General features: G+C 61.4%; 194 protein-coding genes, 5 pseudogenes and 2 riboswitches (2 of these 201 cut by a window edge). Of the genes and pseudogenes, 107 read left to right on the top strand and 92 right to left on the bottom strand.

Going from position 1 to position 230,686, the window contains the following annotated elements; genetic code table 11:
• The 3 genes from ACM530_RS28465 to ACM530_RS28455 form a co-directional block, all read left to right on the top strand.
• Positions 1-759: the 3' portion of a multidrug effflux MFS transporter gene (locus ACM530_RS28465; protein ID WP_404487743.1), read on the top strand. Its footprint begins 447 nt before the window's first position; 759 of the gene's 1,206 nt are visible here — the last part of the coding sequence; its start codon lies off the left edge, out of view; it ends in the stop codon at positions 757-759.
• Between the two features lie 76 nt (positions 760-835).
• Complete coding sequence (locus ACM530_RS28460; RefSeq protein WP_369303363.1) at positions 836-1,702, top strand: pirin family protein; 867 nt, start codon at positions 836-838, stop codon at positions 1,700-1,702.
• Positions 1,703-1,951: 249 nt separating this feature from the next.
• Positions 1,952-3,397 (top strand): mechanosensitive ion channel domain-containing protein, encoded by a 1,446-nt coding sequence (locus ACM530_RS28455; RefSeq protein WP_416363770.1) that lies wholly within the window; start codon positions 1,952-1,954, stop codon positions 3,395-3,397.
• 4 nt (positions 3,398-3,401) lie between these two features.
• Here ACM530_RS28455 and ACM530_RS28450 read toward each other — a convergent pair whose 3' ends face one another.
• Positions 3,402-3,839, bottom strand: a complete 438-nt coding sequence (locus ACM530_RS28450) for an Rrf2 family transcriptional regulator (protein WP_119735419.1) — start codon at positions 3,837-3,839, stop codon at positions 3,402-3,404.
• A 144-nt stretch (positions 3,840-3,983) separates the two neighbouring features.
• Here ACM530_RS28450 and ACM530_RS28445 point away from each other — a divergent pair, with 144 nt between their 5' ends.
• A complete protein-coding gene (locus tag ACM530_RS28445; protein ID WP_416363769.1) occupies positions 3,984-4,868 on the top strand; it encodes an NAD(P)/FAD-dependent oxidoreductase in 885 nt (294 codons plus the stop codon).
• On the top strand, positions 4,865-5,041 hold the full coding sequence (locus tag ACM530_RS28440; RefSeq protein ID WP_416363768.1) for a winged helix-turn-helix transcriptional regulator: 177 nt from the start codon (positions 4,865-4,867) through the stop codon (positions 5,039-5,041). The genes ACM530_RS28445 and ACM530_RS28440 overlap by 4 nt, the downstream gene beginning before the upstream one ends.
• Here the strand turns inward: ACM530_RS28440 and ACM530_RS28435 are convergent.
• Positions 5,038-5,625 (bottom strand): TetR/AcrR family transcriptional regulator, encoded by a 588-nt coding sequence (locus ACM530_RS28435; RefSeq protein ID WP_416363767.1) that lies wholly within the window; start codon positions 5,623-5,625, stop codon positions 5,038-5,040. The genes ACM530_RS28440 and ACM530_RS28435 overlap by 4 nt on opposite strands.
• A gap of 232 nt (positions 5,626-5,857) precedes the next feature.
• On the opposite strand from ACM530_RS28435, the gene ACM530_RS28430 reads away from it, so the two are divergent.
• A complete protein-coding gene (locus ACM530_RS28430; protein ID WP_145165802.1) occupies positions 5,858-6,445 on the top strand; it encodes a LysE family translocator in 588 nt (195 codons plus the stop codon).
• Here ACM530_RS28430 and ACM530_RS28425 read toward each other — a convergent pair.
• Entirely contained in the window at positions 6,387-7,280 is an 894-nt protein-coding gene (locus ACM530_RS28425; RefSeq protein ID WP_262209076.1) for an AraC family transcriptional regulator, read from the bottom strand. The two genes, ACM530_RS28430 and ACM530_RS28425, sit on opposite strands and share 59 nt — an antisense overlap.
• A 154-nt stretch (positions 7,281-7,434) precedes the next feature.
• Here ACM530_RS28425 and ACM530_RS28420 point away from each other — a divergent pair, with 154 nt between their 5' ends.
• Complete coding sequence (locus ACM530_RS28420) at positions 7,435-7,974, top strand: GNAT family N-acetyltransferase (protein ID WP_369303368.1); 540 nt, start codon at positions 7,435-7,437, stop codon at positions 7,972-7,974.
• A gap of 3 nt (positions 7,975-7,977) precedes the next feature.
• The gene (locus tag ACM530_RS28415; RefSeq protein WP_416363766.1) at positions 7,978-8,475 is read left to right on the top strand and encodes a hypothetical protein; all 498 of its coding nucleotides are present in this window, start codon (positions 7,978-7,980) and stop codon (positions 8,473-8,475) included.
• Here the strand turns inward: ACM530_RS28415 and ACM530_RS28410 are convergent.
• The 3 genes from ACM530_RS28410 to ACM530_RS28400 form a co-directional block, all read right to left on the bottom strand.
• Positions 8,462-8,887 (bottom strand): GNAT family N-acetyltransferase, encoded by a 426-nt coding sequence (locus ACM530_RS28410; RefSeq protein WP_416363765.1) that lies wholly within the window; start codon positions 8,885-8,887, stop codon positions 8,462-8,464. The genes ACM530_RS28415 and ACM530_RS28410 overlap by 14 nt on opposite strands.
• A gap of 18 nt (positions 8,888-8,905) precedes the next feature.
• Entirely contained in the window at positions 8,906-9,397 is a 492-nt protein-coding gene (locus ACM530_RS28405; RefSeq protein WP_416363764.1) for a GNAT family N-acetyltransferase, read from the bottom strand.
• Between the two features lie 276 nt (positions 9,398-9,673).
• Positions 9,674-9,967 carry a fructose-bisphosphate aldolase gene (locus ACM530_RS28400; RefSeq protein ID WP_416363763.1) on the bottom strand — a complete coding sequence of 98 codons (294 nt, stop codon included), beginning with the start codon at positions 9,965-9,967 and terminating at the stop codon, positions 9,674-9,676.
• Positions 9,968-10,713: 746 nt separating this feature from the next.
• Between ACM530_RS28400 and ACM530_RS28395 the strand changes: the two genes are divergently transcribed.
• Positions 10,714-11,864, top strand: a protein-coding gene (locus tag ACM530_RS28395) for an IS3 family transposase (RefSeq protein ID WP_104502081.1) whose coding sequence is annotated in 2 segments (ribosomal slippage) — positions 10,714-10,948 and positions 10,948-11,864 — 1,152 coding nt in all. Because the reading frame shifts where the segments join, the coding sequence is not laid out codon by codon here.
• Positions 11,865-12,321: 457 nt separating this feature from the next.
• On the opposite strand, the gene ACM530_RS28390 is transcribed toward ACM530_RS28395, so the two are convergent.
• Positions 12,322-12,687 carry a hypothetical protein gene (locus ACM530_RS28390; protein ID WP_416363762.1) on the bottom strand — a complete coding sequence of 122 codons (366 nt, stop codon included), beginning with the start codon at positions 12,685-12,687 and terminating at the stop codon, positions 12,322-12,324.
• A 398-nt stretch (positions 12,688-13,085) separates the two neighbouring features.
• On the opposite strand from ACM530_RS28390, the gene ACM530_RS28385 reads away from it, so the two are divergent.
• From ACM530_RS28385 to ACM530_RS28375, 3 genes are all read left to right on the top strand, one after another.
• Entirely contained in the window at positions 13,086-13,781 is a 696-nt protein-coding gene (locus ACM530_RS28385; protein WP_416363761.1) for a hypothetical protein, read from the top strand.
• A gap of 17 nt (positions 13,782-13,798) precedes the next feature.
• Entirely contained in the window at positions 13,799-14,422 is a 624-nt protein-coding gene (locus ACM530_RS28380; RefSeq protein WP_416363760.1) for an SMI1/KNR4 family protein, read from the top strand.
• Between the two features lie 322 nt (positions 14,423-14,744).
• Positions 14,745-15,149: a DUF6896 domain-containing protein gene (locus tag ACM530_RS28375; protein ID WP_416363759.1), complete on the top strand. Its 405-nt coding sequence runs from the start codon at positions 14,745-14,747 to the stop codon at positions 15,147-15,149.
• A gap of 169 nt (positions 15,150-15,318) precedes the next feature.
• On the opposite strand, the gene ACM530_RS28370 is transcribed toward ACM530_RS28375, so the two are convergent.
• The 3 genes from ACM530_RS28370 to ACM530_RS28360 all read right to left on the bottom strand — a co-directional run bounded on the left by ACM530_RS28370 (position 15,319) and on the right by ACM530_RS28360 (position 18,978).
• Complete coding sequence (locus tag ACM530_RS28370; protein WP_145165790.1) at positions 15,319-15,696, bottom strand: response regulator; 378 nt, start codon at positions 15,694-15,696, stop codon at positions 15,319-15,321.
• Between the two features lie 23 nt (positions 15,697-15,719).
• Positions 15,720-17,159 (bottom strand): ATPase domain-containing protein, encoded by a 1,440-nt coding sequence (locus tag ACM530_RS28365; protein ID WP_242197758.1) that lies wholly within the window; start codon positions 17,157-17,159, stop codon positions 15,720-15,722.
• A gap of 403 nt (positions 17,160-17,562) precedes the next feature.
• Positions 17,563-18,978 carry a purine-cytosine permease family protein gene (locus ACM530_RS28360; RefSeq protein WP_416363758.1) on the bottom strand — a complete coding sequence of 472 codons (1,416 nt, stop codon included), beginning with the start codon at positions 18,976-18,978 and terminating at the stop codon, positions 17,563-17,565.
• Between the two features lie 250 nt (positions 18,979-19,228).
• On the opposite strand from ACM530_RS28360, the gene ACM530_RS28355 reads away from it, so the two are divergent.
• Positions 19,229-20,140, top strand: a complete 912-nt coding sequence (locus ACM530_RS28355) for a LysR substrate-binding domain-containing protein (protein WP_145165787.1) — start codon at positions 19,229-19,231, stop codon at positions 20,138-20,140.
• Here ACM530_RS28355 and ACM530_RS28350 read toward each other — a convergent pair.
• From ACM530_RS28350 to ACM530_RS28340, 3 genes are read right to left on the bottom strand one after another with little or no spacing between them, the layout of a single operon-like run.
• Positions 20,137-21,066 (bottom strand): PfkB family carbohydrate kinase, encoded by a 930-nt coding sequence (locus ACM530_RS28350; protein WP_416363757.1) that lies wholly within the window; start codon positions 21,064-21,066, stop codon positions 20,137-20,139. The two genes, ACM530_RS28355 and ACM530_RS28350, sit on opposite strands and share 4 nt — an antisense overlap.
• Complete coding sequence (locus ACM530_RS28345) at positions 21,056-22,042, bottom strand: dihydrodipicolinate synthase family protein (protein ID WP_242197750.1); 987 nt, start codon at positions 22,040-22,042, stop codon at positions 21,056-21,058. Before ACM530_RS28345 ends, ACM530_RS28350 begins: the two co-directional genes overlap by 11 nt.
• Before the next feature lie 23 nt (positions 22,043-22,065).
• The gene (locus tag ACM530_RS28340; protein ID WP_416363756.1) at positions 22,066-23,388 is read right to left on the bottom strand and encodes an MFS transporter; all 1,323 of its coding nucleotides are present in this window, start codon (positions 23,386-23,388) and stop codon (positions 22,066-22,068) included.
• A gap of 313 nt (positions 23,389-23,701) precedes the next feature.
• Here ACM530_RS28340 and ACM530_RS28335 point away from each other — a divergent pair, with 313 nt between their 5' ends.
• On the top strand, positions 23,702-24,781 hold the full coding sequence (locus ACM530_RS28335) for a LacI family DNA-binding transcriptional regulator (RefSeq protein WP_242197744.1): 1,080 nt from the start codon (positions 23,702-23,704) through the stop codon (positions 24,779-24,781).
• A 71-nt stretch (positions 24,782-24,852) separates the two neighbouring features.
• On the opposite strand, the gene argE is transcribed toward ACM530_RS28335, so the two are convergent.
• The 4 genes from argE to ACM530_RS28315 are packed head-to-tail and all read right to left on the bottom strand — an operon-like array spanning position 24,853 to position 28,448.
• Entirely contained in the window at positions 24,853-25,998 is a 1,146-nt protein-coding gene (gene argE, locus ACM530_RS28330) for an acetylornithine deacetylase (protein ID WP_416363755.1), read from the bottom strand.
• On the bottom strand, positions 25,995-26,672 hold the full coding sequence (locus ACM530_RS28325) for a DUF1028 domain-containing protein (RefSeq protein ID WP_416363754.1): 678 nt from the start codon (positions 26,670-26,672) through the stop codon (positions 25,995-25,997). The genes argE and ACM530_RS28325 overlap by 4 nt, the downstream gene beginning before the upstream one ends.
• A 10-nt stretch (positions 26,673-26,682) precedes the next feature.
• The gene (locus ACM530_RS28320; RefSeq protein WP_416363753.1) at positions 26,683-27,093 is read right to left on the bottom strand and encodes a RidA family protein; all 411 of its coding nucleotides are present in this window, start codon (positions 27,091-27,093) and stop codon (positions 26,683-26,685) included.
• 23 nt (positions 27,094-27,116) lie between these two features.
• A complete protein-coding gene (locus tag ACM530_RS28315) occupies positions 27,117-28,448 on the bottom strand; it encodes a flavin-containing monooxygenase (protein ID WP_416363752.1) in 1,332 nt (443 codons plus the stop codon).
• Between the two features lie 205 nt (positions 28,449-28,653).
• Between ACM530_RS28315 and ACM530_RS28310 the strand changes: the two genes are divergently transcribed.
• Positions 28,654-29,088, top strand: a complete 435-nt coding sequence (locus tag ACM530_RS28310) for a GNAT family N-acetyltransferase (protein WP_242197731.1) — start codon at positions 28,654-28,656, stop codon at positions 29,086-29,088.
• On the opposite strand, the gene ACM530_RS28305 is transcribed toward ACM530_RS28310, so the two are convergent.
• Positions 29,085-29,687, bottom strand: coding sequence for a LuxR C-terminal-related transcriptional regulator (locus tag ACM530_RS28305; protein WP_416363751.1), 603 nt, complete (start codon positions 29,685-29,687; stop codon positions 29,085-29,087). The two genes, ACM530_RS28310 and ACM530_RS28305, sit on opposite strands and share 4 nt — an antisense overlap.
• A gap of 114 nt (positions 29,688-29,801) precedes the next feature.
• Between ACM530_RS28305 and ACM530_RS28300 the strand changes: the two genes are divergently transcribed.
• Complete coding sequence (locus ACM530_RS28300; RefSeq protein ID WP_242197725.1) at positions 29,802-31,415, top strand: hybrid sensor histidine kinase/response regulator; 1,614 nt, start codon at positions 29,802-29,804, stop codon at positions 31,413-31,415.
• Here the strand turns inward: ACM530_RS28300 and ACM530_RS28295 are convergent.
• Positions 31,405-31,740, bottom strand: coding sequence for a hypothetical protein (locus tag ACM530_RS28295; protein ID WP_242197722.1), 336 nt, complete (start codon positions 31,738-31,740; stop codon positions 31,405-31,407). The two genes, ACM530_RS28300 and ACM530_RS28295, sit on opposite strands and share 11 nt — an antisense overlap.
• Positions 31,741-31,916: 176 nt before the next feature.
• Between ACM530_RS28295 and ACM530_RS28290 the strand changes: the two genes are divergently transcribed.
• Entirely contained in the window at positions 31,917-32,408 is a 492-nt protein-coding gene (locus tag ACM530_RS28290) for a GNAT family N-acetyltransferase (protein WP_242197719.1), read from the top strand.
• A gap of 898 nt (positions 32,409-33,306) precedes the next feature.
• Here ACM530_RS28290 and ACM530_RS28285 read toward each other — a convergent pair.
• On the bottom strand, positions 33,307-33,792 hold the full coding sequence (locus tag ACM530_RS28285) for an HIT family protein (protein WP_242197716.1): 486 nt from the start codon (positions 33,790-33,792) through the stop codon (positions 33,307-33,309).
• Positions 33,793-33,932: 140 nt separating this feature from the next.
• On the opposite strand from ACM530_RS28285, the gene ACM530_RS28280 reads away from it, so the two are divergent.
• On the top strand, positions 33,933-34,262 hold the full coding sequence (locus ACM530_RS28280) for a DHCW motif cupin fold protein (RefSeq protein WP_416363750.1): 330 nt from the start codon (positions 33,933-33,935) through the stop codon (positions 34,260-34,262).
• A gap of 413 nt (positions 34,263-34,675) precedes the next feature.
• On the opposite strand, the gene ACM530_RS28275 is transcribed toward ACM530_RS28280, so the two are convergent.
• Both ACM530_RS28275 and ACM530_RS28270 read right to left on the bottom strand, forming a co-directional pair.
• Positions 34,676-35,143, bottom strand: a complete 468-nt coding sequence (locus ACM530_RS28275) for a copper chaperone PCu(A)C (protein WP_416363749.1) — start codon at positions 35,141-35,143, stop codon at positions 34,676-34,678.
• A complete protein-coding gene (locus ACM530_RS28270; protein ID WP_119735385.1) occupies positions 35,143-35,751 on the bottom strand; it encodes an SCO family protein in 609 nt (202 codons plus the stop codon). The genes ACM530_RS28275 and ACM530_RS28270 overlap by 1 nt, the downstream gene beginning before the upstream one ends.
• Before the next feature lie 179 nt (positions 35,752-35,930).
• Between ACM530_RS28270 and ACM530_RS28265 the strand changes: the two genes are divergently transcribed.
• Positions 35,931-36,314 (top strand): DUF2946 domain-containing protein, encoded by a 384-nt coding sequence (locus ACM530_RS28265; protein WP_242197707.1) that lies wholly within the window; start codon positions 35,931-35,933, stop codon positions 36,312-36,314.
• A 62-nt stretch (positions 36,315-36,376) separates the two neighbouring features.
• The gene (locus ACM530_RS28260) at positions 36,377-36,922 is read left to right on the top strand and encodes a putative natural product biosynthesis protein (RefSeq protein ID WP_242197705.1); all 546 of its coding nucleotides are present in this window, start codon (positions 36,377-36,379) and stop codon (positions 36,920-36,922) included.
• Between the two features lie 92 nt (positions 36,923-37,014).
• On the opposite strand, the gene ACM530_RS28255 is transcribed toward ACM530_RS28260, so the two are convergent.
• The 4 genes and pseudogenes from ACM530_RS28255 to ACM530_RS28240 all read right to left on the bottom strand — a co-directional run bounded on the left by ACM530_RS28255 (position 37,015) and on the right by ACM530_RS28240 (position 38,872).
• Positions 37,015-37,308, bottom strand: a complete 294-nt coding sequence (locus ACM530_RS28255; protein WP_242197702.1) for a hypothetical protein — start codon at positions 37,306-37,308, stop codon at positions 37,015-37,017.
• A gap of 59 nt (positions 37,309-37,367) precedes the next feature.
• Positions 37,368-37,478, bottom strand: a pseudogene (locus ACM530_RS28250) (KGG domain-containing protein); the annotation flags it as partial.
• Positions 37,479-37,648: 170 nt separating this feature from the next.
• Positions 37,649-38,125, bottom strand: a complete 477-nt coding sequence (locus ACM530_RS28245; protein ID WP_242197699.1) for a hemerythrin domain-containing protein — start codon at positions 38,123-38,125, stop codon at positions 37,649-37,651.
• A 189-nt stretch (positions 38,126-38,314) separates the two neighbouring features.
• On the bottom strand, positions 38,315-38,872 hold the full coding sequence (locus tag ACM530_RS28240) for an ATP-dependent Clp protease proteolytic subunit (RefSeq protein WP_145165767.1): 558 nt from the start codon (positions 38,870-38,872) through the stop codon (positions 38,315-38,317).
• 161 nt (positions 38,873-39,033) lie between these two features.
• On the opposite strand from ACM530_RS28240, the gene ACM530_RS28235 reads away from it, so the two are divergent.
• On the top strand, positions 39,034-39,240 hold the full coding sequence (locus ACM530_RS28235) for a PLD nuclease N-terminal domain-containing protein (protein WP_106580146.1): 207 nt from the start codon (positions 39,034-39,036) through the stop codon (positions 39,238-39,240).
• A gap of 60 nt (positions 39,241-39,300) precedes the next feature.
• Here the strand turns inward: ACM530_RS28235 and ACM530_RS28230 are convergent, their stop codons facing one another.
• Complete coding sequence (locus ACM530_RS28230) at positions 39,301-39,861, bottom strand: type 1 glutamine amidotransferase domain-containing protein (RefSeq protein WP_242197696.1); 561 nt, start codon at positions 39,859-39,861, stop codon at positions 39,301-39,303.
• Positions 39,862-39,891: 30 nt separating this feature from the next.
• Positions 39,892-40,395: a DUF4142 domain-containing protein gene (locus ACM530_RS28225; RefSeq protein ID WP_106580144.1), complete on the bottom strand. Its 504-nt coding sequence runs from the start codon at positions 40,393-40,395 to the stop codon at positions 39,892-39,894.
• Positions 40,396-40,597: 202 nt separating this feature from the next.
• Here ACM530_RS28225 and ACM530_RS28220 point away from each other — a divergent pair, with 202 nt between their 5' ends.
• From ACM530_RS28220 to ACM530_RS28210, 3 genes are read left to right on the top strand one after another with little or no spacing between them, the layout of a single operon-like run.
• Entirely contained in the window at positions 40,598-40,810 is a 213-nt protein-coding gene (locus ACM530_RS28220; protein WP_119735379.1) for a hypothetical protein, read from the top strand.
• Between the two features lie 2 nt (positions 40,811-40,812).
• Positions 40,813-41,244 (top strand): DNA methylase, encoded by a 432-nt coding sequence (locus ACM530_RS28215; RefSeq protein WP_416363748.1) that lies wholly within the window; start codon positions 40,813-40,815, stop codon positions 41,242-41,244.
• Entirely contained in the window at positions 41,241-41,969 is a 729-nt protein-coding gene (locus tag ACM530_RS28210) for a DUF72 domain-containing protein (protein ID WP_242197693.1), read from the top strand. The genes ACM530_RS28215 and ACM530_RS28210 overlap by 4 nt, the downstream gene beginning before the upstream one ends.
• Here ACM530_RS28210 and ACM530_RS28205 read toward each other — a convergent pair.
• Complete coding sequence (locus ACM530_RS28205) at positions 41,934-42,719, bottom strand: DeoR/GlpR family DNA-binding transcription regulator (protein WP_242197690.1); 786 nt, start codon at positions 42,717-42,719, stop codon at positions 41,934-41,936. The genes ACM530_RS28210 and ACM530_RS28205 overlap by 36 nt on opposite strands.
• Before the next feature lie 121 nt (positions 42,720-42,840).
• On the opposite strand from ACM530_RS28205, the gene ACM530_RS28200 reads away from it, so the two are divergent.
• Positions 42,841-44,001, top strand: a complete 1,161-nt coding sequence (locus ACM530_RS28200) for an alpha-hydroxy acid oxidase (RefSeq protein WP_242197687.1) — start codon at positions 42,841-42,843, stop codon at positions 43,999-44,001.
• Between the two features lie 192 nt (positions 44,002-44,193).
• Here ACM530_RS28200 and ACM530_RS28195 read toward each other — a convergent pair whose 3' ends face one another.
• On the bottom strand, positions 44,194-45,120 hold the full coding sequence (locus tag ACM530_RS28195; protein ID WP_242197683.1) for an alpha/beta hydrolase: 927 nt from the start codon (positions 45,118-45,120) through the stop codon (positions 44,194-44,196).
• 139 nt (positions 45,121-45,259) lie between these two features.
• Here ACM530_RS28195 and ACM530_RS28190 point away from each other — a divergent pair.
• The 3 genes and pseudogenes from ACM530_RS28190 to ACM530_RS28180 all read left to right on the top strand — a co-directional run.
• Positions 45,260-45,442 (top strand): annotated as a pseudogene (locus ACM530_RS28190) (short-chain dehydrogenase); the annotation flags it as partial.
• Between the two features lie 96 nt (positions 45,443-45,538).
• Positions 45,539-46,126 carry an NUDIX domain-containing protein gene (locus ACM530_RS28185; protein WP_242197680.1) on the top strand — a complete coding sequence of 196 codons (588 nt, stop codon included), beginning with the start codon at positions 45,539-45,541 and terminating at the stop codon, positions 46,124-46,126.
• A 6-nt stretch (positions 46,127-46,132) separates the two neighbouring features.
• A pseudogene (locus tag ACM530_RS28180) lies at positions 46,133-46,745 on the top strand (hypothetical protein).
• A 94-nt stretch (positions 46,746-46,839) separates the two neighbouring features.
• On the opposite strand, the gene ACM530_RS28175 reads toward ACM530_RS28180, so the two are convergent.
• Entirely contained in the window at positions 46,840-47,154 is a 315-nt protein-coding gene (locus ACM530_RS28175) for an SCP2 sterol-binding domain-containing protein (protein WP_016969749.1), read from the bottom strand.
• Positions 47,155-47,210: 56 nt separating this feature from the next.
• A complete protein-coding gene (locus ACM530_RS28170) occupies positions 47,211-47,921 on the bottom strand; it encodes a histidine phosphatase family protein (RefSeq protein ID WP_145165760.1) in 711 nt (236 codons plus the stop codon).
• Positions 47,922-48,114: 193 nt separating this feature from the next.
• Here ACM530_RS28170 and sohB point away from each other — a divergent pair, with 193 nt between their 5' ends.
• Positions 48,115-49,140: a protease SohB gene (sohB, locus tag ACM530_RS28165; protein ID WP_145165759.1), complete on the top strand. Its 1,026-nt coding sequence runs from the start codon at positions 48,115-48,117 to the stop codon at positions 49,138-49,140.
• Between the two features lie 63 nt (positions 49,141-49,203).
• Here sohB and ACM530_RS28160 read toward each other — a convergent pair whose 3' ends face one another.
• Positions 49,204-49,479 (bottom strand): DAK2 domain-containing protein, encoded by a 276-nt coding sequence (locus tag ACM530_RS28160; RefSeq protein WP_416365134.1) that lies wholly within the window; start codon positions 49,477-49,479, stop codon positions 49,204-49,206.
• Positions 49,480-50,128: 649 nt separating this feature from the next.
• Here ACM530_RS28160 and ACM530_RS28155 point away from each other — a divergent pair.
• The gene (locus tag ACM530_RS28155; protein WP_416363747.1) at positions 50,129-51,694 is read left to right on the top strand and encodes a TerC family protein; all 1,566 of its coding nucleotides are present in this window, start codon (positions 50,129-50,131) and stop codon (positions 51,692-51,694) included.
• Here the strand turns inward: ACM530_RS28155 and ACM530_RS28150 are convergent.
• Together ACM530_RS28150 and ACM530_RS28145 are read right to left on the bottom strand one after the other, a co-directional pair.
• Positions 51,675-52,007: a thioredoxin family protein gene (locus ACM530_RS28150; RefSeq protein ID WP_145165757.1), complete on the bottom strand. Its 333-nt coding sequence runs from the start codon at positions 52,005-52,007 to the stop codon at positions 51,675-51,677. The two genes, ACM530_RS28155 and ACM530_RS28150, sit on opposite strands and share 20 nt — an antisense overlap.
• A gap of 96 nt (positions 52,008-52,103) precedes the next feature.
• Positions 52,104-52,352, bottom strand: coding sequence for a hypothetical protein (locus ACM530_RS28145; protein ID WP_145165756.1), 249 nt, complete (start codon positions 52,350-52,352; stop codon positions 52,104-52,106).
• A 551-nt stretch (positions 52,353-52,903) separates the two neighbouring features.
• On the opposite strand from ACM530_RS28145, the gene ACM530_RS28140 reads away from it, so the two are divergent.
• From ACM530_RS28140 to ACM530_RS28105, 8 genes are all read left to right on the top strand, one after another.
• The gene (locus ACM530_RS28140) at positions 52,904-53,752 is read left to right on the top strand and encodes a transporter substrate-binding domain-containing protein (protein WP_065929539.1); all 849 of its coding nucleotides are present in this window, start codon (positions 52,904-52,906) and stop codon (positions 53,750-53,752) included.
• A 52-nt stretch (positions 53,753-53,804) separates the two neighbouring features.
• Positions 53,805-54,467: an amino acid ABC transporter permease gene (locus ACM530_RS28135; protein WP_106580127.1), complete on the top strand. Its 663-nt coding sequence runs from the start codon at positions 53,805-53,807 to the stop codon at positions 54,465-54,467.
• A gap of 11 nt (positions 54,468-54,478) precedes the next feature.
• The gene (locus ACM530_RS28130; RefSeq protein WP_122541442.1) at positions 54,479-55,141 is read left to right on the top strand and encodes an amino acid ABC transporter permease; all 663 of its coding nucleotides are present in this window, start codon (positions 54,479-54,481) and stop codon (positions 55,139-55,141) included.
• The gene (locus ACM530_RS28125) at positions 55,138-55,920 is read left to right on the top strand and encodes an amino acid ABC transporter ATP-binding protein (protein WP_119735365.1); all 783 of its coding nucleotides are present in this window, start codon (positions 55,138-55,140) and stop codon (positions 55,918-55,920) included. Before ACM530_RS28130 ends, ACM530_RS28125 begins: the two co-directional genes overlap by 4 nt.
• A gap of 14 nt (positions 55,921-55,934) precedes the next feature.
• Entirely contained in the window at positions 55,935-56,324 is a 390-nt protein-coding gene (locus ACM530_RS28120) for a RidA family protein (protein WP_078742925.1), read from the top strand.
• A 57-nt stretch (positions 56,325-56,381) separates the two neighbouring features.
• On the top strand, positions 56,382-57,146 hold the full coding sequence (locus ACM530_RS28115) for an IclR family transcriptional regulator (RefSeq protein WP_106580124.1): 765 nt from the start codon (positions 56,382-56,384) through the stop codon (positions 57,144-57,146).
• Between the two features lie 8 nt (positions 57,147-57,154).
• Positions 57,155-58,363, top strand: a complete 1,209-nt coding sequence (locus tag ACM530_RS28110) for an amino acid deaminase (RefSeq protein WP_404487815.1) — start codon at positions 57,155-57,157, stop codon at positions 58,361-58,363.
• A gap of 128 nt (positions 58,364-58,491) precedes the next feature.
• Entirely contained in the window at positions 58,492-59,397 is a 906-nt protein-coding gene (locus tag ACM530_RS28105) for a sugar kinase (protein WP_242197669.1), read from the top strand.
• A gap of 120 nt (positions 59,398-59,517) precedes the next feature.
• Here ACM530_RS28105 and ACM530_RS28100 read toward each other — a convergent pair whose 3' ends face one another.
• The 11 genes and pseudogenes from ACM530_RS28100 to ACM530_RS28050 all read right to left on the bottom strand — a co-directional run bounded on the left by ACM530_RS28100 (position 59,518) and on the right by ACM530_RS28050 (position 74,483).
• Positions 59,518-59,793 carry a peptidylprolyl isomerase gene (locus ACM530_RS28100; protein WP_003174397.1) on the bottom strand — a complete coding sequence of 92 codons (276 nt, stop codon included), beginning with the start codon at positions 59,791-59,793 and terminating at the stop codon, positions 59,518-59,520.
• Between the two features lie 50 nt (positions 59,794-59,843).
• Positions 59,844-62,381 (bottom strand): PAS domain-containing sensor histidine kinase, encoded by a 2,538-nt coding sequence (locus ACM530_RS28095; protein WP_145165752.1) that lies wholly within the window; start codon positions 62,379-62,381, stop codon positions 59,844-59,846.
• A 140-nt stretch (positions 62,382-62,521) separates the two neighbouring features.
• Positions 62,522-64,477, bottom strand: a complete 1,956-nt coding sequence (locus ACM530_RS28090; protein ID WP_416363746.1) for an acetoacetate--CoA ligase — start codon at positions 64,475-64,477, stop codon at positions 62,522-62,524.
• Between the two features lie 59 nt (positions 64,478-64,536).
• Positions 64,537-65,310, bottom strand: coding sequence for a 3-hydroxybutyrate dehydrogenase (locus ACM530_RS28085; protein ID WP_242197660.1), 774 nt, complete (start codon positions 65,308-65,310; stop codon positions 64,537-64,539).
• Positions 65,311-65,317: 7 nt separating this feature from the next.
• Positions 65,318-66,709, bottom strand: coding sequence for a GntP family permease (locus ACM530_RS28080; RefSeq protein WP_416363745.1), 1,392 nt, complete (start codon positions 66,707-66,709; stop codon positions 65,318-65,320).
• Positions 66,710-67,006: 297 nt separating this feature from the next.
• Positions 67,007-68,404: pseudogene (locus ACM530_RS28075) on the bottom strand (sigma-54 interaction domain-containing protein).
• A gap of 145 nt (positions 68,405-68,549) precedes the next feature.
• The gene (locus tag ACM530_RS28070) at positions 68,550-70,118 is read right to left on the bottom strand and encodes an ABC transporter ATP-binding protein (protein ID WP_416363744.1); all 1,569 of its coding nucleotides are present in this window, start codon (positions 70,116-70,118) and stop codon (positions 68,550-68,552) included.
• 10 nt (positions 70,119-70,128) lie between these two features.
• Positions 70,129-71,151, bottom strand: a complete 1,023-nt coding sequence (locus tag ACM530_RS28065; RefSeq protein WP_242197651.1) for an ABC transporter permease — start codon at positions 71,149-71,151, stop codon at positions 70,129-70,131.
• Complete coding sequence (locus ACM530_RS28060) at positions 71,151-72,209, bottom strand: microcin C ABC transporter permease YejB (protein ID WP_145165745.1); 1,059 nt, start codon at positions 72,207-72,209, stop codon at positions 71,151-71,153. The genes ACM530_RS28065 and ACM530_RS28060 overlap by 1 nt, the downstream gene beginning before the upstream one ends.
• The gene (locus ACM530_RS28055; protein WP_416363743.1) at positions 72,209-74,071 is read right to left on the bottom strand and encodes an extracellular solute-binding protein; all 1,863 of its coding nucleotides are present in this window, start codon (positions 74,069-74,071) and stop codon (positions 72,209-72,211) included. The genes ACM530_RS28060 and ACM530_RS28055 overlap by 1 nt, the downstream gene beginning before the upstream one ends.
• 130 nt (positions 74,072-74,201) lie before the next feature.
• The gene (locus tag ACM530_RS28050; protein WP_010210937.1) at positions 74,202-74,483 is read right to left on the bottom strand and encodes a peptidylprolyl isomerase; all 282 of its coding nucleotides are present in this window, start codon (positions 74,481-74,483) and stop codon (positions 74,202-74,204) included.
• A 252-nt stretch (positions 74,484-74,735) separates the two neighbouring features.
• On the opposite strand from ACM530_RS28050, the gene ACM530_RS28045 reads away from it, so the two are divergent.
• Positions 74,736-75,860 carry an IS481 family transposase gene (locus tag ACM530_RS28045; protein WP_416363742.1) on the top strand — a complete coding sequence of 375 codons (1,125 nt, stop codon included), beginning with the start codon at positions 74,736-74,738 and terminating at the stop codon, positions 75,858-75,860.
• A 1,252-nt stretch (positions 75,861-77,112) separates the two neighbouring features.
• On the opposite strand, the gene ACM530_RS28040 is transcribed toward ACM530_RS28045, so the two are convergent.
• The 7 genes from ACM530_RS28040 to gloB form a co-directional block, all read right to left on the bottom strand.
• Positions 77,113-78,720 (bottom strand): ABC transporter ATP-binding protein, encoded by a 1,608-nt coding sequence (locus ACM530_RS28040; protein ID WP_416363741.1) that lies wholly within the window; start codon positions 78,718-78,720, stop codon positions 77,113-77,115.
• Between the two features lies 1 nt (position 78,721).
• Positions 78,722-79,741, bottom strand: coding sequence for an ABC transporter permease (locus ACM530_RS28035; protein ID WP_106578708.1), 1,020 nt, complete (start codon positions 79,739-79,741; stop codon positions 78,722-78,724).
• A gap of 1 nt (position 79,742) precedes the next feature.
• Complete coding sequence (locus ACM530_RS28030) at positions 79,743-80,816, bottom strand: microcin C ABC transporter permease YejB (protein WP_416363740.1); 1,074 nt, start codon at positions 80,814-80,816, stop codon at positions 79,743-79,745.
• Positions 80,817-82,649: an extracellular solute-binding protein gene (locus ACM530_RS28025; RefSeq protein WP_262206465.1), complete on the bottom strand. Its 1,833-nt coding sequence runs from the start codon at positions 82,647-82,649 to the stop codon at positions 80,817-80,819.
• Entirely contained in the window at positions 82,646-84,475 is a 1,830-nt protein-coding gene (locus ACM530_RS28020) for an extracellular solute-binding protein (protein ID WP_416363738.1), read from the bottom strand. Before ACM530_RS28020 ends, ACM530_RS28025 begins: the two co-directional genes overlap by 4 nt.
• A 236-nt stretch (positions 84,476-84,711) precedes the next feature.
• On the bottom strand, positions 84,712-86,124 hold the full coding sequence (locus tag ACM530_RS28015; protein ID WP_145165966.1) for a transglycosylase SLT domain-containing protein: 1,413 nt from the start codon (positions 86,122-86,124) through the stop codon (positions 84,712-84,714).
• A gap of 98 nt (positions 86,125-86,222) precedes the next feature.
• Complete coding sequence (gloB, locus tag ACM530_RS28010; protein ID WP_145165967.1) at positions 86,223-86,990, bottom strand: hydroxyacylglutathione hydrolase; 768 nt, start codon at positions 86,988-86,990, stop codon at positions 86,223-86,225.
• A gap of 65 nt (positions 86,991-87,055) precedes the next feature.
• Here gloB and ACM530_RS28005 point away from each other — a divergent pair, with 65 nt between their 5' ends.
• The 5 genes from ACM530_RS28005 to ACM530_RS27985 all read left to right on the top strand — a co-directional run bounded on the left by ACM530_RS28005 (position 87,056) and on the right by ACM530_RS27985 (position 92,222).
• Positions 87,056-87,814, top strand: a complete 759-nt coding sequence (locus ACM530_RS28005) for a class I SAM-dependent methyltransferase (protein WP_416363737.1) — start codon at positions 87,056-87,058, stop codon at positions 87,812-87,814.
• Between the two features lie 85 nt (positions 87,815-87,899).
• Positions 87,900-88,352, top strand: coding sequence for a ribonuclease HI (gene rnhA, locus ACM530_RS28000; protein ID WP_029291380.1), 453 nt, complete (start codon positions 87,900-87,902; stop codon positions 88,350-88,352).
• 79 nt (positions 88,353-88,431) lie between these two features.
• Positions 88,432-89,172, top strand: a complete 741-nt coding sequence (gene dnaQ, locus ACM530_RS27995) for a DNA polymerase III subunit epsilon (protein ID WP_242197927.1) — start codon at positions 88,432-88,434, stop codon at positions 89,170-89,172.
• Between the two features lie 203 nt (positions 89,173-89,375).
• Positions 89,376-91,631, top strand: coding sequence for an Orn/Lys/Arg decarboxylase N-terminal domain-containing protein (locus tag ACM530_RS27990; RefSeq protein WP_416363736.1), 2,256 nt, complete (start codon positions 89,376-89,378; stop codon positions 91,629-91,631).
• Positions 91,632-91,640: 9 nt separating this feature from the next.
• Positions 91,641-92,222: a GNAT family N-acetyltransferase gene (locus tag ACM530_RS27985; protein ID WP_119741603.1), complete on the top strand. Its 582-nt coding sequence runs from the start codon at positions 91,641-91,643 to the stop codon at positions 92,220-92,222.
• Here the strand turns inward: ACM530_RS27985 and ACM530_RS27980 are convergent.
• Positions 92,219-93,112, bottom strand: a complete 894-nt coding sequence (locus ACM530_RS27980) for a LysR substrate-binding domain-containing protein (RefSeq protein WP_242197626.1) — start codon at positions 93,110-93,112, stop codon at positions 92,219-92,221. The genes ACM530_RS27985 and ACM530_RS27980 overlap by 4 nt on opposite strands.
• Positions 93,113-93,268: 156 nt before the next feature.
• Here ACM530_RS27980 and gspG point away from each other — a divergent pair, with 156 nt between their 5' ends.
• Both gspG and ACM530_RS27970 read left to right on the top strand, forming a co-directional pair.
• Positions 93,269-93,718 (top strand): type II secretion system major pseudopilin GspG, encoded by a 450-nt coding sequence (gene gspG / locus ACM530_RS27975; RefSeq protein ID WP_145165972.1) that lies wholly within the window; start codon positions 93,269-93,271, stop codon positions 93,716-93,718.
• An 85-nt stretch (positions 93,719-93,803) separates the two neighbouring features.
• Entirely contained in the window at positions 93,804-94,148 is a 345-nt protein-coding gene (locus ACM530_RS27970) for a hypothetical protein (protein ID WP_416363735.1), read from the top strand.
• Between the two features lie 60 nt (positions 94,149-94,208).
• Here the strand turns inward: ACM530_RS27970 and ACM530_RS27965 are convergent, their stop codons facing one another.
• Positions 94,209-94,445 (bottom strand): hypothetical protein, encoded by a 237-nt coding sequence (locus ACM530_RS27965; protein WP_106578721.1) that lies wholly within the window; start codon positions 94,443-94,445, stop codon positions 94,209-94,211.
• A gap of 227 nt (positions 94,446-94,672) precedes the next feature.
• Here ACM530_RS27965 and ACM530_RS27960 point away from each other — a divergent pair, with 227 nt between their 5' ends.
• Positions 94,673-95,230, top strand: a complete 558-nt coding sequence (locus tag ACM530_RS27960) for an NADPH-dependent FMN reductase (protein WP_145165974.1) — start codon at positions 94,673-94,675, stop codon at positions 95,228-95,230.
• A 107-nt stretch (positions 95,231-95,337) separates the two neighbouring features.
• Here ACM530_RS27960 and ACM530_RS27955 read toward each other — a convergent pair whose 3' ends face one another.
• Positions 95,338-95,967, bottom strand: coding sequence for an FMN-dependent NADH-azoreductase (locus ACM530_RS27955; protein WP_262206470.1), 630 nt, complete (start codon positions 95,965-95,967; stop codon positions 95,338-95,340).
• 94 nt (positions 95,968-96,061) lie between these two features.
• On the opposite strand from ACM530_RS27955, the gene ACM530_RS27950 reads away from it, so the two are divergent.
• On the top strand, positions 96,062-96,916 hold the full coding sequence (locus tag ACM530_RS27950; RefSeq protein WP_416365133.1) for a LysR family transcriptional regulator: 855 nt from the start codon (positions 96,062-96,064) through the stop codon (positions 96,914-96,916).
• 3 nt (positions 96,917-96,919) lie between these two features.
• Here ACM530_RS27950 and poxB read toward each other — a convergent pair whose 3' ends face one another.
• The 3 genes from poxB to ACM530_RS27935 all read right to left on the bottom strand — a co-directional run bounded on the left by poxB (position 96,920) and on the right by ACM530_RS27935 (position 101,027).
• A complete protein-coding gene (gene poxB, locus ACM530_RS27945; RefSeq protein ID WP_106578724.1) occupies positions 96,920-98,644 on the bottom strand; it encodes a ubiquinone-dependent pyruvate dehydrogenase in 1,725 nt (574 codons plus the stop codon).
• 246 nt (positions 98,645-98,890) lie between these two features.
• Positions 98,891-99,385 (bottom strand): DUF934 domain-containing protein, encoded by a 495-nt coding sequence (locus ACM530_RS27940; protein WP_145165977.1) that lies wholly within the window; start codon positions 99,383-99,385, stop codon positions 98,891-98,893.
• Positions 99,369-101,027 (bottom strand): nitrite/sulfite reductase, encoded by a 1,659-nt coding sequence (locus ACM530_RS27935; RefSeq protein WP_017136919.1) that lies wholly within the window; start codon positions 101,025-101,027, stop codon positions 99,369-99,371. The genes ACM530_RS27940 and ACM530_RS27935 overlap by 17 nt, the downstream gene beginning before the upstream one ends.
• Positions 101,028-101,450: 423 nt before the next feature.
• Here ACM530_RS27935 and ACM530_RS27930 point away from each other — a divergent pair, with 423 nt between their 5' ends.
• A complete protein-coding gene (locus tag ACM530_RS27930) occupies positions 101,451-102,530 on the top strand; it encodes an ABC transporter substrate-binding protein (RefSeq protein ID WP_416363734.1) in 1,080 nt (359 codons plus the stop codon).
• A gap of 6 nt (positions 102,531-102,536) precedes the next feature.
• Here ACM530_RS27930 and ACM530_RS27925 read toward each other — a convergent pair whose 3' ends face one another.
• Positions 102,537-102,752 (bottom strand): DUF2970 domain-containing protein, encoded by a 216-nt coding sequence (locus tag ACM530_RS27925; RefSeq protein WP_106578727.1) that lies wholly within the window; start codon positions 102,750-102,752, stop codon positions 102,537-102,539.
• A gap of 141 nt (positions 102,753-102,893) precedes the next feature.
• Here ACM530_RS27925 and ACM530_RS27920 point away from each other — a divergent pair, with 141 nt between their 5' ends.
• Entirely contained in the window at positions 102,894-109,880 is a 6,987-nt protein-coding gene (locus tag ACM530_RS27920) for an NEL-type E3 ubiquitin ligase domain-containing protein (RefSeq protein WP_416363733.1), read from the top strand.
• Positions 109,881-109,884: 4 nt separating this feature from the next.
• Here ACM530_RS27920 and metH read toward each other — a convergent pair whose 3' ends face one another.
• Complete coding sequence (gene metH, locus ACM530_RS27915; RefSeq protein ID WP_242197613.1) at positions 109,885-113,595, bottom strand: methionine synthase; 3,711 nt, start codon at positions 113,593-113,595, stop codon at positions 109,885-109,887.
• A gap of 165 nt (positions 113,596-113,760) precedes the next feature.
• Here metH and ACM530_RS27910 point away from each other — a divergent pair, with 165 nt between their 5' ends.
• The 3 genes from ACM530_RS27910 to nfuA all read left to right on the top strand — a co-directional run bounded on the left by ACM530_RS27910 (position 113,761) and on the right by nfuA (position 117,798).
• Positions 113,761-116,067 (top strand): fatty acid cis/trans isomerase, encoded by a 2,307-nt coding sequence (locus tag ACM530_RS27910; protein ID WP_416363732.1) that lies wholly within the window; start codon positions 113,761-113,763, stop codon positions 116,065-116,067.
• 64 nt (positions 116,068-116,131) lie between these two features.
• The gene (locus tag ACM530_RS27905; RefSeq protein ID WP_242197609.1) at positions 116,132-117,154 is read left to right on the top strand and encodes an acyltransferase family protein; all 1,023 of its coding nucleotides are present in this window, start codon (positions 116,132-116,134) and stop codon (positions 117,152-117,154) included.
• 59 nt (positions 117,155-117,213) lie between these two features.
• Positions 117,214-117,798, top strand: coding sequence for a Fe-S biogenesis protein NfuA (gene nfuA, locus ACM530_RS27900; protein WP_017136914.1), 585 nt, complete (start codon positions 117,214-117,216; stop codon positions 117,796-117,798).
• 210 nt (positions 117,799-118,008) lie between these two features.
• Here nfuA and cobM read toward each other — a convergent pair whose 3' ends face one another.
• The 4 genes from cobM to ACM530_RS27880 all read right to left on the bottom strand — a co-directional run bounded on the left by cobM (position 118,009) and on the right by ACM530_RS27880 (position 120,121).
• Positions 118,009-118,755, bottom strand: coding sequence for a precorrin-4 C(11)-methyltransferase (gene cobM, locus ACM530_RS27895; protein WP_416363731.1), 747 nt, complete (start codon positions 118,753-118,755; stop codon positions 118,009-118,011).
• A gap of 69 nt (positions 118,756-118,824) precedes the next feature.
• Positions 118,825-119,217, bottom strand: coding sequence for a cobalamin biosynthesis protein (locus ACM530_RS27890; protein ID WP_416363730.1), 393 nt, complete (start codon positions 119,215-119,217; stop codon positions 118,825-118,827).
• The gene (locus ACM530_RS27885; protein ID WP_119741624.1) at positions 119,214-119,921 is read right to left on the bottom strand and encodes a CbtA family protein; all 708 of its coding nucleotides are present in this window, start codon (positions 119,919-119,921) and stop codon (positions 119,214-119,216) included. Before ACM530_RS27885 ends, ACM530_RS27890 begins: the two co-directional genes overlap by 4 nt.
• Before the next feature lie 11 nt (positions 119,922-119,932).
• Positions 119,933-120,121, bottom strand: a complete 189-nt coding sequence (locus ACM530_RS27880) for a CbtB domain-containing protein (RefSeq protein WP_032875937.1) — start codon at positions 120,119-120,121, stop codon at positions 119,933-119,935.
• 97 nt (positions 120,122-120,218) lie between these two features.
• Positions 120,219-120,426, bottom strand: a riboswitch (cobalamin riboswitch).
• A 906-nt stretch (positions 120,427-121,332) separates the two neighbouring features.
• Positions 121,333-121,537, top strand: a riboswitch (cobalamin riboswitch).
• 92 nt (positions 121,538-121,629) lie between these two features.
• Between ACM530_RS27880 and cobW the strand changes: the two genes are divergently transcribed.
• From cobW to ACM530_RS27840, 8 genes and pseudogenes are all read left to right on the top strand, one after another.
• The gene (gene cobW, locus ACM530_RS27875; protein WP_106580323.1) at positions 121,630-122,697 is read left to right on the top strand and encodes a cobalamin biosynthesis protein CobW; all 1,068 of its coding nucleotides are present in this window, start codon (positions 121,630-121,632) and stop codon (positions 122,695-122,697) included.
• 3 nt (positions 122,698-122,700) lie between these two features.
• Positions 122,701-126,462 carry a cobaltochelatase subunit CobN gene (cobN, locus tag ACM530_RS27870; protein WP_416363729.1) on the top strand — a complete coding sequence of 1,254 codons (3,762 nt, stop codon included), beginning with the start codon at positions 122,701-122,703 and terminating at the stop codon, positions 126,460-126,462.
• A 258-nt stretch (positions 126,463-126,720) separates the two neighbouring features.
• Positions 126,721-127,719, top strand: a complete 999-nt coding sequence (locus ACM530_RS27865) for an ATP-binding protein (protein ID WP_416363728.1) — start codon at positions 126,721-126,723, stop codon at positions 127,717-127,719.
• Positions 127,720-127,772: 53 nt separating this feature from the next.
• Positions 127,773-128,375 (top strand): vWA domain-containing protein, encoded by a 603-nt coding sequence (locus ACM530_RS27860; protein ID WP_416365132.1) that lies wholly within the window; start codon positions 127,773-127,775, stop codon positions 128,373-128,375.
• A 212-nt stretch (positions 128,376-128,587) separates the two neighbouring features.
• Entirely contained in the window at positions 128,588-141,493 is a 12,906-nt protein-coding gene (locus tag ACM530_RS27855) for an amino acid adenylation domain-containing protein (RefSeq protein WP_416363727.1), read from the top strand.
• Positions 141,490-152,814, top strand: a pseudogene (locus ACM530_RS27850) (amino acid adenylation domain-containing protein). The gene ACM530_RS27855 and the pseudogene ACM530_RS27850 overlap by 4 nt, the downstream one beginning before the upstream one ends.
• A gap of 524 nt (positions 152,815-153,338) precedes the next feature.
• Positions 153,339-154,490 (top strand): macrolide transporter subunit MacA, encoded by a 1,152-nt coding sequence (macA, locus tag ACM530_RS27845; RefSeq protein ID WP_242197590.1) that lies wholly within the window; start codon positions 153,339-153,341, stop codon positions 154,488-154,490.
• A gap of 3 nt (positions 154,491-154,493) precedes the next feature.
• Positions 154,494-156,452, top strand: a complete 1,959-nt coding sequence (locus ACM530_RS27840) for a MacB family efflux pump subunit (RefSeq protein WP_416363726.1) — start codon at positions 154,494-154,496, stop codon at positions 156,450-156,452.
• 54 nt (positions 156,453-156,506) lie between these two features.
• Here ACM530_RS27840 and ACM530_RS27835 read toward each other — a convergent pair whose 3' ends face one another.
• Positions 156,507-157,184, bottom strand: a complete 678-nt coding sequence (locus ACM530_RS27835; protein ID WP_178119735.1) for a response regulator transcription factor — start codon at positions 157,182-157,184, stop codon at positions 156,507-156,509.
• A 232-nt stretch (positions 157,185-157,416) separates the two neighbouring features.
• Positions 157,417-158,664: a methionine gamma-lyase gene (locus tag ACM530_RS27830; protein WP_404487866.1), complete on the bottom strand. Its 1,248-nt coding sequence runs from the start codon at positions 158,662-158,664 to the stop codon at positions 157,417-157,419.
• A 123-nt stretch (positions 158,665-158,787) separates the two neighbouring features.
• Here ACM530_RS27830 and ACM530_RS27825 point away from each other — a divergent pair, with 123 nt between their 5' ends.
• Entirely contained in the window at positions 158,788-159,258 is a 471-nt protein-coding gene (locus ACM530_RS27825) for an Lrp/AsnC family transcriptional regulator (protein ID WP_145164653.1), read from the top strand.
• Between the two features lie 122 nt (positions 159,259-159,380).
• Complete coding sequence (locus ACM530_RS27820) at positions 159,381-159,818, top strand: carboxymuconolactone decarboxylase family protein (protein ID WP_242197584.1); 438 nt, start codon at positions 159,381-159,383, stop codon at positions 159,816-159,818.
• Between the two features lie 4 nt (positions 159,819-159,822).
• Here the strand turns inward: ACM530_RS27820 and ACM530_RS27815 are convergent, their stop codons facing one another.
• Positions 159,823-160,593: an AraC family transcriptional regulator gene (locus ACM530_RS27815; RefSeq protein WP_416363725.1), complete on the bottom strand. Its 771-nt coding sequence runs from the start codon at positions 160,591-160,593 to the stop codon at positions 159,823-159,825.
• Between the two features lie 97 nt (positions 160,594-160,690).
• On the opposite strand from ACM530_RS27815, the gene ACM530_RS27810 reads away from it, so the two are divergent.
• A complete protein-coding gene (locus ACM530_RS27810; protein ID WP_416363724.1) occupies positions 160,691-161,821 on the top strand; it encodes an MFS transporter in 1,131 nt (376 codons plus the stop codon).
• Here ACM530_RS27810 and ACM530_RS27805 read toward each other — a convergent pair.
• Together ACM530_RS27805 and ACM530_RS27800 are read right to left on the bottom strand one after the other, a co-directional pair.
• Entirely contained in the window at positions 161,811-163,970 is a 2,160-nt protein-coding gene (locus tag ACM530_RS27805; protein ID WP_416363723.1) for a TonB-dependent siderophore receptor, read from the bottom strand. The two genes, ACM530_RS27810 and ACM530_RS27805, sit on opposite strands and share 11 nt — an antisense overlap.
• 98 nt (positions 163,971-164,068) lie before the next feature.
• Positions 164,069-164,965: a helix-turn-helix domain-containing protein gene (locus tag ACM530_RS27800; RefSeq protein ID WP_145164643.1), complete on the bottom strand. Its 897-nt coding sequence runs from the start codon at positions 164,963-164,965 to the stop codon at positions 164,069-164,071.
• A 139-nt stretch (positions 164,966-165,104) separates the two neighbouring features.
• Between ACM530_RS27800 and ACM530_RS27795 the strand changes: the two genes are divergently transcribed.
• Genes ACM530_RS27795 through ACM530_RS27785 form a run of 3 tightly spaced genes read left to right on the top strand, consistent with a single transcriptional unit; the run spans position 165,105 to position 168,867 of the window.
• Positions 165,105-166,463: a glutamine synthetase family protein gene (locus ACM530_RS27795; RefSeq protein ID WP_416363722.1), complete on the top strand. Its 1,359-nt coding sequence runs from the start codon at positions 165,105-165,107 to the stop codon at positions 166,461-166,463.
• A gap of 23 nt (positions 166,464-166,486) precedes the next feature.
• Complete coding sequence (locus ACM530_RS27790) at positions 166,487-167,575, top strand: polyamine ABC transporter substrate-binding protein (RefSeq protein ID WP_416363721.1); 1,089 nt, start codon at positions 166,487-166,489, stop codon at positions 167,573-167,575.
• Positions 167,572-168,867, top strand: coding sequence for an NAD(P)/FAD-dependent oxidoreductase (locus ACM530_RS27785; protein ID WP_416363720.1), 1,296 nt, complete (start codon positions 167,572-167,574; stop codon positions 168,865-168,867). The genes ACM530_RS27790 and ACM530_RS27785 overlap by 4 nt, the downstream gene beginning before the upstream one ends.
• A gap of 118 nt (positions 168,868-168,985) precedes the next feature.
• On the opposite strand, the gene ACM530_RS27780 is transcribed toward ACM530_RS27785, so the two are convergent.
• Positions 168,986-169,879: a LysR substrate-binding domain-containing protein gene (locus ACM530_RS27780; protein WP_242197564.1), complete on the bottom strand. Its 894-nt coding sequence runs from the start codon at positions 169,877-169,879 to the stop codon at positions 168,986-168,988.
• Positions 169,880-169,992: 113 nt separating this feature from the next.
• Here ACM530_RS27780 and ACM530_RS27775 point away from each other — a divergent pair, with 113 nt between their 5' ends.
• Genes ACM530_RS27775 through ACM530_RS27765 form a run of 3 tightly spaced genes read left to right on the top strand, consistent with a single transcriptional unit; the run spans position 169,993 to position 172,251 of the window.
• Positions 169,993-170,997 carry an aldo/keto reductase gene (locus tag ACM530_RS27775; RefSeq protein WP_416363719.1) on the top strand — a complete coding sequence of 335 codons (1,005 nt, stop codon included), beginning with the start codon at positions 169,993-169,995 and terminating at the stop codon, positions 170,995-170,997.
• Positions 170,998-171,013: 16 nt separating this feature from the next.
• Positions 171,014-171,811 (top strand): SDR family NAD(P)-dependent oxidoreductase, encoded by a 798-nt coding sequence (locus ACM530_RS27770; RefSeq protein WP_242197557.1) that lies wholly within the window; start codon positions 171,014-171,016, stop codon positions 171,809-171,811.
• Between the two features lie 29 nt (positions 171,812-171,840).
• Positions 171,841-172,251 (top strand): SRPBCC family protein, encoded by a 411-nt coding sequence (locus ACM530_RS27765; RefSeq protein WP_416363718.1) that lies wholly within the window; start codon positions 171,841-171,843, stop codon positions 172,249-172,251.
• A gap of 126 nt (positions 172,252-172,377) precedes the next feature.
• On the opposite strand, the gene ACM530_RS27760 is transcribed toward ACM530_RS27765, so the two are convergent.
• Complete coding sequence (locus tag ACM530_RS27760; RefSeq protein ID WP_416363717.1) at positions 172,378-173,772, bottom strand: sensor histidine kinase; 1,395 nt, start codon at positions 173,770-173,772, stop codon at positions 172,378-172,380.
• The gene (locus ACM530_RS27755) at positions 173,750-174,433 is read right to left on the bottom strand and encodes a response regulator transcription factor (protein WP_003219726.1); all 684 of its coding nucleotides are present in this window, start codon (positions 174,431-174,433) and stop codon (positions 173,750-173,752) included. The genes ACM530_RS27760 and ACM530_RS27755 overlap by 23 nt, the downstream gene beginning before the upstream one ends.
• 323 nt (positions 174,434-174,756) lie before the next feature.
• Here ACM530_RS27755 and ACM530_RS27750 point away from each other — a divergent pair, with 323 nt between their 5' ends.
• Positions 174,757-175,662: a hypothetical protein gene (locus ACM530_RS27750; RefSeq protein ID WP_106580301.1), complete on the top strand. Its 906-nt coding sequence runs from the start codon at positions 174,757-174,759 to the stop codon at positions 175,660-175,662.
• Positions 175,663-175,764: 102 nt separating this feature from the next.
• Here the strand turns inward: ACM530_RS27750 and ACM530_RS27745 are convergent, their stop codons facing one another.
• A complete protein-coding gene (locus tag ACM530_RS27745) occupies positions 175,765-176,976 on the bottom strand; it encodes a multidrug effflux MFS transporter (protein ID WP_242197543.1) in 1,212 nt (403 codons plus the stop codon).
• A gap of 92 nt (positions 176,977-177,068) precedes the next feature.
• Here ACM530_RS27745 and ACM530_RS27740 point away from each other — a divergent pair, with 92 nt between their 5' ends.
• Positions 177,069-178,490: a PLP-dependent aminotransferase family protein gene (locus tag ACM530_RS27740; protein ID WP_416363716.1), complete on the top strand. Its 1,422-nt coding sequence runs from the start codon at positions 177,069-177,071 to the stop codon at positions 178,488-178,490.
• Between the two features lie 45 nt (positions 178,491-178,535).
• A complete protein-coding gene (locus ACM530_RS27735; RefSeq protein ID WP_145164620.1) occupies positions 178,536-178,736 on the top strand; it encodes a hypothetical protein in 201 nt (66 codons plus the stop codon).
• 124 nt (positions 178,737-178,860) lie between these two features.
• Here the strand turns inward: ACM530_RS27735 and ACM530_RS27730 are convergent, their stop codons facing one another.
• Both ACM530_RS27730 and ACM530_RS27725 read right to left on the bottom strand, forming a co-directional pair.
• On the bottom strand, positions 178,861-179,769 hold the full coding sequence (locus tag ACM530_RS27730; protein ID WP_106580294.1) for a MurR/RpiR family transcriptional regulator: 909 nt from the start codon (positions 179,767-179,769) through the stop codon (positions 178,861-178,863).
• Positions 179,770-179,852: 83 nt separating this feature from the next.
• Positions 179,853-180,056 carry a hypothetical protein gene (locus ACM530_RS27725; protein ID WP_416363715.1) on the bottom strand — a complete coding sequence of 68 codons (204 nt, stop codon included), beginning with the start codon at positions 180,054-180,056 and terminating at the stop codon, positions 179,853-179,855.
• On the opposite strand from ACM530_RS27725, the gene ACM530_RS27720 reads away from it, so the two are divergent.
• From ACM530_RS27720 to ACM530_RS27665, 12 genes are all read left to right on the top strand, one after another.
• Positions 180,055-181,992, top strand: a complete 1,938-nt coding sequence (locus ACM530_RS27720) for a bifunctional 5-dehydro-2-deoxygluconokinase/5-dehydro-2-deoxyphosphogluconate aldolase (protein WP_416363714.1) — start codon at positions 180,055-180,057, stop codon at positions 181,990-181,992. The genes ACM530_RS27725 and ACM530_RS27720 overlap by 2 nt on opposite strands.
• A gap of 148 nt (positions 181,993-182,140) precedes the next feature.
• Positions 182,141-183,028, top strand: coding sequence for a myo-inosose-2 dehydratase (iolE, locus tag ACM530_RS27715; protein ID WP_416363713.1), 888 nt, complete (start codon positions 182,141-182,143; stop codon positions 183,026-183,028).
• Positions 183,029-183,031: 3 nt separating this feature from the next.
• The gene (gene iolB, locus ACM530_RS27710; RefSeq protein WP_145164612.1) at positions 183,032-183,820 is read left to right on the top strand and encodes a 5-deoxy-glucuronate isomerase; all 789 of its coding nucleotides are present in this window, start codon (positions 183,032-183,034) and stop codon (positions 183,818-183,820) included.
• A gap of 25 nt (positions 183,821-183,845) precedes the next feature.
• Positions 183,846-184,667 carry a TIM barrel protein gene (locus ACM530_RS27705; RefSeq protein ID WP_416363712.1) on the top strand — a complete coding sequence of 274 codons (822 nt, stop codon included), beginning with the start codon at positions 183,846-183,848 and terminating at the stop codon, positions 184,665-184,667.
• 149 nt (positions 184,668-184,816) lie between these two features.
• Positions 184,817-186,748, top strand: coding sequence for a 3D-(3,5/4)-trihydroxycyclohexane-1,2-dione acylhydrolase (decyclizing) (gene iolD / locus ACM530_RS27700; protein WP_416363710.1), 1,932 nt, complete (start codon positions 184,817-184,819; stop codon positions 186,746-186,748).
• A 19-nt stretch (positions 186,749-186,767) separates the two neighbouring features.
• Positions 186,768-187,778: a Gfo/Idh/MocA family protein gene (locus ACM530_RS27695; RefSeq protein ID WP_416363709.1), complete on the top strand. Its 1,011-nt coding sequence runs from the start codon at positions 186,768-186,770 to the stop codon at positions 187,776-187,778.
• Positions 187,779-187,936: 158 nt separating this feature from the next.
• Positions 187,937-188,797, top strand: coding sequence for a sugar phosphate isomerase/epimerase family protein (locus tag ACM530_RS27690; protein ID WP_416363708.1), 861 nt, complete (start codon positions 187,937-187,939; stop codon positions 188,795-188,797).
• 197 nt (positions 188,798-188,994) lie between these two features.
• A complete protein-coding gene (locus ACM530_RS27685) occupies positions 188,995-190,023 on the top strand; it encodes a Gfo/Idh/MocA family oxidoreductase (RefSeq protein ID WP_416363707.1) in 1,029 nt (342 codons plus the stop codon).
• A gap of 128 nt (positions 190,024-190,151) precedes the next feature.
• Entirely contained in the window at positions 190,152-190,334 is a 183-nt protein-coding gene (locus ACM530_RS27680; RefSeq protein ID WP_145164602.1) for a hypothetical protein, read from the top strand.
• 48 nt (positions 190,335-190,382) lie between these two features.
• Positions 190,383-191,318, top strand: coding sequence for a sugar ABC transporter substrate-binding protein (locus ACM530_RS27675; protein WP_145164600.1), 936 nt, complete (start codon positions 190,383-190,385; stop codon positions 191,316-191,318).
• 63 nt (positions 191,319-191,381) lie between these two features.
• On the top strand, positions 191,382-192,935 hold the full coding sequence (locus ACM530_RS27670; protein ID WP_416363706.1) for a sugar ABC transporter ATP-binding protein: 1,554 nt from the start codon (positions 191,382-191,384) through the stop codon (positions 192,933-192,935).
• Between the two features lie 58 nt (positions 192,936-192,993).
• Positions 192,994-194,016 (top strand): ABC transporter permease, encoded by a 1,023-nt coding sequence (locus ACM530_RS27665; RefSeq protein ID WP_026013640.1) that lies wholly within the window; start codon positions 192,994-192,996, stop codon positions 194,014-194,016.
• A gap of 101 nt (positions 194,017-194,117) precedes the next feature.
• Here the strand turns inward: ACM530_RS27665 and ACM530_RS27660 are convergent, their stop codons facing one another.
• Positions 194,118-198,608, bottom strand: coding sequence for a dermonecrotic toxin domain-containing protein (locus tag ACM530_RS27660; protein ID WP_416363705.1), 4,491 nt, complete (start codon positions 198,606-198,608; stop codon positions 194,118-194,120).
• A 624-nt stretch (positions 198,609-199,232) separates the two neighbouring features.
• Between ACM530_RS27660 and ACM530_RS27655 the strand changes: the two genes are divergently transcribed.
• The 3 genes from ACM530_RS27655 (at position 199,233) to ACM530_RS27645 (ending at position 201,734) form a co-directional block, all read left to right on the top strand.
• On the top strand, positions 199,233-199,637 hold the full coding sequence (locus tag ACM530_RS27655) for a TraR/DksA family transcriptional regulator (RefSeq protein WP_010564800.1): 405 nt from the start codon (positions 199,233-199,235) through the stop codon (positions 199,635-199,637).
• A 95-nt stretch (positions 199,638-199,732) separates the two neighbouring features.
• A complete protein-coding gene (locus ACM530_RS27650; protein ID WP_416363704.1) occupies positions 199,733-201,415 on the top strand; it encodes a methyl-accepting chemotaxis protein in 1,683 nt (560 codons plus the stop codon).
• 115 nt (positions 201,416-201,530) lie between these two features.
• Complete coding sequence (locus ACM530_RS27645; RefSeq protein WP_262206323.1) at positions 201,531-201,734, top strand: hypothetical protein; 204 nt, start codon at positions 201,531-201,533, stop codon at positions 201,732-201,734.
• A gap of 7 nt (positions 201,735-201,741) precedes the next feature.
• Here ACM530_RS27645 and ACM530_RS27640 read toward each other — a convergent pair whose 3' ends face one another.
• From ACM530_RS27640 to ACM530_RS27630, 3 genes are all read right to left on the bottom strand, one after another.
• On the bottom strand, positions 201,742-201,978 hold the full coding sequence (locus tag ACM530_RS27640; protein ID WP_106580278.1) for a DUF2789 domain-containing protein: 237 nt from the start codon (positions 201,976-201,978) through the stop codon (positions 201,742-201,744).
• Between the two features lie 71 nt (positions 201,979-202,049).
• Positions 202,050-202,280, bottom strand: coding sequence for a hypothetical protein (locus ACM530_RS27635; protein WP_119741687.1), 231 nt, complete (start codon positions 202,278-202,280; stop codon positions 202,050-202,052).
• Between the two features lie 110 nt (positions 202,281-202,390).
• Positions 202,391-202,666 carry a hypothetical protein gene (locus ACM530_RS27630; protein WP_416363703.1) on the bottom strand — a complete coding sequence of 92 codons (276 nt, stop codon included), beginning with the start codon at positions 202,664-202,666 and terminating at the stop codon, positions 202,391-202,393.
• A gap of 387 nt (positions 202,667-203,053) precedes the next feature.
• On the opposite strand from ACM530_RS27630, the gene ACM530_RS27625 reads away from it, so the two are divergent.
• Entirely contained in the window at positions 203,054-203,524 is a 471-nt protein-coding gene (locus ACM530_RS27625) for a hypothetical protein (RefSeq protein WP_145164588.1), read from the top strand.
• Positions 203,525-203,657: 133 nt separating this feature from the next.
• Positions 203,658-204,674 carry an ABC transporter substrate-binding protein gene (locus tag ACM530_RS27620; protein ID WP_416363702.1) on the top strand — a complete coding sequence of 339 codons (1,017 nt, stop codon included), beginning with the start codon at positions 203,658-203,660 and terminating at the stop codon, positions 204,672-204,674.
• 140 nt (positions 204,675-204,814) lie between these two features.
• On the opposite strand, the gene ACM530_RS27615 is transcribed toward ACM530_RS27620, so the two are convergent.
• Together ACM530_RS27615 and ACM530_RS27610 are read right to left on the bottom strand one after the other, a co-directional pair.
• Positions 204,815-206,941 (bottom strand): TonB-dependent receptor, encoded by a 2,127-nt coding sequence (locus ACM530_RS27615; protein ID WP_416363701.1) that lies wholly within the window; start codon positions 206,939-206,941, stop codon positions 204,815-204,817.
• 95 nt (positions 206,942-207,036) lie between these two features.
• Complete coding sequence (locus ACM530_RS27610) at positions 207,037-207,426, bottom strand: DUF2946 domain-containing protein (RefSeq protein WP_262206327.1); 390 nt, start codon at positions 207,424-207,426, stop codon at positions 207,037-207,039.
• A 92-nt stretch (positions 207,427-207,518) separates the two neighbouring features.
• On the opposite strand from ACM530_RS27610, the gene ACM530_RS27605 reads away from it, so the two are divergent.
• Positions 207,519-207,956 carry a DUF3995 domain-containing protein gene (locus tag ACM530_RS27605; protein ID WP_242197482.1) on the top strand — a complete coding sequence of 146 codons (438 nt, stop codon included), beginning with the start codon at positions 207,519-207,521 and terminating at the stop codon, positions 207,954-207,956.
• Positions 207,957-207,963: 7 nt separating this feature from the next.
• On the opposite strand, the gene ACM530_RS27600 is transcribed toward ACM530_RS27605, so the two are convergent.
• From ACM530_RS27600 to ACM530_RS27580, 5 genes are all read right to left on the bottom strand, one after another.
• The gene (locus tag ACM530_RS27600) at positions 207,964-208,299 is read right to left on the bottom strand and encodes a hypothetical protein (RefSeq protein WP_416363700.1); all 336 of its coding nucleotides are present in this window, start codon (positions 208,297-208,299) and stop codon (positions 207,964-207,966) included.
• Between the two features lie 820 nt (positions 208,300-209,119).
• A complete protein-coding gene (locus ACM530_RS27595; RefSeq protein ID WP_242197473.1) occupies positions 209,120-209,416 on the bottom strand; it encodes a hypothetical protein in 297 nt (98 codons plus the stop codon).
• Between the two features lie 447 nt (positions 209,417-209,863).
• Positions 209,864-210,499 (bottom strand): hypothetical protein, encoded by a 636-nt coding sequence (locus ACM530_RS27590; RefSeq protein WP_416363699.1) that lies wholly within the window; start codon positions 210,497-210,499, stop codon positions 209,864-209,866.
• 57 nt (positions 210,500-210,556) lie between these two features.
• Entirely contained in the window at positions 210,557-210,853 is a 297-nt protein-coding gene (locus ACM530_RS27585) for a hypothetical protein (RefSeq protein WP_416363697.1), read from the bottom strand.
• A 32-nt stretch (positions 210,854-210,885) separates the two neighbouring features.
• Complete coding sequence (locus ACM530_RS27580) at positions 210,886-215,517, bottom strand: RHS repeat-associated core domain-containing protein (RefSeq protein ID WP_416363695.1); 4,632 nt, start codon at positions 215,515-215,517, stop codon at positions 210,886-210,888.
• Between the two features lie 254 nt (positions 215,518-215,771).
• On the opposite strand from ACM530_RS27580, the gene ACM530_RS27575 reads away from it, so the two are divergent.
• The 6 genes from ACM530_RS27575 (at position 215,772) to ACM530_RS27550 (ending at position 221,268) form a co-directional block, all read left to right on the top strand.
• Positions 215,772-218,264, top strand: a complete 2,493-nt coding sequence (locus tag ACM530_RS27575; protein WP_416363694.1) for a TonB-dependent siderophore receptor — start codon at positions 215,772-215,774, stop codon at positions 218,262-218,264.
• 88 nt (positions 218,265-218,352) lie between these two features.
• Positions 218,353-218,682, top strand: a complete 330-nt coding sequence (locus tag ACM530_RS27570; RefSeq protein ID WP_145164581.1) for a hypothetical protein — start codon at positions 218,353-218,355, stop codon at positions 218,680-218,682.
• Between the two features lie 104 nt (positions 218,683-218,786).
• Positions 218,787-219,482, top strand: a complete 696-nt coding sequence (locus tag ACM530_RS27565) for a fumarylacetoacetate hydrolase family protein (RefSeq protein WP_416363693.1) — start codon at positions 218,787-218,789, stop codon at positions 219,480-219,482.
• A gap of 36 nt (positions 219,483-219,518) precedes the next feature.
• Positions 219,519-220,427, top strand: a complete 909-nt coding sequence (locus tag ACM530_RS27560; RefSeq protein ID WP_416363692.1) for a helix-turn-helix transcriptional regulator — start codon at positions 219,519-219,521, stop codon at positions 220,425-220,427.
• A 129-nt stretch (positions 220,428-220,556) separates the two neighbouring features.
• A complete protein-coding gene (locus tag ACM530_RS27555; protein WP_416363690.1) occupies positions 220,557-221,003 on the top strand; it encodes a GNAT family N-acetyltransferase in 447 nt (148 codons plus the stop codon).
• A gap of 4 nt (positions 221,004-221,007) precedes the next feature.
• Complete coding sequence (locus ACM530_RS27550) at positions 221,008-221,268, top strand: hypothetical protein (RefSeq protein ID WP_242197453.1); 261 nt, start codon at positions 221,008-221,010, stop codon at positions 221,266-221,268.
• 265 nt (positions 221,269-221,533) lie between these two features.
• Here ACM530_RS27550 and ACM530_RS27545 read toward each other — a convergent pair whose 3' ends face one another.
• The gene (locus ACM530_RS27545; RefSeq protein WP_416363689.1) at positions 221,534-222,478 is read right to left on the bottom strand and encodes a diguanylate cyclase; all 945 of its coding nucleotides are present in this window, start codon (positions 222,476-222,478) and stop codon (positions 221,534-221,536) included.
• A gap of 246 nt (positions 222,479-222,724) precedes the next feature.
• Between ACM530_RS27545 and ACM530_RS27540 the strand changes: the two genes are divergently transcribed.
• Positions 222,725-222,973 carry a DUF1652 domain-containing protein gene (locus ACM530_RS27540; protein ID WP_369303463.1) on the top strand — a complete coding sequence of 83 codons (249 nt, stop codon included), beginning with the start codon at positions 222,725-222,727 and terminating at the stop codon, positions 222,971-222,973.
• Here ACM530_RS27540 and ACM530_RS27535 read toward each other — a convergent pair.
• Entirely contained in the window at positions 222,970-223,110 is a 141-nt protein-coding gene (locus ACM530_RS27535; RefSeq protein ID WP_178119734.1) for a hypothetical protein, read from the bottom strand. The genes ACM530_RS27540 and ACM530_RS27535 overlap by 4 nt on opposite strands.
• A 225-nt stretch (positions 223,111-223,335) precedes the next feature.
• On the opposite strand from ACM530_RS27535, the gene ACM530_RS27530 reads away from it, so the two are divergent.
• Genes ACM530_RS27530 through ACM530_RS27515 form a run of 4 tightly spaced genes read left to right on the top strand, consistent with a single transcriptional unit; the run spans position 223,336 to position 225,182 of the window.
• Positions 223,336-223,647, top strand: coding sequence for a YXWGXW repeat-containing protein (locus ACM530_RS27530; RefSeq protein WP_416363688.1), 312 nt, complete (start codon positions 223,336-223,338; stop codon positions 223,645-223,647).
• Positions 223,648-223,684: 37 nt separating this feature from the next.
• Positions 223,685-224,263 carry an RNA polymerase sigma factor gene (locus ACM530_RS27525; RefSeq protein ID WP_262206336.1) on the top strand — a complete coding sequence of 193 codons (579 nt, stop codon included), beginning with the start codon at positions 223,685-223,687 and terminating at the stop codon, positions 224,261-224,263.
• A complete protein-coding gene (locus tag ACM530_RS27520) occupies positions 224,260-224,691 on the top strand; it encodes a hypothetical protein (RefSeq protein ID WP_242197441.1) in 432 nt (143 codons plus the stop codon). Before ACM530_RS27525 ends, ACM530_RS27520 begins: the two co-directional genes overlap by 4 nt.
• Positions 224,688-225,182 carry a periplasmic heavy metal sensor gene (locus ACM530_RS27515; protein ID WP_416363687.1) on the top strand — a complete coding sequence of 165 codons (495 nt, stop codon included), beginning with the start codon at positions 224,688-224,690 and terminating at the stop codon, positions 225,180-225,182. The genes ACM530_RS27520 and ACM530_RS27515 overlap by 4 nt, the downstream gene beginning before the upstream one ends.
• Positions 225,183-225,613: 431 nt before the next feature.
• Here ACM530_RS27515 and ACM530_RS27510 read toward each other — a convergent pair whose 3' ends face one another.
• Complete coding sequence (locus ACM530_RS27510; protein WP_145164559.1) at positions 225,614-225,976, bottom strand: NUDIX hydrolase; 363 nt, start codon at positions 225,974-225,976, stop codon at positions 225,614-225,616.
• A 126-nt stretch (positions 225,977-226,102) separates the two neighbouring features.
• On the opposite strand from ACM530_RS27510, the gene ACM530_RS27505 reads away from it, so the two are divergent.
• The gene (locus ACM530_RS27505; protein WP_242197435.1) at positions 226,103-227,083 is read left to right on the top strand and encodes a Gfo/Idh/MocA family protein; all 981 of its coding nucleotides are present in this window, start codon (positions 226,103-226,105) and stop codon (positions 227,081-227,083) included.
• Positions 227,084-227,127: 44 nt separating this feature from the next.
• Complete coding sequence (locus tag ACM530_RS27500; protein ID WP_416363686.1) at positions 227,128-227,769, top strand: ribonuclease T2 family protein; 642 nt, start codon at positions 227,128-227,130, stop codon at positions 227,767-227,769.
• On the opposite strand, the gene ACM530_RS27495 is transcribed toward ACM530_RS27500, so the two are convergent.
• Complete coding sequence (locus ACM530_RS27495) at positions 227,770-228,618, bottom strand: AraC family transcriptional regulator (RefSeq protein ID WP_404487927.1); 849 nt, start codon at positions 228,616-228,618, stop codon at positions 227,770-227,772.
• A gap of 109 nt (positions 228,619-228,727) precedes the next feature.
• Here ACM530_RS27495 and ACM530_RS27490 point away from each other — a divergent pair, with 109 nt between their 5' ends.
• Positions 228,728-229,138 carry a hypothetical protein gene (locus ACM530_RS27490; protein WP_262206343.1) on the top strand — a complete coding sequence of 137 codons (411 nt, stop codon included), beginning with the start codon at positions 228,728-228,730 and terminating at the stop codon, positions 229,136-229,138.
• A gap of 506 nt (positions 229,139-229,644) precedes the next feature.
• Here ACM530_RS27490 and ACM530_RS27485 read toward each other — a convergent pair.
• Positions 229,645-229,992: a hypothetical protein gene (locus ACM530_RS27485; protein ID WP_145164548.1), complete on the bottom strand. Its 348-nt coding sequence runs from the start codon at positions 229,990-229,992 to the stop codon at positions 229,645-229,647.
• 245 nt (positions 229,993-230,237) lie between these two features.
• Between ACM530_RS27485 and ACM530_RS27480 the strand changes: the two genes are divergently transcribed.
• Positions 230,238-230,633 carry a hypothetical protein gene (locus tag ACM530_RS27480; RefSeq protein ID WP_369302375.1) on the top strand — a complete coding sequence of 132 codons (396 nt, stop codon included), beginning with the start codon at positions 230,238-230,240 and terminating at the stop codon, positions 230,631-230,633.
• Positions 230,623-230,686, top strand: the 5' end (the start) of a protein-coding gene (locus ACM530_RS27475) for a hypothetical protein (protein ID WP_416363685.1). It continues 323 nt past the right edge of the window; only the first 64 of its 387 coding nucleotides appear in the window; it begins with the start codon at positions 230,623-230,625; the stop codon falls past the right edge of the window. The genes ACM530_RS27480 and ACM530_RS27475 overlap by 11 nt, the downstream gene beginning before the upstream one ends.

Genomic DNA, 230,686 nt, shown 5'->3' with positions numbered 1-230,686 from the left:
CCGATGATCGGCGGGCTGCTGATCAAGCTGCTGGGCTGGCACGCGCCAATTGTTTTGGCCCTGATCATCGGCAGTGTGGTGCTGGTGTTGGCTGTGCTGTTCTTTCGCGAGAGCAACCACTGCCTCGATCCCACGGCTGGCCATTGGCGTACCCTCGGCGGGCAATACCTGGATTTGCTCAAGGGCCGTCAATACCGGGCGTACGCCGTGGCATTGGCGTGCACCTATGGTGCGATGTTCTCGGTGATTGCGGGTTCGTCGGCAGTGTTTATCAACCTGCTGGGTTTCAGCAGCCTTGAGTACGGCATCAATTTTGGCGTGATTGTGTCGATGCTGATCGTCGGTTCCACCTACACCCGGCGCAACATCATGCGCCTGGGGCCGCAGCGGATTGTGGCGATGGGCGTGACACTGGTGGCCATCGGCGGCCTATCGGCGGTGCTGATTTACGAGCTGTTCGGTCTGTCGGTGCTGGGCCTGGACCTTCCGGTGGCACTGGTGACCCTGGGCGGTGGCCTGGTGCTCCCCGGCTCGGTCACGGGCGCGGTAATGCCCAACGCGCACCGTGCGGGCTTGGCCGCTGGGCTGATGGGGTTTTCGCAGATGTTTGGCGCGACCTGCAGCGGCCTGTTGCTGAGCCATTTGCGCGATGGCAGTGCCACGCCGATGATCGTCATTGAGGCCAGCTTTGCGGTGTTGGCGTTTGTCGCGTTCCACCTGCTGCGCCAACGTCCGGTCAAGGGGCTGTCCTATACGTAGGACGATCAGGGCTGCTTTTGCCGGCTAGTGTTCAGAGGCCGACGGACTTATGGTGTAGGCACTTTGGAGGTACACCATGAAAAAAATCATCGGCATCTACACCAGCCCCCGCGCCCATTGGGTCGGTGACGGCTTTCCGGTGCGCACGCTGTTTTCCTACGACGCGATGGGCAAGCACATCAGCCCATTCCTGTTGCTGGACCACGCCGGCCCCGCCGATTTCAGCCCCACCGAACAACGACGCGGTGTAGGCCAACACCCGCATCGCGGCTTTGAAACCGTGACCATCGTGTATGACGGCGAAGTCGAGCACCGTGATTCCACCGGCGCCGGCGGCACGATCGGTCCCGGCGATGTGCAGTGGATGACCGCCGCGCGAGGCATCATTCACGAAGAATTCCATTCCGAAGCCTTTGCCCGCAGCGGCGGGGCGCTGGAAATGGTGCAGCTGTGGGTCAACTTGCCGGCCAAGGACAAAATGGCCGACGCCGGTTACCAGACCATCGTTGACGGCGACATTCCGGTGCTGCCGTTGGCCAACGACGCCGGGCAATTGCGCCTGATCGCCGGTGAATTTTCCGGTACTCAAGGGCCGGCGCGTACGTTCACGCCGATAGACGTGTGGGACTTGCGGCTCAACGCCGGTAAAGCGGTCACGCTGGACCTGCACGCCGGGCGCAATACTGCGCTGGTGATCCTGCGTGGCACCGTGCTGGTCAATGGCGAGGAAGTGGCACGCCAAGGGCAACTGGCGTTGTTCGAGCGCGACGGTGATCAACTCACCCTGGAGTCCAATGATGACGCCAAGGTGTTGCTGCTCAGCGGTGAACCGATTGATGAACCCATCGTCGGCCATGGCCCGTTCGTGATGAACACCGAGCAGGAAATCCACCAGGCATTTGCCGACTACCAGTCCGGTCGTTTCGGGCAAATGCACGCCTGACTGCACACCGCAACCCCTGTGGGAGCTGGCTTGCTGTGGCAAGCCCGCTTGCCCCGCGTTGGGTGGCGAAACCGCCCCAAAACCAGTCACCGCGTTTTTTCCAGCTGAATTGAGTCGTCAGGTTTCAGGGCCGCTTCGCGCCCCAACGCGGGGCAAGCCCGCTCCCACAGCAAGCCCTTCCCAATACATTTTGTTTGCTGCCTTCCCGATTCATGCGATCTTCTGAGCATTCGCCCTGGAGTCGCCTGGATGCCCTCATTTATCGCTGATCACCCGATGTTGTGCGCCGTGGCGCTGATCTTTATCGACATTGCCGTGTGGCGGCTGATTTCCGTCAACCTCGCCAACTGGAAGCTGGCGGCGCGGTTGGCAATCTTTGCCGTGTACAGCGCCGTGCTGTTCAACGACGGCATGAACCCCATGCAACTCGCACCCTATTCCGACAACACCGCCTTGCACCTGGCGGCTACTGCCTTGCAGATCGGCTGGTGGCTGTTCGCCGCACGGACCCTGACGGTATTGCTCGGTGCGGTGATGATGCAACGGGTCGGCCATGGCGGGCGCTTGCTGCAGGATTTGATGGGCGCGGTGATTTTCCTGATCGCGATCATCGCCGCCATGGCCTACGTGCTCGACCTGCCGGTCAAGGGCGTACTCGCCACATCAGGCGCGGTGGCGATCATCGTCGGCCTGGCGTTGCAAAGCACCTTGAGCGACGTGTTTTCCGGGATCGTACTCAACACCACCAAGCCGTATCAGCTGGATGACTGGATCTCCATCGACGGCACCGAAGGGCGCGTCACCGATATCGACTGGCGTGCCACACGCCTGCAGACCTCCCAGGGCAGCATGGCGGTGATCCCCAATTCCCTGGCGGCCAAGGCCAAGATCATCAACTTCTCACGCCCCGCCGACATGTTCGGCCTGGCCGTCAGCCTGCAAGTCAGCCCGCATGCGCGCCCGCAAATCGTGATCGAGGCGCTCGAGCGCGCCATGCAAGGGTGCCGGCCGCTGCTGGCCAACCCCGCGCCAAGCGTGGCGTTCAAGACCTCCGCCAGTGGCGGCGTCGAGTACGAAATCAGCGGCTTTGTGCCGGCCATGACCCTCAAGCGCGAAGTGCGCAACCAGCTTTACGATTTGGCTTTCAGGCACCTGCAGGCGGCGGGTGTGGGGTTGCTGTCCGCCACCGAAAGCGGCGCGCCGCCGGCGTTGTCCGGCGCACGCGCGTTGCTGGAGCGCTCGTCGATTTTCTCCACGCTGCGCCAGGAGGAGAAGGACACCTTCAGCCAGGACATGACGCTGCACACCTATCGCGCTGGCGAGATGATCCTGCCGGCGGGGGAGGTCAGCGATCATTTGTTTATCGTCGAGTCCGGTGTGGTCTCGGTGATGCTGATCAAGGGCGGTCACAAATTCGAAGCCGGGCGCATGGGGCCGGGCGAAGTGATTGGCGAGGTGGGGATTCTGTCCGACCAGGCGACGCTGGCGGACTTTTCCGCCAAGACTTTCTGCACCCTGTACCGCATCGAGAAGGAATACCTCAAACCCTGCCTGGACGCGCGGCATGACATCAGCGAAGCGATGAAGGCGCTGCTGGATTTTCGCGTGCACGCAGCGCAGGCCATGACCCAGGAAGCGCCGGTGGTGCCGGTCAAAAAAGGCTTTTTGCAGTGGTTGCGCAATCGCGGCTTGTAAGCGCTCAGGGCGCCATTGCGACGCGGTAGCGCTGGTCAAAATCATCCGCCAACTGCGCCAGCGTTACATCGCCCAAGCGCGCCATCAATAGCGCCTGCGCCTGGTCGAACGCGTCCGTCAGGGCCGCGTTTACGGCCTGTTCCACCAGGCACTGCGGGTGGTCGGTGGACAGGCCAATGGCGAATATCGACGGCGTGCCCAGCGCGTTGTGAATATCCAGCAAGGTGATGTCGCTCAAGGGTTTGCCCAGCGTCCAACCGCCCTGATGGCCTTTTTCCGAGCGCACATAGCCCTTTTCCTTGAGCAACCCCAAGGTGCGTCGCACCACCACCGGGTTGGTGCCGAGCATCTGCGCGATGGTTTCCGAGGTGGCGCGCTCTTCATGGCGGCCCATATGGATCAGCACATGCAGCATGCGCGAGAGGCGGGTGTCGTTTCTCATCAAATAATCCCCAGTCGAGTCGGCGCAAAGTATCGTTCGTAACCTGAAAAGTTGCGAGACGCTTGACGTGGTATTTTTACGTAACTTATGGTGTGTCGTGAAAGCGCACGGATAACCCTGTGCGCAACACACGAGGTCACGTTCATGGTGCACGACGTCATTATTGTGGGTGGCAGCTATGCCGGCCTGTCCGCGGGCCTGCAATTGGCGCGGGCGCGGCGCAAGGTGTTGATGATCGATGCCGGTCAGCGGCGCAATCGGTTTGCCGCCACCTCCCATGGTTTTCTCGGTCAGGACGGCCAGTCACCCGATGTCATCGCAGCCGAGGGCCGCAGCCAACTGATGGAGTACCCGACGGTAACCTGGGTGCAGGACAGCGTATTGACGGCCGTCGCGCAGCAGGGCGGTTTCAGTGTGCGCACCCAGTGCAATGGCGAGTTCAAGGCCAAACGCCTGATCCTCGCCACCGGCGTGGTCGACGAGCTACCCACCCTCGAAGGCCTGCAGGAACGCTGGGGCACACGCGTGTTTCATTGCCCTTACTGCCACGGTTATGAACTCGATCAAGGCCGCATCGGCGTATTGGCCACCTCGGCATTGGCGATGCATCACGCGCTGATGTTGCCGGATTGGGGCGCCACCACCTTGTTCACCAATGGCGTATTCACCCCGGATGCCGAGCAACAGGCGCAGCTGGATCGACGTGGCGTGATGGTGGAGCGCGCACAGGTTGCGCACATCAGCGGCGAACGCGCCGATGTGGAACTGGCGGACGGGCGGGTCATTGCGCTGGACGGCCTGTTCACCCAGTCGCGTACTCGAATCAGCCCGTTAGCCGAGCACCTGGCCTGCGAGTTGGTCGACGGCCCGACCGGGGCTTATGTGCACACCAACGACATGCGCCAGACCTCGGTGGCCGGCGTCTTCGCCTGTGGTGATGTCGCCCTGGCGGGCGGCTCCGTGGCGCTGGCGGTGGGCGAGGGCGTACGCGCCGGCGTCGGCGCGCACTTCTCGTTGATCAACGGGTGAGGTACGCCGCGCTGTGGGTGAACAGCGGCGCGCGCAGTGAATATCAACTGACCGACAAAGGCCGCGCGCTGATGCCGGTGCTCGCCACGTTGGCCCAAGGGGGTGAAGTGCGCACCCAGCTTGAGCATCTCGGTGCGCTGGGCGTCGACGACATTGTCACACAGGTGAGCTAGGCGGGTTGGCCATCCACCAGTTGCTGGAACAGGGGCGTCAGCAAGTCGATCAACACCTGCGGGTCGGCCTTGGCCAGCGGCGACAACTCGAGCATCTGGCGCATCACCTGAACGCCTGACACCAGCGCCAACATCAACGCTGCGCGCTCCTGGTGATGCGCGCCCTTGAGCGCGGCGGCCAGGGTTGCCTGGTGGCCATTTTCCAGGTGCTCGCGGCCAATCATGGCGGCGCGTTTGCTCGATGCCGACTGCAGCATGATCAGGAAACCTTCCAGCGGCGTGCTGCCGGCTTCGGTGATGCTGACCAGCGCGGTCGCCAGGGTACGACCGAAATTTGCCGAGCTCAGGTTGCCTTGCGTCAGGGGGAACGGGCTGGCCAGCGCCTGGGCGATCACCTCGGCAAACAGCTGCTCCTTGGAGGCGAAGTAGCGATTGACGAGCATCACGGTGACCCGTGCACCGGCGGCGATTTCGCCCAGCCCGGTGCCATCGTAGCCGGATAGGGCAAACGCTTTGCGCGCAGACAACACAATGGCTTCGCGGGTGACGGCGGCATCGCGCCGGCGGGGAATGGGGTTGGGCATTAGCGTCCTGATGGCGGGTCATTGTGGGCGCGCATTCCGCGCGCGCCGACAGGGTACAGGGTCTATTTGCTGTCGAGGAAGCCCAACAGTGCGACATTGCACAACGCTGGGCCCTGCACCGCGGGTAATGGATCAATGCATCCAAGGCTCAGGGGCATTTTGTTCAATACCGCGTTCAGTGGGTCGTTTACCGTGGTGCCATCTTCGCTCGGCATAACAAAAAGGAACCGCAATGAGCTTGATCCTCTCCATGGCCGCCTTCGCCCTGGCCACGTCCATTACACCGGGCCCCGTCAATGTGGTCGCGCTCAGCTCCGGCGCGCGCTTCGGCTTTGCCGCCAGCCAGAAACACGTGTTCGGCGCCGCCGTCGGCTTCACCCTGCTGCTGGTGCTGATCGGCCTGGGCCTGCATGAAGTGCTGGTGCGCTGGCCGATCCTGACCCAGTTGATCCAGTGGGGCGGTGTCGCGTTTTTGCTGTACATGGCCTGGAAGTTGGCGGTGGACGATGGCCGGCTCGACGCCGACGGCACCGCCACCGCGCCGTCGATGCTTTACGGCGCGATCATGCAATGGCTCAACCCCAAAGCCTGGCTGGCCTGTGTGGCAGGGATGGGGTTGTTTGTGGCGGACGGCGACGCGGGCCAAGTGTGGCTGTTTGCGGCGCTCTACCTGGTGATCTGCTACCTGTCGGTGGCGTGCTGGGCATACGCCGGGACGTTCTTGCGACGCTACCTGAGCAACCCGCAAGGCGTACGCCTGTTCAACCGCTCAATGGCCGCGTTGCTGGTGGCCAGTGTGGGTTATTTGCTGATGGCTTGAGCAAGTCGCGGTACTGCCCCGGCGTAGCAGCGAAATGCTGTTTGAACGCGCGCTGAAAATGCGCCTGGTCGGCAAACCCTGCCGCCAGCGCCACGTCAGCGATCAACTCGCCGTTGCGCAATTGCGTCCGGGCAAACTGGATACGCCGGTTGACCAGAAAGGCATGCGGCGTCAGCCCGTAATACTGTTTGAACGCACGGATCAGATACGACGGCGACAGCTCGGCCGCCAGGCAAATCTCTTCGAGCTTCAACGCCTCGGTGCAGTGCGCGCGGATGTACTCGGCGGCGCGCTCCAGCTTGTGGTTGATCTCCCGCACCGGCGTTAACGAAGGGTTCAAACGCTGTTGCACCTCAGTAAAAAAACTCACCAGCGCGCTCTGTTTTTGCAGCAGTTCGGCGTGCTCATCCAACAGCATTGCGTACAGCTCGATCAAACCGTTGAACAGCACCGGATCGCGGGTGTGGGGCGTGTTGAACGGCCGATAGCCCTGATCGGTACTGAAACCCAGCTGGTATTGCAGGTCGGTCAGCCAAGGCGTGTCGAGGTAAATCATGTGATACGACCAAGGCTGGTCGTAGATCGGATTGCACGCATGCACATCGCCGGGGTTCATCAACACCACCGTGCCGGCGCTGATCTCAAACGTCTGCGCGCCGTAGTGGTAATAACTGCGCCCGGTGGTGATTGCACCGATGGAAAAATGCTCGTGGGCGTGACGGGTATAAGTGACCTTGCGCCCGTCGGCGATGGTCCGCGCTTCGATGAACGGCAAACGCTCATCACGCCAGAAGCGCGGCGCTTGCGCGGGGTCAGCAGAGGTGTTCAGCGACATGGCGGTGGCTCCATCCCTTGAGGAACGAAGGGCGATCATTACACAGACCGCCAGTGCCGTCAGCCTGGAAGTCCCATTGGCGTATGGAATACGTCGGCCAAGGTCCATTTATGCTAAAACCCTACTCACGCCGTTTTCAGTCCTAGAGCCGCATATGACATCGTCTTCGCCCATCCAGATTCGCGCTGCCAGCCCCCAGGATGCCTTATGCATCGGCGTGCTGGGCATGCAGGTATTTCTCGACACCTACGCGACCGAAGGCATTCGCAGCGCCATCGCCACCGAAGCGCTGCAAGTCTTTGCGCCGGCTACCATCTCGCGGCTGATGACCGAACCCGGCAGTGCTCTGGTGGTGGCAGAAACCAACGGCCACCTCGTCGGTTTTGCTCAAATCAAACTGCGCGCCGAGCACGCAATGCTTCCATCCTCCAACGTTGCCGAGCTACAACGCCTGTACATCCAGGAGCGCTTCACCGGCCGGGGTATCGGCTATCAACTGCTGCAAGCGGCCGAGCAACACGCAGCGCTGGCCGGGGCTTCACTGTTGTGGGCCACGGTGTGGGTCGGCAATGAACGGGCACTGGGTTTTTACCCGCGGCGCGGCTACGAACTGCTGGGCTCGCCGACCTATACGTTCCAGGGGGAAACCCACGAGAACCGGTTGTTTGGTAAAGCCCTGAGCGCAGGCGGGTGAATGATGAGCGAGGCTGAAGCCGCCTTTGGTGTAACCGTCGCCTACCTCAGGGGTGCCCTGGACATCGGCGTTATCGATGTGGCTGCGGTGATTCAATGGGCGGATGCGACATTGGCGACACTGCAGCACCCTCCGTATGCGCTGATAGAACTCGCGCTCATGACCAGGTCGAGTCGCGAGGAGGTCATGTGGCAGCTATTGCAAGTCGCCGCGCCGGCCATGGCCGAAGACGAAATGCTGCCTTATGTGCTGTCGGTTGCGCACAGCCGACTTCTCCGCGACCCCGCCTTCGGGCGACGCCTGGCCGAGGGCGTCTATCGCCTATGGGTCCGGTCAGGTTACGACTTACCCGGCACCCTGCAGGCGTGCGGGTATTTTGATGATGCGTACAGCCTGGCGGATAGCGGGGTGCATGGGCATGCCGAAGCCATCGACCGCGAGCTACTCGAATTCACGCAACACTTTGCCGGGCTCGACTGGCAAACCATCAAAGCGCCTTAGACAAAAACACCCGGCTGCTGCCCGCAGGCATGCACGGCACCTCGCCAAACCGCACCCACCCTTGCTTCTGGTAAAACGCCGGTGCCTGAAAACTGAGGGTGTACAGCACCGCGCTCAAGCAACCCCGGCGCCGAGCTTCGTCTTCGAAGGCTTGTAGCAATTGGCTGCCCAAGCCCGAGCCGCGCAGGGAGTCGGGCAAGTGGAACAGGTCGAGAAAGGCCATGCCCAAAGAGGTTTTGCCGGTGATGCCGCCGAGGATCTGCCGGGTGTCCGGATCTCTGACCAGCACCGTCAGTGGCTGGCGGTCGTTGGCACCGGTGATCGCTTCATTGAACGCGGCGAGACCGTCGCCGAGCAGGCGCTCGGCGTCGGGGTTGGGTTGGGCGCTGATTTCAATACGCAAAGCAGTCATCACCGCAAACTCCCTTGGTCAGAGCGCCATCACCATCTCATGCCACGCCATCCCGCCATGGTCAGAAGGCGAAGGCTGCACATAGCTGTAACCCATGCGCGTGTACAACGGCACATGCTGCTCCTTGCACATCAAGTGAATCGTCTGCTTGCCCATGGCCTGCATGCGCTGCACAAACTCGGTCATCAACTGCTTGGAATAGCCCTTGCCCTGCTGCGCCGGGTCAACCACCACCGACATGATCACCACATTCGGCGCCTCGGCCGAATGCCCCACCAACTCCTTGAACGCCTCGTCCGACATCACCACCTGATGGGCGCAGCCAGAGTTGATAAACCCCACCACCTCGCCATCCGCTTCCAGAATCAAAAAGCCTTCGGGGTACTGCGCAATGCGCGTAGCGATTTTCTCCAGGGTCGCGGCCTCATCGCCTTCGTAAGCGCTGATTTCGATTTCAAAGCAGCGCGCGACATCGGCGGGGAGGGGGTTACGGAAGGTGAGGGCGGGCATCGGTATTTCCTGGGACGTTAAGCGAAAGGCCACATCATAAAGAAACATCAAGGGCCTGACACGGATTGTGGCGAGCGGGCTTGCCCCGCGTTGGGCTGCGAAGCAACCCCAGTCAAAACAAACGCGGTACGCCAGGCAAATTGAGGGACTGGTTTCGGGGCTGCTGCGCAACCCAACGCGGGGCAAGCCCGCTCACCACAAAAAAACGTGGGCTTGAACCGACCGCCGAAAACCAGAAAACCCGCCGAAGCGGGTTTTCTCACAACTCACCTTTCATCAAGCCACAGCAGGCACATCAAACCCGCGCTTCTCAATCACCGAAAACACATCTGCCACATCCTGCACCATAATCCTGGCGGTATTGGCGACGGTATTGATGTCGTGCTCGGCATAGTCGGACACATTGGAACAGGCCATCAGGTGCAGGTAGGCGAGGGCGGCGTTGAGTCGTTCGCTGGCGCAAGCGTGGAGCTCGCTGAGCGGGGCGTCGCTGTCGATGAGGAGGACAGGGTATTCGGTTGCGGTTTGGGACATGGGGGTGAAGCGGTGGGGCGGGTGTTGAGTAGTCATGGTAATAGTCCTTAAAAAAGAAAAATTGCCACCTTATGCTGCGAAACAAATGGGTGGCAGCTGTGCGCGGGTTCGCAGACCGGGGGACTATTACCATAACCCGGCAGACCCGAAGGCCTCCCACGCACAACCGCCATAAAACGAGAGGCAGACGTGAATCGACTGCGTCGGGTTTGACGGTACTGGTAATAGTTTTAGGGCTGCGAAACCCTGTCGCTGACCTGGGTCGACGACGGGCCGAACTATAATGCGCCACTGGTTAGGGCGCAACCCGGAGGATATGTCACACCTCGCGCCATCAATTTCACCCATCCATCATTTAGGAGATCTTTTCTGGGTCACGAACGTGCTCATCCATTTGCGTTCTATTTAGTCAGTCGTTTTCTTCGACGTTTATCAGCAAGATTGCGCACATTATTGGCGGAACTGGCTGGTTGACTCCTGGCACAATCGGGCGCAAATAGCCGAGGATTCGTCAACGTTAACGGCCGCAAACGGCCAGAAGCGGCTGTCAATTCATTACTGATGGGGAATAGCCTTGACATAATTTTTCTTAATAACTGGAATAAATCTCACGATGACATCGTGAAATTTACATGTGTTGCGCAAGTGCTCATGCATCAGTTTTAACTCATATTGAGCCATGAGTGGTATGTCAGTTTTAATAGGAGTGACAGAGCGTTGTGAATCGCCCCTAGTTTCGTAGACACCTCCAAGCCTTAAAATGAGGCCCATTAGGAGGTGCCATGAGCAACCAGCGTTATCCCGAAGAATTCAAAATCCAGGCGGTCAAGCAAGTGACCGAAAAGCAGCTTCCTGTCTCGGAGGTGGCTGCACGATTGGGTGTGTCTGTGCACAGCCTCTATGCCTGGGTTAAGCGCTACACCAAGCCTCAGGAACAGCGCGTTGAGGAGGATGATCAGAGCGCTGAGGTTCGTCGTCTACGTGCCGAGCTGAAACGGGTGACGGAGGAGCGAGACATCTTAAAAAAGGCCGCCGCGTACTTTGCCAAGGAGTGCGGCTGAAGTACGCCTTTATTAAGCAGCAAGCGGGTCATTACGCGATTCGACGGCTTTGCCTGACGCTCAAGGTTCATCCCAGCGGCTACTACGCGTGGCTATCAGAACCAAAATCTGCGCGAGCCAAGGACGATCAGCGACTGCTTGGATTGATCAAACACTCCTGGCTGGAAAGCGGTGGCGTTTATGGCTATCGAAAGATCCATGATGACCTGCGAGAGGTTGGTGAGAGCTGTGGCCGTCACCGGGTGGCTAGGTTGATGCGCCTTGAAGGTTTACGTTCTCAGACTGGGTATCGACGGAGGCCTGGAAAATACGGCGGTAAGCCAGCCGTTGCCTCACCGAACTTACTGAAGCGCCAATTCGATGTCAGAGAACCCAACAAAGTTTGGGTCACAGACATTACCTACATCCGAACATATGAAGGCTGGCTGTATTTGGCCGTGGTGCTCGATCTGTTTTCACGCCAGATCATTGGTTGGTCAATGAAGTCGCAGATGACCAGCGACGTAGCCATTGATGCACTGCTGATGGCGGTTTGGAGACGTAAGCCGAAGCAAGAGGTGATGATCCACTCGGATCAAGGCAGTCAGTACAGCAGCTCAGACTGGCGAAGCTTCTTGAAAGCTAACAACCTGGTAGCCAGCATGAGTCGTCGAGGTAATTGCCACGACAACGCTGTGGCGGAGAGCTTTTTCCAGTTGCTGAAGCGGGAACGGATCAAGCGTAAAATCTACACTACACGCCAGGATGCTCGAGATGATGTGTTCGATTACATCGAGATGTTTTACAACCCAAAACGACGCCACAGTTTCAACAATCAGCTGTCACCGGTAGAGTTTGAAAAGCGTTACGCAGCGAGCCTTGAGAGTGTCTAGAAAACCCGGGGCGATTCATAAAGGCTGGGCATACCGGGAAAGTCGACTTCAAGATCTAGTACGACGGTTTCTGACCATCTAATGCCTTTCGACTCGCCATAGTTTTTTAAGGCTAGGGGAATCCCTCTGGCCAACCAAGCTTTGGCGGTTACCATGAGTCTGTGGGCCACAAGAGCATTTTGCTCTTGCACGTTCAGTTGCCGCTTTTTTAACAGCCGGTCAATGTCCACTTCAATCTCCTCAAAAATCGTTGCTTCCAGAATGACGATGACCTATCAAACGCGCAACGACTCAGGCGATTTCCATCTCCACGCTGCTACCCCGTCCGCGCGGGGCGTAGCGACGTTCCGATGTCTTTACCGAAAGACGTCTTTCGACCCAAAGCTGCCCTTCGTGAAGGACAGCTAATGGCCGGTTGAGTCCACAATCCGAAGCGGACATCGGCGGGACATTCCGATTAGCTGAATTGACGCTCATACAGGGTGACGTGCTGAGGAAACAGCTCGCCATAGAGCGGATGTGGAATGCCGAAAATGTTCACTTCGATGCACGGTGGCGCGAGCTCTTCGGAGTAATCCAAGATGGCCAGACCCGCACATGGAATGACCAGACCCGCTTCGGTCTGAACAGAAAGATCCAGAACGGTCTGGTCGAGATGGTTCGTGGAGCACTGGTTCTGGATAGCTGCGTACCCATCGGCAGGTTCGAATTGGCCGAAAGCAACGCCCATCGGGGGATCTCCGTAATCGAGCGCCGAGTAGCCCACCAAAACCAATCCGCTATAAATTGAGAATCGCATCTTGAGATTGCCTGTTTGTGTCATGCATTAGACCCAAGCGCGGTATATCACTTGGCTGGTCCTTAAGCGAGGGTGAAGCAGTTGGGCGACCGCTTTTGGCCGCAAGCTGCCAATCGCGAATGGCAGCCATCGCCAAAACCGGACCTTGCCCCCACTTGCTAAGAGAACGGGATCAGTAGTCAGCCCCTAGCAACCAATGGTTTTTCATTCAACATGCCTATCGCCCTCCCCAAGGTGCTGATTATCCATCGATGACCCGGGAAAGGCTCATGTCGAACCAATGCCAGCCGAAATTCGATGCCCGAACACGCTCAACTCGTCCAAGCGTGCTCACAACTGCACAGGCATCCACTCGCTCACACTGCTAATCTGCGGCCTTTATGCTTGTCACGTGAGTCGCAAAAAGGACGGTTTACATCGCCATGGACATTCAACTTATCAAGCAACGCCTGGCCCGCCCTGCAGTGAAGTTCGTTGCTGGCGGCTTTCGTCCCTCGGGCACCGATGAAGAAAGCTGGCTGGGTAATGTCTTTCTGTTCCGACCTGATGAAGGCGTGCCGACCAATCAGGCGGGGCAGCCATTGCTTCCCTATGCGCAATTTTTTCTGCCCGCCATGCCCTTCAGCAGCCCTCTGCTGGAAGGGGTTCGTGTGCTGACGGTGTTTATGTCTAATCCGCTTCCCGAGCCCTTTGAGCCGATGGGGAACAACTGGGTTATCCGTGAATATGCGGCGGATGATGTGTTGGTTCGCAAGGCGCTGCGGGTGGACGGTTCATTTCTCAAACCCTTCCCACTCAACGCGCAAGCGGTGCCGGAGGACTTTCCACTGTGGGATGGCGGCGGTGTGCCGGCCGACCTTGAGCAAGCCATACTTACGCTGGTACGCGCGGGCGAGGTGCCCAGCTATTACGACCTGGTCACCCACACCTACGAACACAAGATCGGCGGTTACCCCTCGTTCTGCCAGTCGGGTGTTGATCCGGGTGAAGGCTTCGAGTTTGTGTTCCAGATTTCGTCCGACGCAAAGATCAATCTGAACGTCGTCCACAGTGGGAGCCTGATGTTCTGGAAGCACATCGAAACCGGTGAATGGGCACTTTATTATGATTTTTACTAAGGTTTTGCGAGCCCTCGATGACTGACTACCGTGGATTGATTCTTGACGACACCCGTGAAGGCGCCTCCGAGCAGGCCATCTCGCACCTGGAGGCGCTGCTCGGTGCGCGCCTGCCGGACGATTACCGGCAGTTTCTCAAGGTGTGCAACGGCGGCACCGTGGATTACGACGTGCTGGCCACTATGAGTAATGGCGATAAGGAGTTGCTGAGCTTTTCGCTGTATGGGCTGCAGCCCGGCGAAGGCTATGAATCCAACCCTTATGAACTGGAGCAACTGCGCAAGCAACCTGGCTTCCCGGCTACGGGGGTGTTGCCGATCGGCCGCGATGGCGGTGCGAGCCTGTTGCTGCTCGACCTGCGTGAGGGGCGTCAGGAGGTGGGCGCGATGGTCGCGGGTTTACCCGCATGGACGGGGCGCCGCCAGCAAGGCGATGAGTACGTGGTGTTGGCGGACAGCTTCAATGCCTACCTGGACATGCTGCACCTGTCGCAGGAACGGATTGCCGAGCATATCAATCACTTCGTCATCAGCGCGGATACGATCGAGGCGACATTGGCGTGGCTGGATCAAGGCAGCCCGGGTTGGCGCGAGCGCTATCGGGACGTCTGGAATGCACGGGTTGTAGACAGGCCGATCTGATACAAGCGTGCGGGCGCTTTGAATCCTCTATCAAGGCGTTGCGCATGGGGCTTCTTGAAGAAAGTTTTTCAGCGCGGCCTGATGATTGCCGGTATCGAACGGGGCAAATGGAAGTGCTGTGATGGGTGAAAATGCTCGTCGAGCTTATTGAACAGGTTTATTACCTGCAGATGCCCTGATGGTTGATGAGTGTGAAGTCAAACTTGAACAGTTCGGGCGCGGTTCACACCCTGAACGCACAGGGTTGCTATCGAGCGCCAACATTATCGGACGGGCCAACTATTTTTCTGGCCATCACGGGCATCTATAACAGTGAGACGGTATGAATAATCAACTCGCCATTTTGATCAGCGACTACCAGGCAAGTGTCGGCGTCGCGGTGGCCATGATGCAGCGGTCTGGCATCCCGCTGCCCGCGACGAATGTGGATTGGGTGGTAAATAACATTCCTCAGCACGGCGAGCTTGAAGGCGGCGTTCGTTACTTCAAGCACGGCTACGGCTGCGCGGTCAGCCTCCCCACCGGCACGGTGGACTTCGACTTTGGGGCCCACGGTGAGATCGATGGTTTCGACGTGTGGCGACTTGCTGATTTTGCCGGCGACAAGTTGTCGGCGTACGGTTTTGCTGATGAGGATGCACTCAAAACGTGCTTTGACGCAGAGGTGGCGGCCGGTGCGCTTATGTATTGCGGGTACATCCTTTACTACTTGGCGGATGCCACCTGACAACTCATGTCGACACAGTCCATTTTAAGTTCTCAGACAAAGCGCCGCAGACTTCACCTGGCCTGCCGCGGGTCGTTCTACGCCGCTCATAACCTTGCAGTGCGATGGTCAGCTTCAGTTAAAGGCAACTGGGCGGGCAAATGCGTTCAATACCCACCCACGTCATGCCTCAGAGAACGACTGATTGATCAGAGGACAACAGCTTCCTGACTTCGGCAATGATCAAATCGATATTGAAGGGCTTTGGCAACACAACATCAAACAAGTCCGAACGCTGCATGCCAATGTGCGCCTGAGCGCCGCTCATCAAAATGATCGGTAAATGATTAGCTGAAGGAAGGGCGCGGACAGCGGTGGCGAACTCCTGGCCGTCCATCACCGGCATCATGAAGTCGGTAATGATCAGGGCAGGGCGTTCTCTGTCCAGCACCTCGAGTGCTTTTCGACCGTTGCTGGCCGTTACCACCATGAACCCCTCATCCTCCAGCGCGAAGCTGAGAATATCAGCGATCAAATACTCGTCGTCGACGACCAGAATGGTGGTCATGTTAGTTCAACCCACTCGAAAGCTTAAGAAATTGAACCAGGTGATGACTCAGTGATAACTGAAGGTTCATGTCTTGAAGCCTTTCTCAGAAAAACATTTTGATCTTGGATGACGACCTCAAATCGCGAGGGGTCATAAGCGCTATCTCGTACCTTAAGAATGGATAACGTCCTGCTTAGTTCAGCCCGATTCTCAGAGAACCGCATCAGCATCAGGTTATCGACGATGCTGGACAGGTCAGAGCTCGGTGCGCTGACTTCGGAGCCAAACAGATCGCGCATTTCCCAGGAAGCAAATACCGTCACGCCCCTGGACCGCAGCTCGTTCATCAGGGCGCTGAAGAAGTCAGTAATCCGCGCCGGATTTGTCGAGACTCGCGTCATGCCACTGAGGCTATCGATGAACAGGCGCTTGATGCCCTTTTCCTCAACGATGCTCAGCAGTCGTGCGCCCAGCCCATCCAGCAGGCCTTCGGTGGTTGGCTGCCAGGCAATGCTCAGCGCGCCGCTGTCTTCCATGGCTTTGATATCGATACCCAGTGACTGGCCCTTGAGCCGCAACCGTTGTGGGCTCTCGTAGAAGCCAAAATGCAGCCCTGGCATATCCACCGTCGACTCGGACAGAAACTTCAGGCCCAGCGTCGTTTTACCAATCCCGGAGGGCCCTATGACAAGAGACACACTGGAACTGTAAAGGCCTCCGCCCAAGATGCCATCGAGTGAATCAACGCCACTGGCGATGCGCGTCATGTCGGCGCTGTCGGGGGCGGACGGGTGGCTGTAAAGACTTTCGAGACGGGGATAAACCACCAAGCCATGCTCGGTAATTTCGCACTCATGAAGACCGGTCATTGCTCCGCTGCCACGGGTTTTACGCAGGTGGATACGACGCGCCGAGCGAGTGCCATACAGCTCTTCGCCCATCTCGATGACGCCATCCACCATGGTGTGCTCAGGGCTTCCGTCATCAAGTCGGGAGCTGGTCAGAAACAGCACCGTGCAACCGGCGAAGGCGGCGTGCCCTTGCAGTTCTGAAATGAATTTTTTGGTGTCTATGGGCGAGTCGGCTTTAGAGCGCGCGTTGAGCAGCCCGTCTACTACCATCACCGTGGCTTTCTGGCGGCTTATCTCACGCCGAAGCAGCTTGACGACTTCATCCAGACCGTCGTTTTCCAGCGTGTCGAAGGCGCTGACAAATTGAATTTCGGCACCGACTTTGGATGAATCAAAAAAGCTCAACGTAGAAAGAAATTGAAAAAGACGGTCATGTGACTCTGCCAGCAGCGTGGCGACCAGAACCCGGCCCCCATTGTTCGCGTGATGGAACCCAAGCTGATTGGCAAGGATCGTTTTTCCAGACCCTGGGCGTCCTTGAATAATATATGAAGCACCCTCGACCAATCCGCCCTTGAGCAGAGCATCGAGCCCTTCTATTCCGCTTTGAAGGCGTTTTAGCTTTTCCACAATGCGACCCTGATCCGAAAAACAATCTGTTTAAACCAAGCTGATGGAGGGAATGCTACTCCATTTCGGCTCGGGAGCCATTAGGGTTAAATGGAAAGTTGTCGCGCCAGTCGCCGTTGTTATGTCGAAAGAACCCCTCACGAGTGGCAACATATGGCCCAAAGCAGACTAAGCAGCCGGCTGCGTTTCAGCGGCGTTGCCAGACTGAACCACCCATCGGATCGAACTAAGGTCATCGTTGGCCACCACCCCTCAACGGGCTAATCAAACGCCACGCAAGCGCGCTCGCACAGCCTTCATTCCTGCAACCCCAGCCCAAACGAAAAAACCACCCATACCGCAGCCGCAAAGCCACGATAGGGATGGTCCATTCAGTGCTCTAAAAATACGTCAGCCTGTTACCTCAAACCCCACCCACCAACTTGCCCCCCTCCATGCGTCGCTTATACGCACTGTCGCGACTCGCCAACCAAAAATACAACGGCGAGGTCACCACCAACCCCACCACCCAGGACAAATCCGCGCCATTGATGTGTGCGGAAATCGGTCCTACATACAGCGGCGTATTCATAAACGGAATCTGCACTGCAATCCCGATGGCATACGCCAGCAGCGCCTGTGGGTTGTACTTGCCGTAAATCCCGCCATCCACGCGGAAGATCGAGGCGATGTCGTACTTGCCTTTGTGAATCGCATAGAAGTCGATCAGGTTGATCGCCGTCCACGGCACCAGTACCACCAGCAACACCAGCACCATGTCGACAAAGTGGCCGATGAAGTCTTTGGAGGCAAACACCGCCGCCATCGCGCAGGCAGCGAGGACAAGAATCGAGATCACCGCACGGCTTTTGGCGGTAGGAATCCAGCGATACGCAAAGGTCTGCACCAAGGTGATGATCGACAGCACCGCGCCGTAGAGGTTAAGAGCGTTGTGGCTGATCACGCTGAGCAAAAACAGCACCAGCATCAGTGGGCCGATGGCGCCGGTGGCGAGTTTGACGGCGTCCATGGTGTCCATGCCGACCGGGGTGGCGAGCACGGCGACGGCGCCGAAGATGAAGGCCAGGCTGGAGCCAAGGGCCGAGCCCAGGTAGGTGGTCCAGAAGGTGGACGCCACGGGGACGTCGGCCGGCAGGTAGCGGGAGTAATCCGACACGTAGGGTGCGAAGGCGATTTGCCAAAGCGCCGCGAGAGACACGGTGGCCAGCCAGCCAGAAATGTTGAAGCTGCCACGGCTCAGAAAGTCCGTGGTCTGCACGTGGGTGAAGATGTAGCCGAAACCCAGCACGATGCCGGCGCCGAGCACCCAGGTGCCGATGCGGTTGAGCACGTGGATGAAGCGGTAGCCGATGATACCGATGATCCCGGAACCGATGGCGCCTATGACGATGCCGACCGGCACGGGCACGCTGTCGACCACGCCGTGCAGGGATTTACCGGCCAGCACGATGTTGGAGGCGAAGAAGCCGATGTACATGACGCCGGCGATCACCACCACCAGCAGCGCGCCGAGGGAGCCGAACTGGGCGCGGCTCTGAATCATTTGCGGGATGCCCATCTGCGGGCCTTGGGCTGAGTGCAACGCCATCAGCACGCCGCCGACCAGGTGGCCGACGAGGATGGCGACGATGCCCCACACCAGGTTCAAGTGGAACAGTTGCACACCCAACGCGCCGGTGACGATGGGCAACGGCGCAATGTTGCCGCCGAACCACAGGGTGAACAGGTCTCTTACCTTTCCATGGCGATCTTCCGGAGGCACGTATCCAATCGTGTGTTTTTCGATAAGCGGGGCGCAGGATGCTGCAGTGGTAACCATGACGAGCTCCAAGGCAAGGTGAGTACGTTGACGTACTTCGCTGTGCGACGCGTGGGCGACGCTTTGTTGTTGGAGTGATCATCTGCAATGGGCGCAGGGAGGTAAATTAGTAAGTTTGTTGCTATAGACCTTAAAAAAAGTATCTCGCCGGATTTTTTGCTCGGGTATGTTGCAGGGGCTTGAAGCCGTGCGAAAAAGCCGATGTTCGCGCACTTGTTTGGGGTAAAGTCCCACGTTTCTGGAGGTCCCGATGGCTGCCTATAACCTGCGCCAGCTCAGATATTTTGTGACCACGGCCGAGTGCGGCAGCGTCGCCGAGGCCTCGCGCAAGCTGTATATCGCGCAGCCGTCGGTCTCCACCGCGATCAAGCAGCTGGAAGACAGCTTTGGCGTGCAGTTGTTTATTCGCCATCACGCCCAGGGTGTTTCACTCACGCCCAGCGGCGCGCGGTTTTATCGCAAGGCGCTGGAGCTGTTGCGGGTCGCGCATGAGTTCGAGCAGAACGCCTTGGCCGACAATGATGTGGTGGCGGGGCAGATCGATATCGGCTGCTTTGAAACGGTGGCGCCGTTGTATTTGCCGCGTTTGATCGCGGGCTTCAAGGCGCGCTGGCCCGGGGTGGAAATCCGTATTCGTGATGGCGAGCAGCAAGAGCTGGTGCAGGCCCTGACGGCCGGCAGTATCGATGTGGCGATGCTGTTCGAGCATGACCTGGGCGGCACGATTGAAACCACGCCGCTGATGCCGCCGCAACAGCCGTATGCCTTGCTGCCGGCGGATCACCGTTTTGCGCAGCAGGCCAGGGTATCGCTGGCGGACCTGGTGCTGGAGCCCATGATCTTGCTGGATGTGCTGCCCAGCCGTACCTACTTCGTGAGCATCTTTGAAGAGCGCGGGCTGACGCCCAATATCGTGTTCAGCTCGCCGTCGATCGAGATGGTGCGGGGCATGGTGGGCAGGGGGTTCGGGTTTTCGATTCTGGTGACCAAACCCTTTACCGAATACACCTACGATGGCCAGAAGGTGGTGTGTGTGCCGTTGGCGGAGACGGTGACCGGCTCAGGGTTATCGGCAGTCTGGCTGCGTCGCGCGCCGCTGACCAAACCGGTGCAACTGTTCGTCGACTACTGCCGCGAAGAGCTCGCGCGGTTGCTGGCTTAGCACGGCGACGTTTCTGCGCCCAGGCGCGCCTCCAGTTGCGCCAGGGTCGGCGCGCCCCGGTGCCCGCCAAACACTTCGCATTTGATCGCCGCGGCAACGCTCGCGGCGCGCACGCGCTCGGCCAGCGTCCAGCCGTGCGCCAGGCCGTACGCATAGGTGCCATGCCAGACATCCCCGGCGTTGAGCGTGTCGATTGCGCGAATGTGGGGTGTCGTGAAGTGCTGCACCGCAGTGCTCGACCCTTCGCGCTGCCAGATCAGCGAGCCGCGTTCGCCCAGGGTGACGCCGATCACCTTGGCTTCGCAGCGCGACGCCAGGGCCAATAATGCCTCTTCGGGCGGGACGTTGCCAGCCAGCAACTGCAAGGCCGGCTCGGAAAACAGCACATGATCTGCCAGGGGAATCAGCGCGTTGAGGTCTTCCACGGCGGCGACATCGGCATCCAGCAGGGTCGGCACGCCCAGCCGCCGGGCGGCGCTGAAGGCTGCGTGAGCCCCTTGCAGCCAGCGCATGTCGGCCATTACCGCCGCCGCGCCCGCGATGTCCTCGAGTGGCAGCCAGGCGGCGTCGGCTTCCAGTGTGGGGTCGATGAACGGCACGACGAGACGCTCGCCATCACGGTCCACCAGGATGGTCGAGAACGGCGTGCGCCCTCCAGGCACCTGGCGAATCCATGCGGTGCAGACGCCGGACTGGCTCAGGTCCTCGATGAGCATTGTGCCGGTGGCGTCGTCGCCGATACGCGCCCACAGGGCAACCGGGCCACCCAGGCGCGCGATGCTCACCGCGGCGGCGGTGGCCATGCCTGACGCGGCCTGGACCGCCTGGCGGGGGAGAATCTTGGTACCGCGCGACGGGATGTGATCGACGCTGAAAATGGTGTCCCACAGCGCGCAACCCACGCAGATGACACGGTTATCCACCATGGCGCGGTTCTCCCGGCAGTCTCGCCTGCGGGGTATCGAGGGCGCGGATTCGGGCGCGAAAGTGTTCGGTGCCCGCGACGATTTTATCGAGCACGGCGTCCAGGGCCCAATGGCGTTCGCGCACGTCGTAGTCGATCACCCGGCAACGTATGGACGCAAAGGTGCCGATCCGCTGGTGGTAGATTTTCGCCAGGGCCGGGTAGCCCATGCCTTCTGTGGTGGCCGCCAGCACCAGAAAGGTCGCGAGTTCTTCAGCCAGTGGCGGGTGTTGGGCGCCATGCAGGCGCAGCCACCGATACAGGTCGGGGTGGAAGTTGGTGAACACGCCATTGAAGCCCGCAGCCCCGGCTTGCATGGCGTCCCAGGCGATCGCCGCATTGGCGTTGAGAATGCGCAGCGACGAGCCCTGCGCCAAGGCAACGCGCCGCTTGACCACTTGCAGGTCGCAGCTCACGTCCTTGAGCATGATGAAGCGCTGGCTGTCGATACAGGCCTGCAGCTCCTCGTCACTGAGCAAGCGCCGGTAGGGCGCCGGGCACTCGTAGAGGCCCAGGGGCACGTCAGCGGGCAGGCGTTCGAGCAGGGTGTGCAGGTTATCGAGAAACACCTTGCTGCCCTGGCGTTGCGGGTCAAGGTGGTTGGTCACCAGCACCACTGCGTCGGCGCCACTGGCGGCCATCGCATTAAGCTCGTGCACCTGGGTGTCGAGGCAGTCGCTGATATGGCCGGACACCGCCACCGGCACTCGCCCGGCCACTCGCTCAACCACATGCCGGGCAAGTTGGGTGCGCTCGTCGAGGCTGAGCCATTGCATCTCACTGGACTGCGCCACGGCGAACAACGCGTCGCAACCAAGGCCCAGGTACCACTCGATCAAGCGGTCGACGCCGGGGAAGTCAATGTGGCCAGTCTCGTCAAAGGGCGTGAGCATCACCGGCACGATGCCTTCGATGACAGGTTGGGCAGGGCGGGGCATAGAGGCGTCCTCTGGATGAATGTTCATGGGTGAGCCGCCACGGCGGTGACCGCGCAGACTGGCGGGGTATCGGGGATGGGGTGGCGTACCAGGAACAGGTACGACAGGGCGCCGATCATGGCGATGGCGGCGCCGGTCAGCAGTGCGGGCACGAACGACCAGGTCTGGGCGATATAGCCGGTCATGATCGGCGCGAGTGCGCCGCCCAGGAAGCCACCGAAGTTCTGGATCGCCCCCAGTGAAGCCACGCGATTGGCTGGCGCGACGGCGGTGGCCAAAGACCAGGCGCACGCCGATGACGCGTTGGCCAAAAAGATCACCACGCAAATGCAGGCCACGGCGATGACATTACTCTCCACCAGCGCCGCCGGGATGGTGAAGATCACCATGCCCACCATCGCGACGACCATCGCGTTGCGGCGTCCCAGCACCGCCGTCTCGCTGCGTCGGGTGATGCGGTCGGACACCCAGCCAGCGACCAGCGCGCCGATAAACCCGCAGAGGAACGGAATGGCAGCGGCCACGCCGCTCATCTCCAGGCTCATGTGCCGGGCGCTGCGCAGGTAGCCGGGCAGCCAGGTCAGGTAGACCCAGTTCAAGTACACCGAGCCCATGAAGCCGAGCATCATGCCCCAGGTTGTCGCGTGGCAGAACAGTGCGCGCCAGTCAGCAAACGTGACCTTGGGGGTGGTGACGTGGGGTTCATCGCTGTACAGGTAGTGACGCTCCTCTTCGGTGAGCGTGTCCTTGACCGGGTCGCGATAGACCACCAGCCACACCACGGCGACCAACAGCCCGGCGGCGCCGGTGAGGTAGAACGCCCAGCGCCAGTCGAGTGCCGCGATCAGCGCCGAAAGGCACAGCGGGGCCAGTGCGATACCCAGCGGCGAGGCTGAGTTGAAGATGCCGGTGGGCGTGCCGCGTGAGCGCAGTGGAAACCAGTTGCTCACCACCCGCGCGGCAGACGGGAATTGCGGCGACTCACCGATCCCCAGCAGCACGCGGGCGAGCAAGAACCAGCCGAAGCTCGACATCAGGCCGCCAGCCGCCTGGGCCAGGGACCACAGCACCAGGCCGCCGCCCAGCAACCAGCGTGGCCCGACGCGGTCAACCAGGGCGCCGACGGGCAGTTGGCAAAGCGCATAGCTCCAGGAAAAAGCCGAGAGCAGGATGCCCATTTCGCCCAGCGACAGATCAAGGTCGGCGCGCACGAACTCATTGGCAACGGCCAGCGTGCCGCGGTCCAGGTAGTTGATGATGCCGCTGAGCACCAGCAGGCTGAGGGCGAGGGTTTGCTGGCGCCGAATGCGCGGTGGCGCAACCGGGTGTGCAGGTGTCTGAATCATGATGGATGTCTCTTTTTATTGTTTTTGACAGCGTGCGCTGACCCGGCACGTTGGCCCGGCTTCCCGGCTTCCCGGCTGACGTGGCAGCACATGGCATTATGTAATCGTTTGTCATCCTGACAAAAATCGTCTCTGGGCCCTCGAATCGTTAACGCGGAGTGCCCAATATAAACACTGATGTTTAGAATGTTTATTTTTTGTCTAGCGCTTACATCCTAGGTTTTCAGTTTGCTGGCTGTCAACGATTCATTGACTGTGCCGAGGTGCCCGCTTAGGTTGTGCGTAACGCTTACTTTTTGACATGAAGCCACCTATGCCCGCCGCAACCACCACGCCCCGCGACACGCCTCATGCGCACAGTACCCAGGAACCGGTGCTCGCCGATGTCGCCCGGATCGCCAATGTGTCCACCGCAACCGTTTCGCGCTATTTGAATGAGCCGCAACGCGTCAGTGAGAAAACCCGCGCCAAGGTACGCGCGGCCATCGATCAACTGGACTGGGTGCCCAACGCGGCGGCGCGTTCGTTGGTTTCCAGGCGCTCGTACACCATCGGTGTGATCGTGCCGACCCTGGAGCACGAGAAATTTCACCAGCAGTTGCAGGCGTTCCAGAACCGTTTGGGCGCTCACGGGCTGGCGGTGTTTGTCGCCTGCTCGGCGTATGACCCGGGCGAAGGTTATCGTCAGGCCAGAGGCATGCTGGCGCGTGGCGTCGATGCGCTGGCACTGCTTGGGGATGATTACCCCGATGCGTTATTTGATCAGCTGGATGCCAAAGGCACGCCGTATGTGGTCACCTTTGGCAAGCGCGCCGGTGCGCGGCACCCTTGCGCCGGGTTTGACCATGGGCAGGCCTACGCAATGATTACCCGGCGCCTGCTGGCGCTGGGGCATCAGCGGTTTGGCATCATTTTCCAGTCGGTCACCGACAACGGCCGCATCCAGGCCCGGCTGCAGGCCGTGCACGCCACCCTGGCCGAGCAAGGGCTGGCCCTGCGGCCTCAGCATCAGGCCATTCGCGCCCAGAGCCTGAACGAGGGGCGCGTCGCGTTTGCCCGGGCCAGCCTTCAACACATCATGAGCCAACAACCGGCGCCCACCGCGATCATTTGCGGTAACGACATGCTTGCCATCGGCGCATTGCTGGAAGCCCAGGCGCTGGGCATTGCGGTGCCTGGTCAATTGTCCATTTGCGGGTTCGACGACATCGAGATCGCGGCCCACAGTCGGCCTGCCTTGACCACCGTTCAGGTGCCCGACCGGCAGATCGGCGAAATGGCCGCGCAGTACCTGATTGATCGTCTTGCCGGGCTTGCCTGTGAGGCGCCGCCGATGCTGGAGGTGCAACTCATTGAGCGCGAGTCGACGGGCGCAGCGCCACGCCAGGATTGAACACACCCTTGAGGGTGAGAGGGGAAGGGCTCCCCCTCACCGTTGAGGTGCGGGTTTGACAGCCCGGCGGCTCAGGCGCGAATCGAGTCCAGCATCCGTTGCAGCATGTCGTCGCAGCCTTGCAACTGCGCCACACTGACAAACTCATCCGGCTTGTGTCCCTGGTCCATGCTCCCGGGCCCACACACCACCGTGGGAATACCCACCGCATCAAACAACCCGCCCTCGGTGCCGAACGCCACGGTGCCGAAATCCCGCGAACCGCTGAACGCTGCGATCAACTCTGCTGCCTGGCTGCGCTCATCGGTCACCAGCCCCGGATACGCCGACAACTCGGTAAACCGAATCGCACTCTGCGCACTCACCGCCTGCATACGCGGCAGCACCTGCTGCTCGGCGTAGGCCCGCAGCGCTGACGCCACGTCGCCAGGGTCCTGCGACGGCAAGGCGCGAATCTCAAAATCAAACCGACAGTCTGCCGGCACGATATTCAGCGCCTTGCCACCCGAAATCACCCCGGTCTGCACCGTGCTGAACGGCGGATCAAACCGCGGGTCCTGCTGCTCGCGCAGTCGCTGGCCTATTCGCCCCAGCTCACCGATCAACTCGGCGGCATGCTCAATCGCATTCACGCCAGACGGCGCATACGCCGAATGGCAGGCCTCGCCATGCACATCACAGCGCATCGCCAATTTGCCCTTGTGGCCGAGCACCGGTTTGAGTTCGGTGGGCTCGCCGATGATGCACAGCATCGGCTTCACCGGCCGCTGCTCCAGCACCGCCAGCAAGGAGCGCACGCCCAGGCAGCCGACTTCCTCGTCATAAGACAGGGCGATATGCACCGGCAGGCGCAAGTCGGCTTCCACCAACGCCGGCACCAGCGCCAGCACACAGGCGATGTACCCCTTCATGTCCGCCGTGCCGCGACCGAACAGCTTGCCGTCGCGTTCGGTCAATTCAAACGCCGGCACGGTCCACGGCTGGCCATCCACCGGCACTACATCGGTGTGCCCCGACAGCACAATGCCCGGCAGTTGCGTGGGGCCGACACTGGCAAACAGGTTGGCCTTGCTGCGCTGCGCGTTGTAGACCAGTTCGCTGGTCACCCCGAATTCGGCCAGGTAATCGCGCACGAACGCGATCAACTGCAAGTTCGATTCGCGGCTGGTGGTGTCAAAGCCCACCAGCGTCTGCAGCAATTGGCGGCTGGTGCTCATCGCTCGTCCCCGGCCACGCCGTAGCCGGGCGAGCGGTCGGGGGCGAGCGCGCGGTCGATGTAGTCCTGCACTTGCGGGCGGTAGGCGTCCCACAGTTTTTGCAGTTCGCCGATCGGCTGTGCATCGGCCCAGTCCACCCGCAAGTTGATGATCGGCCACGTCAGTTCGCCCACCACCACCAGCGCGGCAGAGTGCACCGGGCCGGCTTCGCCACCGGCGGCGATGGCCGCGTGCATGGCGGCCAGCAGGCGGTCGGCGAGTTGGCCTTCGCCTTGCTCGAAGGCCGTGACCATCGCCTCGATCACCGCGCGGTCAGCGAGCATATTGCCCGCCGCCACGCATTGTTCGCCCGCCACCGCGTGGTGCGTGCCGAGGGTTTCGCTGCCGCTGAAATGCACGCTGCGGCCCAGGTGATCAATCGCCGTCAATTGCCGGTACTGGCTGTAGCCGTTGCGGGTCAGGGCCTGGTCGACGGCCTCGGCCGGCGCGAGGCCTTGTTCGAGCAGGTCGAGCACGTCCGGGCCCAGGGCCGGCAGCGTGATGTTCTGGGTCGAGACCGCGCCCACACCGGGCCGCAGCCACGGGCAACGCGCGCCCACGGCGATACTCGATGAGCTGATGGCGATGCCCAGCTGGCCGGTGTCCGCGCAGCGCGCGACGATTGAAAAGGTCATGTGCGGCTCCTTATTCGGGGATGACGGCGATCACGTCAATTTCCATCAGCCACTGCGGCTGGCCGAGGGCCGACACCACCAACCCGGTGGAAATCGGGAACACGCCTTTGAGCCACTTGCCGACTTCCTGGTACACCGGCTCGCGGTAGCGCGGGTCGATCAGGTAGGTGGTGGTCTTGACGATGTGGCTCAGGTCGGAACCGGCTTCTTCAAGCAGTTGCTTGACGTTGCGCATGGTTTGCTCGGCTTGCGCGCGCGGGTCGCCGAGGCCCACCAGGTTGCCGTCAAAATCAGTGCCCACCTGGCCGCGCACGTACACGGTATTGCCGGCGCGCACGGCCTGGCACAGGTCGTTGTCCAGGCTCTGGTTGGGGTAGGTTTCCTTGGTGTTGAACATGCGGATACGCGTGTGAGTAGGCATCAAAAAACTCCAGAAAAAAGTGATCAGGCGCTGACAGGTGACGGTTGAACAACCGGTGCGGATTCACGGTACTCAAGGTATTGGCGCTGGATGGCAATATGGTCGGCCACGTACTTGGCGTCATGCCAAACGCCCCAGATAAACGACGAGCCACGGCGCGATTGCCATGGCAAACCGAGGAAGTAGATCCCCGACTCGGGGGCCACGCCGCGCTGGTGCTGCGGCTTGCCGGCGGCGTCAAAGGCATCGACCTTCAGCCAGCTGTAATCAACGGCAAAGCCGGTGGCCCAGATGATCGAGGTGATACCGGCCTCTGCCAGGTCCAGTTCCAGGATCGGCTGTTTGATGCATTCGGCGTCGGGGAATACGCGGCGTGCTTCGGGTTCCACCGGCAGGTCGAGGCCATTGCGCTCGATGTAGGCATCCGCCGCATCCAGCAGGGCCAGGTAGTTCTCATCACCGCGTGCCAGGTTTTCCACCAGGTTCGCCTGGAAGGTGGCGGTGCTGCCATTGAAGGATTGGGTCAGGCCGACGAGGGTCATGCCTTGCTGGGCCAGCTCGCGAAAATCGATGGTCTTGCCGCCGTGGGCGCCGCTCACTGCAATGGTCACGTGCTCGCGGCCAGGCTTCATCGCGGCTTGATCCCATTCGCCCAACACGCCTAGCCACCAGCAGAAATCGCGGTTGCGGTAGGCACGCGGCGGACGGTCGTGGGCGCCGACCGACAGGTACACCTGGCGGCCGGAGCGTTGCAATTCATCGGCGATCTGCACGCCGGACGAGCCGGCACCCACGACCAGCACGGCACCGGCGGGCAGTTGCGCAGGGTTGCGATAGTCGGCGGAATGAATCTGGTGCAGCGCGGTGTCTTTGGGCGCAATCGCTGGAATCACCGGTTTCTGGAACGGTCCGGTGGCGGCGACGACGCGGTTGGCTTCGATCACGCCTTCGCTGGTGTGCACGGTAAAGCCCGGACGGCCGACATTGCGCACCACAGCGCTCACCTCCACGCCGGTGCGGATCGGCGCGTTGAATTTGCGCGCATAGGCTTCAAAGTAATCGGCCACGCGCTCTTTAGGCGCGAAGCCATCGGCGGCGACGTCATCAAATTCAAGGCCTGGAAAACGGTCATGCCAGGCCGGCCCATTGGCCACCAGCGAATCCCACCGCCCGGTGCGCCAGCGCTCGGCAATACGGCTGCGCTCCAGCACCAGGTGCGGCACACCGTGCTTGCTCAGGTGCTCGCTCATGGCCACGCCAGCTTGACCGGCTCCCACGACCAGGGTGTCTGTTTTTGTTATTGCTTGCGTCATGTGTCTGTCCTTGCGTAATGCAGTTGGATTCAGCTTGGGCATGGCGTCAAGGCTAGGGGGAGGGCGATTTTTAATAAAATATTATTAAGCTGGGAACAGAGCATAAATATCGGATGCAGAGCGGTGTGCGTAACCCCACAGATCAAATGTGGGAGCGGGCTTGCCCGAGATTGCAATCTGCCGGGTGATGGCGTCATATCTGACCCAACGCCATCGCGGGCAAGCCCGCTCCCACAAGGTTTATGCCATGCCCGCGCTTCGCGCAATGACCCCTTCCGACTACGACGCCGTCCTCGCCCTCATGCAAAACACCCCTGGCATTTCCCTGCGCGATGCCGACTCCCGCGAGGCTACCGAACGCTACCTGGCGCGCAACCCTGAGATGAGTTTTGTCGCTGAAGCTGACGGCCGGGTGATCGCCTGCGTGATGTGCGGCCATGATGGCCGGCGTGGCTACCTGCAACACCTGCTGGTGCTGCCGGACTATCGCCGCCAAGGCATCGCCCAGGCACTGGTCGAGCGCTGCCTCGGTGCGCTGGAGCAACTGGGCATCGGCAAATGCCACCTCGACGTGTTCAAGACCAACACCCATGCCGCCGCGTATTGGCAAGGGCAGGGCTGGACGCTGCGAACGGACATCGACCGTTACTCCTTCACGCGCCCCGGCAACGAAAACGCCTAGAGTTCTGCTGAGTACTTAACGGCCGCCGCCGCGCGCGAGGGCACCTTCAAGCTGCGCAGCAGCGACGACACGTGAATGCGCACTGTGAACGGCGAGATCGCCAGGGCTTTGGCGATTTCCTTGTTGGTCTTGCCCTGGGCGATCAGGCGCAGCACTTCTTGCTGGCGCGCGGTGAGGGTGTGCGTGCCCAGGGGCAGCAGGCCGGAGGGCGCGAACTTGACCAGCACTTCGCCGTCGCGAATCGCCAGGAGGGCCTGGCCGATTTCGTCCGGGGTGATGTTCTTGCCGATAAAACCATCGGCACCCAGCGCCATCACCTGCTCGATCAGCGCCGGGTCATCCACCATCGACACCACGATCAAGGTGGTGCGCCGCAAGTGCTGGCGCAGCTCGGCCGGCTGGCTCATGCAGGTCAGGCCGGGAAAGCGCAGGTCGAGGATCAGTGTGTCGATATCGCTGCCGTCGCGGGTCAAGGCATGCACCGCGTCCAGGTCGCCGGCCTCTTGCACCACGGCCTCGGGCAGCAGGCGCTGCACGGTGCGCAGCATGCCTTCGCGAAACATCGGGTGGTCGTCGGCTATGATGATTCGGCCAGTCATGGTGTGCGCCTTCCTTGGGCAAGAGAGTGCTGTGACATGCTACTTTAGCACCGCGCCACAGGGACGCTGCTGGCACGTACCGGACAGATCGATTGCCGCACAAGGACGTCATCCATGAGTCATGAGACCAACTCCGAACTCGATCAGGCCAACCTGCGCATCGTGGTGGCCGCCATCGCGATTGTTTACATCGGCGCGCTGGGGTTCTTTCCCGGTCAGTCGGTGGACACCTACGTGCCGGTGATCCTGTACATCGTGGCGTTCCTGCTGGCCTCCATCGCGCTGCGCCAGGTCATCGCGCGCTGGCCCGGGCATTACCCGACGCGGCGGGTGCTGGGCATGATCCACGACTACACCGGCACCTCGTTCGGGCTGGTGGTGGGCGGTGAAGCGGCATTGCCGCTGTATGCCGTGATGGTGTGGGTCAACCTGGGCAACGGCATGCGCTACGGCTCGCGCTACCTGGCGATTGCCACGGGGCTGGCGTTGCTCGCGCTGCTGATCGTGTACCGGCTGACTCCCCTGTGGCAGGCGCAACCGTTCATGGTGCTGATGCTGATGATCACCAGCACGGTGATCCCGGTGTACGCGCATATTTTGCTCGAACGCACGCGCAAGGCTTCTGAAGAAGCCATCGCGGCCAACCTCGAAAAATCGCGGTTCCTGGCCCAGGCCAGTCACGATCTGCGCCAGCCGATCCACTCCATCGGTTTGTTCACGGCGTGTTTGCGTGAGGCAAAGCTTGGGCATGACGAACAGCGGTTGGTGGACAATATCGACCGCTCGCTGCTCAACGTGTCGCAGCTGTTCCGTTCGATTCTCGACCTCTACACCCTCGACAACGGCAGGCTGTTGCCCAAATACCAAGTGATTCACCTGGGCGAATTCCTCGCCGACCTGGTGCACCAGCACGCCGAGGCGGCGCACTGGGCCGGCGTGGAACTGCGCCTGCGGCCGTGTGCGTATTGGGTGCAGGTCGACCCCGCGATGTTGGCGACGATGGTGCAAAACCTGCTCTCCAATTGCTTCAAATATGGCGCGCAGCGCCCGGTACTGATTGGCGCGCGCGTTCGCGACGGCGGCGTGTCGGTGCAGGTGCATGACCAGGGGCGGGGCATTGCCGAGGAACATCAGGCGAAGGTCTTCGAAGAGTTTTATCGGGTGCGCCAACTGCGTGACAAGGACGTCGAAGGCGTGGGCCTGGGGCTGTCCATCGTCAAGCGGTTGGGGCAGTTGATGGGCGTGCACGTGAGCCTGCGTTCGCGGCTGGGCCATGGCACTTCCGTGAGCCTGTACGGCCTGGCACTGGCGACGGCGCCGCGCCAACCGGCTGCGCGAGACGACCCGCGCCAGGCCGGCTTGCTGACGGGTCTGAAAGTCTGCCTGGTGGAAGATGACCACAACGTGCTGTTGGCCACCCAGGCCTTGCTGGAACGCTGGGGTTGCGAGGTGCAGGCCGAATCCAGCGGGCAGGGCCTGGTCAGCGACTGCGACATCATCGTCGCCGACTATGACCTGGGCAACCACGCCACCGGCATCGAGTGCATCGATGCCCTGCGCCGGCAACGCGGCTGGGCGGTGCCGGCGCTGATTTTGACCGGGCACGACGTGGAAAAAATCCACGCTGCCCTGCATGACCGCAAGATCGCGATTCTGTCCAAACCGGTGCGGCCTGCAGAGCTACGCGGCACGCTGCGTGACCTCAGCCAGCCAACCGTCACTGCATGAACGGTGCGGCTTGACCGCCTTTGGCGCCTTTGGGCATGCACCAGGCGCTGGGTTTCATCAGGCCAAAGCTGGCCACGGTGAACAAGCCGCCGCTGGCACCACTGGGCACGGTGCAGTTGTAATCACCGGACGCGGTACTGGCGATGTAGTAGGTGGTCATGGAGTCATTGCGCACGTTGGAGATACGCTTGACCGGCTCACCGAGGTTGGTTTCCGACAGCGTCTTGAGATGGTCTTCATTGGGCTTGACGTTGCTGCAACCGGCTATGCCGATGATCAGGGCGCCAAGCAGGGTGAGACGGGTAACGCAGGCGTGCAGGTTCATGAGGCTTCTTCCTTGGGATTGTCAGGGTTTTTCCAGCGCGCAAGGCACCCTCGCGCAACAGGCGTGCGGTGCCGGGGGGAGCGGTGGAAGTGCCGTGGAATATAGCGCCGACGGGCAAAGGGGTCGATTAGCACAAGTGTGCTAATGGCACGATGAGGTCATGGACGGAGAGAAGCATGCTGCAGATTAAACGCGCCACCCAAGCGGACGCCCAGGCGGCGTTCGACATTCGCCTGTTGGCCATCCGCAGCCAATGCATCGGCGTCTACAGCCGCGAACAGATGCTGCTGTGGACCCGCGGCCGCGCCGAAGACGGCTACAGCGCGCTGATGGACAAACCGTTTTACCTGGGCTGGGTGAATGGCGAGCCCGTGGTCACCGGGATGCTCGACCCGGATAACCACGAAGTGGGCGCGCTGTTTGTGCTCCCTGAATTCGCCGGACGCGGGTATGGCAAGGCGATGCTTGATCACTTGGAAAACGTTGCGCGGGAACTGGCCATTGAGCACGTGGTGCTGGATTCGACGCTCAACGCGGCGAGCTTCTACAGAGCATGCGGTTATGTGGGCGACAAACAAGCGGTGTATCACTCGCCGTCGGGGCTGACCCTGGCGTGTATACCGATGACCAAGCGACTGATTGCTGAAGACGCGACTAGCTCCGGCTAACACAGGCAATTCCTGTGGGAGCTGTCGAGCTCCGGCGAGGCTGCGAAAGCGGTGGGTCAGGCGACCGTTGTTTCGGCAGTCCCGCCGCCTTCGCAGCCTCGCTAAAGCTCGACAGCTCCCACAGGGGAACGGGGGCGGGCTTGAAGGGGCGTGCGCAGCCGATCAACTGAGGCCTCGGCGGCGTCCGGGCATGGGCGCGGTCCGTGTGGGAGCTGTCGAGCCCCGGCGAGGCTGCGAAAGCGGTGGTTCAGGCAACAATTATTTCGGCAGTGCCGCCGCCTTCGCAGCCTCGCTAAAGCTCGACAGCTCCCACAGGGGATTGGGGGCGGGCTTGAAAGGAGCGTGCGCAGCCGATCAGCGGAAGCCTCGGCGGCGTCTGGGCATGGGCGCGCTCCTTGTGGGAGCTGTCGAGCCCCGGCGAGGCTGCGAAAGCGGTGGTTCAGGCAACAATTATTTCGGCAGTGCCGCCGCGTTCGCAGCCTCGCTAAAGCTCGACAGCTCCCACAGGGGATCGGGGGCAGGCTTGGAAGGCCGTGCGCAGCCGATCAGCCGAAGCCTCGGCGGCGTCTGAGCATGGGCGCGGTCCGTGTGGGAGCTGTCGAGCCCCGGCGAGGCTGCGAAAGCGGTGGGGCAGGCGACCGTTGTTTCGGCAGTGCCGCCGCCTTCGCAGCCTCGCTAAAGCTCGACAGCTCCCACAGGGGAACGGGGGCGGGCTTGAAGGGGCGTGCGCAGCGGATCAAACGAAGCCTCGGTGGCGTCTGGGCATGGGCGCGGTCCCTGTGGGAGCTGTCGAGCCCCGGCGAGGCTGCGAAAGCGGTGGGTCAGGCGACCGTTGTTTCGGCAGTGCCGCCGCCTTCGCAGCCTCGCTAAAGCTCGACAGCTCCCACAGGGGATTGGGTCAGGCTTGGAAGGCCGTGCGCAGTCGCTCGATAACCTGCTTAACCGAGTCCCCCTGAACCGCCGGCGGCGTTGGGCTTTCGCCAAACTCGCGCCACACAAACAGCGTCAACTCGGCGCCGTCGGTCAGCGTCTGTGCTGGCGCCTGCGCGCCAAAACCTTGCAGCACGCGGTAGCGCGGGTCCTGCCAAAACGCCTGCTCGACCCAGTCGTACACCGGGATGAAGTGAAAGTGCAGCGGGAAGCCGGGCATGTGCCCATAGCGGCTGATGTACAGCCATTTGGGCTGCAGCTGCGCCTCGATCACCCGTTGGGTTTTAGCCAGCAAGCCGCCCAGCTCAGTCAGCGCGGCTTCCGGCATGTCGGCGAGCGAGTCGATTGGCGCTTTGGCACCCAGCATCAGGTAGCCCGGCAGCGTTGAGGCCAGGTGATGATTGAGCCGCCAGTGCTCGGTGTCGTGAAGGATGAAAGCGGGGTCGATCGGCATAAGCACGCGTCCATGAGAGCCGGGCGGGCAGGATAACAAGCGCGAGCCCCTGTATCCCACAAAAGCCGGCGATCTGTGTCTATCGCTGCGCGTGGTGGGCGGATAGGGTCGAGCGACGTTAACTGACGACCGAGCCCACCATGCAACTGACCGCTGTCCCGTTTGCCATCACCGACTGGTCCACCCTCGAACCCGAACTGCACCCAGGCGTGACCGGCACTGCCCTGTGGCGCACGTGCCACTTCGGCACCACCCGCGTGCGCATGGTCGAATACACGCCCGGTTACCTGGCCGATCACTGGTGCTGGCGCGGGCATGTGTTGCTGTGTCTGGAAGGGGAGTTGCACACGCAATTGGAAGACGGCCGCGAATTCACCCTGACGGCCGGGATGAGTTACCAGGTGGGCAATGACATGGAAGGGCATCGCTCATCCACCCTCACCGGCGCGAAGCTGTTTATCGTGGATTGAGCCTCACCCTTCGCGATACACCCCAGCAGACGCACGCGGCAGGTCAATAAAGTTCTGCAGCGGCGCCGACGGGTTGAACGCGCGCCGCACCAGGGTGATCGGCGCCAGCAGCTTGGGGCTGGCGTTGCTGATTCAGCAGTACGCCACGCTCTCGCGATGCAGAATCAGGCTATCGGGTCTGTTTGCAGATATAGAGAAAGTGTTGAGGGCAGAGCTTTTGGATATGGCATTGGCGGGGGCTGGCAGGGGCCGGTTGTGGCGAGCGGGCTTGCCCCGCGTTGGGGCGCGAAGCGGCCCTGAAACCAGGCGCCGCGCTTTCACTGATGTACTGTGGTGGATTGACTGGGGCCGCTGCGCAGCCCAACGCGGGGCAAGCCCGCTCGCCACAACAAGCTCATTCGCCACGCAGTGGCTTAGTGCATCGTGCTGTGGTCCATACCGTCCAGTCCACGGGCCGGCGCTTTGACTTCAATCGACTGTTTCTCGCCCTTGGCGTTCTCCACCGTCAGGGTCAGCGGCACCTGGTCGCCTTCCTTGATCTGCCCGGTCAGGCCCATCAGCATCACGTGGTAACCGTTGGGGTCGAGCTTGACCGCTTTGCCTGCAGGCAGCGCGACCGAGTCCACCGGGCCCATGCGCATTACATCGTCCTTCATGCTCATCTCATGGATCTGCACGTCCTTGGCCACCGGCGTTGCCACGCTGAGCAGTTTGCTGTCGCTGTCGGCGGTGATGGTCATGAACGCGCCGCTGGACGGCTGGCCCGGCACAGAGGCGCGAGCCCACGCGTCGGTCACCAGCACCTGGGCACTGGCGTGCGCCGCAAGGCCCAGCAGGGACAGGCCGATCAGGGTGCGCTTGAGGTGTTGAACAGCAGTCATTAGCAGACCTCCATGACGGTGAGCAGGTCTTCTGCGCACTCTTTAGCGGTAAGGGATGCCGACAGGCCCAGGCGCAGGTTGCCGCGGGTGTCGAAGACGAAACTGGTGGCCGTGTGCGACAGGGTGTAGGTGTCGCCGGCGGGGATCTTTTCATAAAAGATCCCGAACTCCTTGGCGGCCACGGCGATTTCTTCCGGGGTGCCGTAGAGCGCTTCGAAGCTCGGGTCGAAGGCCTTGACGTACTTGTCGAGAATCGCCGGGGTGTCGCGCTCGGGGTCGAGGGTGATGAACACCACTTGCATGATCTCGCCGTCGCGGCCCATCAGCTTCTTGGCCTGGGCGGCGCGGGCGAGGGTGGTCGGGCACACGGCCGGGCACTGCGTAAAGCCGAAGAACACCACCGGCATCAGGCCACGGAACGAGCTAAGGGTGACGGTTTCGCCGTCGGTGTTCTTGAGCTTGAAGGTGCGGCCCATGATCTTGTCACTGAGGTCCTTGCCGTACTTGAAGTTCAGCTTGGGGCTGTAATCACAGCCGCCCAGCAGGCTGCCCAGGCCCAACAGGCCCATACCGGTCAGCACTTTGCGGCGGGTGAATAACGTACTCATCAACTGTGCATCCTGTGAAACGCCTGGATGACTCTGCAACGGCATGGCAGGCTTTGAAAAGGAGTAATGATGCGGGTGCACAGTCTACCAACCCAGGCCAGCCCACGTAATCTGCGACGTTCTGCCACAGGGCGCGCCGTGCTTCATCCCTTTGGGGCTTCAGTGGTAGAGTCGCCGCCATGAAATTGAGCCACCCCGACCGTTCGCTGATCGCCTGGGCCCTGTACTTCTGCGTGCTGATGAACCTGTTCGTCTGCGGTTTGGGCCATGGGCAGATGCTTGGCGAGCAACTCAACGGCATCGGTGGTGCGTTCTGCTCGGTGGACGGTAGCCAAGCGCCACTTTCCGACAAAGGGTTGGGTAACCCGGCGTCTGGCAACATCTCGAACTACTTTGCCTGCCCGGTATGCGCTGCCGTGACCGTGGCCATCGTGTTCCTCATCGGGCTGGCCTGGCTGTTGGGCCTCGGACACACCCCACGTCCTGCCCATGAGCGGCGCAACAAGGCGCCGCCGCGTTATTCCTGGCCCTCGGCCAACCCCCGCGCTTCCCCCGCATTCTGACGTGTGCCTTGGGCTTCCTGTGTTCAGGAGGCGTTCTATCGTCACGACTGTGAGTGTATTTCATGATCTCTGTATTGCCTGCAGGCGCCAGCCGCCTGGTCAGCAAGGCATCTCGGCGTATGCGCGCCGAACCGACACTGGCTGATTACCCGAGCAATTCGCGCTGCTTCGTGCACCTGGATGCGCGTTTATTGCCGTATTGGCACACCTTGTTCGATATCTGCCCGGCCTTGCTCAAGCTGGATCCACCGGAAGGGTTGAACCTGTTTCGCAGCTTCATGACCTGGGCCTATCACAACCAGCCGCCGCTGGACTGGACGTACCACCTTAACGTTTGCCGCTGGCTGCTCGCCTCGGGGTATCGATCACAGATTGATGAGGAGCCCATCGAGGCTTTCATGGCGGCCGCGGCGGCGCGCTGGATCACTACCGATCGAAGCCAGGCGCAGGGCGTGGTCGTGGGATGGCGAGGGGCGAGGATTTTCGATTGGAAGGGCAGTGCGTTGGCAAGCGTCGAACATCAGCCATTGCCAGCCCCGTTGGACGACTTCGGCTGGTGCCCGTTGAACCGTCAGGGTGATTTCAGCGGTTGGTTGCCAGTGCCCTGAGTCCTTGAGAGGCCACGGCGGGTCCCAGGCCACGCCGTGGCCATGGGCGAAAGGCAAGCGGCAAGGCGTTTCGCCTGGCCCTTGTTAAGCAGCTAGTTGCTGCTGCTGCGCGGAATCTTTTTCTGAGTCTTTTTCGCGTCGGGTTGCTTGTGTGAATTCCCGCTCGTCGAGGCCTTCTCTTTGGGCGGCGTTTCAGCCTTTTTGTCACTGTCGGAGGGGCTGCTCGGATAGGTGCCTGGCGGCAGCGCGGAACCTGCTGCGCTGCTGCCGCTCAGCGAATTGGCGGCGGGGGCGATGGCATCGCCAAAGGCGGCGAAAGCAGGGCTTGCCAGCAACGCTGAAAAGCCGACGATGAGCAACATCCTGTGGGAAATACTGGTCTTCATGACTCAATCCCCTTGCGTGGGCCGAAGCCCGGGAAACCCGGGCCCCGGTGGTGCTTCAATCAAGACTTCTTGGCGCCGCCGCCGGAGCTGTGGGCTCCGCCTTTTTTGCCGGCTTCAGAAGCTTTCTCACGGTCGTTGGCAAAATTGCCGCCGGAGCCTTGACCGCCACTTTTCTTGGCAGTATCTGGCTTGGCTTTACCGCCTGCACCTGTCGTGGTTTTTCCGCTGGTAGCCATTTCAAAATCCCTCTTCGATGAATGAATCAACGGTGTCGCTTAATTGGGAATGCTCAATCGAAATCAAAGTTTGAAATAGTTCGCGGGCATGCGACGAACGGGCATCAGGCCGCGATCGGCTTGGCGCCCAGGGCTTTCTTGTGCGCGGCTTTCATCGCTTCCATTTCTGCACCAAGGGCTTCGAGCACGGTCTTGCCCAACAGCTTCTTGGCCTGCGGGAACATCTCGGATTCCTCTTCTTCGATGTGGTGCTCCAACAGTTCCTTGACCACTTTGACGCGCCCGGAAAATTCAGTGGTCGAAGGCTCGGTCTGTTTCAGGTCGGGCAGCACCAGGGCGTCGACGGTGCGGTGCTCTTCCTTGGCCTCGTGGTACATGATGTCCTGCTCTTTACCGCCGGCCTTGCGGAACGCGGGGTAAAGGATCTCTTCCTCGAGGCGGGTATGCAGGCTGATCTCCATCTCGAGTTTGGCCAGCAATTCAGTGCGTTTCTTGACGCCACGCTCGGTGGACTCGCTCAGTTGGGTCAGCAGCGCCTTGACGCGTTCGTGGTCAGCCTTGAGAAGGTCGATTGCATTCATGGTGGAACCTCACGGATAGCATTCGGGCGTGTCGAAGTGCACGCCTCGTTACTTGGAGGTTGCATCAGTTGTACCAACTTGGATAACTTTAATAAAACCATATTAATCAATGAGATAGGGAAACCTGCAAGGCCGCGCATTCGTGCACCTTGCATGGTTTGCCAGGCAGCAGATTGCAATACGCCGCTTCTAGGCGCCGCTGACTTTCCAATGCTTGATGTCTTCGGCAAACACCACCTGCTGCACCTCGTGGGCAATGCCATAGGCCAGCGATTCATGCGCGGCGATGACTTTTTCCTCAGCCGACAGGCACTTGAAAATATCCAGCTGGGTCTCGGCTTGAGTGGTCTCCAATTCATAGATTTTCACGTAGCGCGCCAGGTCGTTATCCAGGCTCGACAGGTATTCACGCAGACGCTGGTGGTCCACTGAACTCTGGCTGAAATACCAGTTCATCGGGTGAATCAAAAACCGTGAGTGCGGCGTGGTGATGCGTCGGTTCGCCGCCAGGAACATAATGATGCCCATGGACTCGATGTTGCCCGCGTTGATCGCGCACAAGGGCACCGGCAACGCCTTGAGAAAGGTGTAGAGGGTAAAGCCGAAATTGGTGCTGCCACCGGTGGTCGACAGGTTCAGCAGCAGGGAACTGGCGCCTTCGCCGATAGCGTCCAGGCAACAGTCGCGAAAGCGCTCGGTGGTGCTCTGGTCGATCTGGCAGTGAAAGTGGATAACGTGCTCGGTCATCCTGAACCTCCTTAATTCAGTGCAGGCGAGGTGATTCAGTGTTGAGTCTAGAAGGTCGCGCAGGATTAGCTGCAACCGTTGGGCGTGAGCCCTTGCTGAAAATCGAATGGAACCCTCAGGCCATCTGCTTGACCTAATGCATAGACCTCAGGAGGTGAGCTATGCAATTGGAAACTATCTGGATCATTCTGGCCGTGATTCTGCTGATCTTGGAATTATGGGCGATCAACGTCGTATTACGCAGCACCGGTGGCTGGGAGACCAAAGGGCTGTGGTTGATCATTCTGATTTTCGTGCCGCTGTTCGGGCTGATCGTCTGGGCCTTGTTCGGGCCAAAACGTGAGATGGCTGAACAGCGTAAAAGCTGAGACCATTCAAGACCGTAAACAGGCGCCCATTGGGCGCCTGTTTACGTTCAAGCGGGTGGTTTAGCCCGCAACAGCTTTGGCAATTGCTTCGTTGAACGCCGGCAAGTCATCCGGAGTACGCGAAGTGATCAAGGTCCAGCCATTGGCCTTGCATTCCTTGACCTGGGCATCCACCCAGCCGGCGGCGCCGGCGTTTTCAAGGTCGATCCGCACGCTTTTGTACGAGGTCAGGGTTTTGCCCTTGATCACGCCTGCATCGATCAGCGTCCATGGCCCGTGGCAGATCGCCGCGATGGTTTTGCCCGCCTTGACGAAGTCGTTGATCAAGCGCAGCGCGTCGGCATCCTGACGCAAGGTGTCAGCGTTGACGGTGCCGCCAGGGATGACCAAAGCGTCGAAGTCGCTGCTTGCCACGTCCGACAATTGCACGTTGGATTCCACGGTTTTGTCCTTCTCGGTGTCACCGACGAAGGTCTGGGTGGTACCGCCTTTGCTGGACGCGTGAGTCACCGTGGCGCCATAACCGCGCAGCGCTTCCAGTGGCTTGACCAGCTCATCGCGTTCGATACCGGTATTGGAGGTGATGATGAGGATTTTCTTGCCGTTGAGTTGCGAACTCATGGTCGAGTGTCTCCTGGGTCAGGGGATGGTTTAGTGGTCGTGTTTGGCTTGCAGCTCCTTGGCCATTTTTAGGTGGGCTTCAAGGGTCGGCAGGGTCTTGGCGGCGAAGGCTTTCAGCTCGGCGTTGTCCGAGGAAGCGGCTTCTTTCTGGAACAATTCGACGGTTTTTTCATGAGCGGCGACCTGGTTGTTGGCGTAGGCCTTGTCGAACGACTCGTCGCGCATTTCGAGGATGGCTTTTTTGGCCTTGTCGGTCAGGGCGGCGTCATCGGGTACTTCGATATCCAGCTTTTTCGCCAATGCCGTCAGTTCCTGATTGGCTTTGGTGTGGTCGGTGACCATGTGCTGAGCAAAAGTCTTTACGTCGGCCGAGCTGCTTTTTTCCAGGGCCAGCTTGCCGGCTTCCACCTCGGTGATACCGCCTTGGGCGGCGTCGTCGACAAAGCTGTTGGACGTTGCGGCCATGGCCGTGGAAATCGAGCCTGCAACCAGCACAAAGGTCAGGCCCATTTGTTTCATCAGCAGAGTAGTCATGGTGGATCTCCTTGAAATCAACAGTGGCGTGATGCCGTACCTGACTGTTGAGGGGGAGCCTCGGCAAAAGGTTTAAATTAATTCGCGGTTTTTTCTCCGGTGGTCATGCACGCCAATTTCCTTGAACTATCGAAATTCGACAGGCTCTGCTGCATAAGCGCCCGCTATTTTTTGTGGGCCTTCAACTGCTTGGAGACAAACTGTGACTGCCGATAAAACCCCAACCCCGATCAGTTCCGAAGACGCCCAGAAAGGCACCGACAAAGCCGACAAGGGCCACACGCTGGAACGCCCGAACCCGAAAACCGAAAGTGTCGACAAGGTACTCACGCCCACGTCGATCAAGGACATCGAACGCCAGACCGACGCCATCAACGAGCAAGCCGCCAAGGCTGAGCGCAAGTTGGGCCACTGAGCATGGCCAGGTCGATTACCGCTGCGCAGTTGGGCATTGAGTTAAGGCCTGAAGACGACGCCAGCCTGTTCAAGTGGTTTATCGCCAGCTTCCTGATGGGCAAGCGCATTCAGGCGCCAATTGCTGCGCAGGCGTACAAGGTGATTGTCGAAGAGCAAGGCCGCGATACCGCGCACAAGTTGCAGCACTGCACCTCCAGGGAGTTGGTGTCGATGCTTGGACGCGCGCATTACGTGCGCTATGACGAAACCACGGCGCAGCGTTTGCTCGACCTGAGTGCCAAATTGAATGCCGAGTATGGCGGCAAGATCAGCCATATTCGCAGCGCCAGCGAAGACCGTCAGGCCTTCGAAAAACGCTTGGGTGAATTTGCAGGCGTCGGGCCCAAGACCATCGAGATTTTTATGCGCGACGCCGCCAAGGTGCTGTTTTGAAGGCAGCGCTGTATGTGGGCTGCGCGGGGTGGAGTTTGCCGCGTGAACAGTGGCCGGCTTTTGCGGGCGAGGGTACACACCTGCAACGTTACGCGTCGCGTTTCAACGCAGTGGAAATCAACAGTTCGTTTTATCGCCCGCACCTGCCCAAGACCTATGAGCGCTGGGCGCAATCGGTACCGCCGGCGTTTCGTTTTTCGGTCAAGGTGCCCAAGCGCATCACCCATGAATTGCGCTTGCAACGCTGCGAAACCGCGCTGGATGAATTCGTCGAGCAGTGCCTCAGATTGGGTGAAAAACTGGGCTGCCTGCTGATTCAATTGCCACCGTCTTTTGGCTATGACGCGGCGATTGCTGCACCGTTTTTCACGGCGTTACGCCAACGATTTGCGGGTGCCGTGGTTTTGGAACCGCGCCACGCCAGCTGGCTTGAAGCCGAGGCGTTATTGCAGGATTTACACATAGGCCGTGTGGTCGCCGACCCACCGGTCATCGACGCGGGCACCGGCTGGCAGGGCGTGCAGTATTGGCGACTGCACGGCTCGCCGCGCATCTATCACAGCGCGTATGGGCCGGAGCGCGTGCAGGCATTCTCGCAGCAACTGAGCCAGTCCGTTGCAGCAGGCACTCCCACCTGGTGCATCTTCGACAACACCGCCAGCGGTCATGCCACTGCCGATGCCTTGTACTTACTCAACCTCCACGCGCAGCACTTCCAGCCCTAACTGCTCATAGGCTTCGACACTCGGTACGTGCCACTCGGTGATCAGCGTATGGATGCGGCTGCACGGGCCCACCACAAAGGGCTCCACCGCGCCGAGCTTGTCGGCCATGGTCACCGCCACCACGTGGGAGGCACTGTCGAGCAAGGCTTGCTTGACCGCCACTTCGTCGAAATGCAACGAGCTGATGCCCACTTGCGGATGCAACGCGCACACGCCGGTAAACAGCAGGTCGGCCTTGATGCTCTGGATCAGCCGTACGGCTTCGTGGCCGCTGGTGGACAAGGTGGCAGGGTTGAGTTGGCCACCCGCCAAAATCACTTTCACATCCGGGTGGTCGGCCAGGGCGATGGCAATCATCGGCGACGGTGTGACCACCGTCAGGCGGATCGCACGTGGCAAGGATTGTGCAATCTGCAGCGTGGTCGAGCCGGAATCGAACAACACGATCTGGCCGTCTTCCACGCGATCGGCGGCCAGGCGCGCGAGGTGGCGTTTGACCTCATTGGTCTCGCCCACACGGGTGAAGAAGTCTTTGCCGGTGTCTTTGGGCCGGGGCAGGGCGCCGCCGTGCACGCGTTGCAACAGGCCGGCGGCGGCCAGTTCACCGAGGTCGCGGCGGATGGTGTCCTGGGACACGGCAAAATGCTCCACCAATTCGGATGCGGTGACTTTGCCGTCGCGCTCCAGCAGCAACAGGATTTTCTGTTTGCGCAACGAAGGCAGGTCGATGGCTTGATGAGTGCTCTGCATGTTTGTGCGTCTTTTTGCGGGTTTATGCGAGATTAGGCCTCTGCCGATATAAACGCAATCACTGGTTGCGCGGCTGATCGGCGGTTACTCTCTGGGCTCAGTTCAGGGAGAGGTGACCTAGATGTCGTTGATCACAACCATCGAAGACTTACGCAAGCTGGCGCAAAAACGTGTCCCACGAATGTTCTACGACTACGCCGATTCCGGTTCCTGGACTGAAAGCACCTATCGGGCAAATGAAAGCGATTTTGCCCGCATCAAATTTCGTCAGCGCGTGGCGCGCAACATCGATGAACGTTCGATCCGCGCCAGCATGATCGGCCAGGACATGGCCATGCCGGTCGCGCTGGCGCCCACGGGGCTTGCGGGCATGCAGCATGCCGATGGCGAGATCCTGACCGCCCGCGCCGCCGCGGCTTTTGGCCTGCGCTACACGCTGTCGACCATGAGCATCTGCTCACTTGAGGACATCGCCGAACAGATCGGCCAGCCATTCTGGTTCCAGTTGTATGTGATGCGCGATCGCGGGTTTGTCGAGCAATTGATCGAGCGCGCCAAAGCGGCGGGTGTGGATGCGCTGGTACTGACCCTCGATCTGCAGATCCTCGGGCAACGCCACAAGGACTTGATCAACGGCTTGTCGGCGCCGCCAAAACTGACCCTGCCGAATATCCTCAACATGGCAACCAAGCCGCGCTGGGTGATGGGCATGCTGGGCACCAAACGCCGTGGTTTCGGCAATATCGTCGGCCACGTTAAAGGCGTGGCGGACATGAGTTCGCTGTCGTCGTGGACCGCCCAGCAGTTCGACCCGCGCCTGAGCTGGGACGACGTGGAATGGATCAAGAAATGCTGGGGCGGCAAGCTGATTATCAAGGGCATTCTCGATGTGGAGGATGCGCGGCTGGCGGCTAATTCCGGCGCCGATGCCTTGGTGGTGAGTAACCACGGTGGCCGCCAGCTGGATGGTGCACCGTCGAGCATCAGCCAGCTGCCGGCAATTGTCGAGGCGGTGGGCAAGCAGATTGAAGTGTGGCTCGACGGCGGCATTCGCTCCGGCCAGGACGTGCTCAAGGCGATGGCACTGGGCGCCAAAGGCACCATGATCGGTCGTCCGCACTTGTATGGTTTGGGCGCCATGGGCCAAGCGGGCGTGACCAAGGCCCTTGACATCATTGCCCGTGAGTTGGATGTGTCGATGGCGCTGTGCGGCTATAACGATATACGCGATGTGAATCGCGATATTTTGCTGCCAGGCACCTTTCCCGAAGGGGTTTGCTGAGCAAAAAGATCGTAAAAAAGTAAAAAGAGTTGTCCACGAAAACCGTGGGTATCTCTGTGGATAACTTTGCGAAGGCCCGGCAGGGTTGGCGATTTAACCCTCGGTTAATATTTGATCAACTTGCGGCGCGGGCCAGTATGGGCAGGGTTTACGCTTGACAGCCAAGCGTGAACCCAGTGCCGAAAAGTACTTTCAAGAGTCGCCGTTGCGACCTGTGGAGTGCGTCACCACCTGTGCGGGCATCTGCGCCTGCATGAGTTTTTCCAGCGCTTGCCCATAATTGCGCCCGGCCAGGCTCATGCTGTTGTTATGCGTGGCGCCAGGCACCAGCAGCAACCGCTTGGGCTCCTGGGCGGCGTCGAACAGTTGTTGGCTGAAACGCGGTGGCACGTAGGGGTCGGCCAGGCCATGCACCACCAGCAGCGGCATGTGCACGCCGGCAATTTTGTCGATGGAGTCGAACTTCTGCGACAGCAACCAGCGCACCGGCAGTGAGGTGTTGGCCACGGCCGCGGCCGCGTCCCCCAGCGAGGTGAACGTGGATTCGATCACCAGGCCGCGCACGGGCACCGGTGTCTGTTGACTCAACTGCGCTGCCAGGTCGATGGCCACCGCACCACCCAGCGAGTGCCCGTAGATCAGACGTTTGCTCGGGTCTGGCTGCAGCACCTGAAAGCGCTCCCAGGCGATGCGCGCGTCTTCATACACACTGGTTTCCGAAGGCAAGTCACCGTGACTCTGGCCGAAACCGCGGTAGTCGATGGCCAGCACCGAAAAGCCCAGTGCGTGCAGTTGTTCAATGCGAAACAGCTGACCGGTGAGGTTCCAGCGCACGCCGTGCAGGTACAGAATCGCCGGAGCATCCTGCTTGTCGGCCGGGTACCACCAGCCGTGCAGGTTCTGGCCTGATTTGAAACTGGCGGGTTTTATATCGAATTCCTGCACGGCCTTGGGCAAACCGGTGTACCAGCCGGCGGTACCCGGTTCAATGCGAAACACCAGCTCGCGCTCCTTGTGTTGAAGCACCGCGCAGCCCACCGGCAGGCCGATGATCAGGAGGGCCATGCACAGCAGGGGAAACCAGCGCAGGCCCAGGCGAGACAGAAAACGAGATGACATGAAGGTTCCAGGACAAAAGCGAAGCTCGGGTTTTACCAGATGGCTTTAAGGGGCAGGAATTAATTCGACAGCCGTGAATGGGGATTGCTTGCAAAGTGTTACAGCATTGAACGACGCGTGCCTGGGTTGTTTGGGTGACCAGGACACGGGATACATCCTGTGGGCCAGCAATGGCCAATTCACGGCGACGTGGTTCACTGAGAACCCCGGGGTGGATTACCCGCGCGATCTGGCACTGATCAAGGCCGCCAGCGCTGAAGAGGTTGCGGCCGCGTGGCCGCGCATCAAGCAGTCGCTGGCTCAGGCCGTGACCCCTTACTGAACCCGATACGCCGCGCGCCGGTCTGCACAAGCGTTTCGCTTGACGCTGACATTGGCGCCGCGACATGCTCGCGCTCCTTTGAGCAGAGGCCAGGCCATGGACAATAGCCCCGTTCGCATCACCGCCGAAGAAACCCTGTCGGACAATTGGTATCTTCTGAAAAAATACACCTTCGACCTGCGCCGCCAGGATGGCAGTTGGCAAGCCCAGACCCGTGAGGTGTACGACCGCGGCAACGGCGCAACGATTCTGCTATACAACCGCGCACAGCGCACCGTGCTGCTTATCCGCCAGTTCCGCATGCCCACGTTCGTCAACGATTACCCCGGCTACTTGATCGAAGCGGCCGCCGGCCTGTTGGACAACGCCACCCCCGAAGAGCGCATTCGCCTCGAAGCCGAAGAAGAGACCGGCTACCGCGTCGGCCCTGTGGAGAAAATCTACGCGGCGTTCATGAGCCCCGGTTCGGTGACCGAGCGCATTCACTTCTTTATCGGCGAGTACCAGGCGGCGGACCGCGTTGGCGATGGCGGCGGGCTGATCGACGAGGGTGAAGACATCGAAGTGCTGGAGCTGAGCTTTGAACAGGCGCTGGCGATGGTGCAGAGCGGTGAGATTGTCGATGGCAAAACCATCATGTTGTTGCAGCACCTGGAATTGCGCATGTTGAAAGAAGGGTGGTGATGCGCGATGCGGGCGTGGGCGTTGCTATGGGTACTGGCGGCCGGCAGTAGCAGCGCCGCTGACGCGTTCTACACCTGGGCTGACCCTGTGCCGCCAATGCCCGGCAAATTGCTGCGCAGTGAAGCATTAACGCCGCAGCAGAGCCTGGCGTCGGCCGGGCTGAACGTGCGGATTCTGTATTCCTCCACCGATGGGCTCGACAACCTCACGCCTGTCGCGGTTTCCGGTGCGCTGTTCGTGCCCAAGGGCGCAGCACCAGCGGGCGGCTGGCCACTGATGGCGTGGGCTCACGGCACGGTCGGCAGTTTTGACCTTCAATAACAGCTTCGAGCGTTCGCCCAAGGCGGCGTTGGATCGGCTGGGGCGTGAATCGGCTTATCCCTCGGTGAAAACCGATATTCCGGTCTTTCTCGGCACCGGCGGTAAAGACCGAGATGTGTTTGCACCGGGGCAAAAAGCCTTGGTCCGGGACGCCTGTCAGGCAGGGGATCGGGTGGAGTGGCATTTGTATCCAGAGCTTGATCACTCCGGGACGGTGAATGGCTCTTTGGGTGATTCGACAGGGTTTTTTCGGCGGGCGTTTGCGGGGGAGGCTATCAAGGGCAATTGTGGCCGATGAGGTGTGAGTGTGGCCGTTGTCCGCTTGCGCAAACAACAAATCCCGCCATGTGGCGGGATTTGTCGGGGTAAAGCGCGCTACTCAATCAGCGTGATCAGGCCGGGAACAGCTCGCTCAGCTTCATTGCCAGCATCATGTCGCCTTCGGTGCGCAGTTTGCCGCTCATGAAGGCCTGCATGCCGTCGGTGTCGCCGCTGACGATGCCTTCCATGGTTTCGCCGTCGGTGACCAGCGTGACCTGGGCGTCAGGGTTTTCGCCTTCGAGCAGTTCGCAGGTGTTGTTCTTGACCACCAGCGAGAAGTTCTGGGTGTCGTCGATACGGAAACCGAACACCAGGTCCAGGCCGTCGGCAGCGGCTGGGTTGAATTTGGCTTTCATTGCTTCTACAGCTTTGGCTACGTCAGTCATGGTTTCGATCCTTAAGGGTAGAGTCCAGTGACCTTGGGGTCACGGTTGGCCGCAGCTCATCGGAAAGTGATGAGCTGCGGCGCCTTCAACAGTTGCAAGTGGGTATGACTGTTGAAGGAAGCCAGCGCCACCTCGCGTCCACGGAATTTCAGCTGGTTGAGCGAGGTGTTAACAATTTGCCAATTGAGTTCGAACGCCTGGGCAGCAGGCATTCGGGTAATCAAGTGAAGCAGGGCGGTGATCGTGCCGCCGGAGGTGAACACGGCGATCTTGTCAGTGTTCCGGGCGGTTTCGAGAATCCGTTGCAGGCCGCCTTGTACGCGTTCGACAAACCCCAGCCAGCTTTCCAGCCCCGGTGGGTCATAAGTGCCGGCCAGCCAACGCTCGATGATCAACGCGAAGATGCGCTGGAATTCGCTGCGGTTGTGCGCCGCATTGCGCAGGATCTCCAGGGCTTCGGGTTCGGTGCTCAGCAGGTCGGGGAGCAGGGCGCGGATGATCGCCTCGGCGTCGAATTCGTTGAAGGCGCTGTCGATGTCCAGCGAAGGTACCGGCAGGCCACGGGCTGCATATTGATCGAACACGGACGTGGCGGTGTGCTGCTGACGGCGCAGGTCGCCCGATACACAGCGCTCGAACGTGAGGCCCAGGTCTGCCAGGTGGCGACCGAGCACTTGCGCTTGTTCCACGCCGACGGGCGACAGGACGTCATAGTCGTCTGCACCGAAAGAGGCCTGGCCATGTCGAATCAGATAAATGCTGCCCACGTCCGTTTTCCCGGTACGTTGAAAGTCTGGCGAGGTTATGAGGATGCCGGAGAGCTGTCAATGAAAAAACATACGCTTGTTTTAAAAGCCCGTTAGAGCCCGCTTGCTGGCGGTTTGATCACTGGCTCGAACGCGGTGCCGTCGGTATGCTGGGCCCATCCGCGCCTGGCGCAGTGCATTTTTAAGGAGACATATGGATTTTCTGGCCGAATACGCGAGCTTTCTGGCGAAGACCGTCACCCTGGTGGTCGCTATTGTGGTGGTACTGATCAGTTTCGCGGCGCTGCGCAGCAAAGGCCGTCGCAAGTCCGCCGGCCAATTGCAGGTCAGCAAGCTCAATGATTTCTACAAGGGCCTGCGTGAGCGCCTGGAGTCGAGCCTGCTCGACAAGGACCAGCTCAAGGCCCTGCGCAAAGCCGAAAGCAAAACCGAAAAGAAGAAAGGCAAGAAGAAACCCGAGGCCAAGCCCCGGGTGTTTGTGCTGGATTTCGACGGCGACATCAAGGCCTCGGCCACCGAGAGCCTGCGCCATGAAATCACCGCACTGCTGAGCCTGGCCACGCCGAAAGACGAAGTGGTGCTGCGCCTGGAAAGCGGCGGCGGCATGGTGCACAGCTACGGCCTGGCCTCATCCCAACTGGCGCGTATTCGCCAGGCGGGCGTGCCATTGACCGTGTGCATCGACAAGGTCGCGGCCAGCGGCGGCTACATGATGGCGTGCATCGGCGAGAAGATCATCAGCGCACCGTTCGCCATCCTCGGTTCGATCGGCGTGGTAGCGCAGTTGCCCAACGTCAACCGCCTGCTGAAAAAACATGACATCGATTTCGAAGTGCTGACGGCCGGTGAATACAAGCGCACCCTTACCGTGTTTGGCGAAAACACCGAGAAGGGCCGCGAGAAGTTCCAGGAAGACCTGGACATCACCCATCAGTTGTTCAAGAACTTCGTGTCGCGCTATCGCCCTCAACTGGCAATCGATGATGTCGCGACCGGGGAAGTGTGGCTGGGTGTTGCAGCCCTCGACAAGCAACTGGTCGACGAACTGCAAACCAGCGATGAATACCTGGCCACCAAGGCCAAGACCGCCGAGGTGTTCCACCTGCACTATGCCGAGCGCAAGAGCCTGCAAGAGCGGGTCGGCCTGGCGGCCAGCGGTTCTGTGGACCGAGTGCTGCTGACCTGGTGGAGCCGCTTGACCCAGCAGCGGTTCTGGTAATTCCAGACTGCAGGTCAAGCCCTTGTGGGAGCGGGCTTGCTCGCGAAAGGGCCATCCGATGCGCTACACCCAGCGCGGTTGAACCGAATCCGCCAACCGCGTCAGGATCAGGCAGCACGACACCGCGCCTGCGTCGAGCACGCCCAACGAATGCTCACCCAGCCGACTCGCGCGGCCGATTTTCGCGACTAAGTCCTTGGTCGAATCGCCCCCTTGCGAGGCAGCGGTTTTCATGGCTTGCAGCGCATCGTTGAAGGATGCGCCGCCCGCATGTGCGCGCTCGGCGGCCTGCAGCGAACAGGCCAGCGGTTCGATGAGGATGGCTTCGTCGGGGGCGATGGATTCCGGGACTTTGTGGATTGCGCATACGATTTTGGCGCTGGATGACGCGACGCGTAAACGCTGAGTGAAGTGTGGGCGCGGGATTACTGTGGCGAGCGGGCTTGCCCCGCGTTGGGGTGCGAAGCAGCCCCAGTTGAGGCGACTCGGAGTATCAGGAGAATTCGGTCAGCAGGTTTTGGGGCTGCTGCGCAGCCCAACGCGGGGCAAGCCCGCTCGCCACAGGTGGCCCTGCACCACAGATGGCTCTGCTTTGCATATAGCTCTTCTTCACAGGTAGCTCTGCTTTACAGGTGGCCTTGCTCCACGGGTAGATTTGGCCCATAGGTGGCTCTGTCCACCGGTAGTCCTGCTCCACTGGTAGCGCTGCTCTAGAGTGGCCTATTTCGAAGTGTGTGTTGGGGTTACAGATTTTGTAATAGTTTTGCGTTGTAGGAAATTTAGGTTTCGATTGTACGATTCAAGTCCTTTTTCCACTGCAGGACTTGCATGAACACCCTCTCGGAGCCTCCCAGTCGTCTTTCCCCAAGACATCCGCTGCTGCTGTTCCCGCTGAAGCACCCCGTATTCCGATTGCTACCCTTGCCCCGGTCCACTGACCGCGCCTTGCCGTGTCCGGCATTCAGACATCTATAACGAGACTCTATAAATGGAATGGTTAGCGGATCCAACGGCCTGGCTCGGCTTGTTGACCTTGATTGTGCTGGAACTGGTGCTGGGCATCGACAACCTGGTGTTTATCGCGATCCTGGCGGACAAGCTGCCGCCGTCGCAGCGCGACCGGGCGCGGTTGATCGGTTTGTCACTGGCGCTGCTGATGCGCCTGGGCTTGCTGGCGAGTATTTCCTGGATGGTGACCCTTACTCAGCCGCTGTTCGAGGTTTTCGGCAAGGGGTTTTCCGGCCGTGACCTGATCATGCTGTTTGGCGGTGTGTTCCTGTTGTTCAAGGCCACCATGGAATTGCACGAACGCCTCGAAGGTCATGTGGCCCAGCGTGCGGGCAATGCCACCTATGCGATGTTCTGGCCGATCGTCGCGCAGATTGTGGTGCTTGACGCGGTGTTCTCCCTCGACGCGGTGGTGACTGCCGTGGGCATGGTCGATGAGCTGGCGGTGATGATGATCGCAGTGATCGTGTCCATCGGCTTGATGATTGTCGCGAGCAAGCCGCTGACGCGTTTCGTCAATGCGCACCCGACGGTGATCATGCTGTGCTTGAGTTTCCTGATGATGATCGGCCTGGTGCTGACTGCCGAAGGCCTGGGTTTCCACGTGCCCAAGGGTTACTTGTACGCGGCGATGGGCTTCTCGATTGTGGTGGAGCTGTTCAACCAGCTGGCCCGCGCCCGTCGCAAAAAGTCGGTACAGGGCACGTTGCCGGTACGCCAGCGCACTGCGCATGCGGTGATGCGTTTACTGGGGGGCCGCAGTCTGGCGGTGGAGGGCATGGATGACGACGTTGCCGACCTGATGGGCGAGCCGGATGCGACCCAGGGCCCGCTGTTTGATCGACGCGAGCGCGTGATGATCAGTGGCGTGTTGCAGTTGGCCGAGCGCCCGATCCGCAGCTTGATGACGCCGCGGGCCAAGGTCGACTGTATCGATCTGGCGGACGATGCCGACACTATCCGCCGTAAATTGATGCATTCGTCCTACTCGCGGCTGCCGTTGATCCGCAACGGTGCTGTCGATGAGCCATTGGGCTTTGTGCACAAGAAGGAGTTGCTCAAGGAATACCTGGCCGGCCACGAGCCGAACCTGGAGCACCTGGCGCGCCGCGCGGTCAACCTGCTGGAGAGCTTTTCGATCCTCAACGCCCTGGAGCAGATGCGCCAGGCATCCACCCATATCGCGTTTGTGATCAACGAATTTGGCGATTTCATGGGCGTGTTGAGCATGACCGACATTCTTGAATCCATCGCCGGTGAATTGCCCGATGCCAGCGAAATCGAAGGGCCGGATATCGTCGAGGAGGGTGCAGGCTTTCGCGCCAATGGTGCCTTGACCCTTAACCAGGTTCGCCAGCGCACCGGCTTCAAGGCCGTGGCCACCGACGATTACCAGACGCTCGCAGGTTTGGTGATGAGCCTGCTGGACCGCTTGCCGCGAGTGGGCGACAGCCTGGAGCACGAAGGCTGGCACCTGACAGTGGCGGCGGTGGAGGAGCGGCGGGTGACGCAGGTGCTGCTGGTGCCTAGGGCGCGTAGTCTTTGAACACCTGATCCAGAAGTGCTTCCTGTTCTTCCGGCGCGCCAATGCCCTTGAGGTTTTCGACCTCAAGGGCATTTTTGTAGACCACCAGGGTAGGCGTGCCGTCTACGCCGTCGATTCTCGGCGTCCGGGCGGTGTCCAGGATCATGCTCTTCACTCGGCCGGCGTATTTTTCGGCAATGCTATTAAAGCGTGGGTGAACTCCCAGGCACGCCTGGCAGGACTGGGAAGTAAACAGCACGATCACCAGCGGGTGCTGATTCAGAACCTGCTGGTAGTCGCTGAGGGTATCAATCACCGCATTGGCAGCACCCATGATGATCTCCTTGTGCACCTGGCCGATGGGGCCTGCCGGATACGCTAGATCGCGAGATCACCACCGTCTACTGTCAACCTTCACAGGTAGACAGGCTCATGCATCGTCGGCACGTTCCGTTCGTTCACGTGCCTTGCGCGCCTGGCTCGCGCATTTCTTGTATTCCTCATTGTCCCTGGACGCCTTCGCCCGACGATAGCCATGGTGGTTCTGGCTGGTGTAATCGGTGCTGAAGGCTTCCTTGAGCTTCTGCAGTTCTTCTTTGCATTCACGGCGATCATTACTGGCCGAAGCCGTACCGGCCACCAGACAGCCCAGCAACACCACCAAAAGGCTTACCTTCATCACGCCACGCTCCCGCACAGACATCCCACCAGCCTAGCCCAGCACAAAAAAACAACCAGAGCCTCGCCAAGAAACCCTGGTGAGTTGCGGCAAACCGGCTAGCTGCAGTGAGCGGTCTTCTCATAGTGAGCGAGCTTCCTGTGGCGAGCGGGCTTGCCCCGCGTTGGAGTGCGAAGCGCTCCCAATTCGGCCGCCGGGCTATACCTGAAAACCCGCGCCGCCAGGTTTTAGGGCCGCTTCGCAGCCCAACGCGGGGCAAGCCCGCTCGCCACAAGAAGCACGCTCGCTCAGCACCGCCCCGGTGCACGGTAACGCTACCGTGGTGCACGGCATCCAAACTGTCACCGCCGTGTGTGGCCTTGCGTAGCAACACATCCACGGCTGCTGGCACAGCGCCTTACCGCAGCTCAATATTTATCCAATTGATTTAAAACAACTTTGTCCCCTTCATGTTTTTCTGCAACCACGTGTGGCACACTTTCTGCTGTCTATTCCGTTGTTACATACTAAGTTCCGGTATAGCGGAATACACAACTCCTGGAGTGCTTGTCATGCATCACCGACCTTCCGTGTTTAAAGCGTGTGTTTTTCTCTTCGCCGCATCGGCTTCCCTCGCAAGCGTTGTGCACGCGGCGGACAGCAAGCTCGATGATGTGCTCAAGCGTGGGCATCTCATCGTGGGTACAGGCAGTACCAATGCGCCGTGGCACTTCCAGGGAGCGGATGGCAAGTTGCAGGGTTTTGATATCGACATCGGCCGCATTGTGGCCAAAGGCTTGTTCAACGACCCGAGCAAGGTCGAGTTTGTGGTGCAGTCTTCCGATGCACGTATTCCCAACCTGCTGACCGACAAGGTCGACATGAGTTGCCAGTTCATTACCGTCACCGCCAGCCGCGCGCAGCAGGTGGCCTTTACCTTGCCGTACTACCGCGAAGGCGTGGGCCTGCTGTTGCCGAACAACAGCAAGTACAAGGAAATCGAAGACCTGCAAGCCGCCGGCGACGGCGTCACCGTGGCCGTGCTGCAAAACGTCTACGCCGAAGAGTTGGTGCACCAGGCGCTGCCCAAGGCCAAGGTTGATCAGTACGACAGCGTCGACCTGATGTACCAGGCCGTGAACTCCGGCCGTGCCGACGCCGCCGCCACCGACCAGTCGTCGGTCAAGTACCTGATGGTGCAGAACCCAGGCCGCTACCGCAGCCCGACCTACGCCTGGAGCCCGCAAACCTACGCGTGCGCGGTCAAGCGTGGCGACCAGGACTGGCTGAACTTCGTCAACACCGCGCTGCATGAAGCCATGACCGGCGTGGAGTTCCCGACCTACAAAGCCTCGTTCAAGCAATGGTTCGGTGTGGATTTGCCAGAGCCTGCGATCGGTTTCCCGGTTGAGTTCAAGTAAATCGTAAACCCTGGGGCGTCGCTGACGGCGCCCCAATCAGGTACTGCCGACCATGAACTATCAGTTGAACTTTGCCGCCGTGTGGCGTGATTTCCCCAGCTTGCTGGCGGGGCTCGGTCTGGGCCTTGAGCTGGCGCTGCTGTCGATCGCGATTGGCTGCGTGATCGGCTTGATGATGGCATTCGCCATGCTGTCCAGGCACCGCGCGCTGCGCATCATCGCCTCCGTGTACGTGACGGTGATCCGCAATACGCCGATTCTGGTGCTGATCCTGTTGATCTACTTTGCACTGCCGTCACTGGGGATTCGTCTCGACAAAATTCCGTCCTTCATCATCACGCTGTCGTTGTACGCCGGTGCCTACCTCACCGAAGTGTTCCGCGCCGGGCTGCTGAATATTCCCAAGGGTTTGCGCGAAGCCGGCTTGGCCATTGGCCTGGGTGAGTGGCGTATCCGCGCCTACATCACCGTGCCGGTGATGCTGCGCAACGTCTTGCCGGCGTTGTCGAACAACTTCATTTCGCTGTTCAAGGACACCTCGCTGGCGGCGGCGATTGCCGTGCCGGAGCTGACCTATTACGCCCGCAAGATCAACGTCGAAAGCTACCGGGTGATTGAAACCTGGATGGTCACGACTGCGCTCTACGTGGCTGCCTGTTACCTCATCGCCATGCTGCTCCGTTACCTGGAACAGCGTCTGGCGATCCGTCGTTAAGGAGGGTTTCCATGTACGAGTCCCCCAGCTGGCTGCATGAGTTGTGGATCGCCCGGGATACCCTGTGGGCGGGCTTTCAGGCCAGCGTGTATGTGTCTGCGCTGGCCATTATCTTTGGCACGCTGATCGGCATCGTCGCCGGGTTGATCCTGACCTACGGCAAATTCTGGATGCGCGCGCCGTTTCGTCTGTATGTCGACCTGATCCGTGGCACGCCGGTGTTTGTGCTGGTCTTGGCGTGTTTCTACATGCTGCCGGCGCTCGGTTGGCAGATCAGCGCGTTCCAGGCCGGCGCCGTCGGGCTGACGCTGTTCTGCGGCTCTCACGTGTCGGAGATCGTGCGCGGCGCGCTGCAAGCCATTCCCCGTGGGCAACTGGAAGCGGGCAAGGCGATTGGCCTGACGTTCTACCAGTCGCTGGGTTACGTGCTGTTGCCTCAGGCGTTGCGCCAGATCCTGCCGACCTGGGTCAATTCCTCCACGGAAATCGTCAAGGCCTCAACCTTGCTCTCGGTGATCGGCGTGGCCGAGCTGCTGCTGAGCACCCAGCAAGTGATCGCGCGCACCTTCATGACCCTGGAGTTCTACCTGTTCGCCGGGTTTCTGTTCTTTGTCATCAACTACGCCATCGAGTTATTCGGGCGCTACATTGAAAAGCGGGTGGCCTTGCCATGAACCAACCTCAAACCAACCAACCGCTTTTGAACATTCGCGGTCTGCGTAAACAGTACGGCCAGGTCGAAGTGCTCAAGGGTGTCGACCTGTCCATGCAGCGCGGCAACGTGGTGACGTTGATCGGCTCCAGCGGCTCGGGCAAAACCACGCTGCTGCGCTGCGTCAACCTGCTGGAAGAATTCCAGGGCGGGCAGATCACCCTGGACGGCGAGTCCATCGGCTACAGCGAAATCGCCGGCAAGCGTGTGCGCCACCCCGAGCGGGTGATTGCCCAGCACCGCGCGATGACCGGCATGGCGTTTCAGCAGTTCAACCTGTTTCCGCACCTCACCGCGTTGCAAAACGTCACCCTCGGCCTGCTCAAGGTCAAGAAGATGGGCAAGGACGAAGCCGTGGCCCTGGCCGAAAAATGGCTGGACCGCGTCGGCCTGCTGGAGCGGCGCAATCACTTCCCGGGCCAGTTGTCCGGCGGCCAGCAACAGCGCGTGGCGATTGCCCGGGCGATTGCGATGAACCCCAGCTTGATGCTGTTCGACGAGGTCACCTCGGCCCTTGACCCAGAGTTGGTGGGCGAGGTGCTCAGCGTGATCAAGGGCCTGGCGGAAGAGGGCATGACCATGTTGCTGGTCACCCACGAAATGCGCTTTGCCTACGAAGTGTCGGACAAGATCGTATTCATGAACCAGGGCCGCATTGAAGAGCAGGGCAGCGCGAAGGACATCTTCGAACGCCCGCAATCGCCGCGCCTGGCGGAATTTTTGAAGAACATTCGTTTTTAATCAGGAGCAACTTTATGAGCATTACTCGTTACGGCACCGGCAGCACCGCCGGCGGTGGCCAACCGCGTCCTTTCGCACGTGCAGTGGAAGCGGACGGCTGGCTCTACGTCTCGGGCCAAGTGCCGGCGGTGGACGGTGAAATCATCAACGGTGGCATCGTCGAGCAAACCCGCCAGACCATGCGTAACGTGGTGGCGATTCTTGAAGAGGCCGGCTACGAGTTGAAAGACGTGGTGCGCGTTGGTGTATGGCTGGAAGACCCGCGCGACTTCTGGAGTTTCAACAAGGTGTTCGGTGAATACTTCACCCCCGAACACGCCCCGGCGCGCGCCTGTGTGCAGGCCAACATGATGGTCGACTGCAAGGTTGAGATTGATTGCGTGGCCTACAAGAAAAAAGGCTAAATGCCCCTCTCTTGAAATCCACTGAAGATCCTAGAATTTCGACCGGACCGAACTGCCATGACCGAAGACACCATCAAACGCCGCGCCAAAGGACTGGACCGTGCATTCGATATCCTCGATTTTCTCAAGGAGATCGGCCAGCCCCTGCGCCCGAATGATATTGCCAGCGGCATCGGCAGCCCCAAATCCACCGTCTACGAATTGGTCGCCTCGTTGCTGGAGCGGCGTATCCTGGAAACCGTGGGCAAGGACGGCCACGTCTACCTTGGCCGCCAACTGTACTTCCTCGGCCAGGCGCACCTGCGCCACTTCGACCTGACCCGCGAGGCCGATCACGCCTTGCAGGAGATCGTCAGCCAAACCCACGAAACCGCGCAGATGTGCCTGCTCAACGGGCGTAAATACACGGTGGCGCTGATGCGCGAAGGCGAGCGGCATTTCCGCATCTCGTCGGACATCGGCGAAAACGCACCGATCCCCTGGACCGCTTCCGGGCGCCTGCTGCTGGGGCACTTGAGCGACCAGCAGATTATCGACCTGATCGACTACGACGATTTCATCCTGCCGGACGGCCAGCGCCTGCCGCTGGAGACGTTTCTGGCGCAGATCCGCCAGGCCACGCTCGACGGGTTCTTCTCCTTCGACAGCGTGGCCGACACCTTCACCCATTGCTTCGCCGCCCCGGTGCGGGACGCGCAGGGCATCAGCATTGCGACCTTGTGCATCGTTGCCCCACGGGCCGACGCGATCAAAAACTACAACGACTATCGCCGGGTGTTGATCGACAGCGCCAACAACCTGGCCCGACGCATCAACGAATAGGAGTGTTTATGACTGCCCTCAACGCCGTTGAAAAAGGCGCCGCCGCCGTTGGCGCTTACCTGGTCCGCGACGTCAGCCTGCCGGCCCTGGTGCTGCACCGCGACGCCCTGGAACACAACATTCGCTGGATGCAGGACTTCGTCAGCAACAGCGGCGCGGAACTCGCGCCCCACGGCAAAACCAGCATGATGCCGGCGTTGTTTCAGCGCCAGATCGAGGCGGGCGCCTGGGGCATCACCCTGGCCAATGCGGTGCAGACCCGCGCTGCCTATGCCGGGGGCGTGCGTCGTGTGTTGATGGCCAACCAATTGGTCGGCGCGCCGAACATGGCGTTGATTGCTGATCTGTTGGCCGACAAAGACTTCGACTTCCATTGCATGGTCGATCACCCGGACAACGTCGCCGACCTGGGGCTGTTTTTCGCCGCGCGTGGCCTGCGTTTGAACGTGATGATCGAGTACGGCGTGGTCGGTGGCCGTTGCGGCTGCCGCAGCGAACAGGAAGTGCGCGAGCTGGCCAAGGCGATCAAGGCCCAACCGGCGCTGGCCCTCACCGGCATTGAAGGCTACGAAGGCGTGATCCATGGCGAGCACGCCATCAGCGGCATCCGCGACTTTGCCGCCAGCCTGGTGCGCCTGGCGGTCGACCTGCAAAACAACGGCTCTTTCGACCTGCCCAAACCGATCATTACCGCCTCGGGTTCGGCCTGGTACGACCTGATCGCCGAGTCCTTCGAAACCCAAAACGCCGCGGGGCGTTTCTTAAGCGTGTTGCGCCCGGGCAGTTACGTGGCCCACGACCACGGTATCTACAAGCAAGCGCAATGCTGCGTGCTCGACCGTCGCAGCGACCTCAATGAAGGCCTGCGCCCGGCGCTGGAAGTCTGGGCGCATGTGCAATCGATGCCCGAGCCAGGCTTTGCGGTGATCGCCCTGGGCAAGCGCGATGTGGCCTACGACGCCGGTTTGCCGGTGCCGCTCAAGCGCTACCGGGCTGGAATTGTGCCGGCCGAAGGCGATGACGTCACCGCCTGCATCGTGACGGCGGTGATGGACCAGCATGCGTTCATGACGGTGGCACCGGGGGTTGAGTTGCGCATCGGCGACATCATTTCGTTCGGCACCTCGCACCCTTGCCTGACCTTCGACAAGTGGCAAGTGGGCTGCCTGGTGGATGAGCAGTTGCAGGTGATCGAGTCGCTGCACACCTGCTTCTAGACCGCGTCGCGCCTATCGCGGGCAAGCGCGCTCCCACATTCGACCGCATTCCTCCAGTTGAAATGCAATCAAATGTGGGAGCGGGCTTGCCCGCGAAGAGGCCCTCCAGAACAGCGAGAGACCAAGGCATGAACCCACAACCGCGCATCGCCCTGATCGGCGAATGCATGATCGAACTCCAACACCGCGCCGATGGCAGCCTTCAACAAAGCTTCGGCGGCGACACCCTGAATGCAGCGGTGTACCTGCGCCGCGAGCTGGGCGGCATCGGCACGGTTGACTACGTCACCGCCCTGGGCGATGACAGCTTCAGCGACGCCATGTGCACGCAGTGGGCCGAAGAAGGCCTGGGCCTGGGCATGGTGCAACGCCTGCCCGGGCGTTTGCCCGGCTTGTATTGCATCCAGACGGACGCGAACGGCGAACGCAAATTCCTCTACTGGCGCAACGAAGCCGCCGTGCGCGACTGCTTCACCACACCGGCCGCCGAGCCGATCCTGGCGGCTTTGCCGGGTTATGACGTGGTGTATTTCAGCGGTATTACCCTGGCAGTACTGGGAGAAATCGGGCGTACGCGGTTACTGCAAACCTTGATCGAAACGCGCAAGCGCGGTGGCAAGGTAGTCTTCGACAACAACTACCGGCCGCGTTTATGGGCCAGCGTCGAGGCGGCACGCGCGGCGTATCACGCCGTGTTGGCTGAGGTGGATATCGCCTTGCTGACCGAGGACGACGAGCGTGCGTTGTTTGGGTACGCCGACAGCGAGCAGGTGTTTGCGGCGTACCCGGCGATTGCAGAGGTGGTGCTCAAGCGCGGCGCGGATGACTGTTTGATCCGTTGTGCGGGCGAACGCTTTGCTGTGCCGGCGTTGAAGGTCGAGAAGGTGGTGGACACGACGGCGGCGGGGGATTCGTTCAGTGCAGCGTATCTGGCCAGCCGGTTGAAAGGTCAGTCGCCAGAGGCGGCGGCCTTGGCTGGGCATCGGTTGGCCAGCCGGGTGATTCAGGTGCCAGGGGCTTTGATTGCGCGGTGAATGGCCGCCTGCGGCGGTTCGCAGGCAAGCCAGCTCCCACATTTGACTGCATTCCTCCAGTTGAAATGCGCTCAAGTGTGGGAGCTGGCTTGCCTGCGATAGCGGTCCTGAGCCAACCCCTCAGTCGCGGTAAAACACCTGCACCAGGTGATAGCCAAACTTGCTCTTGATCGGCCCATGAACCACCTTCACCGGCTTCTTGAAGATCACCGCGTCAATCGCCCCGACCATCTGCCCTGGCCGCACTTCACCCAAATCACCGCCGCGCTTGCCGGACGGGCAGGTCGAGTATTTCTTGGCCAGCACATCAAACGCTTCGCCCTTGGCGATACGCTGCTTGAGCTGTTCGGCTTCTTCACTGGTTTTCACCAGGATGTGACGGGCTTGGGCTTTCATGTTGTTACCTGGCAACGGTCAAACGTAAGGGCGCGCGATTATGCCTGAACTCATTCATCGACGCTGATCATGCTGCGGATTTTGGTTGCCAGCAGCTCAACCGAGAACGGCTTGGCCACCATGTCCATGCCGTCCTCCAGGAAGCCCTGGCGCTCGGCGGCTTTTTCGGCGTAACCGGTCATGAACAACACGCGCAGGCCGGGCCGGTGCTGGCGGGCGATTTCTGCCAGTTGGCGGCCGTTCATGCCCGGCAGGCCGACGTCGGTCACCAGCAGGTCCACGCGTAAATCCGACTCCAGCAGCGGCAGTGCCGTGCGTGAATCCGCCGCCTGGTGGGCGGTGTAGCCCAGTTCAGCCAGCACATTGACCACCAGCATGCGCACCGCGGGGTCATCCTCGACGACGACCACCGCTTCACCGGCCAGTGCCAGCGGCGCTTCACTCAGGTGCTGCGGCAGGTTGCTTTCCAGCGCAGTGCCATACAGGCGCGGCAGGTACAGGCGCACGCAAGTGCCCTGGCCGGGTTCGCTTTGAATGGTCACGTGGCCCCCCGATTGCTGGGCAAACCCGTAGATCATCGACAGCCCCAGGCCGGTGCCCTGGCCGATAGGCTTGGTGGTGAAGAACGGGTCGAAAGCCTTGGCCAGAATTTTCGGCGCCATGCCGCTGCCGTTGTCACTTACGCCGAGCATCACGTAGTCGCCGGCCTTGACCGGTTCGAGGGTGGTGATGTCGGTGCCGTCCAGGTAGCTGTTGGCGGTTTCAATCACCAGTTCGCCGCCGTCGGGCATAGCGTCGCGCGCGTTGATTACCAGGTTAAGCAGGGCGTTTTCCAACTGGCTGGCATCGGTATTCACCGGCCAGATGTCCTTGCCCAGCTGCACCTTGAGTGAGATATGCGCGCCTTTGGTGCGGCGGAACAAGTCTTCCAGCGACGCCACCAGCGTGTTCGGGTCCAGCGGGCGGCGGTCGAGCGACTGGCGCCGGGAGAACGCCAGCAGCCGGTGGGTGAGGGCGGCCGCACGGTGAGCGGAGGAGACCGCCGCGTCGGTAAACCGGCCGATCTCATCGCTGCGCCCGGCGGCGATGTAGCGCTGCATCAGGTCCAGGCTGCCGATAATCCCGGTGAGCATGTTGTTGAAGTCATGGGCGATGCCGCCGGTCAGCTGACCCACCGCTTCCATCTTCTGCGCATGGCGCAGCGCATCCTCGGCGCGCTCGCGTTCGAACATCTCGTTTTGCAGGCGTTGGTTGGCCTCGGCCAGCGCCTGGGTGCGCTGGGCCACGCGTTCTTCGAGGTTCTCGTTGAGGTGGCGCAGGGCCTCTTCGGTGAGTTTGCGCTCGGTCTCGTCGATCACGAAGATGTAAAAGCCATTCACCGAGCCGTCATTGCTGAAGCGCGGCAAGTACTTCATCAGTGCATGGCGCGGCCGGCCGTCGTGGTGGGGCGTCACAGTCATGAAGCTGCACGCCTTGCCCTTGAGCGCGGCCTCGATCTTGTCTTCGCGCCCGGCATACACCTCATCGCCGAGCACTTCGCGGATGCTCTTGCCGTACAACTCCTGGGGCGTCATGCCGTACCAGTCGAGGTAGGCGCTGTTGTTCAGGCGAAAACGCTGTTCGTGGTCGACGTAACCGATCAGCACCGGCATGGCGTTGATGATCAACTGCAGCTCGGTCTGGCTTTGACGCAGAGCCTGCTCGGTGTGTTTGCGTTCGGTCAGGTCCAATGCTGCGCCTAAAAAGCGCGCCGGGCGGCCTTGATGATCCTTGTAACAGCGCCCGCGCGCGAACACCCAGCGCACCTGGCCGTCGGCTTGCAGCAGGCGGTATTCCTCGGCGTACTCGGTGCCGAAGGTGATGCAATGCTTGATGCTGCGCGCCACCGTGCCGCGGTCCTCGGGGTGTACGCCTTGCAGGTAGTCGCTGATGGGCAGCAGGCCGGCGTCACTTGGGTCGACGCCGTGCAGGTAGGCGAAGTGAGCATCGGCGATAAAGCGGTCTTCGCCGATGTCCCAGTCCCAGGTGCCGACCGCATCGGTCGCCGCCAGCGCCAGTTGCAGGCGTTGCTCGGTGCTGTGCTGAGCCTTGAGGCTGTCTTCGGAGCGCTGCTGCAGCTCGAGGGCTTTGCTGCGCCGTTCGTTGGTTTCGATGGCGGTGACCAGAATGCCGGCGACGGTCCCGCTTTCATCGCGGACCGGGCTGTAGGTCAGGTCGAGCCAGATCTCGGTATCGCGGTGGTTGCGTTGCAGTACAAAGCGTTGCTCGCTGAACGTGCGCACCTGGCCGCTCAGCACGGCGTCGTAGACTGGCGCGGTGAAGCCGGCCAACTCCGGCCAGGTCTCATGCGCCGGCTGGCCCAACGCGCCGGGGTGCTTGTTGCCCGCAAGCCGCGCAAAGCCGTCGTTGTAAAGCTGCGTGAGCAGAGGGCCCCACAACAGCAGCATTGGCATCGGTGAGTGGACCACGATGTCGACCGCAGTGCGTAGACTTTGCGGCCAGTCGTTGGCCTCACCGAGGGGGCTTTGCGCCCAGTCCAGCCGCGCAATCAATGCAGCGGCTTCGCTACCGGTGGATGTTCCATTCATGAAAAAGCCCTACACCTGACACTTTGAAGTACAACAAAAGCCGATTATCTCGCGAGACGTGAGCGGCTGACTACCCCTCGAAAAATAGCATGCATTGGGGCTTTGTCTTCAATTGAGTGCTTTTGCGCTGAAACCTTTCATCATTCGGCCAGCTCAGGGCGCTGGCGAAACTGCTCCAGCGCTTGCGGATTCGCCAGGGCGTCGGTGTTCTTCACCGGCTCACCGTGCACCACATTGCGCACCGCCAACTCGACAATCTTGCCGCTGATGGTGCGCGGAATATCGGTGACGGCGAGGATCTTCGCCGGCACGTGACGCGGTGTGGTGTTGGCGCGAATCACCTGGCGAATCTGCTGCTCCAGGGCCTCATCCAGCTCGATACCGTCAGTCAGGCGCACAAACAGCACCACGCGCACGTCATCCTGCCAGCGTTGGCCTATGGCCAGGCTTTCCAGCACCTGCGGGACTTTTTCCACCTGGCGATAAATTTCCGCCGTGCCAATGCGCACGCCACCGGGGTTGAGCACCGCGTCGGAGCGACCGTGAATCAGCCAGCTGCCCGTCGGGCATTGCTCGGCGTAGTCACCCTGGGCCCACACGCCGGGAAACTGGCTGAAGTACGAGGTGCGCAGTTTGTGCTGCTGCGGGTCATTCCACAGGCCGATCGGCATGGCCGGAAAGTGCCGGGTGCACACCAGTTCGCCTTTTTCGCCGATCACCGCTTTGCCCTGCTCGTTCCACACTTCGATGGCCATCGCCAGGCTCTTGCACTGCATCTGCCCGCGACGCACCGGCAGCACCGGGTTGCCGATCACAAAGCAGGAGACGATATCGGTGCCGCCGGACATCGACGACAGGCACAGCTCGGCCTTGATCTGGCGGTACACGTAGTCGTAGCTCTGCGGCGACAGCGGCGAGCCCGTCGAGATCAGGCCCTTGAGGCTGCCCAGATCGTGGCTCAGGCGCGGCTGCAGCCCGGCTTTTTCCAGGGTGGCGAGGAATTTGGGGCTGGTGCCAAACACACTGATTTTTTCGGCGTCGATCAGGTCGATCAAGCGTTCCGGTCCGGGGTGAAACGGTGAGCCGTCGTACAGCACCGCCGTGGCGCCGAGGGCCAGCACCGACACCAGCCAATTCCACATCATCCAGCCGCAGGTGGTGTAGTAGAACAGGCAATCTTCGCGCGCCAGGTCGGCGTGCAGGCCGTGTTCCTTGAGGTGGGTGAGCAGCACACCGCCGGTGCCATGGATGATGCATTTGGGCACGCCGGTGGTGCCGCTGGAATAGAGGATGTACAGCGGGTGAGCGAACGGCACCGCGACAAATTCAGGCTCGCCGCCGGGTGTGTAGAAGTCGTCCCACAGCGCGACTCTGGCCTGGGTCTGATAGTCCGCGACGCGCGCTTGAGGCCGCGCGTAAGGCACGATAATCAACTGTTCGAGGGACGGCAGGCGCGCGAGGATCTCATTCAGTTTGGCCGTTTGGTCGATGCCCTTGCCGGCGTAGCGATAACCCGCGCAGGTGATCAGCACCTTGGGTTCGATCTGGCCAAAACGGTCGATCACGCCTTGGGTGCCGAAGTCCGGCGAGGAGCAAGACCAGATCGCGCCGAGGCTGGTGGTGGCGAGCATGCCCACCAGGGTTTGCCAGGTGTTGGGCATGCACGCGGCCACGCGGTCGCCCACGCCGACACCGGCTGCGCGCAGGCTGTGTTGCAGGCCGGCGACGTGCTCGGCCAATTCGGCGTAGGTCAGCTGTTCGCGTTGGCCGTCCTCGCTGATCGCGACCACCGCCGGGTGATCGTCGCGACGGCGCAGCAGGTGTTCGGCAAAGTTCAGGGTGGCGCCGGGAAACCACTGGGCGCTGGGCATCTGAGTGCCTTCGATCAGCGTCGCGGTGGGCGGGCTGCGAAACTGCACGTCGAAGAACGCGACGATGGCCTGCCAGAAGTCGGCACGCTGGTCGATGCTCCACTGGTGCAGGGTGGGGTAGTCGGCCAGCTGCAGGCTGTGGCGCTGGTTGATGAAGCGCCGGAACTGGTCCATCCGCGTGTTGCGGATGCGTTCGGGGGAGGGTTGCCAGAGGATTTCGGACATGAGGAAGTCTCTTGTTCTTGTACAAATCTTGCAGCCAACACAGGTCGAATGTGTCTGTTTTATTGGGCCAGCCAGCCGCCATCGATATTCCACGCGGCACCGCGCACCTGCGCACCCGCCTCACTGCACAAAAACAGCACCAACTCACCCAACTGCGGCGGCGTCACAAACGCCAGCGATGGCTGTTTCTCCGCGAGCAAGTCGTGCTGCGCCTGCTGTGGGTCTACGCCTTTGGCTGCGCGGTCATCAATTTGCTGTTGCACCAACGGGGTCAGCACCCAGCCCGGGCAGATGGCGTTGCAGGTGACGTTGCTGGTGGCGGTCTCCAGGCCCACCACCTTGGTCAGGCCGATCACGCCGTGCTTGGCCGCCACATAGGCCGCCTTGCCCACCGAGCCGACCAGGCCATGCACCGAGGCAATGTTGACGATGCGCCCCCAACCCTTGGCTTTCATGCCCGGCAAGCTCAAGCGGGTGCTGTGGAACACCGACGACAGGTTGATCGCGATAATCGAGTCCCAACGCTCGGCCGGGAAGTCTTCCACCGCCGACACGTGCTGAATGCCGGCGTTGTTGACCAGAATGTCGACGCCGCCGAATTCACGCTCGGCGTAGGCGATCATGTCGGCGATCTGCGCCGGGTCGCTGACGTCCGCCGGGTGATGGCCGACCTTGCCGCCGAATGCCTGCACCTGAGCAATCACCGCGCTGGCGTCGCCGAAACCGTTGAGGATCAGGTTGGCGCCGGCCTCCGCCAGGCTCAGCGCGATGCCCAAACCGATGCCGCTGGTGGAGCCGGTAACCAGGGCGGTCTTGCCGTTCAATGTCGTCATGAAAACCTCACACAATGCCGGTGGCGTAGAAAGTACCGATCACCACGAACACCGCAAGGGTCTTGATAATCGTGATGCCGAAAATGTCTTTGTAGGCTTCGCGGTGCGTCAGCCCGGTCACCGCCAGCAGCGTGATCACCGCGCCGTTGTGGGGCAGGGTGTCCATGCCGCCGCTGGCCATGGCTGCAACCCGGTGCAGCACTTCAAGGGGGATATTGGCCGCATGGGCCGCCGAAATAAAGCTCTCGGACATCGCCGCCAGGGCGATGCTCATGCCCCCGGACGCAGAACCGGTGATGCCGGCCAGCAGGGTTACGGTGATCGCCTCGTTGACCAGCGGGTTGGGGATGCCCTTGAGCCAGTCCGCCAGCACCAGAAAGCCCGGCAGCGAGGCGATCACCGCACCAAAACCGTATTCCGACGCGGTGTTCATCGCCGCCAGCAGCGCGCCGCTGACCGCGCTTTTGCTGCCTTCGGCGAGCTTGCTTTTGATCGCCGACCAGCCGCACACCAACACCATGACGATGCCCACCATCAACGCCGCCTGCACCGCCCAGATCGCCGTCAGCTTGGCGATCTCCGTGGTCACCGGCGTGCTCATGCCCGGCAGGCTGAGGCTGTGGGTCTTGCCGTACCACTGCGGGATCCAGTGGGTGAACAGCAAGTTCATCACGCCCACCAGCAGCAGCGGCGACAGCGCGATCCACGGGTTGGGCAGCGCCAGGTTGTCGGCCGTTTCCGGCTCGTTGCGCAGCTCGGTGCCATAGCCTTCGCCGGCGCGCTGGGCCTTGTTGCGCTGGCGCGCCAGGTAGAGCATGCCGGTGCAGAACACGAACACCGTGCCGATCAGGCCCAGCCACGGCGCGGCCCAGGCGGTGGTGTTGAAGAAGGTGCTGGGGATGATGTTCTGGATTTGCGGCGTGCCGGGCAGGGCGTCCATGGTGAACGAGAACGCGCCGAGGGCGATGGTCGCCGGGATCAGGCGCTTGGGGATATTGCTCTGGCGAAACATCTCTGCCGCAAACGGGTACACCGCAAACACCACCACAAACAGCGACACGCCGCCGTAGGTGAGCAGGGCGCAGACCAGCACGATCACCAGCATCGCCTGGCGCGTGCCGAGCAAACGGATGGCGGCAGCCACAATCGAACGCGAAAAGCCTGACAGCTCGATCAGCTTGCCGAACACCGCACCGAGCAGGAACACCGGAAAATACAGTTTGATGAAACCGACCATTTTCTCCATGAACACCCCGGTAAACGCAGGGGCGACGGCGGACGGGTCGGTGAGCAGTACGGCGCCAAGGGCGGCAATGGGGGCAAACAGGATCACGCTGTAGCCACGGTAGGCCGCCAGCATCAGCAGCGCGAGGGCTGCCAGGGCAATGATCACACTCATGGTGTGTCTCCAGATCGAATTGTTATTTTTGTGGGGTGAGGCGTTGGAGAGGGGCTATAGCGAGATGTGTGCCAGTTTATTAACTTGTTGAAATATAAGAATATTATTTGATTTATGATCGGTGATTCTGGAATTAATCTCTATTTAGAGACAGGTGAATGTCCAATGTGGGAGCGGGCTTGCTCGCGAAAGCGATGTATCAGTCGGCTCATTAGCTGCTGAACCACCGCTTTCGCGAGCAAGCCCGCTCCCACAGTGGAATGTCTTTATAGTGAGAATCGTGTCTCTTTATTGAGACTAGGCAATGCCCAGCGTCACCATCTTCTTGTACAGCGTCGACCGGCCCAGCCCCAACCGCTTGGCTGCCTCCACGACGTTGCCTTCACACGCCGCCAACGCCGACACAATCACCTGCCGATCAAACCGCTCCCGCGCCGCTGCGAACGTCTCACCTTCGACGGTCTCTACGGCGCCACGCGCCACCGGGCTGAACGTGCCAATCGCCGCACGAATCTCCTCAGCATCCAACACCAGGTCATCACTCAACAACGCCGCCCGCTCCAGCACATTGCGCAGCTCGCGGATATTCCCCGGCCACGCATGCTGCGCCAGCAACGCCAGTGCCTCGCGGTCCAGTTAATGCTGGCTGCGCAGCTCCTCCAGAATCGCCTCGCTCAACGCCGGGATGTCATCCAGGCGTTCGCGCAACGGCGGCACCTGGATCGGCAACACATTCAGGCGGTAATACAAATCCGCGCGAAACTCGCCGCGCTTGATTGCCGCTTCCAGGTCCATGGACGTGGCCGCAATCACCCGCACATCGCTGTGCAGCATTTCGTTGGAACCGACCGGTTCGTATTCTTTTTCCTGCAACACCCGCAGCAGTTTGCTCTGCAGCGGCAGGGGCATGTCGCCGATCTCGTCGAGAAACAGCGTGCCGCCCTGGGCAATCTGCAGTTTGCCGGGACGGCCCTTGCGGTCGGCCCCGGTAAAGGCACCCGGCGCAGTGCCGAAGAATTCGGCTTCGAGCAGGTCCGCGGGAATCGCCGCGCTGTTGATGCTGACAAAAGCTTTGTGGGCACGCGGCGAGGCGCCGTGAATCGCCTGGGCCAGCAGTTCTTTGCCGGTGCCGGTTTCACCCAGCAACAACACCGGCGACTGCGCATTCGCACTGCGCCGCGCCCGACGTTTGACGTCCAGGCTGGCCGCGCTGGTGCCGATAAAATGCGCGAAGTTGTATTTGCTCTGCCGCGAGCGCAGCAGCGAGCGGGTGGACGCCAGCTCCTGCTGCATGCTCAGGTAACGCTCGATCAGCGGCGAGAGGTTGCGCAACTCATCAAACAGCGCAAAGCCAATCGCGCCGATCACCGCGCCGGCATCATCGTGAATGGGCAGGCGCATCACCACCAGCGGGCCTTTGGGCGTGTCCTGGATGTCCAGCAAAATCGGCTGGTCATTGCGCACCACCTGGCGCAGCAGGCTGTTGGAAATCACCTGCTCGCAGGGTTGGCCGATGGCTTCGTCGGCGCTCTTGAGCCCGAAACGCTTGGCGTAGCGCTCGTTCATCCACACGATATTGGCGTCGCGATCGACAATCACCGTGCCTTCGCTGGACTGCTCGATGATTTCGAACAGCGACTGGATGGCCAGGCCGCGAACCTGTTGGTAGTCCTTGAGGCTGTCGCTGATGTTCATATTTATGCCGTCAACACAAATGAAGGGTGGAGTCGCAATCCTGTGGGAGCGGGCTTGCTCGCGAAAGCGGTGTATCAGTGCCGCAGGTATTGGCTGACACACCGCCTTCGCGGGCAAGCCCGCTCCCACAGGGGAGAAAGTGCTCCTACAAGGGGATGTGCGCCGCCGCCAGCAGCTCTTTGGTGTACGGATGCTGTGGCGATTCGAACACGCTATGGCTCGCACCGCGCTCCACCACCTTGCCGTCCTTGACCACAATCATGTCATGGGCCATGGCGCGCACCACGGCCAGGTCATGGCTGATAAACAGGTAGGTCAGGCCGTATTTCTCCTGCAACTCACGCAGCAATGCCACCACCTGCTTTTGCACCGTGCGGTCCAGCGCCGAGGTCGGTTCGTCCAGCAGCATCAGAGCCGGCTTGAGCACCAGCGCGCGGGCGATGGCGATGCGTTGGCGCTGCCCACCGGAAAACTCGTGGGGGTAACGGTGGCGGCTGGCGGGGTCGAGGCCCACGTCCTTGAGCACCTGCACCACTTGCGCATCGCGCTCGGCCAGGCTGCACGGCGCATGCACTTCCAGGCCTTCGCTGATGATCTGCTCCACCGACATGCGTGGGCTGAGGCTGCCGTAAGGGTCCTGGAACACCACCTGCATCTGCTTGCGCCACGGGCGCATTTGCTGATTATTCAGCGGGTCGAGCGCTTCACCCTGGAAGCGGATGCTGCCGGTGGAATCGAGCAGGCGCAGGATCGCCTGGCCCAGGGTCGATTTGCCCGAGCCAGACTCGCCGACAATCCCCAGGGTCTTGCCGCGCTGCACGCTGAGGCTGATGCCGTCCACCGCGCGCAGGTAGGTCTTGCGCCGAAACAGCCCGCCGCTGAGGGGGAACTGCACCGACAGATCATCGACCTGCAACACCGTTTCACGCTCATCACTGCACAGCGCCTCGGCCGGCTCGGCATCCAGCAACAGGCGGCTGTACGGGTGTTGCGGTGCGTTGAACAGCGTCTGGCAGTCGGCCTGCTCGACAATCTCACCGCCGCGCATCACGCACACGCGCTGGGCAATGCTGCGCACCAGGTTGAGGTCATGGCTGATCAGCAGCAGCGACATGCCCAGGCGTTGTTGCAAGGATTTGAGCAGCAGCAGGATCTTGCGCTGCACGGTCACGTCCAGCGCGGTGGTCGGTTCATCGGCGATCAACAGTTCCGGCTCACACGCCAGGGCCATGGCGATCATGACGCGCTGGCGCTGGCCGCCGGAGAGCTGATGCGGATAGGCCTTGAGGCGCTCCCTGGGCTTTTGGATACCCACCAGCTCGAGCAATTCAAGGATGCGCGCCTGCGCCGCCTTGCCGCCCAGGCCCTTGTGCAGCAGCAGGGTTTCGCCGATCTGTTTTTCAATGCTGTGCAGCGGGTTGAGCGAGGTCATCGGCTCCTGGAAGATCATTGCAATGCGGTTGCCGCGCAGCTTCTGCAACGTGGCGGCAGAGGCGCCGATCAGTTCCTGGCCGCGATACTTCACGGAGCCCGTGGTGTGCGTGCCGGCTTCGGGCAGCAGTTGCAGGATCGAATGCGCCGTCACCGACTTGCCCGAGCCCGACTCGCCGACCAGCGCCAGGCATTCGCCCTGGCGCACGTCCAGGCACAGGTTGCGCACCACGGTCTGGCCGCTGAAGGCGACACTGAGGTCGCGGATTTCAATGAGGTTCATAGGCAGTCACTCATGAGCGGGGGTCGAAGGCATCACGCAATGCCTCGCCGATAAAGACCAGCAACGACAGGATCAGCGCCAAGGTGAAAAACGCCGTCAGGCCCAGCCAGGGCGCCTGCAGGTTCTGCTTGCCCTGGGCGATCAGTTCGCCCAGCGATGCGCTGCCTGCCGGCATGCCGAACCCGAGGAAATCCAGGGCGCTCAAGGTGGAAATCGCCCCGGTCAAAATAAACGGCAGGTAGCTCAAGGTGGCGGTCATGGCATTGGGCAGGATATGCCGGCCAATGATCTTGCCATCGCCCAGGCCCAGGGCGCGTGCGGCCTTGACGTATTCCAGGTTGCGCCCGCGCAGGAACTCGGCGCGCACCACGTCCACCAGTGCCAGCCAGGAAAACAGCGCCATGATCCCCAGCAGCCACCAGAAATTAGGCTCGACGAACCCTGACAGGATGATCAGCAGGTACAACACCGGCAGTCCGGACCAGACTTCCAGAACGCGCTGGCCCAGCAAGTCCACCCAGCCGCCGTAATAACCCTGCAAAGCGCCGGCGGCAATGCCGATGGCGGCGCTGATGGCGGTGAGCGCCAGCGCGAACAGGATCGACACGCGCGCACCAAAGATCACCCGCGCCAGCACATCGCGGGACTGATCATCGGTGCCCAGCCAGTTCACTGCCGAGGGCGGGCTGGGGGCAGGGCGGCTCAGTTCGTAATTGGGCGTGTCATCGCTGAACGGGATCGGCGGGAACAGCATCCAGCCGCCGTCCTGCTTGATCAGCTTTTGCACGTAGTCACTGCGGTAGTCGGCCTGGAACGGCAGTTGCCCGCCGAACTGCTGCTCGGTGTAACGCTTGAACACCGGGAAATACAGCTCGTTTTTGAAGCTCAGCACCAAGGGCTTGTCATTGGCGATCAGCTCGCCGCCCAGGGTCAGGATAAACAGGCCGATAAACAGCCACAGCGACCACCAGCCGCGACGGTTTTTCTTGAAGCGCTCGAAACGCCGACGCGCCACCGGAGACAGATTAAGCATCAGGCGTTCCTCGCGGCGAAGTCGATACGCGGGTCCACCAGGGTGTAGCAGAGGTCACCGATGAGTTTTATCAAGAGGCCAAACAGGGTGAAGATAAACAGCGAGCCGAACACCACCGGGTAGTCACGGGACACGGCGGCTTCATAGCTCATGCGGCCCAGGCCGTCGAGGGAGAAAATCACCTCGATCAGCAGGGAACCTGCGAAAAACACGCTGATAAACGCCTGGGGAATCCCCGAGATCACCAGCAGCATGGCGTTGCGAAATACGTGGCCATAGAGCACGCGCCGTTCGCTTAAACCCTTGGCGCGGGCAGTGACCACGTATTGGCGGGTAATTTCATTCAAGAAAGAGTTTTTGGTCAGGATGGTCAGCGTGGCGAACCCGCCGATCACCAGCGCGGTGACCGGCAGCACCAAGTGCCAGAAGTAGTCGGCAATCTTGCCCACGGTGCTCAGCTCGTCGAAATTCTCCGAGACCAGCCCGCGCACCGGGAACCAGTTCAGCGATGTACCACCGGCAAACACCACAATCAGGAACATCGCAAACAGGAACGCCGGCATTGCGTAACCGATGACGATGGCGGTGCTGCTCCACACGTCAAAACTGCTGCCGTGGCGCACCGCCTTGCGAATCCCCAAGGGGATCGACACCAGGTAGGTGATCAACGTGGCCCACAGGCCGAGGGAAATCGTCACCGGCATCTTTTCCAGGATCAGGTCGATCACCGTCGAGCCGCGAAAGAAGCTGTTGCCGAAGTCCAGCTGCGCGTAGTTCTTGAGCATCAGCCACAGGCGTTCGGGGGCGGGCTTGTCGAAGCCGTATTGTTTTTCGATGTCCTTGATCAGTTTCGGGTCCAGGCCGCGGCTGGCGCGGGAGCCACTGATACTTTCGCCGGAACCGCCGCCGATACCGCCGCCGCCAATCCCTTGCAAATGCGCGATGGCCTGTTCAACCGGGCCGCCCGGTGCGGCCTGCACGATGACGAAGTTGACCAGCAGGATGATCACCAGCGTCGGAATGATCAGCAGCAGGCGCCGCACGATATAGGCAAACATCAGCGGCCCCCTCCACGTTTTTTCAACTCGGCGTTCATTTGTTCATTGGTCAGTGGCGTGGGGCTGATTTCCCACCAGGTTTCCAGGGCTTCGTCGTTCTTGGCCTCGATCGCCGGGCGGCCGAAGCGGTTCCACCACGCGGCCGAGGTGCCGGGCGGGTAGTAGTTGGGAATCCACAGGTAATTCCATTGCAGCACACGGTCCAGGGCATGGGCGTAGGTGAGCATCTGCGCCTGGGTCGTGGCCTTGACCAGGCCGCTGATCAGCGTGTCGACGGCCGGGTCTTTAAGCACCATGTAGTTATTGGCGCCGGGATCGTAAGCCGCCTGCGAGCCGAAGTAGTTGTACAACTCCAGGCCCGGCGAGGTGGTGACCGGGAAGCCGACGACGATCATGTCGTAATCGCGGGCCATCATGCGGTTCACATACTGCGAGGAGTCGATGCGACGGATATTCAGGGTGATGCCGATCTGCGCCAGGTTGCGCTTGTACGGCAACAGCAGGCGTTCCAGGCCGGGCTGGGCATTTAGGAAGGTGAACTCCAGCGGCTCCCCGTCGGCGTTGACCAGCTTGTCACCCTTGGGTTTCCAGCCCGCCGCTTCCAGCAGCGCCAGGGCTTGCAACTGTTTGTCGCGAATCATGCCGCTGCCGTCGGTGACCGGCGCCTTGAACACTTGGGTGAACACCTCAGCGGGCACTTGATCGCGCAGCGGTTCAAGAATGGCCAGTTCTTCCTGGGTTGGCAGCTGGCTGGCGGCCAGCGGGCTATTGGAAAAATAGCTCTGCTGGCGAATGTACAGGTTGCGCATCATCTGCCGGTTGGCCCATTCAAAATCCCACAGCATCGCCAGGGCCTGGCGCACGCGGCGATCCTTGAACATCGGCTTCTGCACGTTGAACACATAGCCCTGGGCCGGTTGCGGCATCTCTTTGGCCAGGTGCGCGCGTTGCAGGCGGCCGTCGTCCAGCGCCGGGCCGTTGTAGCCGATGGAATAGCCGGTGGCGGAGAACTCACGGTTGAAGTCGTAGGCACCGCCGCGCAGCACCTGACGGGCCACTTCGGTATCGCCGAAGTACTCCAGGCTCAGGTGATCGAAGTTGTACAGGCCACGGCTGACGGGCAAGTCCTTGCCCCACCAGTCCGGGTCGCGGGTGAAGGTGATGGTGCTGCCGGAGTCGATCTTGCTGACCTTGTACGGGCCGCTGCCGAGCGGGGCTTCGTAGCCGCCGCCGGTGGCGAAGTCGCGGGTTTTCCACCAGTGCTCGGGAAACACCGGCAAGGTGGCGATATCCAGCGGCAGGGTGCGGTTTTCATTGCTGGAAAAATCGAAGCGCACCTGGCGCTCGCCTTCGACTTCGACGTGCTTGACGTCGGCGAACAGGGTGCGAAAGCGCAGGCTGCCCTGGGTCATCAGCAGATCGAAGCTGTAACGCACGTCTTCGGCGGTGATTGGCGTGCCGTCGGCGAAGCGCGCCTTGGGGTTCAGGTAGAAGCGCAGGGACAGGCCGTCGTCGGCGCGTTCCATCTTCTCGGCGACCAGGCCGTAGACGGTGTAGGGCTCATCCAGGGAGCGCTGGGCCAGCGGGGCGTAGAGCCAGCCGTCGACCTGGGAGACGCCGATGCCTTTGTCGATGTACGGCAGCACATGGTCAAAACGCCCGATCTCGATGGCCGAGCGCCGCAGGCTGCCGCCTTTGGGGGCGTTGGGGTTGGCGTAGTCGAAATGGCTGAAGCCGGCGGGGTACTTGGCCGGTTCGCCGTAGACCGTGAGGTAGGTCTGCGGGGCCGCGATCACAGCGGTGCTGGCCAGCAGCAGGGCCAGGGCGGAGCTGCAGAGTTTTATGGAAAAAGCCAATCGCATTGTCAGCCTTGAGCGCCGGGTGAAGAAGAATAGAGATGTGTACGTTATCGACTTAAGCCTTGCCAGTCATCACATGCACAACGGCCCACCAAAAGGCGGGCCGTTGTTTATAGCATCAGCACAGACTGGATCAGTCCTGGCGGCTGGTGACTTCCAGCAGGTGGTAGCCGAACTGGGTCTTGACCGGGCCTTGCACGGTGTTGACCGGGGCGCTGAAGACGACGGTGTCGAATTCTTTGACCATCTGGCCTGGGCCGAACGAACCGAGGTTGCCGCCGTCGCGGCTGGACGGGCAGCTGGAGTTGGCTTTGGCGATTTCTGCGAAATCGGCGCCGCCTTCGATTTGGGCCTTGAGTTCGTTGCACTTGTCTTCAGTGGACACGAGGATGTGACGGGCGGTGGCTTTGGCCATGGGGAGTAACTCCTTGAATTAAAAAGGGTGAGCGTACCGGATTCAGGCGGTTATTTGTTGGCAAAGTTCCGTTGGGTTTGGGTTGGGTTAGGGTTGGGGGCATATCCGTTGCTGCGGTCACGGCCACTTAGGGTTCCGCTCTTACAGCGGGTCACTTTTGGCAAACGCCCTGTACGGACCGGACACATGGTTGACGGGTGTGCGGGGACATGGTGGACACTTTTGGCGAGCCAACTTCGCCGGAAAGCCATCATGCCCTGGGACACGAGAGATGCCATGAGCCTGAAAGAAGAGTTCATTGCCTTAGCACGGCAACCCGGCAGCAATAAACGAGAGCTGTGTCGGCGGTTCGGCATCAGCCCGCAAACGGCCTATAAGTGGTTGAAACGCTATGAAATGCATGGGCAGTCCGGGCTGCAAGAGAAATCCCGAAAACCTGCGACTAGCCCAAAGCTAACCGCGCCAGCTTTGGAGGCGCAGGTCATAGCGCTTAGGCAAGCACATCCCGCTTGGGGCGGACGCACAATCAGCAGCCTTTTGAAAAAGCAGATTGCTCCTAGCACCGTCACCAATGTTTTGCACCGATGCGGGCTGATTCAGCTTGTTCAGAAGGAACAAGAAGCAAAGCTGAGATTTGAACACGATGCACCTAACGATCTTTGGCAGATGGATTTCAAAGGGCACTTCCCGACACAAGAAGGCCGATGCCATCCCCTGACGTTGTTGGACGATCACTCACGATTCAATTTGGCGATTCAAGCTTGTGATAACGAGCGTGGAATCACGGTGAAGGAAAAGATGATCGAGGTATTTCAGCGCTTTGGGTTACCGGCTCGCATCAACGTTGACAATGGACCGCCATGGGGCTCGCCACGCAACCCTGGAGAAATCACAGAACTAAGTATCTGGTTGATTCGCTTGGGGATCAGGATCAGCTTCAGTCGTCCTTACCACCCTCAAACCAATGGAAAGATTGAGCGTTTTCATCGTTCACTCAAAGCGGAGGTGCTTGATGGGCGTCAATTCTCCACGATCAAGGATGCTCAAACAGCGTTTGATCAATGGCGTGAGGTCTATAACTTAAAACGCCCTCACCAAGCACTGGATTACAAGGTGCCTATGGACCGGTACCGAGCAAGCCCTTGGGCTTATCCGCAGCAGCTATCGGAATTTGAATATGGGCCGGATGATGTGCTGGCCAAGGTTTATCACAGCCGATTTCGCTTTCAGAAACGTTATTTCAGCATCGCCAAGGGGCTGGTTGGGCAGCACATTGCCGTTCGACCCAACCCTGAAAGTGACGGGCTCTTTGACGTCTACTTCTGCCACCACTTCCTACGAACGATCGACATGAGCAAACCTGACTATGGTTCATAATGTGTCAACCATGTCCCCGCACATGTGTCCACCATGTGTCCGGTCCGTACAGCAAACGCCCCAAAAGTAACCAAAAGGTCTTTGCCCCACCACTCGGTGCCTCGCTTAGGCTCGGCATGCCCTCACTCCGGCTTGAATCCGTGGGCCGCCGCGATGGGCCATCCATGGCCCAACACGGCTAACCCGGCGTCCTGCCGGGTTACCCACGGATTCAAGCCTGCGTTCGGCCAGCGTGGTTGACGGGGCCTGTCAGATCAAAAGCAAGATCAAAAGCAGAGCACGGCGGCCTGGTAGCCGACCTGAGTGGTAGAAGCAAAAGCAGGGCAAAAGCACAGCAACACATGATCCATCTGATCCACTGAGCTCCAAATGTGGGAGCGGGCTTGCCCGCGAATGCGGTGGTTCAGTCAGCTCATGTGTCACTGGCACACCGCCTTCGCGAGCAAGCCAGCTCCCACCTTTGACCGAGTACAACCGACACACTTCTACCTGATGCACAGAGATCCAAATGTGGGAGCGGGCTTGCCCGCGAATGCGGTGTGTCAGTCAGCTCTTGTGTCACTGGCACACCGCATTCGCGAGCAAGCCCGCTCCCACAATTTCACCGAGTGCAGCCCGCCAGCACCGCACCGCTTTGCTTTTCTGTGGGAGCTGGCTTGCCTGCGATGCAGGCACCTCGGGCTATCAGTGAAACCCAGTTGATGCCATCGCAGGCAAGCCAGCTCCCACCTTTGACCGAGTACAACCGACACACTTCTAACTGATGCACAGAGATCCAAATGTGGGAGCGGGCTTGCCCGCGAATGCGGTGGGTCAGTCAGCTCTTGTGTCACTGGCACACCGCATTCGCGAGCAAGCCCGCTCCCACACTGAATTGGGTTGAGCTTCAAGGATTAGGTCGGCTGTCAGGCCGCCTCGCTTCCGCTTTTGATCTAACCACTCAGGTCGGCTACTAGGCCGCTGTGCTCTGCTTTTGATTTTGATTTTAGGCGCCCCGTTAAACCACGCTGGCCGAACGCAGGTAGTACGGAGCGGGTAAACCGGCAGGACGCCGGTTTAGCCGCGACGGGGCAGGGACGGCCCGTCGCGGCGGCCCGCGGAGTAATGCCTGCGTGAGGGCACACCGAGCCTAAGCGAGGTGCCGAGTGGTGGGGCAAGAGCCTTTTGGTTACTTTTGGGCTCTTTTCAAAAGTGACTCGCCGTAAGGGCGAAACCAACCTCAGCCATCCCCCAATAACGGATATACACCCCGTCACCCACCAGCAGGCACCAAAAACGCCGCCTCCAACAACTGCCGCGTATAAACATGCTGCGGCTCAGCAAAAATCGCCGAAGCCTCCCCCTGTTCCACCACCTGCCCATGCTTGACCACCATCAACTGGTGACTCAAGGCCTTCACCACCGCCAAGTCATGGCTGATAAACAGATAGGTGAGGTTGTACTTGGCCTGCAAGCTGCGCAACAACTCCACCACCTGCCGCTGCACCGTACGGTCCAGCGCCGACGTCGGCTCATCCAGCAAAATCAGGCGCGGCTTGAGCACCAGCGCACGGGCAATGGCAATCCGCTGCCGCTGCCCCCCGGAAAACTCATGCGGATAACGGTGCCGCGACTCCGGATCCAGCCCAACCTCACGCAGCGCCGCAATAATCGCGGCCTCCTGCTCAACAGCTGTGCCCATCTTGTGAATCCGCAACCCCTCGCCAACAATCTCGCTGACGCTCATCCTCGGGCTCAAGCTGCCAAACGGGTCCTGAAACACCACCTGCATTTCCCGCCGCAACGGGCGCACCTGCTGCTGAGTCAGCCGGTCCAGCTGCTGGCCCTCAAAACGAATCCCGCCTTTGCTGGCGATCAAACGCAGGATCGCCAGGCCCAAGGTGGATTTGCCCGAGCCGCTCTCACCGACAATGCCCAGGGTCTGACCCTGAGGCAGGCTGAAATTGATACCGTCCACCGCTTTGACGTAATCCACGGTGTTACGCAAAAAGCCTTTTTTGATCGGAAACCACACCTTCAGGTCATCAACTTCCAGCAAGGGCGGCCCGACTTCATTGGCCGCCGGCCCACCACTGGGTTCCGCCGCGAGTAACTCCTGGGTGTAAGGATGCTGGGGCGACTGGAACAGCGTCTCGCAGTCAGCCTGCTCGACGATGCAACCCTTTTGCATCACGCACACGCGGTGGGCAATGCGCCGCACCAGGTTCAAGTCATGGCTGATCAGCAACAACGCCATGCCAAGGCGCGCCTGCAACTCCTTGAGCAACTCCAAAATCTTCAACTGCACCGTCACGTCGAGGGCCGTGGTCGGTTCATCCGCGATCAACAACTCCGGCTCGTTGGCCAGGGCCATCGCGATCATCACCCGCTGCCGCTGGCCGCCGGACAGCTCGTGAGGCAAGGCCTTGAGGCGTTTGTGCGGCTCGGGAATGCCCACCAGCTCAAGCAGTTCCAGCGTGCGCCGGGTGGCGACCTTGCCAGTGAGCCCCTTGTGCAGGCCGAGCACTTCGTTGATCTGCTTTTCAATCGAATGCAGCGGGTTCAACGAGGTCATCGGCTCCTGGAAGATCATCGCAATACGATTGCCGCGAATATGCCGGATGGTTTTTTCTTTGAGCGTCAGCAGGTCTTGCCCGGAATAGGTGATGGTGCCGGCCGGGTGGCGGGCCAGCGGGTAGGGCAGCAGGCGCAGGATCGAGTGGGCAGTGACCGATTTGCCCGATCCGCTTTCGCCGACCAGGGCGAGGGTTTCGCCGCGTTTGATATCGAAATTGACGTTATTGACCACCCGGTGGTGATGGTCGCCGGTGACGAACTCGACACAGAGGTCGCGGACTTCGATCAGATTGTCCTGATTCATCTCATTTCCTCGGGTCGAAGGCATCGCGAGCGGACTCGCCGATAAACACCAGCAAGCTCAACATGATCGCCAGCACGGCAAAGGCACTGATGCCCAGCCACGGCGCTTGCAGGTTGGATTTGCCCTGGGCCACCAGTTCGCCCAGCGACGGCGAGCCGGCTGGCAGACCGAAGCCGAGAAAATCCAGCGCGGTGAGGGTGCCGATGGCGCCGGTGAGGATGAACGGCATGAAGGTCATGGTCGAGACCATGGCATTGGGCAGGATGTGCCGGAACATGATCGCGCCGTTCTGCATGCCCAGCGCGCGGGCTGCGCGCACGTATTCGAGGTTGCGCCCGCGCAGGAATTCGGCGCGCACCACATCGACCAGGCTCATCCACGAAAACAGCAGCATGATCCCCAGCAGCCACCAGAAGTTGGGCTGCACAAAACTGGCGAGGATGATCAACAGGTACAGCACCGGCAGGCCGGACCAGATCTCCAGAAAACGCTGTCCGGCGAGGTCGACCCAGCCACCGTAGAACCCCTGCAAGGCGCCGGCGATCACGCCGATGATCGAGCTGAGCACGGTGAGGGTCAGGGCGAACAGCACCGACACGCGGAACCCGTAAATCACTCGCGCCAGTACATCGCGGCCCTGGTCATCGGTGCCCAGCAGGTTGACCGACGAGGGCGGGGCGGGCGCCGGTACTTTCAAGTCGTAGTTGATGCTCTGGTAGCTGAACGGGATCGGCGCCCACAGCGTCCAGGCGTCCTTGGCCTTGAGCAGTTCCTGGATGTACGGGCTCTTGTAGTTGGCCTCCAGCGGGAATTCGCCGCCAAAGGCGGTTTCCGGGTAGCGCTTGAGCGCCGGGAAGTACCAGTCACCGTCAAAGTGCACGGCCAAGGGCTTGTCGTTGGCGATCAACTCTGCGCCCAGGCTCAGTACAAAGAGGATCAGGAACAGCCACAGCGACCACCAGCCACGCTTGTTGGCCTTGAAACGCTCGAACCGACGGCGATTGAGGGGGGACAGGTTCATCTCAATGCTCCCGGCTGGCAAAGTCGATACGCGGATCGACCAGGGTGTAAGTGAGGTCGCCGATGAGTTTCACCACCAGCCCCAGCAAGGTGAAGATAAACAGCGTGCCGAACACCACCGGGTAGTCGCGGTTGATCGCCGCTTCAAAGCTCATCAGGCCCAGGCCGTCGAGGGAGAAGATCACTTCCACCAGCAACGAGCCGGTGAAGAAGATGCCGATAAAGGCGGACGGGAAGCCGGCAATCACCAACAGCATCGCGTTGCGAAACACATGGCCGTAGAGCACGCGGTGGTGGGTCAGGCCCTTGGCCTTGGCGGTGACCACGTACTGTTTGTTGATCTCGTCGAGGAAGCTGTTTTTGGTCAGCAGTGTCATGGTCGCAAAGTTGCCGATCACCAGCGCCGTGACGGGCAGGGCCAAATGCCAGAAGTAATCGAGGATCTTGCCGCTCCAGCTCAGTTCGTCGAAATTGTTCGAGGTGAGCCCGCGCAAGGGGAACCAGTCCAGGTAACTGCCGCCGGCAAATACCACGATCAGCAGGATCGCAAACAGGAACGCAGGGATCGCATAACCGACGATGATTGCCGAACTGGTCCACACGTCGAAGTGGCTGCCGTGGCGCGTGGCCTTGGCGATCCCCAGCGGAATCGACACCAGGTACATGATCAGCGTGCTCCATAACCCGAGGGAAATGGACACCGGCATCTTTTCCTTGATCAGGTCGATGACTTTGGCGTCACGGAAGAAGCTGTCGCCGAAATCCAGCCGGGCGTAGTTCTTGACCATGATCCACAAACGTTCCGGCGCCGATTTGTCGAAGCCGTACATCTTCTCGATTTCCTTGATCAGCGTCGGGTCCAGGCCCTGGGCGCCGCGGTAGCTGGAACCGGCCACCGACACTTCGGCGCCGCCGCCGGCGATACGGCTGGTGGCGCCTTCAAACCCTTCGAGCTTGGCGATCATCTGTTCCACCGGGCCACCGGGAGCGGCCTGGATGATGATGAAGTTGATCAGCAAAATCCCGAACAGCGTGGGGATGATCAGCAACAGGCGGCGAACAATATAAGCCAGCATTTAATCGCCTCCGCTCGCCGGATCGGCGCTTGTGTCCAGGGTAACGGCTGGTTTTACGTCAGGTTTGGCCCACCAGGTGGCGATGCCGACGTCGTAGCGTGGCGGGACTTTGGGGTGGCCCAGGTGATCCCAATAGGCCACGCGGAAGGTTTTGATGTGCCAGTTGGGGATCACGTAGTAGCCGAACTGCAAGACCCGGTCGAGGGCTTTGGCGTGGGCCACCAGGCTTTTGCGCGAGTCTGCATCGATCAGCTGTTCGACCAGTTGGTCGATGACCGGGTCCTTGAGGCCCATGTAGTTGCGGCTGCCGGGTTTGTCGGCACTGGAAGAGGCCCAGAATTCGCGTTGTTCGTTACCCGGTGAGGTCGACTGCGGGAAACTGCCCACCAGCATGTCGAAGTCGCGAGAGCGCAGGCGGTTGATGTACTGCGAGACGTCAACGCGGCGGATCACCAGATTGATGCCCAGGTCCGCCAGGTTGCGTTTGAACGGCAGCAATACGCGTTCGAAGTCGGTCTGGGTCAGCAGAAACTCGATGGTCACCGGTGTGCCGGTGGTGTCGACCATTTTGTCGTCGACGATCTTCCAGCCGGCTTCTTGCAGCAACTGGTAGGCCTCGCGCTGCTGGGTGCGGATCATGCCGCTGCCATCGGTCTTGGCAGGCTCGAACGCCTGGGTGAAGACTTCGGCGGGAAGTTTGTCGCGAAACGGCTCCAGGATTGCCGTTTCATCCGGGCCCGGCAGGCCGGTGGCGGCCATTTCCGAGTTTTCAAAGTAACTGCGTGTACGCGTGTACGCGCCGTTGAACAGCTGTTTGTTGCTCCACTCGAAATCCAGCAGCAGGCTGATCGCCTTGCGCACCCGCACATCCTGAAACATCGGCTTGCGTGTGTTGAACACAAAACCCTGCATGCCGGTGGGGTTGCCGTTGGGGATTTCTTCCTTGATCAGCCTTCCCTGGGTGACGGCCGGGATGTTGTAGGCGTTGGCCCAGTTCTTCGCGCTGAATTCCAGCCAGTAGTCGAATTGCCCGGCTTTCAAGGCTTCGAGCGCCACGGTGCTGTCGCGGTAATAGTCAGTGATGCGGTTATCGAAGTTGTAGAAACCCTGGGTGACCGGCAGGTCCTTGGCCCAGTAATCCTTCACGCGCTCATAGCGAACCATGCGCCCGGCCTTGACCTGCGCCACCTTGTACGGCCCGCTGCCCAGCGGTATTTCCAGGTTGCCCTTGGCAAAGTCACGGGTGGCCCAAAAATGCTTGGGCAATACCGGCAACTGGCCGAGGATCAGTGGCAACTCACGGTTGTTGGTGCGCTTGAACTTGAACAGCACGCGCAGCGGGTCTTCGGCCACCACTTCATCGACGTCGGCGTAGTAGGTGCGGTAGAGCGGCGAGCCGTCCTTGAGCAAGGTCTGGAAGGTGAAGACGACGTCTTCGGCGCGGATCGGGTGCCCATCGTGAAAGCGCGCTTCGGGGCGCAGGTAGAACCGCACCCAGCTGTTGTCGGGGGCCTTTTCGATCTTGCCGGCCACCAGCCCGTATTCAGTCACAGGCTCGTCCAGGCTTTGCATGGCCAGGGTGTCGTAGATCAACGGCAGGTTGTCTGCGGGCACACCCTTGCTGATGTAGGGGTTGAGGCTGTCGAAGCCGCCCATGCTCGATTCGCGAAAGGTGCCGCCCTTGGGCGCGTCGGGGTTTACGTAGTCGAAGTGCTTGAAGTCGGCGGGGTACTTGGGCGGCTCGTTGTAGAGGGTCAACGCGTGTTGCGGCGCGGCGTTGGCCGCGCTGCACAGCAACAGGCCGCTCAGGAATGCGTTGCGCAAATTCATCATTGGGCTTTCTCCGAAGCTTTCAGCCACCACGCGCTCAGGCCCAGGCTGTAAGGCGGCGTGGTGACAAAGGCGAACCGGTTGCGGTACGCCAAGCGATGATAGTTGAGGTACCAGTTGGGAATACTGTAGTGCTGCCACAGCAGCACCCGGTCCAGCGCGCGGCCGGCGGCCAGTTGTTCTTCGCGGGTCTGCGCCGCCAGCAGTTGTTCCAGCAGGCGGTCGACCACCGGGTTGGCGATGCCGGCGTAGTTCTTGCTGCCCTTGATACCGGCCTGGCTGGAGTGGAAGTACTGCCACTGCTCAAGGCCCGGGCTCAAGGTCTGGTTGAGGGTGATCAGGATCATGTCGAAGTCGAACTGATCCAGGCGCTGTTTGTATTGCGCGCGGTCAACGGTACGCAGGCGTGCGTCGATGCCGATGCTGATGAGGTTCTCGACATACGGCTGCAGGATGCGCTCCAGGTTCGGGTTGACCAGCAGGATCTCGAAGCGCAGCGGTTGCCCGTCACTGTTGAGCAGACGCTGTCCCGACAGCCTCCAGCCGGCTTCGCCCAGCAACGCCAGGGCGCGGCGCAGGGTGTCGCGCGGAATGCCGCGACCGTCGGTCTGCGGCAGGCTGAAGGCTTGCGTAAACAGGTTGGGCGGCAGCTGGTCGCGGTACGGCGAGAGCATCAGCCACTCATGGCCCACCGGCACGCCAGTCGCGGAAAACTCGCTGTTGGGGTAGTAACTCAGGGTGCGTTTGTAGGCGCTGCTGAACAGGGTGCGGTTGGTCCATTCAAAGTCGAACATCAACCCCAGGGCCTCGCGCACCTTGGTCTGGGCAAAGGTCGGCCGCCGCGTGTTCATGAACAGGCCCTGGCTCTGGGTCGGGATCTGATGGGCGATCTGCGCCTTGATCACGTCGCCGCGGTTGACCGCCGGGAAGTTATAGCCGGTGGCCCAGTTCTTGGCCTGGTGCTCGATATAGATATCGAATTCGCCGGCCTTGAAAGCTTCGAACGCCACGTCGCTGTCGCGGTAGAACTCCACTTCGACGTTGTCGTAGTTGTAGAAACCCTGGTTCACCGGCAGGTCTTTGCCCCAGTAATCCTTGACCCGCTCGAACACCAACTGCCGGCCAGGCGTGACCTTAGTGATGCGATAGGGCCCGCTGCCCAACGGTGGCTCAAAGGTCGTGGCCTTGAAGTCGCGGTTTTTCCAGTAGTGCTGGGGCAATACCGGCAGTTCGCCCAGGCGCAGGATCAGCAGCGGGTTGCCGGCGCGCTTGAACACAAAGCGAATGCGATGGCGGTTGAGGATATCGACCCGCGCCACTTCCTGCAGGTTGGTGCGGTATTGCGGGTGGCCTTCGGTCAGCAGGGTGCGATAGGAAAACGCCACGTCATAGGCGGTGATCGGCTTGCCATCGTGGAAACGTGCTTCGGGGCGCAGGTTGAACACCACCCAACTGCGGTCTTCGCTGTATTCCACCGACTGGGCGATCAGCCCGTAGCTGGAGGTGGGTTCGTCGCCGGACGGCGCGTACTGGCCGGTGCCGACCATCAACGGCTCGTTCAGCTCATTGACGCCGTATTGCAGGAAATTGGGCGTGGAAACCGGGCTTGAGCCCTTGAAGGTGTAGGGGTTGAGCGTATCGAAGGTGCCAAATGCCATGACCCGCAGTGTCCCGCCTTTTGGCGCTGCAGGGTTTACCCAATCGAAGTGGGTGAATTTGGCCGGGTACTTGAGTGTGCCGAACTGCGTATAACCGTGGCTCTCGGTAATCGTCGCGTTCGCCTCAAAGCTCAAGGCCAGACTTATTAGTAGAAGGAGGGGACGCTTCAAGTCAGAGATCCGATCCAGGCGGCTTGGGCTTTATGATCGGTACAGTAACAGCTTGTTCCGGCTGGAAAAAGGCTGTTGGAAAGCTCCTGGTCAGGGGCTGATAAGGTATTGAACAGTGTGCAGAACAAATGTGGGAGCGGCTTGCCCGCGATAGCATCAACTCGGTGCAACTGATGCACCGAGGTGTTTGCATCGCAGGCAAGCCAGCTCCCACACGGGCCAGCGTTTATGCAGGTTTACCTTGGCCCGGAAACCACCAGCATCTGGCCTGGCTTGAGTGCCTGGCCGGTGCGCGGGTTCCAACGCTTGAGGTGTTGCATCTCAACGTTGAAGCGCTTGGCGACGATGTACAGCGAGTCGCCTTTTTTGACCTTGTATTGCACCGGCTTCTTGCTGTCAGCCTTGGCCACCAGCTTGCGCGTGTCCTGCATCACCAGGGTCTGGCCGACCTTGAGGGCCTGGCCGTTGAGCTTGTTCCAGCGCTGCAGGTCATGCACATCGACCCTGTTCGCCTTGGCGATCAGCGTGAGGTTGTCGCCACTGCGCACTTTGTAGCTGCGGCTGCGCCCGGCCACGCGCGCGGTCTCAACTTCGTCGAACACCTGCTTTTTCGGGCGCATGGCCAGCAGTTCTTCGGGCTTCATCATCGAAAGCGTGCTGGTGAGCAGATGCGCCTTGGAACTCGGCACCAGCAGGTGCTGAGGGCCGTCGAGGGTGGTGCGTTGTTTCAGGGCCGGGTTGAGCTGGAACAGTTCGTCTTCATCGATTTCAGCCAGCGCGGCAACCCGTGACAGGTCCATGCTTTGCTTGACTTCAACCACTTCGAAGTACGGGGTGTTGGCGATCGGGCTCAGGTTGACGCCATAGGCCTCGGGGGCCAGCACCACTTGGGACAATGCCAGGAACTTGGGCACGTAGTCCTTGGTTTCCTGGGGCAGGGGCAGGTTCCAGTAGTCGGTCGGCAGGCCGAGCTTTTCGTTACGCTCGATGGCCCGGCTGACCGTGCCTTCCCCGGCGTTGTACGCCGCCAGGGCCAGCAGCCAGTCGCCGTTGAACATGTCATGCAGACGTGTCAGGTAGTCCAGGGCGGCGGTGGTGGAGGCGGTGATGTCGCGGCGCCCGTCGTAGGCGCGGGTCTGGCGCAGGTTGAAGTAGCGCCCGGTGGAGGGAATGAACTGCCACAAGCCGACTGCATCGCTGCGCGAGTAGGCCATTGGGTTGTAGGCACTTTCAATCACTGGCAGCAGCGCCAGCTCCAGGGGCATGTTGCGTTCTTCAAGGCGTTCGACGATGTAATGAATGTAGAGGCTGCCGCGTTCTCCGGCGTTCTCCAAAAAGGACGGGTTGCTGGCGAACCACAAACGCTGTTGCTCGATGCGCGGGTTGACGCCCAGGCCGTCCTGCAATTGAAAGCCCCGTCGCATGCGTTCCCAGACATCCTGGGGCACTTCGGGGCTGGGCTTCTCTGAGAGCCAAATAGGTTTTTGCTTGATCTTGGCGGCAAGATTGGGTTTGGGTTGCACGGTGGATTGTGCAGCGAAATGAGTCGATTGGCAGCCCGCCAGAGTAGCGGACACAGCCACCGCCACGGCTTGAGCCAGGCGGGTCAATGCGTCTGAAGAAATGGATTTACGAATAGATGACGACATTGGCTGGAAGTAAGTTCCGGGCAAAAATGTCGGGCGATTCTAGAAAGCGCTTTGGTTCCGGTCAACCATTCAGAAAATCCGTATCAGATTGCATCCGCTTAGAACTTATCTTTCCACGCCCTCAAGCTAGCAAACACCTCGGCCCCAGAGCGGTTATCGCGCCCATTCCGTTCGTCCGCTTTTTGTTTAACGGATGTTTCGGCGGTACGCAAAAAAGGGTTAGTACGTTTTTCCAGGGCGAGGTTGGACGGCAACGTCATCTCGCCGTGGGCCCGCAATTGCTTGACCTGCTCGACCCGTTCGGCAATATCGGCGTTGTCAGGCTCCACCGCCTGGGCAAATTTGAGGTTACTTTGTGTGTATTCGTGGGTGCAGTACACCAGGGTCTCGGCTGGCAGGGCGGCGAGGCGTTCCAGCGAGGTGTACATCTGTTGCGGCGTGCCTTCGAACAGACGGCCGCAGCCGGCGGCAAACAGCGTGTCGCCACAGAACAGCAAGCCTTGATGGTAAAAGGCGATATGGCCGAGGGTATGGCCCGGCACGCTATAAATGTCGAAGTCCAGGCCCAGTACGCTGACACGGTCGTTGTCCTGCAACGCGACGTCCCGTGCCGGGATGTTCTCGTTTGCCGGCCCGTAGACCTTGGCGTTTGTCACACGTTTGAGTTGCTCGACGCCGCCGACATGATCATGGTGATGGTGGGTGATCAGGATGTCGCTGAGGGCCCACTGCGGATTTTGTTCGAGCCAGGCCAGCACCGGCGCGGCATCGCCGGGGTCGACCACGGCGCAGCGCAGGGTTTGCGGGTCTTGTAACAACCAGATGTAGTTGTCGGTGAAGGCGGGTAGGGCACTGATCTGTATCATTCTTCGATTCGCCAAGCTGAACACATTGGTGCATCTTAGAACGTCTAGGCGAGTTGGAGAATGCAATGACTGATAAAGCGTTCGCCCAGGCCGATCCTGAGTGGCTGGCCCTGATCGGCGCAGCCCGTGAATGGCTGTCCGGGCCGATCGGGCAATTTTTGCTGGATGAAGAACGGCGCATGCTCGAAGACGAGCTAGGCCGGTTCTTTGGTGGCTATCTGGTGCACTACGGCCCGTCTGCGCAGACGCCGCCTTCTGCGCCTCAGGTGCAGCGCAATGTGCGCCTCGGTGCGCCGTTGCCGGGTGTGGAGATCGTCTGCGAGGAGCAGGCCTGGCCTTTGAGCGAGCACGCCGCCGACGTGGTGGTGTTGCAGCATGGCCTGGATTTTTGCCTGTCGCCCCATGGTTTGTTGCGCGAAGCCGCCAGCAGTGTGCGCCCGGGGGGCCATTTGCTGATTGTCGGCATCAACCCCTGGAGCAGCTGGGGTCTTCGCCATGTGTTCGCCCATGATGGCCTGCGCCAGGCACGCTGCATCTCGCCGTCGCGGGTGGGCGACTGGCTGAACCTGCTGGGCTTTGCGCTGGAGAAACGCCGCTTCGGGTGCTATCGTCCGCCGCTTGCGTCGGCCAAGTGGCAAGGCCGTCTGGCGGGCTGGGAGCGCCGGACGGGCGCCTGGCAATTGTCGGGCGGCGGCTTCTATTTATTGGTCGCGCGCAAGATCGTGGTCGGGCTGCGGCCGGTGCGTCAGGTGCAGCGCCAGCCCATGGGCAAGCTGGTGCCGATGCCGATGGCCAAGGTCAATCGCAAGCAAAGCGAACCGTAAACCTCTTTTTTGATGACCGCCGAATTTTTCGGCCTCGGGATACTGTCGGTCGATGATCGCCAGCCCGTTTTGATGGATGCAACCGATGACCGATAGCGTAGAACTCTTCACCGATGGCGCCTGCAAAGGCAACCCCGGCCCCGGCGGCTGGGGCGCCTTGCTGGTGTGCAAGGGCGTGGAGAAGGAATTGTGGGGCGGCGAAGCCAATACCACCAACAACCGCATGGAGCTGATGGGGGCCATTCGTGGCCTGGAAGAGCTCAAGCGCCGTTGTGACGTGCTGTTGGTGACCGACTCGCAGTACGTGATGAAGGGCATCAACGAGTGGATGGTCAACTGGAAAAAGCGCGGCTGGAAAACCGCGGCCAAGGAACCGGTTAAGAACGCCGACCTCTGGCAGTTGCTCGATGAGCAATGCAATCGCCATAACATCACCTGGAAATGGGTGCGTGGGCATATCGGTCACCCCGGCAACGAGCGCGCCGACCAGTTGGCCAACCGGGGTGTGGACGAAGTGCGCGGCTACAAACAGAGCTGAGCCGACTGACGTGTTAACATCGCGCCCTTTGACGCACACCACAGTGCATACCACCGTTGAGAGCTGAACCCAGATGGCCATCCGATCTGTTGTACTCGATACCGAAACCACCGGCATGCCGGTGACCGATGGTCACCGGATCATCGAAATCGGCTGTGTCGAATTGATGGGTCGCCGTCTTACCGGGCGTCACTTCCACGTCTACCTGCAACCGGATCGTGACAGTGACGAGGGCGCGATCGGCGTCCACGGCATCACCGACGAGTTCCTCAAGGGCAAGCCGCGCTTCGCCGAAGTGGCCGACGAATTTTTCGAATTCATCAACGGCGCCCAGCTGATCATCCATAACGCGGCGTTCGACGTCGGCTTCATCAATAACGAATTTGCCCTGATGGGGCAGACCGAGCGTGCGGATATTTCCCGGCATTGCTCGATCCTCGACACCTTGATGATGGCGCGCGAGCGTCACCCGGGCCAGCGCAACAGCCTGGATGCCTTGTGCAAACGCTACGGCGTCGACAACTCTGGCCGTGAACTCCACGGCGCCTTGCTCGACTCCGAGATTCTGGCCGACGTTTACCTGACCATGACCGGCGGGCAAACCAGCCTGTCCCTGGCCGGTAACGCCTCCGACGGCACTGGCTCGGCAGAGGGCTCGGGTAATCGCCCTTCGGAAATCCGCCGCCTGCCGGCTGATCGCAAGCCGACCACCATCATCCGTGCCAGTGAGCAGGATCTGGCTGAGCACGCGGCGCGGCTGGAAGCGATTGCCAAGTCGGCGGGCGCGCCGGCGTTGTGGTCGCAGCTGACCCAGCAATAGCCTCGGTCGAACACGGTTAAAAAATGTGGGAGCTGGCTTGCCTGCGATAGCGGTAGGCCAGCCAACATATCTGTGACTGATCCACCGTCATCGCAGGCAAGCCAGCTCCCACTGTTGATTTGCAGCGCCTTGGAAATCTTCATTCGCCACATCCGCTCCCAGCTTCTACCCTGAGTACATAGCCCTGGGGACTGCCCGCACTCATGTACAAAGACCTGAAGTTTCCTGTTCTGATTGTGCACCGTGATATCAAGGCCGACACCGTTGCCGGTGACCGGGTTCGAGGCATCGCCCACGAGCTGGAACAGGAAGGCTTCAGTATTTTTTCTGCAGTGGATTACGCCGAGGGCCGCCTGGTGGCTTCTACCCATCACGGGCTGGCGTGTATGTTGATCGCCGCTGAAGGTGCCGGGGAAAATACCCACTTGCTGCAAAACATGGTCGAACTGATCCGCCTGGCGCGGGTGCGGGCGCCCAGCCTGCCGATCTTTGCCCTGGGCGAGCAAGTCACGCTGGAAAACGCGCCCGCCGATGCCATGAGTGAGCTCAACCAGCTGCGCGGCATTCTTTATCTGTTTGAAGACACCGTGCCGTTTCTGGCGCGACAAGTGGCTCGCGCGGCGCGCACTTATCTGGATGGCTTGCTGCCGCCTTTCTTCAAAGCCCTGGTGCAACACACCGCTGACTCCAATTACTCCTGGCACACGCCCGGCCATGGCGGCGGCGTGGCGTATCGTAAAAGCCCGGTGGGGCAGGCGTTTCATCAGTTTTTCGGCGAAAACACGCTGCGTTCGGACTTGTCCGTGTCGGTGCCGGAACTCGGCTCGCTGCTCGATCACACCGGGCCCTTGGCCGAAGCCGAAGCCCGCGCCGCGCGTAACTTTGGCGCCGATCATACGTTCTTTGTGATCAACGGCACCTCCACGGCCAACAAGATCGTCTGGCACTCCATGGTCGGCCGTGACGACCTGGTGCTGGTGGACCGCAACTGCCACAAGTCGGTGCTGCACTCGATCATCATGACCGGTGCGATCCCGCTGTACCTGTGCCCGGAACGCAACGAACTGGGGATCATCGGCCCGATCCCCTTGAGCGAGTTCAGCCCCGAGTCGATCCGCGCCAAAATTGCAGCCAGCCCTCTGACGCGTGGCCGACCACCGAAAGTGAAGATGGCGGTGGTCACCAACTCCACCTATGACGGCCTGTGCTACAACGCCGAGCTGATCAAGCAACAATTGGGCAACAGTGTCGAGGTGTTGCATTTTGACGAGGCCTGGTACGCCTACGCGGCGTTTCACGAGTTCTTTGCCGGGCGTTACGGCATGGGCACTTCACGCACGCCCGACAGCCCTCTGGTGTTTACCACGCACTCAACCCATAAGCTGCTGGCGGCCTTCAGCCAGGCCTCGATGATTCATGTGCAGGACGGCGGCGCGCGGCAGCTGGACCGTGATCGTTTCAACGAAGCGTTCATGATGCATATCTCCACCTCGCCGCAGTACAGCATCATCGCGTCGCTGGACGTGGCCTCGGCGATGATGGAAGGCCCCGCCGGGCGTTCACTGCTGCAGGAAATGTTTGATGAGGCGTTGAGTTTTCGGCGCGCCCTGGCCAACCTGCGCCAGCACATCGCCGCCGAGGACTGGTGGTTCTCTATCTGGCAACCGCCCTCGGTGGCGGGTATCGATCGAGTTGTCACCGCGGACTGGCTGTTGCATCCGCAGGACGACTGGCACGGATTTGGCGATGTGGCCGAAGACTATGTGCTGCTTGACCCGATCAAAGTGACCCTGGTGATGCCCGGCCTGAACGCCGGCGGCGCCTTGAGCGACTGCGGGATTCCCGCCGCGGTGGTCAGCAAGTTCCTCTGGGAGCGCGGGTTGGTGGTGGAAAAAACCGGCCTGTATTCCTTCCTTGTGCTGTTTTCCATGGGCATCACCAAAGGCAAATGGAGTACCTTGCTCACCGAACTGCTGGAGTTCAAGCGCAATTACGACGCCAATGTCAGCCTGGCCAGTTGCTTGCCCTCGGTGTTTAAACAAGGGCCGGCACGCTATCAGAACCTCGGTTTGCGCGACCTGTGTGACCAGTTGCACGGCTGTTATCGCAGCAATGCCACGGCCAAACACCTCAAGCGCATGTACACGGTGTTGCCGCAAATCGCGATGAAACCGGCTGACGCCTACGACCAGTTGGTCAGGGGTGAAGTGGAGGCGGTGTCGATTGACGCCTTGCCAGGTCGCATCGCAGCCGTGATGCTGGTGCCTTATCCGCCGGGCATTCCGTTGATCATGCCGGGTGAGCGCTTTACCGAGTCGACACGATCGATCATTGACTACCTGGCGTTCGCGAGGACGTTCGATAGCAGTTTTCCCGGTTTTGTCGCCGATGTTCATGGGTTGCAACACGAAGACGACGGCGGTGGTCGTTGTTACACCGTCGATTGCATCAAAGGGTAAAGGATGTTTATGCAAGCTGTAATGAACCCGAAGTACCCGGGGCTCAGCGTACGGGTCGCCGATGAAGGTTTTGATGCCTACGTGTGGGGCAATGATTTCAGTTTTGAGGTCAGTGCCTACGGCGTGCCGGAGATGGGCAAACGCGTCGACCAGTGGGCCGTTGAACGCATCCTGCCGTACCGTAAGTGTTATGGCATCGACCCGGAAGAGTTCGCCAGTTTTCGCGATGCGCCTGACAGCGCGATCTTCATGGCGTACCTGGATGACCGTGCGGTGGGGCATATCGTGGTCAGCACCAACTGGAACGGCTTTGCCCACGTCGACGAACTGGCGGTGGCCTTGCCTGCGCGCCGTCATGGGGTGGCCAAGGCCTTGCTGGACGTGGCGCAGTTCTGGAGTCGCAAGAAAAACCTGCCGGGCATGATGCTGGAAACCCAGAACAACAACCTCGGCGCCTGTCGTCTGTATGAGCGTTGCGGCTATGTCATGGGCGGGATTGATCAGCTGCGTTATCGCGGCATCGATCCGCAGACCCGTGAAGTGGCGATTTTCTGGTACCGGTTGTTCAAGACCGAGCTCGAACAGGTTTAACTCACCAGCAGGCTATCGGCCTTCTGCGTGACAATGTCCAGCAACGCATTGAGTGCCGGTGACGTCTCCGCGTCCTTGAGAGTCAGCGCGTACAAGCTGACCATGATCGGCGGCGACACCGGGCAAGCATCCAGGCCAGCCTCGCGCGCACCGGACGCGGTGAACGGGTCGACAATCGCCAGGCCTTCGCCGGCTTCCACCATGCTGCGCATCATCTGGTAGGTCTGCACCCGCGTCTGCACCACCGGCAGCGGGCGCAGGGCCTGCAGCTTGGCGTCCAGCAAGCGGCTCAACGGGTCATGCCCTTCAAGCCCGATCAGCGATTGCCCGGCCAGGTCCTGCAAGGCGATGTACTTTTGTTTGGGTTTCAGCCAGCCATGGGGGGCGAGCAATTGCAGCTTGCCCTCGGCCAGCACGCTGCTCTGGATTTGCGGGTGTTGCGGGTCATGCAGGCTCAGGCCCACATCGGCTTCGTGCAGCAGCAGGCTTCTGACGATCTCGCGGGTCGGCTGGCTCGACAGGTTGCACGGCGTGTCCTGGAAGCGCCGGCGCAGTACGGCGATGCTTTGCGGCAACAACTGATTGGCCAGCGGCGGGGTGCACAGCGCGCGCAAGGCCGGAGCGTGATGGAGTTTCAAGCGGCTGGCCAGGCGTTGCACCGGCTCCAGCGCCTCATAGAGGTGACTGATGTGTGCCTGCAGCTCGAGTGTTTCGCGCGTCGCTTGCAAACGCCCGCGCACACTGGCAAACAGCATGAAGCCCAGTTGCTGCTCGGCATCCTTGAGCGTTGCGTCTACATCGCCCACGGGAAGTTGCAACCACTCGGCGGCCGTGCCGAGGTGTCCGGTCTGCAAGATGGCCTGAATCACTTCGATATGACGTAAACGCATCGCCGGAGTCTAGGGTCAGTGGGGCGGGGATTCAATGGCTGGGAAAAAAACAGCGCGGGCCTTGATGCGAGTCGTCTAACGTTCACCTTGCGCGCGCTGCAACGAGCGGGTCATATAAAGAGCGTATCAACCGAGGTTCAACAGGGAGCCCTTCCAATGCCCGGATACACCGCAGTCACAGGCAAACCGCAACCCCAGCAGGGTTTTACACGCTGGGCGGTGCTGGTGGTACTGGTCATCATTGGCTTGCTGGCCCTGGCGGTGGGGCCGCGCTTGTTTGGTGATGTGACGCTGGCAGAGATCGCGACGGCCAAGGCCCAGGTGGCCGAGCTGGGCAAGGCGGTCGAACAGTTTCACCAAGACACGGGTCGCTACCCCACCGATGAGGAAGGTCTGGAGGCGTTGACCACGCCACCTGCGCAAGACGCCAAGTGGAAAGGGCCCTATGTCAGTGACGAGTTGTTGACCGACCCGTGGGGCGTTGCCTATCAGTACCACTACCCGGCGACGCAGCCCAACACGGCGTTCGACCTGTTTTCGTTCGGCAAGGACCGCACGCTGGGCGGGGTCGGCGATAACAAGGACATTACCTACGGCGACAACTGATTCATCTGGCATTAGTCATCGACCTGATTAGAATGGCTGCGCTGATCAATAACGACCAATACAACAAAAACAGGTCTGGTCTCGAATGCCTATTCCCTCACGTTTCTTCGGGGTAATGGCCAAGCAACTCCTGGTGCTGGTGACCGTGGGGTGCGTGGCTGCTTATCTCTTCGATAATCACGATGAACACACGCCGGAAAGCCGCGCACTCGAGGCGTTTATCCGTTCCCAGGAACAGGTGGATGCGCAGGTGGGGGCGGTGCTGGAGGTCGTGTTGATCAGGCAGGTGGTGGCCTATCCCGCTAACGGCGCGCCGGGCTACAAGCGTTCGCTGTATGCGGTTGAGGGCGAGCGGGGGCGTTTGATGGTGACGCTCAAGCAGGTGGAGGGCGAGCAGGGCGTTGAAGTCACGCAGCTACGCCGGCCGTGATCACCCAGCCCAGTCAATGCCATCAATGGCCAGGACTGAGCAGGTCGATAAGCCGAGATCTTATGACGCGAGGGTCGTTTGCGATTCGCGGACGATAATGGTCCCCGACTGGATCAATTTGAATTCATCGCCTTCCAGTTTCTCTACACGATCGCCAATGGCCAGCTTGTAGGTAGTGGTAGGCGCCGAGCCAGCCAGGTCGCCTTGCACCGGGTTGGATTCCTGGAACTCATGCACCGAATACACGCGTCCTTCCGCGTCTCTGGCATGGAACTGTCCGACAAGTACTGCAGCCATCTGTTTAGAACCTCTGGAGATAAACACTCGATTTGCGGTTCTGTAGACCGTCATGGAGCGGGGTAGTTTACCTATGGAAAAAAAATACTATTCGCTGATGTTTTCAGAGTCTTCCTACGCAAGTCACTGCTCGGCAAACGTCTGCGGAATTATCAAAACCTTCTGGTGAACCTGCGGCGAAGACTTTATAACTGCAAGCTCCTTAGTCAAACGTCGGGAAAACCTCCATGAGCAAGGTCTACACGATTGCCGTCCTGGTTGGCAGCTTGAGAAAAGACTCGATCAACCGCAAGGTCGCCCTGGCCCTGGCCGATCTGGCCCCTGCCACTCTCAAATTGAACATTGTGGAAATTGGCGATTTGCCGCTCTACAACGAAGACCTCGAGGGAGCATCGCCGCCCGCAGCCTACAGTAGTTTCCGTCAGCAAGTACGCTCATCCGACGCGGTGTTGTTTGTGACGCCCGAATACAACCGTTCCGTGCCCGCACCGTTGAAGAATGCCATTGACGTAGGGTCTCGTCCTTACGGGCAAAGTGTCTGGGGCGGCAAACCGGGGGCGGTCATCAGTGTGTCGCCCGGAGCGATTGGCGGCTTCGGCGCCAACCATCACCTGCGCCAGTCGCTGGTGTTCCTTGATGTGCCGTGCATGCAGCAACCGGAAGCGTACCTGGGGGGCGCGGGCAGCGTGTTTGATGACGCAGGAAAACTCTCGGAAAAGACCAGGCCGTTCCTGCAGGCGTTTATCGACGCCTACGGCAAGTGGGTAGAAAAGCAGTCCGCCTGATGCGTCTGCCCGTGTAGGAACCTGCCTGCCGGCGATTGGCCCTCACGCCTGGCGCTGCCAATCACATCGCCTTCGCCGGCAAGCTGGCGCCTGCCGCCGCCCCGTGGTCAAGCGAGGCGGTCTGCCAGCGCCAGGGCCTGCTCGGTGGCTGCCTGGCGAGACGCCTGATCCACTTGCGGCCCCAAGATAGTTTTTTCCACAGACAGCGAGTGCACATCGGTCACGCCGATAAACCCGAGCCAGGCCTCCATGTACGGTTTCTGAAAGTCCATCGCCTGTGCGTCAGGCGCTGAAAAATCCATGCCCCGCGCATACACATTCACCGCCGTTTTGTCATGCAGCAACCCGCGCAAGCCATGCTCCGGGCTGAACTCGAACAGCACGCCTTTCTGCGAAACCACGTCGATAAAGTGCTTGAGCTTGTAGGGCAGCGCGAAATTCCACAGCGGCACCGAGAACACCAGCAAGTCGGCCTGATGCAGATGGGCCGCCAGCGATCTCAGCGCGTCCCAGGCTGCCGCCTGTTCCTCGGTCAATGCTGTGCCGCTGAGGCCGGCATATTTGGCCTCCATGATCGGGCCATCGAACTCCGGCAGGTCCAGAGCCCAAAGGTCCAGCGTCACCACGCGGGTGTCCGGGGCGTTGTGCTGATAACGCGCGATGAATTGTCGGGCGATTTCCAGCGACGCAGAGCGCTGTTTGCGCGGCGAGCATTCAATGTGCAGAAGAGTGGTCATGACAGGCCTCGGGAATGATGACCTGAACATTGCAACATAGCGCTCGATGAAATATAAATCGTATTTCCCTCGTCTATTGATCACCTATCAGAATATGTTTGATGCCTTGCTGCTCAAGACCTTCGTCGCGGTCGTGGACGAGGGCGGCTTCAGCCGCGCCGGTGAGCGCCTGCACCTGACGCAATCGGCCGTCAGCGGGCATTTACGCCGCCTCGAAGAACAGGTCGGCAAACCGCTGCTGACGCGCACCACGCGTTCCCAACAGTTGACGCCGGATGGTCAGCGGTTGATCGCCTATGCGCGCGGCATCCTGGCGCTGCATCGTGATGCATGGGCAGAACTGACGCGTTCGGCGTTTGAAGGAAGCCTTCGCGTAGGTGTGTCGGAGGAGTTCGCAGAGGCGCGTTTGCTGCGGGAGCTGCAGGACGTTGCCGCGCAGTACCCTGGCCTGCATATCAGCGTGCAGGTGGGCATCCCCGGTTCGTTGCTGAGTTTGATGAAACAGGGCGAGCTGGATGTGGTGGTGGGATCGTTGTGCGAGTCCAGCGAGCCGGGCCTGGCGTTATGGCGCGAACCGTTGGTGTGGGCCTGGTCTATGCAACCGCTGGCGGCATTGCCGACGCCGTTGCCACTGGCCTTGTTTCCCGAGCCCTGTCCGTACCGCGAGGCGGCGCTGTCACGGCTTGCCCAAGCTGGAATTGCTCAGCGTACGGCCATGCAGTGCGCCAGCTATGCGGCGTTGCACGCCGCGGCATCGGCCGGTTTTGCCGTGGCCCCGATGGCGCAAAGCCAAGTGGGCCCAGGCTTGGCGGTCCTCGGCGCCGAGCACGGGTTGCCCGCATTGCCCGATGCCGAGTTTCGCCTGTTCAGCGCGCCGGACGCCGACCCGCGCATGGTCGAGGTCGTCACCCAGGTGGTGCTCCGCTATGGCGCTGCCCGGCGCGACTGAAGCTCAGCGCAACCAGTTGGTGCGCGCCAGCTCGATCACTTCGTCGCCACGCCCGCTCATCACTGCCTTGAGCATGTACAGGCTGAAACCCTTGGCCTGTTCCAGCTTGATGCTCGGCGGCATGACCAGTTCCTGCGTTGCCGTGACCACGTCCACCAGCACCGGGCCGTCATGGGCCAGGGCGCGACGCAGGGCCGGCTCGAGGTCTTCGGATTGCTCCACACGGATGCCCAGGATGCCCATGGCGTTGGACATGGCCGCAAAGTCCGGGTTTTTCAGCTCGGTACCGGTGTCGAGGTAGCCGGCGGCTTTCATTTCCATGGCGACGAAACCCAGTGAGGAGTTATCGAACACGATGACTTTTACCGGCAGTTTCAGTTGCGCCAACGAGATGAAATCGCCCATCAGCATGGCGAAACCGCCGTCGCCGGACATCGAAATCACTTGGCGTCCGGGAAAGGCCGCCTGAGCGCCGATGGCCTGAGGCATCGCATTCGCCATCGAACCGTGATTGAACGAGCCGATCAGGCGGCGCTTGCCGTTCATCTTCAGGTAGCGCGCGGCCCACACGGTGGGCGAGCCGACGTCGGCCGTGAAGATGGCATCGTCGTCCGCCAACTCACTGAGCAAGCGTGCAACGTACTGTGGGTGGATCGGCCGGTCGGCCTTTGAGGGTTCCGCCAGGTCGTCCAGGCCTTGGCGGGCTTTTTCGTAATGCTTAAGCGAAGTCTCGAGAAAGCTGCGATCGGTTTTGCGCGTCAAGCGTGGCAGCAGCGCGTTGATGGTTTCGCTGACGTCGGCGGCGATGCCCAGGTCCAGCGTGGCCCGACGCCCGAGCGCCTGCGGATTACGGTCGACCTGGATAATTTTTGCGTCGGTCGGGTAGAACTGGCGGTAGGGAAAGTCGGTGCCGAGCATGATCAGCGTGTCGCAGTTGAGCATGGCGTGGTAACCCGAGCTGAACCCGATCAAGCCGGTCATGCCGACGTCAAACGGGTTGTCCCATTCCACATGTTCTTTGCCGCGCAACGCGTGCACCACCGGTGCGCCAAGGGCATCGGCCAGGGCCACGACCTGGTCATGGGCACCGGCGCAACCGCTGCCGCACAGCAAGGTGACTTTCTCGCTGCTCTGCAGGATTTCGCTGAGGCGTTGCAGGTCCTGTTCCGCCGGCAAGGTGCGCGGCGCGTGCAGGGCCGGCCATGGCTTGAGGGTGTTTTCCACTTCCAGCAACGACACGTCGCCTGGAATGACGACCACCGCCACGCCACGGTTAAGAATCGCCGAGCGCATCGCGCGGTGCAGCACTTGGGGCATTTGCGCAGGGTTGGTCACCAACTCGATAAAGTGGCTGCACTCCTTGAACAGCTCCTGGGGATGGGTTTCCTGAAAGTAGTTCAAGCCGATTTCGGAGGAGGGGATTTGCGCAGCAATGGCCAGCACCGGCACGTGGTTGCGATGGCAGTCGAACAGGCCATTGATCAAGTGCAGGTTGCCCGGCCCGCAGCTGCCGGCGCACACCGTCAATTCGCCGGTGGCGGCGGCCTCGGCACCGGCGGCGAACGCGGCCACCTCTTCGTGGCGCACGTGCATCCATTCGATGCTGTCCATGGTGCGCAAGGCGTCGGTCAAGCCATTGAGGCTGTCGCCGGTCAGGCCCCAGATGCGCTTGATGCCCGCCTGTTCAAGGGTGGTCGCCAATTGCTGGGCCAGGTTGATTTTCGCCATGAAAAACTCCAATCGTCAGTGAGGTTAAAAACTGCTGATCAATAGGGGACAGTTCGATCACGGCGGATGTTCATCCTTTAGTGTGAAGATTGCGTCATCGTGCGCCCACAGTGGTGCTTTTGTGTTGCTGACATTGCATGTGCAGTCACGACCGCAACCCCCACAGTCCTCGTGGCTCGCTCATTGCTGTACCGAGCGGACATAAAAAAAGCTCTGGCATGCCAGGGCTTTTTCATGGGCTAACGCTTAGCGACGACGAAACAGCGGCAACGGCTCATCCGTGGCTGCCTGGTACGTCACCGAGAAATCCTTGAGGCTTTCCAGCGCTTCGTACGGGTCTTTGTCGGCACGCAAGGCGAAGGCGTCGAACCCGCAACGGTGCAGATAAAACAGCTGGTCGCGCAGCACGTCGCCAATCGCGCGCAGCTCGCCCTTGAAGCCGTAGCGGTCACGCAGCAGGCGCGCGTTGGAGTAGTTGCGCCCGTCGGTGAAGGCCGGGAAGTTCAGGGCGATGACCTGGAAGTGCTCCACGTCGGCGCCGATCTCTTCGGCTTCTTCATCGGCGTCCAGCCACACACCCAGGCCGCCGTCGCGGGCCTTGAGGGCATGGCCGTGCTCGCGCCACAGGGCCAACGGCACGATCAGGTCGTCGCAGTTGGAAATGCCGTCGAAGCTCGCGTCCTTGGGCAGCAGGTGCCAGGTTTCGTCGAGAACTTCGTTGTTCTTAATGATTCGCTGCATAGACGCGCTCCTTGAACAGGTCGATGCCGATGCGCTGGTAGGTGTCGATGAAACGCTCATCTTCGGTGCGCTGTTCGATGTACACATCGATCAGTTTGCCGATCACCTCGGGCATGGCTTCCTGGGCGAAGGACGGGCCGAGGATCTTGCCCAGGCTCGCATCGCGGCTGGCGCTGCCGCCCAGGGACACTTGGTAGAATTCTTCGCCTTTCTTGTCCACGCCCAGGATGCCGATGTGGCCGACGTGGTGGTGACCACAGGCGTTCATGCAACCGGAGATGTTCAGGTCCAGCTCGCCGATGTCGAACAGGTAGTCCAGGTCGTCGAAACGGCGCTGGATCGATTCGGCAATCGGGATCGATTTGGCGTTGGCCAGGGAGCAGAAATCGCCGCCCGGGCAGCAGATGATGTCGGTCAGCAAGCCGATGTTCGGCGTGGCGAAACCGCCTTCGCGCAGCTCGCCCCACAGGGTGAACAGCTGGCTTTGCTCAACGTCCGCGAGAATGATGTTCTGCTCGTGGGAGGTGCGCAGTTGGCCAAAGCTGTAGCGCTCGGCCAGGTCGGCGACGGCGTCCAGCTGCTTGTCGGTGATGTCACCCGGCGCAACGCCGGTGGGTTTGAGCGACAGGGTCACGGCGACATAGCCCGGCTTTTTATGCGCCAGGGTGTTGCGGGTGCGCCAGCGGGCGAAACCTGGGTGCTGCTGATCGAGTGCAGCCAACTCGGCGTCCTGATTGCTCAGGGCCTTGTACTCAGGATCGACGAAGTGCTTGGCCACGCGGTGTACTTCGGCTTCGGTCAGCGTGGTTTGGCCACCGCGCAGGTGTTCCATTTCGGCGTCGACTTTCTGCGCGAATACCTCAGGGGTCAGCGCCTTGACCAGGATCTTGATCCGGGCCTTGTATTTGTTGTCACGACGGCCGTAGCGGTTGTAGACCCGCAGGATGGCGTCGAGGTAGCTCAACAGGTCTTGCCAGGGCAGGAATTCATTGATGAACGCGCCAACGACCGGCGTACGGCCCAGGCCACCACCGACCAGCACGCGGAAACCCAGCTCGCCGGCCGCGTTGTGCACCGGCTCAAGGCCAATATCGTGCACTTCGATGGCGGCGCGGTCCGAGGTCGAGCCATTGATGGCGATCTTGAACTTGCGCGGCAGGTAGGCGAACTCAGGGTGGAAGGTGGTCCACTGACGCACGATTTCACACCACGGGCGCGGGTCGATCAACTCATCGGCCGCCACACCGGCGAATTGGTCGGTGGTCACGTTGCGCAGGCAGTTACCGCTGGTCTGAATGGCGTGCATCTGCACGGTGGCCAGCTCGGCGAGGATGTCCGGCACGTCCTCCAGCGCCGGCCAGTTGAACTGTACGTTCTGGCGGGTACTGATGTGGGCGTAGCCTTTGTCGAAGTCGCGGGCAATCTTGGCCATCATGCGTGTCTGACGGGAAGTCAGTTGGCCATAAGGCACGGCAACCCGCAGCATCGGCGCAAAGCGCTGAACATAAAGGCCATTTTGCAGGCGCAGAGGGCGGAACTCTTCTTCGCTCAGTTCACCTGCTAGGTAGCGTCGGGTCTGATCACGGAACTGCTTGACGCGGTCCTCAATGATGCGCTGATCGTATTCGTCGTATACGTACATATAGGTCCTGTTCTCGGCAAATCTGCGCGCACGGCCGCGCACTCCCAACGGAGCCGGCGCACGATACCAGTTTGCGTTTATGCGCAAAAGTGATGTTTGAGTATATGCAAATAACCAAAATGCCTAATGAGAAGGGTTATCGCGATACCCACATTTGTCATGCGGGCAATCATCAACTTTACTGTGAGCGTGTTTGAGTGCAATCACCTATAAAACCGATAAGAGGCGATGCAATGAGCAATTCGACCAAAGCCCGTAAACCCGACAGTACCGTTGATGCCTGGGCGATTTTGTTTCTGATAATCCTGGTGGTTGGAACCGCCGTGTTCTGGGTTAGCCACCAATAAACCAGCGTTGATTGGACCTCGATTGACTGTCGTATTGCCACTATCATGGCCGTCAACGTTCAAGGTTCTGACAACTATGTTGAAGGTTTTTATTACGTGTGTGTGGTTGCTGGGATCGACGTTCGGGGCCACGGCCCACGCCGCGTCGGTGGTGTTTCTCAACCCTGGCACGTCCACGGAAACCTTCTGGGTCAACTACGCGCAATTCATGCAGGCCGCTGCCAAGGACCTCGGCCTGGATTTGCGCGTGCTTTATTCCGAGCGCGATCCGCGTAACACCCTGGCACAGGCCCGCGAAGCGCTGCAAGGCAGCGAGCGGCCTGATTACCTGGTGCTGGTGAATGAGCGATACGTCGCCCCGCAGATTCTGCGCATGGCCCAGGGCAGCCCAGTCAAGCTGCTGATCGTGAATAACGCCCTGACCAGCGACCAGGTGCAATTGCTCAATGCACACAGCTATCCCAACTGGCTCGGCAGTCTTATCGCCAATGATGAGGATGCCGGTTACCTGATGCTCAAAGAGCTGCTGCGTCAGCATGGCCCCGTCGCACCCGGCCAAACCCTCGATCTGCTGGCGTTTTCCGGGGCCAAGACCACGCCGGCGGCGCAGCTGCGCGAGCAGGGTTTACAGCGGGCTCTGGTCGATTTTCCCTACGTGCGTTTGCGCCAGCTGGTGTACGGCGAGTGGAGCCGCCAGCGCGCGTTCGACCAGGCCACACAACTGTTCAAACGTTATCCGCAAACCGCGCTGGTGTGGTCGGCCAATGATGAAATGGCGCTGGGCGCGATGGAGGCGCTGCAAGCCACTGGGCGTACGCCGGGCAAGGACGTGCTGTTCAGCGCCGTCAACAGTTCGCCCGAGGTATTGCGGGCCCGCCTCGATGGGCGCTTGAGCGCATTGGTGGCGGGGCACTTCACCCTTGGCGGCTGGGCGATGGTGCTGCTGCATGACGATGCGCTGGGGCTGGATATCCGCCAGAACGGCGTGAATGAGCGCAGGCTCGATCTGTTTGAGTTGATCGGCCCGGACCTTGCCCAGCGTCTGCTGGACATCAACGCGGCGCAGGTCTACGGCGTAAATTTCCAGGCATTGTCGGCCCAGGGCAAACCGGCCGGTTACGTTTACCCGTTCGGCTTGCAGCTGTTAACGCCTTGAGCGCACTCAAACGCCTGCCAGGTGCAGCACCAGCTTGACGATGGCGAACAGGGTCAATGCAAACACCGCCGTGAACACAATTCCCAGGATCACGAAGTGGCTGGGCTTGCCGTGCGTGAAATCGCGCGCGCGGTTCTTCCCGCTTTGCACCCCGAAGGCTGCGGCCATCACGCTGTGCAGCATTTGCCAGAACGTAGGGGGCTTATTGGGTGAGTCGTTCATAAAACCCTCGTCATGCGGATTCGGTCGATCCTGAGCAAGCATAGTCAATTCCCCGCAGCGGGCGATAAAAGTGCACCGCTTCGCGGGGCCGCCAGCGTGATTTTCTGATGCTTCCTCAAGACGCATCAGGAATCTGCACACATGCCTGCCCCTTCACTTCATGTTCCCTTCATCAAGACCCGTTTGCCCGGATGGATCAAACACCTGGCGGCGCCGGATATCGAGGCCCTCAACCGCGCCCGCGACCCGGTGCAGCGCTTCAAGAGCGCCTACCCTGAGGCCTTTGCCGCCGCCAGCCCAGCATTGCGCCAGGCCCTGGACGACAGCGGCCGCCGGCGCCAGGCCACCAGCCAGGCCCTGGCAGCAATGCTGAAAGACTTCAAAGGCGTCACCGAGTTTGCCGAGCCGTTGCTGGCCGAGGCATTGCACAAGACATTCGGCCAAACACCCGACGTCAACACCACCGCGCTGTTCCACCTGCACGCGCCCAACCGGGTCGAACAGCAGTCGCTGTTGCAAGCCGCGCTGCGCAACTTCGAAGACGGCGAACGGTTTGATGAAACCGCGTTGCAGGAAACCAGTGCGCTGGCCCCGGCGGGGTCGCTGGACACCCTGGCGTACGATGAAAGCGAGCGTTATCCCTTTGCGAAATGGCGTTACCGTCTGCGCGACAAGCTGTCGATCAAGCCTGAAGATTTCGCCAGCCTGTGCCGCGAACTGGACCTGGGTCAGCAGTACCAGCAACACCTGAGCGGCGTGTTTGAGACGCCAGCCACTGCGGCGCAGGTGCGCCGGCAGATGATCGAGGCAAACAAGGACACGCTGCGGGTACAAGCCCACATCGCTTGCCTGCGCTCGACTCTCAGCCCCACGGCCTACGCCACGTTGCTGGCGATACTCGATGCCCATCCCGCACCGAGCCTGGATGGCAAGCCGGTGGCTTACAGCCAGTTGAACCTGTTGGGGGCGCAGGTGAGCGAGGTGCTGATCATCGGCGCCAGCGCGCGCAAGCCGTTGCCGGGCGTGGTGACGCTCATCGACGTTTTCCTGCCGGCGGCCGAGTTGCTCAAACCCCAGGTGGGCGACAGTCGAATCATCGTGTGGATCCCCGGCGATCCGCGTAACCCCGTCAGGGAGTACGCGTCGCTCAAGGCGTTCACCGCACAGTTGGCGCTCAACCTGCGCTCGGTGGATTACCAGCGTTTTTTTACCGGCTTCTTGGCCCAGGATGAAGCGCAGATGTTCCTTCGGCGGCTTAGAAGCCAATTGAAGACCACGCGTTGGAACCCGAACCCGCTGCCCCCAGGGCCCAATTACAACCCTGCGGCCTACGCCCACGGGATGTACGAAGAAGTCTGGAACGACAACGTCAACCTGCGGCCCGAAGAGACCTTCATCAACGTCGAGGTGTTCGGCCATCTGTACGAAGGGCACCTTGCACGCCTCAGGTCCAACGCGAAGTTGCTGGCGGTGCCCACCGCGCAAGTCGATCACGATGCCTGGGTCAATCGCCTCAAGCACTGGGCCGAATGGGGCTTGAACCTCCTCAATGTGGCGGCGTTTTTGGTGCCGGGCCTGGGCGAAGTGATGATGGCCGTCACCGCCATACAGATCGGCTATGAGGTTTATCAAGGCGTGGAAGCCTGGAACGCTGGCGACAGTGACGAGGCCTGGGCGCATCTTGCCTCGGTGATGCAGAACGTCGCGTTCATGGCCGCGCTGGGTGCCGTGGCGGGCAGGGCGCCGCCGGTTGTGCCGTCGCGCTTCGTCAACGGCATGAGCCGGGTGGTCACGCCGTTCGGCAAACTGCGCTTGTGGCATCCCGACCTTGCGGCCTACAAAAGCAGCGTCTCGCTCAAGGGGCTTGAACCCAATGCGTTGGGGCAATACCCGGTAGCAGGCAAAACCTACATTGCGCTGGAGGGCAATGTTTACGAAAAGACCTTCGACCCGGTGCGCAAGCAATGGCGGATCAAGCACCCGACTGAGATCGACGCCTATCAGCCGATTGTGCAACACAACGGGCACGGTGCCTGGCGGCACACGCTGGAGCGGCCGTTGACATGGCGTCGCAGCACATTGCTGCGCCGCTGCGGGCTGCACATGGAGCCATTTTCCGATGCGCAACTGGAACAGATCGCCGACGTCTGCGGGATCAGTGATGATCAATTGCGCAAACTGCACATGGATCAACAGGCGCCGCCGCCGGAGGTGTTGGAGATGGCCCGGCTGTTCGAGGCAGACCGCCAGGCGGACGAGGTGATCAGGCAAATCCGCGAAGGCGCCTGCGTGGAGGGCCTCTGCCAGTTCATGGTGCCGCTGGCCGTGGACATGCCGGGCTGGCCGGTCGAGGAGGTGGTGGAGGTGTTCAGCGGGCCCGAGCCCTGGGGTACTTCCCAGCGGTTTGGCGCAGCGTCGCCTGGCAGCACAAGGCCCACGATCAAGATCACCCAGGCGCAGGTCGATACCGGGCAATTGCCGGCGCACGTGCTGGCAGCCCTCAATGACGAGCAAATCAGCCGTTTGCTGGGCCGCGAAAGCATCCAGGCCGGCGCCGACCAGGTGCAGGTGTTCAGAGAGCGTCTGGCCGATCAGGCGCAGGCCCGCAAGAAGGCGCTGTTCGACAGCCTCCAGAGCCGACGGGCGCCGCCAGACGCCGATACTCGCGCACTGCAGCGCAGTTTTACCTCACTCTCGCCGGAAGCCGCGCAGCGGGTACTGGCCAGTGCCAGCGCTGCTGAGTTGAGCCAACTGCGCAGCAGTGGCCGGGTGTCTCTGCGCCTGGCCAAAGCCATTCGCGTGCACCTGCATCAGGGCAGTCTGAGTCGCGCCCTGGCAGGTGTGTACCGCGAAAACCTGGCCTCTGCGGCCAGTGACCGCTTGGCGCTGCACAGCCTTGAGCAACTGCCCGGTTGGTCGACGGCTATTCGCATCGAAGAACGGTCCCTGGGCATCAAAGGGCCGCTGGTGGACAGCACCGGCGCAGAACAGGCCGCAACGCGTTATTACCTGATCAAGGCGGATGAGAGTTTTCGGCTGCTGGATGCCGAGGGCAGGGCACTCAATAGCCTTCCCCGGTACGGTCGCAATCTGTTTGAGTCGCTGCTGCACGCGCTGCCTGATGCGCTGCGCGAGTCTTTGCAGGGCGAGCCAGCTGAGGCGTTGCGCAAGCAGGTGGCGGACTATGCGTGCAGCCACCGCGAGGCCATGTCGCGCATCCTCAAGCGCGAGCCGCTCAAGGCCGGCGCCGGTCGCCGGGTACGAAGCCCGACCGGTCAACCGGGTTATGCGGCCAGCGGTGATGCGGTGGGGTTTGCCGACGAGCCGTTGGTTGCCAGGGTGCGCGATATTTATCCCAATCTGGATGATCAGCAGGCGTTGCAGTTCGTCAGGAGTCGACTGCTTGCCGGCGATTCCGATCAGCAGGTGTTCCACCTGTTGGAGAACCGACGCAGAGAGTTCGAGGGCTTGCGCGCAGCATTGGACACCTGGGTCGAAGGCGCCGTGCCTGCCTATCCGCGGGGGGCCAACTGGCCAACCCGGCGCGATATTGCCGAGCGGCTCATCGCCGGCTGGAGAAACGGTGTGTACCGCGGGCAGGCGCCGTTGTTCGAACTCGATCTGTTGGGCACCGAGCCGTTACCGACCTGGGCTGCCGATTTTTCCCACGTGCGCAAGGTGCGAATCAGCAGTTCACAGCTCGCCGCAGGTGCACTTTCCGAACAGTTTGGCGCGCTCGAAGCCCTCGATATTTCCATTGATTCAGCCAACATGGCTGCATTCGCCGACGTGCTGGCGGGGCTCACCGGCATTACCGAGCTCAAGCTCGAGCTGCCGACGTTTTTCGGCGAGTATTCGCCGGCATTGACCCAGGCGCTTCAAGGCATGAACCAGCTGGAGCAGTTGCACTTGACCGGCAGCCTTCCGGCCCTGGATTACCGTGCGCTGCCGCGTTTGCGTACGTTGCGGCTGGCCGGCAACCTGCGCGAATGGCCGGCAGGGCTGCTGGCGCTTGAGGGGCTTGAGTCGGCCGACCTGACCGGCGTGCAGCTCGCCGCACTGCCCGACGAACTGTTCACGGGGCATGAGCGTTTGTGGCGCCGCTTGAGGTTGAACTGGAAGGCCCTGGAACCGCAGGCGTTCCGACAGGCCTTTGACTACGTGCAGGGCAATCCGGCGCATCTGGTGGACGAACCGTACATCGTCGCGCAGCACTGTGAACAGCGTCTGGAAGCGCTGGTGCCGCACGTCCCGACCTTCGCCGCCAGTGCACTCGCCGCGTTCCATCAGGACGGCCTGGCGGGCCGTGCGTTGCTGAATAAGGTCGAGGCGCTGCACGAGGCGTATCGTGCCTGGGATGCGCCGCTGATTGAATGGCAAAGCCGCGATGGCGCGCGCGTCGAGGGCGAGCAAATGCCCTCCCACCATCGCCAGACGCTGGCGGAAAGGCTGCGCGTGTGCTGGCGTGACGCGCTGGCTGCCCGGTACGCGACCCGCGAACCGGTGGCGGGGCCGTCGCGAGGCCGTGGCGAGCCGATGAGAGAGACGTTGGACTTGCGCGAATATGGTGCGCCGGGCGATTTGCCGGCGCTGGGCAATACGCTGTTCCCGCACATCCGGCGTTTGATCCTGGCCGGTGCAAAGCTCACGGCGGCGCAGGTGAATGGGTTCGTGGGCCGGTTTGTGCAGCTGCGCGAACTGGATCTGAGTCACAACCGCCTGACCGAGCTGCCTCAGGCCCTTGAGACGCTGGAACACCTGACTGACCTGAGTCTGTGTGGCAACGAACTGACGATCACCACGCCCACCCAGACGCGGCTGAACCGCCTCAAAGCACTGCGACGGCTGGACTTGTCGATGAACCGCGTTGGCCGGCTGAGCGTCACGTCGTTGACAGAACTGGTGTCGCTGAACCTGGGGCAGACCGCGATCGTCGACTGGCCCGAGGGCGTGCTGAACCTGCCGCGCCTGGGTTTCCTCGACCTCAGCCACAGTGCCGTCACCGGCATTCCCGAAGCGGTGCTGGCCGGGCACGATGTGTTGCTGGCCGGCACCAGCCTGCGCGGTTGCCGCTTGAGCCCGACGGCGCTGGCCGTGGCGCAGGCTTTTGCCCGCCGCACCAGCGCCGGAAGACCCATGGCGAGCATGTTTGACAGGCCGTTCGGGATTGATCGCAACGTACTGGCGGCCGGGATGACCGGCGGCGATCCCATGTTCTTCCCGGTAGAAGTGTCGCAGCACCCGGACCTGATAATGCCGTTGGCATTGGCGCCCAAAGACACCGAGGCGTCACTGACCTCGGCCGAGCGCTTGCAACGCCTTGATCCACAGCTTGATGCCACCCAGGCCGGCAAGCGAATCGACACATGGCTGGCGCAGGACGTGAGTGCCACGCAGATCGAAACGGCGTTGCGCCAGTGGCAGGCGCAGCACACCCAGATGATCGAGCGGCTAAATGGCTGGATTGACAGGCCCGCCGTGCGCAACCGTAACGAGTGGGTCAACGCGACCGATCGCCGGCGCGCCGCTGATCGGCTGCTGGCCTGCTGGCGAGAGACGCTGAGCGACGTGCGAGGCATCCAGGCGCCCGCCAATGACGCTGCGCTTGACTTGAGCGGCCTGATCCTCGGTGACCTGCCGGCGCTGCCGGTCACCTTCAACCATGTGCGGGCGCTGGACCTGAGCGGTGTGCGGCTCACCACCGCCTCGAATGATTTTCTACGCGCCTTCCCGCGCTTGAACCGCCTGATGCTCAACGGCAACCGTATGGGCACGTTGCCCGAGGCCCTAACGCAGATGGCAGACCTGACCGAACTGGGTATCCACGACAACGCGCTGGCGGCCAACGTGCCGTTGCAGGGCCAACTGCGTGGCTTGCCGCGCCTGCAAGTGTTGGACCTGGGGCGCAACGCCCTGAGCACGTTTGACCTCACCGGGCTTGACCGCCTGCAAAGCCTGGATCTGAGTCGCAACCGGTTGTCCGAATGGCCCACCGGCGCGTTGCAAGCCCCCGCGCTGACCCGCCTCGATCTCAGGAACAACTACCCGATAGCTGTGATCCCTGCCGAAGCATTTGAGCCGCAACATGCTGCCTTGATGGCCGGTACCGATTTGTCCGGCAACCTGCTGCTTGAGGAAGCGTTGATCCGCCTGCGCGAGTATCAACGCGAAACCGAGCGTGGGCTGGGTTTCAGTGCCGAGGAAATTGACGATCAGCTGGCGGGGTACGGGGCCGAGTCCGATGACGAACAACCTGATGTTCACCCTGAGCTGGAGCCGGCAGCGGTGCAAAAGGCACGCTGGTTTGACGGCGTGCCCGTCGACTCGGAAAAACACGCGATATGGGACACGGTGATCGCCCGTGACGACAGCGGTGATTTCTCCAACATACTGGCGCAACTGCGTAATACCCGCGACTTCGAACTCGACCGCGCCGACCTGGCCGGGCGGGTTTGGCAGGTGCTGGAGGCGGCCTATGGCGATGCGGTCTTGTGCGAGCGGCTGATGGGCATCGCGCGTGCTTCCAGGCTTGCGGTGACCTGCGGGGATGGCCGCATGCTGTTGTTCAACGCGCTGGAAGTCGAAGTTTATGAGTTCAATGCCCTGCGTGCCATCGACCCCACCGACAAGGGGCGCGCCCTGCTGAACCTGTCCAGAGGGTTATTCCGCCTTGACCAGCTGGAGGCGGTGGCGCGCGTGCGGATCCGCGAAAACCCGGGCACCGACCCGGCTGAAATACGCCTGGCCTACCGCATCGGCCTGGCCCGGCGCCTGGCGTTGCCCAGGCAACCTGCAAGCATGCTTTACGAAGGTCTTTCCGGAGTACGGCCAGTCGACCTGGAGGCGGCCTATACGACGATCATGGCCCGCGAACAGACACCGCTGTTCATCGAGCAACTGACGGCGCGCGCGTACTGGGTCGATTATCTGCAGCAGCAGTACCCGGACGCGTTCGCCCGGCTGCAGCAGACGCTGGCAGACAGCGCCTCGGCGCTGGAGGATCGCTACCCCGACATGAATTCGGCGTACCTGCAGCAGATGGAGGCGTTGCAGAAGGCCAACAAGGTGCAGCGCCAGGCCTTGATAAACGTGCTGTCAGCGCGGGAGATCGCCGCGCTGGGCCATTAGCCGATCAGTTGTCGTAACCCAGGTTCGGCGCCAGCCAGCGCTCGGTCACGGCCAGGTCCTGGCCTTTGCGCGCGGTGTAGCTCGCGACCTGATCCTTGTCGACCTTGCCCACGGCAAAGTACTGCGCCTGCGGATGGGCGAAGTACCAGCCACTGACCGCCGCCGCCGGGAACATCGCGTAGTGCTCGGTGAGGAACACGCCGCTGCGCCCGGCGTGCATTTCGCGCGCCTGGGGGTCCAGCAGTTGGAACAGCTGGGCCTTCTCGGTGTGATCAGGGCACGCCGGGTAGCCGGGAGCCGGGCGGATGCCGCTGTATTGCTCCTTGATCAGCGCCTCGTTGTCCAGTTGCTCGTCCTTGGCGTAACCCCAGTGCTCTTTACGCACTTGCTGGTGCAGCCACTCGGCGCAGGCTTCGGCGAGGCGGTCGGCCAGGGCCTTGACCATGATCGAGTTGTAGTCGTCGCCGGCGTCCTGGTAAGCCTTGGCGACTTCTTCGGCGCCGATACCGGCGGTGGTGATAAAGCCACCGATGTAGTCGGTCACGCCGCTGTCTTTTGGCGCCACGAAGTCGGCCAGCGAGAAGTTCGGCTTGCCGTCGGTCTTGATGATCTGCTGGCGCAGGTGATGCAGCTTGGCAATCGGCTGGCCATCGTCGCCGTAGACTTCCAGGTCATCGTCCTGCACCTGGTTGGTCGGCCAGAAACCGAACACCGCGCGGGCGCTGATGAGTTTTTCGTCGATCAGCTTCTTGAGCATTTCCTGGGCATCGGCGTAGAGCGCGGTGGCCGCTTCACCGACCACTTCGTCTTCGAGGATGCGCGGGAACTTGCCGGCCAGGTCCCAGGAGATAAAGAACGGCGTCCAGTCGATGTACTCGGCCAGCACCTTGAGGTCGATATTGTCCAGCACCTTGGCGCCGGTGAAAGTCGGCTTGACCGGGGTATAGGTGCTCCAGTCGAACTGCGGCTTCTTGGCGATGGCCGCCGGGTAGCTCAGGCGCTCGGTGCGCGCGCTGCGGTTGGACGTACGCTCGCGCACGTCGATGTATTCCAGGCGGGTTTTCTCGACGAAGCCGGCCTTCAGCTCCTTGGACAGCAATTGCGTGGCCACGCCCACTGCGCGCGAGGCGTCGGTGACGTAGATCACCGCGTCGTTGCTGTACTTGGGCTCGATCTTCACCGCCGTGTGCGCCTTGGAGGTGGTGGCGCCACCGATCATCAGCGGCAGGTGGAAGTCCTGGCGCTGCATCTCGCGGGCCACGTGCACCATCTCATCCAGCGACGGCGTGATCAGGCCGGACAGGCCAATGATGTCGCACTTCTGTTCCTTGGCCACCTGCAGGATCTTCTCCGCCGGCACCATCACGCCCAGGTCGACAATGTCGTAGCCGTTGCAACCGAGCACCACGCCGACGATGTTCTTGCCGATGTCGTGTACGTCACCTTTAACGGTGGCCATCAGGATCTTGCCCTTGGCTTCCGGCTTGTCGCCTTTTTCCAGCTCGATAAACGGAATCAAGTGGGCCACGGCCTGCTTCATCACCCGGGCGGACTTCACCACCTGGGGCAGGAACATTTTGCCGGCGCCGAACAGGTCACCGACGATGTTCATGCCGGACATCAGCGGGCCTTCGATCACTTCGATCGGGCGCGCGAACGACTGGCGCGATTCTTCGGTGTCTTCAACGATGTGCGTGGTGATGCCTTTGACCAGCGCGTGTTCCAGGCGCTTGTTGACGTCCCAGCCACGCCATTCTTCGGTCTCGGCCTCTTTGACGCTGCCGTCGCCCTTGTACTTGTCGGCGATGGCCAGCAGGGCGTCAGTGCCTTCCGGCGTGCGGTTGAGCACCACGTCTTCCACCGCATCGCGCAGCTCGGCGGGGATCTGGTCGTAGATCTCCAGCTGGCCGGCGTTGACGATACCCATGCTCAGGCCATTGCGGATCGCATACAGCAAAAACACCGAGTGAATCGCCTCACGCACCGGGTTGTTGCCACGGAACGAGAACGACACGTTGGACACGCCACCGGAGGTCAGCGCGTACGGCAGCTCGTCGCGGATGTAGGCGCAGGCGTTGATGAAGTCGACGGCGTAGTTGTTGTGCTCCTCGATACCGGTGGCGACCGCGAAGATGTTCGGGTCGAAAATGATGTCTTCCGGCGGGAAGCCGACTTCATTGACGAGGATGTCGTAGGAGCGTTTGCAGATTTCTTTCTTGCGCGCTTCGGTATCGGCCTGGCCGGCTTCGTCGAAGGCCATTACCACCACGGCGGCGCCATAGCGCTTGCACAGCTTGGCGTGGTGAATGAACTGCTCGACGCCTTCCTTCATGCTGATGGAGTTGACGATGCCCTTGCCCTGGATGCACTTGAGGCCGGCTTCGATCACTTCCCACTTGGAGGAGTCGATCATGATCGGTACGCGAGAGATGTCCGGCTCGCCGGCAATCAGGTTGAGGAAGGTCACCATGGCCTTCTTCGAATCGAGCATGCCCTCGTCCATGTTGATGTCGATCACCTGCGCGCCGGCTTCCACCTGCTGCAGGGCGACTTCCAGGGCTTCGGTGTAGTTGTCTTCACGGATCAGGCGGGCAAAACGTGCAGAGCCGGTGATGTTGGTGCGCTCGCCGACGTTGACGAACAACGAGCTGCGATCAATGGTGAACGGCTCCAGGCCCGACAGGCGGCACGCCTTGGGAATGTCCGGAATCGGGCGCGGCGCGTAGCCGGCCACGGCCTTGGCGATGGCTTCAATGTGGCCTGGCGTGGTACCGCAGCAACCGCCGACGATGTTGAGGAAGCCGCTCTGGGCGAACTCTTCGATGACCTTCGCGGTTTGCGACGGCAGCTCGTCGTATTCGCCGAATTCGTTGGGCAGGCCGGCGTTCGGGTGCGCGGAAACGTGGGTATTGGCCTTGTTCGACAGCTCTTCCAGGTACGGACGCAGTTCGCTGGCGCCCAGCGCGCAGTTGAGGCCCACGGACAGTGGCTTGGCGTGGCTGACGGAGTTCCAGAACGCTTCGGTGGTCTGGCCCGACAGGGTACGGCCGGAGGCGTCGGTGATGGTGCCGGAGATCATGATCGGCAGTTCGACGTTCAGCTCTTCGAACACGCCTTGCACCGCGAAGATCGCGGCCTTGGCGTTGAGGGTGTCGAAAATGGTTTCGATCAGGATCAGGTCGGCGCCGCCTTCGATCAGGCCTTTGGTGGCTTCGGTGTAGTTTTCCACCAGCTCGTCAAAGGTCACGTTGCGGTAGCCGGGGTTGTTCACGTCCGGCGACAGCGAGCAGGTACGGCTGGTCGGGCCAAGCACGCCGGCGACAAAGCGCGGCTTGGCGGGGTTTTCCAGGGTCTTGGCGTCGGCGATCTTGCGCGCCAGTCGCGCGCCTTCTACGTTTAATTCGTAGGCCAGTTCTTCCATGCCGTAATCGGCCATGGAGATGCGCGTGGCGTTGAAGGTGTTGGTTTCCAGAATGTCGGCGCCGGCGTCCAGGTAGGCCTTTTCGATGCCGCCGATCACGTCCGGACGGGTGATCACCAGCAGGTCGTTGTTGCCCTTGACGTCACTCGGCCAGTCGGCAAAGCGTTTGCCGCGGTAGTCGTTTTCCTCAAGCTTGTAGCTCTGGATCATCGTGCCCATGCCGCCGTCGAGGATCAGGATGCGTTCCTTGAGGGCTTGGTGAAGGGCTTGCAGACGAGCACTACGATCGGACATGGGACTACTCTGGTCAGGCATTTCGGAGGGCGTGAATCATAGCAAACCTGTGCCGATTTGGAGCATGCCCAGGTTTTGCATGAATATCGTTCATGTTGGGTCAGGGCCTGGCCCGGTAGACTGCTGGCACTTTTATATCGCACGCATTGAATCGGGACCGGATACATGTCACTTCGCCTCATCATCAGCGCCGTTCTGGCCTTGATAGCCAGCAGCGCTCATGCACAGGCTTTACCGCTAAACAGTCCCGCCCCGGCGATCTCTTATACCCGCGACGTTCAGCCGATCTTCACCGAAAAGTGCGTGGCCTGCCACGCCTGTTACGACTCAGCCTGCCAGCTCAACCTGGGCAGTGCCGAGGGCGCGGCGCGCGGCGCGAGCAAAGTGCCGGTCTACGACGGCGAACGCAGCCAGGCCGCACCGACCACCCGGTTGTTCGCTGATGCCTTCGGCAAGCAGGCCTGGCAGCAGAAGGGCTTCTACTCGGTGCTGGACGCCCAGGGCAGCCAGGCCGCATTGATGGCGCGCATGCTGGAGTTGGGCCATAACGCGCCACTTGAACCCAATGCCAAACTGCCCGACGAGATCATGCTGGGCCTGAACCGCCAGAACATGTGTGCCATGCCCGGCGAGTTCAATGCCTACGCCGGCGCGCATCCCAAGGAAGGCATGCCGCTGGCCGTCACCGGCCTGACCGACCAGCAATACCAGACGCTGCAGCGCTGGCTGGCATCCGGCGCACCGATTGATGAGCAAGGCCTGGCGCCCAGCGCCAGGGAAGCCTTGCAGGTGCAGCAGTGGGAAAACCTGTTCAACCAGCCCGGCGCCCGCGAAAGCCTGGTTGCGCGCTGGTTGTATGAGCATTTGTTCCTGGCGCACATCTACTTCGAGGACGGCGAGCCGGGGCATTTCTTCCAATGGGTGCGTTCACGCACGCCGAGCGGCCAGCCGATTGATCTGATCGCCACCCGTCGGCCCAACGATGATCCAGGCACCCAGGTTTATTACCGCCTCTGGCCGGTGCAGGGCGTGATCGTGCACAAAACGCACATCACGTACCCGTTCAGCGCGGCGAAAATGGCCCGCATCAAGGCGCTGTTCTACGCCGGTGACTGGCAGGTCAACGCCTTGCCGGGCTATGGTCCGGGGCGCCGGGCCAACCCGTTCGAGACCTTTGAGGCGATTCCGGCCAAGGCGCGTTACCAGTTCATGCTCGATAACGCCGAATACTTCGTGCGCACCTTTATTCGCGGGCCGGTGTGCCGTGGGCAGATCGCCACCGACGTGATCCGCGATAATTTCTGGACCCTGTTCCAGGACCCGGACCACGACCTGTACATCACCGATGCGCGTTATCGCGGCCAGGCCACGCCATTGCTGGCGATGCCGGGGCAGAACGACGACGTGGGCAGCGTGCTCGGCCTGTGGCTGGCCTATCGCGACAAGCGCAACCAGTACGAGGCCTTGCGCCGTGACAGCTACGCAGACTTGCCGCCGCCGAGTTGGTCGAGCCTGTGGGCGGGTAATGACAATGCCTTGTTGAGCATTTTCCGCCATTTCGACAGTGCCTCGGTGACCAAGGGCCTGATCGGCGAGGTGCCGCAAACGATGTGGTTGTTCGATTACCCGTTGCTGGAACGCACTTATTACCAGTTGGCGGTGAACTTCGATGTGTTCGGCAACGTGTCGCACCAAGCCCAGACCCGGCTGTATTTCGACCTGATCCGCAATGGCGCCGAGCAGAACTTCCTGCGCCTGATGCCGGCCGATACCCGCGATGATTTTATGGATGATTGGTACCAGAACAGCGGCAAGCTCAAGCTGTGGCTGGACTATGAAGCGATTGATGATGACAAGCCGAGCGGCTTGCACCTGGATGAAAAGGACCCGAAGCGCGATTTTGCCAAGCAGTTGCTGACGCGTTATGGCTATTTGAATGCCAGCCCGGATCCGATCAACCGCTGCACCAGTGCCTATTGCTCGCGCGACGGGATTGAGCCGGCGCTGCAGGATGCGGAGCAGGCGCTTAGTCGCCTGACGTCGAGGCCGGCGGCGGGGCTCAAGGTGATCGACCAGTTGCCGGAAGCGAGCATGCTGCGCGTTGAAACGGCCAGCGGCAAACGCGTGGTTTACAGCATGCTGCGCAACCGGGCGCACAGTAATGTGGCGTTTTTATTGGGCGAGGCTTACCGCTATCAGCCGGGGCTGGATACCCTGACCATCTACCCCGGCGTGATCAGCAGCTACCCGAACTTCATGTTCAATATTCCGGCGCAGGAAGTGCCCGAGTTTGTGGCAGCGATGGAGAATGCCAAGGACGCCAAGCGCTTCGAGAAGATCGTCGATCGCTGGGGCGTGCGCCGCAGTCATCCGCTGTTCTGGCAGTATTTCCACGACTTGTCGCAGTACATCCGCGAAACCACGCCGGTGGAAGAAGGCGTGCTGGACATGAACCGCTACGAGAATCTTTGATCGACCTTTGACCGTCCGCCATGGTCCCAACTTCATCTAGATGAGTTGGGAAGGGCGGCAAACAATGTTGATCTCGGTACAGGCGTTGCGCGCGCTGGCGGCCTGGACGGTGGTAGGGCACCACTTCATGCAGATTTTCTTCGGTTTCAAGGCGGACACGGCCTTGGGAAGGTTATTTGTCGAAAAGGGCGCCGCGGGCGTGGACGTGTTTTTTGTCATCAGCGGCCTGGTGATTTTCCTGTCTACCCAGGACAAGGACCTGCCGCCGTGGCGCTTCCTGTTGTACCGTCTGCTGCGCATCGTGCCGGCCTACTGGTTCTACACGCTGCTGATGGCGTTACTGGTGGTGGTCGCCCGGCCAATGTTGCCGGACCAGAGCGTCGATGCCGCCCATGTGTTGATGTCGCTGTTGTTTATTCCTTCGCAAAACCCCGGTGGTTATGGCGTTTACCCAACCCTTAACGTCGGTTGGACGCTGAACTACGAGATGCTTTTTTACCTGCTGTTTGCCTGGGCCTTGCTGTTTCGTCGTCAATGGCGACTGCTGGTGGTGGCGGCGTTGCTGTTTGCGGTCTGCGAGGCCTGGACCTCGTTTGGCTGGATCAGTGAGTTCTATCGCTCGGACATTGTCGTCGAGTTTCTGATGGGCATCGGCATCGGCATGCTCTACCGCAAGGGCTGGATTCGCCCGGGGTTATGGCTGCCGCTGCTGGGAATCGCCGCAGCGCTGCTGGCGATCTATCATTGGCCGGCCTCGCCCCGCGCCTTGACCTGGGGCCTGCCGAGCGCGGTGTTGGTGGTGGCGTGCGTGGCGCTTGAGCGATTCTTCGTCAACTATCGTCTGCTCAAAGTGCTCGGGGACTGCTCCTATTCGGTGTATTTGCTGCACGTGTTGGTGCTCTCGGCCGGTGGCTATCTGGCCCAGCGTTACGGCCTGAACCCTTATGCCGTGCTGGCCGTGTGCGTGGTGATCATTGGCCTGAGCGCCATGGGCAGCTACCGATGGCTGGAGCAGGGCAGTTATCGCGTGCTCAAAGGCTGGTTTGATGGCGACGAACGGTCGAGTTTATCCCGACAAAAACACTAGGACTTTGTACCTCTGTAATGATTTGGCGTAAACTGCCCGCAAGCCTGTGAGGAGTTTCCATGACTGCCATAACCATTACCGACGCCGCCCACGATTACCTGGCCGACCTGCTGTCCAAGCAGAACACCCCAGGTATCGGCATCCGCGTCTTTATCACCCAGCCCGGCACCCAATACGCCGAGACTTGCATCGCCTACTGCAAGCCCGGAGAAGAGAAACCTGAAGACACCGCCCTGGGGCTGAAAAGCTTCACCGCCTACATCGACAACTTCAGCGAAGCCTTCCTCGACGACGCCGTGGTCGACTACGCCACCGACCGCATGGGCGGCCAGTTGACCATCAAGGCGCCCAACGCCAAGGTGCCGAATGTCAACGCTGACAGCCCGGTCAACGAGCGCATCAACTACTACCTGCAGACCGAGATCAACCCGGGGCTGGCCAGCCACGGCGGTCAGGTCAGCCTGATTGATGTGGTCGAAGACGGCATCGCTGTCCTCAAGTTCGGCGGCGGTTGCCAGGGCTGCGGCCAGGCAGACGTGACCCTGCGTGAAGGCATCGAGCGCACCTTGCTCGAGCGCATCCCCGAGCTCAAGGGCGTACGTGATGTGACCGACCACACGCAGAAAGAAAACGCCTACTACTGAGTAAGGTGTTCGCTGCGAACAAAAAAACGGCGCCCCGTGAGCGCCGTTTTTTTATGCTTAAAATTCAGCGTCTTGCGCAATCTACTTAACAAAGTAGATCAACTGTGGGAGCTGGCTTGCTCGCGAATGCGGTGTATCAGTCAGTACATCTGCAACTGACCCACCGCATTCGCGAGCAAGCCCGCTCCCACATTGTTTGACCGCATTTCTTCAGGGGCGATAGAGGTGCGCGTGGCCTGCACGGTACAGCGAAGACTCACTGAAACCGTCACTGGCCAGCACCCGCCCGACCACAATCAATGCCGTGCGCCGGAAACCCTTCGCGGCGACTTTCTCGGCAATATCACTCAGCGTACCCACCACCCAATCCTGATCCGGCCACGTCGCCCGGTGCACCACGGCAATCGGGCAATCCGCGCCATAGTGCGGCAACAGCTCGGCGACGATCTTCTCCAGGTGATTAACGCCCAGGTGAATCGCCATGGTCGTGCCGTGGCGCGCCAGGCTGTCGAAATCCTCACCGGGCGGCATGCGGGTTTTGTCGGCATAACGGGTCAGGATCACACTCTGGGCGATGTCCGGCAGGGTCAGCTCGGTCTCCAGCAACGCCGCACAGGCCGCCACCGCCGTGACTCCTGGAATAATCTGGAAGGGAATGCCCGCCTCACGTAAATGGCGGATCTGCTCGCCAATCGCCCCGTACAGGCTGGGGTCGCCGGAGTGCACGCGCGCCACATCCTGGCCCTTGGCATGGGCAGCCTTGATCAAGTCGATGATCTGTTCCAGGTGCAGTTCGGCGCTGTTGACCACCTGTTCCGCCTGATGACCGTCCAACACCGCCGCTGGCACCAATGAGCCGGCATAGATGATCACCGGGCAACTGCGGATCAACCGTTGGCCTTTGACGGTAATCAATTCCGGGTCGCCGGGGCCTGCGCCGATGAAGTAGACGGTCATGGGAATTCCTGTTGAAAAACGGGCGAGCATGAAGATTGCTCATGATCGAGAAGGGCGATTATCGGGTTTTTAGTCGGCGCAGGCCAATGCAAAGGTGGCCTGGGCGACTTTTTTGCGCGTGATCAGCAGGCGGGCGGGGCGGTGGAAGAGCTGTTCAGCCAAGGCCAGGGCGGCACTTTCGGCGATGCCGTAACAGCCGGTATGGGCAAACGCGACCGCTGATCTGTGACTGAGGCGCGGTTCAAACACCGCCAATTGCGTTGCGCTGAAACACTGCAACGGCAGGTTCAATACTTGCGCCAGGGCAAGCAGCCCCGGTTCATCGCGCTTGCGGTCGATACTGGCCAGCGCGGTGATGCGCTGGCGCTCGATACCGCCCTCGGCAAGGGCGGCGTCAAACAGACCGAGCAGGGTGTGAACATCACACCCGCGCTGGCAACCCAGCCCGACCACCAGCGTCATGCCGAGTATTGATCGTCGCGATTGCGGCGAAACAGCCAGGCGCTGATCAGGCCCAGTGCCAGCCAGAAGGCGACGTTGGTCAGTTGCGAGGCAATCTTGAACTGGGCTTCCAATGCTTCTGGAGCCAGCATCGAATGCACTTCAGGTTGCGGCGCGCCGATCACATGCGGCACGGCCAGGATCGCCACGCCCAGCACTTTGAGCAGCCAGTTGCGACCAAACACCAGCAGCGCGATACCCGCCGCCGTGGACGCCGCAGTACCGATCCACCAGATCTGCCGCTGCGCCAGGTCGGCGGCAGCGGTGCCCGGCAACTCCGGCGGCAGGCCCAGGGTCGGTGCCAGTACAAACGTCGCGTAACCGGCCAAGCCCCACAGCAGCCCTTGAGCGGTGCGGGTTGGCGCGCGCAACGTGTAAAGGCCGGCCAGCATCAATGCGAAACCAACCGCAACCACCAAGTTACCGCCAGTGGTGGACAGCACGCGCTGCCAGCCGTTTTCCGGTTCCCAGGCTTCGGCGTCGTGGGTGTGAGCGGCGGCGCCTTCAGCGTGTACATGGGGCACGACTTCGGCAGCGGCCGGGGCGTTTTCAAAGGTTTCCGCCTGCAGAATCAGCGGGGCGACCCAGAAACTTTGCAGCAGGGTCAGCAGCAGGGCGGCGAGCAAGCCGGTGAAGCCTGCGGTTTGGGCGATGCGCTTGATCATGTCGGCAGGCCTCAGTGGCACGGGAACGCGGCGCTGTGGCGGGTATCGTGGGCAGCGTTGTGCACCGCCTCGATATGCGAGAAACCGGCGAAATACACCAGGCACGCGCCGAGGATCGACGCACCGATGGCGGCGGTCAGGCGTTGGCTCAGGGTGGCGGTGCTGCTGGCGGAGTGCGAGGTGCTGCTGATGATCGACATGGGCGCGTCCCTTCGGGTTTCGGGGTGAAACGAGCGCATGAAAACCCTGCGAGCCGGGCACGCAGGGTTCTGAACAGCGCCCGCCCACCGCGGGTTTGTTATCTGAATTTTTTCGGGCCGGTCTCCGGGCTTGCGAGGGACGCTGGGTCTAAAAAGCATCGCCTTCCCATGCCGTACAGGCACAGTGGTTATGACGCTTCGCTCGCTTACCGTTGCGGGGGCAGCACCGGACTTCTTATGTGCAGGCATAAGTCACCGGTTTCCCGTTTCACCCTGTGAAGGGCACCCGAAACAAGGTGTGTAGGAGAGCATGGGGGTGGGAGGGGAGTCAAATGGGATGTCTGGTGTACATATCCGTTGCTGCGGTAACGGCTTCGTATGGTTCCGCCTCTTACAGCGGGTCACTTTTGGCAAACGCCCGGAATGCCGGCCCAGCCAAAAGTAACCAAAAGGTCTTTCCCCCACCACTCGGTGCCTCGCCTGCGTTCGGCCAGCGTGGTTGACGGGGCCTGTCAGATCAAAAGCAGAGCAACACATGATCCATCTGATCAACTGAGATCCAAATGTGGGAGCGGGCTTGCCCGCGAATGCGGTGGTTCAGTCAGTCCATGTGCCACTGGCACACCGCCTTCGCGAGCAAGCCCGCTCCCACAAGTTGACCGAGTTCAACTGCCAGCACCGCAGTGTTTTGCTTTTCTGTGTGAGCTGGCTTGCCTGCGATGCAGACAACTCGATGTATCAGGCATAACCAGTAGATGCCATCGCAGGCAAGCCAGCTCCCACATTTGATTGAGTTCAGATTCCAGAATCAGGTCGGCTGTCAGGCCGCCTCGGTTTTGCTTCTACCACTCAGGTCGGCTACTAGGCCGCCGTGCTTTTGCTTTTGATCTTGATCTTAGGCGCCCCATTAAACCACGCTGGCCTCACGCAGGTTTTGGAGCGTGGGTAAACCGGCAGGACGCCGGTTTAGCCGTGTTGGGCCATGGATGGCCCATCGCGGCGGCCCACGCTCCAAAGCCTGCGTGAGGGCACACCGAGCCTAGGCGAGGTGCCGAGTGGTGGGGCAAGAGCCTTTTGGTTACTTTTGGGCTCTTTTCAAAAGTGACCCGCTGTAAGAGCGGAACCCATAGCCGCCCTCACCGCAGCAACGGATATGCACACCACCCAGCCATCCACCCAACCCCATCATTGACCATCCCCCACGCACTGCGTAGCCTTGGCACCCTCGAGGTTCTTCGGCCCACGCCGAAGCTAAGAAGGGAACGCGGTCCAAGCCGCGGCTGCCCCCGCAACTGTAAAGGGTTCAACTGACTGCCACGCCACTGCCCTTAACCAAGGCGGGAAGGCGCAGCCAGCGCCGGTCACAAGACCCGCAAGCCCCAAGCCAGGAGACCTGCCTCGTAACCGATTTTCTACTTCAACCGGGCGGGGTGATCCGGTGACGAAATCCGCTCCTGCGCGCCGCCGCAGGGCCTATCGTCCCGTATGCCCGCCCCAAAGGGCATCCGATGAAAACACTGGCCAAACTCCCCGTCACCATCGTTACCGGCTTTCTCGGCTCGGGCAAAACCACCTTGCTGCGCCACATGCTCGACAACGCCCAGGGCCGTCGCATCGCCGTGATCGTCAACGAGTTCGGCGAGTTGGGCATCGACGGTGAAATCCTCAAACAGTGCTCCATCGGTTGCACCGAAGAAGAAGCCAACGGCCGCGTCTACGAACTGGCCAACGGCTGCCTGTGCTGCACCGTGCAGGAAGAATTCTTCCCGGTCATGCGCGAACTGGTCGCCCGTCGCGGCGACCTCGACCACATCCTCATCGAAACCTCCGGCCTGGCCCTGCCAAAACCGCTGGTGCAGGCCTTCCAGTGGCCGGAAATCCGCAGCGCTTGCACGGTTGATGCGGTGATCACCGTGGTCGACAGCCCGGCCGTGGCCGCCGGCACCTTCGCCGCGTTCCCGGACCAGGTCGACGCCCAGCGCAAACTCGACCCGAACCTGGACCACGAGTCGCCACTGCACGAGCTGTTCGCCGACCAACTGGCCAGCGCCGACCTGGTGATCCTCAACAAGTCCGACCTGATCAGCCCTGAAGACCTGGCCCGCGTGCGCCTGGAAGTCGCCGAAGAGTTGCCGCCCGCGGTGAAAATCATCGAAGCCAGCAGCGGTCGCCTGCCACTGGACGTGCTGATTGGCCTGGGCGCCGGCTCCGAAGAACACATCGACGGCCGCCACAGTCACCACGATCATCACCACGACGGTGAAGACGACCATGACCACGATCACGACGCCTTCGACTCCATCTCCATCGACCTGCCGCAAGCCGACGAAGCGCTGCTGCTCGACGCCCTGACCCAGCTGGTGGTGCAACACGGCATCCTGCGCGTCAAAGGTTTTGCGGCAATCCCGAACAAGCCGATGCGCCTGTTGATTCAGGGCGTGGGCACGCGTTTTGACAAACACTTCGACCGCGCCTGGGGCGCCGACGAAGCGCGCATCACGCGCCTGGTGCTGATCGGCCAGGAACTGGATGCGGCGGGCCTCGAAGCGCAACTGCGCGCCGCCCTCAGCGTTTAACCCATGCACCTGCTCAGGACCCAGCCCGGTGGTTTCGTCTCGGACGACAATATTGCCGACTTAGGCCAAACCCCCGCTGAACTGGTGATCCTGTGCAGCGGCGATTCCAGCCTGGCGCTGCTGGCCGAAGCGGCTCAGCAGTTGCCCGACGACTACCCCAGCGTTCGCCTGGCCAACCCGATGCAGGTGCAAAACCATGCCTCGGTCGACCTGTATGTCGATGAGGTGTTGCGCCACGCCAAGGTCATCCTGATTTCGCTGCACGGCGGCATCGGTTATTGGCGCTACGGCATTGAACGCCTGGTGGAGCTGGCCGAGCGCGGCGTGCAGCTGATCCTGGTGCCGGGTGATGATCGCCCAGACCCGGAACTCAGCGGCTTGAGCACCGTAGGCGCTGAAGCGCGTGATCGCCTCTGGCACTTCCTGCGCCAGGGCGGCCTGGGCAATGCGCTGGATTTCTATCGCTGCCTGGCGAGCAGCTACCTGGGCCGCGACTACGCCTGGGCCGAGCCGCAAACCCTGCCACGCACCGCGATTTATCACCCGCACAAAGCCAACGCTCGCCTCAATGATTGGCTGGCGGACTGGCAGGCCGATTTTCCGGTGGCGGCGGTGCTGTTCTACCGCTCGCATTTGCAGGCGGCCAATACCGGTTTTATCGACGTGTTCTGCCAGCGTTTGCAGGCGGCGGGCCTCAACCCGTTGCCGATGGCGGTGGCCAGTTTGAAAGAGCCCGGCTGCCTTAACGTGGTCGAGGACTTGCTGGATGAAGTGCAGGCGGCGGTGATTCTGAACACCACCGGCTTTGCCCAATCCAGCCCCGAAGCGCCGCACCTGCGCCCGTTTCGTCGCAATGTTCCGGTGATCCAGGCGATTTGCGCGCAGGACAACCAGCCCGGCTGGGAAGCCAGCGAACAAGGCCTCGGCCCGCGCGACCTGGCCATGCACATCGCTTTGCCGGAGCTGGACGGGCGCATCATCAGCCGGCCGATCAGCTTCAAGGACCTGGCCTGGCGCAGCGAGCGCAGCCAGTCCGACGTGGTGTGCTACCGCGCCGCGCCCGAGCGCATGGATTTTGTCGCCGAACTGGCGCGGCGCTGGGTTGAACTGGCGCGGGTGCCGAATGCGCAAAAGCGTATCGCGCTGATCCTCGCCAACTACCCGACCCGCGACGGCCGCATCGGCAATGGCGTGGGGCTGGACACGCCGGCAGCAGCGCTGAACATCCTGTGCGCGCTGCACGCCGAAGGTTACCCGGTGCCGAGTGAGTTGCCCGCCAGCGGCACCGCGCTGATCCATGAACTGCTCGGCGGCATCACCAATGACCTCGACAGCCTCGACCTGCGCCCGTGCCATCAAAGCCTGGGCCTGGACGACTACGAGGCAATGTTCAAGCGCTTGCCCGAGGCCAATCGCCAAGCGGTGATGGAGCGCTGGGGCACGCCGCACAACGACCCGATGTGCCGCGACGGGCGCATGATGATCGCCGGCCTGCGCCTGGGCCAGACCTTCGTCGGCATCCAGCCCGCACGCGGCTATCAGGTCGACCACAGCGCGGTGTACCACGACCCGGACCTGGTGCCGCCGCACGGCTACCTGGCGTTTTACTTCTGGTTGCGCCACACCTACGGCGCCCACGGCGTGATCCACGTCGGCAAGCACGGCAACCTCGAATGGCTGCCGGGTAAAGGCGTGGGGCTGTCGGAAAATTGCTGGCCCGATGCGCTGCTGGGGCCGCTGCCGAACATCTACCCGTTTATCGTCAACGACCCGGGCGAGGGCGCCCAGGCCAAGCGCCGCACCCAGGCGGTGATCATCGACCACCTGATGCCGCCGCTGACCCGCGCCGAAACCTACGGCCCGTTGCGTAACCTTGAGCTGTTGGCGGACGAGTACTACGAGGCGCAATTGCTCGACCCGCGCCGCGCCCTCGAACTGCAAAAAGACATCCTCAAGCTGGTGCGCGAAACCCGTATCGACCAGGAGCTTGAGCTGGATAACGACGCCGACGCGGCGGTCTGGCTGCCACGCCTGGACACCTACCTGTGTGACTTGAAGGAGTCGCAGATCCGCGACGGCCTGCATATTTTTGGTGAGTCGCCCGACGGCCGCTTGCGCATCGACACCTTGTTGGCCCTGCTGCGCATCCCGCGCGGCGATGGCCGTGGCCCGCAATCGAGTTTGCTGCGCGTGTTGGCCAAGGCTTTCGAGCTGGGCTTTGACCCGCTCGATTGCGCCCTGGCCGAGCCCTGGACCGGGCGCCGACCCGAGGTCTTGCAAAAGATCGATCAGCAGCTGTGGCGCACCGCCGGTGATACCCGCGAGCGCCTGGAGTTGTACGCCGCGCGTTTGATCGAGCAAGCACTGGAAGGGCCGCTTGAGCAGCTTGAAGAGCCCGGCTGGGAAGACGTGAAGTCGGTCATCGAGAGCCTGCGCATCGTCGTCGCGCCACGCCTGGATGCCTGCGGGCCGGCGGAAATGCGCGGCTTGCTGGATGCCTTGAGCGGTCGCTTCGTACCGGCCGGCCCGAGCGGCGCGCCGAGCCGTGGACGCCTGGACGTGCTGCCCACCGGGCGCAATTTTTTCAGCGTGGATGTGCGCAACCTGCCCACCACCACGGCCTGGCGCATCGGCTTCCAGTCCGCCAACCTGATCCTTGAACGGCACCTGCAGGACCACGGCGATCATCTGCGCCAACTCGGCCTGTCGGTATGGGGCACCGCGACCATGCGCACCGGCGGCGACGATATCGCCCAGGCCATGGCGCTGATGGGTGTGCGCCCGGTCTGGGCCACGGGCAGCCAGCGCGTGGATGACTTTGAAATTCTGCCGATCAGCCTGCTGGACCGTCCGCGCGTTGACGTAACGCTGCGCGTGTCCGGGTTCTTCCGTGATGCCTTCGCCAACCTGATCCGCCTGTTCGACGCCGCGGTGCAGGCGGTGGCGGCGCTGGATGAACCGGATGACATGAACCCGCTGGCGGCCAAGGTGCGCAGCGAACGTGAGGCACTGCTCAGCGCCGGCCTGGATGAGAACGCCGCTGCAAAACAAGCCGGCTGGCGCATCTTCGGCGCCAAGCCGGGGGCTTATGGCGCTGGCGTCCAAGGTGCGATTGACGCGCGGCTGTGGCAGAGCCGCGAGGATTTGGCCGAGGTCTACTTGAACTGGGGCGGCTACGCCTACGGTGGTGCCGATGAAGGCACCGCCGCCCGCGAACAGTTCGCCCAGCGCCTGAGCCAGGTGCAGGCGGTCCTGCAAAACCAGGACAACCGCGAGCACGACCTGCTCGATTCCAACGACTACTACCAATTCCAGGGCGGTATGCTCGCCGCCGTGGAAACCCTGAGCGGCGACAAGGCCGCCAGTTACCATGGCGACCACAGCCAGCCGGACTTGCCGAAGATCCGCACCTTGAAGGAAGAGCTGAACCGGGTGATCCGTGCCCGCGCCGCCAACCCCAAGTGGATCGAAGGCGTGAAGCGCCATGGCTATAAAGGAGCGTTCGAAATGGCCGCGACGGTGGATAACCTGTTCGCGTTTGATGCCACCACGGCGCTGATCGATGATCACCAATACGCGTTGCTTGCCGACGCTTACCTGCTTGACGCTGACACCCGAGCCTTCGTGCAGCAGCACAACCCTGACGCTTTGCGCGACATGACCGAACGCATGCTCGAAGCCCAGCAACGCGGCCTGTGGCAAGAGCCCGGCGCATACCGCGAGGCGTTGGAAAACCTGTTGCTGGATATAGAAGAAGACAGCTAGCGTACGAGCCCACTGTCGTGGCGAGCAGATTTGTTGTGGCGAGCGGGCTTGCCCCGCGTTGGGTCGCGAAGCGGCCCCAAAACCGCACACCCGGTTCTTTCAGGAAAACCGCGTTGTTTGTATTAGGGCTGCTTCGCAGCCCAACGCGGGGCAAGCCCGCTCGCCACAACAAGCCCGCTCGCCACAACGAGCGGTAGACACGACCAGCCCGGCCACCTCAGGGGATCGCCTGTGCCGCAGAATTTAACGAGAACATGCATGACCGACATTCCACATTTCCCGCTGTCCGCCGTGGTCGGCGCCGATGAACTGAAACTGGCGCTGTGCCTCACCGCCATCGACCCGAAAATCGGCGGCGTGCTGATCGAAGGTCCGCGTGGCATGGCCAAGTCGACCCTGGCGCGTGGTCTGGCTGACCTGCTCGCCAGCGGCCAGTTCGTCACCCTGCCGTTGGGCGCCACCGAAGAACGCCTGGTCGGCACGCTGGACCTGGACGCCGCATTGGGCGAAGGCCGCGCGCAGTTTTCCCCAGGCGTGCTGGCCAAGGCCGATGGCGGCGTGCTGTACGTCGATGAAGTCAATTTGCTCGCCGATCACCTGGTGGACCTGCTGCTGGACGTCGCCGCCAGCGGCACCAACCTGATCGAGCGCGATGGCATCTCGCATCGCCATTCAGCGCGCTTCGTGCTGATCGGCACCATGAACCCGGAGGAGGGCGAGTTGCGCCCGCAACTGCTCGACCGTTTTGGCTTCAACGTGGCGTTGAGCGGGCAAACCCTGCCCGCCGAGCGTGGGCAAATCATTCGTCGGCGCCTGGATTTCGACAGCGACCCCGCCGCATTCTGCGCCCAGTGGGCCGAGCAGCAAGGCGCCTTGCGTGAGCGCTGCACCCAGGCGCGGGCGCGGCTCGACAGCATTGAGCTGGATGACCAGGCCCTGGCGCAGATCACCGAGCGCTGTTTCGCCGCCGGTGTCGATGGCTTGCGCGCGGACCTGGTGTGGTTGCGCGGCGCACGCGCCCATGCCGCCTGGCGTGGCGCCACCGCCATCGCCGAGCAAGACATCGAAGCCGTGGCCGAATTTGCCTTGCGCCATCGGCGGCAGGAGCAATCCCCACCGGCGAGCCCGCCCAATCAAGGCCAGGCGCCCAAACCTTCCGATTCTTCACCCGGCCAGGGCCAGTGGGGCGACATGCCCGCGCCAGCCTTGCCCACGGGCGCACGCCGGGACGTACCTGCCTGGCCAAAAAAGCCTTAGGCATTCGCCCTCGTCCTGACGCGGGGGCGGATGCCCGGCCCAAGGCGGGGCGACTGGACAAAGGCAGGCACGGCAAGGCGCGCAGTGCAAAACACGGCACGATCAACTGGCCGGGCACCTTGCTCGGCGGGCGGCCGCACGGCCGCGAGGATCTGCGCTACCACCTGCGCACCCGCGCGGCCCACGAGTTGTGGCTGGTGATCGTCGATGCCTCGGCCTCCACGCGGCGCCATGGTGCGTTGAGCGACGCCAAAGGCCTGCTCGCGCAGCTGTTCGACGATGCCTACCGCCAACGCGCACGCATGGCGTTACTCACGGCCAGCGGCCAGTCGCCCACCTGGCAAGTGCAGGGTTTGAAGGCCGCCAAAGGCTTGACCGGATGGCTGGCGCAACTCGGCGCGGGCGGCGGCACGCCGTTGCTGGCGGCGCTCTCTGAAGCGGGGCAGTGGCTGCAGGCGCGACGCCAGCGTTACCCCGCCGAGCGACAGCGTCTGCTGGTGATCACCGATGGCCGGCTCAAGGATATTGCCGGTTTGCCAGCGCTCGATTGCCCGGGGCTGCTGGTGGATATCGAGCGCGGTCCGATCACACTCGGGCGAGCAGCACAGCTGGCGTTGGCGTTGAATCTGGACTATCGGCACATCGACAGTCTGTAGCGTTAATAAACTGAACTCTGCGCGATTTGCACTTGTCCCCGCTTCCCATGTCACCCCCCGCCTGCCAAATCCCTTAATTTTCCAAGCCTGCCGGAAGCCTCTTCAGGCTTGCGGCTGCGCCTGCTTTTTACAGGCGCCCAGCACACCCGATCCTAACGGCAGCTGAAAACGGACTTTCTCCTTTACCGTGACTTATCAGGCAGGTTACCCCCATGCAGTTCAGCGAATTATTGGCAGCGATTTCCACCCACGCGATCCGTCTGCAACTGGAAGAAGGCGACCTGATCATCCTGGGCGACGACGAAGCGCTGGATGATGCGCTGTGGGATCAACTGATCGCGCACAAGCCGCGCTTGCTGGAGTGGGTGGCCGAGCAGGGCAGCGACTGGCTGAGCCCGGCCTACCGCATTACCCCGGACATGCTGCCGCTGGTCAGCCTTGACCAGCCGGCCATCGACCGTATCGTCGCGGCCATCCCCGGCGGGGCGGCGAATGTGCAGGACATCTACCCGCTGGCGCCGCTGCAGGAAGGCATGCTTTACCATCACCTTTCGGCGCAGCAGGGCGACCCTTACGTGCTGCACGCGCAGTTTGTGTTCGACAGCCGCGCACGCCTGGACGCCTTTGCGCAAGCGTTGCAATGGGTCATTGACCGTCACGATATCCTGCGCACCTCCATGGCGTGGGAGCGCCTCGACGAACCGCTGCAAGTGGTATGGCGCAAGGCAAACCTGGTCTGCGAACAAGCGCACTTCAATGGCGGCGATGCCCTGGCCCAGTTGCTCGCGCGTTATGACGCACGCACCTACCGCATGGACCTTGGCCAGGCGCCGCTGTTGCGCCTGGTGTTTGCCGACGACCCGGCCAACAGTCGGGTGGTGGCGATGCTGCTGTTCCACCACACCATCCTCGACCACACCGCCCTTGATGTGGTGCGCCATGAAATCCAGTTGTACCTGGCCGGTCAGCAAGCCCAGGCGGGTGCGCCGGTCGCGTTTCGCGGCTACATCGCCCAGGTGCGCCACGGCGTCAGCGAGCAGGCGCACGAGGCGTTTTTCCGCGACATGCTGGCCGATATCGATGAGCCGACCTTGCCCTTCGGCTTGCAGGATGTGCAAGGCGACGGGCAGGGCATTGACGAAGCACGCATCGCCGTGGACAGCGCCCTCAGCCGGCGCCTGCGCAGCCTGGCGCGACCATTGGGCGTGAGCGTGGCGAGCATGATACATCTGGCATTGGCGCGTGTATTGGGCGTGGTGTCCGGTCGTGACGCGGTGGTGTTCGGCACGGTAATGCTTGGCCGTATGGGCGCAGGCGAGGGCGGTGAACGGGCCCTGGGCATGTTCATCAATACCTTGCCGTTACGCGTGGATGTGGGCGAGCAGGGCGTGCGCGCCGGGGTCAAGGCCACCCATGCGCGTCTGACGGCTTTGCTCAACCACGAACATGCGTCCCTGGCCCTGGCTCAGCGTTGCAGTGGTGTGGCGGCGCCGACGCCGCTGTTCAGCGCCATGCTCAATTACCGTCACAGCGCCGCTACCGATATGGCCGCTGTCATCGACGTGGCCGAAGGCATCCAGGTGCTCGGCGCCGAGGAGCGCACCAACTACCCGCTGACCGTCAACGTGGATGACCTGGGCGAAGATTTTGCACTGACGGTGATGGTCGATGCCGCCATCGGCGCACAACGTGTCGCGGCTTACCTGCATACCGCGCTGCACAGCCTGGCCGATGCGTTGGAGCAGCGACCGGATCAGCCGCTGAGCGGCCTGAACATCCTGCCTGACACCGAGCGCCACCACCTGCTGCACCGCCTCAATCAAAGCCCCGCGCACTACGCCGACACCGCCCTGATCCATCAGCAAGTCGAAACCCATGCCGCCGCCCGGCCCGAAGCCATCGCCGTGCGCTTCGACACGCAGCGCCTGACCTACCGCCAACTCAATGAACGCGCCAACCAGGTCGCGCACCGTCTGCTTGCGCAGGGTGTGCGCCCGGATGACCGCGTGACGATCTGCGTTGAACGTGGCCCTGAGATGATCATCGGTCTGTTGGGCATCCTCAAGGCCGGCGCCGGTTATGTGCCGATCGACCCGGCTTACCCGCTGGAACGCATCGCCTACACCCTGGCTGACAGCGAACCGCTGGCCGTGCTGGTGCAAGCCAACACCCGCCACCTGGTGGGCGAGCTGGCGCAGATCGACCTCAACAGCCTGCGTGGTGAGTCCATCGTCAACCCGCGCATCGCTCTCAGCCCGGCGAGCCTGGCCTACGTGATCTACACCTCAGGCTCCACCGGCCTGCCCAAAGGCGTGATGATCGAACATCGCCAGGTCGCACGGCTGTTCACCGCCACTGACCACTGGTTCGGTTTCAACCGCAATGATGTGTGGGCGCTGTTCCATTCCTTCGCGTTCGACTTCTCGGTGTGGGAAATCTGGGGCGCGCTGATGCACGGCGGCCAATTGCTGATTGTGCCGCAACTGGTCAGCCGTTCGCCGGATGAGTGCTACGCGCTGATCTGCGACGCGGGCGTGAGCATTCTCAACCAGACGCCCAGCGCGTTCCGCCAGTTGATTGCGGCCCAAAGCGCCCAGTCGCACTCCTTGCGTCAGGTCATTTTCGGCGGCGAAGCCCTTGAGCCCGGCATGCTCAAGCCGTGGTACGCCCGCGCCATCAACGCCGGTACGCAACTGGTCAACATGTACGGCATCACCGAAACCACCGTGCACGTGACCTATCGCGCGCTGGAGGCCGCGGACGCGCAGCTGGTCGGCGTCAGCCCGATTGGCGTGCGCATTCCCGACCTGCAGCTGTACGTGCTGGATGAGCGCCGCGAGCCGTTGCCGTTTGGTGTGGTCGGCGAGCTGTACGTCGGCGGCGCCGGGGTGGCGCGGGGTTACCTCAACCGTGACGCGCTCAATGCCGAGCGTTTCCTGGCCGACCCGGCCACCGGCCTGCGCATGTACAAAACCGGTGACCTCGGCCGCCTGCTGGCCGACGGCAGTGTCGAGTACCTGGGCCGCAACGACGACCAGGTGAAGATCCGTGGTTTCCGTATCGAGCTGGGCGAAATCCAGGCGCGTCTGGCCACCGCCGACGGCGTACGTGATGCGGTGGTAATCGCCCGTGAAGACGCACCGGGCGACAAACGCCTGGTGGCCTACGTAATCGCCGAGCGTGAACTGGGTGCTGCCCAGCTGCGTGATCACCTGCTGCTCAGCCTGGCCGAGTACATGGTGCCCAGCGCGTTCGTGCTGCTGGATCACTTCCCGCTGACCACCAACGGCAAACTTGACCGCAAGGCCTTGCCCGCACCGGACGCCGACGCGCTGGCGCGGCGTGACTATGCCGCCCCGCAAGGCGCGGTTGAAGTCGCCATCGCCAGTATCTGGCAGCAGTTGTTGAAGCTCGACAAGGTTGGCCGCGACGATAATTTCTTCGAGCTCGGCGGCCACTCGCTGCTGGCGGTCAAGCTGATCGAACGCATGCGCCAGGTGGACTTGAGCTGTGATGTGCGCGCGCTGTTCGGCCAACCCACGTTGGCCGCACTGGCCGCAGCAGTGGGCGGGCAGCGGGAAGTGCAGGTGCCGGCCAACCTGATCGTCGACCCCTGCGCGCGCATCACACCAGACATGCTGCCTCTGGTGGCCCTGGACCAGGCCGCTATCGACCACATCCTCGAAAGCGTGCCCGGCGGCATTGCCAACGTGCAGGACATCTACGGTCTGGCGCCGTTGCAGGCCGGCATTCTTTACCACCACCTGGCAACCACCGAGGGCGACCCCTACGTGTTGCAGGTGCAGTTGCGCTTTGCCGACCAGGCGGCGGTGGATGCGTTTATCCAGGCGCTGCACAGCGTGATTGAACGCAACGACATCCTGCGCACCGGGATTGTCTGGGAAGGCCTGGATGAACCGGTGCAGGTGGTGCTGCGCCAGGCGCCCTTGGCGGTTGAGCGCATTGACGCGCACGGCCTTGATGCCCTCGCGCACCTGCAGCAACGCTTCGATCCACGCCATTATCGCCTCGACCTGTCGCGCGCTTCACTGATGCACTTTGGCTACGCCGAGCAGCAGGGCGGTTACGTCGGCATTCTGCTGCTGCACCACATCCTGCTCGACCACACCGCCTTGCAAGTGCTGGTCGAAGAAATGAGCGCCAGCCTCGCCGGCACCAGCGCGCAGCTGCCGGACGCGGTGCAGTACCGCAACTACGTGGCCCAGGCGCGCTTGGGCGTGACGCAGGCGCAACACGAAGCCTTCTTCAGCGACATGCTGGGCGATATCGACGAGCCGACGCTCGCGTTCGGTTTGCAGGATGTGAATGGCGACGGCAGCGGCATCGTCGACGCACACCTGCCATTGGAGCTGGCACTCAGTCACGGCCTGCGCGAACAGGCGCGGCAACTGGGCGTGAGCACCGCCAGCCTGGTGCACCTGGCCTGGGCCCAGGTGTTGGCCCAAGTCTCCGGCCAGCAGGACGTGGTGTTCGGTACCGTGTTGCTGGGCCGTATGCAGGGCGGCGAGGGCGCCGACCGTGCGCTGGGGATGTTCATCAATACCTTGCCGCTGCGCGTCAGCCTTGGCGCCGTCAGCGTGCAAGCCGGCGTGCGCGCCACCCACGCGCGCCTGGCGCAGTTGCTTGGGCATGAGCATGCCTCGCTGTCGCTGGCACAGCGTTGCAGCGGCGTACCGGGTTCACTGCCGCTGTTCAGCACGCTGCTCAATTACCGCCACAGCGCGCCGGGTGAAGCCCCGGGAGACAGCCCGTTTGCCGCGTCCGGGATCGAGATTCTCAGTTCGCAAGAGCGCAGCAACTATCCGCTGGTGCTGAACGTCGATGACCTGGGCAGCGGGTTTTCCCTGACCGTGCAGGGCGTGAACAGCCTGGATGTACAGCGCGTGGGCGCCTACATGCTCACCGCGTTGAGCCATCTGGTGACCGCGTTGCAACAAGCGCCGACCACGCCCTTGCAGGCTGTGTCGATCCTGCCGGCTGCCGAACGCCACCAACTGTTGGTGGCTTTCAACGCCACCGCGCGTGACTACCCGTCGCAGCTCACGGTGCACCAACTGTTCGAAGCTCAGGCGTTGGCCCGTCCCGACGCAGTGGCGGCGGTGCAGGGCGCGCTGTCGTTGAGTTATCGCGACCTCAATCGCCGTGCCAACCGCTTGGCCCATCACCTGATCAGCCAGGGCGTGCAGCCGGGCGAAAGCGTGGCGATCGCACTGCCGCGCTCGCTGGATTTACTCGTGTGCCAACTGGCGATCCTCAAGTGCGCAGCGGTGTATGTGCCGCTGGACGTCAATGCGCCGGTCGAGCGCCAGGCCTTCATGGTGCAGGACAGCGGTGCGCACCGCGTGCTCAATACCCTGGCCGACCTGAACCTGGACGCGCAGTCGCCGCGCAACCCCGACCTGGCCCAGTCGGCGCAAAGCGTGGCGTACATCATGTACACCTCCGGCTCCACCGGGGCACCCAAAGGCGTGCAAGTGCCGCACCGCGCGATCTCGCGCCTGGTGCTGAACAACGGCTATGCCGATTTCAATGAGCGCGACCGTGTGGCGTTCGCCTCCAACCCGGCCTTCGATGCCAGCACCCTCGACGTGTGGGCGCCGTTACTCAACGGCGGTTGTGTGGTGGTGGTCGAGCATGCGGTGCTGCTGTCCCAGGCGGCATTTGCCTCGCTGTTGCAGGAGCAAGCCGTCAGCGTGTTGTGGATGACCGCCGGCCTGTTCCATCAATACGCCGACGCGTTGCTGCCGGTGTTCCGCCAACTGCGCTACCTGATCGTCGGCGGCGATGTGCTCGACCCGCAGGTGATCAGCCGTATGCTCCAGCACGGCAAACCCCAGCATCTGCTCAATGGCTATGGCCCGACCGAGGCCACCACATTCTCCACCACCTTTGAAATCACCGCGCCGGCTGCGGGCAGTGTCCCGATTGGCCGCCCCATCGCAAATGCCCAGGCCTACGTGCTCGACGCACGCCAGCAACCGCTGCCGCTGGGCGTGGTTGGCGAGCTGTATATCGGCGGCGCCGGTGTGGCCAACGGGTATTTGAACCAGCCGCAATTGACGGCGGAAAAATTCATCCCCAACCCCTTCGGCGAAGGCCTGCTGTACCGCACCGGCGACCTGGCCAGCTGGCAGGCCGACGCTACCTTGCTGTACCAGGGGCGTAACGACCTGCAAGTCAAGATCCGCGGTTTTCGTATCGAGCCGGGCGAAATCGAAACCTGCCTGGCCGCGTTCCCCGGCGTAAAAGACGCGGTGGTGCTGGCCCGCGAAGACGAGCCGGGCGACAAGCGCCTGGTGGCGTATTACACCGCCCAGGCACCCTTGGACATCCAGGCACTGCGTGCTCATCTGCAAGGCCGGTTGCCGGACTACATGGTGCCGTCGGCCTACGTGTGGCTGGCACTGTTGCCACTGACCGCCAACGGCAAGCTCGACCGCAAGGGCTTGCCCGTACCGGATCAAAGCGCGCTGCTCAGCCGCGGTTACGAGGCGCCGGAGGGCGAGGTGGAAACCTTGCTGGCGCAGATCTGGCAGGACGTGCTCAAGCTCGAGCGTGTCGGCCGGCATGACCATTTCTTCGAGTTGGGCGGGCATTCGTTGCTGGCCGTGAGCCTGATTGAGCGCATGCGCCAGGTGGGCCTGAGCGCGGATGTGCGTGTGCTGTTCAGCCAGCCAAGCCTGGCGGCGCTGGCAGCGGCAGTCGGCAGCGGGCGTGAGGTCGAGGTGCCGGCCAATGGCATTCCAGCCGGCTGCACCCGGATAACGCCGTCGATGCTGACTCTGGTGCAACTTGACCAGGCAGCGATCGAGCGCATCGTCGCCACGGTGCCGGGTGGCGCGGCCAATGTGCAGGATATCTACCCGCTCGCGCCGCTGCAGGAAGGCATTCTTTATCACCATATCAGCGCCGAGCAGGGCGACCCGTACCTGCTGCAGTCGCGCATGGCGTTTGACCTCCTTGAGCGTTTGCACGCCTTCATGGGCGCGCTGCAACAGGTCGCGGCCCGTCACGACATCCTGCGCACCGGCGTGGTCTGGGAAGGTCTGGACAGCCCCGTGCAAGTGGTCTGGCGCGAGGCCCGGCTGGTGGTGCAAGAGGTTGTTCTGGACCCGGCTGACGGCGGCGTCATCGAGCAACTGCACGAACGTTTCGATGCCCGCCACTATCGCCTGGACATCACCCAGGCGCCGTTGCTGCGCATGGTCTATGCCCAGGACCCGGTGAATAATCGGGTCGCGGCGATCCTGTTGTTCCATCACCTGGCGCTCGACCATACCGCCATGGAAGTGGTCGGCCAGGAGATGCGTGCGTTCCTGTTCAACCAGGCCGAGGCACTGCCCGACGCTGCACCGTTTCGCAACTACGTGGCCCAGGCGCGCCTTGGTGTCAGCGTGGCGGAGCACGAGCACTTTTTCCGCGACATGCTCGCCGATGTTGATGAGCCGACCTTGCCCTTTGGCGTGCAGGACGTGCAGGGCGACGGCCGCGCGATCGAAGAGGCCGAACAGCCGCTGGACGCCGCGTTGGCCATGCGGGTGCGTGAACAGGCTCGGGTGCTGGGGGTCAGTGCGGCCAGCCTGATGCACCTGGCGTGGGCGCAAGTGCTGGGGCTGGTGTCCGGGCGTGATGAGGTGGTGTTCGGCACGGTGCTGATGGGGCGCATGCAGGCGGGTGAGGGCGCTGACCGCGCGTTGGGCATGTTCATCAACACCTTGCCGCTGCGCGTGGATGTGGCGTCCGGCGCTGCTGTGGCCGTCAAGGCCACGCATACCCGCTTGAGCGCGCTGCTGGGGCACGAGCATGCGTCGCTGGCCCTCGCCCAGCGTTGCAGCGGCGTACCGACGGCCGTGCCGTTGTTCAGCGCCTTGCTCAATTACCGTCACAGCAGCCCCGGCGAAATGGCCCGCGATGGCCATGGCATCTGGGAGGGCGTGCAACTGCTGGGCGGTGAGGAGCGCAGCAATTACCCGCTGACCCTCAGCGTCGATGACTTCGGCACAGGCTTTGGCCTGAGCGTGCTGGCACTGCCGCAGATCGGCGCCCAGCGCCTGTGTGGCTACATGCACCGCGCCGTGGAGCAGTTGGTCGTGGCGTTGGAAAGCGCGGTGAGCACCCCGCTTAATCAATTGCCAGTGCTGCCGCCGGCAGAGTGCGAAACCCTGCTGCGCGAATTCAACGCGACGGCCGCAGACTTCCCGACCGGGCACACCGTGCACGGCGCCTTCGAAGCCCAGGTCGAACGTCAGCCCCACGCGATTGCCGTGCAGCAGGACGGCGAAGTCCTGACCTATCAGCAGCTCAATCAACGCGCCAACCAGGTGGCCCATCACCTGTTGACACTCGGCGTGCAGCCGGACGACCGCGTCGCGATCTGCTGTCGCCGTGGCCCGCACATGCTGGTCGGGCTGCTGGGCATTCTCAAGGCCGGCGCCGGCTACGTGCCTGTCGACCCGGCTTACCCCGCCGAACGTATCGCCTACCTGCTGCAGGACAGCACGCCGGTAGCGGTCTTGGCCGAGGCCAGCACACGTGACCTGCTGGGCACGCACGCCACTGTCGACCTGTTCGACGAGTGCTTGCGGCACCACGCCGTCAGCAACCCGCAACTGGTCGGCCTGACCCCGGCGCACCTGGCGTACGTGATCTACACCTCCGGCTCCACCGGCCAGCCCAAAGGCGTGATGGTGGAACACCGCACCGTGGAAAACCTGGTGCACTGGCATTGCGAGGCCTTTGGCCTGGACGCGCGCAGCCACACCAGCAGCGTCGCCGGGTTTGGCTTTGACGCGATGGCCTGGGAGGTCTGGCCGGCACTCTGTGCAGGCGCGACCTTGCACGTGCCGCCCGCGAAGGTCGGCAATGAAAACATCGACGAATTGCTCGCCTGGTGGCTGGCGCAGCCACTGGACGTCAGCTTCCTGCCCACGCCAGTGGCCGAGTACGCCTTCAGCCAGAACCTGCACCACCCGACCTTGCGCATCCTGTTGATCGGCGGTGATCGCCTGCGCCAGTTCACCCAGGAGCGGCGCTTTGCGGTGATCAACAACTACGGGCCTACCGAGGCCACGGTGGTCGCCACCTCCGGCCGTGTGCGCGCCGGGCAGGCGTTGCATATCGGCCGGCCCATCGCCAATGCCAGCGTGTACGTGCTCGACGCACAGTTGCGCCCGGTGCCAGTGGGTGTCGCCGGTGAGCTGTATGTGGGCGGCCGTGGCGTGGCGCGGGGGTATTTGAACCGCCCGCAGATGAGCGCCGAACGTTTCCTGCAGGACCCGTTCAACCCTGGGCGGATGTACCGCACCGGTGACCTGGCGCGTTGGCTGCCCGACGGCAATATCGAGTACCTGGGCCGTAACGACGACCAGGTCAAAGTGCGCGGTGTGCGCGTCGAACTCGGTGAAATCGAAAGCCGTCTGGCCGCGCTGGACGGTATCGCTGAGGCCGTGGTGCTGGTGCGCGAGGGGCGTCTGGTGGCCTGGTTCATTGAAAAGTACCCGCTGGCGATTGAAACCTTGCGTGCGCAACTGCAGCAACAGCTGCCCGACGCGCTGGTGCCAGCAGCCTACGTCAGGCTCGACACGCTGCCGCTGACCGCCAACGGCAAGCTGGACCGCAAGGCCTTGCCGCAACCCGATCAAGCCGCGTTGCTGAGCCGCGACTACGCAGCGCCCGAAGGCGCGGTGGAAACCACCCTGGCGCGGATCTGGGCCGAGGTGTTGCAGGTGGAGCAAGTCGGCCGGCATGACCACTTCTTCGAACTGGGCGGCCATTCGTTGTTGGCGGTCAGCCTGATCGAACGCATGCGTCAGGTCGGCCTCAGCGCTGACGTGCGGGTGCTGTTCAGCCAGCCCACCCTCGCGGCGTTGGCCACCGCCGTGGGCAGTGGCCGCGAAGTGCAGGTGCCGGCCAACCGCATCGCCGCCGACTGCCAGCGCATCACCCCGGACATGTTGCCGTTGGTGGAGCTCGACCCGTCAACTCTCGACGACGTCGTCAGCCGCGTACCCGGCGGCGCTGCCAATGTGCAGGATATTTACCCGCTGGCGCCGTTGCAGGAAGGCATTCTTTACCACCACATCACCGCCGAGCAGGGCGACCCGTACCTGCTGCAGTCGCACTTGGCGTTCGACAGCATTGAGCGCCTGAACGCCTTCGCCCAGGCGCTGCAACAGGTCATCGATCGCCATGACATCCTGCGCACCGGCGTGGTCTGGGAAGGCCTGGCGCAACCGCTGCAAGTGGTGTGGCGCAAGGCTGAACTGCCGCGTGAAGAGCTGCACCTGCAAGGCGATGTACTGGCTGGCCTGCATGAGCGTTTCGATGCGCGACGCTATCGCCTGACGCTCAGCCACGCGCCGTTGATCAGCCTCAAGTACGCCCGGGACCCGGCCAACCAGCGGGTAGTGGTGGTGTTGCTCTACCACCATATCGCCCTCGACCACACCGCATTCGACGTGGTGCTGCGCGAAATGCAGGGCCACTTGCTCGGCCACGCCGCGCCAACAGCGGCGCCGATGCCGTACCGCAACTACGTGGCCCAGGCGCGTCTGGGCGTAAGCGAGCAGGAACATGAAGCGTTCTTTCGCCAGATGCTCGGGGATGTCGATGAACCGACCTTGCCGTTCGGTTTGCAGGATGTGCGCGGCGACGGCAACGCGATCGAAGAACACTGCCTGCGCCTGGACAATGACCTCAACCGTCGGCTGCGCGCCCAGGCGCGCTTGCTGGGCGTAAGCACGGCGAGCCTGTTCCACCTGGCGTGGGGCCAAGTGCTGGCGGCCACCTCGGGTCGCCACAGCGTGGTGTTCGGCACGGTGCTGATGGGTCGCATGCAAGGCGGCGAGGGCGCCGACCGCGCGCTGGGGGTGTTCATCAATACCTTGCCGCTGCGCCTTGACATCGACGCACAAGGTGCGCGCGCTGCGGTGCGAGCCACCCATGCACGGCTTACCGCGCTGCTGGGGCACGAACACGCGTCGCTGGCGCTGGCCCAGCGCTGCAGCGGCGTGGCGGCCCCGGCGCCGTTGTTCAGCTCGATGCTCAACTACCGCCATCGCGGCGCCGCCACGCGCTCGGCCGAGGCGCAGCAGGCCTGGGAAGGCATGCAGACGCTGATCAACGACGGGCGCACCAACTACCCGCTGACCTTGAACGTGGATGACCTGGGCGATGGTTATGACGTCACCGCCCTGGCGCAAATCGACGCGCAACGCGTGTGCGGTTACATGCAGACCGCTTTGTCAGGGCTGGTTGAAGCCCTCGAGCAGGCGCCGCATCAGCCGCTCAATCGCCTGCCGATTATGGGCAGTGAGGAACGGCAAAAGCTGCTGGTGGAATTCAATGCCACCGACGTCAACTACAACCTCGACCAAACCCTGCACGGCCTGTTCGAAGCCCAGGTCGAGCGCACGCCGCAGGCCGTGGCGGTCAAGTCCGGCGATCAGCAGCTGACCTACAGCGCGCTGAACGAACGCGCCAACCGCCTGGCCCATCACCTGCGTGAACTCGGTGTGCAGCCGGATTCGCGCGTAGGCATCTGCGTGGAGCGTGGCCTGGACATGGTCATCGGCCTGTTTGCGATCCTCAAGGCCGGCGGCGGTTATGTGCCGCTGGACCCGGCCTATCCTCGCGAGCGCCTGGCCTACATGCTGCAAGACAGCGCGCCGGTGGTGGTGCTTGCGCAAGGCGCCACCCGCGCGTTGCTGGGTGAGGTGCCGGTGGTCAACCTGGACCACGCCACCTGGCAGCACCAGCCTGCTGGTAACCCCCACGTGCCAGGCCTTACCGCCCGGCACCAGGCCTATGTGATCTACACGTCCGGTTCCACCGGCCAGCCCAAAGGCGTGATCAACGAGCACGCCGGGGTGGTCAACCGCCTGCTGTGGATGCAGGACGCGTACGGTCTTACGGCCAGTGATAGCGTGCTGCAGAAAACCCCGTTCAGCTTTGACGTGTCGGTGTGGGAGTTCTTCTGGCCGCTGTTTACCGGCGCACGCCTGGTCATGGCGCGCCCGGGTGGCCATAAAGAGCCTGAGTACCTGTGCGAAGTGATCGAGGCCGAACAGATCACCACACTGCACTTTGTGCCCTCGATGCTTGACGTGTTCCTGGCCCACGGCGATGTCAGCCAGGCGGCCGGGCTGGTGCGCGTAATGTGCAGCGGCGAAGCCTTGCCGGGCAGCCTGGTGCGGCGCTTCAAGCAGCAGCTGCCGGGCATCGGCCTGTACAACCTGTATGGCCCCACCGAAGCGGCCGTGGACGTGACCGCCTGGAACTGCGCGCGTCCCGAGGTGCCGGACAACACGCCGATCGGCAAACCGATTGCCAACACGCGCATGTACCTGCTGGATACGCAATTGCAGCCGGTGCCGTTGGGCGTGGTCGGCGAGCTGTTTATCGGCGGCGTGCAAGTGGCGCGTGGCTACTTGAATCGCCCCGAGCTGACTGCCGAACGCTTCCTCAAGGACCCCTTCACCCATGGGCGCCTGTACCGCACCGGCGACGTTGGCCGCTACTTGCCCGACGGCAATATCGAGTACCTGGGCCGCAACGATGACCAGGTGAAAATCCGCGGCCTGCGCATCGAGCTGGGGGAAATCCAGGCGCGACTGCTCGAACATGTGCAGGTCAACGAGGCTGCGGTGGTGGCCCGCGAGGACCGGTTGGTCGCTTATTACACCGGCGTACCTACCGACATCGAGCAGCTGCGCGCGCACCTGCTGCAGCACCTGCCGGACTTCATGGTGCCGGCGCTGTTCATGCACCTTGACGCGCTGCCGCTGAGTCCCAACGGCAAGCTCGACCGCAAGGCCTTGCCTGCGCCGGGCATGGACGCGCTGATCGTGCGCGAGTACGCGGCGCCGCAGGGTGATACCGAAATCCTCCTGGCCAGGCTGTGGGCCGAGCTGCTCAACGTCGAGCGGGTCGGGCGCCATGACAACTTCTTTGAACTGGGCGGGCACTCGCTGCTCGCCGTGAGCTTGATCGGACGCCTGCGCCAGGAAGGCCTGGAAGCCGATGTGCGGGCGCTGTTCGAACAGCCGACGCTGGCCGGCTACGCCGCCATAACCGAACGAATGGAGATCGTCCTGTGAGCATTTCTGAGCTGTTGGCGACGCTGAAAACCAAGGATGTGCAACTGGCGCTCAAGGGCGAGCAGTTGTCGGTGCAGGGCAATAAACAGGCGCTGAGCGACCCGGCGATTCTTGCCGCGTTGCGCGAGCACAAGCCGGCGTTGATCGAGTTGATCAAGGCCGGCGAGTATTCGCCGACCAAGGCCGGTGAAGTGACGGTGCCGGCCAATGGCATCCCGGCGGACGCCGAGCGCATTACCCCGGCCATGCTGACCCTGTCGAGCCTGAGCCAGGACGAGATCGACCGCATCGTCGCCACCGTCGATGGCGGCGTGGCGAATATCCAGGATATCTACCCGCTGGCGCCGTTGCAGGAAGGCATTCTGTTCCATCACGTCAGCGCCGAGCAGGGCGACCCGTACGTGATGCAGTCGCAGTTTGCGTTCGACAGCCTGGCGCGTTTTCAGGCCTTCGCCCACGCCCTGCAAAGCGTGATGAACCGCCACGATATCCTGCGCACCGGCGTGGTCTGGGACGGGTTGCAGGAACCGTCGCAGGTGGTCTGGCGCCAGGCGCAATTGCCGGTGCAAGTGTTGGAACTGGACCCGGTTGACGGCGATATCGCCGCGCAGCTGCACGCGTTGTTCGATGCCCGCCACTATCGCCTCGACGTGACCCAGGCGCCGTTGCTGCGCCTGGTGCGTGCCGAAGATCCGGCCAATCAGCGCATCGTCGCGACCTTGCTGTTTCACCACATGGCCCTCGACCACAGCGCCCTGGAAGTGGTGTGCCATGAAATGCAGGCGTGCCTGCTGGGGCAGGGCGCAGTGCTGGGCCAGGCGGTGCCGTTTCGCAACTATGTGGCGCAGGCGCGGCTGGGGATCAGCGAGCAGGAGCACGAAAGTTTCTTCCGCCAGATGCTCGGCGACATCAGCGAGCCGACCTTGCCATTTGGCCTGAAAGACGTGCAAGGCGATGCCCGCGGGATTGCCGAAGTCAGCCTGCCATTGGCGCCGGAGCTGGGCCAGCGCTTGCGTGCGCAGGCCCGGCAACTGGGCGTGAGCGCCGCCAGCCTGTTTCATATGGGCTGGGCGCAGGTGCTGGGCGTGCTGGCCGGTAAAGAGCATGTGGTGTTTGGCACCGTGTTGATGGGCCGCATGCAGGGCAGCCATGACACCGATCGGGCACTGGGCATTTTCATCAACACGCTGCCGTTTCGCGTGGACGTGGGCGCCGAGGACGTGCGCGCCGGGGTCAAAGCCACCCACGCGCGGCTGACCACCTTGCTGCGCCACGAACACGCCGCATTGGCCCTGGCCCAGCGCTGCAGCGGCGTGGTCGCGCCGACGCCGCTGTTCAGCGCGTTGCTCAACTACCGCCACAGTGCCCCGGCCGCCAGCGCCGCTGCCGTATCGGCCTGGCAAGGTATCGCGGCGCTCAGCGCCGAAGAACGCACCAACTACCCGCTGACCTTGAGCGTGGATGACCTCGGCGAAGGATTTGCCCTGAGCTTGCTCGCCAGCACCCAGGTGGACCCGCAGCGCGTCTGCGCCTACCTGCAAACCGCGCTGGAAAACCTCGTGACTGCGCTGGAGCAGGCGCCACAGACACCGCTCAATCAGGTCTCGGTCGTGCCCGCCGCTGAGCGACAACAACTGCTCGAGCAGTTCAACGCGACCCACGCCGACTTCCCTCAAGGCACCACGCTGCACGGGCGTATCGAAGCTCAGGCGGCCTGCACGCCCGAGGCCATCGCCGCCGTGCAGCAAGGCCGCCAATTGACCTACGCCGAACTGAACCAGCAAGCCAACCTGTTGGCCCATCACCTGCTGGCGCTGGGGGTCAAGCCCGACGACCGCGTGGCCATCGTCGCCCGCCGTGGCCTGGATACCCTGGCCGGGTTGCTGGCGATCCTCAAGGCCGGCGCCTGCTATGTACCGGTGGACCCGTCACACCCGGCCGAGCGCCTCAATTATTTGCTCACCGACAGCGCGCCGGTGGCGGTGCTGACGCAACAGGCGCTGCTGGACCGACTGCCCGCGCTGCAAGTGCCGGTGATCAACCTGGACCGCTTCACCTGGCAGCATCATTCGGCGAACAACCCCACGGTCGATGTCACGCCCGCTAACCTCGCCTATGTGATCTACACCTCCGGCTCCACTGGCCTGCCCAAAGGCGTGATGGTCGAACACCACACCGTGGCCAACCTGGTGGACTGGCATTGCCGCGCCTTTGACCTGTGTGCCGGGCGCCACACCGCCAGTGTCGCCGGTTTCGGCTTTGATGCGACGGCCTGGGAAGTGTGGCCGGCGCTGTGTGTCGGCGCGACCCTGCACCTGCCGCCGGCCAATGACGGCACCGAAGACATCGACGCCTTGCTCGCGTGGTGGTGCGCGCAGCCGTTGGACGTGTGCTTTTTGCCCACGCCGGTGGCCGAGTACGCCTTCAGCCAACAGATCGAACACCCGACCTTGCGCACCTTGCTGATCGGCGGTGATCGCCTGCGCCAGTTCGCGCGGGCCCAGCGTTTTGAGTTGATCAATAACTACGGGCCCACCGAGGCCACGGTGGTCGCCACGTCCGGCAAGGTGGAGGCGGGCCGGCCACTGCATATCGGCAAGCCTGTTGCGAATGCCACGGTGTACTTGCTCGATGAGCAGCAACGGCCGGTGCCGCTGGGGGTTGCCGGTGAGCTGTATGTGGGCGGCAAAGGCGTGGCGCGTGGTTACTTGAACCGTCCGGAGCTGACGGCCGAGCGCTTCCTGCAAGACCCATTCAACGCTGGGCGCATGTACCGCACCGGCGACCTGGCGCGCTGGCTGCCGGACGGCAATATCGAGTACCTGGGGCGTAACGACGACCAGGTGAAGATCCGTGGCGTGCGCATCGAGCTGGGCGAGATCGAAACCCAACTCAACCAATTGCCGGGTATTCAGGAAGCGGTGGTGCTGGTCCGTGAGGATCGGCTGGTGGCGTATTTCACCGAAACCCCGTCGTTCGCTCCGCTGGCCGTTGGCGATATCCGCGCCCACCTGGTGGCGCATCTGCCGGACTACATGGTCCCGGTTGCCTACGTGAAGCTTGAGGCATTGCCGCTCACCGCCAACGGCAAACTCGACCGCAAGGCCTTGCCCGCGCCAGACATGGCTGCGGTGTTTACCCGCGAGTACGAGGCGCCCCAGGGCGAGATCGAAAGCGTGCTGGCGCAGATTTGGGCCGATGTATTGCACGTGGCGCGCGTCGGGCGTCGCGACCATTTCTTTGAATTGGGCGGGCACTCGTTGCTGGCAATGCGCATGGTTTCCCAGGTGCGGCAGCGTCTGGGTGTCGAGCTGATCCTCGGCGACCTGTTTGCCAATGCCGAGCTGGCGGCGGTCGCTGAAGTCCTGGCCCAATCGGGGCGCAGCACCTTGCCGGATATTCTCCCGGCCAGCCGCGATGAACCCGTGCCACTGTCCTTCGCCCAGCAGCGCCTGTGGTTCCTGGCACTGATGGAAGGCGCCAACACCGCCTATAACATTCCCATTGGCCTGCGCCTGCGTGGGCAATTGCATGTCGAGGCGCTGCAACGGGCGCTGGCGCGGATTGTGGCGCGCCACGAAACCCTGCGCAGCCGCTTTGCCCAGCACGGCGACGACGCCCAGGTGCTGATTGTGCCGGCCGAAGACGTGCTGCCGCTGCAAGTGCAGGACCTGCGCCGCCACCCGCAACCCCAGCAGGCGCTGGATGCGTTGATCCACGGCGAAGCCTCGGCGCCCTTCGACCTGGAGCGCGGCCCGCTGCTGCGCGGGCGGCTGGTGGTGATGGCCGACGATCACCATGTGCTGTTGCTGACCTTGCACCACATCGTCTCCGACGGTTGGTCGATGGGCGTGCTGACCCGCGAGCTGATGGCGCTGTACCAAGCCTTCAGCCACGGCCTGCCCGACCCGTTGCCGCCGCTGGCGATCCAGTACGGTGACTTCGCCGTGTGGCAACGGCTGTGGCTGAGCGGCGAGGTGCTGCAGCGCCAGAGCAGCTATTGGCAGCAGGCGCTGGCGGGCGCGCCGGCCTTGCTCACGTTGCCCACCGACCGCCCGCGTCCGGCGCAGCAGGATTACGCCGGCAGCAGCGTCGAAGTGCGCCTGGATGAACGCCTCACCGCCGGGCTCAAGGCCTTGAGCCAACGCCATGGCACCACGCTGTACATGACCTTGATGAGTGCCTGGGCCTCGTTGCTGGCGCGGCTGTCCGGGCAACACGACCTGGTGATCGGCTCGCCGGTGGCCAACCGCACGCGCAGTGAGGTAGAAGGGCTGATCGGCCTGTTCGTCAACACGCTGGCAGTGCGCATCGACACCTCCGGCGAGTTGAGCACCGAGGCGCTGCTGGCGCGGGTCAAGGCGCTGACGCTGGAAGCCCAGGCCCATCAGGACCTGCCGTTCGAACAGGTGGTGGAAATCACCCGGCCGCCGCGCAGCCTGGCCCACAGCCCGTTGTTCCAAACCCTGTTGACGTGGCAGGACAGCAGCGCACCGACCCTGGCATTGGGCGACCTGGCCCTGGAAGGCATCGTCGAAAACAGCCACTTTGCCAAATTCGACCTGTCGCTGAACCTTGGCGAAGTGCAGGGCAGCATTCTTGGCGCGCTGGAATATGCCGTGGCGCTGTTTGATGAGTCGACCGTGCAGCGTTACGTCGGTTACTTCAAGCGCGTGTTGCAGGCGATGGTCGAAAACGACCAGGCGGTGCTTGAGCATGCATCGCTGATCGATGACCGTGAGCGTCAGCAGCTGCTGTTTGAGTTCAACGCCACCGAGGTCAATTACAACCTCGACCAGACCCTGCACGGGATGTTCGAGGCGCAGGTCAAGCGCACCCCGGACGCGATTGCGGTCAAGGCCGGCGAACGGCAACTGACCTATGCCCAGTTGAATGAGCAGGCCAATCAGTTGGCCCATCACTTGCTGGCGCTGGGTGTGCAGCCGGATTCGCGCGTGGCTATTTGCGTGGAGCGCAGCCTGGACATGGTCGTGGGCCTGTACGCCATCCTCAAGGCGGGCGCCGCGTATGTGCCGCTGGACCCGGCCTACCCGCTGGAGCGTATTGCCTACATGCTGCAAGACAGTGCGCCGGCAGTGGTGTTGGCTCAAGGCTCCACGCGCGAGTTGCTGGGTGCGGTGCCGGTGGTCGATCTGGACCACCCTTGCTGGCAGCACCAGCCGCTGGATAACCCGACTGCAGTGGGCGTGACGGCATATGTGATCTACACCTCCGGGTCCACCGGCCAGCCCAAGGGCGTGATCAACGAACACGCCGGGGTGGTCAACCGCCTGCTGTGGATGCAGGACGAATATGGCCTCGAGGCGCAGGACTCGGTGCTGCAGAAAACCCCGTTCAGCTTCGACGTGTCGGTGTGGGAATTCTTCTGGCCGCTGTTGACGGGCGCACGGTTGGTGATGGCGCGCCCTGGCGGGCATAAAGAGCCCGAGTACCTGTGCGATGTGATCGAGGCTGAGCGGATCACCACGCTGCACTTTGTGCCGTCGATGCTGGATGTATTCCTGGCCCATGGCGATGTGCGCCAGGCGGCCGGGCTGGTGCGTGTGATGTGCAGCGGCGAAGCCCTGCCGGGCAGCCTGGTGCGGCGCTTCAAGCAGCAGTTGCCGAACAGTTAATTGCACAACCTCTATGGCCCGACTGAAGCGGCGGTGGATGTCACGGCGTGGAATTGCGCGGGCGCGGTGACGCCGGACAACACGCCAATCGGCAAGCCCATTGCCAACACGCGCATGTATCTGCTCGACAGCCAGTTGCAGCCGGTGCCGTTGGGGGTGGTCGGCGAGTTGTTTATCGGCGGCGTGCAAGTGGCGCGCGGTTATCTGAATCGGCCTGAGCTGACGGCCGAGCGTTTCCTGAATGATCCGTTCACCCGCGGGCGCATGTACCGCACCGGTGACGTCGGGCGCTACTTGCCGGACGGTAATATCGAATATTTGGGCCGCAATGATGACCAGGTGAAGATCCGCGGTTTACGCATCGAACTGGGCGAGATCCAGGCCCGCCTGACCGAGTATCCGTCGATCAATGAAGCGGCCGTTATCGCCCGCGAGCAACGCCTGGTGGCCTACTACACCGGCGCGCATTGCGAAATCGACGTGCTGCGTAGCCATCTGCTGCACCACTTGCCGGAGTTTATGGTGCCGGCGATTTTCGTCCATCTCGACGCCTTGCCACTGAGCCCCAACGGCAAGCTCGACCGCAAAGCCTTGCCGGCGCCAGGCCTGGATTCGGTGGTGGTGCGCGAATACGAGGCGCCCCAGGGCGATACCGAAATTGCCCTGGCCAGCCTGTGGGCCGAGCTGCTCAACGTGGAGCGGGTGGGCCGTCACGACAACTTCTTCGAGTTGGGCGGGCACTCGTTGCTGGCCGTGAGCCTGATGGGGCGCATGCGCCGCCTTGGGTTGTCGGCGGATGTGAAGGTGCTGTTTGCCCAGCCGACCCTGTCGGCGTTGGCGGCGGCGCTGGGCAGCGGGCGTGAAGTGGCGGTGCCGGCCAATGGCATCGCACCCGGCTGCACGCACATCACCCCGGACATGCTGCCCCTGATCCAGCTGGATCAGTCGGCTATCGAGCGCATTGTCGCCCGCATCCCCGGCGGGGCGGCCAATGTGCAGGACATCTACCCGCTGGCGCCGTTGCAGGCCGGCATTCTCTATCACCATCGCGCCGTACTCGAGGGCGATGCGTACCTGCTGCAGGCGCAGTTTGCGTTCGACAGCAGGGCGCGCCTGCAAGCCTTTGCCCAGGCGTTGCAGGCGGTGATCCAGCGGCATGATGTGCTGCGTTCCTCTTTCCATTGGGATGGCCTTCATGAGCCGGTGCAGGTGGTTTGGCGTGAAGCCTCGTTAAGCGTCGAAACAGGGCCGTTGCCGTCGCGCCTCGACCTGGCTCAAGCGCCGCTGATGCGCCTGGTTTACGTGCAGGAACCGCAACGCGTGGTGGCGACCTTGCTGTTTCATCACATGGTGATGGACCACATCGCGCTGGACATCCTGCAGCACGAAATGCAGGCGTTTCTGTTGGGTCGCGACGCGGCGTTGGGCGCTGCAGTGCCGTACCGCAATTACGTGGCCCAGACCCGTTTGGCGGTTAACGATCACGAGGCGTTTTTCCGCGACATGCTCGGTGAGATCGACGAACCCACCGAGGTCGAAAACCTGGGTGTCGATGAACAAGCGCAGCTGACCATCGACCCTCAGTTGAGCCAGCGCCTGCGCACCCAGGCCCGTCAAGCGGGCGTGAGCGCCGCCAGCCTGATGCACCTGGCCTGGGCCCATGTGCTGGGCAAGGTCAGCGGCCGCGAGCGTGTGGTGTTCGGTACCGTAATGCTTGGCCGTCTGCAGGGCGGCGAAGGTGCCGAGCGCGCCTTGGGCGTGTTCATCAATACCTTGCCGTTGCGGGTCGATCTGGGTGAGCAGTCGGTGCGTACGGCGTTGCGTGCGACGCATGCACGCCTGACCCAACTGCTCGGCCATGAGCACGCGCCGCTGGCGCTGGCCCAGCGTTGCAGCGCCGTGCCGGTGGCGACGCCGCTGTTCAGCGTGCTGTTCAACTACCGCCACAGCGCGGCGCAAACCGGCGGCGTGGCGCAGGCCTGGCAGGGTATCGAGTTGCTCAAGGCCGAGGAGCACACCAATTACGGGCTGTCGGTAAGTGTCGATGACCTCGGCGACGGGTTCAGCGTGCACGCCATGGGGCCGGGTGCCCGACGTTTGTGTGGCTACCTGCACCATGCACTTGAACACGTGGCGCATGCGCTGGAGCACAACCGTGAAATCGCCATCAGCCGCCTGCCGATACTGCCCAGCGCCGAAGGCCAACAGCTGGCGGGCTTCAACGCCACCGCGCGTGCATTCCCCCGCGAGCACACGGTCCAGCGCCTGTTCGAAGCCCAGGCCCAGGCGCGGCCTGACGCGGTGGCGGCGTTGCATGGCGAGCAGGCAGTGAGCTACGGCCAATTGAACACCCGCGCCAATCGCCTGGCCCATCACCTGATGAGCCTGGGCGTGCGTCCCGCCGATAACGTGGCGATCCTGCTGCCGCGCTCGCTCGATCTGCTGGTCAGCCAACTGGCGGTTCTCAAATGCGCGGCAGCCTATGTGCCGCTGGATATCCACGCGCCCGCCGAGCGCCAGGGCTTTATGCTGCAGGACAGCGGCGCGAGCTGGCTGTTGACCCGCAGCGACGCGTCCATCGATTACGCCGCCCGGCGTCTGGACCTGGACACCCTGACCCTTGACCCGCAACCGAGCCACAACCCGGACCTGTCACAAGCCTCGGACAGTGTGGCGTACATCATGTACACCTCCGGCTCCACCGGTACGCCCAAGGGCGTGTTGGTGCCGCATCGCGGTATCACGCGGCTGGTGCTCAACAACGGCTACGCCGACTTCAATGCGGCCGACCGCATTGCCTTCGCCTCCAACCCGGCGTTCGACGCCAGCACCATGGACGTGTGGGGCGCGTTGCTCAACGGCGGGCAGGTACAGGTGATCGACCACGCGACCTTGCTCGACCCGGCCGCGTTCGGCAGTGCGCTGCAAGGCGCGACTGTGCTGTTCGTCACCACGGCGCTGTTCAACCAGTACGTGCAGCTGATTCCGCGCGCGCTGGCCGGCTTGCGCATGTTGCTCTGCGGCGGCGAGCGCGCCGACCCGGCGGCGTTCCGCAGCCTGTTGGCGCAGGCGCCAGGGCTGCGTTTGGTGCATTGCTACGGGCCGACGGAAACCACCACCTATGCCACCACCTATGAAGTGCAGGCGATTGCCGATGACGCCGACAGCGTGCCCGTCGGCCGGCCGATTTCCAACACGCACGTTCACGTGCTGGATGCCTGGTTGCAGCCGGTGCCGGTGGGGGTGACCGGTGAGATCTGCATCGGCGGCGATGGCGTGGCCAGGGGGTATTTGAACCGCCCTGAGCTGACCGCTGAAAAGTTTGTCGACGATCCCTTCAACGCCGGTGCCCTGATGTACCGCACCGGTGACCTTGGTCGCTGGACCCAGGAGGGTTTGCTGGAGTGCATCGGCCGCAATGACGACCAGGTGAAAATCCGTGGTTTTCGCATTGAGCTGGGTGAGATCGAAGCGCGCCTGTCTAGCTTTGCGGGTATTCAGGACGTGGTAGTGCTGGCGCGTGAGGACGTGCCGGGTGACAAGCGCCTGGCGGCTTACTTCACCTGGGCTGCCGAACCTGTCGACCTCGACAGCGTGCGGGCGCACCTGCAAGGCCAGCTGCCGGACTACATGCTGCCATCGGCCTATGTACCGCTGGCGCATTTGCCGCTGACGGCCAATGGCAAGATCGACCGCAAAGCCTTGCCGGTTCCGGCGCTGGACGCGTTGAATCGCCGTGATTTCGAAGCGCCTGGCGATGCACTGGAACAGCAACTGGCCAACCTGTGGGCCGAAGTCTTGAAGCTGGAGCAGGTTGGGCGCCATGACAGCTTCTTCGAGCTGGGCGGGCATTCGTTGCTGGCAATCCGGCTGGTCAACCTGATGGAAGAGGCCGGGGTGCAGGTGTCCCTGGCCGAGCTGTTCCAGCATGCCAGCGTGGCTGGCGTTGCGGCGATGCTGCAGCAGCGCACGCAGGCGCCGGCGCGCGAAACGTCGGTGATTACCGTGCGCAGCAGCGGTTCGCAGCCGCCGCTGTTTCTGCTGCATGAGTTCAGCGGCATGGACGTGTACTTCCCGGCGCTGGGCCAACACCTGCCGGGCGACTATCCCATTTATGGGCTGCCGGGCGCGGCGCTTGGCGAAGCGCACCTGAACACCATGGAAGGCCTGGCCGCGCGCCTGGTCGGGTTGATTCGGCGCATCCAGCCTCACGGGCCATACCGGCTCGCGGGCTGGTCGTTTGGCGGCGTGCTGGCCTACGAAGTGGCGATGCAATTACTCGGGCTGGATGAGGCGGTGGCCTTCCTCGGTTTGATCGACAGCTACGTGCCGCGCATGACCGATCAGGGCAAGGCGCGCTGGAGCGGGCCGGATGCGCTCAAACGGCATTTGCTGTTGCAGTGCACGGCGTATTGGAAAGCACAGGGAGGTGTGGATGAGCTGGCGAGCCTTGAATACTTGGAGGCGGGCATTGGACAGCTGGACTTTGCGGGTCTGCTGCAACGCTGTCGCGATCAAGGTTTGCTATACGCGCAAATGGCAGCGGCTGCGGACGCGGACCTCTTGAGTTTTATCGAGCGGGAGGTCGGGCATGGGCATGCGCTGGCGCATTACAGCCTGTTCCCGTTGCCGGTCGCGGTGCATTTGTTCAGCGCGCAAGAGCGGCCCACCGAGTTGTCGCGGCGCAGTGTTTCGTTGGGTTGGGAGGACGCGTTGGCGCCCGGGCAGTTGCGCCGGGTGCAGGTGCCGGGTGATCACCAGAGCATGATGCAGGCGCCGCATATTCAAGCGCTGGGTCGGGCGTTGAGCGAGGCGTTGGCCGTGTGTTCGCCGGTGGCGCAAGTGGCGCACCAACCGCTGCTGCGCATTCAGAGCGGGCGGGCAGGGTATGCGCCGGTGTTCTGCGTACCGGGTGCGGGCGATAGCGTCACCGGCTATGTGGGGTTGAGCGAGGGGCTGGGGCGTGACTGGCCGCTGTTCGGCTTGCAGCCGCGCGGGCTGGATGGCCAGGCGGTGCCGCATAGCCAGGTCGAAGCGGCGGCGCAGTGTTATCTGGCGGCGCTTGCACAGGAGTGTCCGCAAGGGCCGGTGCACCTGGTGGGGCACTCGTTTGGCGGCTGGATCGCGTTGGAGATGGCGCTGCGGTTGCAGGCGATGGGCCGTGAGGTGGCGTCGTTGACGGTGATTGACAGCGAAGCGCCGGGCGGCACCGGGCGGCCTTACACCACCACGGCGGCGTTGTTGCGGTTGATCGAGGCGATGCAATTGGCCGCCGGCAAGTCGCTGGGTATCGACCGCGCGGACTTTGCCGAGCGTGATGAAGTGGCGCAGCGCCAATGGCTGCATGCGGGCATGGTGGGCGTGGGGCTGTTGCCGGTGCGCTCTGCGGTGGATGCCATGGACGGACCGGCGCGCACCTATGCAGCGGCGTTGCGCACGGTGTATCAGCCGCATCAGCGTTACAACGGCGTGGTGCGGTTGGTGTTGGCCGAGGACCCTTCGCTGGATGCGGCGGGCAATCAGCGCGAACAGAGCCTGATGATTGAGGGATGGCGACGGCAGGGCAGCGGGTTGGAAGTTTGGTATGGGCCGGGGAACCACTTTACGTTGCTCAAGGCGCCGAATGTTCAAGGGTTGGCCCGGTGGTGGCGTGAGGGTGTGGCGATTGGGGAGGTGGTGTCGTGAGCGGCATACACCGATCTGAAGGTGGGAGCTGGCTTGCCTGCGATAGCGGTGCGGCAGTGTACCTATCCATTGCTGCGGTCACGGCCACTTATGGTTCCGCTCTTACAGCGGGTCACTTTTGTAAAGACACAAAAGTAACCAAAAGGTCTTCGCCCCACCACTCGGCACCTCGCTTAGGCTCGGTGTGCCCTCATGCAGGCTTTGGAGCGTGGGCCGCCGCGATGGGCCATCCTTGGCCCAACGCGGCTAACCCGGCGTCCTGCCGGGTTACCCACGCTCCAAAGCCTGCGTTCGGCCAGCGTGGTTTAACGGGGCGCCTCAGAGCAAGATCAAGGTCAAAAGCAAATCAAAAGCCGCTTGATCTGTTCCTGACGCGTGGAGCTCCTAAGGTGGGAGCTGGCTTGCCTGCGATAGCGGTGTATCAGCCCGGCATAGGGTGACTGACACTCAGCAAGCACAGGCAATCCAGCGCCCACACCAGGCCGTTTTCGCTTCAGACCCTCTTCATCTTTTTATGGTCATTTATGGATAAGTCAACGTTTCGCAAACTCGGAATGCTCGCGGTATTGGCGGTTGCCATCGGCCTTGTCGTGTATACGGTGCAAGCGCCCGCCGACACGCCGCAATACCTCACCGCCACGGCTGAACGGGGTGATATTGAAAATGCCGTATTGGCCACGGGCGTGCTCGAAGGCATCAAACAGGTTGACGTCGGCGCCCAGGTTTCGGGGCAGTTGAAGTCGCTCAAGGTCAAGGTTGGTGACAAGGTCAAAAAAGGCCAATGGCTCGCCGAAATCGACCCGCTGATCCTGCAAAACACCTTGCGCAAAGCCCAGGTCGATGAAGAGAACCTGCAGGCCCAGCGCCGCGCCACGGCGGCGCAGCTCAAGCAGGCCAAGTCTGTCTACGAGCGCTACAAAGGCTTGCAGATCGACGAGTCGGTGTCGCGTCAGGATTTTGAAGACGCGCAATCCACCTTCCAGGTGCAGCAAGCCAACCTGCTGTCCCTGGATGCGCAGATCAAGAGTGCGCACATCCAGATCGACACCGCCAAGGTCAACCTGGCCTATACCCGCATCGTCGCGCCCATCGACGGGGATGTGGTAGGCATCGTCACCCAGGAAGGCCAGACCGTGATCGCCAACCAGCTGGCGCCGGTGCTGCTCAAGCTGGCGGACCTGGACACCATGACCGTCAAGGCCCAGGTGTCCGAGGCGGATGTGATTCACATCAGCCCCGGCCAGCAGGTGTATTTCACCATCCTCGGCGAGGCCGACAAGCGCTACTACGCCAAGCTGCGCGGGACCGAGCCGGCGCCGCAGAACTTCCTCGAAACACAGACCGCCGGCACGCCCAAGCAAAACACCGCGGTGTTCTACAACGCGCTGTTCGACGTGCCCAACCCTGACCATCGCCTGCGCATCGCCATGACCGCTCAGGTGCGTATCGTGCTCGACACCGCCCAGGCCGCGCTGATGGTGCCGGTGGCGGCACTCGGCTCGCGCAATGCTGATGGCAGCTACCCGCTGCGTGTGCTGGATGCCAAGGGCAAAGCCGTGTCGCGGGATGTGAAGACCGGGATCAACAACAACGTCAAAGTGCAGATTCTGGACGGCCTGGTGGAGGGCGATAAGGTCGTGATCGGTGACGCAACGCCTGTTGTGGCGGGGAACTGACGCATGACCCAGCCACTGTTGGAACTCAAGGGCATCACCCGCAGTTTCATGGCCGGCGAGCGCGAATTCATCGCGCTCAAGGGCATCGACTTGACCATCCATGCCGGAGAAATGGTCGCGATCATCGGCGCCTCGGGCTCGGGTAAATCCACCCTGATGAACATCCTCGGCGGCCTGGACTACGCCACCGCCGGCAGCTACAAAATCAATGGCATCGAAACCCGCTCGCTCGGCGATGAGCAACTGGCGGAACTGCGCCGCGATTACTTCGGTTTTATCTTCCAGCGCTACCATTTGCTCGCGCACCTGAGCGCCTTGCACAACGTGGAAATGCCGGCGATCTACGCCGGCACGCCAGAGACGCAACGCCACAGCCGCGCCCGGGATTTGCTCACCCGCCTGGGCCTGGCGGGGCACACCAGCCACCGGCCGAGCCAGCTTTCCGGCGGCCAGCAACAACGCGTGAGTATCGCCCGCGCGCTGATGAACGGCGGTGAAGTGATTCTCGCCGACGAACCCACCGGCGCCCTCGACACCCACAGCGGCAAGGAGGTGATGCGCATCCTTGCCGAGCTGCACGCCGCCGGGCACACAGTGATTATCGTCACCCACGACCCCAAGGTGGCCGCCAATGCCCAGCGCATTGTCGAGGTGTGTGACGGCGAGATTGTCAGCGACAAGGCCAACGACAGCGCCGGCCTGGAGGTGCCCGCCGAGGCGCCCATCGAGACCCGGCGCAGCGGCGCACGGCGACTGGTGGCGAGCCTGGGGTTGTTCAAGGAAGCATTCAACATGGCCTGGGTCGCGTTGATTTCCCATCGCATGCGCACCCTGCTGACGATGCTCGGGATTGTCATCGGCATCACCTCGGTGGTGTCGATCTCGGCCATCGGTGAGGGCGCCAAGCGTTATGTGCTTAAAGACATCCAGGCGATCGGCAGCAACACCATCGACATCTTTTCCGGCACCAGTTTTGGTGATAGCCGCGCATCCGCCATCGAAACATTGATGCCCTCGGACGTGGAGGCGTTGAACCAGCTGTATTACGTCGACAGCGCCACGCCGGTGGTGGGCCGCAACCTGCTGCTGCGCTTTGGCAATATCGACCTGGATGCGCAGGTCAATGGCGTCAGCGACCGCTACTTCAAAGTGAAGGGGTTGAAGCTGGAAGCCGGGATTGCCTTCAGCGAGAGTGACGCGCGGCGCCAGGCCCAGGTGGTGGTGATCGACCACAACACCCGACATCGCTTGTTCGGACCGAATGTGGACCCCTTGGGCCAGGTGATCCTGGTCGGCAATCTGCCGTGCACGGTGATTGGTGTAACGGCCGACAACAAAAACATGTTCGCCGCCAGCAAGGCGCTGAACGTGTGGGTGCCTTATGAGACGGCGGCGGGGCGTCTGTTGGGCCAGCGCCATCTGGACAGCATCACCGTGCGCATCAAGGACGGCCAGCCGAGCAAAGTGGTGGAAGAAAACGTCAATAAACTCATGCTGCAACGTCACGGCACCAAGGATTTCTTCACCAATAACCTCGACAGCATCATGCAAACGGTGCAGAAAACCAGCCGCTCGCTGGCGCTGCTGTTGTCGCTGATCGCGGTAATTTCGTTGCTGGTGGGCGGTATCGGGGTGATGAACATCATGCTGGTGTCGGTGACCGAGCGCACGCGCGAGATTGGTATTCGCATGGCCGTGGGCGCGCGGCAGTCGGACATCCGCCAGCAGTTTCTGGTGGAAGCGGTGATGGTGTGTTTGATCGGCGGGATGATCGGGATCTCGTTGTCCTTTGCGATCGGCTATCTGTTTTCGTTGTTTGTGAAGGAATGGGAAATGGTGTTTTCACTCGGCTCGATCATTACCGCGTTTGCGTGCTCGACCCTGATCGGCATTGTGTTTGGCTTTGTACCGGCCAGGAATGCGGCGCGGCTGGACCCGATTGAGGCGTTGGCCAGGGACTGACGGCAGCTATCAGATGTGGGCGCTGGCAAGCCAGCGCCCACAGGTTTTGGTGATTCAGAGGGCTGTGAGCGTGCCTTCCTCGGTCGCGTACATCCACCGCAACAACGAATGCCGCCCGCTGATGCCCAGCTTGATCGCCGCGCGCTTGAGGTAGCTCTCGATGGTGTTGACCTTGAGTGCCAGTTGCTCTGCCAATTGCGGTGCAGTGCGCCCGGCCAGCAGGCCGACACACACTTCGAGTTCGCGGTTGGAAAGCGTCAGGCCCGATTGCACCAGGCGTTCTTCAATGCGCCGGCGCAGGGTTTCGATGCCCTGGTTTTCCGGCATCACCGGTTCGCTGGTCGGGCGGCAAGGCTGGATCGCAGTGATGTGTTTTTCGACCATGGGCAGCAGCAGCGTGGAGAAGTCCTGCAGCATGCTGCGTTCCTGCGGCGAAAAACTTTCTGACTGGTGCGAGCGGTACACCGACAGTACATAGCGCACGTCGTCCCTGCGGCGCGTGAGGTGCAGCTGGGCGGCGGGTTGTTCTTCACCCAAGGCGGCTACCGAATCGGTGTAGACCGGGCTGATCCTGCGGCGGGTGTGGCCCTCGGCACTGACCCGCAATTGCGTGATATGGGTGGCGTCCACTGCCAGTTGGGTCAGGATGAGGTCATGCAGCATGCGTGGGAAATGGCGACTGCCGGTGCTGGCGATGACCTTGCCTATATGTGGGAACAGGTGTGAGTTCATCAATTCGTCCATGAGTTTCCAGTGCAGGTATTCAGCCTTATCGCGACGGGATTTAATAAGGTAACCAGGGTGAATAACCTGCAGTGATAATGCACCCGTCGAGCACCTATGCTAGTACAGCCTGACGAAAGCATGGGGATCCAATCTGGAAAAAATCAGATTAAAAACGCATAACGGTGGTCAGACCAGTCCGACCACCGTTTGTAGGAAAGCGTTACTGGGTGCCTAAGGCTTATTTCACGCTGTGCTCTTCTACCAGGACCCGGCGGGACGCGACGGTGCGGGTGCACTTGGCAAGGGCTTGATGGATATCCTCCAGCAGGTCGGCGATGTCCTCCAACCCGACCGATAAACGCACCAGGCCTTCGCTGATGCCGTGTTGCGCACGTTCTTCGGGCGTGTAGGTGGAATGGGTCATGCTGGCCGGGTGCTGGGCCAGTGATTCGGCATCGCCCAGGCTGACCGCACGGGTGAATAGGTTGAGGGCGTTCATGAAGCGGCGCCCGCTCGCAATGCCGCCCTTGAGTTCAAAGGCGATCATGCCGCCGGACTGCTTCATCTGCCGCGCTGCCAATTCGTATTGTGGGAAAGAGCGCAACCCGGGGTAGGTCACCCACTGCACGGCTGGGTGTGCCTGCAGCGCTTCGGCCACCGCCAGGGCATTGCTGCAATGGCGGTCCATGCGCAGGGCCAATGTCTTGAGGCCGCGCATCAGCAACGACGCATCCTGCGGTGACATCACCGCGCCGGTCAGGTCCTTGAGCCCTTGCAGGCGAATGCGCTGCGCCAGGGCCTGGTTGCTCACGGCGATGCCGGCAGTGATATCGCCATGGCCACTGAGGTATTTGGTCGCCGAGTGCACCACCACGTCGGCGCCCAGTTCCAGAGGCCGTTGCAGGTAGGGCGTGCAGTAGGTGTTATCGACCACCACGGTAACGTTGGGCTGCTGGTGGGCAAGCGCGGCGACCGCCGCAATGTCCACCAGGCGCAGGTTGGGGTTGGCCGGCGTCTCGCAGTAGATCATGCGGGTCGCAGGGGAAAGCGCCGCACGCAAGGCGGCCAGGTCGGTCAGGTCGACGTGGCGCACCTTGATGCCGAATTCGCCGATGCCATGGTGCAGCAGGGCGAACGTGCAGCCGTAGAGGGTCTGGCTGACTATTACCTCATCGCCCGGACGCAACAGGGTCCAGAACGTCGCGGCAATCGCGCCCATGCCGGAACTGAACGCCACGGCGGCCTCGCCGTTTTCCAGGGTGGCCATGCGCGATTCCAGCAGCGCCAGGGTCGGGTTGGAGATACGCGTATAGAAGTGGCCGCTGGCTTCACCGGCAAAACAGGCAGCGCCGTATTCAGCCGTGGGGAACGCAAACGTGGCAGACAGATAGATCGGCGGCACCAGGGCGCCGTGGTGGTCCTTGGGGTCATAGCCGTGGTGGATGGCGCGAGTGGAAAAGCCGAATGCATTGTGTTTATTGTTCATGTCGCACGCTCCTTATTTCCTACGATGCTATGCTCATAACCAAAGATGAACGTTGCAAAATTTGCTGGAAATGCCCGGGTTAAGGGTCGAAACGTCGATAAAAACAATGAATAGAGGCACATCATGCCCGTGAGTCTGGATCGCACCGATAAAGCACTGTTAAACGCGCTGCAAGGCAATGCCCGGCTGACGGTGGCCGAGCTGGCTGACCGCGTGGCCCTGACCACCTCACCGTGTTGGCGCAGGGTGCGCAGCCTGGAAGAGAGCGGGGTGATCAGCGGCTACCAGGCGATCCTGTCGCCCAAGGCGCTGGGGTACGGGGTGACCGCGTTTGTGAGCATCATGATGGAAAGTCATACCCAGGACATTGCGCGCGCCTTTGAGCAGCGGTTGTTGGAAATTCCCGAGATTGTGGCGTGCCATAACGTGTCCGGGCGCTATGACTTCTTGCTTGAGGTGGTGGCCAAGGACCTCGAGTCGTTCGGCGAATTTGCGCGCGAGGTGTTGCAAACGCTGCCCTGCGTCAAGGAGATCTATTCGAGTTTTTCGTACAAGTCGGTCAGGCGGCTGCGGGTAATTCCGTTGCCGGGTTGATCGTTTTACCTTCCCGCACGGGCGCCACATTGGCCACCCAATCTTCCCCGCAATTGGATATTCCTCCAGGCACTCACGGTGACTACTCTGGCCACCAATCCCCACCGTTCTGGAGTGTCACCATGCAAGCCCGTACCGATTTCTACACCGCTTCCCCGGACGCCATGAAAGCCATGCTCGCCCTGGAAGCCGCTGTCGGCAAACTGTCCCTTGAACTCCCGCTGCTGGAACTGGTGCGCCTGCGCGTCTCGCAAATCAACGGCTGCGCCTTCTGCCTCGACATGCACACCGCCGACGCCCGCAAGGGCGGTGAAACCGAGCGCCGCCTGTACACCCTGTCGGCCTGGCGTGAAACGCCGTTTTTCACCCCACGTGAGCGTGCCGCCCTGGCCTGGGCCGAAAGCCTCACCCTGCTCAGCCAGACCCACGCCGCAGACGAAGACTACAACGCACTGGCCGCCGAGTTCAGCGCTCAGGAGCAGGTCGATTTGAGCGTGGCCATCGCCACCATCAACAGCTGGAACCGCCTGGCCGTGGGCTTTCGCAAGATGCCCAAGTAAGCCTTCAGCTTGATTTGAAATACCCGCGTGGCGTGGTGCCGGTCATGCCCTTGAAAAAGGCGATCAACGCACTGTCACTGGCAAAGCCCAGCGCGAACGCGCAGTAGCCCAGGCTGCGCCCGGTGGCGAGCAGTTCGATGACCCGCATCAAGCGCCACTGCTGGCGCCATTGCTGATACCCCAGGCCGGTTTCCCGCAGGAAAATCCGGCCGATGGTCTTGGTGCTGGCGCCAATCTGTTTTTCCAGCGCTTGCAGCGTTGGCGGCAACCTGTCGAGATCGGCCAGCAACGGGGCCAGGCGCTTGTCGTGCGGCAAGGGCAGGAGCATCGGTTGCTCGGCGGCCTGGCGGATTTCATCCAGGCACAACCCCAATAGATGGGCATGCCGGCCAGCGTGCCAATCGGTCTGGAACGGCGCCATTGCCATGGGTTCCAGCACCGCCCGCAGCAAGGCGCTGACTTCGATGACCCGCACCTGTTTGGGCAACTGATCAGCCAATGCCGCGCTCAGGTAGACAGAGCGGTAATCCACGGTTTTGTGCATCACCGCGCGATGGGGCACACCGCAGGGGATCCATGCCGCGCGGGAGGGCGGCAGCAGGCACAGTTGGTTGTCCAAAGTGATGCGGGTGCAGCCCTGTTGGGTAAACAACAGTTGCCCACGCTGGTGCCGATGCAGGCCGGAGTCATGGTCGCCGAGCAGTGCGGCGATGCCGATGACCGGCGCCGGCAGGCGGTCGGGGTCGAAAGACGCGTCGGCGGCAAGCCAGGCCATAGGTTGTCCGATTTGATCGATAAAATGACGAAGTTTGGATAATACCCCAGTTGCCGGTCCTTAAACTCCTGGCGTTGTTTATACCAAGGAGTCGTCAATGAACGTGCAAAACCTGTTGGTGCTGAGTGTGGCGTTGCTGATGTTTCCGCAATTGGCCCAGACCCTTTACAGCCCGGCCCTGGGTGATATCGGCGAAGCGTTTGCGGTTGGGCCCGAACGCGCAGGGCAGACCCTGTCGGTGTATTTCCTGGCGTTCGCATTCGGGGTCGTGGTGTGGGGTCGGCTGTGTGATCGCTGGGGGCGGCGGCCGGTGATGTTGGCCGGATTGGCCCTGTATGTGGCGGCCTCGGTGCTGGCCTTGAGTGTGGCCACGTTCAATGCCTTGTTAGTGGCCCAGGCGCTGGCGGCGTTTGGTGCGGCGGTCGCCTCGGTGGTGACGCAGACCGTGCTGCGCGATCGCTTCCACGGTGCGCAGTTGGCCCAGGTGTTTTCGATAATGGGCATCGCCCTGGCTGCGAGTCCTGCGCTGGGTTTGTTCAGTGGCGCGACGCTGGTGGCGTACTTCGGTTATCGCGGCATGCTGGCCGGGTTGCTGCTGGCGGCGCTGACGTTGTGGGGCTGGTGCCTGTGGGCCTTGCCCGAGACGCGTCCCGCCTCAGTGTCGACGGCGTCGCTGCCCGAAACGCTGGGCCTGATGCTCAGGGACGCAGGCATTTGGCGCTCGGTCGGCCTGGTGGCGGCGTTCAATATTGCGCTGTTCGGTTATTACAGCGTGGGGCCGTTTATCTTCGCGCGGCTGGGTTTGTCCGCTGCCCAATTCGGTTACAGCGGCGTGCTGCTGGCGCTGGGTTCGGGGCTTGGGGCGTGGCTGAACAAGCGGTTGCTCAAGCGTGGCATGAACGGTGAGCAGTTGGTGCTGAGCGCCGCTGGCGTAGCGGCACTGGGGGGCTTGCTCGTCGTGCTGCTGCAAGACAGCTGGCTTTTTGTATGGCCGATGCTGTTGGTGGTGCTGGCATTCGGCATGGCAATCCCGAATGTGCTGGGTGCCGCGCTGGTGCGCTATCCCGACCGGCTTGGCACGGCCGCCGCAGTGTTCGGCTTGCTGTATTACTTGATGATCGGCGGCGGGCTTGGGCTGGTGGCCTGGGCCCAGAACCTGGGCTGGAGCCTGTTGATCTGTGGCGTGGCGGCGCTGTGTCTGGCAGCGCCGCGGGTGTTCAGAAGTTGACCGAAGCACTCAGGCGCGCCGTCAGCGGCGCGCCCTGGAACAGGTAGTCATCGCCCATGTATTCGCCGGCGTCGCGCCAGTAACGCTTGTCGAACAGGTTGTCGACGCTCAGGCGAAACACGGTTTCATAGCCCTCGACGTTGGTGGTGTAGCGGCTGCCGACATTGACCACTGCATAATCCCCCACTTCAACATTGCCGGTGCGGTTGGCGTATTTCTTGGCGCTGTATTGCACACCGCCGAGCAGCGCCAGACCGTTCACCCACGGCAACGCGTAGTCGGCGTACACGCTGGCGCGCAGCGTGGGCACGTTGATCGCCTGATGACCTTCGTATTCCGGCGTGCCGCTATTGCTCACGCGCGCGCGAATCGCCGCCACGCTGGTTGCGATTTGCAGGCGGTCGGTGGCCCAGCCGTTGGCGGAGAGTTCCAGGCCGGTATTTTTCTGTTGGCCTTGTTGCACGTAGGTGAACTTGCCATCTTCCGGTTTGGCGTACTGATAGGCCTGATGTGTCTGGAATACGGCGGCGGCGAAGCTAATTCGGCGCCAGTCGTATTTCACGCCGGCTTCGATTTGCCGTGACACGGTTGGAGCCAGAGTTTCGTCGGCGTTTTCAGCGAACCAAGGCGCCGTGCCGCCCAGCGACAGGCCTTTGCTGTAGCTGGTGTACAGCGAGATGTTTTCCACTGGTTTGTAAATCAACGAAGCTTGAGGAAGGAACACGTATTGCTGGGTGTGGCGAGCCTGGTTGCCATTATCGTCATAGGCTTTTTCATCCAGGCGCACTTCGCGGCCGCCAAGAATGGTTTGCCATTGCTCGTTGAAGCGAATGCGGTCGGTGACGAACAGCCCGTACTGGCGGCTGTCGAGGTTGCGGTGGCTGTCTTTCAGCGGTTCGTCGGTGGGCGCGAAGGTCGGTGCGTCTTCGTTGATATTGCCGCTGCCAATGTACGCGTTGACCGCTTCGCGCTTGTCGATCACTCGGCGAAACGCGCTGCTGCCCACAGTCAGCTCGTGGCCCAGGCCGCCGGTGTCGAACAGCCCGGTCATTGCAGCCTGCACTTCATCGTCACGGCGGGTATCGTCGGGGCTGCGATAGTCGTAGACGTCGTAGTTGCCTTCGGGGCTGAAATGGTTGGGCACGCTCGATGAACTACAGCTGGTCGAGCCATAACAGCCCCAGGCAAACGCGCTGTAGTCATCAATCACCACCTTGCTGCGCGCGGCGCTGATAGTGCCTTTCCACTGATCGCTGAAACGGTATTCGAACTTGCCGTTGAGGTTCAGCGAGTCGATGCCCACCTGTTTGGAACCGCTCTGGTGCCCCAGCAGTTTTTTCGGCGAGGCATCGTGGGGCACCTCGGTGCCGCCCAGCAACTGATAACCGGGCACCGAACGCTGTTGCTTGTTCTGGTATTCCGCATCCAGTTGCAGCACGGCGTCGGGGCTGATCGTCCAGTCGAACGCCAGGGACACGAAATCGCGCTGGCCATTGGCGTGCTCCACATAGCTGTTGAGGTCTTCATGGGCCACGTTGGCGCGCAGGCCAAACTGCTGCTCGCTGCCGAACCAGCCGCCGACATCGGTGGCGATGTAACCGCTGCCGCGATCGTCGGTGGACACCGTGACCGAGCGCACGTCCTGCGGGCGTTTGGTCACGTAGTTGATCACACCGCTGGGCTCGGCAATACCGCTCTGCACACCAGCCAGGCCCTTGAGCACTTCCACTTGCTGCTTGTTTTCGAGGGCGACGTTCTGCTCGCCGGTGACGGTACGCCCATTGATCTTGTAGCTGCTTGCCGCATTGAGCGAGAAGCCGCGCACCACGAAGTTTTCGTAATAGCCAATCGGTGCGTAGCTGTCGCCGACCGAGGCATCGTTGCGCAGCACTTCGCTGAGCAGGCGCGCTTGCTGGTCCTTGATCAGCGCGGCGTTGATCACTGTGATCGAGGCCGGGGTGTCCAGCAATGGCGCTTCATCGAAGCCGCCGACCGATGCGGTTTCACTGCGGTAGCCGGCCTCGTCCTGGCCCTGGACGTTCACCGCCGGCAGCTCTATTTCAGCCGCCAGGCTGCTACCGATGCCGCCGCTGAGCAGCAGGCCGAGGGCGAAACGTGAGTGAACGGCAGGACGAAAACGCAAAACCATGGGGACAGGGCCTTAAAGCGCAGGACGGGGGGGCGCATAAGCTAGGGGGAAGTGCGGGGTTTTACAAGTTATCGCGAATGGTTCTGCCGTCCCGCCTTTCAGCTGGAGCGCTTCAGGGTTTCACTGGGCAGTTCCTTGAACAATGCGCGGTAGCTATTCGAAAACCGCCCCAAATGCCAGAACGACCAGTTCATCGCGACCTCGGCCACGGTGGTGTCGGCTGAGGTCAATAACTCGCGCCGCGCCCCGTTCAACCGACGCAGACGCAACCACTGCGCCGGGCTCATTCCGGTGTAGGTCTTGAAGCCTTGCTGTAACTGGCGCAGCGGCACACCGGCGATTTGCGCCAATTCCAGCAAGTTGACGGTTTCATCCGGCGCATCCGCTGCCCACTCGCCGATGCGCGCCATCAGCAGGCGTTCGTCGCTGCGTCGCTGCAATGAGCTGCGGTCCAGGCACACGCAGGCGTTGTCGAGGATGAACAGGCAATCGTCGAGCAACTGCTGGGTGAGGGCGTCGCGGCTGATCGGGTCGAGTGTGGCGGACAACCGCGTCAGGGTGCCGCTGAGCCAGCGGGTGAACAGCGCGTTCTGCTGACAGGTCAGCGGGGCCATGAACAGGCCTTCAAGTCTGGCCACATCCAGGCCCTGGCGCTGCACGAACTGCGGGCCGAACACCACGGCCACTTCGCGGTAGTTTTCCGGGGTGATCCAGGTGTTGCGGCTTTCGCCATTGAGCAGGTACAGCGCGTTGTCGCTGCCATCGAAACAAAACGCCAAGGCACCGGGCGGCGCGTTGAAGTTCTGCTCCACGCGCGTGTTCATGCACTCTTCGTACACCTGCACGCCTTGCAGGTCGAGGTAACGGATCTGCCCGGCAAAATGCCCCGGGGACATCTGCTGGTACTGCTGCACCCAACCGGGTGTCGCACTGCATTGAGCGGCCACATCACCGGTGGTGAAAGCCTGTACGCGCAAAGCTGTTGCCTGTGTCATGGGTAACCTGGGCGCACTCTATTGGTGCGTTATGGTTGGTGCAAAGTGGATAGATGCCGGCGTGCGGCGGCATCAAGATAGACCTCAATGCGCCGCAAGTACAAGCAGGCGCATGCATCCAACCCATGACGAGGTCCTTATGAACGCCCCCTTCGATCAGCTGTCCGCCTGGCTGAAAGAACACAAGATTACCGAAGTCGAATGCGTGATCAGTGATTTGACTGGCATCGCACGCGGCAAGATTGCGCCCACCAACAAGTTCCTGCATGAGCGAGGCATGCGCCTGCCGGAAAGTGTGTTGCTGCAAACGGTGACCGGGGACTTTGTCGACGACGATATCTATTACGACCTGCTCGACCCGGCCGACATCGACATGATCTGCCGCCCGGTGTCCAACGCCACGTACGTGGTGCCGTGGGCTATCGAGCCCACCGCGATTGTGATCCACGACACCTATGACAAGCAGGGCAACCCGATTGAGCTGTCGCCGCGCAACGTGCTGAAAAAGGTGCTGCAGCTGTACACCGAGCAAGGCTGGCAGCCGATTGTGGCGCCGGAAATGGAGTTCTACCTGACCCAGCGCTGCGAAGACCCGGACCTGCCATTGAAAACCCCGGTGGGTCGCTCCGGTCGCGCCGAAACCGGCCGCCAGTCATTTTCCATCGACGCCGCCAACGAATTCGATCCGCTGTTCGAAGACGTCTACGACTGGTGCGAGCTGCAGGGCCTGGACCTCGACACGCTGATCCACGAAGACGGCCCGGCGCAGATGGAAATCAACTTCCGCCACGGCGATGCCCTGCACCTGGCCGACCAGATCACCGTGTTCAAACGCACGCTGCGCGAAGCGGCGCTCAAGCACAACGTGGCCGCGACCTTCATGGCCAAGCCAGTGGCCGACGAGCCGGGCAGCGCCATGCACCTGCACCAGAGCGTGGTGGACATCGCCACCGGCAAACCGGTGTTTGTCAACGCCGACGGCACGATGAGCCAGCTGTTCTTGCACCACATCGGTGGGTTGCAGAAGTACATCCCAAAGCTGCTGCCGATGTTCGCGCCGAACGTGAATTCGTTCCGCCGCTTCCTGCCGGACACCTCGGCACCGGTCAACGTCGAGTGGGGCGAAGAAAACCGCACCGTCGGCCTGCGCGTGCCCACTTCCAGTCCCGACGCGATGCGCGTGGAGAACCGTTTGCCGGGCGCCGATGCCAACCCGTACCTGGCAATTGCCGCCAGCTTGTTGTGCGGCTACCTGGGCATGATCGAAAAGATCGAGCCCAGCGCCCCGGTGGAAGGCCGCGCCTACGAGCGCCGCAACCTGCGCCTGCCGTTCACCCTCGAAGACGCGCTGGCGCGGATGGAGGATTGCGACACGGTCAAGCAGTACCTGGGCGAGAAGTTCGTGCGCGGCTACGTGGCGGTCAAACGCGCCGAACATGAGAATTTCAAGCGGGTGATCAGTTCCTGGGAACGTGAGTTCCTGCTGTTGAGCGTCTAAAAAAACTCAAAAGGGGTGTCGATATGCGTCTTGTGAAAAAGCTTCTCCCGCTGGCCCTGGTGGCCGCGTTCAGCAGTGCCAGCCAAGCCGCGCCGACGGTCAGCGTCTATAACTGGACGGACTATATCGGTGAGACCACCTTGGCTGATTTCCAGGCCAAGACCGGGATCAAGGTGGTCTACGACGTGTTCGATTCCAACGAAACCCTGGAAGGCAAGTTGCTGGCGGGGCGCACCGGCTATGACGTGGTGGTGCCGTCCAACCACTTCCTGGCGCGCCAGGTGAAGGCCGGCGCGTTCCTCAAGCTCGACCGCTCGCAGCTGCCCAACTTCAAGAACCTCGACCCCAAACTGCTCAAGCTGCTGGAGAAAAACGACCCGGGCAACGCGCACTCAGTGCCGTACCTGTGGGGCACCAATGGCATCGGCTACAACGTCGACAAGGTCAAGCAGGTGCTGGGTATCGACCACATCGATTCGTGGGCGGTGCTGTTCGAACCCGAGAACATCAAAAAGCTGCACGAGTGCGGCGTGGCTTTCCTCGATTCGGCGGACGAGCTGTTCCCGGCGATCCTCAATTACATGGGCAAGGACCCGCGCAGCGAGAACCCAGAGGACTACAAACAGGCCGAAGCCAAGCTGCTGACCCTGCGGCCGTACATCACGTATTTCCATTCCTCCAAGTACATCTCGGATATGGCCAACGGCGATATCTGCGTGGCCTTCGGGTATTCCGGCGACGTGTTCCAGGCCGCCAACCGCGCCAAGGAAGCCAAGAACGGCGTGAATATCGCCTATTCGATTCCCAAGGAAGGCTCCAACCTGTGGTTTGACTTGCTGGCCATCCCGGCCGACGCGAGCAACCCGAAAGAAGCGCACGCCTTTATCAACTATTTGCTCGACCCCGAAGTGATCGCCAAGGTCAGTGCCTCGGTCGGCTACGCCAATGCCAACCCCGCCGCCAAGCCGTTCATGGCGCCGGAACTGGTGAACAACCCTGAGGTGTACCCGCCCCAGGAAGTGCTCGACAAACTCTACATTTCCACCACGCCGACTCCGGCGACCATGCGCCTGATGACCCGCGCCTGGAGCAAAGTGAAGACCAACAAATGATTTCATCCAGTGACCACGCCCGGTCCTATTACCGTGCTTCGGCCAATGCCATGCCTGAGCGTCCTTCGCTGGGCACCGACCTGAGCGCCGATGTGTGCGTGATCGGCGGCGGTTTCACCGGGGTCAATACGGCCATTGAACTGGCTCAGCGCGGGCTCTCGGTGATTCTGCTGGAGGCCCGGCGCATCGGCTGGGGCGCCAGCGGGCGCAATGGCGGGCAGTTGATTCGCGGCATCGGCCATGACGTGTCGGGGTTCGCCAAGTACGTGGGCGAGGAGGGCGTGCGTTACCTGGAGCGAGCCGGGATTGATTCGGTGGCGCTGGTGGGCGAGCGCATTCGTCAGTACAGCATTGACTGCGATCTGCGCTGGGGCTTTTGCGAACTGGCCAATACCAGCGCGCAATTCGCTGCGTTCAAGGGCGAGCAGCAGGGCCTGGCGGCGCTTGGGTATGCCCATGAGACTCGGCTGGTCGAACCGCAGGACATGCAGCAGGTGGTCGGTTCGACGGTCTATGCCGGTGGCTTGGTGGACATGGGCTCTGGGCACCTGCACCCGCTGAACTTGGTACTCGGCGAGGCGCAGGTGGCCGAGTCGCTGGGGGTGCGGATTTTCGAGCGCACCCAGGTGCTCGAACTGATCCACGGCGACACCGTGCAAGTGCGCTGCGCCGCTGGCACGGTACGCGCCGCCCATCTAGTGCTGGCGTGCAATGCACACCTGGATGAACTGGAACCGCGCTTGAGCGGCAAGGTGCTGCCGGCGGGCAGCTACATCATCGCCACCGAGCCGTTGTCCGAGGCTATCGCCAAGCAATTGATCCCGCAAAACCTGGCGCTGTGTGACCAGAAAGTCGGGCTGGATTACTACCGGCTTTCCGCAGACCGGCGTCTGTTGTTCGGCGGTGCGTGCCATTACTCCGGGCGTGATCCGGTGGACATCGCCGCGTACATGCAACCCAAGCTGCTCAAGGTATTCCCGCAGTTGGCGAACACCGCCATCGAGTTCCAGTGGGGCGGCAAGATCGGCATCACCGCCAACCGTTTTCCGCAAGTCGGGAGGCTCAAGCAATACCCGAATGTGTTCTATGCCCAGGGCTATTCCGGACATGGGCTGAACGTGACCCACTGGTGCGCAAAGCTTTTGGCCGAAGCCATTCATGCCGGCCATAGCCAGGGCCTGGACATTTTCAGCCAGGTGCCGCACATGACGTTTCCGGGCGGCAAGGCCTTGCGCTCACCGCTGCTGGCGCTGGGGATGTTGTGGTTCCGGATGCGGGAGAGGGTGAGCTGATGCGCCGCGATTCAAATGTCGGAGCGGGCTTGCTCGCGAAAGCGCAGTGTCAGTTGGCTTGTTCGGTACTGACTCACCGCATTCGCGAGCAAGCCCGCTCCCACCTGTTTGATCTCCATCAGCCTTCGGGTTCGGTGAGCACTTTGCGGAAGGTTTCCACCAGCGGGCGCAGATTGATCCGATGCCACGCCGCCCACAACGGTGTGGTGTAGGTCAGCCACGGCAGCTCACGCAGCACCACGCCGGGCGGGGCATTGCGGCTCAAGCCTTTTTGCACCATCGCCACGCCCAAGCTCGAGGCCACCAGGCCCAACGCGGTGAACGGTTCGCTGGCTTCCATCGGGATTTGCGGGGTAAACCCGGCCCGGATGCAGGCCGCGACAAAGTCATCAGCCGGGTGGGCGCCGGCTTTGCGTTGCACGCCAATCCATTCCTGATCGGCCAGGTGTTCGGGCAGCAGTTCGTTGTGTTTGGCCAACGGATGATGCTCAGGCAGGGCCAGCAGCATGGGGTCGTCCAGCACTTGCAGCGCGGTCAGGTCCGGGTCATCGGCGGCCGGTGGTTCGCTGACCAGGGCGATATCCAGGCTGCGCTGGCGCAGGCCTTCGAGCTGTTCGAGCGACGGCAAGTTGTACAGCTTGATGTGCACGGTGGGGCGGTCGTCTCTCAACACGCGCAAGGCGTTGGGCAGCACGCCGGCATGCATCGCGTTTTCGATATAGCCGATGCACAGGCCGCCTTCTTCACCGCGACCCAGGCGTTTGCCCAGGGACTCCAGGCGATTGGCGTGGGTCAGCAGCGCCTTGGTTTCGGCCAGAAACGTCTGGCCGTCGCGCGTCAGGCGGATGCGCTGCTGGCTGCGTTCGAACAGGGTCAGGCCCAAACGCTCTTCGAGCTGGGCGATCTGCCGGCTCAAGGGCGACTGGGAGATGTGCAAACGCTCGGCGGCGCGGCCGACGTGTTCTTCTTCGGCAACGACTTCGAAGTAGCGCAGTTGGCGCAGATCAATCATGTAAGACCTCGCAGGACTCAAGTTGGTCGCAGTATGTCTTGGACGGTCCGATCTACGCAATCTAGGATCGGCTCAACGGTCACAGCGACCCTGAACCCGATTGAGGAACCACCATGAGCTTGAAAGACAAACTGCCCGGCCAACTGGGCTTTGGCACTGCACCGCTGGGCAACATGTTCCGCGCCATTCCCGAAGACGAAGCCCAGGCCACCGTCGAAGCCGCCTGGAACAGCGGCGTGCGTTACTTCGACACCGCGCCGTTCTACGGCTCGGGGTTGTCGGAAATCCGTCTGGGCCAAGCCTTGTCGCAGTACAACCGCGATGACTTTGTGCTCAGCACCAAAGTCGGCCGCGTGATTCTCGACGAAGTCGAAGAAAGCGCCCGCGACCTCGGCGAAAAAAGCGGTGTGTTCGAATATGGCCGCCCGAACAAGATGCTCAACGACTACAGCGCCGACGCCACGCTGCGCTCTATCGAAGACAGCCTGAAGCGCCTGCAAACCGACCGTCTGGACATCGTGTGGATTCACGACATCGCCCAGGATTTCTACGGCGACCAGTGGCTGGACTACTTCAACCAGGCCCGCACCGGCGCCTTCAAAGTGCTGACCCGTCTGCGTGAAGAAGGCGTGATCAAGGCCTGGGGCCTGGGCGTGAACCGCGTCGAGCCGTGCGAACTGACGCTGGACCTGACCGAAGCGCAGCCCGACGGTTTCCTGCTCGCCGGCCGCTACACCCTGCTGGACCACGAGCGTGCCCTGCAACGCCTGATGGATGCCGCGCTGGCGCAGAACGTCGAAATCGTCGTCGGTGGGCCTTACAGCTCGGGCATCCTGGCGGGCGGTGCGCACTTCGAATACCAGAAGGCCAGCCCGGCGATTATCAGCAAGGTCGAGCAGATCAAGGCGATTGCCCAGGCGTTTGGCGTGAGCGTGAAAGCCGCAGCGCTGCAGTTCTCCCTGGCCCACCCGGCGGTGGCTGCCGTGATTCCGGGTGCCAGTCGTCCGGGGCGGATTGCCGAAGACGTCGCGGCGTTGTCAGAGAAGATTCCGGCAGCCTTCTGGCAGGCCTTGCGCGACGCACAGTTGATTTCGGCCAGCGCACCGCTGCCACGCTAACTTCAGGAGTTCTCAGATGAAAATCGATGTAAGCGGCAAAGTAGCGATTGTCAGCGGCAGCACTGCCGGGATCGGCCTGGGCATCAGCCAGGCCCTGGCGCAATCCGGCGCCACTGTGGTGGTGATCGGGCGGGAAGCGGGCAAGGTTGACGACGCCCTGGCGAGCATTCGTCAGGCAGTGCCGGGCGCGGATCTGCGCGGGCTGGTGGCGGACCTCGGCACAGCGCAAGGCGCAGAGAAACTCTTTGCGGCCGAACCGCGCGCCGACATCCTGGTCAACAACCTGGGCATCTTCAACGATGTGGATTTCTTCGACGCACCAGACAGCGAATGGACGCGCTTCTACGAGGTCAATGTGATCTCCGGCGTGCGCCTGGCGCGGCATTATGTGCCGGGCATGGTTGAGCAGGGCTGGGGGCGGGTGATCTTTCTGTCTTCGGAGTCCGGGGTGGCAACGCCAGCGGACATGATCAACTACGGCGTGACCAAAAGTGCCAACCTGGCGGTCTCCCATGGTTTGGCGAAGCGTCTGGCCGGCACCGGTGTGACGGTCAATGCGGTGCTGCCGGGGCCGACCTTTACCGACGGCCTGGAGCAGATGCTCAAAGACGCCACCGCCAAGTCCGGGCGCAGTGCGCGGGAAGAGGCGGACGTGTTTGTGCGCAATGCGCGGCCCACGTCGATCATCCAGCGCGCGGCAAATGTGGATGAAGTGGCCAACCTGGTGGCGTACATTGCTTCACCCTTGTCTGCTGCAACCACGGGCGCCGCATTGCGCGTCGACGGTGGTGTTGTCGACAGCATGGCGATCTGAATTCTTGTAATTTTTTTGGAGTATTTATTGTGGCGACAGCTTCTTCGGTGATTGAGGTTCCGGTTTCGGCCGATCAGGTCTGGCAATTGATTGGCGGCTTTAACGCGCTGCCCGATTGGCTACCGTTTATCGTCAAAAGCGAGGCGAGCGACGGCGGGCGTGTGCGTCACTTGCAAACCGCGGACGGCGGTGTGGTGGTCGAGCGCTTGCAGAGCTTTGATAACGTGGCGCGCACTTACAGCTACACCATCGAGCAGTCGCCGTTTCCGGTGAGTGCTTACCTGGCGACGTTGCAGGTTGAGGCGTTGACCGATGCGTCGGCGAAAGTGACGTGGTCCGGCGTGTTCACCCCGGCGGCGGGGACCACGGATGCGGCGGTGGAGGAGTTGTTTGCCGGCGTGTACAGCGGCGGGCTTGAGGCACTGCGCGCCAACTTCTAACAGGCGAAGCACGCCTGATGTGGGAGCGGGCTTGCTCGCGAAAGCGGTGGGTCAGTCAATGCTTGCGGTGACTGACACTCTGCATTCGCGAGCAAGCCCGCTCCCACATTTTTACCGAGGTGATTTTCAGGCTTCAGGCATCAATTGCTGCCGACACTCCAGCAGCAGGCATGCGCCCCCGCATCGGCTGTTGCCGACTTCCAACTTGAAGCCATGCAGGTTGATGATCGCCGCCACAATCGACAAGCCCAACCCGAACCCGCCTTGCTGGTCGCTTTCATCCACGCGATAGAAGCGCTGGAACACTGCGTCGCGCTCCGCAGCGGGAATGCCCGGGCCTGAGTCGTGCACCTCGATCCGCGTGCTGCCGGCATCATTGACGCCACGCAGGATCACTTCACCGCTGGGTGGCGAGAACTTGATCGAGTTGCTCAACAGGTTGGCCAAGGCTTCGAACAACAGTGCGCGGTCGCCGGTAATCCACGGCAGCGAGTCGGGCACTTCGAGGCGCAGCTGCAATTCGCCTTCTTCTGCCAGGGGCAGGTAAAAGTCATGCAGTTCGCGCAACAGCGGCAGCGGGTCCATGACCAGGAAACCCGAACGGCGCTGGTGGTCTTCCAGCTCCGAGATGCGCAACAGCCCGCGAAAGCGCGCCATCAGCGTATCGGTTTCAGCAATCGCATCGTCCAGTTTCACCGCGTAGACGGAGTTTTCCTCTGCCTCTTGTTTGATGCGGTAGAGCTGCGCGCGCAAGCGCGTCAGCGGCGTGCGCAGGTCGTGGGCGATGTTGTCGCACACGCCCTTGACCTCGTTCATCAACTTCTCGATGCGGTCGAGCATGGCGTTGACGATGGCGGCGAGCATGTCCAGTTCGTCGCGTCGGTCAGACAACGGCAGGCGGTGCGTCAGGTCACCGGCGACGATGGCCTCGGCACTGGCCTGAATCCCGCGAATGCGCCGCAGCGGGCGACGGCGTAACAAATGCCAACCGGCAGCACCGGGAATAATCGTCAGGGAGAGTGCCCACAGCAGCGCATGCCAGATGATCCGGGTCACGCCAAACAGCGAACCGTTGGCGCGCACGAGTACCAGCCAGCGGCCGTCTTCGGTGTGGGTGGCCACCGCATCGCAGCTGTCCTTGGGCAGTTTCGGGTCGTCAGAGTCGACACAGTTGGCCAGGGCGTGGATCTTGCCGTCCAGCGGCAGGTCCGGTGGCACTGCGCGGATCGGCCCGCTCAAGGGGCGAAATTGCTCATCGAACAGGCCGTAGGCGTCCACGCCTTTCATGTCGAAGGTCATGCTGGTGGTCAGGGCTTCCACCAGTTCTTCACCGTCGAAGCGTTGAAACAGGTGCTGACGCTGCATCAGCGAGTGACGCGACAGGTCACCCAGGTAACCCGACACCTCGTAATACAGCACCCCCATGAGGATGCAGCTCCAGGCCACGAACAGCGAACTGTAAAGCGCCAGCAGGCGGCTGCTGGAGGAGCGCCAGCCTTTAGAGGGGTTCAGCAATGACATAACCGGAACCTCGTACCGTGCGGATCAGCGGCGTGAGGCCCGGCGGGTCGATTTTTTTGCGCAGGCGACCGATGTGCACGTCGATCAGGTTGGTGCCCGGGTCGAAGTGATAACCCCAGACTTCTTCGAAGATCATCATGCGCGACAGGATCTGCCCGGTATTGCGCATCAGGAATTCGAGCAGTTTGTATTCGGTGGGCAGCAGGCTCAGCGGCTGTTCGGCGCGGCTGGCTTCGCGGCTGATCAGGTTGAGTTCGAGGTCGGCCACGCGCAGGGCGGTTTCGAACTCCTTGACCGTGCTTTTACGCCGCAGCAGCACTTCAACGCGGGCGGCCATTTCGTCGGACGCAAACGGCTTGGTCAGGTAGTCATCGCCGCCGGCCCGCAGGCCGCGTACTCGCTCGTCGACATCGGAGAGGGCGCTGATCATCAGGATCGGCGTCGACACGCCAATGGTGCGCAGGGTCGTGACGATGGCCAGGCCATCGAGTTCCGGCAGCATACGGTCGAGGGTGATCAGATCGTAGTCACCACTCACAGCGCGGACCAGGCCTTCACGGCCGTTGTCCACCCAATCTACATCCAGTCCATGGCTACTCAGCTCGGCGACGATCTCGCGGGCTGTAACGGCGTCATCCTCGATGGTCAAAATACGGGTCATAGGATTACCTGGTGAGCGATTCACACTAGAAGTGGGGGCATTTTGCCAAGAAATGCCTGAACGCTTCCTAAATTAAACTTCATCTTGGCAAAACTGACACAACTTTCATGCCGGCCAGCGTCCACACGGGCCGTGGGCGTTGGGGGATTGCATAAAGCACGCTGTTTTCGATCATTTCTTGCAACTTGCATGGTTTAAGTTAGTTCAATTTTTGTATCTTGTTGAAATATAAGGGATTTATTTTTTAGCTCGGCTGGCATGGTGCCTGCACTGTCCCTTTTGAGAGTTGTAACACTATTTTTCCTGCCGGGAGCAAAACAACAATGATCACATCGTCATCCACGCTGCAAGAATCGAGCTCGCACTCTGGGGTTTCCTGGGGGGCGATTTTCGCCGGGGCCGCTGCGGCGGCCGCACTGTCGCTGATCCTCGTGCTGCTGGGCTTCGGCCTGGGCTTTTCGGCGGTGTCGCCGTGGGCCGACAGCGGTATCAGCGCCAAGGGGCTTGGCATTTCCACGATTGTCTGGCTGGCGTTCACCCAGATCGTCGCATCGGGCCTGGGCGGCTACATTGCCGGCCGCTTGCGTGTGAAGTGGGCCAACATGCACGGTGACGAAGTGTACTTTCGCGACACCGCCCACGGTTTCCTCGCTTGGGCAGTCGCTACGCTGGTGACCGCAGTGCTGGTCGTCGGCTCGGTAAGCAGTGTGGTCAGCGGCGGCGTTAAAGCCGGCGCCGGTGTCGCCTCGAGCGCCGCCAGTGGCCTGACTCAGGCAGCCGGCAGTGCAGCCAAAGGCGCCAACAGCGGCGACTTTGACTACTACGTCGACAGCCTGTTTCGCGATGATCGCCCAGCCGCCGTCAGCGATGACGCCGTACATGGCGTTGTAGCGCGCATCTTCACTCGCACCCTGAGCAACGACGGCCAACTGGCCCCTGAAGACCGTACCTACCTCGCTCAGTTGATCAGCCAACGCACCAACCTCAGCCAGGCTGACGCCGAAGCGCGGATCGACAAGGTGTACGGCGATGCCCGTAAAGCCATCGAAGACGCCAAGGTCAAAGCCAAGCAAGCTGCCGACACTGCCGCCAAAGTGGCTGCCTACACCTCGCTGTGGACCTTCATTGCGCTGTTGATCGGTGCCTTCTTTGCCAGTTTCGCTGCCACCTTCGGCGGTCGTCGTCGTGACGCCGTGGTGTACGTCGAAACTGAAAACTACGTTCGTTAATCAAGGAGAACAACATGCGCTCATTACTGCTTTGGTTCCTCGGTGTGCCTATCCCGCTCATCATTCTGATCGCGATCTTCATGCACTGATCCTGATCGCGCTTCACCCAAGCCGCGCCTGACCCACAGGCGCGGCTTTTTGTTGCAAGGCCCGCCAACCTGCGACCAGCAATGCGCTGGCCACTGACGTCATGATCACCAAGGGTTGCGAGGTGCCGTCGGACAGCATCCCGGTGGCCCAACTGCTCACGGCCGTCAGGAACATCTGGATAAAGAAGAACAACCCCGACGCGGTCCCGGCAATCGCGCCGTAAGGCTGCAACACCGACAGCTGGCAGGCCGGAATCACCATCCCCACCGACACCATGATCACCACCATCGGCAGCACAATCGCCAGCCAGGCCTGGGGCAGGGCGACCGTGGCCCCGGCGAGCATCACGCAACCCAGCACATTCAAGGCGATGGCGGCACTGATCAACTGATCGGCTTCAACGCGCAGCACCAGTCTGCGGAACAGGTTGGCGCCGAGCATGTAGCCACTGATCGTCGCGGCAAACACCAGCGCGTAGGCCGAGGCCGACAAGTGAAAGCCGCGTTGCAGGAGAGCCGACGACTCGCTGATAAATGGGAAATACGTGCTGTACACGCAGCCGATTGCCAGGGAGTACCGCAGGAAATAACGGTCGCGCAACAGCTGGCCGTACAGGCGCAACAGGTTGCTCGGCGGCGCGGCGGCGACTTCCGGTGGACGGGTTTCCGGCAGCCGGCGAAGCACCACCAGGCACAGCGTCACGCCGATCACGGCCAATACGATAAACAGGCCGCGCCAATGGATGAACGGCAGCATCAGGCTGCCCAGCACCGGTGCGGCCATTGGCGAAATCGCCATGGCCATGGAGATCAGACCAAGCAGGCGCGCCTGTTCATGACGGTCAAAGTAATCGCGCACGATCACCCGGCCGATGACCGTGGTGCAGCAACCGCCCAAGGCCTGGAACAGGCGGGCGACGATCAGCACACCGATGCTGTCGGCCAGCGCGCAGGCCACGGTGGCGACCGCGTACACCAACAGCCCGCTCAGCAGCACCGGGCGGCGCCCGAAGCGATCGGTCAACGGGCCGCTGACCAGCAAGGAAATGGCCGAGCCCAGGGCGTACAGCGTGAGGGTCAGCTGCAACTGGCTGTCGCTGGCGTGGAAGTCGTCGGCCATGGCCGGCAGGGCTGGCAGGTGCATGTCCAGGGTGATACGTGGCAGGCCGATGAGTACGGTCAGCAGCACCAGCCAGAACCCGGAGGAGAGGGCGCGTTGCGTCATGGGAAGCTTCTTCGCAAGGAGTAGAGTTCGAACTCTAGCGGGTATGTGGTTTAATCCTTAGGGCCACTTGTGCCTCTTATGAATGGACCACTATGAGCCGAGGAAAAGCCGCCTCCCACCTGGACCTGCCGCGCCCCGATAGCCTGGACGCCGGCAAGCAGCAGGGCGCCTACGACGCATTGCGCGCCGCCATCCTGAATCGGCAATTGCCCGCCGGCAGCCGCTTGCCGTCTACCCGCAGCCTGGCCGAACGCTGGCTGGTGTCGCGCGGCACGCTTGAGGCGGCGTTCGAGCGCTTGCACAGTGAAGGTTACGTGCAGCGCGTGGCGGGTTCCGGCACGCGCGTCAGCGCGGTGATCCCCGAGCAATTCATTGCGGCGCCGGCGCCCAGCGCAAGTTCACGCCGCGCGGCCATACCGGATCGGCCCGACGCGGGCGTGCAAAGCCACGTCCCTTTTGTCGCGCGACGCCCGGACGCGAGCCTGTTCGACCTGAAAACCTGGGCGCGGTGCATCTCCCGAGGCTTGCTGTCTGCGGGGCCAGGCGTATTGGAGGCCGCCCACCCGGCCGGCTTGCCCGCGTTGCGTGAACAGATCGCCGACTACGTGCGCAGTTATCGCGGCATGCACTGCGAGGCGGACGAAATCGTTGTCACCACCGGCATTCGCCATGGCCTGGACCTGATCGCGCGCACGCTGCTCAAACCCGGTGACACCGCGTGCGTGGAAGACCCCGGTTACACACCGGCACGCCGCCTGTTCAGCCTGGCCGGTGCGCAGGTGGTGCCGGTCCCGGTGACAGCCGAAGGTCTTGATACCGCGCAACTCCCCGACACGGCGCGCCTGGCCTATGTGACACCGGCGCACCAGGCGCCGCTGGGCATGACCCTGTCGGTTTCACGCCGCCTGGCGCTGTTGGATTGGGCCGCCCGCGCCGACGCCTGGGTGGTCGAAGACGACTACGACAGCGAATACAACTACAACAGCGCGCCACTGGCGGCGCTCAAATCCCTGGATTCCGGCGACCGGGTGATCTACTGCGGCAGCTTCAACAAGAACCTGTTCCCGGGCCTGCGCGTGGGGTTCATGGTGGTGCCCAAGGCGGTGCGCCCCGCGTTGCTGCGCACCCTGCAACTCACCGGGCATTCGGTGGGCGCGACGGATCAGTCGGGGCTGGTGGAGTTTCTCGCCAGCGGCGCGTTTGTGCGGCACCTGCGGGCTTCGCGCCAGGCTTATCAGGCGCGTCGCGATGCGCTGCTCGCCTGTCTGCCGGATGAGTGCCCGGTGAGCGGCCAGCACGCCGGGTTGCACTTTGTGCTGTGGCTGCCAAGCGGTGTCGAGGAAAGCGAATTCTGCACCCGCGCCGCCGCCGCCGGGCTGACCTTGCAGCCACTGAGCAAGTTCTGCGTCGCGGCGAACTTGCCGGCGGCGGTGATCATCGGCTACACAGCGCTGACCCTGGCGCAGATTCGCTATCACGGCCGGGTGCTCACGCAATTGTTAACAGCGGCTTAACCCGTGCCTCATAAGCCGTCTTCTGCGTTTAATCCTGGTCATGCTGTGCGCTACCTGAAAAACGCCTGGGCTGAGCGCAAGGACGGTGACCTGCTGGCAGCCATCACCGAAGGCATGAGCCGCATCGCCGCGCCAATGATTGTCGTGGCCAGCGGGCTTGCTGTGGCGAGCGGGCTTGTTGTGGTGGGCCGGTCTGTCGTGGCGAGCGGGCTTGCCCCGCGTTGGGCTGCAAAGCAGCCCCAATAAGGCCGCCGCGCGCTCATTGATAGACCGCGGCGTCAGGTTTCAGGGCCGCTTCGCGTCCCAACGCGGGGCAAGCCCGCTCGCCACGACAGACTCGCGCCCACAGCGGATCTTCAGTACCAGAAGATCAGTCGTCGAACCCCACCTGTTCATGAATCTCATCCACCTTCAGCTCCAACCGATACGCCACCGCAATAAACAATGCCTGGCATAGGCACAAGGTGGCGCTCAGCGAGCGAAACGCAAACGACGACCCTTCATTCACCAACAGCACCGCGTTCGCCCGTTTGGCCAGGGGCGACAGGTTGCTGTCGGTGATGATCAAGGTCTTGGCCTGGTGATGCTGGGCAATGCGCAGGCAATGCTGAGTCTCTTTGCCATACGGCGTAAAGCTGATGGCGATCACCAGGTCATTGGCACGCACGCTGCGCATCTGCTCGCGGTAACTGCCGCCCAAACCGGAAATCAAGTGAATGCGCTTGTTGGTGTGCTGCAGGTTGTAGACCAGGTAATCGGCCACCGCGAAGGAGCGGCGCACGCCGACCACGTAGATATTGTCGGCATTGACCACCAGGTCCACGGCTTTCTCGAAGGCCACATCATCGAGTTCCAGCCCCAGGCGCTCGATGCCGGAGAGGGTGGCGTTCACGCATTCGCGCGCCAGGTCGCCGCCGCTGGCCTTCTGCGACTTGTTGGCGATCATGCTGCGGATGCGTTGCTGGTAGTTCTGCACCGGCGTGGTCTTGTGGGTGTAGGCCTCGCGAAACAGCGCCTGCATCTCACTGAAACCACTGAAACCGAACCGCTGGGAGAACCGCACGATGGCCGAAGGGTGCACTTCGCACTCGCGGGCGATGTCGCTGATGCGGTCGACCATGATCCGGTCGCTTTGCTGGCTCATGTAGCTGGCGATGCGTTTGAGCTGGCGTGGCAGGCTTTCGTATTCGTCGGTGATCAGCTGCAACAGGCGCTCGGCATTGATCGGAGGGCTGGCAATAGTCTCTTCCAGGGTGGTCTCGGGATCGGTGCGGGACATGGGCAATCCTTCTGGCGTGTTCTTCTGATGCGCTGATGGGTGGGCGCAAGTCTACAGGGTAGGCGCAAAAAAATACCCCGGCATCACGGTGGCCGTGGCCTGCTGAAACGATGCAGGAGGGCTGGCAGGCCATTATGCTGGCTTATTGGAAAAAATATTCCACTAAAAATAATTATGGAATAAATATTGATTGCGGCCGCCGGACGTTCTAGTCTGCTTTCACCAAGAGCGTGTGCCGCCACCACGGCGGTACCACGCAGGCTGATAAAAATAACAGGAGCCAGCATGGGCCAGACTCGTTTTGCCAGTGGGCGTCAATTGGATCTGATTTGCCTCGGACGCCTGGGCGTCGACCTCTACGCACAGCAAGTGGGTGCGCGACTTGAGGACGTGTCCAGCTTCGCCAAGTACCTCGGCGGGTCGTCCGCCAATATCGCCTTCGGCATCGCACGGTTGGGGCTTAAATCGGCGATGTTGAGCCGGGTGGGCGACGACCACATGGGCCGCTTCCTGGTGGAGTCCCTGGCCCGCGAAGGCTGCGATGTCAGCGGCATCAAGGTCGACCCGGAACGCCTCACCGCGCTGGTGCTGCTGGGCCTCAAGGACCGCGAAACCTTCCCGCTGGTGTTCTACCGCGAAAACTGCGCCGACATGGCCCTGCGCGCCGAAGACATCAGCGAGGCCTTTATTGCCTCCAGCAAAGCCTTGCTGATCACCGGCACGCATTTCTCCACCGATGGCGTGTACAAGGCCAGCATCCAGGCCTTGGACTACGCAGCCAAACACAACGTCAAGCGCGTGCTCGATATCGACTACCGCCCGGTGCTGTGGGGCCTGGCGGGCAAAGCCGACGGCGAGACCCGGTTTGTCGCCGACCAGAACGTCAGCCAGCATGTGCAGAAAATTTTGCCGCGCTTTGACCTGATCGTTGGCACCGAAGAAGAATTTTTGATCGCCGGCGGCAGTGAAAATTTGCTCACCGCGCTGCGCACCGTGCGTGAATTGACCCCGGCCACCCTGGTGGTCAAGCTCGGCCCGCAGGGCTGCACGGTGATCCATGGGGCGATCCCGGCGCGACTCGAAGACGGCGCCATCTACCCTGGCGTGCGGGTAGAAGTGCTGAACGTGCTGGGCGCCGGCGATGCGTTTATGTCGGGCTTCCTTAGCGGCTGGCTTAACGATGCCAGCGATGAACGTTGCAGCCAACTGGCGAATGCCTGTGGCGGCCTGGTGGTGTCCCGCCACGCCTGCGCGCCGGCCATGCCCACGCCTGCCGAACTGGATTACCTGTTCAACAGCCCGGTGCCCATCACCCGGCCCGATCAAGACGTCACCTTGCAGCGCCTGCACCGCGTCACCGTGCCGCGCAAAGCCTGGAAGCAGCTGTTCGTGTTTGCCTTCGACCATCGCTGGCAACTGGTGGACCTGGCGCAAAAAGGCGGCCAGGACCCGACGCGTATCAGCGCCATCAAGCAGCTGTTTATCCAGGCGATCGAACGCGTCGAAGCCAAGCTGCGCGAGCAGGGCGTGGAAGCCGACGTGGGCCTGTTGGCCGACCAGCGTTTCGGCCAGGACGCGCTCAACGCCGCCAGCGGTCGCGGCTGGTGGATCGCGCGCCCGGTGGAAGTGCAGAACTCGCGGCCGCTGGCGTTCGAGCACGGGCGCTCGGTGGGCAGCAACCTGATTGCCTGGCCCCAGGAGCAAATCATCAAGTGCCTGGTGCAATACCACCCTGATGACGAGCCGATGCTGCGCCTGGAACAGGAAGCGCAACTGAAGGCGGTGTACGAGGCGTCCCTCGTCAGCGGGCATGAGCTGCTGCTGGAAGTCATCCCGCCCAAGGATCACCCGTCCACCTATCCCGACGTGCTCTATCGCAGCCTCAAGCGCCTGTACAACCTGGGTATCTACCCGGCGTGGTGGAAGATCGAGGCGCAGTCGGCGCAGGACTGGAAAAAACTCGACGAACTGATCCAGGAGCGCGATCCGTACTGCCGTGGCGTAGTGCTGCTGGGCCTGAACGCTTCGGCCGAATGCCTCGCCGATGGCTTCCGGCAAGCCAGCCAAAGCAGCACCTGCCGAGGGTTTGCGGTGGGCCGTACGATCTTCCAGGAACCGAGCCGCGCATGGATGGCGGGGGAGATTGATGATCACACGCTGATCGAGCAGGTGCAGGGCACCTTCGAACAGCTCATCAACGCCTGGCGCAGCGCTAGAAGTTAAACACGCTCAAATGTGGGAGCTGGCTTGCCTGCGATGCAGACAACTCGGTCCATCAGATACGCCGGGCCGATGCCATCGCAGGCAAGCCAGCTCCCACACAAAGCAAACCTCACCAGGCTTAAGTCAGATAAAAACAAAAGGTGCAGCCATGCCCGCAATCCGAATTGGCATCAACCCGATCTCCTGGAGCAACGACGACCTGCCGGCCCTGGGCGGTGAAACGCCCTTGAGCACCGCCCTGGGCGAAGGCAAGGAGATCGGCTACGAAGGTTTTGAACTCAACGGCAAATTCCCCAAGGACGCCCAAGGCGTCGGCGATGTGCTGCGTCCCTATGACCTGGCGCTGGTCTCCGGCTGGTATTCCAGCCGCCTGGCACGGCGTTCGGTGGCGCAAGAAATCGAGGCCATCGCCGGTCATGTCGAGCTGCTCAAACTCAACGGCGCCAAGGTGCTGGTCTACGGCGAAGTCGCCGATTCGATTCAGGGCGCCAGGGTGCGCCTGATCGAACGTCCGCGTTTTCACAGCGAACACGCCTGGCAGGCGTACGCCGACAAACTCACCGAGCTGGCGCGTTTCACCCTGTCCCAAGGCGTGCGCCTGGCCTATCACCACCACATGGGCGCCTACGTCGAATCCCCCGACGACATTGACCAGTTGATGCGCCGCACCGGCCCGGAAGTCGGCCTGCTGTTCGATTCGGGCCACTGCTACATGGGCGGCGGCGAGCCTGTCGAGGTGCTGCGCAAACACATCAAGCGCGTCTGTCACGTGCATTTCAAGGACGTGCGCAAACCGGTGGTGCAACTGGCGCGCAACCAGATGTGGAGCTTTCCCGACTGCATCGTCAACGGCACCTTCACCGTGCCCGGTGACGGCGATATCGACTTTGCCGAGTTGCTCGACGTGCTGTTGGCGGCCAAGTACGAGGGCTGGCTGGTGGTGGAAGCCGAGCAGGACCCGGCCGTAGCGCCCAGCTATATCTACGCGAAAAAGGGCTACGACACGTTGCGCACGCTTCTCAGCGAGAGGACTTAAGTGATGAGCTTGTTGGTCAAGAGCAGCAAACGTGGGCAAACCATGGTTGCCCTGGAAGAAGGGCGCCTGGAGTACGTAGGCTTTGCCGCCTACCGCCTGAGCCTGGGTGAAACGTTGCCGGTCACCGCCGGTGATCAGGAGCTGTGCCTGGTGCTGCTCAGCGGCCGGGTGAATATCCAAGGCGAGGGCTTCAACTGGCAGAACCTGGGGGATCGTCAGTCCGTGTTCGAAGACAAATCGCCCTTCGCCGCCTACCTGCCGCCCGGCACCGATGCGCAGGTGACCGCGTTGAGCGATGTGCAAATCGCCGTGTGCGCCGCACCAGGTGCCCCAGGTTTTGAGCCGCGCCTGATTCGCCCTGAACAGTGCAAGCGCAGCGTGCGCGGTAAGGGCGCCAACACCCGGTATGTGTGTGACATCCTGCCCGACAGCGAGCCGGCCCATTCGCTGCTGGTGGTGGAAGTGCGCACGCCGTCCGGGCACTCGTCCAGCTACCCGCCGCACAAGCACGACACCGACGACCTGCCGCACCAGAGCTTTCTCGAAGAGACCTACTACCACCAGATCAACCCGCCCCAGGGCTTCGTGTTCCAGCGCGTGTACACCGACGATCGCAGCATCGACCAGGCCATGGCTGTGGAAAACAGCGACCTGGTGGTGGTGCCCAAGGGGTATCACCCGGTCAGCGTGCCGTATGGCTACGAGTCGTATTACTTGAACGTGATGGCCGGCCCCAAGCGCGCCTGGCATTTCCATAACGACCCGCAGCACAGCTGGCTGCTGGACCTCTGACCGGTTTGAACGGAGAACAACAACAATGAAGTCGCCGCTACGTTTTGCCCTTAACCGCATGGTCGCGCCCGACCTGTCCCTGCCGGATTTCATTCAGTTGGCGGCCGCGCTCAAGTGCGATGCCATCGAGATTCGCAACGACCTCAAAGGCCACGAAATCGAATTCGGCACACCCGCCAGCCGCGTGCGCGAGTTGTGCGCGGTGCAGGGCATCACGGTGCTGTCGATTAACGCGCTGTACCCGTTTGATGTGTGGAATGACGAGCGCCGCGCCCAGGCGATCAAGCTCGCCACCTACGCCCGCGAATGCGGCGCGCAAGGCCTGGTGATGTGCCCGCTGAACGAGCGCGGCGATACCCGCAATGAAGCCCAGCGCGCGGCCGGTTTGCGCACGGCGTTGAGCGAGTTGGCGCCGATCCTGCGCGAGTACGGGATTCTCGGTTTCATCGAGCCGCTGGGGTTTGAAGAATGCGCGCTGCGCCGCAAGCGTGTGGCCATGGATGCGATCCAGGCGATTGGCGGCCTGGATGTGTTCCGCCTGGTGCACGACACCTTTCACCATCACCTGGCTGGCGAACAGGAATTCTTCCCGCAGCTGACCGGCCTGGTGCATATCTCCGGCGTCGAGGATCGCGACGCACCGCTCAATGCCATTCGCGACGGCCACCGCGTGCTGGTGGGCGAGGGCGATATCCTCGGCAATGCGGCGCAGATCGACACCTTGCTCAGCACCGGCTACGGCGGTTATCTGTCGTTCGAGCCGTTTGCCGAAAGCGTGCATGCGCTGGCGGATATCCAGCAGGCATTGGGGGCGAGCATCGCCCATCTACAAAATTCCCGGACCTGACGCCGGCCAAACTGTGGGAGCGGGCTTGCTCGCGAATGCGGTGGGTCAGTAAATAAATCGGGTGACTGACACACCGCATTCGCGAGCAAGCCCGCTCCCACATTGGTTCACAGTTGATCGACAGATTTGCGTTCATACAAGGTGCGAACATGACCACAACAAGATTGACCATGGCCCAGGCCCTGGTGAAGTTTCTGGATAACCAGTACATCGAAGTCGATGGCGTGCAGAGCAAGTTTGTCGCCGGGATTTTTACCATTTTTGGCCACGGCAACGTGTTGGGGCTGGGTCAGGCGCTGGAGCAGGACAGCGGCGACCTGGTGGTGCATCAGGGCCGCAATGAGCAAGGCATGGCCCACGCCGCCATCGGGTTTGCCAAGCAGCACCTGCGCCGCAAGATCTACGCGTGCACCTCGTCGGTGGGGCCGGGCGCGGCAAATATGATTACCGCCGCCGCCACCGCCACGGCCAACCGTATTCCGTTGCTGCTGTTGCCCGGCGATGTCTATGCCAGCCGCCAGCCCGACCCGGTGCTGCAGCAGATAGAGCAGTTTCACGATTTGAGCATCAGCACCAACGATGCCTTCCGCTCCGTGAGCAAGTACTGGGACCGCATCAACCGCCCCGAGCAACTGATGACCGCCGCGATCCATGCGATGCGCGTGCTCACTGACCCCGCGGAAACCGGCGCCGTCACGTTGGCCCTGCCGCAGGATGTACAGGCTGAAGCCTGGGACTATCCCGACTACTTCCTGCAAAAACGTGTGCACCGTATCGAACGCCGTCCGCCGACTGAAGCGATGATCGGCGATGCGTTGGCCGCCTTTCGAGGCAAGCGCAAACCGCTGATCATCTGCGGCGGCGGGGTCAAATACGCCGGCGCGAATGCCGCGCTGCAAGCGTTTGCCGAACGCTTTGACATCCCCTTCGCTGAAACCCAGGCAGGCAAAAGCGCAGTGGTCTCCAGCCATTCGCTGAACCTGGGCGGTCTCGGTGAAACCGGCTGCCTGGCGGCAAACCTGCTGGCCCCGGAAGCGGACCTGATCATTGGCATCGGCACGCGCTACACCGACTTCACCACCGCGTCGAAGTCGCTGTTCAAGCACCCTGAGGTCAAGTTTCTCAACCTCAATATCAGCCCTTGCGATGCACTGAAACTGGACGGCGTGCAACTGCTGGCGGATGCCAGGGTGGGCCTGGAGGCGTTGGCGGATGCCTTGGGTGACTACCGTTCCGACTGGGCGGATCAGCCGCGCGACGCCAAGGCGCAGCTGGATGCCGAGGTGGATCGCATCTACCAGGCCGACTACCAGACGGACAATTTCGTCCCGGAAATCAACGACCACATGGACCCGGCCGTGCTGCGCGAGTTTATCGAGCTGACCGGTTCCTGCCTGACCCAAAGCCGCGTGCTCGGCGTGCTCAACGACACCCTGGCCGACGACGCCATCATCGTCGCCGCCGCCGGCAGCTTGCCGGGCGACTTGCAGCGCAGCTGGCGCAGCAAGGGCGTCAACACCTACCACGTCGAGTATGGCTATTCGTGCATGGGCTACGAGGTCAACGCGGCCCTGGGCGTGAAGCTGGCCGAGCCGGCGCGCGAGGTCTATGCGCTGGTGGGTGACGGCTCCTACATGATGCTGCACTCGGAGCTGGCCACCTCGATCCAGGAGCGGCGCAAGATCAACGTGGTGCTGCTCGACAACATGACTTTCGGCTGCATCAACAACCTGCAGATGGAACACGGCATGGACAGCTTCGGCACCGAGTTTCGCTTTCGCAACCCGGAGACCGGCAAGCTCGACGGCGGTTTTGTGCCGGTGGATTTCGCCATGAGTGCGGCGGCCTATGGCTGCAAGACCTACAAGGTCAGCACGGTGGAACAGTTGCAGGCGGCGTTGGCCGATGCACGTACGCAAACGGTGTCGACGCTGATCGATATCAAGGTTCTGCCCAAGACCATGATCCACAAATACCTGTCGTGGTGGCGGGTCGGGGTGGCGCAGGTCTCGACCAGCGCGCGCACTGACGCGGTGGCCAAACAACTCAATGAACGCCTGGCCAAGGCCCGGCAGTACTAATAACAAGAGGAGTGTTTGTATGTCTTTGAAGTTGGGTGTTATCGGTACGGGCGCCATTGGCCGGGACCATATCCGTCGGTGCAGCCAGACCCTGCTCAATAGCCAGGTGGTGGCGGTGACCGACATCAACCTTGAGCAAGCCGCCAGGGTCGTGGCTGATTTGCAGCTGACCGCCGAGGTGTACGCGGACGGCCATGCGTTGATCAACTCGCCGCAGGTCGAGGCAATTCTCGTGACTTCCTGGGGCCCGAGCCACGAAGAGTTCGTGCTCGCTGCGATCGCCGCCGGCAAGCCGGTGTTCTGCGAAAAGCCCTTGGCCGTCACCGCAGAAGGCTGCCGCAAGATCGTCGATGCCGAAATCGCCTTCGGCAAGCGCCTGGTGCAGGTGGGCTTCATGCGCCCGTACGACGAAAGTTATCGCGCCCTCAAGGCGGTCATCGACAGCGGCCAGATCGGCGAGCCTTTGATGCTGCACTGCGCGCACCGCAACCCGACGGTGGGCGAAAACTACAAGACCGACATGGCGATCACCGACACCTTGATCCATGAACTGGATGTGTTGCGCTGGTTGCTCAACGACGACTACGTGTCGGTGCAGGTGGTGTTCCCACGCAAATCGAGCAAGGCGTTGGCCCACTTGCGTGACCCGCAGATCGTGCTGCTGGAAACCGCCAAGGGCACGCGCATCGATGTGGAAGTGTTTGTGAACTGCCAGTACGGCTACGACATTCAGTGCGAAGTGGTGGGGGAGACCGGTATTGCCAAACTGCCGGAGCCTTCGCAGGTGCAACTGCGCAGCGAGGCCAAGCTGTCGAATGCGATTCTGATGGACTGGAAGGACCGCTTTATCGGCGCCTACGACGTCGAACTGCAGGCGTTCATCGACGGCGTACGCGCCGGGCAAGTGGGCGGGCCGTCGGCGTGGGATGGGTTTGCGGCAGCGGTGGCGGCGGATGCGTGCATTGAGGCGCAGCGCAGTGAGCAGATTGTGAAAGTCGGCCTGCCAGAGCGCCCACATTTTTACGGCTGACACCTATTGCTCTGGAGGAACCGGATCAGTGTGGGAGCTGGCTTGCCTGCGAAGACGGCGGCACATTCAATATAAATGCCGCCTGATGCACCGCTATCGCAGGCAAGCCAGCTCCCACATTCGGCCGGATTCCAATTTCAGATACGGGAGTTTCACCTATGCGTATCGCCTTAGACCCCTACATGTACCGCCATCTGCCCCTTGGCCAGATGGTCGACAAGGCCGCCGAACTCGGCTACCAACACATCGAACTGTCGCCCCGCGAAGACTTCCTGCCCTTTTACAAAGCCGCCCGCGTTGACCGTGCGCGCATCAAGGAATTTCGCAAGGCCTTGAGCGACGCCGGTGTGCAACTGTCTTCCCTGCTGCCGATGTACCACTGGGCCGCGGCCGACGAAGGCCTGCGCGCCGCCGCCGTGCGCAACTGGAAGCGTGCGATCCAGATCGCCGTGGAAATGGACTGCGAGCTGGTCAACACCGAGTTCACCGGCCAGTCCGACAACCCGCTGGTGTGCGAAAACCAGTTCATGCGCTCCATGGATGAGCTGATCCCGGAGTTCGAGCGCGAAGGCATCAAGCTGGATATCCAGGCGCATCCGTATGACTTCTGTGAGCGCAACAACGAGTCGGTGGACATCATTCGCGGCCTCGACCGCGACTGGATCAACTACCTCTACGCCGCGCCGCACACCTTCTTTTATGACGACGGCAAAGGCGATATCGCCTCGATGCTCAAGTACGCCGGTTCCAAGCTCAGCCACTTGATCATTGCCGACACCTATAACCACCGCGCGTCGTCGAACCTGCGCTACATCGTCAACCCGCCGGGCGTTACCGCCACGGTGCATCAGCACCTGGACATCGGTCAGGGCGAGGTCAACTGGGAGGCGTTTTTCGGCACCTTGCGCGAGATCAAGTTCGACGGCATCGCCACGGTTTCGGTGTTTGCCTGGGAAGACCGGCCGGATGAATCCAACCGGATGATGCTGGAGCGGGTAACCCGCGAGCTGTGCCTATAAGCAATCGATCATTCCAACGCTCTGCGCAGGAACGATCAAGGATCATTTTCGGGCAGGTGGAATGCAGTCAGTGTGGGAGCTGGCTTGCCTGCGATAGCGGTCTTTCAGTGGCGGGTTCATTGACTGACACGCTGCTTTCGCAGGCAAGCCTGCTCCCACATTTGAACTGGGTTTCCACTTCATGAAGGAGCGCATCTATGCGAATCGGACTAGTTGGCTACGGCCACGGCGGCCGTTTTTTTCACGCACCGTTGATTGCAACGTTGCCCGGCGCAACGTTTGTCGGCGTGGTGACACGCTCACCCGAGCGGCGCCAGCAACTGGCGACTGACCACCCCGGCCTCAAGGCCTACGACACCATCGGCCAGATCGTCGAGGCCGGTGTCGACGTCCTGGTGATTTCCACCACGCTCAAGGGCCGTCCGGCGCTGGTACTGGAAGCCATCGAACATGGGGTTGCGGTGGTCAGCGACAAACCGTTCGCCAGCAATGCCGAACAGGCCCAGGCACTGATCACCGCGGCCGAACGCCAGGGGGTGTTGCTCAGCGTCTACCAGAACCGGCGTTGGGACTCGGACTTCCTCACGTTGCGCAAACTGATCGACGCCGGTGCGCTGGGCCAGATCACCCGTTTTGAGTCCCGTGTCGAACGCTTCAATCCGCAAGCCGTGGGCAATGCCAGCGGCGGCGGATGGTTGCGCGACCTCGGCAGTCACCTGGTGGACCAGGCGATGCAGCTGTTCGGCCCGGTGGATCGGGTGTTCGCGCAACTGCAGTTCAGCCCGGAACACCCCACCCTCGATCACGGCTTTTTTGTTTCGCTGACCCACGCCAACGGCGTGATTTCCCACCTGTGGGGCAGTGCGCTGCAAAACAGTCAGGCCCCGCGTTTTCGCGTCAGCGGCACCCTGGGTTGTTACACCGTGGACGGGCTTGATGGCCAGGAAGAAGCGCTGATGGCCGGCAAGACGCCGAAAACCGAAGGCGAGCACTGGGGCGCTGAAGAGCACCGACGCTGGGGCTGGTTTGAGCAAGGCGCGGAACGCGAGCGTGTGCCTTCGGAGAAAGGCTGCTGGACGCAGTTCTATCGCCAGTTGCACAGTGCCGTGCAAGGGCAGGGAGCGCTTCCGGTGGACGCCTATGACGCACTGGAAACCACCCGTATATTGGACGCCGCGCGCCTTAGCAACGAGCGCCAGCAGGTGGTTTCAACAAAAATAGAATAAAATTCTAAAACATGTTGATATGGAAATTATTTTCCAATAAAGTCTTTTCCAGGTTGCAAAAAGTACGCTTCGGGCTTGATCCGGGCGACTCAACAAAAACAAGATCAAAAACAACCAGGTACCGTCAGATGAAAATCTTCAACGCTGTACTGCGAGTTTTACGCCCTGCCCAGCAAGCGCCACGCGGTCTGCCCCGCGCCCGGCCGTTTTATTTCTCCTTCCTCAATGTGCTGTGCGTCGAAAACAAAGGCGCCCTGGTGTGCTGCATTCCGGGGGCACCGATCGTGCGGCTGCCGGCTTCCTCGCTCTGAAAAACGCAACGTCCACAAAACCAACAAGAAATTGGAGACAGACCGTTCATGAAGACCCCGATCCGTTTCACCGCGCTGGCCTTGTCCATGCTGCTTGCCAGCGGTTTTGCCTCGGCTGCCGATATCAAAGTAGGCGTGAGCATGTCCGCCTTCGACGACACCTTTCTGACTTACCTGCGCGAGGACATGGACAAGCAAGCCAAGTCCTACCCCAAGGGCGATGGCGTGCAGCTGCAGTTTGAAGACGCCCGCGCCGACGTGGTCAAGCAACTGAGCCAGGTCGAGAACTTCATCAGCCAGAAAGTCGACGCGATTATCGTCAACCCGGTGGATACCGCGTCGACCAAGAACATCATCAGTGCGGCGACCAAGGCGGGCATTCCGCTGGTGTTCGTCAACCGCCGGCCCGATCAGAAAGACTTGCCTAAAGATGTGGTGGCCGTGACCTCCGATGACGTCGAGGCCGGTCGCCTGCAAATGCAGTACATCGCCGACAAACTCGGTGGCAAAGGCAAGATCGTGATCCTGTTGGGCGACCTGGCCAACAACTCCACCACCAACCGCACCAAAGGCGTGAAAGAGGTTCTGGCCAAGTACCCCGGCATCACCATCGAACAGGAACAGACCGGCACCTGGCTGCGTGACCGCGGCATGACGCTGGTCAACGACTGGCTGACCCAGGGGCGTGAGTTCAATGCGGTGCTGGCCAACAACGATGAGATGGCCATCGGCGCCTCCATGGCGCTGAAGTCGGCGGGCACCAAACCGGGCAGCGTGTTGATCGCCGGGGTCGACGGTACGCCGGATGGCTTGAACGCGATTACCAAGGGCGACATGGCCGCGTCGGCGTTCCAGGACGCGAAAGGGCAGGCCGTCGGCTCGGTGGAAGCGGCGCGCAAGATGGCCAAGCACGAGCCGGTCGAGCAGAACGTGATCATTCCGTTCAAGCTGATCACGCCGGACAACGTCAAAGACTTCAAGTAGCCCTTCATAACAACAATAAGCGAGCAGGGCGGCCACGGTCGTCCTGCTGATGGAGTACCCGATATGCTTGCTCAAGCGGTTGCCTCGCAGCCTCCCGGCATCCAGCCCCTGGCGCCGGAAGAACCCTACCTGCTGGAAATCCTCAACATCAGCAAAGGCTTTCCCGGCGTCGTGGCCCTGGCCGATGTGCAACTGCGCGTTCGCCCTGGCTCGGTGCTGGCGCTGATGGGCGAGAACGGTGCAGGCAAGTCGACGCTGATGAAGATTATCGCCGGCATCTACCAGCCCGACGCCGGTGAAATACGTCTGCGCGGCAAGCCGATCGTGTTTGAAACGCCTCTGGCGGCGCAAAAGGCCGGGATCGCGATGATTCACCAGGAACTCAACCTGATGCCGCACATGAGCATCGCCGAAAACATCTGGATTGGCCGCGAGCAGCTCAACAGCCTGCACATGGTCAACCACCGCGAAATGCACCGCTGCACCGCCGAGTTGCTGGCGCGTTTGCGCATCAATCTGGACCCCGAAGAACACGTCGGCAACCTGAGCATCGCCGAACGGCAGATGGTCGAGATTGCCAAGGCGGTGTCCTATGACTCCGACATCCTGATCATGGATGAACCCACGTCGGCCATTACCGAAAAGGAAGTGGCCCACCTGTTTTCGATCATTGCCGACCTCAGGTCCCAGGGCAAAGGCATCGTCTATATCACGCATAAAATGAACGAAGTGTTCGCCATTGCCGATGAAGTCGCGGTGTTTCGCGACGGCCATTACATCGGCCTGCAGCGCGCCGACAGCATGAGCAGCGACAGCCTGATCTCGATGATGGTCGGCCGTGAACTGAGCCAGTTGTTCCCGGTGCGGGAGACGCCCATCGGCGAATTGCTGCTGTCGGTGCGCGACTTGCGCCTGGACGGCGTGTTCAAGGGGGTGTCGTTCGACCTGCACGCCGGGGAGATCCTCGGCATCGCCGGGTTGATGGGCTCGGGCCGCACCAATGTGGCGGAGACTATTTTCGGCATTACCCCAAGCTCTGGCGGGCAGATCACCCTTGACGGCAAGCCGGTGCGCATCAGCGACCCGCACATGGCCATCGAGAAAGGCTTTGCGCTGTTGACCGAGGACCGCAAGCTCAGCGGCCTGTTCCCGTGCCTGTCGGTGCTGGAAAACATGGAAATGGCGGTGCTGCCGCACTACTCGGGCAACGGTTTTATCCAGCAAAAGGCCCTGCGCGCGTTGTGTGAAGACATGTGCAAGAAGCTGCGAGTGAAAACCCCGTCTCTGGAGCAGTGCATCGACACCTTGTCCGGCGGTAACCAGCAAAAGGCCTTGCTGGCACGCTGGCTGATGACCAACCCGCGCCTGCTGATTCTCGATGAGCCCACCCGTGGCATCGACGTCGGCGCCAAGGCCGAGATTTATCGCTTGATCGCTTTTCTCGCCAGCGAAGGCATGGCGGTGATCATGATTTCCTCCGAGCTGCCTGAAGTGCTGGGCATGAGCGACCGGGTGATGGTGATGCACGAGGGCGACCTGATGGGCACCCTGGACCGTGCGGAGGCGACCCAGGAAAAAGTCATGCAGCTGGCTTCCGGTATGACCGTAGTCCACTGACGAACAGCAGCGCAGGCCTGCGGTTGGCCTGTGCCACAGAACAAGAAGGTGATTGGCTATGAACGCAATAACAGACAACAAGCCTGCCACGGCACCGGTCAAGCACCGCAGGCGCTTGCCCACCGAGCTGAGCATCTTCCTGGTGCTGATCGGCATCGGGTTGGTGTTTGAACTGTTCGGTTGGATCGTGCGCGACCAGAGCTTTCTGATGAACTCCCAGCGTCTGGTGCTGATGATCCTGCAAGTGTCGATTATCGGCCTGCTGGCGATTGGCGTGACGCAGGTGATCATCACCACGGGCATCGACTTGTCCTCAGGCTCGGTGCTGGCGCTGTCGGCAATGATTGCCGCCAGCCTGGCGCAGACTTCGGATTTTTCCCGCGCGGTGTTTCCCAGCCTGACGGATTTGCCGGTGTGGATACCGGTGGCGATGGGCCTGGGGGTGGGACTGCTCGCAGGGGCGATCAACGGCAGCATCATTGCCGTCACGGGGATTCCGCCATTTATCGCGACACTGGGCATGATGGTCTCGGCCCGCGGCCTGGCGCGTTACTACACCGAAGGCCAGCCGGTGAGCATGCTGTCGGATTCGTACACGGCGATCGGCCATGGCGCGATGCCGGTGATCATCTTTCTGGTGGTGGCGGTGATCTTCCATATCGCGCTGCGCTACACCAAATACGGCAAGTACACCTACGCCATCGGCGGCAATATGCAGGCGGCGCGCACGTCGGGGATCAACGTCAAGCGCCATCTGATCATCGTCTACAGCATCGCCGGGTTGCTCGCGGGCCTGGCGGGCGTCGTCGCCTCGGCACGTGCGGCGACCGGCCAAGCGGGCATGGGCATGTCCTATGAGCTGGATGCGATTGCCGCAGCGGTGATCGGCGGTACCAGCCTGGCGGGCGGGGTGGGGCGCATCACCGGCACCGTGATCGGCGCGTTGATCCTTGGCGTGATGGCCAGCGGGTTTACCTTTGTCGGCGTGGATGCGTACATCCAGGACATCATCAAGGGGCTGATCATCGTGATCGCGGTGGTGATCGACCAGTATCGCAATAAGCGCAAGCTCAAGCGCTGAGTCGATGGGGGAGTTGGCTCGCGAAGAACCCGAGAGCGCTGCGCGGTGCCAGACCCCCATGTCAGCGTTGACGATGCTGGCGAGCACGCTCGCTCCAGGGTTTACGGGGCCAAAGGCAGGAACCGGCGCTCTGCCAGTTCACGGCCGATTGTGCCATGGTGCACATCCACCACGCTTTGTGGGCCCCGGGCGTTGGCCAGGAGCGAGTAGTAACTGTCCTTACGTTGATTCTTTTTTTTCAGGTGGGCCACGGTGTAGTCGTGCTTCGGTGTGTCGGCTTTGGCGTAATGAAAATGTGCATACCACAGCGGATAGCCGCGTTTGTCGTTGACCGCGTACTCCTGGATGAAATCCTGCCGGACGCCTCGCATCTCAATGCGTGAGCCGAGCCTGGCCAGTTGCACGAGGTCCTGGTCCAGCAAGTACACCAGGTTAGCGTCGTTCGGCGGCAGTTCCAGTGAGTACTGGACGCGCAGTTCCTGGCCCTTGGTGGTCAAAGTTGTGACCGCCGCTCGCATCTCGTCCAGCAGGGTCTGGTCGGCAAGCACTCTTGAATCCTCCGGCTTGGCCTGGATGGATCGATAGAGTTCGTCGGCCAACTCGGTGAATCGGCGAGCCTCTTTCTGCAGACTCTCCTGGATCTCGACAGGAAACTTGGAAACCTTTGCATAGCCGGCCTCACGCTTGAGGATCGGCGTGAGCTCCTGCAGGTATTTGCGCGCCTCACCTTTGACCACACTCAGTGCCCGCGTGCCTGGCGGCGGCGGCGGGGCGCTGGGGCGTATCTCTATGATTTCGTCCCATTGGTGCTCGCGCTGTGAGTAAGTGCCCAACAGTTGGTCACCCTCTACGGAGCGCACTTCGACCCGATCGATTGGAAACGTTGCGTCGGCAGGCTTCAGGTCGCCGATCAACACGCCTTGCCTGCGGGTTTTGATCACCTTTTTCTGCGGGCCGCCGTCAGCAGGCCGAGGATGCTTGGGAGGGTGCTTGACCGCGTGGGGTTCAGGCTTGATCTCGGCGGCCAACTGCTGCATGGCATCCTGGTACAGCTCTGTCAGCAGTTTTTGTATGTGTTGGAAAGGCGTCATGTGCAAGTTGTCGGCATGAACCATGGCCATGCTTTGCAGCGCGTCCAGCGCCTGGCCGTAGTGCCGGAAGAGACTGTCCAGTACGTTCAGGCGCTCATCCGGCGTCAGGCTAAGGGTGCTGAGTTCAGCATGGGTGCGCACTTGGGGGTGCAGCGGCTCAAGCACGGAATACAACTCGGTGTTGGCGCTATGGTCCCAGATTTTGACGCTCAGGTATTTAAGGGTATTGAGTTGCTGGTACTTGATCGCCAATGCGCCAAGTTCGGCAGGGCGGTTCATGGTCAGGCGGTTATAGCTTTCCAGGCCGGGCTGGCCCAGATTGAATAACTCCAGCAGGTAGTGATCCTTGAGTTCCAGGGCCTTTATCTGCCGCTCATTGATTTCACTCATCTCATTGAGAAATTGTAAGTGATGGGCAACGTTGGCGAGCATGACGGGTGTCCGTTCGATCCCACCACCCATGAGCTCCTGGTGCATGGCATAGAGCGCTTTGCGGTCCATGTCGGCGATCACGACTGACTTGCGTGCGTTATTGATGATGTTTTCCAGCAGTGTGGCACTGACCTGGGCCGGGAAGGGGATGTGCAACGCTTCACGCTCTTTGCGACTGTCGAGTATTTTGCGATAGCCCTCACTCTGTTCGTATAAAGCCCTGTCGAAGGCCCTGCGGGTGCTGGCCTTTGCTGCGTCGGAGTACTTGGGGTTGGCGGCCGCCAGGGTCATGAGCATTTCTGCGTCATCAGCTTTTTTTTGCTGGGCTTGTTGGTCGTTGGAAAATTGCTCGTATTGCGCGTTGAGCTGTATTTTGCGCTCGGCCTGGCGCTTTCGTTCGGCGGCAATGCGTTTGGCTGGCATCCCGCCGCGCAGGCGCAGACGCAAGTCCAGCGTCCAGTTGCCCAAGCCGTCGGTTTGCAGGAAAGGCCCCAGCCGGGTGGGGTCGATGGGGTCGACAATCACCACGCCCGCGTCGCGTTCAGGGCTCAGTTTGTACCACTGGGTATCCAGCAAGGCGTACCAGTCTCCCAGGTACGAATACAGTCCTCTGCGTGGCCCGTCCAATTGGGGCTTGGGCAATGGCTCGGGCTTGGGTGCCCTGAACCCGGCCAGCCGTTCGCGTTGGCTGGGCGTGAGTCGGTGGTGGGCGTTGGAAAAGCTGAAATCGAACACCGTAGCGTCCCTCGCTAGCCCTTCGTTTTCCAGTACGGTAGGACCTTGGTGCACCGCAGGGGCGGGTGCTGGTGGCCAGTGCTTGTCGCCCAGCCTGGTAAGCGGTGAACGAAGGGCTTGTTGCCTGACATCGTTAGTCAGCGGTGTCGAGGGCGATGTCGTCGGCGGTAGCCATTGGTGCATCAGCATGCCGATGTTCAGCAACAGGTCGACCAGCGCCAATTCCCGGGTCACCGGATCATCGCTGCCAAGGGCTGGAATATCATGGCTGGCACTGCTCATCAGGCTGAGCAGCCAACCCGTTAGCATAAGGGGGCCTCGGGCCAGGGGCAGCAGCAGGGTGTTGAACAGCAGGCCGGCGCCTTCAAGCAGCACGCGCCAGCGGCTCTCGTGGTTGGAAACCGAGGCGCGATCAGCCTGATCGACCAGCGCCCGTGCGTTACAGCCATACAAGAACTGCATCAGTTGGCCGCTGGACAGAAACTGCCTCAGCTCGTCGTTGCTGCCGTCAGTCGCCAGGGTGGCGGGTTGCGGTACGTCAGGGACGCTGAACTCATCGCCCATGCCAAATCGCGGGTAATGGGGTTCCTGGAATCCACCGTTGGCGTAAACCGGCCTTGCGCCGTCGGACAACCAGGTCAGCACACTGGTCTGCAATTCACCAGGGTGGGCAATGGCCTGCAGCAAGTCCTCGCGGCTGGCGAACTCCCGGAGGGGATCGGCATACAAGGGCCGGTACAGCAGGTGTGGGCCGGCGAGGGCGCTCTCGGATTCGATGATGTACATATTGGTGACAACATCCGGTGTCGCTTGGGATTTGCGCACCAGGGCGAGGTGGCGAATGACGATGGCCTGGCCTTCGACCTGGCGTTGCTCAATGCGCTCGCCCATCAGTGCGGCGACGTAGCGAGCCCCGCGCAGGGTCATGCCGTGCTGGTTGTTCAGCGCCCATTCCAGGGCCAGCATTGGCAGCTGTGCGACGGTGTGTTGTGCGAAGCGCTCTGTGCGTTGCCGCGCCTGGTCACTGTCGCCGAGCAATTGGGTGTCGAGCAATTCGGGGTAGGCCTTGCCAATATCGACCTGCTCGATCAGGCCGCCGCGGCCTTTGATGTAGTCGGGCGTCAGCCAGGTTGGCAGGGGCAGCGAGCGGCGATGTCGTACGGTGAGTTGCCCACGGGGCTGGCCCTGCAGGTTGTTGATGGCCAGCTCAGTGAGGCTCATGTGCACGGGCTCGACGAAGCCGGAGCCTCCTGGGTATCCGACGGCCACGCTGAATGTCAATTGCAGGTCATCAGGGTGAAACTGTGTGGCCTTCGACTGTTCGGGCGTCACCTTGTCGAAGGTGATCTCATCGTGTTTCAGCTGTTGCAACAGGGCATTGGTTGCGAAGGTGTAGATGTCTGGAATATCGCTGAGAAAGGTGTGGCCGTTGCTGCGTTTCTTGGCGCTGGCCAAGGCCAGGCTATAGCGTCCATAGCGTAGCTGGTCAGCCGCGCTGGCACGTTGCAGCCAGGCCGGGGTTTGTTGGCGCAGTGTCGTCTGTAGCTTCGCGGCAGAGGTCGGCGCCTCAAGAAAAGAGTGGGCGGGGTTGCCGATCTCCAGGCACAGCGCGCGAAGTGTATCGAGTTCCAGGCGGGTGGGCAGGGTGAGGGCGCCCAGGTCTTCCAGTTGCTGATTGAGCATCAGTGCCGCCTGGATGTCGAAAACGTTGCCGTCGGGCTCCCATTGTTGGGTGGTGATGTGCTCGACCACGTAGGGCTGCGCAACCTGTCGGGCCCAGGCCTGGAGGCTGGCGTCCATGGACGAAAAACGTTCGCAGGCACCGGTGGTTTGGCAGAGCAGGACCCGGGTTGCCTGGGTCAACAACAGGTGCGGGCTGAGCAGGGGGAGTGTCTGTTGACCTTCCTTGAGCGTCGCCCGCGGGTAATAGGCGCGCACGGCGTTGGCCCCGAATTGACGGATACGTTCGTCGCGGTCGGGGTAGCTGATCAGTTGTTCAAGCATTTCACGCTCAGTGCCGTCCAACTCCGCCTGGCTGATGGCGGCGACCCTGAGGTTGTCGGCCAGCCAATCGCTGAGCCAGCGCCAGCGTGACAGGCCGTTGTCGGCCTCTTCGCGCCAATAAGTGGCCAGGGCGTTTTGCAGCGCTGTCGGCAGGGTCAAGGGCAATTGCTTGATTATGTTTTCGATGATGTTCATGTCGAGGGCGGAGGTCGCCGGGGCTGCAAGCTTGAGACGGCCAGGCGGAGCGTCGGTCAGGTAGCAGGACTCGCCGTGCCGGTCACTTAAGTCCAGCTCGGTGCCGGTGGCGAGAAACTCGAGCACACGGGCCATGAGCGGATGCAGAGTCCAGCCTCCGGTGGGACTGGGTATGGCCAATTGTGTACGGGACAGATCAATGATCAAAGTTGGATAGTGTTGCCGGATCAGCTCTGTCAGCAGTTGCCGGGTAACAGTGTCCAGCGTCGGGCGTGAAGCAAATTGTGCGCTGACGGCTTGTGCGGGGAGCGCGCGATGGGCGGAGGGGATTGCGGGCATGAGAGGTCCTGTTCGGTAGGGAAACTTCGGAGCCTCTATCTATACCGGGGCGAATTTTCGACGGGAGGTATGTAACTGCCGCCACCGCGTGCTGAGATCTGTTGAATCGCCCTTGCGCATAGGCCTGGTGGCCTTATTCAACCGTTTGTCTTCTATATAGCTCCACAACACTGAATTTCTTGCTATAAACGCACTCCGATGACCATTCGCCAAGCCCGTCCTGGTGCCTTTGGGGGTTAATTGGGAAAAAATGCCTGTCTTTTCAGTTGCTGAGCCCTCAAGTCGGCCTTAGACTGCCGCCCCTCGTAAATTGAGTGCCGGGTGGCGCTTGAAATGGACGGCGCCTTTCCGAGGCCTGCAGAGGTCTGCCGGAACGCTCCCTTATTCGCCTTAATGCACGTATTTTTTATAGAGAAATCAATGACAAAGGAAAAGTTGCTGGCCATGCCGGCGGATGACTACATGAATGCCGAACAGCACGCTTTTTTCGAGCAGCTGCTGCAAGACATGAAAGTGGAACACCACGAGCGCATTGAACAGAACCGTATCGCCATCGAAAGCCTGGACACCCCGGCTGACCCGGCTGACGCGGCGTCCGTTGAAGAAGAGCGCACCTGGCTGGTCAATGCCATCGATCGCGACCAGCGCATGCTGCCGCAGCTTGAGCGTGCACTGGAACGCATCAAGGAAGATTCCTTTGGCTGGTGCGACGACAGCGGCGAGCCTATCGGCCTCAAGCGCCTGCTGATCAGCCCGACCACCAAGTACTGCATCGAAGCGCAAGAGCGCCACGAGCAGATCGACAAGCACCAGCGTCAAGCCTGATGTGCTGAAGTTGGGCGCTGCTGATGCGGCGCTCAAGAGAAATACCGGTTACGCCCCTGTCTATTGATCTGCTGCAAGCCTCCCACTAACAGCCCATGGATAATGGCCCGATAGTGGCGTTTAATGCAGAAACAATAACGACAAGCAGTGGGGTAACGACGATGGCTGGAGACGGATCTCTGATGGGCGCAGCAGTGCCCGTGCACGCGCGGGTGCGCGCGCTGCCCGGCTGGCTGACGCCGCTCTTGCAGAGCACCGCCCTGGTGCTGGTTCTGCTGGGCCTGGCGTTTGCTGGCTTGCCGCTGTACCTGTGCCTGCCGCTGGCCTTGCTGGTGATATGGCTGCCCTCCCTTAAAAGTCGAACGCACCGCGTGGCGCCTGTCCCCGTCGCCGATACGATGGGCGAGCTGACTCGCGATCTTTCCTACACCACCAGCCATAACGCGCTGTCCGCTGCCGGCGTGGCCTATTCGGTCAAGCAATTGGCGGCCCGGTTGCAATCGCAATTAAGCGCAGCCAGGCAAATCGTCAGCAGCGCCGAAGTCATGATCGGCACTGAGCAGGTCACCTCCCAACTCAGCCGTCAAGCCTTGGGCGCGGCCAGCCAGGCGCATCAGCACAGTACGCAGGGCCGTGAAGTGCTGGTCGAGTCAATCACGCGCATGCGCCAGCTCAGCCAGCGTGCCGACGCCAGTCGCGAGTTGATTGAAGCCTTGAGCCTGCGCAGTGAAGAAATCCAGCGCGTCACGCTGGTGATCCAATCGATCGCCAGCCAGACCAACCTGCTTGCTTTGAACGCGGCCATTGAAGCGGCGCGGGCCGGTGAGCACGGGCGCGGTTTCGCCGTGGTTGCCGATGAAGTGCGCGGCCTGGCCGGGCGTACTGCCACGGCGACCGATGAGGTTGGGGTGATGGTCGCTGACATCCAGCAACGCACGGCGCAGGTCGTGGAGCAGATTCGCCAGCTGTCGGCGGACCTGCACACGGGCGTTGAACAGGTGGAGCACGCCGGCGAACAGCTGGAGAGCATCGCCAGCCTGGCGGCGGATGTGGAAGGGCAGGTGAATGAAATTGCGCAGGGCACCGATACCAACCGCGCGCAACTCGACAGCCTCTTCCATGCGGTGGAGCAGATGCGCAGCGATCTGACCGTGAGCGACCAGCAAACCCGCCAACTGGCCGACGCCGCCGTGCAAATGGAAGGGCAAGCCGAAACCATCAGCGAGCGCTTGGCCGAAGTCGGCCTGGATGACTATCACCAGCGCATCTACGATTTGGCCCGCGAGGGCGCACACCGCATCGCCGAGCAGTTCGAAGCCGATGTATTGCAAAACCGCATCAGCCTGCAGGACTTGTTCGACCGCAGTTACACGCCGATCCCGAATACCAGCCCGAGCAAGTACCACACGCGTTTTGACCGTTACACCGATGAGGTTTTGCCGGCGATCCAGGAAGCGCTGCTGCCGCGCCATGAGGGATTGGTATTCGCCATTGCCTGCACGCCTCAGGGTTATGTGCCGACACACAACAAGGCTTTTTCCCAGGCGCTCACCGGCGACGCGCACGTCGATGCGTTGCAGAACCGCACCAAGCGCAAGTTCGAAGACCGTACCGGCATCCGCTGTGGCAGCCATCAACAGGCAGTGTTGTTGCAGACCTATACGCGCGATACCGGCGAGTTGATGCACGACTTGTCGGTGCCGATCATGGTTAACGGGCGGCATTGGGGCGGCTTGCGTCTGGGCTATAAACCGCAGGCGACGAAGCCGGCACGCTAGCGATTGTTGCTGTTTATGCAAGGGAGCTATTCCGGAGATAGCTTTTTCCAACAGGAAGAAAAACGTAGCATGGCCGACATTGTTAGGTAGCTAACTAATGTGGCGGAGAAGCTCCATGCAAAACAAAGTCGATGTCGCCGTGATGATCGGCAGTGGTGTTCCCGAAACATTGCGCGCGCTGGGTCAGAAAGCCTGCTGGGTCGTGCTGCTCAATGGCGAGCAACGTGGCACAGCGTTCGCCAGTCGCGACGAAGCGCAGGAGTGCAAGGCTGCCTGGGAGGCGTTATTGCGCCTGGAGCAATCCGACAGCCTGCATTGAGGGTAGGTTAGTGAGGTTGATGCAGGCGCTGGTTCAGTTCGTCCACGGGGATAGCCCATTCGGCGTCCTCACGCAGTTCTTCTTTCAGAAACGCCGCTTGTTGCGGCGTCCAGAAAGGCGCATCGATCAGCTTCACGTCTTCAGCCAGCGGGTGCGCATCGATGAATGCGTCGATTGCCTCCGGGGTTGAATCCAGGCCCAATTGTTCAAACAGTGTTTCGAGAGTGGGGATTGGCGCGTCCATAGTGTTCTCCATGCAAGGTGATGGTCGTTGTGCATGTGAGGCGCAGGAGGCGGCAGAGTTCTATCGGATTGTCAGGAATTGAGTGCACCTGAATCCACGGCGGATTTAAGTGCCTTGGCAGCATCTTTTGCCGCTGTTGCAGCGGCGTCGACAGTTTTGAACCAACGATCTTTTTCTACCTGGTGCGTTGTGACCGTGGTCAGCGGTGGTTTGGCCCGCATGATGATCACCGCTTGAAACTCACCGTCAACTTCCCTCGCATCGCCATGGATGAAAAATTCGCCAATATCAAATTCCGTCACGTATAGCCTTCCCTTCAAGGTAACTGCACTGATAAAACCTGACCCGATAGGGGCAAACTTCAATGGACGGGCCAGTATGGCAGTTGTTGAGGGGCGGCGGCGCAGTAAACTCATCCAGATGACGAAACGATGCCTGGGTGAAAGGTCAGCGGGTTGGCTTCAAGCTTTTTAGCCAATTCGCAGGCCCGGATGTGGTTGCTGCGAAAGCCTCTGATCCTGCCGCTGGTCACTTCCAGGATATGAAAGAAATTGCGGCCCGCTGGTACAACTTGGTAAAGAACGGAATTGGAGTACCCGTCGGGGCTGTCCAGGCAGTAGTATCGACGCTCGTCTGGACATGATGAACGAGTGCGGGAAGACGTAGCATTGAGTTGACGTGTTTGCATGGCCGGCTCCTGTCGGTCGATCTTGTTGACTTGCCCGCAGCGTTTTCAGGTGGTTTTGACCCGCGTTGCTGTTTTAGTATTGTCGTCCACAGCGTTGGCCTGGTTCCATGGCCAGGTATTTTGTGATGTGTATGCTGTCGGAAACTGCGTTTTTAATTGGGTTATTCTCTGAAGCTGACGGGCCTGTATTCTCAGGTCCTTGAACCTGTGATTTCCTGTGGCGCCTGATGACTTGCACAAGGTCCATCGCGCATCTGTGTACTAGTCTTACAGCGCAGCAGCGGGTTCTCTTCAGTTTTTTAATGAATGTGTGATCGAGCCGTTACGGCCGTTTTTTTGTGCTGTCCGCTGCGGCGGTCGGTGCTTTTTCGATGTGGGGGCGTTTCCTTGGCAGTCAGTAATCTGGATATGCACGCGTTATTCGTGCTGGGTGATTTGCGCGCAAAGTTGGTCAAGCAGTTTCAATCCCGTTTTGTTTACATCACCGAACAGACGCCGGAAGGCATCTACATTGCCGAAATCGACACCGAAGCGGCGATGGTGGTGGATGACAAACCGCGCCTGGAGCTCAAGGTCGGCGACCATTTTCGCGCGGCGGTGCTGCCGAGCCGTGAAGGCGGCAAATTCGAATTGAAGTTCCGCGATATCAAGTTGACGGTGTATGGCTTGGGCGATTACGCCTTTGTTTCTTCGCCCGAAGGCCAGGGCATCGTGTTCAAGGAAGGCCACAGCGTAATGCTGGTGTTTGCCGCTCACGAACAGCTGCAGGAAAACCTCACCAAAACGCTCAAAGCCGTAACCGGCAAGGCCGCCAAGTGGCGCAAGGGTGAACTGGTGACCTTCAAGGCCAGTGAATAGTCGTTAAACCTCGCGTGTATTTCTGCTCTCCCGGAACCTCTACTACAGTTGAGTTGACTTAACTAATCAGAGGCTTCGCGCATTGGCAGCAAAGCCGTCCGCTATGGCTGCGAAAACGCGAGGTGCACAAGGCATGAAAGGATTGAGAACCCTGTTGGCAGCGTCCCTGACGGCTTTGAGCCTGTCGGTGGCTTCATTGCCGGTATCGGCCGCCCAGGCTCCGGTGCATTTTGCCGACTTGAACTGGGAAAGTGGCAGCCTGATCACCGAGGTGCTGCGCTTTATCGTTGAGAAGGGCTACGACCTGCCCACCGATACCTTGCCCGGCACCACCATCACCCTGGAAACCGCGCTGGCGAAAAACGACATCCAGGTGATTGGCGAAGAATGGGCCGGCCGCAGCCCGGTGTGGATCAAGGCTGAGGCCGAAGGCAAAGTGGTAGGCCTGGGCGATACGGTCAAGGGCGCCACCGAGGGCTGGTGGGTGCCGGAGTATGTGGTCAAGGGCGACCCCGCCAACGGCCTCAAGCCTCTGGCGCCGGACCTCAAAAGCGTCACAGACCTGGCGCGTTACAAGGATGTGTTCAAAGACCCGGAATCGCCAGGCAAGGGGCGCTTTCTCAACAGCCCCATCGGCTGGACCTCCGAAGTGGTCAACAAACAAAAGCTCAAGGCCTACGGCCTCGACGACAGCTATGTAAACTTCCGCAGTGGCTCGGGCGCGGCCCTGGATGCGGAAATCGCCTCATCAATCCGTCGAGGCAAGCCGGTGTTGTTCTATTACTGGTCGCCGACGCCGTTGATGGGGCGTTACAAGTTGATCCAGCTGGAAGAGCCACCGTTTGACGCCGATGCGTGGAAGACACTGACCGATGCGGATAACCCCAACCCGAGGCCGACCCGCTCGTTGGCGTCCAAGTTGAGCATTGGTGTATCGACGCCGTTCCAGCAGGCAAACCCGCAAATTGCCGAATTTTTTACCAAGGTTCAGTTTCCCATCGAGCCGCTGAACAAGGCCTTGGCGACCATGAGCGAGAACCATACGGCGCCACGCGAAGTGGCCCAGGCGTTTCTCAAGGAGCATCCTGAGGTGTGGAAGGCGTGGTTGACGGAGGATGTGGCGCAGAAGGTTGAGGCGAGTCTGAAGTAGCCGACGGCCTTACATGGATGAGCATCCAAATGTGGGAGCGGGCTTGCTCGCGAAGGCGGTGTGTCAGTCGATGTGTTGAGTGACTGATCCATCGTCTTCGCGAGCAAGCCCGCTCCCACATTTTTGATTGTATTTCAGGCTTAGAACTTGGTTTGAATGGCCACTTCAAATGTGCGTGGCGACCCCAAATAGTAAGCCGGCGACACGTGCGCAAACTCCGCATACACCTCATTCGTCAGGTTGCGCACCCGGCCGGTTAACGAGGTGTGTGAGTCCACCTTGTAGCGCAGGAAAGTCCCGAACAGCGTGTAGGCCGGCACCGTCAGGGTATTGGCATTGTCCGCATACACCTGCGCGACATACCGCGCATCCACGCCCCCCTGCCAATCTTGCGTAAAGTCATAAGTCAGCCACACGTTGCCCACGCGCTTGGGTACGTTGGTAGGCGTGTTGCCCTTGCGTGAGACCACCGCGCCGCTGGCGATTTTTTCGTTGAAATCATCGTATTCGGCATCCACCCAAGCGAAATTACCCTCGGCCAGCAGCTTTGGCGTGATGCGCAATGAGCTGGCCAACTCAATGCCCTTGGAGGACTGCGCGCCCACTGGGATGCTGTTGTTCGGGTCCAGCGGGTCGGTGACGGCGAAATCCTTGCGTTCGATCTTGTAGGCCGCGACGGTGGCCGAGCCGCGACCGTCGAGGTAATCGAACTTGCTGCCCACTTCCCACTGTTTGCCGGTCGACACGTCGAACACTTGGGTGGTGGTCGACGGCTGCTCGGCCGCGGTGCTGTATTGCACATACACATTGGCTGACGGGATGAACTGGTAAGTCAGGCCCACGCGGCCGGTCACCGGCTCCCAGCTGCGCTTGAAGTGACGTGGGTTGGTGGCTGTCACCGTTCTGTGGTTGGTAACGTCCAGGTCGATAGCGTCGTAGCGCAAGCCGGTCAGCAGCGAGAGTTTGTCGGTGAAGCCCAGACGGTTTTCGGCGAACAGTGCCTGGGTGGTGACCGCATTGGTTTTGTCCTTGACGAAGCCCGGCCGGGTGCCCGGTATGTCGTAGAAGTGCCCTGGGTTGTAGTGGTTCGGGTCCACGCTACTGTTACCTGGCACGTTCAGTGGGTTGTTGGTGGTGCTGTTGACCTTGTACTCGAAGCCGCCGGACCAGGTGGTCGACAAGCCGAAGAACGTATCGTCGTGGCGCAGTTCGAACTGGTTGCCGTTCTGTTCGCCCTGATGACGCACCTGGTAGGCCGTTGAACGGTTCACCGCGCTGTTGTCGGCGTTGTATTGGTAGGTCTCCAGGTTGCGGTAGTCGCGCTGGCTGTCCAAGTGATAGAGCGTGTTCTTCAGCGTGGTGCTGTCGTTGATCCGATAATCAATGATCGAACGCGCCCAGATCGTGCGCTGCTCGTAACGACCATCGGCAACGTTGTAGTTGTTGAACCGGTTGTGCCGGTCGATTTTCAACTCACCCGCCTTGGGGTTGAGCACCGGCGTGCCCCAGTACGGGCTGTCCTCATGTTCATCCTGATATTCCAGCGCCAAGGTATGGGACAGGTTGGGCGTCAGGTCGCTGAGCAGGGAAAACGCCACACTCCAGGCATCCCGCTGGTCGCGGTCGATATAGCTGTGGTTGGTGTTGCGGCTCACGTCCAGACGCGCGTAATGCTGCACCTCGGCACCCGGTTCCGTCAGCGCATGGTTGACGCCAAAGGCCATGCCGGCGGTGTCGTAGCTGCCGTAGGTGAGCTGGCCTTCTGCCGCTTGCTCCTCGCGGGTCGCCAGCTTGGTCACATAGTTCAGTGAGCCGCCCACGGCGCCGGCACCATTGATCAAGGAGGAGGGGCCGCCAACCAGTTCGACGCGGTCATAGATCCACGCATCCACCGGCCGGGCCAAGCCGGTGGCGACGTTGATGCCGTTGAACATCTGAGTGATCTGGCTGCTGGTGAATCCACGGTAGGACACAAACCCGCCAAACCCCGGCGGCGCGCTGGCGTTGACGCCGGGCAAGGTGTTGGCCGCATCGCGGAGGGTCTTGGCGCCATGGCGCTCAATGTCGTTGCGGGTGGCAATGGCCACCGATGCCGGGGTTTCGCGCACGCTTAAGCCCAGCCGCGACGCCATGCCGCTGGATTGGTCGAGCGCCAGGCCGGGCTCCGCGGCTTGCTCACCATCAATGGTGGTAGGCGCCAACTCGAGCGCCCAGCCACAGACAGGCAGGCAGCCGAACAGGCCCGCCAACAGGGGTAAATGTTTCATGGTTGAATCCTGAAAAACTTGGCTTGAAAACAACGCACAGCCGCGCGTATTCCCCGATGGGGACGGTGGCCAGTGCAAATCAGAAAGCGAAGGGATCAGGCGAAAGCGGGCGGCGCGCGCGGGTTGGCCGCAGGCCAGGTGAAGCGGGCAGGGATATCAGCGGCAAGCACCACCGCCGGTGGTGGCGCATGGGGTTGTGGCAACACCGCCACATTCAGGCTGGAACTCAGTGCCGGGCCCATACCGCCGGTCGAACACAGCGGGCAACTAAACGCCTTCGACAGCGTCGGCAGGCTCTCATCCGTGGAGTTGGTCGACTTGGGCGCCTGGGTAAGCGGGTCCACCGTACAGAACTGACCACCGATGCCGTTGAGCTGCATCCCCAGCATCTGCCCATGCCCAATACTGCACGCGAACACATTGAACAGGACGCAGCAGTAAAGCATCCAAACAATGAGCGAGCGGTCGGCACGGGCGATTTTCATGGGGCGGCACTTTACCATCAGCCGCCGACGAAATGCCTACAAAAAATCTCAGGGCGACTATCCTCATTCCCACATTTCAGGGAGCGCCCGCCATGAGCTTTGTCATCGCGCGTTGGATCGTCGGGGTTTTTACCTGCATCAGCATGGTGCACTTGTACTGGGCCGCCGGCGGCAAACTCGGCAGCCTTGCCGCCATCCCCCAACTGCCCGGCGAATTCGCCCACGGGCCCCGACCAGCGTTCAAACCCTCGGCGCTGGGCACATTCCTGGTCGCGCTGGGGTTGGTGGCGATTGCGCTACTCGTGTGCCTGCGGGCCGGGCTGTACTTCTCGCCGGTGTCGCATGGGGCGCTGCAGTGGGGGATCAGCGCGATTGCCGTGGTGATGTTTGCCAGGGCAATCGGGGATTCGGAGTTGGTGGGGTTTTTCAAGAAGGTGGGTGGGTCGAGGTTTGCCAGGTTAGATACGTATTTTTATTCGCCGTTGTGTTTGGTGTTGGGGGTGGGGTTGTTGGTGGTGGCGTGGGGGTGAGGGGGGGTTAAATGTTTGTTGGGTAGAGGTGAATCCTGGCTGCTCTTACCTCAACAAATCCGGATTCTTGGGGGATCGGTCCGTCAAGTTCGATGAGGATTATTGAGTCGCTGATTTTTAATACGGCGCATTTTCCATCTGCGCCTTGGGATAGTTCAGCGGTTATATAAGTGACGTTGGCTATCGCACTGATTTTCGGTGTTTTTTCAGAGGAGTGCGTCATATTTTTCCCCCACGAAAAAACCTCATCCAAATCGAACGCCACATCAACGATCTCACCGGCTTTTGGCACAGAGCCGCTCCACAAAGCAATGCCACTTCCGACGGGTGATTGGAAGCTCACGTGCAATACGCCTAGCTCAGAAAATGTATCGATAGTTCGAATTTTAATTTTGCTTCTACTTAGTTCGACTATAGCCGGTTGTGCTATTGACAATCATAGCGTTTTTGTTCGCGATGGATGTAGGTGTATACATCGCCTTGTTGAATTTCTGTTATTTTTATCGTGGCAATAATTTCGTTTAATAGTTCTGCGTGCTTAGAGAGGCAGATAAGTTGCGCGGCTCCACGCGTTTCCGGGTCGTAAATCTGAAGGAGAGAGACATTTTGTCGAAAAGTATTACTTTGAAATCTTCCGTGGTGGAAATCTCTCTAAGCTAACTTAGCCTGCGCCATACTTTTTCCAAAGTTATTTTTGGGTGTTTGCATGAGTGTGATGAACGTGCGGTCAACAGTCATGCGCGCAGGATCTATGTGTGGTGGTGGAGCACCAAAGGCTCAGAATATGTCTGGCTCCGAATCAGCGCTCAATTAGCTTTGTTACTTTTTTTACCTGTGCCAAATACTCAGTTATAAAATTTTCTAAGGGCTTGGTTTTCATCGTATTGTCTATCCAGCCTATCGGCTCTGGTTGACGTAATCTGAGTGTCTAAGCCGAACAAAAAATCACACTCGTTGCCTAGGATAGATACTCTTCCACGGCGCCAGGCTTATAAGCATAATAGCTGCCCATTTTGTGTAGAAATATCAGTATGAACTCGATCTCTTTAAGGGTGTCAAGTGCTTCCTTTTCATTAAGTGCTATTTTTTATTTTGCACTAGCATTGTTTTCCTGTGATTGTATTGTCCTGGATGAAACTGGCGATGGGTTTAAGATTGAACGGTTAAAAAAAGAAAAATAACCCTGTGCTTTTATTGATTGCTAATTCGTTTAATTGGATTAATTTGGTTAATGTTTTTGAGTTTTCAGGTTTTAAGTGGGCTTTCAATATTTGCAAGGTTGTTTCTAGTTCTTCAGGAGTGGTTATGATTTCGTCCTCATACTCATCGATTATCTTCCCTGTCGCATAATTTATGCTTTCTAATGCGCCAGAATTTAAAAATTGTTGGTGTTCTTTTTCAGTAAGCGAGACAGTCTCAAGTAGAGCGTCCGGGCAGTCGTTTATGTCCAGTAATTTCATTGCTTCTGTCGTGAGTGGCACGCAAATTATTTTCATTTTCTGGGTGTCTTATTAAAGTGGGTGACTTCATTATATTCGCTTTGGTTCCTACCCCATTTGCTTTCCAGTCGGGAAGGTCTTGTTATTAGGAACCACGCCATCCAGGCTTAAATAACGTCTTGTACCCAGTAATGAAAGGTCGTAGATTTTTACGTCGCCTCCGTTGAGGTCTTCTGCGACCTTAATATTCTCGAGATGTTTCCTGGCTTTTTGTCTTCGTCTGTCGTAGCCACGATTGGATCACTATCAGCAAATTAATCTATGCTTTTACTCAAATAAGGGCTCCTCCAGTTTTAGAGTATTTATCCACTGTCTGTGCTCCCCGGCTGATACAGCTTCTCATCCATCTGTTACCGGGTCGTTGTCTACCAAGTCGGCCATACATCCGAGACAGGTGTTCAGTCAATCTCATATCCTCTCAATGCTGTAGCTATCCGCTATCACTGCAAAGATAACTTCGCCGCTGCTGCAGTCCTTGAAGCAATAACTTTTACCTGGTTTGTCTGGAGCGATGCGTGCTACCTCTTGGGAAAGGTTAGAATCCTTTTCCTCGTGTATCTCACATTGAGAGGTGATCGCATTTATACTTTTAAAGGCGGCCGGGTTATGAAAAGTGATCAGCAGTGATTGATCTTGTTGGTCCGTAAAGAAAACTAGTAATTCATTTCTTTTGCAAGTGACTTGCTCAATGATTCCCTTTGAGATAGTAATCTTTTCTGTACTAGGGTTTGTTCGATTCATCGGTTGACTGGGCTCCCAGAATTTTAAATCGGAGAAATATCTTTCAATGTCATCCATCTCGTCATCACCGAGAGAGTCGTCAAAGGGCATAGATACGATCCTGCGGACCTTTGCCAAGCGCTGTGTAACGGCGCAATCGTCGATGAAGTCAGTGGTTGCTTTTCGATACTCTTCTAGAGCGCCAGGCTTTTCAGCATAATAGCTGCCCATTTTGTGTAGAGATATCAGTATGAACTCGATCTCTTTAAGTGCGTCAAGTACCTCTTTTCCGGTAAGTACTATTTTTTTATTTTGCTCTAGCATTGTTTTCCTATCATTGAATTGCTGGGTGAGACTGACGATGGGTTTAAGGTTGAGCGGTTAAAAAAAGAAAAATAATCCTGTGTTTTTATCGATTGCTAATGCACTTAATTGGATTAATTTGTTTAATATTTTTGAGTTTTCAGGTCTTAAGTGAGCTTTCAGTGTCTGTAAAGTTTTTCTTAGCTCTTCAGGAGTCTTTATGACTTCGTCCTCATACTCATCGATTATCTTCCCAGTCGCATAATTTATGCTTTCTAATGCGCCAGAGTTCAAGAATTGTCGGTATTCTTCTTCCGTAAGCAAGGCAGTCTCAAGTAGAGCGTCCGGGCATTCGTTTATGTCTAGCAATTTCATTGCTTCTACCGTGAGTGGCACGCAAATCATTTTCATTTTCTAGGGGCCTTATTGAAGTGTGTTACTTCATTGTATTCGCTTTGGGTCCTGCCCATTTGTTTTCCTGTTGGAGAGGTCTTGTTGTTGGGGATCACTCCGTCGAGGCTTAAATAACGTCTTGAACCCGGTAATGAGGGGTTGTGGATTCTGAAGTAGCCTCCGTTAAGGTCTTCTACAACCTCAATACCATCAAGATGATTCTTATATATTTTTTTACCTTTATCTGTCGTAGTCACGATTGGATCAGGGCCAGCAAATTTAACTACGCTTTCATTCAAATCGGCGCTCTTCCAGTTTGCAGAGTATTTAGCCGCTCGCTGAGCTCCGCCTGCTGTTGGTAATACGGCTTCTCCTTTATCAATTCTTGCAGGCTTTGCAGGGTCGTTGGCAACTAAGTCTGGCTCGCATCCGTCTTCGCCTGGGCATGTGTTCAAACCCAGCGGATCGACCCACCCCGTAGGGTTGGGCGCGTACCGGTACGCGTTGATCCCACCCGCCAGCTTTACCGGGTCGGGCGTCAGGTAACGACCAATATCTGGATTGTAGTAGCGATGGCGGTTGTAGTGCAGCCCGCTTTCCGGGTCGAAGTATTGGCCTTGGAAGCGCAGTGGGTTGTCGATTTTTTCGATGTCTAGGCGACTGATCTGGCCGTAGGCGCGGTAGTGCGCGGCCCAGACGATTTCCCCGTCGGGGGCTGTGAGTTCCTGCGGGGTGCCGAGGTGGTCGAGTTGGTAGTGGAACGGCTGGGTATTTTTTGGACCAAAGCCCTCCAGCAGCACCAGCGGACGGAAACTGTCCGGCTCGTAGATATAACTGCGATGCCTATCCGCGCGATGCTCCGCAACCAGCTTGTCGCCTTGCCAGAAGAACTCCGTGGTTATCCCATCAACAGTTTTGCTGATCCGCCGACCAAACGGGTCATAGCGATAACTAGCGGTTTGCCCGTTGGGCTGAGTGATGCCGATCAACCGGTGCTGGCAGTCGTAGCGGTACTCGGTAACGAGCTGGTGGCCCTTACCGCGCCTTTGTCGGATCAGATTGCCGAACGCGTCATAGTCGTAATGATGATCGCCCTGCATCACCAACCGATTCCCCGCCACGATGTCCGGGCCGGGGCGGTCCTGCATCAGCAGGTTGCCCGCCGGGTCGTGGCCAAAGCGCTCTTGCACGTCTTGCGAGTGATCGGCCCGGGTCAGACGGGCGAGGGGGTCGTAGTGGTAGTGGTGTTCACCTTTGCGCGTATCGAGCAGGCGGGTGAGGTTGCCGGATTTGTCGTAGTCGTAGTGGCGGCGGTAGAGCTTGTGCTCCTGTTGAGTGACTGCGTGGGCGTGCAGGCGGTTTTGGTCGTCGTAGTCGTAATGGCTGAGCAGTTGGCCTTGTTGGCGCTGGCGTTCTTTTCCGTTGTTGAACAGGTGAGAGGTGAGGGTTTTGCCGTTCAGCTCGACGGTGGCGAGGTGGCCGCTTTTGTCGTGGTTGAAGGTGAGGCGGTTGTTGTCCGGCAGGCGCAGGTTTTTCAGTTGGCCGCAGGCGTCGTAGCCGTAGCGTAAGGTGCCCCAGCCTTGGTGGTCGGCGATGAGGCGGTTTTGGCTGTCGTATTCGTAGGCTAACGCCCAATGGCCGTCGTCGACGCTGAGGAGGTTGCCTTGGCGGTCGTAGGCGTAATCGACCACTCCACCGTCTGGAAGGGTTTTTCGTACGAGACGGCCGGAAAAGTCTCGCTCGTAACGGGTGACCAACTGACTACCGTCGTCGCCGTGTTCGGTCTTTTCCAGCAGATTGCCATTGAGGTCATACACGTAAGCCGTGCGCTGGCCGTCGAAGCCGATCTCCTGCTGGATCAGCCCGTTGGGGTGGTAATCAAGCTGGTAGGTCTCGCCGACTTCGTTTTCGATCTCGGTGAGCAGTAACCGAGCGTTGTCGTAGCGATAGTTGACCTGGGTGCCGTCAGAATTAATGCGGCGGCTGATCAGGTGCAGGCCATCGGCATATTCGTAGCGGGTGACGTGACCGAGTTCATCGCGTTCGGAGGTGATTTTTCCGTACGGGTTGTAGCTGTATTCCCGCGTGGCGCCATCGGACTGAGTCAGTTTTAACAAGCGCCCTGCGGCGTCCCACTGATACTGCGTCAGCGCGCCATGCTCATCCTCGCGCGCAACTTGCCGCCCTAGATCGTCATAGCGATAACGCTTAACCCCACCATTTGGCAGCTGTTCCTCAACGAGCTGCCCACGCTCATTCCAGACCAGCCGATGACACCCGTTATCCGGATACCAAACCCCAATCAGCTGCCCGTATTTGTCGTAGGTGTAGTCCGTAATGTGGCCGTCAGGATCTGTCTGACGCGTAACGTCGCCTTGTTCGTTACGCTCATACTTCCAAACCGCCTCGCCCCGCCGTACAACCCGTACGAACCCGTTGTCATGCTCGTAGGAAGTCGGCTCATCGTCCCCCGGAAACAACGCCACCAAGCGTCCCGCTTCGTCGTACTGATACGCCGTCACCGCCCCCAGCGGATCCTGCTCAACCGTCAGCCGGCCCTTGTCGTCGTAGGATTTGAAATGCTCCGCGCCGTCCGGATCAATCCGCTGCACCAGCCGCGCCCGCTGATCGTGGACATACACTTCCTGACTGCCGTCAGCGTTGTGAACCGTGACCCTGCCGTCGTCCTCCCACGCATAGCGCGTGTCCATCTGCGAAAAACTGGCCCAATGCCGAACACAGCGCGCGGCCTTGCCAGCCCGTTCCCACGCCCAAAAGAAACTCGCCCCACCGGCCAGTTGCCGCTCAAGAATGACGTGCTGATCGTCGTACCGATAAACCTCGCTTTCACCTATAGCATTGGTCGCGGAAACCAGTCGCCCAGCGTCGTCATAGGCGTAGGAAACGACGTTCTGCTCCGTCACCCACACATACGGGTCACGGCCTTTGGCGCGATGAACCTGATAGTCCAAGGCCACAATGCGACCGAGCTCGTAGCGCAAAAACAGCGACCGACCCGCGCCGTTATCCAGCCGCTCAATTCGGCCCAAACGATCACGAGAAATCCGCAGCCGGTTGTCATACGCATCGCTGATTGCTGTCAGCTGACCATCGCGAAAGTGATAAAACCGTGATGCCTGAGCCAGCACCAATTCATCGGGCAGGGCGCCCAAATAGATCGCGGCTTCGGCCAAGCTATTGGTGATTGCCGGTCGGGCAGCAGTAGGCAAGGGCAGGGCAGTAGAGCGATTCTCATGATCCGTCCAAACCACCGAATCACCCGCAACCACCAACCGCTGCGCCAGCGCATGACTCCAGCCAAACCCCAACCCGCAATCCACTTCCACCGCACTGGTGCGGTACAACCGCGTCCACTCAAACGGCAAAATTCCGTCCAGCGCGCCATCAGTGAGGGTCAGCAATTCTTCGCCGGTGACCATCGACACCGGGCAGCCATTGGTGACGGTTTTGTCCGCAGGCGCCGCCGCATCGCCCTGCGGGTTCTTCGCAGAGGCCGGCACATCATCCACATGCTCTTTCTGCTTCAGCACCGCGTTCTGCCGCGCGCGCCAGCGCATCTGCATCGTGCCTTGCTTCAGCCCACCGACTACGCCGCGTACCGCCACCGCCTTGTAGCGATCCACCGCCTGCATGAACTTGCTCAGAATCCCGAGCAGGCCACGCACAAAGCCCACAGCCGCATCCAGTATCTGTGCGCCATACTTGACCAACCGCAAGCTCAGATACGCCACACCCGCCGCTGGCAGCGCGATCATCAAAACTGCGCCAATCACCAGGTCGATCAGCAGCGACACCACAAACCCCGCCGCCGCCTCGGCCATCTCGCCCGGTGGCAACGCGTCCAGCCACAGCATCGCCGTGCGCACCATCAGGTACAGCGCCGCCTCATCACTGGCCAGCAACATGGCCTTTTCCATGACCTGCGGCGCATCGCTGGCCAACTGCGCCAACTTGGCGGCCTCGGCACCCAGCTGCTCGCCGAACTTCATGGGGTCTGCAAGAATCGCCTGCACCAGCTTGATGCTGTCCCACACGTCCCGGATCGCCGCCCAACTGCCCGCCAGAACGCCGCTGCCAATCGCGCTGGCTGTCGATTGTTGCCAAGACGGTTTGAAGCCGTTCCATTGCTCGCGCAGCCATTGCTCCAGATCCGCCGTCAGCCCGGCGTAGGAGGCAAACAACGCGTCTACCTGCTGCGTGGAGACACCGCCTTGTACCCGCACCTGATAGCGCCCGCCGGCCACGCAGGTGTGTGAGCCTTTGCCATGCTCATCCAGCATGACCCGCGTGGAACTGCCGTCCTCCAGGCGGACAACCTCAACCGGGATTTTGCCGATCGGCACGTCGTACACCGATTCGAACTTGCTCTCGATCTTCAGCTCGCCACCCGCCGAGCAGCGCGCAACGGTGGAAAAATCCGCATCGGAAATGCTGAAGGAACGTTGCGAATCCCCCACCCGCAATACCCTGTCCATCCCCAGCAACGACGGCATGTCCGCTGCATGGCTGACCGAATCCAGCGCCCGCGCATACCAGGCGCCCATCTGCTGGCGATACTCATCCAGGCTCTGATGGAAGCCATTGAGCTCATGTTCGATAAAGGCAATGTGGGCGGCGTGGGTCATCCGTGACGTCTCGGCAAAATGGCAAGGCGTCGGAGCATGCCGCAGGAAAAAGCGCCTGGATGAACGGCTGGAAAAATCAGAAAGGGACGACTTTAAGCGGGTAAAAACCGCCAGGAACTAGCCTGAAGGCCTACACAAAAAAGCGATCAAGCTCATTGCGTAAAACCTCAGCAAATAAAAACCACTCTCATCCTTGCCCGATTTCCGGACATGGCCGTCATGGTTAATAGAACCTCTATTACGCAGGATTTCCCATGTCGCGCCTTGCTCGTCCCTTGCATCCACTGGCCCTGTCAGTGGCGTTTGCCTTCGCCGCCGTGCCGTTGCTGACGATCCAGTCTTCCTTCGCTGATGAAAGCAGCAGCGCGTCGCGTCGTTTCTCGGTTCCCGCCGGCGACCTGAGCCAAGCGCTCAATAGCCTGGCCGAGCAGGCGGGCCTGGTACTGGCATTCGATGCAAGCTTGACGCGCGGCAAGCACAGCGACGGCTTGAGTGGGCAATACGACACCGACGTGGCACTCACCCAACTGCTCGCCGGCAGCGGCTTGCAGGCGCTGAAGATCTCCGCCGAACGCTACCGCCTGGAAGCCATCCCGGAGAACGGCGGCGCCATGGAGCTACAGGCCACCACCATCAGCGGTGCCTACCTGAGTGAAAGCCCCACCGGGCCGGTGATCGGTTATGTGGCCACTCGCAGCCTGTCGGGCACCAAGACCGACACCGCGCTGATCGAAACCCCGCAGTCGATCTCCGTGGTCACCAAGGACCAGATGCGCGCGCAGAACGCCGAAAGCCTTAACCAGATCTTGCGCTACAGCGCCGCCGTGGTTCCGGAAACCCGTGGCGCCACGGCCTCGCGCCTCGACCAGTTGACCATCCGCGGTTTCGCCCCGGCCACCTACCTCGATGGCTTGCGCATGCCGTCGAGCCGTGACGCCTTGCCGCAAAAAGATGCCTTTGACCTGGAGCGCGTCGAGGTGCTGCGCGGCCCGGCGTCGGTGCTGTACGGGCAGGGCACGCCGAGTGGGGTGATCAACATGGTCACCAAGCGTCCGTTGGACACGCCGTTTCATGAAGTCGGCGTCGAGTACGGCACGTTCAATAAGAAGCGCACCACCTTCGACCTCAGTGGCCCGATGGACGAGCAGGGCGTTTATTCCTACCGGGTGGCGGGGCTGTTCGATGATGCCGATGGCCAAGTCGAACACACCGAAACCCGTCGCCAGTCGCTGTCCAGCGCCTTCACCTGGCGCCCGGACGAGGACACCTCGCTGACCCTGCTCGGGCATTTCCAGAAGGACCCCAAAGGTGCGTCCTACGGTTCTATTCCCGCTTGGGGCTCGGTGTTGCGCAGCCCCACCGGGCGCAAGATCGACGTGGATTTCTACGACGGCGAAAAGAACTTCGAGAAGAGCGACCGCGAGTACTACTCCGTCGGCTATGCCTTCGAGCATCACGTCAACGATGTCTGGACCGTGCGCCAGAACGCGCGTTACCTGCGCGCCGAAGGCATCTACCGCAGTATTTACAACAGCAACCTGCAGGCCGATTACCGCACCTCCAACCGCTCGACCATCGCCACTGATGTCGACATGGACGCCTACACCCTCGACAACCAGGTGCAGGCCAAATTCGACACCGGGCCGCTGCAGCACACGCTGTTGATGGGCCTCGACTACCAGAACACCAGCACCGACACCAAGGCCGGTTACGGCAAGGGGCCGGACCTGGACATCTTCGACCCGGTCTACGGCGCGCCCGTGGTCACGCCGGCATTCGCCACCGACGCCACCTCGCGCAGCGAGCAGACCGGGGCGTACCTGCAGGAGCAAATGAAGTGGGATAAATGGGTGCTGTTGCTCGGCGGTCGTTATGACTGGGCCAGCACCGACAGCACCACCAAAACCCTCCAGACCGGCGCCAAGAGCAAGTCGTCGCTGGACAGCAAGGCGTTTACCGGCCGCGTCGGCGTGGTCTATCTGTTCGACAATGGCCTGGCGCCGTACGCCAGCTATGCGGAGTCGTTCAACCCGCAATCGGGCACGGGTTACGGCGGTTCGGTGTTCAAACCGACCGAAGGCAAGCAGTATGAAATCGGCATCAAGTACCAGCCGCCGGGCAGCAACAGCTTTATCACCGCGGCGATTTTCGACCTGCGCCAGAGCAACGTGCCGACCCTGGACCCGGACCCGAGCCATCTGTGTGGCAACGGCCGCTGCAGCATCCAGGATGGCGAACAACAGTCGCGTGGTTTCGAGCTGGAAGGTAAGGCCAGCCTTAACGATAACCTGGACATCACCGCGGCCTACGCCTACCTGGATAACCGCGCCAGCAAGTCCAACAGCACCGTGCAGTACGCGCCACTCACGGATAAAGGCATAGGCCCGGCGATTCCGGTTGAGGGCACCACCACCTACGGTGTACCGCGCCACACCGCCTCGGCGTGGGCCGACTACACCTTCCACGACGGTCAACTCAAGGGCTTTGGCGTTGGCGCGGGGGCGCGCTATGTCGGTTCGTCCTGGGGCGATACCGCCAATACCCTGAAAGTGCCGGGCTACACCTTGGTCGATGCGGCGGTGCACTACGACATCCCGAACATCGCCAACCCCAAGGACAACCTGCGCCTGGCGCTGAACGCAACTAACCTGGCGAACAAGGAATACGTGGCGTCCTGCTATTCCTATTCGTGGTGCTGGTATGGCTCGCAGCGCACGGTGCAGGCGAGTGCGAACTATCAATGGTGAAAGGCAGATAAGGCAATTTAATGGCCCCTTTGTAACAAAATTCTCGCCAGAATCACTTTTATTTTCAGGTGGTTAGGTGAGGAAGCACATGCGCACTGTTGGAATCATGCTGATCGCCTGCTCATTGGCGGGCGGCGCGGCTGCCGTGCAGGCACGGGAGCTGCGCGAGGGTGACAAGTACATGTGCAGCTGGGGCGCCGGCACGGCGGCCAGGGCTCAGGAACTCAAGCTGTCGGGTGTCTCGCTGTACGCCGCGCGACAAAAGATCCAGACGATCAAGTTCAACAAATCGTGGATGCGCATGATGGCCATGGGCATCACCGAGCAGACTTACGACAGCCGTTCCCGGCTCAAGCCCGAGGCGATTCGCCAGAGCTTTTACCAGGATTGCCTGCGCTATAAGGTCGCGCGCAAATAACCGGTTAACCTGCACCGGCCAGTGCAAAATCTGCGTCAGCCTGTCCAACTTTGCCCTGGCACGCCTCGTCATACTGGCGCCAGGCAAACCAAGAGGCGCAGGCCATGACTGATTATGTAATTACCCCTGAACCCACCCCATCCCTGGCCATTCACGGCAGCGCGGCGCGTTTCCCGCTGCGCCGCGTGTTCTGTGTGGGCCGCAACTACAGCGAACATGCCCGCGAGATGGGGCATGATCCGGATCGCGAGCCGCCGTTCTTCTTCATGAAACCGGCCGATGCGGTGGTGCCGGCCGAGGGCGTGATTGCCTATCCGCCACTGACCGCTGATCTTCACCATGAAGTGGAGCTGGTGGTGGCCATCGCAAAAGGCGGAGTAAACATCAGCCCTGAAGACGCACTTTTCCACGTCTGGGGTTACGGCGTCGGCATCGACCTGACCCGCCGCGACCTGCAGGCCCAGGCGAAAAAGCTCGCGCGTCCGTGGGAATGGGCCAAAGCCTTTGATGAGTCGGCGCCCAGCACCGCGTTGCAGCCCGTGAGTGCGGTGGGGCACCCGTCTACCGGCAAAATCTGGCTGAAGGTCAATGGCGAACAGCGCCAGGTTGGCGACCTGGCCGACTTGATCTGGTCGGTCAGTGACGTGATCAGCTATGCCTCGCAATCCGTCGCACTCAAGGCCGGCGACCTGATCTTTACCGGCACTCCCGCCGGCGTGGGCGCGCTGCAGCCGGGCGATGTGGTTACTGCCGGCATCGACGGCGTTGGCGAGCTGAGCTTCACCCTCGGCCAGGGTTGAGGCTACAGTGGTGCACAGGCCACCCGAGATTTCGTTATGCCAGGCACCCGCGTCACCACCTATGGCATGGAACAACGCAGCGACCGCCCCGACTTTTATATCCGCGACAAGCGTGGGCGGGCGGCGCTGACCAGCCCGCATCGGCATGAATATTTTCAGATCCAGATCAACCTGGGCGGTGACACCGTGCAGCATATCGGCGGCGCAGTGCGGCCGTTTCCGCACAAGGCGCTGGCGTTTATCCTGCCCCATCGCCTGCATGTAATTCCCCACCCCGAAGACGGCGAGTTCATGCTGATTAACTTCAGCCAGGCGTTTTTCCTGCCGCAGCTGACCTGCGACCCGCTGGACCTGGAAGACATTCCCATCGGCCAAGCGCCGGAGTTGTCGCCGTTTCGCTTTCAGGAGCAGCTGGATTTCATACTCGACGATGCGGCCTTCGACGAAGTCAAAACCTGGCTCGCGCACATGCGCACCCTGGACGCCCAACGCACCTTCGGCGCCCGTGAGCGGTTAAAAGGCTATCTCTTCCAACTGATCGGCCTGGTCTGTGAGCAGTACGCCGAACCGCTGCAGGGATTTGCCGCCAATAACGCGACCCGGCGCGGGCGCAAGGACGCTCTGGCGCGGGTGCAGGGCTATATTCGCGAGCATCTGCACGAGCCAACCCTCAACCTGACGGAGGCTGCCGCCGCTGCCTTCCTCTCGCCCAACTACCTCACCCATTTGTTGCGCAAGGAAACCGGCAAACCCTTTTCGCAACTGGTGCTGGATCGCCGCATGCAATTGGCGCGCACCTTGTTGCTCAACAGCGCGCAAATGATCGGCGTGATCGCCCAGCGCTGCGGGTTTACCGATGAGGCGTACTTTTCGCGCTGCTTCCGCAAGGCGCATGGCATCGCGCCGGGGCAGTATCGTCGTCAGCAGCAGGCGAATGCCGTGTAGTTAAAGCGCGTGCATGCCTGTAGGGCTCGACCCCGCCCCTATACACCTGCCGGCTGGGCTTTTTACAAATCCACGACAATGCTTATGTTTCTATGTGCATACAATTGCGCCCTTCAACAGGAGGCCCGTATGCAAATGCTGATACGCGTGGCGACGCCGGATGATATCGACACGCTCTTCGCTATCCGCACCTCGGTGGTGCAAAACCATTTGAGCCGCGAACAGATGACCGCGCTGGGGATTACCCCGCAGGTGCTGGCGGGCAGCATTCGTGCAGCGCCCTGTGTGTGGATCGCCGAGGTGGAGGGCCGGCCCGCCGCCTTTTCCATGGTCGACCGGGCCGCAGGTGAGGTGTTTGCGATGTTCGTACAGCCTGGCTACGAAGGCCAAGGCTTGGGTCGCCGCTTGATGGCGGTGGCTGAAGCGGCTCTGTTTGAACAGCATGAACGGTTGTTTTTGATCACCGATGGCCGCGATGAAATCCGTGCCAACGGGTTTTACCAGCGGTTGGGCTGGTCGATGGTTGATCGGCTAGAGGGCGACGACGTCCGATACGAGAAGAGCAGGGTGCCTTAGTGTCATGAACCCGACAGAACCCCCAGCGTCCTACGGCTTTCGCTACTTTGCGATCGGGGTGCTGTGCGTCGCGGTGTTACTGGGTGGCTATTTCATGCGGCTCAATGCCCAGGTCGACCGGGAGCGGGTCGAGGCGGCCGAGCGTTTGGCGCTTTGCAGGCAAGTGGAGCGTGTCGCCAGTGCGGCGTCGTCCAACAGTCTGGAACTTCGCGATACATGCCAGCAGTTAAACGGGCAATCGTCCAACAGTGTCGCACCCCTGTGATCCATACCCTTTTTTAATACAAGGAGATATAAGCGCAACTTGCACCAAAAAGTGGCATTTATAATCTCGTCCTCCTTAAAAAATGTGTGGTTATTGAATGACTTACGGCGTTTTCAATCCGACGAAAGGATTAAAATCCTCTTGTTACAGGTTATTACAATCGTTACTATAGCCGTGCGTTCACCTCCCACGGTTTATGCAATTTTAAATCCCAAGTTTCCATCAGCTACTTGGGATTTTTTTTGCCCGCAATTTGACGTCGGCGTCAAACTTCACCGTCGGCAAACTCTGCCCGCATACGCCCGTTATGTTTGGCCTTGTACAGCAACTTATCGACTGACTCGACAAACCCGAGCAGGTTGCTGTTGGGCGTCACCAGGTGCGTACCAACGCCCAGGCTCAGGGTCAGCAGCTTGGAAACCGCTGAAAAGCCATGTTCGATCTGTTGTTGGCAGATCAGGTGCAGGCAGCGCCGCGCCACTTGCCTGGCCGACGCCGCGTCAGTCTCCGGCAGCAGCCACACAAACTCCTCGCCGCCGATCCGTGCAATGAAATCCCGTGGCCGATTAGCCGCCAGCGACAAGGTGCGCGCTACCTGGCGCAAGGCTTCGTCGCCTTTGATGTGGCCGTAGTGGTCGTTGTACTGCTTGAAAAAATCGATATCGAGGATGATCAGCGACAGCGGCAACTGGCTGCGCTGGGCACTGGCCCATTCGCGTTCCAGCACGGTGTCGAACATGCGGCGGTTGGCAATGCCGGTGAGGCCGTCCTGGAATGAATATTCCTCCAGTTGTTTTTGCAGGCGAATCAAGTGTTCTTCGGTCTTCTTGCGCTCGCTGATATCGAACATGAAGCCGATCAACGCTTCAACCTCATCGCCGTTGCGCACCACATGCACCACATCGCGAATCCACACGTAGTCACCGTTTACCGTCAGCGCGCGGTAATCGGCCTCGTGGTCAACGCCGGCGCGCGATTGCGACACGCAGAAGTTCACCACGTACTCACGGTCGTCCGGGTGCATGCGCTCGACCCAGTCGTCCACGCTGACCCAGCTTTGCGGGGTCCAGCCCAGCAGTGCTTCGATCTGCGGGCCGATGTAACTGAACGTCATGGTCTGCCAATCGATGCGCCAGGGAATGGCCTTGGTCGATTCCAGCAGCGTTTTGTACACATCACTGTCGGGCAGTTTTGGGGGATCGATGCTCATGGCGGGCGGCTCTGGATGATGGCAAAGAGCCAAGAGCGTCTTGTGAACGCCGTGCAGAGTCAAGCGCTTGCCAACGCAGCGGACGAGAGGTTGCATGCTGGGTTTTTGGCGCCAGGGCGCCAGCGTCCACAGGGCAAAATGCGGCGCAGGTATCACTTTTGAATTAATTGTTCAGTGCTCGGCAAAAGCATATCTATGCTGGATGCAATGCACCTACAGGGTAGAACCCAAGGACGGGGGCTTGTCATGATGTCGATCACCGAACTCAACCGCATCATGGCCTCGGGCTTCCTGCCGCTTGCGTGTGAATGCAGCCTCAACAGCGACGGCTCGCTGCGCATCAGCGTATTTGAACCGGCATCCGGGCGTGTCGACCTGTTGCTGACCCGGGTGTCGCCCCAAGGTCTGGACAGCGTCCGTTCCATCGCAAACCTGATTGGCGAACTGCGCACCGAGCTTAAAGCCGGGCGTCGTGGCTTTGCGGCAGTCGGTTAGCTATTGACGGTGCTGCTTGGCGTGGACACAGCGCCGTAGTAGCGCCAGCAGCAATGCCGGTGTTCCGGCAGGATCACACAGCCGCTGAGGCTGGCGATCAGCAGGGCGGCGACAAGCATGGTCAGGCGACGAGACATGGTTATTTCCTCATGGTGTGCATTGCGTTACACCTTGAACGCCGGCACTTGCACAAATCCGTCGCCATGCTTTCAAACATTTCATCAAGCGCCGCCATCCCCTGAGTAATACTCGCCTTAACCACCGTCGAGAAAAATGTCGTATTTCTCGCGACGGATTTTTCCTACCCCGCCGTTCAACCCATCAGCAGCAAACATTTTCGTTCGCCGTATGAAGGAGTTGCCATGAATCCACTGGCCAAATTGCGCTATGCCTTGCTGGTCCCGCTGGCGTTTGCCGCGCTTGTCAGCACCCCCACCTTTGCCCAAGCCGAAGTGATCATCCGCCAGGCGCCACCGGCGGAGCGCGTTGAGGTGATTCCCGCCGAACGCCCAGGCTTTGTCTGGGACCGTGGCCACTGGCAATGGACGCACGGCGCGTATGCCTGGGTGCCGGGCCACTGGCAGCACGTGGTGCGCAACGCCCGTTGGGAACCCGGGCACTGGGAATCCCGTGGCCCGAACTGGTACTGGCGCGAAGGTCATTGGATCCGCTGAACCCTGAACCTTAGCCAGTGCATTGAGAACCACCCGATTGAAAGACACTGATCCGGACGTTGAGCTACTGGCGCGCATCAGCAACAACGAGCCCGCCGCCGTCAACGAAATGGTGACGCGCAAGCTTCCGCGTTTGCTCGCGCTCGCCAGTCGGATCCTCGGGGATGCCGACGAGGCCAAGGACGTGGCCCAGGAAAGTTTCCTGCGCATCTGGCGCCAGGCGGCCAACTGGCGGCCTGGCGAAGCGCGTTTTGACACTTGGCTGCACCGCGTGGCACTCAACCTATGCCACGACCGTTTGCGTCGGCGCAAGGAGCGCCCGTTGAACGAAGACGAGGTGCTCGAACTGGCGGACAGCGCGCCGTCTCCGGATGAACAGTTGGAAACGGCCGATCGCAGCGCAAGGATGGCCGCCGCCTTGGCGACCTTGCCCGAGCGTCAGCGCGAAGCCATTGTGTTGCAGTACTACCAGGAGCTGTCGAATATCGACGCCGCGGCCCTGATGAACATCAGCGTCGAGGCACTGGAGAGCCTGCTGTCGCGGGCCCGACGCCAGTTGCGCAGTCAACTTGCCGACACACCCGGGCTTGCCCGCCCAGGAAGGGGAAAATCATGACACCTGAACGATTTGCGCACCTGGCTGACGCCTACGGGGCCAGCCTGCACCGCTGGCCTCTGGCTGAACAGGCGCCCGCCCAGGCGCTGCTCGACAGCGGCAATGTCCACGCCCGCGAGGCATTGCGTGAGGCCAGCTGGCTGGATGGGCAGCTGGACAGCCATCAGTTGGCATTCGCCGACCCGTCGCTGGCACGCCAGATCCGTGAGTCTGCGCCGCGACGGGCGTCGTTCTGGTCGCGTTACGCCAACTGGCTGTCGCCCGCCGGCCTGGTGGGCGTGGGCATTGCCGGCATCGCCGCCGGGGTGCTGGTGGCGTCGCTGAGCGTGCCGCTGCCGATGCTGTCATCCGAAGTGCTGCCCAGCGTCTTCGATCAGGGCGATGCCGACGTCGTCTTCACCGTCAACGCCGAGGAAACTGAGCAATGACCCCACAATCCCTTAAACCGTGGTTGCTTGTCTCGGTGCTGCTCAACGTGTTTTTGATCGGCGGCGTGGGTGGCGGCCTCTACCACTGGATGGCCACACCCCAGCCCGCTGAGGCGGTGGTCAACCAGCACGGTTTGCGCCAGGCGATGATCAAATTGCCGGCAGAGCGGCGCAAGGAATTGCGCCAGTTACTGCGTCAGAACCGTGCCGACAGCCAACCGCTGATCATGGCCGGTCGCGAAGCGCGGCTGGGCGTGATCAAGCAGCTGGAAGCGCCGACCCTCGATCGCGAAGTGCTGGTGACGGAACTGGCCAAGGCGCGTGAGGCCGACGCAGCGCTGCGGGCCTTGGTGGACACCACCCTGGCGCAGTTCGCGAGCAATCTGCCCCAGGATGAACGGCAGAAACTGGTGGAGGCGTTATACCAGCGCGGGCAGGCCAAAAGCCGCGAGAAATTTCCCCAGGTAGCGGGGAATAAACCGCGCTCTTGAGATGTTATGCACTCACGACCACCTTCGAGAGTTGCATATGCCGGCTGCTAAAAAGAAACAGGCCTTTGGGTTTTCCTGCTGTGCGCGGTGGTTACCACAAAGCGCTTCTTCGCTGTGCGGCGGCGTGTTGCGGTCCACCTGATTGTAGGTAAACCCAATGTGGGAGCGGGCTTGCCCGCGAAGGCGGTGGATCAGGTACGAATCCATTGACTGACACACCGCCTTCGCGAGCAAGCCCGCTCCCACATTTTTGACCGCGCAAGGCTCCCAGGCTAACAGGCCCATCTTTGGAATCTGCGCGGTTTGGCGGTTCGCGCGCGGTTCTGGTGGCGCATGCAGCCGCTGCCGCGTTCGTCAAATCCTTTGTCGAACGGCAGAAAGCGAATGGCGTGGTGAAGTGAGGTGTGCCGGACAGCGGGCAGAGCGCGGAATTACAAGCGGCGTAGGAAGGATTTGACGATGTGGCGGGTGGCGTCGGTGGTGTCCAGTTCGTCCAGGGCGCCATAGGCGTGCCAGCGACAATCGACGATCTCGTTGCACGGCCGCGCATCGGCGATATTCACCACCGAGGCTTCGAACACGTGGTGCACGGTGTCGCGGGCCTTTAACTCCTGCAAGTACAGCAACCCGTCCACGTTCAATCCGGTTTCTTCTTCCAGCTCGCGTTCGGCCGCGCCAACCGGGCGCTCATCACGCTCGACCTTGCCGCCGGGCAATGCCCATTTCGATCTGGCCTTGCGCACGAAGAGGATATGCCCCTCGTGTTCGCAAATGACCGTGGCCCTTATTTTCATCGTGTGTGCCCCGCAGCGGGATGAATGTCACAAAAGTGTAATGCAATTGTCATGCTAAGTGCTTATGGCGCGCACGGGTGGGGATGTGGATACTGACCGATTGATGAAAACCGACGAGGAGAACAGATGACTACCGTACGTTGGGGCATGATCGGTTGTGGCAGTGTCACTGAATTGAAGAGTGGACCCGCTTTCTACAAAGCGCCAGGTTCTGCGCTGGTGGCCGTGATGGGGCGTCGCGAGGAGGCGGTGCGCGATTATGCGGCACGCCACGGCATTGCGCGCTTCTATACCGACGCCCAGGCCCTGATCGACGACCCTGAAGTGGACGCGGTGTACATCGCGACACCGCCCGACAGCCACCTCGAATACAGCCTGATGGTGGCGGCGGCCGGCAAACATTGCTGTGTCGAGAAACCCATGGCCCTCAACGCCGAGCAAAGCGCGTTGATGCAGCGCACCTTCGAACGCGCCGGGTTGCACTTGTTTGTTTCGTACTACCGCCGCTCGCTCCCGCGCTTTCAGCAGGTGCGTGACTGGCTGCGGGACGGGCGCATCGGTGAATTGCGCCAAGTGATCTGGACCTTGAGCAAGCCACCGTCCGCCGCGGACGCCAGCGCCACCAATTGGCGTACCGACCCGGCTGTTGCCGGTGGCGGCTACTTTGCTGACCTCGCCAGCCACGGGTTTGACCTGTTTCAGTTTCTGGCCGGCGATATCGTCGAAGTCACCGGGTTTACCGCCCGACAAGCCGGGGAATATGCCGCCGAAGATGCCGTGACGGCCTGCTGGACCTTCGGTTCCGGCGCGCTGGGCATGGGCTGCTGGAACTTTGTCGCGGACCGCCGCGAAGACCGTGTCGAGCTGATCGGCAGCCGGGGCCGCATCACCTTTGCCGTGTTCGAAGACCAGCCATTGCGCCTTGAAGGTGAAGTCGACGAAGTGCTCGAAGTGCCTTGCCATGCGCATATCCAGTGGCACCATGTGCTGGCGATGAACGCGCACATTCGTGGCGAGGCCGAGCATCCTTCGCTCGCGATCGAGGCGCTGAAGACCGATCGGGTTCTGGACAAGGTACTGCAGCGCAATCCCAACCGCCCCGAGTAACTGTCCTGCGGTGCGTGGCGCTTATTTTTTCAAGGAACAGATGGATGAACTACAAGACAGCCTGGATAGCGCTGTGGCTGGTGCTGGCCAGCCTGATGGTGCAAGCGGCGCCACGCGAGCAGCGGCCCGCGGGAGATTTCGATTTTTACCTGCTGTCACTGTCGTGGTCGCCGACGTTTTGCCTCACGCACCCGGACAACCAACAATGCTCCGGCAAGGGCTATGGGTTTGTCTTGCATGGGCTATGGCCGCAATACGCGAAAGGCGGGTGGCCGGCGTCGTGTGACCCGCAATCGCGATTGTCGGCGCAGGAGCTGGCCAAGGGCGCTTTGATATTCCCCACGCGCACGCTGCTTAAACACGAATGGTCCAAGCACGGCACGTGCAGCGGACTGGATGCGTCGCGCTATCTGGACGCGACGGATGCGGCGCTGGCGACAGTGCAGATTCCGCAGCAATTGCAGCCGTTCAATGTGCCCAATTACCTGGAAGCGCGCGACATCGAACAGCTGTTTCGCCAGAGCAACCCGGGCATGGGCGACCATGGCATGGCCGTGATCTGCAAGGGCAAGGTGTTGTCCGAAGTGCGCGTGTGCCTGACCAAGGAATTGCGCTTTGCCGGTTGCCCCGCGAGCGTGAAGACTCAGTGCCGCAGCGGGGATATCCGGGTCCCGGTGCAGCGCTGATCAGGCGCCCGGGTGCATCGAAATGGCTGCCGGCGTGGGGCTCGACGCCCCGGCGCGGTCCGCCAGGTAACGGGCCGGCGGCTGGCCCACCGCCTTGCGGAACATGGTGATAAAACCGCTGGCGTTTTCATAGCCAAGGTCCAGCGCCACGCGCTGCACGCTTTCACCCTTGGCCAGGCGCTGCAGGGACAGGATCACATGCAACTGCCTGCGCCAGCGCCCGAAACTCAGGCCCAGCTCCTCCAACAGCAAGCGCGTCATGCTGCGTTCGCTCATGCCGATGCGCACGGCCCATTGGCCGAGGGTCGCCTTGTCGCTGGGATCGGCCAGCAAACTTTCCGCCAGGCGTCGCAGCCTCAGGTCCTGGGGCATGGGCAAATGCAGGGCTTCGACCGGTGCTTGGGCCAGTTCATCGAGCAGCGTGTTGATCAAACGCCCCTGGGCGCCGTCTTCGTCATACAGCTGCGGGAAACTCACCGCCTTGCCGATCAACTCATGCAACAGGCCCGACACGGCCAGGGTGCAGCATTGCGCGGGCAGGGCGCCGCTGACGTCGGGGTCGATCAACAGGCAATACACCTCGGCCTCACCTGAACCCCTCGCGGCGTGCGGCAGGCCACCGGGAATCCACAGCGCGCATTGGGGCGGCACGATCCAGATACCGGCCTCGATCTGACAGTGAATCACCCCGCGCAGGGTGTACATCAGTTGGCCCTTGCGATGCGAATGCGGCGCGTGCTCCCAGCGTTCGCTGGTGCTGCTGGCACGCACGGCCACCACCGCACGCGGGAACAGGTCGGCATCCTTGGACATCGAGGGATGATGCAGATCGAGGCGGTGGTGCTTCATGGTGAGTTCGCAGCTTGGCTGAATTGCGAAACAGTCTGGCTATTCTGTGCAATGCCGTCCAGTGACGTGGTCACTATAGTGAGATCTACTCTCATTCAGGAGCTGTGCCATGCGACTCGACAGTACAACGTTCCCCGTGGTGAAAATCGTCTTCGACGCGCCCAACGAAGGCGGCCCGGAAGATGCCTTTGTGGTCTTTGAAGGGCTGTTGGCCAGAGAGCAGGCGTTCTTGCTGCTGCACGAAAAATCCGTGGACGAAAACAACCACGAGCACTCCCACGAGCAGCGCAAGCAAGCCTCGATCTGGATGAAGAAAAACAAACAGGCGCTGCGCACCTTCGTCAAAGGCATGATCCAGGTAGAACCCAGTGCCGCCCAACGCCTGGCCCTCAAGCCATTTGCCGTGATGTTCGGCAAAGCCTGGGGCTACCCGCTGCTGGTAGTAGAGTCCAGGGACCAGGCATGGGCGCTGGCGCGGGATCTGCTCGATGAGCAGATATCCGACGTGGCGCACTTTTGACGTGTGCACGGTAAAACTGTGGGAGCGGGCTTGCTCGCGAATGCGGTGGGTCAGCTACACATGCAGTGACTGACACTCCGCCTTCGCGAGCAAGCCCGCTCCCACATTATTCGGTGGTGCCCTTGGGTTCAGGCACAGCACTCGGCCAACGGTGCTGAACGAGCCAGTCTCCAACGTCGCGCACTTTCGACGTGTACACGGAAAAAACTGTGGGAGCTGGCTTGCCTGCGATAGCGGTGGGTCAGCTACACATGCAGTGAATGACACTCCGCCTTCGCGAGCAAGCCCGCTCCCACATTATTCGGTGGCGCCCTTTGGTTCAGGCACAGGACTCGGCCAACGGTGCTGAATGAGCCAGTCTCCAACCTCGCGCACTTTCGACGTGTACGCGGTAAAAACTGTGAGAGCTGGCTTGCCTGCGATAGCGGTGGCTCAGCAACATTAATGTCAGCTGACACGCCCTCATCGCAGGCAAGCCCGCTCCCACATTGTTTCGGTGGCGCCCATCAATCCACACAAATCGCCCGGCCCAGCTTGCCTTTCTCCACCGTCGCCGAGCAGCCGAAGTGACTGTTGTCCACCTGGCACGTACCCGCTACCGGGCCGTTGCCCGATTGCGTGGTCACACTGGTCTGGCACTCACCCTGGCATTGGCTCGAATCCGTGCACGCCTTGCCCGCATCCTTGTACGGCGTGATGCACTTCCAGCTCTGCAACTTGCCGACCTGCCTCATCGTGCCACCGCCCGCCAGGCACGTGGATGCGGCAGAGTCCTGCGCCGGTGCAGCGGTGGGCGAGTGGGTCGAGCAGGCCGATACCAGCAACAGGGCGGCCAAGCCAATCATCAATTTCATGCAAAAGTCCTCGTCGAGTAAGCGCAGCGGTGCAGTGTACGGGCTATTGGACTACTTTGATTGGCGAGCGATCCCTACCCGGAAGTGACCCATGCACACCTGATGGAAACGCTATGTCACCTTGTTGGAAAACGACCTGAGCACGCAGATTTTCGACAACGTAAAAAACCTGCTGGCCAACCGGATTGATCCGCATCCGCCGCGATCGCGTTAGACTCGCCACTCGCAGACCCGGGATGCACAACATGCAGACGCTTTATTGTTACGTCGATGGTGCTGACAACGAAACCATTGAGCCCGTGTTGGTCGACGCCTTTCGCACATTGACCCTCGACTGGGCGCCATTTTCCGCTGTGCTGGTAAATCAAGTACACGAGCGTGCCTCAGGCATGGCGCCTGATGACCTGAGCGATTGGTTTATCGGGCTCAATCTTCCTTTGCACCATGCAGGCCGCGCTCAAATCACCCAATTGGTGCTATTCATAAAGGCCTTGGCCGGCGTAACACGGCGTGATTTCGTGGTGGGTATTTCATCGGCTTCGGGGCTGTCTGAAGATTTGATCTTTCTCGACGCAAATGCCGACGAGAGCGACGCTGTGCGCCTCTGTGCGAAGTTGCAGGCGGCACCCCATGGGGCTTGATATTCATCTGGAAGCTGACACGCGAATGTCCATGGCGCACTTGGCCGATGCGG

The sequence above is a fragment of the Pseudomonas sp. NFX183 genome, from assembly GCF_047943075.1.
Lineage (GTDB): Bacteria > Pseudomonadota > Gammaproteobacteria > Pseudomonadales > Pseudomonadaceae > Aquipseudomonas.
The sequence above is the reverse complement of the archived record's forward strand: the minus strand, read 5'-3'. Positions and strand labels throughout refer to the sequence as shown.

Excerpts from the sequence above, each read along its gene's own strand:
- ACM530_RS28460 (WP_369303363.1), top strand. The coding sequence starts at position 836 with ATGAAAAAAATCATCGGCATCTACACCAGCCCCCGCGCCCATTGGGTC.
- ACM530_RS28455 (WP_416363770.1), top strand. The coding sequence starts at position 1,952 with ATGCCCTCATTTATCGCTGATCACCCGATGTTGTGCGCCGTGGCGCTG.
- ACM530_RS28450 (WP_119735419.1), bottom strand. The coding sequence starts at position 3,839 with ATGAGAAACGACACCCGCCTCTCGCGCATGCTGCATGTGCTGATCCAT.
- ACM530_RS28445 (WP_416363769.1), top strand. The coding sequence starts at position 3,984 with ATGGTGCACGACGTCATTATTGTGGGTGGCAGCTATGCCGGCCTGTCC.
- ACM530_RS28435 (WP_416363767.1), bottom strand. The coding sequence starts at position 5,625 with ATGCCCAACCCCATTCCCCGCCGGCGCGATGCCGCCGTCACCCGCGAA.
- ACM530_RS28430 (WP_145165802.1), top strand. The coding sequence starts at position 5,858 with ATGAGCTTGATCCTCTCCATGGCCGCCTTCGCCCTGGCCACGTCCATT.
- ACM530_RS28425 (WP_262209076.1), bottom strand. The coding sequence starts at position 7,280 with ATGTCGCTGAACACCTCTGCTGACCCCGCGCAAGCGCCGCGCTTCTGG.
- ACM530_RS28420 (WP_369303368.1), top strand. The coding sequence starts at position 7,435 with ATGACATCGTCTTCGCCCATCCAGATTCGCGCTGCCAGCCCCCAGGAT.
- ACM530_RS28415 (WP_416363766.1), top strand. The coding sequence starts at position 7,978 with ATGAGCGAGGCTGAAGCCGCCTTTGGTGTAACCGTCGCCTACCTCAGG.
- ACM530_RS28410 (WP_416363765.1), bottom strand. The coding sequence starts at position 8,887 with ATGACTGCTTTGCGTATTGAAATCAGCGCCCAACCCAACCCCGACGCC.
- ACM530_RS28405 (WP_416363764.1), bottom strand. The coding sequence starts at position 9,397 with ATGCCCGCCCTCACCTTCCGTAACCCCCTCCCCGCCGATGTCGCGCGC.
- ACM530_RS28400 (WP_416363763.1), bottom strand. The coding sequence starts at position 9,967 with ATGACTACTCAACACCCGCCCCACCGCTTCACCCCCATGTCCCAAACC.
- ACM530_RS28390 (WP_416363762.1), bottom strand. The coding sequence starts at position 12,687 with ATGACACAAACAGGCAATCTCAAGATGCGATTCTCAATTTATAGCGGA.
- ACM530_RS28385 (WP_416363761.1), top strand. The coding sequence starts at position 13,086 with ATGGACATTCAACTTATCAAGCAACGCCTGGCCCGCCCTGCAGTGAAG.
- ACM530_RS28380 (WP_416363760.1), top strand. The coding sequence starts at position 13,799 with ATGACTGACTACCGTGGATTGATTCTTGACGACACCCGTGAAGGCGCC.
- ACM530_RS28375 (WP_416363759.1), top strand. The coding sequence starts at position 14,745 with ATGAATAATCAACTCGCCATTTTGATCAGCGACTACCAGGCAAGTGTC.
- ACM530_RS28370 (WP_145165790.1), bottom strand. The coding sequence starts at position 15,696 with ATGACCACCATTCTGGTCGTCGACGACGAGTATTTGATCGCTGATATT.
- ACM530_RS28360 (WP_416363758.1), bottom strand. The coding sequence starts at position 18,978 with ATGGTTACCACTGCAGCATCCTGCGCCCCGCTTATCGAAAAACACACG.
- ACM530_RS28355 (WP_145165787.1), top strand. The coding sequence starts at position 19,229 with ATGGCTGCCTATAACCTGCGCCAGCTCAGATATTTTGTGACCACGGCC.
- ACM530_RS28350 (WP_416363757.1), bottom strand. The coding sequence starts at position 21,066 with ATGGTGGATAACCGTGTCATCTGCGTGGGTTGCGCGCTGTGGGACACC.
- ACM530_RS28345 (WP_242197750.1), bottom strand. The coding sequence starts at position 22,042 with ATGCCCCGCCCTGCCCAACCTGTCATCGAAGGCATCGTGCCGGTGATG.
- ACM530_RS28340 (WP_416363756.1), bottom strand. The coding sequence starts at position 23,388 with ATGATTCAGACACCTGCACACCCGGTTGCGCCACCGCGCATTCGGCGC.
- ACM530_RS28335 (WP_242197744.1), top strand. The coding sequence starts at position 23,702 with ATGCCCGCCGCAACCACCACGCCCCGCGACACGCCTCATGCGCACAGT.
- argE (WP_416363755.1), bottom strand. The coding sequence starts at position 25,998 with ATGAGCACCAGCCGCCAATTGCTGCAGACGCTGGTGGGCTTTGACACC.
- ACM530_RS28325 (WP_416363754.1), bottom strand. The coding sequence starts at position 26,672 with ATGACCTTTTCAATCGTCGCGCGCTGCGCGGACACCGGCCAGCTGGGC.
- ACM530_RS28320 (WP_416363753.1), bottom strand. The coding sequence starts at position 27,093 with ATGCCTACTCACACGCGTATCCGCATGTTCAACACCAAGGAAACCTAC.
- ACM530_RS28315 (WP_416363752.1), bottom strand. The coding sequence starts at position 28,448 with ATGCCCAAGCTGAATCCAACTGCATTACGCAAGGACAGACACATGACG.
- ACM530_RS28310 (WP_242197731.1), top strand. The coding sequence starts at position 28,654 with ATGCCCGCGCTTCGCGCAATGACCCCTTCCGACTACGACGCCGTCCTC.
- ACM530_RS28305 (WP_416363751.1), bottom strand. The coding sequence starts at position 29,687 with ATGACTGGCCGAATCATCATAGCCGACGACCACCCGATGTTTCGCGAA.
- ACM530_RS28300 (WP_242197725.1), top strand. The coding sequence starts at position 29,802 with ATGAGTCATGAGACCAACTCCGAACTCGATCAGGCCAACCTGCGCATC.
- ACM530_RS28295 (WP_242197722.1), bottom strand. The coding sequence starts at position 31,740 with ATGAACCTGCACGCCTGCGTTACCCGTCTCACCCTGCTTGGCGCCCTG.
- ACM530_RS28290 (WP_242197719.1), top strand. The coding sequence starts at position 31,917 with ATGCTGCAGATTAAACGCGCCACCCAAGCGGACGCCCAGGCGGCGTTC.
- ACM530_RS28285 (WP_242197716.1), bottom strand. The coding sequence starts at position 33,792 with ATGCCGATCGACCCCGCTTTCATCCTTCACGACACCGAGCACTGGCGG.
- ACM530_RS28280 (WP_416363750.1), top strand. The coding sequence starts at position 33,933 with ATGCAACTGACCGCTGTCCCGTTTGCCATCACCGACTGGTCCACCCTC.
- ACM530_RS28275 (WP_416363749.1), bottom strand. The coding sequence starts at position 35,143 with ATGACTGCTGTTCAACACCTCAAGCGCACCCTGATCGGCCTGTCCCTG.
- ACM530_RS28270 (WP_119735385.1), bottom strand. The coding sequence starts at position 35,751 with ATGAGTACGTTATTCACCCGCCGCAAAGTGCTGACCGGTATGGGCCTG.
- ACM530_RS28265 (WP_242197707.1), top strand. The coding sequence starts at position 35,931 with ATGAAATTGAGCCACCCCGACCGTTCGCTGATCGCCTGGGCCCTGTAC.
- ACM530_RS28260 (WP_242197705.1), top strand. The coding sequence starts at position 36,377 with ATGATCTCTGTATTGCCTGCAGGCGCCAGCCGCCTGGTCAGCAAGGCA.
- ACM530_RS28255 (WP_242197702.1), bottom strand. The coding sequence starts at position 37,308 with ATGAAGACCAGTATTTCCCACAGGATGTTGCTCATCGTCGGCTTTTCA.
- ACM530_RS28245 (WP_242197699.1), bottom strand. The coding sequence starts at position 38,125 with ATGAATGCAATCGACCTTCTCAAGGCTGACCACGAACGCGTCAAGGCG.
- ACM530_RS28240 (WP_145165767.1), bottom strand. The coding sequence starts at position 38,872 with ATGACCGAGCACGTTATCCACTTTCACTGCCAGATCGACCAGAGCACC.
- ACM530_RS28235 (WP_106580146.1), top strand. The coding sequence starts at position 39,034 with ATGCAATTGGAAACTATCTGGATCATTCTGGCCGTGATTCTGCTGATC.
- ACM530_RS28230 (WP_242197696.1), bottom strand. The coding sequence starts at position 39,861 with ATGAGTTCGCAACTCAACGGCAAGAAAATCCTCATCATCACCTCCAAT.
- ACM530_RS28225 (WP_106580144.1), bottom strand. The coding sequence starts at position 40,395 with ATGACTACTCTGCTGATGAAACAAATGGGCCTGACCTTTGTGCTGGTT.
- ACM530_RS28215 (WP_416363748.1), top strand. The coding sequence starts at position 40,813 with ATGGCCAGGTCGATTACCGCTGCGCAGTTGGGCATTGAGTTAAGGCCT.
- ACM530_RS28205 (WP_242197690.1), bottom strand. The coding sequence starts at position 42,719 with ATGCAGAGCACTCATCAAGCCATCGACCTGCCTTCGTTGCGCAAACAG.
- ACM530_RS28200 (WP_242197687.1), top strand. The coding sequence starts at position 42,841 with ATGTCGTTGATCACAACCATCGAAGACTTACGCAAGCTGGCGCAAAAA.
- ACM530_RS28195 (WP_242197683.1), bottom strand. The coding sequence starts at position 45,120 with ATGTCATCTCGTTTTCTGTCTCGCCTGGGCCTGCGCTGGTTTCCCCTG.
- ACM530_RS28185 (WP_242197680.1), top strand. The coding sequence starts at position 45,539 with ATGGACAATAGCCCCGTTCGCATCACCGCCGAAGAAACCCTGTCGGAC.
- ACM530_RS28175 (WP_016969749.1), bottom strand. The coding sequence starts at position 47,154 with ATGACTGACGTAGCCAAAGCTGTAGAAGCAATGAAAGCCAAATTCAAC.
- sohB (WP_145165759.1), top strand. The coding sequence starts at position 48,115 with ATGGATTTTCTGGCCGAATACGCGAGCTTTCTGGCGAAGACCGTCACC.
- ACM530_RS28155 (WP_416363747.1), top strand. The coding sequence starts at position 50,129 with ATGGAATGGTTAGCGGATCCAACGGCCTGGCTCGGCTTGTTGACCTTG.
- ACM530_RS28150 (WP_145165757.1), bottom strand. The coding sequence starts at position 52,007 with ATGGGTGCTGCCAATGCGGTGATTGATACCCTCAGCGACTACCAGCAG.
- ACM530_RS28145 (WP_145165756.1), bottom strand. The coding sequence starts at position 52,352 with ATGAAGGTAAGCCTTTTGGTGGTGTTGCTGGGCTGTCTGGTGGCCGGT.
- ACM530_RS28140 (WP_065929539.1), top strand. The coding sequence starts at position 52,904 with ATGCATCACCGACCTTCCGTGTTTAAAGCGTGTGTTTTTCTCTTCGCC.
- ACM530_RS28135 (WP_106580127.1), top strand. The coding sequence starts at position 53,805 with ATGAACTATCAGTTGAACTTTGCCGCCGTGTGGCGTGATTTCCCCAGC.
- ACM530_RS28130 (WP_122541442.1), top strand. The coding sequence starts at position 54,479 with ATGTACGAGTCCCCCAGCTGGCTGCATGAGTTGTGGATCGCCCGGGAT.
- ACM530_RS28125 (WP_119735365.1), top strand. The coding sequence starts at position 55,138 with ATGAACCAACCTCAAACCAACCAACCGCTTTTGAACATTCGCGGTCTG.
- ACM530_RS28120 (WP_078742925.1), top strand. The coding sequence starts at position 55,935 with ATGAGCATTACTCGTTACGGCACCGGCAGCACCGCCGGCGGTGGCCAA.
- ACM530_RS28115 (WP_106580124.1), top strand. The coding sequence starts at position 56,382 with ATGACCGAAGACACCATCAAACGCCGCGCCAAAGGACTGGACCGTGCA.
- ACM530_RS28110 (WP_404487815.1), top strand. The coding sequence starts at position 57,155 with ATGACTGCCCTCAACGCCGTTGAAAAAGGCGCCGCCGCCGTTGGCGCT.
- ACM530_RS28105 (WP_242197669.1), top strand. The coding sequence starts at position 58,492 with ATGAACCCACAACCGCGCATCGCCCTGATCGGCGAATGCATGATCGAA.
- ACM530_RS28100 (WP_003174397.1), bottom strand. The coding sequence starts at position 59,793 with ATGAAAGCCCAAGCCCGTCACATCCTGGTGAAAACCAGTGAAGAAGCC.
- ACM530_RS28095 (WP_145165752.1), bottom strand. The coding sequence starts at position 62,381 with ATGAATGGAACATCCACCGGTAGCGAAGCCGCTGCATTGATTGCGCGG.
- ACM530_RS28090 (WP_416363746.1), bottom strand. The coding sequence starts at position 64,477 with ATGTCCGAAATCCTCTGGCAACCCTCCCCCGAACGCATCCGCAACACG.
- ACM530_RS28085 (WP_242197660.1), bottom strand. The coding sequence starts at position 65,310 with ATGACGACATTGAACGGCAAGACCGCCCTGGTTACCGGCTCCACCAGC.
- ACM530_RS28080 (WP_416363745.1), bottom strand. The coding sequence starts at position 66,709 with ATGAGTGTGATCATTGCCCTGGCAGCCCTCGCGCTGCTGATGCTGGCG.
- ACM530_RS28070 (WP_416363744.1), bottom strand. The coding sequence starts at position 70,118 with ATGAACCTCATTGAAATCCGCGACCTCAGTGTCGCCTTCAGCGGCCAG.
- ACM530_RS28065 (WP_242197651.1), bottom strand. The coding sequence starts at position 71,151 with ATGCTTAATCTGTCTCCGGTGGCGCGTCGGCGTTTCGAGCGCTTCAAG.
- ACM530_RS28060 (WP_145165745.1), bottom strand. The coding sequence starts at position 72,209 with ATGTTTGCCTATATCGTGCGGCGCCTGCTGCTGATCATTCCGACGCTG.
- ACM530_RS28055 (WP_416363743.1), bottom strand. The coding sequence starts at position 74,071 with ATGCGATTGGCTTTTTCCATAAAACTCTGCAGCTCCGCCCTGGCCCTG.
- ACM530_RS28050 (WP_010210937.1), bottom strand. The coding sequence starts at position 74,483 with ATGGCCAAAGCCACCGCCCGTCACATCCTCGTGTCCACTGAAGACAAG.
- ACM530_RS28045 (WP_416363742.1), top strand. The coding sequence starts at position 74,736 with ATGCCCTGGGACACGAGAGATGCCATGAGCCTGAAAGAAGAGTTCATT.
- ACM530_RS28040 (WP_416363741.1), bottom strand. The coding sequence starts at position 78,720 with ATGAATCAGGACAATCTGATCGAAGTCCGCGACCTCTGTGTCGAGTTC.
- ACM530_RS28035 (WP_106578708.1), bottom strand. The coding sequence starts at position 79,741 with ATGAACCTGTCCCCCCTCAATCGCCGTCGGTTCGAGCGTTTCAAGGCC.
- ACM530_RS28030 (WP_416363740.1), bottom strand. The coding sequence starts at position 80,816 with ATGCTGGCTTATATTGTTCGCCGCCTGTTGCTGATCATCCCCACGCTG.
- ACM530_RS28025 (WP_262206465.1), bottom strand. The coding sequence starts at position 82,649 with ATGATGAATTTGCGCAACGCATTCCTGAGCGGCCTGTTGCTGTGCAGC.
- ACM530_RS28015 (WP_145165966.1), bottom strand. The coding sequence starts at position 86,124 with ATGTCGTCATCTATTCGTAAATCCATTTCTTCAGACGCATTGACCCGC.
- gloB (WP_145165967.1), bottom strand. The coding sequence starts at position 86,990 with ATGATACAGATCAGTGCCCTACCCGCCTTCACCGACAACTACATCTGG.
- ACM530_RS28005 (WP_416363737.1), top strand. The coding sequence starts at position 87,056 with ATGACTGATAAAGCGTTCGCCCAGGCCGATCCTGAGTGGCTGGCCCTG.
- rnhA (WP_029291380.1), top strand. The coding sequence starts at position 87,900 with ATGACCGATAGCGTAGAACTCTTCACCGATGGCGCCTGCAAAGGCAAC.
- ACM530_RS27990 (WP_416363736.1), top strand. The coding sequence starts at position 89,376 with ATGTACAAAGACCTGAAGTTTCCTGTTCTGATTGTGCACCGTGATATC.
- ACM530_RS27985 (WP_119741603.1), top strand. The coding sequence starts at position 91,641 with ATGCAAGCTGTAATGAACCCGAAGTACCCGGGGCTCAGCGTACGGGTC.
- ACM530_RS27980 (WP_242197626.1), bottom strand. The coding sequence starts at position 93,112 with ATGCGTTTACGTCATATCGAAGTGATTCAGGCCATCTTGCAGACCGGA.
- gspG (WP_145165972.1), top strand. The coding sequence starts at position 93,269 with ATGCCCGGATACACCGCAGTCACAGGCAAACCGCAACCCCAGCAGGGT.
- ACM530_RS27970 (WP_416363735.1), top strand. The coding sequence starts at position 93,804 with ATGCCTATTCCCTCACGTTTCTTCGGGGTAATGGCCAAGCAACTCCTG.
- ACM530_RS27965 (WP_106578721.1), bottom strand. The coding sequence starts at position 94,445 with ATGGCTGCAGTACTTGTCGGACAGTTCCATGCCAGAGACGCGGAAGGA.
- ACM530_RS27960 (WP_145165974.1), top strand. The coding sequence starts at position 94,673 with ATGAGCAAGGTCTACACGATTGCCGTCCTGGTTGGCAGCTTGAGAAAA.
- ACM530_RS27955 (WP_262206470.1), bottom strand. The coding sequence starts at position 95,967 with ATGACCACTCTTCTGCACATTGAATGCTCGCCGCGCAAACAGCGCTCT.
- ACM530_RS27950 (WP_416365133.1), top strand. The coding sequence starts at position 96,062 with ATGTTTGATGCCTTGCTGCTCAAGACCTTCGTCGCGGTCGTGGACGAG.
- poxB (WP_106578724.1), bottom strand. The coding sequence starts at position 98,644 with ATGGCGAAAATCAACCTGGCCCAGCAATTGGCGACCACCCTTGAACAG.
- ACM530_RS27940 (WP_145165977.1), bottom strand. The coding sequence starts at position 99,385 with ATGCAGCGAATCATTAAGAACAACGAAGTTCTCGACGAAACCTGGCAC.
- ACM530_RS27935 (WP_017136919.1), bottom strand. The coding sequence starts at position 101,027 with ATGTACGTATACGACGAATACGATCAGCGCATCATTGAGGACCGCGTC.
- ACM530_RS27930 (WP_416363734.1), top strand. The coding sequence starts at position 101,451 with ATGTTGAAGGTTTTTATTACGTGTGTGTGGTTGCTGGGATCGACGTTC.
- ACM530_RS27925 (WP_106578727.1), bottom strand. The coding sequence starts at position 102,752 with ATGAACGACTCACCCAATAAGCCCCCTACGTTCTGGCAAATGCTGCAC.
- ACM530_RS27920 (WP_416363733.1), top strand. The coding sequence starts at position 102,894 with ATGCCTGCCCCTTCACTTCATGTTCCCTTCATCAAGACCCGTTTGCCC.
- metH (WP_242197613.1), bottom strand. The coding sequence starts at position 113,595 with ATGTCCGATCGTAGTGCTCGTCTGCAAGCCCTTCACCAAGCCCTCAAG.
- ACM530_RS27910 (WP_416363732.1), top strand. The coding sequence starts at position 113,761 with ATGTCACTTCGCCTCATCATCAGCGCCGTTCTGGCCTTGATAGCCAGC.
- ACM530_RS27905 (WP_242197609.1), top strand. The coding sequence starts at position 116,132 with ATGTTGATCTCGGTACAGGCGTTGCGCGCGCTGGCGGCCTGGACGGTG.
- nfuA (WP_017136914.1), top strand. The coding sequence starts at position 117,214 with ATGACTGCCATAACCATTACCGACGCCGCCCACGATTACCTGGCCGAC.
- cobM (WP_416363731.1), bottom strand. The coding sequence starts at position 118,755 with ATGACCGTCTACTTCATCGGCGCAGGCCCCGGCGACCCGGAATTGATT.
- ACM530_RS27890 (WP_416363730.1), bottom strand. The coding sequence starts at position 119,217 with ATGACGCTGGTGGTCGGGCTGGGTTGCCAGCGCGGGTGTGATGTTCAC.
- ACM530_RS27885 (WP_119741624.1), bottom strand. The coding sequence starts at position 119,921 with ATGATCAAGCGCATCGCCCAAACCGCAGGCTTCACCGGCTTGCTCGCC.
- ACM530_RS27880 (WP_032875937.1), bottom strand. The coding sequence starts at position 120,121 with ATGTCGATCATCAGCAGCACCTCGCACTCCGCCAGCAGCACCGCCACC.
- cobW (WP_106580323.1), top strand. The coding sequence starts at position 121,630 with ATGAAAACACTGGCCAAACTCCCCGTCACCATCGTTACCGGCTTTCTC.
- cobN (WP_416363729.1), top strand. The coding sequence starts at position 122,701 with ATGCACCTGCTCAGGACCCAGCCCGGTGGTTTCGTCTCGGACGACAAT.
- ACM530_RS27865 (WP_416363728.1), top strand. The coding sequence starts at position 126,721 with ATGACCGACATTCCACATTTCCCGCTGTCCGCCGTGGTCGGCGCCGAT.
- ACM530_RS27855 (WP_416363727.1), top strand. The coding sequence starts at position 128,588 with ATGCAGTTCAGCGAATTATTGGCAGCGATTTCCACCCACGCGATCCGT.
- macA (WP_242197590.1), top strand. The coding sequence starts at position 153,339 with ATGGATAAGTCAACGTTTCGCAAACTCGGAATGCTCGCGGTATTGGCG.
- ACM530_RS27840 (WP_416363726.1), top strand. The coding sequence starts at position 154,494 with ATGACCCAGCCACTGTTGGAACTCAAGGGCATCACCCGCAGTTTCATG.
- ACM530_RS27835 (WP_178119735.1), bottom strand. The coding sequence starts at position 157,184 with ATGAACTCACACCTGTTCCCACATATAGGCAAGGTCATCGCCAGCACC.
- ACM530_RS27830 (WP_404487866.1), bottom strand. The coding sequence starts at position 158,664 with ATGAACAATAAACACAATGCATTCGGCTTTTCCACTCGCGCCATCCAC.
- ACM530_RS27825 (WP_145164653.1), top strand. The coding sequence starts at position 158,788 with ATGCCCGTGAGTCTGGATCGCACCGATAAAGCACTGTTAAACGCGCTG.
- ACM530_RS27820 (WP_242197584.1), top strand. The coding sequence starts at position 159,381 with ATGCAAGCCCGTACCGATTTCTACACCGCTTCCCCGGACGCCATGAAA.
- ACM530_RS27815 (WP_416363725.1), bottom strand. The coding sequence starts at position 160,593 with ATGGCCTGGCTTGCCGCCGACGCGTCTTTCGACCCCGACCGCCTGCCG.
- ACM530_RS27810 (WP_416363724.1), top strand. The coding sequence starts at position 160,691 with ATGAACGTGCAAAACCTGTTGGTGCTGAGTGTGGCGTTGCTGATGTTT.
- ACM530_RS27805 (WP_416363723.1), bottom strand. The coding sequence starts at position 163,970 with ATGGTTTTGCGTTTTCGTCCTGCCGTTCACTCACGTTTCGCCCTCGGC.
- ACM530_RS27800 (WP_145164643.1), bottom strand. The coding sequence starts at position 164,965 with ATGACACAGGCAACAGCTTTGCGCGTACAGGCTTTCACCACCGGTGAT.
- ACM530_RS27795 (WP_416363722.1), top strand. The coding sequence starts at position 165,105 with ATGAACGCCCCCTTCGATCAGCTGTCCGCCTGGCTGAAAGAACACAAG.
- ACM530_RS27790 (WP_416363721.1), top strand. The coding sequence starts at position 166,487 with ATGCGTCTTGTGAAAAAGCTTCTCCCGCTGGCCCTGGTGGCCGCGTTC.
- ACM530_RS27785 (WP_416363720.1), top strand. The coding sequence starts at position 167,572 with ATGATTTCATCCAGTGACCACGCCCGGTCCTATTACCGTGCTTCGGCC.
- ACM530_RS27780 (WP_242197564.1), bottom strand. The coding sequence starts at position 169,879 with ATGATTGATCTGCGCCAACTGCGCTACTTCGAAGTCGTTGCCGAAGAA.
- ACM530_RS27775 (WP_416363719.1), top strand. The coding sequence starts at position 169,993 with ATGAGCTTGAAAGACAAACTGCCCGGCCAACTGGGCTTTGGCACTGCA.
- ACM530_RS27770 (WP_242197557.1), top strand. The coding sequence starts at position 171,014 with ATGAAAATCGATGTAAGCGGCAAAGTAGCGATTGTCAGCGGCAGCACT.
- ACM530_RS27760 (WP_416363717.1), bottom strand. The coding sequence starts at position 173,772 with ATGTCATTGCTGAACCCCTCTAAAGGCTGGCGCTCCTCCAGCAGCCGC.
- ACM530_RS27755 (WP_003219726.1), bottom strand. The coding sequence starts at position 174,433 with ATGACCCGTATTTTGACCATCGAGGATGACGCCGTTACAGCCCGCGAG.
- ACM530_RS27750 (WP_106580301.1), top strand. The coding sequence starts at position 174,757 with ATGATCACATCGTCATCCACGCTGCAAGAATCGAGCTCGCACTCTGGG.
- ACM530_RS27745 (WP_242197543.1), bottom strand. The coding sequence starts at position 176,976 with ATGACGCAACGCGCCCTCTCCTCCGGGTTCTGGCTGGTGCTGCTGACC.
- ACM530_RS27740 (WP_416363716.1), top strand. The coding sequence starts at position 177,069 with ATGAGCCGAGGAAAAGCCGCCTCCCACCTGGACCTGCCGCGCCCCGAT.
- ACM530_RS27730 (WP_106580294.1), bottom strand. The coding sequence starts at position 179,769 with ATGTCCCGCACCGATCCCGAGACCACCCTGGAAGAGACTATTGCCAGC.
- ACM530_RS27720 (WP_416363714.1), top strand. The coding sequence starts at position 180,055 with ATGGGCCAGACTCGTTTTGCCAGTGGGCGTCAATTGGATCTGATTTGC.
- ACM530_RS27725 (WP_416363715.1), bottom strand. The coding sequence starts at position 180,056 with ATGCTGGCTCCTGTTATTTTTATCAGCCTGCGTGGTACCGCCGTGGTG.
- iolE (WP_416363713.1), top strand. The coding sequence starts at position 182,141 with ATGCCCGCAATCCGAATTGGCATCAACCCGATCTCCTGGAGCAACGAC.
- iolB (WP_145164612.1), top strand. The coding sequence starts at position 183,032 with ATGAGCTTGTTGGTCAAGAGCAGCAAACGTGGGCAAACCATGGTTGCC.
- ACM530_RS27705 (WP_416363712.1), top strand. The coding sequence starts at position 183,846 with ATGAAGTCGCCGCTACGTTTTGCCCTTAACCGCATGGTCGCGCCCGAC.
- iolD (WP_416363710.1), top strand. The coding sequence starts at position 184,817 with ATGACCACAACAAGATTGACCATGGCCCAGGCCCTGGTGAAGTTTCTG.
- ACM530_RS27695 (WP_416363709.1), top strand. The coding sequence starts at position 186,768 with ATGTCTTTGAAGTTGGGTGTTATCGGTACGGGCGCCATTGGCCGGGAC.
- ACM530_RS27690 (WP_416363708.1), top strand. The coding sequence starts at position 187,937 with ATGCGTATCGCCTTAGACCCCTACATGTACCGCCATCTGCCCCTTGGC.
- ACM530_RS27685 (WP_416363707.1), top strand. The coding sequence starts at position 188,995 with ATGCGAATCGGACTAGTTGGCTACGGCCACGGCGGCCGTTTTTTTCAC.
- ACM530_RS27680 (WP_145164602.1), top strand. The coding sequence starts at position 190,152 with ATGAAAATCTTCAACGCTGTACTGCGAGTTTTACGCCCTGCCCAGCAA.
- ACM530_RS27675 (WP_145164600.1), top strand. The coding sequence starts at position 190,383 with ATGAAGACCCCGATCCGTTTCACCGCGCTGGCCTTGTCCATGCTGCTT.
- ACM530_RS27670 (WP_416363706.1), top strand. The coding sequence starts at position 191,382 with ATGCTTGCTCAAGCGGTTGCCTCGCAGCCTCCCGGCATCCAGCCCCTG.
- ACM530_RS27665 (WP_026013640.1), top strand. The coding sequence starts at position 192,994 with ATGAACGCAATAACAGACAACAAGCCTGCCACGGCACCGGTCAAGCAC.
- ACM530_RS27660 (WP_416363705.1), bottom strand. The coding sequence starts at position 198,608 with ATGGCCCGTGTGCTCGAGTTTCTCGCCACCGGCACCGAGCTGGACTTA.
- ACM530_RS27655 (WP_010564800.1), top strand. The coding sequence starts at position 199,233 with ATGACAAAGGAAAAGTTGCTGGCCATGCCGGCGGATGACTACATGAAT.
- ACM530_RS27650 (WP_416363704.1), top strand. The coding sequence starts at position 199,733 with ATGGATAATGGCCCGATAGTGGCGTTTAATGCAGAAACAATAACGACA.
- ACM530_RS27645 (WP_262206323.1), top strand. The coding sequence starts at position 201,531 with ATGCAAAACAAAGTCGATGTCGCCGTGATGATCGGCAGTGGTGTTCCC.
- ACM530_RS27640 (WP_106580278.1), bottom strand. The coding sequence starts at position 201,978 with ATGGACGCGCCAATCCCCACTCTCGAAACACTGTTTGAACAATTGGGC.
- ACM530_RS27630 (WP_416363703.1), bottom strand. The coding sequence starts at position 202,666 with ATGCAAACACGTCAACTCAATGCTACGTCTTCCCGCACTCGTTCATCA.
- ACM530_RS27620 (WP_416363702.1), top strand. The coding sequence starts at position 203,658 with ATGAAAGGATTGAGAACCCTGTTGGCAGCGTCCCTGACGGCTTTGAGC.
- ACM530_RS27615 (WP_416363701.1), bottom strand. The coding sequence starts at position 206,941 with ATGAAACATTTACCCCTGTTGGCGGGCCTGTTCGGCTGCCTGCCTGTC.
- ACM530_RS27610 (WP_262206327.1), bottom strand. The coding sequence starts at position 207,426 with ATGAAAATCGCCCGTGCCGACCGCTCGCTCATTGTTTGGATGCTTTAC.
- ACM530_RS27605 (WP_242197482.1), top strand. The coding sequence starts at position 207,519 with ATGAGCTTTGTCATCGCGCGTTGGATCGTCGGGGTTTTTACCTGCATC.
- ACM530_RS27595 (WP_242197473.1), bottom strand. The coding sequence starts at position 209,416 with ATGAAATTACTGGACATAAACGACTGCCCGGACGCTCTACTTGAGACT.
- ACM530_RS27590 (WP_416363699.1), bottom strand. The coding sequence starts at position 210,499 with ATGCTAGAGCAAAATAAAAAAATAGTACTTACCGGAAAAGAGGTACTT.
- ACM530_RS27585 (WP_416363697.1), bottom strand. The coding sequence starts at position 210,853 with ATGAAATTGCTAGACATAAACGAATGCCCGGACGCTCTACTTGAGACT.
- ACM530_RS27580 (WP_416363695.1), bottom strand. The coding sequence starts at position 215,517 with ATGACCCACGCCGCCCACATTGCCTTTATCGAACATGAGCTCAATGGC.
- ACM530_RS27575 (WP_416363694.1), top strand. The coding sequence starts at position 215,772 with ATGTCGCGCCTTGCTCGTCCCTTGCATCCACTGGCCCTGTCAGTGGCG.
- ACM530_RS27570 (WP_145164581.1), top strand. The coding sequence starts at position 218,353 with ATGCGCACTGTTGGAATCATGCTGATCGCCTGCTCATTGGCGGGCGGC.
- ACM530_RS27565 (WP_416363693.1), top strand. The coding sequence starts at position 218,787 with ATGACTGATTATGTAATTACCCCTGAACCCACCCCATCCCTGGCCATT.
- ACM530_RS27560 (WP_416363692.1), top strand. The coding sequence starts at position 219,519 with ATGCCAGGCACCCGCGTCACCACCTATGGCATGGAACAACGCAGCGAC.
- ACM530_RS27555 (WP_416363690.1), top strand. The coding sequence starts at position 220,557 with ATGCAAATGCTGATACGCGTGGCGACGCCGGATGATATCGACACGCTC.
- ACM530_RS27550 (WP_242197453.1), top strand. The coding sequence starts at position 221,008 with ATGAACCCGACAGAACCCCCAGCGTCCTACGGCTTTCGCTACTTTGCG.
- ACM530_RS27545 (WP_416363689.1), bottom strand. The coding sequence starts at position 222,478 with ATGAGCATCGATCCCCCAAAACTGCCCGACAGTGATGTGTACAAAACG.
- ACM530_RS27540 (WP_369303463.1), top strand. The coding sequence starts at position 222,725 with ATGATGTCGATCACCGAACTCAACCGCATCATGGCCTCGGGCTTCCTG.
- ACM530_RS27535 (WP_178119734.1), bottom strand. The coding sequence starts at position 223,110 with ATGTCTCGTCGCCTGACCATGCTTGTCGCCGCCCTGCTGATCGCCAGC.
- ACM530_RS27530 (WP_416363688.1), top strand. The coding sequence starts at position 223,336 with ATGAATCCACTGGCCAAATTGCGCTATGCCTTGCTGGTCCCGCTGGCG.
- ACM530_RS27520 (WP_242197441.1), top strand. The coding sequence starts at position 224,260 with ATGACACCTGAACGATTTGCGCACCTGGCTGACGCCTACGGGGCCAGC.
- ACM530_RS27515 (WP_416363687.1), top strand. The coding sequence starts at position 224,688 with ATGACCCCACAATCCCTTAAACCGTGGTTGCTTGTCTCGGTGCTGCTC.
- ACM530_RS27510 (WP_145164559.1), bottom strand. The coding sequence starts at position 225,976 with ATGAAAATAAGGGCCACGGTCATTTGCGAACACGAGGGGCATATCCTC.
- ACM530_RS27505 (WP_242197435.1), top strand. The coding sequence starts at position 226,103 with ATGACTACCGTACGTTGGGGCATGATCGGTTGTGGCAGTGTCACTGAA.
- ACM530_RS27500 (WP_416363686.1), top strand. The coding sequence starts at position 227,128 with ATGAACTACAAGACAGCCTGGATAGCGCTGTGGCTGGTGCTGGCCAGC.
- ACM530_RS27495 (WP_404487927.1), bottom strand. The coding sequence starts at position 228,618 with ATGAAGCACCACCGCCTCGATCTGCATCATCCCTCGATGTCCAAGGAT.
- ACM530_RS27490 (WP_262206343.1), top strand. The coding sequence starts at position 228,728 with ATGCGACTCGACAGTACAACGTTCCCCGTGGTGAAAATCGTCTTCGAC.
- ACM530_RS27485 (WP_145164548.1), bottom strand. The coding sequence starts at position 229,992 with ATGAAATTGATGATTGGCTTGGCCGCCCTGTTGCTGGTATCGGCCTGC.
- ACM530_RS27480 (WP_369302375.1), top strand. The coding sequence starts at position 230,238 with ATGCAGACGCTTTATTGTTACGTCGATGGTGCTGACAACGAAACCATT.